The organism is Stenotrophobium rhamnosiphilum, from assembly GCF_003052265.1.
GTDB lineage: Bacteria > Pseudomonadota > Gammaproteobacteria > Nevskiales > Nevskiaceae > Stenotrophobium > Stenotrophobium rhamnosiphilum.
Genome location: NZ_QANS01000002.1, coordinates 115,344 through 342,140, shown reverse-complemented (window position 1 = coordinate 342,140; position 226,797 = coordinate 115,344). Strand labels below are relative to the sequence as shown.

Below are 226,797 nucleotides of genomic sequence, written 5' to 3'. Positions count from 1 at the left end.
CTTTGTCAGCCATCCTGAGCGTGTCTACACGCGCGAGCAGGTGCTGGATCGCGTCTGGGGTCAAAGCGTTTATGTTGAAGAGCGCACGGTCGACGTACACATTCGTCGTCTGCGCAAAGCGCTGGAGCCACATGGTTTCGACCACATGATCCAGACGGTGCGTGGCACCGGCTATCGTTTTTCAGAACGCGCGTAATCGCGCGCTGCTTAACACCAGTTAGATTGATAAGGGGGACCGATGAGTTTTTCGCCGTTCGACCCCGCGTCTAACAAGCCCAAACCAGAGCCATTGCCGCTGCCCAATTCGTGGCGCAGTGAGGCGGTTCGCATTGTGCTGTCCTGTATTGTCGGTGGCATCTTCGGCCATTGGCTGGGTTATGGCTTCCTTGGTATCGGTGTTGTGCTGGCGCTGTATCTGGTGGTTTATGTGCGCCGTCTCTCCAAGCTGCAAGCGTGGGTGTATCAACCCAAACGTTACGAATTGCCTGAGCCCTCTGGAATCTGGGGCGATATCTTTTATCGCTTGCAGGACAACCAACGCCGCAATCGCAAAAAGAAAAAACGTTTAACCGCGATGCTCGCGGAATTTCGTTCATCGACTGAGGCTTTGCCCGACGGCGCGGTAGTGCTGAGCGAGCGTGGCGAAATCATGTGGTTCAACCTTGCCGCGCAAACCTTGTTGGGTTTACGTAGCCCGCAAGACATTAGTCTGCGCATCGTCAATCTTATTCGCTATCCGGAATTTGCTGAATACGTTGCGTCGGATACTTACGATGGCGAAATAGAAGCGCCATCACCGCTCACGCGTGATCGCACGCTGTCCTTGCAGATCATTCCTTACGGCAACAATCAGCGTCTGCTTATCGTGCGTGACGTCTCTGAAATTAAACGACTGGAAACCGCGCGGCGTGATTTTGTTTCTAATGCATCGCATGAGCTGCGCACGCCACTGACTGTGCTGCGCGGCTATCTCGATATGCTGGAGCCAGAAGCGCAGGGCAAGAATCCATTGTCCGAATGGCGCGCGCCGTTGATGGAAATGAAGAACCAGACTGTGCGCATGGAATCGTTAGTGAACGACATGCTCAAACTGGCGCGACTCGAAGCGCATGCACATGGCCAGACGCTGCAAGATTTGCTCGACGTGCCCTCGCTGCTACGGCGCGTGATTGATGAAGTGAAAGCAATGTCGCAAGGCAATCACACGTTCGAAGCACGCATCCAGCCTGATCTCTGTCTGCTGGGTGGCGAAACCGAAGTGCTTAGCATCTTCACCAATCTTGTTTCCAACGCCGTGCGCTACACCGCACCAGGCGGCGTGATCCGCGTGTCGTGGGAGCGTGATGGCGAGCAAGCGCGCTTCGCAGTTGCCGACACCGGCATCGGCATCGCCGCCAAAGATCTGCCACGCCTCACCGAACGCTTCTACCGCGCCGACGTCGGCCGCTCACGCGCTAGTGGTGGCACAGGCTTGGGCCTGTCGATCGTCAAACACGCGCTGGAATCACACCAGGCTCAGCTACAGATTGATAGCGAACTCGGCGTGGGCTCCACGTTCAGCTGCTACTTCCCCGGTGAACGCGTTCGTGTGTTGACCGAAGCTGCGCCGGTGATGCAGAAGTAATTCGTTCTGCAACGCTTAATAGTAGGGCGGGTCAAGACCCGCCTTTCTTATTTATGGGACAGAACGGCGGGTTACGCTTCGCTAACCCGCCCTACGTTTGCTTGCGCTGTTTATGTCTTTGCATAGAGCAACGCTCGAAAGTACTCAGTCACTGACTCTAGCGCGGCAAGGACTTCTTTCCGTGATCCGTCCTTTAGTGTGACTATCACTCGTCGAAGTGCTTCACCGTTATTTCCTTCAACATAGTCTTCTTCTGGACCCTGTAATTCTTCGTCGTTCTTCAGAGTTATGGCGTCGATAGAGCCACAAGAATTGACTGATGAATACTGAGCAAGATTTCCCTTATCTGTGTACAGGTGCTTATAGACATTAGAGATGCTGCGGACGTCTCTGAATGCACCAGCAGTTTCTGTTGATAGGTGTTCGACAAATTTTCCGATATCACTGAATGGGGCAACAAGATCCGGCTGATGCCGTTGGCTATGCAGGAAATAATGGTCCGCTAGATGCGAGGCGGAGACGGATGCATTGAATGCCCTGCGAATGTCGCCTGGTTGATCGATGCAATCTTCTAGGTTCCCTACTACGAAGGATTCAAAGAATTGTTCTGGTGTCATTCCCATGGGCAATAGGCCTTATGGCTTAACAACAATTGGATGGAACACAGCCCGTAGGCTGGGTTAAAGCGCAGCGAAACCCAGCATAACTCGACTGGCAAGCACTGGGTTTGGCTTCGCAGCAACCCAGCCTACGTCGTTCATAAACAAAAAGCCCGCAACAATGTGCGGGCTTTTTGTTTGAAGCAGAGGCTGAACTAGCCGAAACGTCCGGTGATGTAATCTTCCGTGCGCTTCTCTTTCGGCTTGGTGAAGATCTGATCCGTGCTGCCGTATTCGCCCAGCTCGCCGAGGTACATAAAGGCGGTGAAGTCGGCGACGCGTGCGGCCTGTTGCATGTTGTGGGTGACGATGACGATCGTGTAGTCGGCTTTGAGCTGATAAATCAGTTCTTCGATCTTTGCGGTGGAGATTGGATCGAGTGCTGACGTTGGTTCGTCGAGCAAGATCACCTGCGGGCGCACAGCAATTGTGCGAGCGATGCAGAGACGTTGCTGCTGACCACCAGAGAGGCTCATGCCGCTGCTGTGGAGTTTGTCTTTAACTTCATCCCACAGGGCAGTGCGCTTGAGTGCGTCTTCTACGCGCTCATCCATTTCGGCGCGCGAGATTTTTTCGTACAGGCGAATGCCGAACGCAATGTTCTCGTAGATCGACATAGGGAATGGCGTTGGCTTCTGGAACACCATGCCGATGCGTGCGCGCAGGAGGTTGAGATCCTGGCCGCCGGCAAGAATGTTGTGTCCATCGAGCAATACTTCGCCACTGGCGCGCTGCTTGGGATACAAGTCATACATGCGGTTGAGCGTTCGCAGCAGCGTTGATTTGCCGCAGCCGGATGGCCCAATGAATGCAGTGACGGTCTTCTCGTAAATCGGCAGGCTGATGTGCTTCAGCGCCATCGATTCGCCGTAATAGAAGCAGAGATCACGGACGGAAATTTTTTCCTTGAGATCCGCCATGCCTCGCGGATGCTTGCCGCCATCTGGAGGTACTGCCGTTGAGGGCAGCTGGATGTTTGAACGATCTTTCATTGAGGTGTCCATGGCGATGGAGTCTTAGTTCTGCTGCTTGCGAGTAGAAATCAAAGTGCGCGCCAGAATATTTAGCGTCAACACGGTGAGCGTAATAATGAGTGCGCCGACCCAGGCGAGCTTCTGCCAATCTGGATACGGTGAGAGTGCAAACTGGAAGATAACAACCGGCAAGTTCGCCATCGGCGCATTCATGTCGGTGCTCCAGAACTGGTTGTTCAGTGAGGTGAACAGCAGCGGAGCGGTTTCACCGCTGATGCGTGCAACGGCCAGCAATACGCCCGTCATCAAGCCTGCTTTGGCAGCACCGTAGCAAACCTTGCGGATGACCAAGTAGCGTGGCGCGCCGAGTGCAGAAGCAGCTTCGCGCAAAGAGTCTGGCACTAACAACAACATGTCTTCAGTGGTGCGTACGACAACTGGCAAGATCAAAATGGATAGTGCAGCGACGCCAGCCCAAGCCGAGAAGTGGCCCATGGGCGCAACCATGATTTCGTAGACGAACAAGCCGACAACGATAGAAGGTGCGGAGAGCAGAATGTCGTTGATGAAACGCACCGTCGTGGTGAGTTTGGTATTGCGACCGTACTCAGCCATGTACGTACCTGCGGCAATGCCGATAGGCGTGCCGACGAGGGTTGCGAGAATGGTTTGAACCAAGCTGCCGTAAATGGCATTGAGCAGACCACCGGATTCGCCGGGTGGTGGTGTCATCTGCGAGAAGACATCCCAAGACAAGCTGCCAAAACCTTTCCACAGCAGCGTGCCGAGAATCCAAGCTAATGCCAATAAACCCATGCCAGTGGCAATGAACGCCAGTGCCATTGCAAGGTAGTGATAAACCTTGCGACGTTTGTAACGACTGCTGGTTTGCGTTGCGCTCATGATTATTTTCCTGCCTTCTTATCAAGACGCAGCAGCATCAAACGTGCGGCAGCCAATACGATGAAGGTGATGACGAACAGAATCAGACCTAAGGCGATGAGTGATGAGGTGTAGAGCTCGCCATCTGCTTCAGTAAATTCGTTGGCGATACTGGCAGAGATGGTGGTGCCTGGCGCCAATAGTGAACTGCCAATTTTGTGTGCGTTGCCGATGACAAAAGTCACCGCCATCGTTTCACCCAGAGCGCGACCTAAGCCGAGCATCATGCCGCCGATAACGCCGGTGCGGGTGTAAGGCAGAACAACGTGACGAACGACTTCCCACGTGGTGCATCCAAGTCCGTAGGCCGATTCTTTGAGCATGGGCGGCACGGTTTCAAATACATCGCGTGTAATCGATGTGATGAATGGCAACACCATGATGCTGAGAATGAGACCTGCAGTCAGAATGCCGATGCCGTAGGGAGGGCCAGAGAACAAGCCTTCAAGCACGGGCACGCCTTCAAATGTGGCGATGAGTGCGGGTTGAATGTATCGCTGCAATAGCGGCGCAAGAATAAACAGGCCCCATATGCCGTAGATGATGCTGGGAATACCGGCCAGCAATTCAATCGCGGTGCTGATGGGCTGCTTGAGCCAGCGCGGGCACAACTCGGTGATGAAGACAGCAATGCCGATACCAACAGGTACCGCAATCAGCATTGCAATGAGTGAGGTGACCACAGTGCCGTAAATCGGCGCTTTGGCGCCAAAGATTTCGGTGACCGGGTTCCAACGTTCGGTGGTGATAAAACCAAAACCGTATTGCTTGATTGCAGGCAGAGAACCTTCAATCAAGGCGAATATGACGCCACCCAGTAGCAGCAGTACTAGGACGGCAGCAGATTTAGTGAGATAGCGGGCAAAACTATCCTTTAGAGAATTCCTCGCCAGGACTTTTCTATCGGCTGTGTAAATACCAGCCGTATTTTGAGCAGGATTCACGCAAACTCCGCGTTTCTAAAGTGTCGCGATGGTAACTCAGAAAAAGAGAGAGGCCTTTTGGGGCCTCTCTCTCTGAAACAACTTACTTCTTGGTCCAAACCGGTTTGCCAGCGGCGTCGGTGATCTGAGTCGCCCAGCTGTTCTGTACCAGTTTCTGAACGCTGTCCGGCATCGGCACGTAGTCCAGTTCAATCGCCATCTGGTTGCCCTTAGCAAAGGCCCAGTCAAAGAACTTCAGCGCTTCAACAACTGCTGCGGTATCGCCCGGCTTCTTGTAGAGCAGGATGAAGGTTGCAGCGGTCATCGGCCAGCTCTGGTCGCCCTGCTGGTTAGCAAGAATCAGGTAGTAACCTGGAGCCTTGGCCCAGTTTGCGTTAGCAGCGGCAGCAGCAAAGGTGGTGTCGTCTGGCGTAACAATCTTGCCCGCCTTGTTGATCATCTTGGTGTACGACATCTTGTTCTGCTTGGCGTAAGCGTATTCAACGTAACCGATAGCGCCGTCCGTCTGCGCCGTCATGTTGGCTACGCCTTCGTTACCCTTGCCGCCGATACCGACCGGCCATTCAACCGAAGCATCAACGCCGACGTTTTCTTTCCACGTGGTGCTGACGTCGCCGAGGTAATACGCAAAGTTAAAGGTGGTGCCCGAACCGTCTGAGCGGTGCACAACCGCGATTGCGGTGCTTGGCAGTGCCAGCGTTGGGTTCAGCTTTTTGATCGCAGCGTCGTTCCACACTTTGATCTTGCCCATGAAGATGTTGGCCAGCGTTGGGCCGTCCAGAACCATATCGCCTGGCTTGACGCCCTTAACGTTGACGACCGGCACAACGCCGCCCATCACCATTGGGAACTGCATCAGGCCTGCTTCATCGAGTGCTTCTGGTTTCAGCGGCTTGTCTGAAGCGCCGAAAGTGACGGTTTTGGCTTTGATCTGCTTGATGCCGCCGCCCGAACCGATGGACTGATAGTTCAGACCATTGCCGGTCTCTTTCTTATAGGCGTCAGCCCACTTGGCGTAGATCGGGTAGGGGAACGTTGCGCCAGCGCCGGAAATGTCTGCGGCGAAAGCTGAGGTGGCGAGCATCGTGCCAGCCAGGGCGAGCCCGGCGGTACGCATGATCGAGGTTAAGCCTTTCATGGAAATCTCCTTGGAAACGGATAGAGCATGTTTGATGACGCGGCGATGGTAGCGACCGTTCATTACAGTTTCTTTGCAGTTCTAAAGATTTATTCAATTCGCCCCAAATTCTCTCGCTATGTCGTTAAAGCGTAATGACAAAAGGGCAACCTACTCCTTAATAGGTGCAGACCCGATCCCGGGTCGTCGTGTCATGAATCTGACACATGAAGTTCACAAGACTGAGACATTCGCGAGTCATCCTAGCGCCGTTTTCAGGGGGTATGCGCATCTCTGACAGGATCCAGATGGATCTCTAGAAGCATACCTGTCGAAGGGAAAGTGTGAATCCATTTTGTGTTCTAGGGAGAACCTAACAGTGACCAAGTTTTTAAAGTACACCGCAATCGCAGCAGCTATGGCTGCAATCGCACCAGCTGCTTTTGCTGACACGCCGACAACCAAGGGCGGTCTCACCATTAAATCTGACGACGGCCGCTTTGAAGCGACCGTTGGCGGTCGTATCCATTTTGATGGCACGGCTTTAAATGTCGACGACAACACTATCGGCACCAACGAAAACGGTGGTTTCTACTTCCGTCGCGTGTTCATCACCTTGAAGGGCAAAGCCTTCGGCTGGATGTACAACATCGACGAAGACATCAGCAACACTTCGAAAGATGCTCCAACGATCAGCAAGCAGGCTGGCGCTGGCGCTGGCTTCAATGACGTCTGGATCGGCAAGTCATTCGGTGACACCACGGTCTATGTGGGTCAGCGCAAGCCTTTCCGCAGCTTGGACGAACTCGCAAGCAACAACGACACCGTGTTCATGGAACGTAACGTTCTGTCAGCCAACGGTATCCTTGGCGGCCGCGATTACACCGACGGTGTGTTTGTTAAGTACACCGCTAACAACCTCTGGATCGGCGCTTCGGGTTACTCGCAGACCAAGGTTGGCAAGGGCAACACGGAAGGTTTGGGCGGCAACGTTCGCGTAGCTTATGCCCCGATCAATTCGGAAGGCGCTTTGCTGCACATCGGCGCAAGCTACACCGTTGACCAGTTTGATCTGATTGCCAGCAACCCTGGCTACGGCAATCCGACTGCAGGCTACGCAACTTCGCTGGGCAAGTCCGGTATCGGCTTCAATGTCTTCAGCGGCTTTACCACCAACGCCAACACCGCCAAGGTCAACACTTTGACTGTGGAAGCCATGGGCGTGATTGGTCCTGTATTCCTGCAGGGCGAATACGGTTCGGCCAAGTACAAGCGTGATGGCGATGCTAAGGATGGCCAGAAAGTTAATGCTTTCTCGGCGACTGCCAGCTGGTTCATCACGGGTGAATCACGTCCTTATAAGGCCGCTGATGCAACCTACGGCGCGGCTAAGATCAACGGCGTCGATGGCGCAGTTGAAGTGGCCGTTCGTTATGACAACATCAAGAACAAGGACACTGACGCGAAGGTTAGCGCTGTGACCGTGGGTGCGAACTACTATTTCAACCCCAACGTTCGCTTCATGGTCGACTATGCATTTGCTAATGCTGAAGGTGCTACCAACGTAGTTGTAGGCGAAAGCACCAAGCCTAAGGCTCTGATGGCTCGCGCACAGTTCGCATTCTAAGTAAAAGTTGTAAGGTGTAAGCGACCCGGCGCTGAAAGGCGCCGGGTCACTCCTTGGGTCAGATGCCGCACATGGCACTTGACCCAAGGGGCCAGCAGGTCAGAATGGCGTCATAAATTCCCGATGTTTTTTTAAGGACACGCGGTCATGGATAAGCCGGTTTACAAGCAGCACATCTCCAGCCAGTTCAATGCAGAACTCGAAGACGTGCGTCAGCGCGTGCTCTCGATGGGCGGACTTGTCGAACAGCAGATCGTGGATGCCACTCGCGCATTCATGGATCACGACGCAGCGCTTGCTGATGAAGTTGCGCGTAACGATTACAAGGTCAACCAGTTCGAGGTTTATATCGACGAAGAGTGCAACCGCATTCTTGCGCGTCGTCAGCCGACTGCCAGCGATCTTCGTTTAGTTGTTGCAGTGATCAAGACCATCACCGATCTTGAACGCATCGGTGACGAAGCTGAAAAGATCGCACGCATGGCAGCTGATCTTGCTGCGCAAGAGCGTGGCGCTTCAATGGTTGAAGTCGGCCATCTCTCCAAGCACGTTTCGCAGATGGTGCACGACGCACTCGACGCATTCGCACGCATGGACATCAACGCCGCACTAGACGTTGCACGCGAAGACGCCGCCGTTGATCGCGAATACGAAGCGCTGATGCGCCAATGCATCACCTTCATGATGGAAGATCCACGCACGATCCGTCGCGTAATGGACATCATCTGGAGCGTGCGCGCGCTGGAACGTATTGGTGATCACGCCAAGAACATTGCTGAATACGTCATCTTCTTCGTCAAGGGCAAAGACGTTCGCCACGTTTCCATCGAAGCGATGGAACGTGAAGTAATGGGCGATTAAGTTTTCTCGACTCAATAAAAAAGCCCGCTAAAGCGGGCTTTTTTATTCATTAAAAATTTAGAGGCTCTAAATAGCTTGCATTATTGTTGAACGCAATAGACTGGGAACTGGTGGGTAGTACAGCCGGCATAGCCATTTGTAGCGAATGCTCGTCCGTCGATTTCAGTCGTGAGGCTAAACACTCCACTTTGACTAGTTATGCTGCCAGCCTGCCCCCATTCATTACAGTTGTAAAACGCTGTTCCAGCTTCAAATGTTGATGCGTCGATCATGCCCGTCCACACTGTTCGCTGTTTTTCTGGAGCACAGTTTTTGCCGCATGGATCGATCGGATTTTTCATCGATCTGTAGTAGGCCGCGAAGATCGCTGCGTTGGTGGTTCTGTCAATCAAAACGTCATTGAATGCTTGGTAGTAATCTGTATCTGGTTTTAGAACCCAATCGGTTAGTGACACGGCGTCGCGAGAAGTGCCATCAACTATGAGAGCTTTGTACGTATCGTCGCTTGGCTTGGACCTTGAACTGTTGCAGAAGGCATCTGCTTTCTGAATTGCGGTGGTTCCCGGCAGTGTTGGATCACCTGCAAAGTCACCGGCGTGGGTTTCTTCAGTGATGAATATCTTTAATCCAGTCGATGGAGTGTTGTTGCCACCGCTACAGCCGGTAAGTAATAGCGCAAGAATTAAAACTCGATAATTCATGGTTTCTCTGGTTTGGTTGGAAGTATTTTTGGAAGCCAAGTGCCAAAACAAAATATTACATATGCTATGTGTACATCGCTAGAGTCTAAGTATTGAAGGCCTTTATCCGCATTGAATAAAACACTTCACACCTAATACGAAATAGCCCGCTTTCGCGGGCTATTTCGTTGGGAACGATGGGATCAGAAGTAATGCTGTCCAACCCACCAAGCCACACCTGCAATAAACGCAGATGAAGGAATGGTCAGCACCCAAGCCCATACGATGTTGCCGGCAACACCCCAACGCACTGCGTTGACGTTACGTGCAGCGCCGACGCCAACGATAGAGCCGGTGATGGTGTGGGTGGTGGAAACGGGAACGCCAAGGCTCGTCGCAATGAAGAGTGTGATCGCGCCGCTGGCTGAAGCGCTAAATCCACTGACAGGACGAAGCTTGGTGATCTTCATGCCCATGGTGCGGACGATGCGCCAGCCGCCGAACAAGGTGCCGAGGCCCATTGCGGTTTGGCAGGCGAGTACAACCCAGAATGGCAATGGCGCATCCGCCGTGGTGATCTGTGATGCGATCAAGATCATCCAGATGATGCCCATGGTTTTCTGTGCGTCGTTACTGCCGTGACCGAGGCTGTACAGCGCTGCAGAAACGTATTGCAGATATTTGTAGAAGCGATCCATCTTGCGCGCGGTTGAGAGCGTGCCGACCCACGATGCCATCACCATCAGAAGTGCGCCGAGCAAGAAGCCGAACAATGGCGACAACAAAATGGCTGCAGCGGTTTTGAGGAAGCCTGCCGCAATCAATGTGCCCGTGCCGCCTTTGGCAATCGCTGCACCGGCCAAGCCGCCAACCAGCGCGTGCGAGGAGCTGGAGGGAATGCCGTAGTACCAGGTGATGATGTTCCAACTGATGGCGCCGACGAGTGCGCCAAAGATCACGTGGTGATCGACGATGGAAGGATCAATCGTGCCTTTTCCGATGGTCGTTGCAACGTGAAAGCCAAAGAAAATAAAAGCGATGAAGTTGAAGAAGGCTGCCCATACCACGGCTTTCTGCGGGCTCATTGCGCCCGTGGAAACAATGGTGGCAATCGAGTTGGCCGAATCATGAAAGCCATTCATGAAATCGAATAGCAGCGCTAACACGACCAAAAATATGACCGTGTGCAGGCCGATAATGGAGGCATCCATTTACGCGTTCTCGAGCACGATGCCTTCGAGGATGTTGGCCACGTCCTGACAACGGTCAGTGACGGATTCGAGCAACTGATACAGCTCTTTCATCTTAAACAGCTGGCGCGTGTCGGCTTCTTCGCGGAACAGCTTGGCCATGGCGGTGCGCATGACGTGGTCGGCGTCGCTTTCAAGGCGGTCGATGTGTTTGCAGTTATCGAGAATCTTGTCGGCATTCTTCATGTTGGGCAGCAGACGAACCGCGTCACGGACACGTTCGGTGCTTTCCAGACAGATATCAGCCAGATGACGGGTTTCATCGGTGACGGCGTGGATGTCATACAAATGCATGCACTGCGAGGCGTCTTCCATCAGATCGAGGATGTCGTCCATGCGCGTGATCAGCTGGTGAATTTCGTCGCGATCCAGCGGGGTGATGAAGGTCTGGTGCAGCAGCTGCATGGTCTGCTGGGTGATCTTGTCCGCGGCGTGCTCAATGGTTTCGATATTGCGCTTGCGCAGCGGCAGGTCGGCGACATTGTTCATTAGAGCTTTGAGCTCGTTAGCGCCAAGGACCAACTGGTCTGCATGGGCAATGAAAAAGTCGAAAAAGCGTGCCTCTTTCGGCATAAAGCGTGCAAACATTGAAGTGCTCCCAGATTTTCTAAAACTGATTTGCTGTCGCGGTTGACATGTCGCCTACCGTTTTTGGGGCCGCCGTGGCGACCGCATCCCTTTGTGACAGTTTTGTGAAGGCCGCAAGGATAAAAGATGAACTAGGTCTCTGCCAGTTGGTGATTTAATTTGGTGCGTATGATTTACGCTGACAAACTTATTTATAACAATGCCTTGTATTCGAGTGTTCTTGTGGAATCGCCGGTTTAAGTGACGGTGACAGGGCAGATTTTTTGCGCTGATGTAGTGTTTTCTAAAATAAACTAAAGAATTAATTATTATATTTAATAAAACAACAGGCCTAACAAGGCCTAGATCAGGCCAAGCGCGGCCGGGGCTATTTTCTGACACAAAAAGTAGGGCACTCCGTGCTTTAGGCACGGTCATAGGCTTACCTCAGCCTGTATCATTGCGCGCTGCATGAAAGCCTTCTTTATTAAAATCCGCTACGTAGTCGTTGCCGCACTCATCCTGTTGATCAGTGCTGCTGTTATCGGCTTCTCTATCTATTTAACGAGTCTCGATAAAGAGATTCGCGCCCGCTTTGCTGGCGCGCGCTGGGCCTTGCCGGCGCAGGTCTATGCCGCCCCGCTGGAGTTGTATCCCGGACAGGCACTGGATTCGGCCACCCTTAAACATGAGTTGGAACGTCTGGGCTATCGCGAACAGCCAGAGCCCCAGGGCCCCGGCACTTTTGCGATCACCAAAGATCAGGCGCTGATTTATACCCGCGCGTTCAATTTCTGGGACGGCGCACAGCCCGAGTCACGTTTATCGGTTCGTTTGGCGCCTGCGGGCATCACCGAAGTGAACGATGCCGTCAGCGGCAAGTCACGCGATATCGTGCGACTCGATCCGATGTTAATCGGCAGTATTTATCCGCAGCAGGGTGAAGACCGTGTGCTGGTCAAACTCACCGATGTGCCGCAGATGCTGCCGCGTGGATTGGTGGCTGTGGAAGATCGCAGCTTCTATTCGCATTACGGTGTGAGCATCAAAGGCATCATGCGTGCTGCATTCGCCAATCTGATGGCGGGCCATGCGGTTGAAGGCGCCAGCACGATCACGCAGCAGCTGGTGAAGAATTTCTTTCTAACGCCAGAGCGTTCGCTCAAGCGTAAGTTCAAAGAAGTCTGCATGGCGCTGTTGCTGGAAGCGCATTACTCCAAAGACGAAATCATGGAGGCCTACCTCAATGAGGTGCACCTCGGACAAGACGGCAATCGCGCCGTGCATGGTTTTGGTTTGGGCGCGCAGTTCTATTTCAACAAGCCGCTGAGCGAGTTGCATCCACACGAATTCGCATTGCTGGTCGGCTTGGTCAAAGGCCCGTCGTACTACAACCCGCGCCGCAATCCTGAGCGCGCCAAAGCCCGTCGTGATCTGGTGTTGCAGATCTTTAATGACGAAGGCTTGATTGATGACGCTGAATACAAGAGTGCTGTTGAACTGCCGCTAGGCTTGGCAGGTAAGAGTGATGGCGTCGCACGCTATCCAGCCTTTGTTGATCTGGTGAAGCGCCAGCTCAAAGGCCAATACCAAGACAACGATCTCACCAACGAAGGTCTACGCATTTTCACCACGCTGGATCCGCGCGCCCAGGAAGCCTTGGAGAAACAAATTACAGAAGGTCTTCCGGTACTCGAAGGTCAGCGCAAGATGAAGGCAGGCGCGCTGCAAGGCGCAGGCGTGATCACGAGCGTTGATGGCGGCGAAGTGCTGGCATTGGTGGGTGGTCGTGAAACGCGATACGCCGGATTCAATCGCGCGCTGGATTCGCGACGTTCGATTGGTTCGTTGGCGAAACCCTTTGTTTATCTGACGGCACTGCAGCAGCCGCAGCAATTCAATCTGACGACGATTCTGCCGGACGATCCGATCAGCCTGACGATGCCCAATAAAGATGTTTGGGAACCGCATAACTACGACCGTCAGAATCACGGGCCACAGCCGCTTTACATGGCGTTGGCGCAGTCATATAACTTGCCGACGGTTGCACTCGGCTTGCGTGTTGGCGCAACAGAAGTGCGCAAGACCATGCAGCTTGCAGGCTATAGCGGCAATGTTTTGCCGGTGCCTTCAATCTTCCTTGGCTCGCTGGACGCTGCGCCGGTTGAAGTGGCGCAGATGTATGCAACGCTTGCCGCCAGCGGTTATCAGTCACCTTTGTCGGCGATCCGTGAAGTGGAGACCAAAGAAGGTCAGCCGCTCTCGCGCTTCCCAATTAAAGTGAAACAAACTTTGCCGGAAGGTCCGGTGTATCTCGCAACTTGGGCGATGCGCCAAGTGATGACGCTGGGCACGGGTCGCAGCGCTTACAACGTCATTTCGCCTTCAACCATTGTTGCTGGTAAGACGGGCACCACCGACGAAATGCGTGATGCTTGGTTTGCAGGTTTTAGCGCAGATCGCGTCGCTGTGATTTGGGTGGGTCGCGATGACTTCCGTCCGATGGGATTGTCTGGCGCGACAGGTGCGTTGCCCATCTGGTCGAAGGTGATGCGTGATATCGGTGTGCGTGGTCTTGATCCATTGCCGCCAGCAGATGTTGAAGAGCAGCTCACTGATACAGCCACCGGCCTCAAAGCCGATGCGGGCTGCACAGGCGCTATGCTCGTCCCGTATATTCGCGGTTATGCCCCGACCGAAACTGCGCCATGTGCCTCGATACTGGCACCAGTAAATTCGGCAGTGGATTGGCTTAAAGGAATGCTTCAATGACGCAATGGATCAAGGTTGGCGCGGTTGTCCTCACGCTCGTGGTTGCCGGTTGTCAGACCGCACGCGGACGTCATGAAAGCAACGTGCCACCACAGCCTACGCAGCCGTCTGCGCCGGCAAGCAAGCCTGGATACGGCGTCGTTACACCGCCGCTAGGCGAGCCGACACCGGTTGCCCCGACGACGCCAGTTGCACCGGGCACGGATTCAGTTCTCGCTCCGCCGACTGAAAAAGTGTTGCCGAATTTTCCCAAGTCAGCTGATGCCATTAGTGGCCCAGCTGTGTTGTCTTTGCTGCGTTCGGCACAAAGCGCACGCGCTGCGGGTCAGTATGCGCAAGCGGCTGGTTCTCTAGAGCGCGCACTGCGTATCGAACCGCGTAATTATTTTGTCTGGTCAACGCTGGCTGATACTTATCTGCGTCAGAAGAGCTACGACCAAGCTGAAAGCGTGGCGCAGAAATCCAACAGCATCGCGCGTGGCAATGTTTATGTTCTGCAAGAAAACTGGCGCGTGATTCGCGACTCCCGCACCGCACGCAATAATCCTGCTGGCGCTGCAGAAGCGCAGTCGCGCATCGATGTGATTCAGCAGATGTTGCAGCCCGCCGTGTTGCCGGTCGCGCCTCAATGAATAAAGCCTCTCACGAAAGTGGGAATGGCGATGTTGTAGTTGAAGGTCAAACTGCTGAACTACTTGGCGCCGACGGCCCACTTGCCCACGCAATCCCCGGATTCGTTCCGCGCGCGGCGCAGCAGCAGATGGCGCAAGCGGTTGCAGACGCGTTTGAGCACAACGGTTTGCTCGCGGTTGAAGCAGGCACCGGCACCGGCAAAACCTACGCTTATCTTGTACCGGCTTTGATGTCGGGAAAACGTGTTGTCGTATCAACCGGCACCAAGAATCTTCAAGATCAGCTTTTTCATCGCGATCTGCCGCGTGTGTCTGATGCGCTACGTGTGCCGCTACGCACGGCGTTACTCAAAGGCCGCTCCAACTATCTCTGCCTCTATCGCATGAAGCGTTCGCCCGGCGCGGGCGGTGTGCGTGTCGACCCTGCGCGTTTGCGCATGGTGGAAGAATGGTCGCGTAGCACGACGACGGGCGAACTCAGCGAACTCGGAATTTTTGAATCGGATGATCCGATCACGCCACGCGTGACTTCGACTGCAGACAACTGCCTCGGTGCCAAGTGTGCAGATTTCAACGAGTGCTTCGTCGCTAAAGCGCGACGCAATGCGCAGGCTGCGGATCTAGTCGTTGTTAATCATCATTTGCTGTTCGCCGACTTTGTGTTGAAAGAAGAAGGCTTCGGCCAAATTCTTTCTGGCTCTGATGCCGTCGTAGTCGACGAAGCGCATCAGATCCCTGAACTGGCGACGAGCTTCTTTGGCAATCGCGTATCAACGCGACAGCTGCAAGACATTGCACGCGACACGCGCGCGGAAGCAGACAAGTCTGGCGATATGCCTGATCTTGAAGTCGCCGCAACTGTGTTGGCGCAGAAAGCGATGATGTTGGAAGCTGCATTCGCAGGCGTGCAAAACCGCATGACGCTGGATGCTTTTGCTGATCTGCCCGGCGCACACGAAGCTTTGGATGATGCCGAAGCTGCACTCGATGGTTTCTACACCGAACTCAAACCTTACGAAGAGCGCAACGCCGAACTTGCTGCTTGCGTCGAGCGCGCTGCTGGTTTGGTTGAAAGTTTGAATTTAATTCTTCAGCCCGCACAACCTGAGTTTGTGCGTTGGGTAGAGCCCGCAGGTCGCGGTGGCAGCTTGCATGCCACGCCGATCAAAGTGGCTGAAGGTTTTCAGCGCATGTTGGAAACTTATCCCGGCGCTTGGGTCTTCACTTCTGCAACGCTTGCGGCGGGCGAAGATTTTTCGCTGTTCATTAGTCAGCTGGGCATTGAGCGCGCGAAGACTTTGCGTGTGGATAGTCCGTTTGATTTTGAGAATCAGGCGAAACTTTTTCTGCCACAAGGTTTGCCAGAGCCGACTGATTTCACTTACGCCGATGCAGTAGCTGAAGCTGCGATTCCCATAATTGAAGCCAGTGGTGGTGGTGCTTTCGTGCTGTGCACGAGTCATCGCGCGCTGCAAAAGATTGCAGACAAATTAGCTGCGCGTTTGCGCCTGCCGATGTTTGTGCAAGGACAGGATAGTCGCGGCGCACTGCTGCGCGCTTTCACTGAAAACGGTAATGCAGTGCTCGTTGGCACCAGCAGTTTCTGGGAAGGCGTCGACGTGAAGGGCAGGGCACTGCGCGTGGTGATCATTGATCGCCTGCCATTCGCTGCGCCAGGCGATCCTGTGTTTGAAGCGCGACTGGATGCGATTCGTCGCGGCGGCGGCAATCCCTTTAACGATTGCCAAGTGCCGCAAGCGATCATGACGCTGCGTCAAGGCGTTGGCCGTTTGATTCGCGATATTGATGATCGTGGTCTGCTGATGATTTGCGATCCGCGCTTGCGCTCGAAACCCTATGGGCGTCGTATGCTCGCGAGCCTGCCGAAGATGCCGCAGCTTCCTGATTTGGACACGGCGCAAAAATGGTTGCGCACGCTATGAAACTTCTTGCTATCGACACCTCAACCGAAGCTTGCTCCGCCGCGTTGTGGCTGGATGGTGAAGTGCGTGAGCGCTTTGAATTGACGGGTCGTGAGCACACACAAAAGTTGATGCCGCAGGTTGCGTCACTGATGGCGGAATGTGGGGTGAGCTATCAACAACTCGACGGCATTGTTTGCGGCCATGGTCCCGGAAGTTTTGCTGGTGTGCGCATTGGCGTCGGTTACGTCAAAGGTTTGGGTCTCGCTTTAGATCGACCTGTGCTCGGCGTGTCTTCACTCGCGATGTTGGCGCTGCGCGCCGCGCGTGAGCATGGCGCAACGCAAGTGTTATCGGCGATTGATGCGCGCATGAACGAGGTTTATTTCGGCGCGTTTGAAGTGATTGATGGAAAGCTGCGTGAACTCGCTGCAGAAGTTGTCGTGCCGCCTGCAGCGATTCCAGCAATGTCATCAGGACGCTGGCTGGCTGCAGGAACAGGTTGGGGCGCATATCGCGAGGCATTGAGCGCTGCGTCCGCTGTTGAACTCATTGAAGTTTTGCCAGGCGCTTTGCCGCATGCTGGCGATGCTTTGCTGTTGGCCGCGCCAGATTTCGCGGCTGGACGAGCAATTAATGCCGATGATCTGGCTCCGGTATATCTGCGGAACAAAGTCGCTTTGACGCTTGTCGAACAAGCAGCTTTGCGCAAGTGAGACGTTATCCGTAAACTGCGCGTCCCTCGGGCCTAGCCCGAGCACATTTTTCTATGGTGGCCCGTGCCGGCCTCCCGCGACAGCAAGCCGTGAACCCCGCCAGGCCCGGAAGGGAGCAACGGTATCGGTGACGCTGGGTGCCGGGAGTAGCTGGTACGGGCTGCCTCCATTTTCGCCCCCTAAAAACACCGTACGCACCTTGCTTGCCAGTGCGGTGTTAGGCGACGACAATCGCGCCACAGGGCAGGCCCCGCGTAGGCGGCCCACACGTAATACACATCTGGGGAAGCCAAATGCCGCACTCACTCAAGGTTCTGATTTTTAAGATCTGGCAGTTCATTCTGTTTTGGAGCCAAAAGATCCTGATTTTCCGCACGCCGGAAATGTTTATCGGCCCAGGCTCCTCGTTGCAGCTCTGTGAGCACATCGCCAAGACCGGCGTGAAGAAAATCCTGATCGTCACCGACGGCATGTTGGTGAAGATTGGTTTGTTGAAGCCGATGCAGGAAAAGCTACAGCAACTCGGCATTGACGCAGTCGTTTATGACGGCGTGTTGCCCAATCCAACCATCGCGCAAATCGAGACGGGTTTGGCGATGCTGAAGAAAGAAAACTGCAAAGCGATCCTCGCGATTGGCGGTGGTTCTTCGATTGATGCAGCCAAAGTGATCGCTGCACGCGCGCGAAACCCGCATCCAATCACTTGGATGGCCGGCCTGATGCGCGTGATCATTCCACCTATGAAGCTCTACGCTGTGCCGACGACGGCTGGCACGGGTTCGGAAGTGACGATCGCTGCAGTTGTGTCGGATCCTTCTACCACGCGCAAATTCGCGATCATGGATACCGCGCTGGTGCCTAAGGGCGCTGCGCTGGATGGCGCGCTGATGACCGGCTTGCCTGCCAACATCACCGCTGCGACCGGCATGGATGCAATGACCCACGCGGTCGAAGCCTATATATCGCGCAACGCCACCAAGAAAACCGATCAGGAAGCACTCGATGCGGTGAAGCTGATCATGGAGAACCTCACCGAGGCCGTGAAGAACGGTAGCAACGTGACGGCTCGTCAGAACATGGCGGTTGCCTCATTCAAAGCGGGTGTGGCTTTCACGATTGCAGGTGTTGGCTATGTTCACGCCATCGCGCACAACTTCGGTGCTTACTACCACGTGCCGCATGGCCTCGCGAACGCGATCATCCTGCCGCGCGTGCTGGATTTCTCGAAGCCGAATTGCATCGCACGCCTCGCTAAGCTGGCAGAAGTCAGCGGTCTCAAGAAAGGCGGCGAGAGCGACGAGCAATTGGCCGATGCGTTCATCGCCAAGGTTCGTGCAATGAATGCGGATTACGGCATCCCGACGCAGGTCGACAAGCTGAAGGAATCCGATATTCCGGCGATCACGCTGAAGGCGCAGGATGAGACCTTCTGGTTCTATGCCGTGCCGCGCTATATGGATAACGCTACCTGCGAGAACTTCATTCGCCAGATGCTGCCTGTCGCCGCCTGAGGGCCGCCAAAACAAGCGTCGTAAGCGCTTGTTTGTAAGTCAATAAATATTTGTTGCTGTACTGAGGCCAGTAAACGCATGTTTTACTGGCCTCCTTCGTTCTAATCCGCGAAAATCAGTCTTTACTCCTGCCTCCGGAAATCCATGAGCTATCTCGCCCTTGCGCGTAAGTGGCGCCCACGCCGTTTTGAAGACGTCATGGGGCAGGGCCACGTCGTTAAAGCGCTGTCGCATGCGTTGGATCACGACAAGCTGCATCCTGCGATTCTGCTCACCGGCACGCGCGGCGTTGGTAAAACCACGCTCGCGCGCATCATCGCTAAGGGTCTCAACTGCGAGACCGGCGTCAGCGCGAATCCTTGCGGTGTGTGTAGCGCCTGTAAGGAAGTCGATGAAGGCCGCTTTGTCGATATGCTGGAAATCGATGCTGCGTCGAACACTGGCGTCGACAACGTTCGCGATCTGATCGATAACGCGCAGTACTCACCCGCGCGCGGTCGCTACAAGGTTTACCTGATCGACGAAGTTCACATGCTCAGCAAAGGTGCTTTCAACGCGCTGCTAAAAACGCTGGAAGAACCACCGCCGCACGTTAAATTTATTCTCGCGACCACTGATCCGCAGAAGCTGCCAGTGACGGTGCTGTCGCGTTGCTTGCAGTTCAATCTCAAGCGCCTCACCGTTGCGACTATCCGTGAGCAGCTTGGGCTGGTGTTACAGAACGAATCGTTGTCGTTTGAACAAGGCGCAATCACAGAACTCGCACGCGCTGCGGATGGTTCGATGCGCGATGGTCTCTCACTGCTTGATCAAGCCATCGCATTCTCTGGCGGCGCAGAACTCAAGCGCGCACCGATTGAAGAAATGCTCGGCACGGTTGGGCGTCAAACCTTGCTGGAAATTCTCGGCGCGCTGGCCAAGGGCGACACCGACACCTTGCTGGCTTGCATCCAACGTCTCGATGCACAAGCACCGGATTACGCCGCACTGCTCAATGATCTCGCTGCTGCGATTCAACGTCTGTCTGTTCTGCAACTATTGCCGAATGCGCAGAACGAAGATGATGAAGAAGCACTCATCGTACTCAAGCCGCTGATCGCGCCAGAAGATGTGCAGCTCTATTACCAGATCGCAGTGCTTGGTCGTCGCGATTTGCCGTACGCACCCGATCCACGTTTGGGTTTTGAAATGACGGTGCTGCGCATGCTCGCCTTCAAGCCAGACGATGGCACGCCAGTACGTGCCGCATCACCAGCGGCATCACGTACGACGAGTAGCGCGGGCGGCGTCAGCGCGGCTCCTGCAGTTGCTGAGGCGCCAGCAGTATTTGCGGCAGCGAAGCCAGCGCCTACTCGTGCACCAGAGCCAACGCTTGCACCCGTTGCAGCGCGCGTCGATTTGCCTGCGGATGCGTCTTGGGATGCACGCGTTGATGCGATGACACTGGATGGCCTGCCCAAGCAACTCGCACGCAACTGCGCGTGGGCAGGGCGTGATGGTGACGCCGTGCGTTTATCACTCGATCCGCGCGCCAAGCATTTGCTACACGATGACCGCCGCGCTGCAATTGAGCGCGCACTCTCGGCGCAGCTGGGCGTAACGATTCGTCTCACGATTGAACTGGCGATGGAAGAAGCCTTGGCGTCTCCTGCGCAGTTGGATCAACAGCGCGTCAGCGATCGTCAACGTGCTGCAGAAGCCGCGATTGAAGCTGATCCGGCTGTGCGTGCTTTCAAAGATATGTTTGGTGCGAGCGTTAAGCCGGGTTCAGTCCGGTCGCTCGACTCTTAAAATTTGTAAGGAGAGATTTAGATGAAAGGTGCACTCGGCCAAATGATGCAGCAGGCCCAGAAAATGCAGGAAAACCTCAAGCGCGCGCAGGAAGAAATTGCACGCACTGAGGTCACCGGTGAATCCGGCGCGGGCATGGTTAAAGTAACTTTGAGTGGCAAGCATCAGGCACGCAAAGTTGAGATTGCGCCAGACGCACTCAAAGAAGACAAAGAATTTTTGGAAGATCTGATTGCCGCCGCAATCAACGACGCTTCGCAGAAACTTGAAGCCGTAACGCAGCAGAAAATGTCTGCCGTGACTGGCGGCATGCAGCTGCCTCCAGGCATGAATCTGGGCTTCTAAGCAGAAAGAAGTGAGTACTTACTCTCCGCGTCTTACGCGCCTGATTGATGGCCTGCGCCGCTTACCCGGCGTGGGACCCAAGTCTGCGCAACGCATGGCGTTCCACTTGTTGGATCGTGATCGCGAAGGCGCAGCTTTTCTGGGCAAGACACTCGGTGAAGCGCTCGAAGGTATCGGCCGATGCAAAACATGTCGCATGTTTTGCGAAGACGATGCTTGCCGTTTCTGCACTCCAGCGCGCGTAAGCGCAGGCAGCATTTGCGTTGTTGAAGGGCCAGCAGATTTAATGGCCATCGAAGCCAGCACCGCATATCGCGGCCGCTACTTCGTATTGATGGGCCGCCTCTCGCCACTCGATGGCATCGGCCCACAAGAACTCGGTTTGGATTTGCTGAGCCAGCAACTGGCCAGCGGCGAAATCACGGAACTGATCATCGCCACCAACCCAACTGTAGAAGGCGAAGCCACCGCGTATTACCTAGCCGAAATGGCGCGCGGCGAGAACGTGAAAGTCACCCGCATCGCCCATGGTGTACCCATGGGCGGCGAGTTGGAATACGTTGATGGTGGCACGCTGTCGCATGCATTGAGCGGACGACAGCCGCTTTAATCACGCACCCAACACGCACTGCATGTTGGGTGCGCTGTTATTACGCCTTCAAGCAGTGATAAACCGTACCTTCAAACTGGAAGAACAACGGCATCGATTTGATGTCAGCGAACGGCAGGATCTGCGTCATGTAGACGCCGCCGATGCCGGTGCTTGGATCAATCCAGTAATACGCATTCGTCAAACCGGCCCACATCAAGCTGCCCGCAGCGCGGCCGGTGGGGAAGGTTTTGGTGTTGATCATGTGTGCCAGACCCCATTTGTGTGGGATGTCTGGTGGCAGTGGCATGTCGTTGGAGAGGCCGGGGTTAATGCTCTTCACTGATGGCACATTCAGATCGCCCATGTGATTGGTCGATAGCAGGGCTACGGTTTCTTCTTTCAACACGCGGCCGTTATCGCCTGCGCCTTTGTTGAGAATCATGCGAATGATCTTGATGTAGTCGCCCATCGTGCCGTACAGGCCGGCACCGCCCATTCCAAACTCGGGTGGTTGTGGCAATTCCAAATCAATCGGGATCAATTCGTTCGCTGGGCCGCGTGCGTGAATCTTGGCTTTGCGTTCGCGCATGGAGGGTGTCATCACAAATGCGGTGTCGGTGATGCCGAGTGGAGCAAAGATATTCTTTGCAAAGTATTCGCCGAGTTTCAGGCCGCTGACGGCTTCAACAATTTGTCCGACCCAGTCGAGACTCGTGCCGTATTCCCAGCGTTCGCCGGGATCAAACATCAAGGGCACTTTGAGCATTGCCAGTTCGCCGCTCAGTGCGCTGGGTGTACCAGTGGCAGCCTGATATTTTGGAATCGCTTCGTTGAGAAATTCGTAGCCGAAGCCAGAGGTGTGCGTGAGCAGATGACGCAGCGTAACTGCACGTTTCGGCGCGCGTGTACGTGGCTTGCCATCAGCATCAAAGCCTTCGAGTACTTGAATCTCGCCAAGCGCAGGCAGCCATTTAGAAGCAGGGCTTTCGAGATCGACTTTGCCTTGCTCCAGCAATTGCAGTGCTGCAATGGAGGTGACGGCTTTGGTCATCGATGCAATCAGACCAACCGTGTCCAGCGTCATTGCCGCATCGCTATCGAGTGAGCGCTTGCCGAATGCGCCTTGATAGATCGTGCCTTTTGCATCCGTCACCATCGCAACAACGCCAGGCACATCGCCTGCATCCGTCGCATTGCGCAGCAAACCGTCTAGGTGTTCTTTGAGAGACATTTGATTTCCTTCATTTATAAAAAAACCCGCTCGACGTTTTCGTTTTTTGCGAAATCGTCGAGCAGGTATTCGGGGTCAGCAGGCTTTTTTAAGCTGCGAGGGCGGCTGTAGCTGTCGCTTGTATTCTTGGTGGTGTGTATTCCAGGAAGCCGTCATTGACCGGATCTTCCAACAACATCTTTGTGTCCTTGCCGTAGTGGTGCAGAACGCGCCATGGCAGGTTGCGACCTTGGCGTGGCAGTTGTGACTTGCCGCGCTGTACATAGCCAGAGCCGAGTGAGCCGAGGATGGTGTCGTCTTCCATCTCGCCAGCAGGTGCACGTGGGACGGCAACAGCCATGCCCTTGGCATCCATGTCTTTGAGCAGACGACAGATGTAAGTCGCAGCGATGTCAGCCTTCAGCGTCCACGAAGCATTGGTGTAGCCAATGATCCAAGCCATGTTCGGGATGTCCTGCATCAGTGTGCCTTTGTAGGTCATGCCGGTGCTCAATGGACGCGCTTGTTTGTCGACGCTCAACTGCGCGCCGCCGAGTACCTGAACCTGCAAACCCGTCGCCGTGATGATGATGTCGGCATCCAACTGCTTGCCTGACTTTAGCTTGAGACCTGTCTCGTTAAACGTTTCGATGTGATCCGTTACAACGCTGGCTTTGCCTTCGCGAATTGCTTTGAACAAATCGCCATCTGGCACTGCGCAAAGGCGCTCATCCCAAGGCATATAGCGTGGAGTGAAGTGCGTCATATCGGCATTCGGGCCGAGTTGTTTCTTCACGCTGCTGAGCAAGAATGCGCGTGCTTTTTCTGGCCAGCGTTTGGAGGCTAAATACATACAGCGCTGTACGAGAATGTTGCGCTTGCGTGCCATGCCAAACACCCAGCTCTTCGGCAGGAATTTCATCAGCACGTTGGAGACGGCATCGAAATCTGGCAGCGAGAACACATAGCTTGGTGATCGCTGCAGCATCGTCACGTGCGCCGCTTTGTCGGCCATCGAAGGCACGACAGTAACAGCGGTTGCGCCGCTGCCGATTACGACAACGCGCTTGCCGGTGTAGTCCAGATCTTTCGGCCAGAACTGCGGATGAATGCGCTGACCTTTGTAGCTGTCCATGCCAGGGAAATCGGGCAGGTAGCCTTGATCGTAGTTGTAGTAACCGGTGGCGCCGACAAGGAACTTAGCCTTGTAGGTTTTCACTTCGCCGGTGGCTTCGTGCGTCGCGGTCACCGTCCACAGCTGTTCGCTGCTGGACCAGTCCATCGACGTGGTCTTGAGGCCAAACTGCACTTTCTTGTCGATGCCATATTCTTTGGCGGTGTCATTGATGTACTGCCACAGCGACTTGCCGTCAGCCATCACTTTGAGGCGATCCCAAAGGCGGAACTTGAAGCAGAAGCTGATCATGTCTGTATCTGAGCGGATGCCGGGGTACTGGAATAAATCCCAGGTGCCGCCGATGCGCTCACGGCGCTCAAGGATGCCGACTTTCTTAGTTGGGCATTCGCGGGCCAGATGACAGGCCGTGCCTACACCGGACAGGCCGGCGCCAATGATCAAAACGTCATACGTTTGGTTCACAAAAATCTCCTCATCTAATGACTGCCCGTAATGGTCGGGCTTATTCCACGGTGTCCACTTTGCCCATGTGCAACAGCACAAACTTGACAATACGAGACAAAGAATTGATTTTATGAGACATGACAGCCATGGTCCGGGCCAGTGGGGTACGCGGTTACGAAACGCTGATGCGCAAGCTCGGCGCGGACCCGCTTGTGTTGCTGCGTCGCTACCGCATCTCGCCGGAAGCTTTGCAAGACGATGAAGCCCTGCTGCCCATACGCTCCGTCGTTCACCTGTTTGAAGCCAGTGCCACTGTCACGCAATGCCCGGACTTTGGACTGAGATTGGCCGAGGAGCAAGATATTTCCGTGCTCGGGCCTGTGGCCATTGCGATGCAAAACGCACTGACGGTGGCGGATGCCGTCGAAATTTTCTCGCGGTATTTATTTGTACATAGCCCGAGCATGTCTTTGAGCGTGCATCCGCGCAGTCAGTTAGTAAAAGACGCAGTCGAAGTGCGTTTTGAATTGCAGTTGCCGGGGCAGACCTCGCTGCGTCAAACCATGGATGTTTGTTTGGCCGATGTGCATCGCATCATCATGTTTCTCGCAGGCAATCGCAGTGGTTTGCTTGCTGTAGCTTTGCCGCATACGCCGCTTGCACCAGTGAATGTGTATCGCCGATTTTTTGGCGCGCCGGTGCATGTCGAGCAGGCGCACGGTGGTTTGCATATTGCGCGTTCAACGTTTGAGCAGAATTTGCAGGGCGTTAATCAAGCGCTGCAGAAGATTGCCGTGGATTATCTGGCACTCAATTTTGGAAATCCGGGCCAGACGGTCGCCATGCGTGTGCGTCATGCATTGCAACGTACGCTGGGCACGCCGCAAGGTGGCAAGTCGGAAGTGGCGTCGATGTTGGGCATGCATCCGCGCACGCTACAACGTCATCTCACTGCAGAGAACACCAGCTTTGAAGCGCTACGTGAAATTATTCAGAAAGAAATGGCGATGCGTTATCTCTGCGAAACGCGCATTCCCCTGAGCCAGCTTGCGGGTTTATTGGGCTATGCCGAGCAGTCGGTGTTCACACGCGCTTGTCGCCGCTGGTTTGATCAAACGCCATCTGCATTGAGAAAGCGCTCCGCGCATTAAAGCAAGGTATCAACCTTGGCAGCGCAGATAAAATCATTGTCCGACAGACCGTTGATCGAGTGCGTCCACCACGTGATCGTGCAGGTTTTATAGCCAAAGCTGATGTCGGGATGATGGTCTTCACGATGTGCGATATAGACCGCCGCATTCACAAAAGCGGTGGTGTGGTAATAGTTGCGGAAGTTGAAAGTGGCTTGTACCGCTTTGCCATCATTAACGAGCTGCCACTCGTTGCGCAGATTCTTCATCAGCTCAGTTGCGCTGGCCAGATCGTGAGGTTTAACGCCACCTTCGCAGGGGATGCAGCGTCGCTGGGCGAGTTCAGTCATGAGGTTCGTCCTGTAAAATGTACGGCGCCTTTGCGTGGGGCGCTCAATTCCCGCACGATACCAGCATTCAACTAGTAGTTCATGACATGACCGCCAACGCAACAAATCTGATTTGGATTGACCTCGAGATGACCGGCCTCGTGCCTGAAGTTCATCGCATCATTGAAATGGCGGTGGTGATCACCGACCAACATCTCAATGTATTGGCAGAAGGCCCGGTGATTGCTGTGCATCAGTCGGTGAACGATCTGGCAGCGATGGATTCATGGAACACCAATCAGCACGGCCGCTCCGGCCTCACGCAACGTGTACGTGATAGCGTGATTACGGATGCGGAAGCCGAAGCAGAGATGCTGGCGTTTCTGAAAGAGTGGGTGCCTGCGGGCAAATCACCGATGTGCGGAAATTCGATCTGTCAGGATCGTCGCTTCCTCGCGCGCTGGATGCCGAAGCTGGAAAAACATTTCCACTATCGCAATCTGGATGTCAGCACGCTTAAAGAACTTTGCGGCCGTTGGACGCCTGAAATTGCAAAGGGTTTTAGCAAGCACTCAACGCATCTGGCCTTGGATGATGTGCGCGATTCCATTGCAGAACTGCGCTACTACCGCGAACACTTCCTGCGCGTTCCAGCTCAAGCCTGAAATTGAATTAAGACGCGTCCGCCACCGAGCGGGCCGCGTTGCAGTTCAATCTTGCCGTCGTAAACACCAATCAGATCATTCACTGCGGCCAAGCCTATGCCTTGGCCTGGCGTCTGATTGTCTGCGCGCACGCCACGCTGCAACAAGTTTTCGGCGTTCTCTGGAAAGCCCGGGCCATCGTCATCAATGATCAGCTCCACATTGCGACGTGAGAGATTGGCACTGATTTGCACGCGTGATTTGCACCACTTGGCGGCGTTGTCGAGCAGGTTGCCGATCAATTCATAGAGATCACCTTCGTCTGCGCGCACACGCAGGGTGGGCTCTATGTTGATGCTAAATTTGATGTTCTTGTCTGCGTAAACCTTCTGCAGCGCGCCAGAAATTTTCTCGGCCAGGGGGCGCATCGCAACAGGTCCAGACAAAGTACGACGTCCTGCAGTTGCAGCTTTGCGCAGTTGGTAATCGGTGATGGCTTGAATGCGTGACAAGGGCTCGCGAAGTTTTCCGCGTAGGTTTGTATCTTTGACGTCTTCGTCGGTGACGCCGTGCAATACCGCCAGCGGCGTCTTCAAGCTATGCGCTAGATCACCGAGTGCATTGCGATAGCGAGTCTGCTGATTGCGCTCAGACTGAATCATGCTGTTGAGTGCATCAGTCAGTGGCGTCAGCTCGCTGGGATACGTCGCTTCAATATTTCCTTGTTGATCGGTTTCAATGTTGTGCAGCTCCTTGGTCAGTTTGCGTAGCGGCGTCAGACTCCAACGCAGCACGAGCAATTGCACAGCAAGCAGACCTAGCGCAGCGCCACCCAACCAGCCCCACAGCGTGCGGCGATAGGTTCGCAGCTGCGCTTTGAAAGATGCATTGTTTTCGATGATCAGCAAGGTGTAACGACGCGGCGCGTCGGCGCGGTCAAGCCATCGCAAACCGAAGGTCAGCGAAAACCAATCACCTTGTTCCTGGAATCTCCAAGTGCCGACTTCCTGCGGCGCAAGCGTCAGAGGCCAATCATCCGCCAAGCTCGGTGATCCCCAAATCAAACCGCCGCGATCATTGACGATTGCTGCTTGCAAGCCTGATTGCGGGCTGGCCAAACGTGGATCAGGCAAACGTGTTTCGGGGATGCCCAGATCGCCGTTGTCATTGGCTTCTGCAGCGCCGAGCAAGGCATAGGCCAAGCCTTGCAGCTTGTCTTCTTCAGCTTGTAATGCGCTGCTATTAAATGCCTGCTCCAAGCCAGCGCCGCACAACGCGATGAACGCGGTGAGCACCAAGGACGCGGCAAAAAGTTGGCGTGCGCGTAGAGAGGTCATGCGCTTGCGCGGGGCAGGGCGCTATTCGCGCGGCAGGTCCCAACGGTAGCCCTGTCCACGCAGCGTGGTGATCGGGCTGAGCGTGCTGTCAGGATCAAGTTTCGAGCGCAGGCGCTTGATGAAGACTTCGATGACATTGCTGTCACGCTCTTCGTCTTCGGTGTAGAGATGTTCTGTCAGTTCGGTTTTGGAAATGACCTTGCCCGCGTGCGTGAGCAAATATTCGAGCACACGGTATTCAAAGCTGGTGAGGTCAACGTTCTTTTCAGAAACCGATACGCTCTTGGCGGTGGTATCCAAAGAGATCGGGCCAGAGTTCAGCGTGGCCTGTGACCAGCCGCCGGAGCGACGCAGCAGCGCACGCGTGCGCGCTAGCAGTTCTTCTTTGTGAAAAGGCTTGACCAAATAGTCGTCAGCGCCTGCTTCCAGACCTTCGACTTTGCTCTGCCAGCCATCACGCGCGGTGAGAATCAGAACGGGAAAACTGCGACCAGCTTTTCGGGCCTTGCGAATGATTTCGATGCCGGAGGTTTTCGGCAGGCCAAGATCAATGATGGCGATATCGATTGGATATTCTTCGGCCATGTACAGGCCTTGTTCGCCGTCAGCGGCGACATCCACAGCGAAGCCTTCATCTTCCAGAATTTTTGTGACCTGCGCGCGTAATGCGGCATCGTCTTCAATTACCAATGCGCGCATGGGCTGCCTTTAGTCTGCTGGAACAAAAACAATATTGACGTCGCCACGCTGGAGTAGCTTGACGCGATAGCCGGTGCCGGTGGGTTCTACAGCAAGCACTTTGCCGCCACCGTTATTTCGCTGTGCTTTCGCAGCAGCTTCGCTAGGTGACATGCGTCCGGCAGAAGGACGTTGTTGTTCCTCTCGGTCGTCATCACGGCGGTGGCCGCGGCCGGGATCAGCAAAGGCGGACTGGAAAACCAGTCCGCCTAACAGAACCACCAAAATGTAACGCCGAGTGCGCATGGTTCTAGTTTAGTGCGAGTGCGTTAATAACGCACTGGTTGCACGCTCACGTTAACCGCAATGCGACGGCCTGGGTCATAAGGCAGGCGCGTGTTGTAGAGCTGGCCGCCGTAGTTATACGTCACGTCATAACCGTCAACGCGCTGTTCGGTGCGGTAATGATTGACGACATCGCAACGCTGCTCATAACTCACGCGCTCATTCGGGCCTTGGTACTGATTGCCGGACTGACTACCAATGCCGGCGCCAACAACGGCACCCGCAGCGGTTGCAACATCACGACCATGGCCGCCACCAAACTGGTGACCAATCACGCCGCCGATGATGCCGCCGAGAATCGTGCCGGCCGGATTGCTGCTGACGCGAGCCGGTTCGCGGTAGACCACGCGTTCATCGCGGCAGACGCGCTCTGGCTCGGAAATTTGAACTTGGCTGTAAAGCGGACGGCTGCTGACGACCTGGGCATACACGGTGCCGTCACGACCCGCTAAAGCCGGGGTGGCAGCGGTAATGGCCATCAGGCCGGTCATGAGGGTGGTGGTCAAAGTCAGTTTGTTCATTTGCCTGCTCCTTGGGCTTAACCCGCCTTTGCGGGATGTATGCAGATTACGCACCCAAGCTGAATTAGGACTGAATATGTTTGTAAAGAAAACCGCCAACGATGAACGTCGGCGGTTGGTGGTTTGAAAGGTAGGTTTTACCGGGTTTCGGCGAACTTTTTAAGCGTCGCCGGGGTGAAATAGTCGCGCTTGGCTTCCCAGTCGTAATCCACCATTTTCTTTTCTTCGTTGGTCATGTTGATAACGACGTAACGACGCGATTGCAGGTCGTAATGAACTTGCACGCCATTCACCACTACAGGCACATTGGCGAAGGCAATCGCGTGTGATTCGGCGGTGCGCCAGAACTGGTTACGCTCGTCATACATGTCTTGTAGCAACACAATCCAACTATCTTCGTCGATGTAGAACGTGCGCTTTTTGTAGCGGTGGTTCACGCCTTGTTTGACCTGCGCTTCAATCACCCAAACGCGATGCAGTTCGTAGCGCGCCAGATCCTGATTGATGTGGCCTTGCTTAACGATGTCTTTGTATTTGATCTTGTCGCTGTAGAGCATGTAGCTGTTGTAGGGCACCAGCATTTCTTTCTTGCCGAGCAGCTTGATGGTGTAGCGATCCAGCGGCCCGTTGAACATGTCGATCTGGTCATGCGTCATCAGGCCATCGAATAGCGGATTGTCATAGCCGACTTCGCCAATGCGACGCACGCGACCAACGCCCGGGCTGAAGAACCAAACGCCGGTTTGATCCTTCATGCGATCAATTGGTACGTGGAGCAAATGCGCTTCGCCAGCGAGGTTTGGCGGTGCGATGGTTTTGGTCAGCGCATAAAGGTTCATGCCCTTCATGTTGTCGAGCGTGGTCTTGGGGTTGTTGTAGACGTAAGACAGTTCGAAGTAGTCGCGCTGAACGACATACGAGCCATCAGCTTGCGTGGCGGCAGCATCGACAAATCCGCGGAAGCCTTTGGTGTTGTAACGCATGATGTGATTCCACATCACCTCGGTGCCGTTCTTGGGAATCGGGAATGGATAGCCACTGGTCGTGCAGCAAAAACCGTAACCGTTGTTGGTCAGCTCAACCGTCGTCGCATTCTTTTTGCTGGCGTCATAAAACCACTGCGGGTACGAAGCGCTGCGGCGCGTCGGATACACATTCATCTTGTAATCGGGATAGGTCTTGAACAGATTTTTGTAACCTTCCGTCAGCACGTCTTTGTACTTATCGACCGTCGAAGCGGTGATGGTGTACAGCGGTTTATCCGCAGCGAAGGGATTGGAGCCGCGCGGCATGTCTTTTTGCGGCAGGCCGCCTTCCCATTTGGGAATCGTGCCGGCTTTGTTGGCGGCGGCTTCTGCGCCGATGGGCGTCAGTTCTTGGCCTAGCTTGGCCGCTTCGTCAGGCGAGACTTTAGCGCTGACGATTGCGGGGACCAGAAGCAAGAATGTGCAAATATATTTACTTATATTGTTTTTGGTATTCATTAGTAACACTCAAGTTCTGTATTCGTACTGAGCGCGAGCTCCCGAATTGGGGAGCGTCGCTACTTAAGACTTTTGCGCGGTGACAACGTTCGGTTCTGGGTTCGGTTCGGGCGTTTTGTCCTGCCGCACCATGATCCACGCCAGCGCGGGCAGCAACAGCACTGCGCCAAACAAATTGGTGGTGAACATGAACAACAGCAACATGCCCATGTCAGCTTGGAACTGCAGATCCGAGAACAGCCACGTGAAGACGGCAACAATCAGGGATAGCGATGTAAACACCACGGCCTTGCCGGTATGACGCAAGGCTTGGAAATAAGCCTCGCGCAGCGGCATGCCTTGCTTTAAATAGATCGCCAGCACACTCCATAAATAGATGCCGTCATCAACGCCAATGCCGACGCCAAATGCAGCGACCGGCAGCGTCGCCGCTTTCATGCCAATACCAATCGTCGCCATGCCGCCATAGGTGAGTAAGGAGCACAGCACCAGCGGCGCAATGATGCAGACCACTGCAGCTAGTGAGCGGAAAGAAATCCATACAAAGATCAGCAGTGTCAGGTGAACCCAAACAATCACCACAATCTCACGCGCTTTGATCTCAGCGTTGGTTGCGGCCATCACACCAACGTTGCCGGAGGCCAGTGCAAAATTCACGCCGTCAGTTTTGTTATCGGCATTAAATTTTTCTGCTGCTGCAATGATGCGGCTAATGGTTTCGGCACGATGATCTTGCGTGAAGATCAAGATTGGCATCACCGAGCAATCCGGATTCTGCAAGCCAGCAGAGGAGGGCACGGGCCCGATGATGTGTGCGAGTCCACCTTGATTGCGTGGCAGTACGTACCAATCCGGTGAGCCTTCATGCACGGCAACGTTCAGCGATTTGGCGATGGTGGGCAGCGAGATCACCGACAGCACGCCTTCCGTGTTTTGCATATGCCATGCAAAGCGATCTATCACAGCCATCGTGTCGTGATTGACGCAGCCATAGGGTTTGCCTTCAGCAATAACCTTCAGCAGATCAACGCCAATCACAAAATTTTGCGCGATGGCCCGCGAGTCCTGGTTGTAGCGACTGTCTTGGCGCAGCTCAGGCACGCCAATTTGTTGATCGCCGATGATCAGCTTCGGATACATCCAGATTGCCCACGCCAGCGCGAGTAGGGCGATACCTAAAGTTGGCAGTGCAAATTTAGGTGTGCTGAACTTTGCGACGTGACGCCAGAGTTTGTCGCCGAGATCTTGGCGCAGTTTCTGCCGTTCGCGGAATTTAGCGGCGTCTTCCAGTTTCACCCACGTCAGCACGATGGGCAGCATCACTTTGTTGGTGATGATGACAGCCGTCATGCCGAGCGCAGCGTTGATCGCCATCTCTTGCACAATCTCAATCTGGATAAACGTCAGCGTCGCAAAGCCAATCACGTTGGTGATGATGGCAACGCTGCCGGGAATAAATAGGCGACGGAATGTTTCGACCGAAGCCTCATAAGGCGTGCGCTCGTTCACCGCGACTTCATTGCCCCAGCCATTGATGTACTGCACGCCGTGCGAGACGCCAATCGAGAGAATTAAGAACGGCACCAGAATCGCAAAAGGATCGAGTCCAAAGCCTGCCAGTTTGAGCAAGCCCAGCTCCCATATCACCGCGGTAATCGCTGCAGAAAGTGGCAGCAGCGAGAGTCGCAACGAGCCGCAGAACAACCACAGCAAGCCCAGCGTCAGTACTAGAGCAATAACAAAGAATCCAACCACTTCAACGCTGGCATCGGTGACGTCGCCAACGACTTTGGCAAAGCCAATGATGCGGATGTCGACGCCTGCATCCTGGAACTTACTGCGAATGTCCTCCATCTGCTGCGCGACTTTGCGATAGTCGAGTCGCTCGCCAGTGCTGGGATCATGCTCCAGCAATTCAGCCGTGATCAGTGCGCCGCGTTGATCGCCGGAAACCAGTCGACCAATCACGCCCGCTTTACCGACGTTGGCGCGGATCAGATTGAATGTTTCTGGGCTGGGTGAGTAATTGCGTGGAATAACATCGCCACCCGCAAAGCCATCTTCAACAATCTCAACGTAGCGCACGCCAGGCGTGAAAAGTGATTGCACGCGAGAGCGATCAACGCCGGGGAGAAAGAAAACTTCGTCAGTGACTTTCTTCAGCTTGTCGAGAAAGTGTTCGTTATAGATGTCTTTCTGCCGATCTTTTTGAATCAGAGCAATCGAGATCAGATTGGCGCCGCCAAAAGCCTTCTCGTACTTTTTGAAGACCTGCATGAACGGGTGATCAAGCGGGATCTGCTTTTCGTAACCCGCGTCAGGTTTAAGGCCCAGTGCTGCAATGAACAGACCAATCGTAGCCAACATCAGCAAACCAAACGTCAGCCAACGCTTGGCATAAACCAGCGGAATGACGCCGTTCAAAATTTTGTCAGCAGTCGCCACACAACCTCCACGCAATTTAACGGCGCTCTGAGTCGGGCATATTCGAGCGCTCTTTATAGCCAGCATTCTGAGTGAATTACCGCAGCCGTGCCACGATATAGCCGTAAACGCAGCTTACGCGCAGAATATGTCGCTATAGCGCTTGAATGAGTAGGAGAATTACATGCTGCACGATGCCTTGCCGATATTACTGACCGCACTCGCGAGCAGCGTCATCACGCTGTTGTTGGCTTATGTGCTGTTTCGTTGGCACTGGGAGCCGCAGCTGGATAAGCGACTCGATCAATTGCAGATTGAGTTTGAATCGCGCGTGAAGAGCGGCGTGTACGCGGCGGGGCAAGAATTGCTGCCGGATTTGCGTGAGCAGGTGAAGTTAGGCTTTGTTGATGCGCTTTCGCAGTCGCACACTGCAGGCCTGATGGAAGAAACCGCTAAAGTCGTCAGCGTGGGTAAGGATTTTGGCGCTGGTATTGTTGAGACCGGTCTCAATGCATTGTTCGGACGACCGAAGCCAACCAAGCGCTAGAGCTGTCAGCAGTCGCCACGAATAAAAAAGCCACCTTGCGGTGGCTCATTTGTTTGGTGGAGCCGGGGGGAATGATTCAGCACATCCATGTGCTCCACCCACTCGCTGTACTCGGGGCATCAACGCCATGCGTTGATGTGCCGGTTTGCTCCTGCAAACCGGTGACCCCTGCGGGGTTCAATGACTTTATTCATCACCATAAAAAAACCGCCTTGCGGCGGTGTTTTTAATTGGTGGAGCCGGGGGGAATTGAACCCCCGTCCGATAACCTTCCAACATTCGATCTACATGCGTAGCCCGATTATTATTTTTCGTCGTTAGCTGCCGAATGGGCACGGAACGCTAACGCTTATCTACTTTTTGGATTTAACGCTTTGGCCAGTAGCCCTCCGCTGCGCGATTTGGTAAGAGTCGACGTCTGATTCAGGGGTACCAACACCACCTGGTCAAACGCTCACCGCTTAAGCGGCGAGGGCGTAGTTTGCGTCGTTAGCAACTAGCTTAGTTGCAGAAGAGTTTTACGAGGACCACTGCACCTCGGCATGCACGTCAGCCTTCCAATCACCGTCGAATCCAAGTCGGCCCCGAAAGCGGTTTAAAGCAACATGTACAACGTTAGAGTACCACGAAGCCCTTTGGTTCCGTGATGTGCCTTAGCGATCGTGACGCATCACGCGGGCTTTTTCACGGCCCCAGTCACGATCTTTTTCGGTGGCGCGTTTGTCATGCAGTTTCTTGCCTTTTGCCAAGCCGATCTGAAGCTTGGCGCGGCCATTGCTCCAGTGCATGTCCAGCGGCACTACGGTGTAACCCGCGCGCTCAACTTTGCCGACCAGCTGCGAGAGTTCGCGCTCATGCAGCAGTAATTTGCGCGAACGAGTGGCATCCGGGTTGACGTGCGTAGATGCACTACGCAGCGGCGTAAAGTGCGCGCCAATCAAAAACGCTTCGCGGTTCTTGAGAATCACGTAAGCCTCAGTAATCTGACACTTACCGTCGCGCAGGCTTTTGACTTCCCAGCCCATGAGACAGATACCGGCTTCGTACGTCGCTTCTATGAAGTATTCATAGCGAGCGCGTCGGTTCACGCCGATCAGGCGCGGCGCTTCTTTTTCTTCTTTCTTCTTGCTCATCCGCACATTATAGGTGGCTATGGATAAACTACGTCTATGAATATCCGCGAAAGCAGCTACGGCTACTGGTCCTCCAACCGCGCCTTCCTATGGGTGGCGGGTGGTGCGGCTATGGGTATTGGTAACGTTGCGCGACTGCCTTACCTGATGGGCGAGTACGGCGGCGTGGTCTTTTTGGGCGCTTATCTGATTGCGCTACTGCTGGTCGGGTTGCCGCTGCTGACTACTGAATGGATGCTCGGTCGTTGGATGCGTGACGACCTCGTCAACGGTTTTGCCCGACTTGTTGAGACGGCCAAGGCACAACGTGTTTGGATCGTGATTGGCGCGCTGTCGCTGGTGGGTGCGGCGCTGATTCTGTCTTTCTACAGTGTGGTCGCGGGGTGGAGCGCTGCTTATGTGGCGCGTGTGGCCGGTGGCGTATTGAGCGGTGCTGATGCTGAGCGCGCGCACGCCACGTTCCTACATTTGGCGCAGGATCCCGAGCGCAGCCTGACTTGGCACACGCTGTTTATGGTGGTGACCTGCATCGTTGTTGCGCAAGGCGTGCGTGATGGCATTGAGCAAGCGGCGCGTCGTTTGGTGCCGACCGCATTTATTTTGAGTCTGCTGATCTGCGGCTACGCGCTATTGCACGGCGATGGCAAGGCGGCTTTGGCTTATTTATTGACGCCGGACTTCCACAAATTCGGCTGGCGCGGCGCGGTGGTTGCGCTCAATCAGGCTTTCTTCACGCTGGGTCTGGGCATGGGCGTGATGATGGCAATGGGCAGCTATCTGCCCGCGAGCGCGCCACTCAAGCGCATGGCGCTCACCGTCATCATGATGGACACGATTTACAGCCTCGTTGCCGGCGTTGCGGTGTTTGCGCTGATCTTCAGCGCGAATCTGCAACCAACGCCTGGTTTGGCATTGATCTTTGAAGTGTTGCCACGCGCTTTGCCAGCGGGGCCTGCAGGTACTTTTGTTGGCGTCGCGTTTTTCGTGATGCTACTGACAACGACTTTGATGTCGGCAGTCACGCTGCTGGAACCTGTCGCGCGCTTTATCGTTGACTGGCAACGCACCACGCGCGCATTTGCTGCGGTGTGGAGTGCAGTGATCATTTGGCTGATCGGCATTTTCTCGCTGCTTTGTTTCAGCGTGCTGCAAGACGTGCGCGTGCTCAACCGCAACTTCTTTGAGTGGCTGCAAATTCTGACGTCGAATTGGTTTGCGCCAACGTGCGGCCTGCTGCTGTGCATTTTTGCTTCGCGCATCATGCCGGAAGAAATGTCACGAGCCGCCTTTGGTGAACGTGACGCTTGGCTCTACGGCGCATGGAAATCGATGCTGCGTTATCCGGCTCGTATTTTCTTGATTGTGGTGCTGGTGTATTCAGCAGGATTGCTGGATTGGCTAACGTCACTTTGGGGTTTGTAGTCGATGGCGAAACTCGAACGCTCAGCGCTACTGACTTTCAGCGCTGATGAACTTTACCGGCTCGTTGCGGATATCGAGTCATACCCTCAATTTTTGCCTGGCTGTGTTTCAGCGCGTGTGGAATCCGCAGACGAAACATTGGTGCGCGCGCGTGTGGGTTTCCGTGTGAAAGGTTTGTCAGACAGCTTTGCCACCGAGAACCGGATGGAGCACGGCACGCGCATTCACATGAAATTGCTCGACGGTCCGTTCAAACAACTCAGCGGTGTTTGGGAGTTTCAACCACTCGCTGAGCGCGCCTGCAAAGTCACACTGAAAATTTCTTTGGAATTCGGCAGCCGAATCATGGAAGGCACGTTAGCGCCGCTGATCAACAGCGCCATTGGCAGCGTGATGGATGCGTTCAAGCAGCGTGCTGAAGTCGTCTATGGCAAGTCTTGAAGTGATTGCAGTGGAAGTTGTGTATGCCTTGCCGACTGAGCAACGCATCTTCGCGATCAACTTGCCGCAAGACGCAACCGTGCGCGCAGCAATCGGAAGCAGCGGCGTGCTGGCGCAATATCCGCAGATTAATTTAGCGACGGTGAAGGTTGGTGTATTCGGTCGCATTGTCCCGCTGGATTCAGCGCTGCGAGCCGGTGACCGTGTGGAGATTTACCGCGAGCTCACCGCCGACCCCAAAGTGGTACGGCGGGAGCGTGTTGCGAAGAAGCGGAAACTTGGGCTTAAGGAGCCTGGTTTGTAGGCGTTGAAGGATCGCCCTTTTCCGTTACGCGCTCGTTCTGTGAGCGAGTGTCTTCCATATGTTCTTTCTTCTGCTGATCAATCACAGCCTTCGCATTAGGTGGCTGCATGCCAAGGTTATCGGCGGCGCCACCAGCGATCTGGACGCCTTCCATCTTGTTCAGCTTATTGGCATCAAAATATAGCGTCACCGTACGCTCGCTGACTTCGCCGCGCGGTGATTTGTAGTAACCGATGTAATCCCAGCGGTCTTCTGAGAATGGGCCAGTGGCGACTGCAGTGCCCATCAGGAATTTAACCTGATCGCGCGTCATGCCGACTTGCAGCTGATCCAGCTGCTTCTGATCAATGACATTGCCTTGGCGAGTGGGTAGTTTGTAAACCACACGATTCACCACATTGCTTGCGGTGGCGCAGGCGCCTAGAGAAAGAGCCGCAAACAGAATCAGGAAGGAACGCATGAGTAATGATGGTGATCGTAGCTAAGGGAATGCGATAATACCCAAAATCCACCTCGACATGGGCTTATACCGTGGAATCTTCTGACCTTCGTAACGCTGGCCTCAAAGTCACGCTGCCGCGCCTCAAAATCCTAGAAATGCTGGAGCACAGCCCGACGCGTCACATGTCGGCTGAAGACATCTATAGGCAGTTTTTAGACGGGCAGGACGATATCGGTCTGGCCACTGTTTATCGCGTACTTACGCAGTTTGAGTCCGCTGGCCTTGTCCGCCGTCACCACTTTGAAGGCGGCCATGCCGTATTTGAATTGGAACGTGGCAACCATCATGACCATATGGTCTGCATCAAGTGCGGATTGGTTGTTGAGTTCCAAGACGACGTCATCGAGAAGCGCCAGCACGAAAAAGCCAAGGAACTCGGCTTTAGCCTGCGCGAACACAGCCTGATCATGTACGGCGAGTGCAAAAACTGCCGAAGCGGTAACTAATCCTTCGTTTTAGATAGGAGAACGCCATGTCGATTAAATTTCAGCTTGCTGCTGCTTTGTTAGTGGTCTCATCTGTTGCCTTTGCGGAAGAAACCGCGGGCGAGCAGATCAAAGAGGGTGCGACCGAAGTTGGGCATGGCGTTAAAGATGCCGCCGTCGGTACCGGCCACGCCATCAAGAAAGGCGCAACGGCTATCGGCCACGGTACGCGCGACGTCGCCAAAAAGATTGGTCATGGCACCCGTGATGTCGCCAAGAAAATCGGTCACGGAACGCGTGATGCGGCCAAGACCGTCGGCCACAAGTCTCGCGACGTGGCTAAAGATGTGGGGCACGGCGTTAAAGATGCAGCGACAGACGTCGGTCATGCCACCCGCGATGCCGTTAACGAAGTCAAAGAGTAAATTTGTTCTTAGTGGCTGCGCCTTAAGCGCGGTTCGCGGGCACTCAAATCGCCCCCAATGGCTGATGGCCATTGGGGGTTTGTTTTTTATTATTGATTAATGATCGAAAAGGTGTCGTTTAAGCACGACATCGCCAGTTTAGACTTTCGCGGCGTTCTTCAGCAGTTCTTTCGCGTGACTCAATGCCGCGGCGGTGATTTCTACGCCGCCTTGCATGCGCGCCAATTCTTCCACGCGATCTTTGTCTGCCAGCGGACGTACACGCGTGAAGGTCTGACCGGTTTTAATTTCTTTGCGGATTCCAAAGTGATTGGCACTTTGAGCGGCCACCTGCGCAAGGTGCGTGACGCACAGCACTTGGCGACTGCTGCCGAGTGCGCGCAGTTTCTGGCCGACAATTTCGGCTGTGCCGCCACCGATACCCGCATCGACTTCGTCAAAGATCATCGTTGCCGCGCCGCCGTTCTGGCTGCCGACGACTTGAATCGCCAACGAGACGCGTGAGAGTTCGCCGCCCGATGCAACCTTGGCAAGCGCGCGTGGCGGTTGGCCGGGGTTAGCGGAAAAATCAAAACGAATTTCATCATCGCCATGTGCGCGTGGCTTGTCGCCAGCGTTGTTCTCAATTGCGGCGATGAATTGCGCGTTAGCCATGCCGAGTTGGCGAACGATGGTGGTAACGCCGTCGTTGAATTTCTTTGCAGCTTTAGTACGTTCGTTGCTGAGTTTCTGCGCGGCCGTGCGATACGTCTTCAGTGCAGCATCGCGCTGACTTTCGAGTTCGTTCAAGCGAGTGGCGGCGTGTTCGAGTTCGTCGAGTTCAGTTTTCAGCGACGTTAAACGCTCAGGCAATTCCGCGGCTTTGATGCGGTGCTTGCGTGCGAGTTCGTGAACAGTGGCGAGACGGCGTTCCATCTGCGCGAGCTGATCGGGATCAAGCTCAAGTTTGTCGAGCACGCGACGCAGCGCGTCAGCGGATTCACGTACTTGCGCTTGCGCAGCGTCTGAAAGCGCGAGGGCATCGTTGAAGCCTTCATCAATCGGCGCGAGCGCGCCGAGCAGACTGCTGACTTTGCTGAGCTGGTCATAAAGACTGCTTTCGCCGCCGTACAACAGATCCAGTGCCTGACCACCATCGCCAATCAACTTGCCTGCATTCGCAAGGCGCTTGTGATCGGTTTCGAGTTGTTCGAGTTCGCCTTCTTGCAGATTCAGCGCTTCGAGTTCGCGCAGTTGGAATCGCAGATAGTCGATCTGTGCCGGATCGCGTTCGCCTGCATTGCGAATGCGTTCGATGCTGCGCTCAATCTCAGCATGCGCGCGTGCGGCTTTTGCAACGGCCTCAAGTGCGTTGGTGTAGCTACCAAAATCATCGAGCAGTCGGCGCTGTACGTCACCACGCAACAGCGTTTGGCTTTCACTCTGGCCGAAAATTTCAATCAGCGTTTCGCCTAGCTCACGGAGCTGTCCGGCGTTGACGGCGTTGCCATTCACGAAAGCGCGTGTACGGCCTTCGGCGTAGACGACGCGACGGATCACGCAGAGGTTTTTGTCATCGGCATCGAGCATTTCCTGCTCGCCGAGCCAAGCGTGTGCTTCCGCAGAATCGCTTAAAGAAAATTCGGCGCTGATCTCAGCTTTCTCTTGGCCTACACGCACCAGCGCGCTGTCCGCACGTGTGCCGATCACGAGGCCAATGGCGTCGATCAAAATAGATTTACCCGCGCCGGTTTCGCCGGTGAGCGTGGTAAAGCCCGCAGCAAAATCGAGCTCTAGCTCATCGATGATTGCGAGGTTGCGAATGTTTAGATGTTTAAGCATGTGGCGCGTCAGGCAGGCGCGCGGCCCCAGTGAAGTTTGTTTCTAAGAATATTGAAGTAATTGTAATTCGCCGGATGGATCAAGCGCAGTGATTCTGATGCGCGGCTGATCTCAATCGCATCGCCGGGGTTGATGCTCTCGTTGGTTTGGCCGTCGCAAGTGAACATTGCGCGCGTGCCTTCGCCGCCGCCGAGAATGATGCGAACGGTGCGATCACTGCCAACAACAATAGGACGATCCGACAAGGTGTGCGGGCAAATTGGCACCAGCGCCAGCGCTTGCAGGGAAGGGTGCAGAACTGGGCCGCCGCCAGACAATGCGTAAGCGGTCGAGCCCGTCGGCGTCGACACGATGAAGCCGTCCGCGCGATGCTGGCTGATGAACTCGTTGCCGATCCAGGTCGAGAAATCCAACATGCGAACGGCCGCTTGGTTGCGGATTACGACGTCGTTAATCGCGAGGAAAGGCCCATCAATTGATTGGCCGTCATTGCGTACGATGCGCGCGCTGAGCAGTAAACGATCTTCGTTGACGTAGTCGCCAGCAAAAATCTGCGCCAGCGTTGCTTCCATTTCGTCGGGATTGATATCGACCATAAAGCCGAGACGGCCTTGGTTGATGCCGAGAATGGGCACGCCGGTGTGCGCAAGCGAGCGGGCGGCGGAGAGCAGGCTGCCATCGCCGCCTACTACAACGACGAGATTGCAGCGTGCGCCCAGTTCTTCAACGGTGGCGTAGCGGCAAGACGGGTCATCGATATGGTCAGCGCTGGCCGCATCGACCAGCACCGTGCAGTCGAGTTTGCGCAGTAAAGCAGCGAGTCGAGCCAGTGTCGGGCCGACGCGCGCGTCACGTTTTTTGCCGATGATGCCAACGGTCTGAAAGATGAGCATGGAAGTAACTGCAGGAAGATGCGTATAAAGTAGCGGTTCGCATCGGTCTTGTCGAAAGGAATCGCCCTTTATACGATGTGGCTTGTTACGGTACTGTCATCAAATGTCCAATCCACTCGATCCCCGCGCCGCTGAACTCCTCAAGCTTTTAGTTGAGCGCTATATCCATGACGGCCAGCCCGTCGGCTCCCGCACGCTCTCACGCATGGCCAGCATGGGTGTGTCCGCTGCCACCATCCGCAATGTGATGTCGGATTTGGACGAGCTCGGCTTTGTTGCTTCGCCGCACACTTCCGCCGGCCGCATTCCGACCAATCGCGGTTACCGCTACTTCGTCGACAGCCTGCTCGCGCCCGAATCGCTATCGCAAGATATCTACGCCAGCCTCGCCGACGAACTGCTGCCACGCGATCGCGCCCCCGAGAATCTGGTGCAAGCCGCCAGCACACTGCTCTCATCCGTCTCTCGCATGGCCGGTGTCGTCACCGTGCCGCGCCGCAATCTCGCCGTTCTGCGCCGCATTGATTTTCTGCCGCTGTCCGATCGTCGCGTCCTCGCGATCCTCGTCGTCAATCAACGCGAAGTGCAAAACCGCATCATTAATGTCGATCGCGATTATGGCGCTGACGAGTTAGAGCGTTATGCCAACGCACTGAACGAACGCTATGCCGGTCGCGAGTTGGTAAGCCTGCGCCGCGCACTGCAAGACGACGTCGTCGACGCCCAATCCCGCGTCAATCAAACGCTGCGTGATGCAGCAACGATGGCCGAGCAAGCATTGTCCGGCCACGAGCAGCAACAAGATTACGTTTTGGCCGGCGGTTCAAACTTGCTTGGCTTCCAAGAAATGACCGACGTCTCGCGCCTGCGCAATCTGTTCGACGCGCTGGATCGCAAACAGGATTTGCTGAGCCTCTTCGACCAAACCCTAAATGCCCAAGGCATGCAGATTTTTATTGGCGAAGAGTCAGGCTACAAAGTGCTCGATGAGTGCAGCGTGGTGACTTCGCCTTATTACGTGGACGGGCAGGTCGCTGGCGTACTCGGCGTGATTGGACCTACGCGTATGGCTTATCACCGGATTATTCCGCTTGTGTCGGAGACGGCTAGGTTGCTGTCGGCTGGGTTGAAGGCTGAGTAAGAACCAAATCTGTGAGTGACGTAGCCCGGGTGCAACCCGGGTCTTTTGTAATTGGCGCACATCCCGGGTTTCACCCGGGCTACGTGAAAGTGCGTAGGCTGGGTTGGAGCGTAGCGAAACCCAGCAACAACTCTCGATTTGCGAAATGCTGGGTTTGGCTTCGCGGTAACCCAGCCTACGATCACAGCCATTTCTGCTGCCGACTCGCGCCCCACGCTAACTCCCCGTATCATTCCGCCGCTTTTCGCTGACGCCGTGGGGGCTAAGGGCTTGAAAAGCGACCAGTTGGACCCCAAATGTTGTGTAGTCGTGGCGATTAACCGGTTCGCAGCTGGGTTCTTGCGCGATTTTGTTGTTACTTTTTAATTAATTAAACACTTAATCACAATCTATTCCGCTTTTGGGCGGTATGGGTGTGAAAACGAGCTTGGCTAGAGACATGAGCGACAACATCGAAACCGAAATTATTGAACAGCCTGAAGGCCCTGTTGGCCCTGAAGCTGAGATCGCCGCGCTCAAAGCGCAGCTGGTCGAAGCCGAAGCCAAGGTTGCTGCCGCGCGTGATGCGCAGTTGCGCGGCGCTGCTGAAGCTGAAAACACCCGTCGCCGCCTTGAGCGCGATGCGGACTCCACCCGTAAGTACGCTTCCGAGAAATTACTGGGTGACTTGCTGGCAATCACCGACAGCCTTGAGCTGGGTATCAAGGCGAGCGAAGCACCGGATGCACAGGTGCAAGCATTGGTCGAAGGCATGCAGCTGACTTATCGCCAGTTGATGGCCTTCATGGAAAAGAATGGCGTGCGCACGGTTGATCCGATCGGCGAAGCATTCAACCCAGATGCGCATCAAGCGATGACGATGGTGGAATCGGCCGATGTGGCCCCTAACCACGTGATGGCTGTGATGCAGAAGGGCTACAAGTTGCACGAGCGCTTGCTGCGCCCTGCGATGGTGGTGGTGGCGAAGGCCCCAGCACAGTCCTAGCTCTTGAATTGAGCTAAGGCACCCACAAATAAAGTGTCATCAAGGCAGTACACGTAAACCTAATTTTTTGGAGCAGTACCATGGCAAAGATTATCGGCATCGACCTCGGCACCACCAATAGCTGCGTCGCGATTCTCGACGGCGCAAACACCAAGGTTATTGAAAACGCAGAAGGCGAGCGCACCACGCCTTCAATCGTCGCTTACGCAGACGACGGTCAGATCATTGTCGGCCGCTCGGCTAAGCGCCAGGCTGTCACCAACCCGCACAACACGATCTACGCCGTGAAGCGCCTGATCGGTCGCCGTTTCGAAGACAGCGTTGTGCAGAAAGACATTGGCATGGTGCCTTACAAAATCGTTAAGGCCACCAACGGCGACGCTTGGGTTGAAGCCAAGGGCAAGAAAATGTCAGCGCCGGAAATCTCCGCGCAGATCCTGCTCAAGATGAAGAAGACGGCTGAAGATTATCTCGGCGAGAAAGTGACCGAGGCCGTGATCACCGTGCCTGCTTACTTCAACGACGCCCAGCGTCAGGCGACGAAAGACGCCGGCAAGATTGCTGGCCTCGAAGTGAAGCGCATCATCAACGAACCCACCGCAGCTGCACTCGCATTCGGCATGGACAAGGTCAAGGGCGACCGCAAGATCGCTGTGTATGACCTCGGCGGCGGCACCTTCGACGTTTCGATCATCGAAATTGCAGAAGTCGACGGCGAGCACCAGTTTGAAGTGCTGTCGACCAACGGCGACACCTTCCTTGGTGGCGAAGACTTCGACATGCGCGTGATCGACTACATCGCAACCGAATTCAAGAAAGAATCCGGCATCGACCTCAAGAAAGATGCGCTGGCATTGCAGCGTCTGAAAGAAGCTGCTGAAAAAGCCAAGATCGAACTGTCGTCGACCACGCAGACCGACATCAACCTGCCGTACGTGACGGCAGATGCGAGCGGCCCTAAGCATCTCAACATGAAGCTGACGCGCTCCAAGCTGGAGTCGTTGGTGGAAGACCTCGTCGAGAAAACCCTCGGCCCTTGCCGCACCGCGCTGAAAGACGCAGGCCTCAACGCTTCCGAAATTCAGGAAGTGATCTTGGTCGGCGGTCAGACGCGTATGCCGAAGGTGCAGGACGTTGTTAAAGAACTGTTCGGCCGCGAGCCGCGCAAAGACGTGAACCCGGATGAAGCCGTGGCCGTCGGCGCTGCGATTCAGGGCGCTGTGTTGTCAGGCGATGTGAAAGACGTGTTGTTGCTCGATGTCACGCCGCTGTCGCTGGGTATCGAAACCCTCGGCGGCAAGATGACCAAGCTGATCGAGAAGAACACCACGATCCCGACCCGCAAGAGCGAGACCTTCACCACCGCCGAAGACAACCAAGGCGCAGTGACGGTGCATGTGTTGCAGGGCGAGCGCGAAATCGCGCAGGCCAACAAGTCGCTCGGCAAGTTCGACTTGCAGGACATTCCACCAGCACCACGCGGCGTGCCGCAGGTTGAAGTGACCTTCGACATCGACGCTAACGGTATCTTGAACGTTAGCGCCAAGGACAAGGCCACCGGCAAAACGCAGTCCATCGTTGTTAAGGCCAACTCTGGCCTGAGCGACGAAGAGATCAAGAACATGATCAAGGACGCTGAAGCCAACGCTGAAGAAGACAAGAAGTTCAACGAGCTGATCACGGCCCGCAACCAGGCCGACCAGCTGATCCACGGCACCGAAAAAGCGCTGAAGGATCTGGGCGAAGAAGTACAGGCTGAAGAGAAGACCTCGATCGAAGCCGCTGTGACTGCACTGCGTGATGTAGTGAAGTCCGGTGAAATTGCCGAGATCAACGCCAAGAGCGAAGCACTGGCTCAGGCTTCGGCAAAGTTGATGGAACGCGTCTACGCCAAGAAGGGCGCTGATGCGGCCGGTGGCGAAGCAGGCGGCGCTGAAGCTGGCGCGGCGGCTGGCGGCAAAGACGGCGATGTCGTCGATGCTGAGTTCACTGAAGTCAAAGACAAGCAGTAAGGCTAGCGGTTAGTTCGTAAGACACAGGCGCCCGAATGGGCGCCTGTGTTTTTGTGTAATAAGGGGCTGAGTATGGGCAAAGGGCGGCTAGAAGCATTCAGCGACGGTGTCATCGCCATCATCATCACCATCATGGTGCTGGAGATGAAGGTGCCGCACGCCACGGATCTGGCTGCGCTTGCTGAGTTGGTGCCGGTGTTCCTGAGTTATGTGCTGAGCTTTATCTATGTCGGCATTTACTGGAACAACCATCATCACTTGCTCCACGTTTCGCATCGCGTTGATGGACGTGTGCTGTGGGCCAATTTGCACTTGTTGTTCTGGCTCTCGCTGTTTCCTTTCGCGACGGGTTGGATGGGCGAAAATCATTTTGCAGCGTTACCGACTGCAGCTTACGGCGTCGTACTGCTCGCAGCGTCCATCGCCTTTTTCATTCTCCAGCGCGCAATCATTCGCGTGAATGGTGGCGCTGAATCTGAACTGGCAGGCGCACTTGGCAAGGATTTCGCAGGCAAGATTTCACCAGTTCTATACGCGGCGGCAATCCCGCTCGCTTTCTACAATCAATGGATTTCGGACGCTCTGTACGTCCTGGTGGCGGCCATCTGGTTTATTCCAGACCGTCGCATCGAAAAGGTTATTTCTGCATGAGTAAGCGTGACTATTACGAAGTTCTCGGCGTCAGCAAAGAAGCGGGCGACGATGACCTGAAAAAGGCTTATCGCAAATTGGCGATGAAGTTTCACCCGGACCGTAATCCGGGCGATCACACCGCTGAAGAAAAATTTAAAGAAGCGAACGAAGCCTACGAAGTGCTGACCGACGCTAACAAACGCGCGGTCTATGATCGACACGGTCACGAAGGTATGCAGCGTGGCGGTGGCGGCGGCGGCTTCGGCGATTTTGGTGGCGCTGGTGGTTTTTCCGATTTATTCGGCGATGTGTTCTCCGACATCTTTGGCGGCGGTGGTGGCGGACGCGGTGGTCCTCGTCGCGGCTCTGATCTTCGTTATGTGATGGAGCTGTCGTTGGAGCAAGCGGTGTTCGGTTCTACCGAAAATATCCGTATTCCAACGATGGATGATTGCGGTGATTGCAAAGGTCACGGCACTGCGAACGGCAAGAAGCCGTCCGAGTGTTCAACCTGCCACGGCTCGGGCCAAGTGCGCATGCGTCAAGGGCCGTTCGTGATGCAGCAGTCTTGCCCGCATTGTCGTGGGCGTGGCGTTGTTGTCACCGATCCTTGCAAGACCTGCCGCGGCGCGGGCAAGGTTCGTCGCGAAAAAACTTTGGAAGTGAAAATTCCTGCGGGCGTCGATACAGGCGATCGTATTCGTTTAAGTGGCGAAGGCGAACGTGGTGGCCCCGGCGCGCCAGCCGGTGATCTGTATGTGCAGATCAACGTAAAGCCTCACGAATTCTTTGAGCGCGAAGGTAGCGATCTGTTCTGCACGATTCCAATCTCGCTGGTCACGGCGACCTTGGGCGGTGATCAAGAAGTGCCAACGCTCACCGGCAAAGAGTCGCTGCACATTGGTGAAGGCACGCAGAACGGCAAACAGTTCAAGCTGCGCGGCAAGGGCGTTAAGTCTGTGCGCGGTGGCCCGGTCGGCGATCTAATTTGCACGGTCGTGCTCGAAACGCCGGTGAAGCTCAACAAGCAGCAAAAAGAATTGCTGCGCCAGTTTGGGGAATCGTTGCAAGGCGAGGGCGGTCGTCACACGCCTGAGACTTCATCTTGGCTCAGTAAGGCCAAAAAGTTCTTCGAGAAAGTCTAAGCATCCTCAAAACGCCCCACTAGCTGGGGCGTTTTTTTGGCTCAGAAGCAACTTAAGACCGTATTTCATCCGCGTTTAGTCCGTCGGTCGGTTTTATCTCTAGTGGCGCGTAACGCGGGCCTATCCTTGCTTCGTCAATGCGCACAGGGAGGTCGGCATGTTTTTCAAAGACAACAGAAAACCCGTGGAATCGAGCTGGGGTTCAGAGGCGACGTCAGGTCTCTACCTTCGGGTTTTTGGTGACCGTCTCGTCATGGCCGGCGGCGATGCCGCAGACGCCATCCGCAAATCACTTCCAGAAAGTCGTCGCGTTGATTTTTCTGTGTTGCCTGAAAAGGCCGATGCGATTCGCATCGACAGCGATTTCGTCATGACCATGTTTATCGATCCGGCGCAGCTCGACGGCATCGCCGACAAAGTGCTGCTCGCTCGACAAAACGGCAAGACCGCAACACTCATTATTGCGATCAGCGGCACGCAGCTTGTGAGCCTAGGCAAATGGCTGGATCGACGCGCGTCGGATGGCAAGCTCGGCGGCATCCGTTTGATTCTTGCGCATGACAGCGTTGACGTTGGAGAGCAGCTGAGCAAGCGATTGCAACATCCGACAGAAGCCAACGTGATCCGCATGCCGGTCACGACAGAAATCGAGAACAGTGCATTCAAAAGTTTCTTTGTGTTCAGCCCAGAGTTGCAGGCGCTGGTCGCACGTATTCGCGGCTTTGCACTCAACGGTGTCACCCGCGCTTGCTTGCTCGGTGGCCCCGGCAGCGGCAAAACCACACTGGCGTATTACTACTATTTGGTACGCGATAAAGGTCGCTTTGTTTCGATCAACCTTTCTGCTGAAAACACCGGCGATAAGTCAGCGATTAAATCTTTGCTCTGCGGCCATGTATCTGGCGCATTCCCTGGCGCGGGCGCTCGTACCGGCGCATTTACGCACGCACGTGATGGCGTAACGTTCCTCGATGAAAGCCACGGCGTTAAAGGCGCGGTGATGGAAGTGCTGATGGAAGCGCTCGATAACGGTCAGTACTTGCCGTTTGGTGCTTCGGCTAAACAGCAACTGGATTGCGCGCTGCTGTTTGCCAGCAACCGCAGTTGGGAACATTTACAGAACGCCGTGAATCTCGATGAGTTCACGCGCATGGGTGCGGCGATTTTGCAGGTGCCGGAACTTGCCAAGCGCGAAGAGGACATGATTGCTGTCGTTGCAACCGCACTGGCGCGTCTCGGTTCCAAGTGCACAACGTGGACTGCACCTACCGGCTTGAGCCGCGAAGCTTGGGCACGTATTCGTGACTGCCGCTGGCACGGCAATATCCGCGGATTGATTCGAGTGTTGGAGTCGGCCTTCGTCGACACCACCACCGGCAGTGGCTCAAGCCTGATTCAGGCTCATGAAGTCGAGCAGGGCATCGAGCTCTGGGAGCCTAAGAGTCACCACAGTCACCAGATTTATGCGACGAACTAGTTTTGGCGATATCGCCGAGCTAATTTGATTGTGAAAAAGTATTAGCTTTTAAAATTATAGGAATAGATTTGGAAACAGTATATTGATGTAAAGCGGCAATCACGGACAGTGAAATATAGTTTTCACCTACGCTGTTTTTACTCTTACATCACGTAAAGGACGATGCTAAATTGCCATGCAGATGCATGGAGGCAGTTAGGTACATGGTTCAAAAACGTAAGAAAAGGGGTTTGCGCAGGGCGTCAATCGTCGCTGCAATGATCGCGGTATCCCCGCTAGTTTGGGCCGAAGACGCAGTAAGCCCTCCTAACTCAACCAAAACAACTCCCGCAAACACCATCAACCTCGCTCGCCTAGCTGCCGTGCTGCAGGCTGCGACTGACCGTAAGCAGTCCGGTGATGAGGTGATTTTGAAGAAAGACGCCTACATCCATGGCCGGCCGACTGGTGAGGCGACCAAGGGCAATGTCTTGCCAGCAGGAACAGTCCTGCGGAAGAGCAAGCGTCAGATCGTCAATGCCAACGGCTCTTGGCGCCATATCGAAACGCGCGATGGCATCAATGGTTGGATGTATGAGCTTGATCTAGATCCCTAATTCGCTGCAGTCTTTAAGCTGCAGATACAAGAAACCCGCCTTTCGGCGGGTTTTTTGTTGACTGGCGTCCCCACGGGGATTCGAACCCCGGTACTTACCGTGAAAGGGTAATGTCCTAGGCCTCTAGACGATGGGGACGTAAAGACCTTTAAAACGAAACTGTGTAACTGGTGGAGCTAGTCGGGATCGAACCGACGACCTCTTGCATGCCATGCAAGCGCTCTCCCAGCTGAGCTATAGCCCCGTTTTGTACGGGACGCGAATTATATAGAAGCGTTTAGATAATGCAAAGAAATAAAGCAGTGATTTCATCAATATTTTCATTAGCTGCGAGGGATCAGGAATTGCGCCATGCGCTGCAACTCTTCATCTAATGCGGTCTTGAATGCCGCTTCGCGCGGTTTGCTCTTGGCATAGCCAAAGTCGGCATGGAGTTGGCCATTGTCCATCGACACGTTTGCCCAGCCGATGACTTGGTCACGCCACAGCAGCGGCAGCGCGTAGTAACCGAACTGACGCTTGGCGGGCGGGGTGTAAGCCTCAAACTTATAGGTCCAATCCCACAGCAGCACAAAGCGGCGGCGGTCCCACGCGACGGGATCAAACGGTGCCAGTAAACGCACTTCATCTTTAACTTTGTGACGGGCAGAGGCGGGATTTTCATCAGCGGGCCAATACCAAGTCGTGCCATCAATACTGGATGAAGCGAGCAGTTCGTGTGCAGTGCGCATCGCTTGCTGTGCCTGCGAGACCAAATGCGGTGCGCCGTAGTTGACCAGCAGGCGCACGAGATAAGTCAGGCTGGCGGCGGGGAGTGGCGCGTATTTGCGGATCAGCAGCTCAACCAATTGTGCGGCTCGCTGTGCATCATCAAGTGTGTGGATTGCGCCGAAGCTCTCGGGCAATGCTTCGTAAAGTCGGATGCCGTTATCGCGTCGTGCGACACGCAGCTGGCTGCGGTAATGCAGGCCGCCCATGATTTTTGTGCCGGCGTTGCTGCTGCCGCCCCAATAATTCTTTACGCGGCCATGCGCAAAGTGCTGCTCCAATTCACGTGGATGCACCGCGCCGCGCTCGCGTACAAAGCTCAGAATGTCGGCGGCTTGGCGTTTTGTTTTGGCATCCCACTTTCTGTCGGTGAGACGTGGGTGCATCAAGGCCGCGTGCTCGCGTGACATAAAGCCGTAATTGACGAAGTGATCTTCTTCAATCGCCAGCTTTGCGTAGCTGCGTTCGAGATCACCGGCACGATAGTCGCGCACACGATGACGCAGCGTTAAATCCTGCGCGCGTGCGGGAGCGCGAATGGGATCGGCCTGGACAAAGCCAAGACGTTCAATTGCCTTGGCTAAGGTAGTCGGTGTGAAGAGTGTGCGGGCGACAGCGTAGCGACGTAGGTCATCAAGTGTGATTGATGACATCGCAGCGGGCTTTAACGCGTAGAGCGCAAAGTAATTTGATCGCGGCAGCGGTCTTCAATATCGGAGCCGCAGCTACGGAATTGGAAATTCTTGTCGTAACAGACGCGAACTTCCTTAAGGAAACGCCCAGAGCATTGCAGTGCGATGCGATCCGCGGTGAGGCCGGGATTAACGGCGAGAAAATTGCGCTGAATTTCTTCGGCCGTCGTGTTGATGTATTCCTTGGGCTCTTGGTAGATCAAAGGAATTGCGATGTTGCGATAAGAACGCTCGACGGTCATGAAGTACTCATCCATCGACATCGTGCTGCACACACCATGTTTGCGCCATTCGTGCTGAATCAATTTGGCGCTCGGCATGATCGGCAACATGCGCTTCAACCACTTCTGACTCACCAAGTCGCTGCGTCCGCAGTCTTTGGGATAACCCACTTCGTTCTGCGGCCACAGGCCATGAACAACAAAGGCGTAAGGCCGCAGGCATTGCGGATCGCCAACATGATCGCGGCAATACTGCGGGGACCACGATAGCGACAGCAACCAGTAATCAAACGGGAGTGCCGCTGCTGCTTGCGCCGCCGGCGATGCGGGCTGTGCATCTTCTGCCCGCGCGCATGCGCTTAGGCAGAGCAACAGTGCAGCGAAGGCGGCGCGTAGCAGCATGACGTGATCTCTTAGTGTGCGGTTTGTCCTGCGAGGAACAGCCAAGTTTCAACCACAGTGTCCGGATTCAGTGACATGGATTCAATACCTTGATCCAGCAGCCACTTCGCGAGTTCCGGATGATCCGATGGGCCCTGGCCGCATATGCCGATGTATTTGCCTTTCTTGCGGCAAGCACTGATCGCCATGCTCAACATTGCTTTGACAGCATCGTCACGCTCATCAAACAGATGTGCGATCAGGCCGGAGTCACGATCCAGACCCAGCGTCAGCTGCGTCATGTCGTTGGAGCCGATGGAGAAACCATCGAAGTGTTCGAGGAACTGTTCAGCCAAAATCGCGTTGGATGGCAGCTCGCACATCATGATGACTTGCAGGCCGTTCTCGCCGCGCTTCAAACCGTTCTCAGCAAGAATTTCGTTAACGCGCTTGGCTTCGCCAATGGTGCGAACGAAAGGAATCATGACCTTGATATTGGTCAGGCCCATTTCGTCGCGCACATATTTCATCGCCTTACATTCCATGTCAAAGCAAGGACGGAATGTTGGTGAAATGTAACGCGATGCGCCGCGGAAACCGAGCATCGGATTTTCTTCGTGCGGCTCATAACGCTTGCCGCCGATGAGGTTGGCGTATTCGTTCGATTTGAAATCGGACATGCGCACAATCACTGGCTCTGGCGCGAACGCTGCAGCGATGGTGGCGATGCCTTCGGCGAGACGCTTGATGAAGTAGTCAGTTGGGCTGCCGTAAGGCGCGATCATCTGATCGATCATACGGCGCACGTCTGGGCTCTGCTTGTCGAGTTCCAGCAATGCTTGCGGGTGAATGCCGATCTGGCGATTGATGATGAACTCCAAACGCGCGAGGCCTACACCTTTGTGCGGCAGTGCGGCGAAGTCGAATGCCTGCTCTGGCGTACCGACGTTCATCATGATCTTGACTGGGATGTCCGGCATCTTGTCGAGCGCGACTTCATCGATTGCGAAATCGATATTGCCCTTGTAAACGTGGCCGGTGTCGCCTTCGGCACAAGACACGGTGACGTGCTCGCCGTCTTTCAAAATTTCAGTGGCGTTGCCGCAACCAACGACCGCAGGAATGCCAAGTTCACGCGCAATGATTGCAGCGTGGCAAGTACGACCGCCGCGATTGGTGACGATCGCGCTGGCGCGCTTCATGATCGGTTCCCAATCTGGATCCGTCATGTCGGTGACGAGAACATCGCCAGCCTGTACGCGATTCATTTCACTGATGGACTTGAGCAGACGCACAGGACCGGCGCCGATCTTCTGACCAATGGCGCGGCCTTCAGCGAGGATTTCGCTCTTGCCTTTGAGTTTGTAGCGACGCAGCGTGTTGGCGGCGGCACGTGACTGCACGGTTTCTGGACGTGCTTGCAGGATGTAGAGCTGGCCATCAATGCCATCTTTACCCCACTCGATATCCATCGGGCGGCCGTAATGTTTTTCGATGATCAGCGCCTGGCGGCCGAGTGCTTCGACATCGGCATCGCTCAAGCAGAACTGATTGCGCTGTTCTGGCGGCACCGCGACGAACTCAACGGTTTTACCGAGCGAGCGATCTGCGGTGTAAATCATCTTCTTGGCTTTTTCGCCAAGGCCGCGCTTGAGCACGGCAGGCTTGCCAGCAAGCAGGTTGGGTTTGTAAGCGTAGAACTCGTCTGGGTTCACTGCGCCTTGCACCACGGCTTCGCCGAGGCCATAGCTTGCGGTGATGAACACGGCATCACGGAAACCGGATTCGGTGTCCATCGTGAACAGCACGCCCGATGAGCCTTTGTCCGAACGCACCATGCGCTGTACGCCAGCGGAGAGCGCAACAGCCGAGTGCACAAAATTGTGATGCACGCGGTAGGAAATGGCGCGGTCGTTGTACAGCGATGCGAAAACTTCTTTGATCGCGTGCAGAACATTCTCAATGCCGTTGACATTGAGGAAGGTTTCTTGCTGACCAGCGAAGGATGCGTCTGGCAAATCTTCTGCAGTTGCGGATGAGCGCACGGCAACCGAGATTTCTGCGCCGGAGTCAGCAACCAGTTTGTCGTAAGCGCTACGGATGTCTGCTTCAAGCGCAGCCGGGAAGGGCGCTTTGATCACGGCTTCGCGAATGGTCTTGCCGGTTTTGGCGAGCGCCTGAACGTCTTCAATGTCCAGTGCATCGAGCATGGCATTAATGCGATCAGCGAGGCCTTCGTGTGCGAGGAACTCGCGATAGGCTGAAGCGGTGGTGGCGTAGCCATCTGGCACTTTGACGCCAGAGGTAGCGAGGTTGCGGATCATCTCGCCCAGAGAGGCATTTTTGCCGCCGACGATTTCGACGTCGTGCATGCCTAGCTCGGAGTACCACAGAACGTTATTGCTCACGTTGTTTCCCGGTTTCTGATTCATTAGTCCCAATGGCCGCCCTGCCGGAAAGCGGAGCGCCGCGGGGTTATCTGTCCATGATGATTGAGACGCTTTCCGCCCGCCTCATTAAAACGGAGCATGGCCGGCGGCCGATTCGGTAAGATCGCCTCAATTCGGCGCAAATTGTAAGGGATTCATCGATGGGGCAACCAAGAACTGTTTTTTTTGTTTCTGATGGAACCGGCATTACCGCCGAGACCTTGGGCAATACCCTGCTGACACAGTTTGATACGGTCGATTTTAAGAAGACCACCCTGCCTTTCATCAACACAACAGAGAAGGCGCAGGCGACGGTAGACCTGATTAATCAGCTTTCTGCCCGTCAGGAGGCGCGTCCCTTGGTGTTCAGCACCACGGTTAACGACGAAATTCGTGCGATTCTGCGCGCCTGTAACTGCCTTTTCCTCGATCTGTTCGATGGTTTCGTCCACACAATAGAAGGCGAGTTGCAGCAGAAATCGACCCATGCGCAGGGCCGCGCACACGGTTTGGCCGATTCACAACGCTATAACACGCGTATTGCTGCTATGAATTACGCGATGGAGCATGACGATGGCCAGTCCACGCGCGACCTTTCGCGCGCCGACCTGATCCTGATCGCGCCTTCGCGCTGCGGTAAAACGCCGACCAGCCTTTATCTGGCGCTACAGCACGGCTTGTTCGCCACTAATTTCCCGCTGACTGAAGACGACCTTGAGCATATGAAGTTGCCTAAGTCGCTGGACGGTCTGGCGGATAAATGCTTCGGGCTAACGTCTGATCCGGAGCGTCTGTCGCAGATTCGTAGCGAACGCCGTCCCGGTTCTAAATACGCATCGTTGGCGCAATGCTCTTACGAGTTGCGTCAGGCTGAGCAGTTGTATCGCCGCTTCAACATTCCTTTCATCAGCTCTGCGGCAATGTCGATTGAAGAAATGGCGACCTTAGTGATGCAGGAAAAAGATCTGCGCCGCCAGTCGTTCTAAGCGGCGTCAGAAATAAAGGCCGTGATAGACCTCGTAAACATTGACGGGGCCGCCTGCAAAATAATTTGTTGCCGGAAAGATGAAAGTGCGGGTGGCACGATCGTAAGTTAGCTTTCCGGACTCTGCTGGATTATTCGGATCGTAGACGTCAAACAAAATCGTCGTGTCCGTTTCATGTGCGGCGTAGATCAGCAATGCGTGATTAATCGTGATGATGGGGAAGGTCACGATATGCACGATCGGCGGCCAATCTGCTTTGAGTTCTGTCAGTAACTGATCGACTGTTCTTTGATGGCCGTTGCGCGTGAACGGCAGAATCATGCGCCAGTTTCCAAGCTGTACGTAACTTTGCCACGAGCCACCCGCTTCATCCTTGATTAAGGTTTTCCAAGCGGTGCTAAAGCTACGTAGGTCAGCAAAGCCGGGGATCACCACACGCCGTGGATCCGGTTCAAGATCACGTGGGCTGCGCGACAAAACTTCACGCACCAGCTCGCGATAAGTTTTCTGATCAACTTTCTCTGCGCTAGCGTCAAAGCGGGCGTGAAGGAAAAATTGTTTAGCGACTCTCACCACTACAAAACAGTGATGAATGTAATCCGGTGCTGGATCAACCTGAGCAAAATTCATCTTGCCGGTTTCAGCATTCTCGCGATAAACCCAATCCAATTCATTGGGAAACGACAAGGCATCACGTTCGAAGTTGAAGGGTTTGGTTTCGCTCTGAACGCGTGGCATGGATGTAATCACGCAGCCGCTCATGGCCAGCGTTATAAACGCAAGCAATAGGCATCCTGCCCAGCGAGGCTGTCGATCCTTCAATTTTAAAGCTCCAATGTGTCGATCACATTCTCAATCGTGCATCGGCACATTTCAGGGTCGAGCATGCTATGCGATGAGTTATTACAGCGTCAGTGCGCTAACGAACCGAGGCTAGGCGAGTTCTCAGGTGATGACACTCGGTGCTTTGCGTCCAGTGATTTCGCCAAGCTTGATGATCTTGTCCGCGATGTTGACCAGTGGCGCGAGCGCTTCGTTGGTTTTCCATGCAAGTGAAGATTCATGTTGCTCGTAGCGTTCCAGATAAAGACGCAGCGTTGCGCCCTTGGTGCCGGTGCCCGAGAGTCGCAGGATGATGCGTGCATCATCGCCAAACACAATGCGTAGACCTTGATTGGCGGCGATGCTGCCATCAAGCGGATCTTGATAGCTGAACTCATCCGCCTGTGTCACCGTCCAGTCGCCAAATTTCTGACCCGGCAGTTCGGTGCCAAGGCCAGCGAGATGCTGCATGACTTGCGTGGCGGTTGCTGCGGAGAGTTCGTCGTAGTCGTGACGCGCGTAGTAGTGGCGACCGTAGTGTTTCCAATGCGCTTCTGCGATTTCTTTCACTGACAGGCCAGTGACTGCAAGCACATTCAACCAAGCTAACACCGCCCAGAGGCCGTCTTTTTCACGAACGTGGCTAGAGCCGGTGCCGAAGCTTTCTTCGCCGCAGATGGTGATGCGCCCGGTCTCGAGCAGATTGCAGAAGAACTTCCAGCCGGTGGGTGTTTCGTACATCGGCACGGCCATGGCCTTGGCGACTTTGTCTGCTGCGCGACAGGTCGGCATGGAGCGTGCGATGCCCGCGATGCCATCTTTGTAGCCGGGCAATTTGTTGAGGTGCGCAGCGAGCATCGCCAGTGAATCGCCCGGCGAGATGAAGATGCCGCGGCCGAGAATCATATTGCGATCACCGTCGCCGTCAGATGCAGCACCAAAATCTGGTGCGCGATCGCCGAACAACAAATCGACGAGCGGCTTTGCGTAAATCAGATTCGGGTCGGGATGCCCGCCACCAAAATCTTCCAGCGGACTGGCGTTAACGATGGAGTTCAGCGGCGCGCCAAGCATCTCGACAAAAATGCGCTGTGCGTAGGGGCCGGTGACAGCGTGCATGGCGTCAAAGCGAATGCTGTGGCCTTTGCGCAACCATTCGCGGATGCGATCGAAGTCGAACATCTCTTGCATCAATGCGGCGTAGTCGTCGACACAATCGACGATTTCAATTTCCATATCGCCGATGGTTTGCAGGCCGCGACGATCAATATCGACATAGCTGCCTTCAAAAATCCGATAGCGGCTAAGCACTTTGCTTTGCTCGTAAATACGATCGGTCAGACTCTCGCTGGCTTGGCCACCGTTGCCGATATTGAATTTGATGCCAAAGTCCCCATCTGGTCCTGCAGGGTTGTGGCTGGCAGTGAGAATAAGGCCGCCCGCCGCTTTGCGCAGGCGAATGAGGTGTGAGGCCGCAGGTGTCGACAGCAGGCCGCCCTGTCCGACGATGACGCGCTGAATGCCATTGCCTGCGGCAATCGCGATTGCAGTTTGGATTGCGGCGCGGTTGTGGTGACGACCGTCACCGCCTAGTACTAGGGTTTGGCCTTTGAGTTCTGGTGCGCAGTCAAAAACTGACTGTAGGAAATTTTCCAGATAGTGTGGCTGCTGAAAGACGGCCACTTTTTTGCGGAGCCCAGCAGTACCGGATTTCTGGTCTAAGTATGCTTTCGTCGCAATTTCACGTACGGCCATGATGTTCTTCGTTGTAGGGTTGGCTTTCGATATCTTATAGTCCACAAATGCAAATCACGAGCACCGATTACATCTGTCCCTGCTGCGGCAAGCCGCGACGCTTGGCGCACCTGATGGAAATCTACGAACGTAATTTCCGTCTGTTGCAGCAGTTGTTGCCAGAACTCAATCCGCCGTTCGAGAAAGCAATTTCCACCAGCGAAACAGACCCGCCTTTGCATCTGACGGTGCTGGCGCGTGATCGCTACACACTCACCGTAAAATTAACGTATGAATTCATCAGTGAGGACGGTGTAAAGCACCATCCGGACTTGTGGATACGCGTGTATCGTGATGCTGAGGTTGTTGAAGCGCTGGAGTGCAGTCACCGGCCACCTTGGCTGGCGGCGGAGGGCGGCGATCCGGAAGTGGGTCGTTTCCTCAACCATCAGTGGGGACGCAATTTAATGCTCGGCAAATGGCTGGATTACTTGCTTGAGCGTGGTCATGGCTTCGGTATGGCGCAGCGCCCGCGCGTACCTGCCGCCGCTTAAAGTAGAACTTCCATGCTGATCTCGCGTTTGCTACTGGCTTTTGCTGCTTTGTTGCCGCTCTCTGCTTTTGCAATTGATCCCGGTGAACTGGCACCTGAAGCTGCGGGCGTTGTTTTGCAAGGACCCGAAGGCATCAAGCTCAGCAAGCTCAGAACGCCGGGCCGCGTGGTCGTCGTGGATTTCTGGGCTTCGTGGTGCGGGCCCTGCATCGAGGCGATTCCCGAACTCAATGGCATGCGCAATGATTTGGTGCGCGAAGGTTACGGCGATCGCTTCGAAGTACTGGGCGTGAGCATCGATAACGACGTCAAACTGGCTAAGCGTTTTCTTGAGCGTGTGCCGGTGAGTTACCCGGTGGTCGATGATGTGCTGGGTGTTTCAACCAAGACGTATGGCATTTGGCGACTTCCCGCGACCTTCCTGATTCAGCAGGATGGGCATATCCATTACATCTATCATGGCTACGGCCCGGGCTTTACCACGGACCTGCGACAGCGCATTCTTAATCTGCTGAAACAACAGAAGGCTGTGCCACAGAAGACCGCGCCGTAATTTTCTCGGGAGGCCTGCATGCATCAGTACCCGAAGTTGAAATTGCTCAAGACTAAAATTGTTCGCTCCGTTCTTTGCGTATTGCTGCTGTGTTTGCCGCAGCTTGTTCAAGCACAGACTCCTTCGCCATTGCCAGAGTGGACGTATTCAGCTGGTGAGTTGATGCGAACCAGCATGAGTCCGACGATTCCCAAGTGGTCCGTTTTTGGTGGTGCCAGCGTGGCCTTCGGCCCACGCTACGACGGCTCGGATGAGCAGCATGTGATGGGCGGTCCAACCGTATCCATCCGATATCGCGATATCGCTTTTGCTTCGACTGGCGAGGGCATCGGCGTAAATCTTCTGCGTGATAAAAATTATCGTGCAGGTGTAGCGATGGTTTTTGATCTGGGACGTCGCGCTGTAGATAGCGATGACACCAATGGTCTGGGCAACGTCAACACTGCGCCAGAGATCAAATTCTTCGGCGAATATTTACTGTTCCCCGTGGTGCTACGCGCCGACGCACGCCGTGGTTTGGGCGGACACAATGGCTGGATCGCCGACGTCAGCGCGTACATGCCGGTCTACGGCAAGAAAACATTTTTCGTCTTTATCGGCCCCAGCGTGACCTTGGCTGATGACGCATATATGTCGCGCTATTTTGGCGTGACGCCAGCGCAATCTGCGTCGTCGGGTTATCCGACGTACACCGCACATGCAGGGCTCAAATCAGTCAACGCTGGCGGCAGTGTCACGTGGTTGGTCACGGATCATTGGGTAATCAATGTTCTGGCCGGCGGTCAGCGACTGCTGTCTGACGCAGCGGATAGTCCGTTAACGCTGGATCGTCTTCAGTTCGCCACAACATTCACAGTCGGGTATCAGTTCTAAATCGCGCCAGCTTTACGCATGAGCTCGGCGATAGCTTCAGCAACTTTTTGATAGCCACGAGCATTGGGATGAATGTGATCTGAGTTCGTGTTGCTGTCGGCAATGACCTCGGCGAAGATTTCATTTTCAATCGGCAGTTTATTTTCTTTAGCTAAGGCCGCATAAACTGGATCTGATTTGAGATTCAAAATGCTCGGCCTTGGCGTTGCCAATAAGATCAAAGCAATCTTGCGGCCCTGAATCTCGCGAATCATTTGACTGAGGTTGCTCTGCATCTTCATCAGATCGAGCTTGCGCAACATGTCATTGCCGCCCAGACAGAGAATCACCAAGTCGGGTTCTGTCTCATCTAAAACTGAGGACAAACGTGCGAGTCCTTCGGCGCTTGTTTCGCCTGGGATTCCCGCATTGATGATGTTGAGTCCGGTGATCTGGGCCAAGCGTGCGGGATAGGCTTCTTCAGTTTTAGCGCCTGTGCCATAGGTCAGACTATCGCCAAAAGCGAGCACGGTTGCATCGCTCGCAAGGCGTGGAAGTTGCGGTACTTTTTCTCCGCCGCAAGCGCTGAGTGCCAGCAGCAAGATCAGTGCTTGCATGAGTCTCGTCATGGGCTGCATAGTCGCGCGCATTATCTTGTCGAAATCTTTTGAGATTGGGAGTTCATCATGCTTTATAGCTTAGGGCCACGCGAGCCACTGATAAAAGAAGGTGCTTGGGTTGCTGACAATGCTGCCTTGATCGGATCCGTTATCTTAGAAAAAAATGCCAACGTCTGGTTTAACTGCACCCTGCGTGGTGATAACGATGATCTCATCGTGGGCGAGAACAGCAATGTGCAAGACGGTTCTGTGCTGCACACCGACCCCGGCCTTAAATTGCGCATTGGCCGTGATTGCACCATCGGTCATCTGGTGATGCTGCATGGTTGCGATATTGGCGACAACACTTTGATCGGCATTAAAAGCGTCGTGCTGAACCGCGCACGCATTGGCAAGAATTGCATTGTCGGCGCTAATTCTTTGGTGACTGAAGGCAAAGTATTCCCCGACAACTCCATGATCATGGGCGCACCTGCAAAAGTTACGCGCGAGCTAACGCCGCAAGAAGTGCAGGTGATCAAAATGATGTCGATGAATTACGTTCAGAATGCGCTGCGTTATCAAACCCAGCTCAAGGCCCTGTGTAACTAGCTCTGATCCTTGGGCCAACTGCGATAGCTGAGCGTGCCGATCTCGGCACCTGCGTCGCGCCAGTGTTTTATCGGCAATGAAATTTGCACGATGGCGCAGGTAGGTAGCTCATCAACGTTACATTCAGCTAGCCGTTGCGCTAATTGACTCAGGCCGGGGTTGTGCCCAAACAATGCGATGTGCGGGTACTGATCATCTAGGCTTTGAACGACGTTCAGCAGTGTGCCTAGCGATGCGTCATAAATCTTGGCTTGCAGCTGAATGTTTTCTGTTGGAATGCCTAAGACATCTGCAAACACGCGTGCGGTTGTGATGGCGCGTAGTGCAGGACTTGAAACCAGTAAGTCAGGTTGAGCTGCGTCTTTCTTTAGCCGTGCTGCCATCACTGGCGCATCACGCCGTCCACGCTCATTCAGTGGACGTTCGAAATCGCTAAGCCCTTCCTGTTCCCAAGAAGATTTGGCGTGGCGAATGATTGTGAGCGTTCGCATGGCGTATCAGCGGATGAGAAACTTACCCATGCCGATGGGTTCTTTTTTTAGATAAATATCAAAACGCGCTTGTGAGCCTGCGAGTTCAAGATCGGGTTTTATATTGCCTAGGCATTCAGCTTTTGCTGCTCGCTTTACGACCGTGCGTTTGCTGCTGCTATTACGTGCGGCAATAAGAAGCGGCGTGGCATCGGGTGAGCCAACTGTGAGGTCGTGAAAGATCTGCATCTCTTTCTGTGGCAGCGCGGTTCTGCCTTGATGCTCATACATGGGGTCGAGATAAATAACGTCCCAGGCTTCGCGATTGATCACATCGACGGCATCGCAGTTCAGCAGTTCGACACGCTTGATGGCGGCGGCATATTGGTCGCTGTTCTCAACACGCTTTTTTGCGTCTTGCAGCAAAGCAAAAATCAACGGATGTCGCTCGGTCATGGTGACTTGAGCGCCTAGCGCAGCGAGCGTAAAGCTGTCTCGTCCAAGGCCGGCAGTGCAATCGAGAATTTTCAGATCAACGGCTTTGCGCATGCCGACAGCACGCGCTACGAGTTGATTGCGGCCTGCGGCGATACGGCGTTTTACTTCATTGCCTAGCCAGTCAGCGTAGATCGGGCCGTAGTCCGGCAGGTGCAGGGCGCGTAGCTGAATGCGCTGTTCAGATTCTTCTTGAGCTTCTTCAAGCGCAAATGAAAAACCCTGAGCCGTTGGGCCCAGGGTTTCGATCACGCGGACGTGTTCGTTCTTAGGCAAGCTTGCTGGCATCAAAGAAAGCAGGCATGCGCTGAGCAAGCATCATGTCGCCGTCGAGCTGCAGTTTGCCGGTCATGAATGCGGTCATGCCGTTGAGTTCGCCTTTCATCAGGGCAACGAAATCGTCGTCTTCCATGGTGATGGTGACGTCGCTGTTTGCAGCGGTGCCTTCGCTGGCGGTGCATTCGCCGTTAGCGATAGCAACGTAAGCAGGCGTCGAGGTGTTGAACTGAATGGTGGCGTTGGTGCCGGCAGCGCCGTCAGCGTTGAATGCGGCAGGGAGTTTCTTGATCAGGTCGAGAGCGACGGACATTGGAATTACCTTAGTACTAAAAAGTGGAGTCGGGATCGTACCCCCACTGCCGTGTCATAGCAACGAAAAACGAATTAGGAAATATCGATTACGGCTATGCCATTTCAAAGCCTTTACTGTGGCTCGGCTTTCATGCTGCGTTCATAGGTCTCTTTATCGATCAATACGATATTGATGCTGGCCTCGTATATGCGGTCTGCCGCACGTAAAGGCTCAATCGCTGCACGATCGTGTTCGTGGTGTAGAACGAGAAAATCTTCGCCTTCTTCCAAGAAAGGTTCGATTTTTTTGAACCGGCGAAAGGCGCTGCCTTTAGGGAGATCGAGTCGCTCGTCGATCTCGCGAACGGTGTACCACCTAGGGTCTGTGCTCATTCTGTTGATGTCAGTAAGAAATGCCCGCGGGCGACAGCGATCACTTGATCTGGCGAACGCTGCCAGCAGTTGATCGCGACATGTGCAACACGCTGGCCCAAGCGTGAAATCTTGCAGTCAGCATAGATATCTTCTGGGCGGCCAGGTTTTAAATAATCAATGGCGAAGTCGATGCTTTTTGGCACGCGAGTTTCATCCAGTTGTAACAGCAATTGCATGAGCGCTGCGTTTTCCATAAAGGCTGCGGTGACGCCGCCGTGCAACGCAGGCATTTGAGCGTTGCCAATGAGTGAAGGGCGATAAGGCAACTGCGCGCGCGGTTGGCCATCGACCTCTACCAATTTCACGCCGATGAAACGTGCGTAAGGCATCAGCGCCGTCAGTGCGTCGTAATTTCTACTTTCGCGTGCAATGCGGCGTGCTTCTGAAAATGCGTTGCTCATACGACACGCTTTTTGCTGGTGGACGAACGCATGAACGCTAATTGCGACAACGCAATCGGTTTGTCTTCATCCGTCTGCCAAACCTTGGCGCGTACAAACACGATATGCGGCGTCACGCGATAGGCTTCGGCGCGACAGTCCAGACTGAGATCTTTGAGTGCGGGCCGTTGATAGTCCATGCGCAAATCCAGCGTAGCGATGGGTTCGGGATTTTCGAGGCGTGCCAATACGGCGAGGCCGCTGCCGCTATCAACGAGCGTGCTGATGATGCCGGGATGGATCAGTCCGTGCACAACATCTCCGAGCCATTCTTCACGATAGGGCAGGCGGATATGGATGCCTTCAGTTTGCAGATCAACTATCTGCATACCAAGTTCACGCACATGCGGAACCACTTGCATGAAGCGTTCCGTGAGCGCTTGGTGATAGGGGGAAGTTAGGGACATGAATGGCCGAAGATCAGAGCCTGCATTGTAGAGGATGCGGCGCGTTCATCGCGTACACTCTCATTGGCCCGATTAAATATTGATCGGTGCGAGAAAAAATGAAGAGACTGTTTGGTGGAAGTGCTTGGGGATTCGTTGATGTCTGAGGCTCTGGAACAAAAACTGCGTGCAGCGCTGGCCGATACGAGCGATGTCGCACCGCGTCCGATGTCGGCTTTCGAATTGCCGTTCAAGATGGAAAAAATTCTGACGCCAGCATTGATGCGCAGCCTGCGTCCTGCGGCGGTTCTGGTGCCGGTGATACAGCGCCCAAGCGGATATACGGTTTTGCTGACGCGTCGTGCGGATCATCTGCGTTCGCACAAAGGCCAGATCAGTTTCCCCGGCGGACGACGTGATGAAGAAGATGTCTCTGTCGCGGCGAATGCACTGCGCGAAGCACAAGAAGAAGTCGCGCTGCCGCCTGAGAGCGTCGAAGTGATTGGTTATCTGGATGACTATCCCACCATCACCCGTTACATGGTTACGCCCGTGGTTGGCATTGTCAGCGGCGAGCCGCCGCTATTTCCGCACGAAGCTGAAGTGGCGGAGCTCATCGAAGTGCCTTTGGAAATGGTGCTGGCACCCGATAGCTATGAGCGCAAATTCTTTATGCAGAGCGGCCTCAAGGTGCCGTTCTTTGAGCTCAACTTTGGCTCGCATCGCATCTGGGGCGCAACGGCGGGTATGTTGTGGAATCTCTCGCAGAAATGGACTGCCTTCAATGGTTGAGCCGCTGAATGAGGCAATGCGCATCCAGCTTGACGCGGCCAAGCTCGGCTTCGACTGGCGTGAGCTTCAAGAACTCTGGGACAAGTTGGCTGAAGAAGTCGGCGAGCTAAAAGAGGCGGTCTCTGAAGGCCCTGATCGTACACGCGACGAGTTGGGCGATTTGCTGTTTATGGCCGTCAATCTGGCGCGGCATTTAAAAGTTGATCCGGCCCGGGCTTTGAATGAGGCCAATGCCAAGTTCAGCCGTCGTTTTGGCTTCATTCTTGAGAGTGTTGAACAACTGCCCCCAATCGGCCATCCTCAGCGCTTGGATGCTATGGAGGCGCTTTGGCAGGAAGCCAAAATGCGTGAACGAAAGCAGGACCCAAAATAGGGCCGCTTCGTTAGAAGTCCTCCGGCGATATAACTATTGAGGAGAGGAGCATGCGTATTGGTGTCGTCGTAGATTCGGCGTGCGATCTCCCGCCGGACTTTATTCGTGAAAACAATATCCAGATTCTGCCGATCACTATTCATTTGGGTCAGCAAGATCTGGTGGATACGCGCGACCCGGAAGCGACACTCAATTTCTACAGGCAACATCAAACCAGTGCCAGCGATGCGGGCACTTCTCCATTCACCGTCGAGCAGATCAAAAAAGTTTTTTTGACGCGGCTTGTACTGGATTACGATTTTGTTTTTTGCCTGACGATTGCCAGCAGCCGCAGCCCGATTTATGAAAACGCGGTCAAGGCATCTTTTGCGATTCTGAGTGAATACAAAGCGCCGCGAGCGCAGGCCGGTGTATCTGGGCCATTCGCACTGCGTGTGATTGATACGCAGAACTTATTTGCAGGGCAGGGTTTGCTGGCTATCGAAGCCGTGCGAATGATCAAGACCAATCCGAATCCCAACAAGATTCGTGAGCGACTTGAGTCTCTTGTGCAAAACACCTACGGCTACATGATCCCGCGCAATCTTCATTACATTCGTGCGCGTGCACAGAAAAAAGGTGATCGCAGCGTTGGCTGGGTGAGCGCTGTGCTGGGTACGGCGCTGGATATCAAACCGCTACTGCGTGCATATCGAAACGAGACCGGGCCAGTCGCCAAGCTGCGCCACTTTGATGACAGCGCCGAACGTTGCTTTGCCTATATCGGCCGACGCATCACTCAAAACCAATTGCTGACACCAACGCTGAGCCTTTGCTACGGCGGTGAACTGACTGAGATGGAAAAGCTGCCCGGCTACGACGAGCTAATGAAGATCTGCCGTGAGCATGGGATTGAGGTCTTCCAGAGCATCATGAGCATCACCGGCGGCGTGAATGTCGGTGAAGGCTCGCTGGCCTTTGCGTTTGCGGCACAGCCGCACGAACTCGACGTCTGATTTCCTTGAAATTTTGCACTGCCTATCCCCTTAGTCGGGCTAGGCGGTTATCCTGTGCGCCTTCAAATTCAGTGACGTTTATGAGCAATCCAATTCGCATCGCCGTACTCGGCGCCACCGGCCGCATGGGCCGCGCCATTATCCAAGCTGCCGCGCAGAACTCGCAGGTGAAACTTGCCGTGGCGCTGGATCGCGAAGGTAATCCGCTGCTGGGTCAGGACGCTTCTGCGCTCGCGGGTCTGCCTGCTTCTGGCGTGCTGGTAACGGACAGCCTCGCTGCTGCGATCAACGACTTCGATGTGCTGATCGACTTCTCACGTCCGGAAGGCACGCTGGCTGTGCTGCCGCTGTGCCTCAAGCATGGCAAGGGTCTGGTCATTGGTACGACGGGTTTTACGCCTGAGCAAAAGGCGGAACTTGGCGCTGCTGCCAAGCAGATTCCGATTTGTCTCTCGGCCAACTACAGCATTGGCGTCAACGTGACGCTGCGTTTGCTGGAGCTGGCTGCCAAGACGCTGGGCGATGATTACGATGTTGAAATTGTCGAAGCGCATCACAAGCACAAGGTCGACGCACCGAGCGGCACTGCGTTGCGCATGGGCGAGGCTGTGGCAGCAGGCTTGGGTCGTGATCTTAATGACTGCGCTGTTTACGAGCGCTACGGCAACACTGGCGCGCGTGATGGCAAGACCATTGGCTTTGCCACGATCCGTGGTGGCGATGTTGTTGGCGATCACACCGTAATGTTCCTCGGTGATGGCGAGCGCGTCGAGATCAGCCACAAAGCCACCAGCCGCATGAATTTCTCCAACGGCGCGGTGAAGGCCTCAGCTTGGTTAAGCGGCCGCACTCCCGGTTTGTATGAAATGCGGGATGTCTTGGGGCTTTAGTAGTCTGCTAGGGATAAAAGCATGAAGAAGCCGCGGAAGCTGAGTTTGGTCCGGTTCGTTTCTCCAAGCGCTGCAGGCAGTTCCATGAAGTATCCGTTTAAGTCGAAGCGCTCTTATGTATTCCTAGGTGAGCTTGCCAATATGCCGGGTCACTGTGTCGTGGCAGACAGTTCGTCTGGGCAGCTTTTCTCTGGGTATCACACTGAGCTTTTTGTGGAATTGACACCAAATGAAGTCTAGTAACTGCGATCTGTGAAAAGAAATCCTGACCAGCCCATTAAAGGACGCGGCGCGGTCAGTAATTCTGAGGGGCGCTTCGAGTCCCTGCGTGTTGAAAACGTGCATGATGGTTGGGATTTGCTGGAAGAGCTGCCGTCTGCACCGCAAACGACGGTGAGCCGTGAGACTGCGAAATCCATCATCTCGCGTAATGAATCGCCGGACATTCCTTACGATCAGTCGATTAATCCTTATCGTGGTTGTGAGCACGGCTGTATCTACTGCTTTGCTCGGCCAACTCACTCATATCTGAATCTCTCCCCTGGGCTCGATTTCGAAACCAAGCTGTTCTACAAGCACAACGCGGCGGAGCTGTTGGAGAAGGAGCTGAGCAAGCCTGGTTACGTTTGCTCTTCCATTAATCTGGGCTCCGCCACAGACCCCTATCAGCCGATCGAGAAAAAGCTGATGGTGACGCGCTCGCTATTGGAGGTGCTAGCTCGTTTCCAGCATCCGGCGACGGTGCTGACCAAATCGGCGATGGTGGAACGGGACATCGACCTACTGGCCGAGATGGCGCAGAAGCAATTGGTCTCAGTCGCTATTTCCATCACCAGCCTTCGGGACGACCTCAAACGCACTCTGGAGCCTCGTGCCGCCTCTGTCGCCGCGCGCTTCAAAGCGGTGCGTCGACTGCGTGATGCGGGGATTCCGGTATTTGTTCTGTTCGCGCCAGTCATTCCGTTTGTGAATGACTCGGAGCTAGAAGAGGTGATCAAACAGGCTGCCGAGGCGGGCGCTCAGGGTGCCAACTATGTGTTCCTGCGGCTGCCGCACGAGTTAAAGGAAATCTTCAGAGAGTGGCTGCAAGCCCATGTTCCGCAAAAGGCTGAGCATGTGATGAGCCTCGTCCAGCAGTCCCGCGGCGGTAAGGATTACGACTCTGAATGGGGCCAGCGCATGCGCGGGCAGGGCGTGTTTGCCGACCTGATCAAGCAGCGTTTTCTGCTGACTTGTCGCCGTCATCAGCTACAAAACCGGGCGGTTTGGCGGCTAGATACCACTCAATTCAAGGTTCCGCCCCGTTCTGGCGACCAGATGGGTTTGGGTTTTTGAGCCCGTTTTAAGCTTAAGAACCTGTTCATAGCCATTTCATCCCTGCGGCGATAGCCATTGGGTGCAGGGCAAGAAAGAGGAAGCGCCGCATAGTGACTCTATGCAAGCGACCGATGACGCCGCCATGTGCCCAATGGCTCCCGCCCCGAAGGGCTGCCGCCTCAAAAATTGCCATGCGTCGTTGCGACTCCGTCATTTAGATGGCTAAACCTCCTCCGTCGCGCCTAGCCTGGCAATTTTTGAGGGGGCAGCGCAGGGATGAAATGGCTATGAACAGGTTCTAGATAAGTTTGTTTCGTTTTTTGCACCAATTTAGATAGACGGGAAGGGCTTCGGAACGTAAAATGCCCGCCTAATCCTGATGGGGGCTCAACGCCCCCATTTCTATGTGTAATCCACGGATTAGACCTACTAAAGTAATGAGCAGATGACCCATCTAAAGCCGGCCATTCTTGCCCTCGCCGACGGCAGCATTTTTAAAGGCGTTTCTATTGGTATTGAGGGTCAAACCTCAGGCGAAGTTGTTTTTAATACCGCCATGACCGGGTATCAGGAAATCCTCACGGACCCTTCATACCGCGAACAGATCGTCACTCTCACTTACCCGCACATCGGCAACGTCGGCACCAATGCCGAAGATGCTGAATCGGAAAAAGTGCAGCTCGCAGGCCTCGTGATTCGCGAAGTGCCGCGTCCTCACAGCAATTTCCGCTCTACTCAAGACTTCAGCGAATACCTGAAGCAGAACCGCGTCGTCGCCATCGCTGGCATCGACACGCGCCGCCTCACGCGCATTCTGCGTGACAAGGGCGCGCAGAACGGTTGCATCATGGCTGGCACAGTTGATGAAGCCGCCGCACTCAAAGCCGCACAGATGTTCCCAGGCCTTAAGGGCATGGATCTGGCGAAGGTTGTCAGCGTGACCAAGTCTTACAACTGGACGCAGCCGACCTGGATTGGCCCCGATGAAAATCGCGCGCCGGTGACGAGCAAGTATCACGTGGTGGCATACGACTTCGGCGTGAAGCAGAACATCCTGCGCATGCTGGTTGATCGTGGTTGCCAGGTCACCGTTGTGCCTGCACAGACCAGCGCTGAAGACGTTCTGAAGTTGAAGCCAGATGGCGTGTTCCTCTCCAACGGCCCTGGCGATCCAGAGCCTTGCGACTACGCAATCGCTGCGGCGCGCGTGTTTATCGCCAAGAAAATTCCGCTGTTCGGCATCTGCCTCGGCCACCAGATTCTTGGTCTGGCTAGCGGCGCAAAGACGCTGAAGATGAAGTTCGGCCACCACGGTGCTAACCACCCGGTGCAGGACATTGAATCCGGTCGCGTGCTGATCACCAGCCAGAACCACGGTTTTGCGGTGGATGAAACAACGCTGCCTGCCAACGTTGTGATCACGCACAAATCATTGTTCGATGGTTCGCTACAAGGCATTCGTTTGAACGATGCGCCGGCATTCAGCTTCCAGGGTCACCCGGAAGCCAGCCCCGGTCCACGCGACGTCGACTATCTGTTCGACCAGTTCGTTCGCCTGCTGGCGGACAAGGCCTAAACGTGTTTCGCATGACAGACATCACCACTTACTTAATTGGAGTGGTGATTACTGTTGTGCTGCCCGGCCCGCAGGGTCGGATGCCAAAGAATTTTAGTTTTAGCACCGGGCTTTTGAGCCCGGCTGCCAATTGAGTGAGTGAACGATGCCAAAACGTACCGACATTAAAAGCATCCTGATCATCGGCGCGGGTCCGATTGTGATTGGTCAGGCCTGCGAGTTCGATTACTCCGGCGCACAGGCCTGTAAGGCACTGCGCGAAGAGGGCTATCGCGTCATTCTGGTGAACTCGAATCCAGCAACGATCATGACGGATCCGGAAACTGCGGATGCGACATACATCGAACCGATTCGCTGGGAAACCGTCGCGCGCATCATTGAGAAAGAACGCCCAGACGCGCTGCTGCCAACGATGGGCGGCCAGACCGCACTGAACTGCGCACTCGATCTGTCGCGCCACGGCGTGCTGGATAAATTTGGCGTGCAGATGATTGGCGCCAACGAGCACGCAATTGATCTGGCTGAAGACCGCCAGAAATTCCGCGATGCGATGACCGAGATCGGTTTGGGTTCAGCGCGTTCGGGCGTTGCTCACACGATGGAAGAAGCACGCAAAATTCAAACGACCATCGGTTATCCGGTGATCATTCGCCCTTCGTTCACGCTCGGCGGTACGGGCGGCGGCGTGGCGTACAACGTAGAAGAATTCGAAGAGATCGTGACGCGTGGTCTCGATCTCTCACCAACCACTGAAGTGCTGATTGAAGAATCGCTGCTCGGTTGGAAAGAGTACGAAATGGAAGTGGTGCGTGATCGCAAGGACAATTGCATCATCATCTGCTCGATCGAAAACTTTGATCCGATGGGCGTGCACACCGGCGACTCCATCACCGTTGCGCCTGCGCAGACGCTGACGGACAAGGAATACCAGATCATGCGTGACGCCAGCATCAAGGTGCTGCGTAAGATCGGCGTGGATACGGGTGGTTCGAACGTACAGTTCTCGATCAACCCCGAAGACGGTCGCATGATCGTGATCGAAATGAATCCGCGCGTGTCGCGTTCATCGGCACTGGCTTCAAAAGCAACGGGCTTCCCGATTGCCAAGGTCGCCGCAAAGCTGGCTGTTGGCTACACGCTGGACGAACTGCGTAACGAAATCACTGGCGGCATCACGCCAACGTCGTTCGAGCCAAGCATCGATTACGTTGTTACTAAGATTCCTCGCTTCACGTTTGAAAAATTCCCGCAGGCTGATTCGCGTCTAACGACGCAGATGAAGTCGGTCGGCGAAGTCATGGCCATCGGCCGCAACTTCCAAGAGTCGCTGCAGAAAGCGATGCGTGGTTTGGAAGTCAGCTCTGACGGTTTTGATCCGCAGGTTTCCGAGTTCAATGAAACCACGATCTCGAAGATTCGCGAAGAGCTGATCACCGCTCGTGCTAAGCGCCTGTGGTATGTCGGCGATGCATTCCGCGCAGGCATGAGCGTGTCGGAAGTGTTCCGTCTGTCGAAGATTGATCCTTGGTTCCTCGAGCAGATCGAAGAGCTGATCAAGACCGAAGATGAAATTGCGCATCACATGATTAGCAAGGTCGAAGAGCCTGATCTGCGTCGCTACAAGCGTCTCGGCTTCTCGGATCGTCGCCTCGCCAAGTTGATGGGCGTGAAAGAAGATTCCGTGCGCGCACGTCGCCACAAGCTCAATGTGCGTCCGGTCTACAAGCGCGTGGATACCTGCGCTGCAGAATTCCCATCGAGCACCGCGTATCTGTATTCCAGCTACGACGAAGAGTGCGAAGCCGCTCCGTCAACGCGCGACAAAATCATCGTGCTCGGCGGCGGACCTAACCGTATTGGCCAGGGCATCGAGTTCGATTATTGCTGCGTCCATGCATCAATGGCGCTGCGCGAAGATGGTTATGAAACCATCATGATCAACTGCAACCCAGAAACGGTTTCGACCGACTACGACACGTCTGATCGTCTGTATTTTGAACCGCTGACGTTCGAAGACGTGATGGAAATCATCGACCTCGAAAAGCCGAAGGGCGTGATCGTGCAGTTTGGTGGCCAGACGCCACTCAAACTTTCGCGTCAGCTCGAAGCTGCGGGCGCGCCAATCATCGGCACCTCGCCAGACTCGATCGATCTCGCTGAAGATCGTGAGCGTTTCCAGAAGCTGGTTGAAAAGCTCAAGTTGTTGCAGCCGCCTAATGGCACCGCGACTTCCGAAGCGCAGGCACTCGCTGTTGCGAACAAAGTTGGCTATCCGCTGGTCGTGCGTCCTTCGTACGTGCTCGGTGGCCGCGCGATGGAAATCGTGCACGACGATGACGATCTCAACCGTTACATGACCGAAGCCGTGAAGGTTTCGAATGATTCGCCAGTGCTGCTCGATCGCTTCCTCAACAACGCGATTGAAGTCGACGTTGACGCGCTCTCCGACGGCACCGATGTTGTGATCGGCGGCATCATGGAGCACATCGAAGAAGCCGGCGTGCACTCGGGCGACTCCGCTTGCTCGCTGCCTGCGTACTCGCTACCTAAATCTGTGCTCGACGAAATTCGCAGCCAGATGGTCAAGCTCGCACACGCGCTGAAAGTTATTGGTCTGATGAATGCACAGTTCGCGGTGCAGGGTGAGAAGGTTTATCTGCTCGAAGTGAATCCACGTGCTTCACGTACGTCACCGTTCGTATCGAAAGCTACCGGCCGTCCGCTCGCCAAAATTGCGGCACGCTGCATGGCAGGCAAGAGTCTGAAAGAGCAGGGCATCATTGGCGAAGTGATTCCACCGTATTACTCGGTGAAAGAATCAGTGTTCCCGTTTGCCAAGTTCCCAGCTGTCGATCCTTTGCTCGGACCAGAAATGCGTTCGACCGGTGAAGTGATGGGCGTTGGTGCTGTGTTTGGCGAAGCCTTCAACAAGGCACTGCTCGCAGCAGGCGTCACGGTTCCAAGTAGCGGCACGGCATTTATCAGCGTGCGCGAAGGCGACAAGCCTAAAGCTGTTGAGTTGGCGCGCCTGCTCTCAGGTAAAGGCTTCCGCGTTCTGGCGACGCACGGCACGGCTGCTTTGGTTAAGGAAGCGGGCATTCCTTGCGAAGGCGTCAACAAGGTCAAAGAAGGCCGCCCGCATTGCGTCGACATGATCAAGAACGGCGAGATCCACTTCATTGCCAACACGACGGAAGGCAAGAAGTCGATTGAAGAGTCGCGCTCGATTCGTGGCGCTGCGATTCAGCACAAGATCTGCTACTTCACCACCATTGCCGGCGCTTTGGCGGCCGCAGTGGCGATGGACCATCTCGACAACGAAGATGTGAACCGTCTGCAGGATTTACACGCTCAAATTCGATAGCCCTGACCCGAACGGCGAGTCTTAATGGCTCGCCGTTCGGGAATAGCAGTGGTATCGTGACGTCGGATGCCCGTAGCGATGTTTGTTACAAGGCATCCATTATTTTTTGAGAAACCCGTCGTTTGTATTGCACATGGCCGTCACGGGTAGCCATCAACACCAAGAATATTTATGAGCAAACATCCATTGACGCTGCGCGGAGCTGACAAGCTGCGCGAAGAACTAAGAGTTCTGAAATCCGAGACGCGGCCACGCGTGATCGCTGCGATTGCTGAAGCGCGTGCGCACGGCGATCTCAAAGAAAACGCTGAGTACATCGCGGCTCGCGAGCAGCAGAGCTTCACCGAAGGCCGTATTGCCGAAATCGAATCAAAACTGTCCTTGTCGCAAGTGATTGACGTCACCACCTTGCAGGCGAATGGCAAGGTTGTATTCGGCGCGACGGTTGAGTTGGCCGATGTGAACACCGGCGATGAGTTCAAGTATCAGATCGTTGGCGAAGATGAAGCCGATTCCAAACATGGTCTCGTCTCCTACAGCTCGCCGATTGGTCGCGCTTTGATTGGCAAACCTGAAGGCGATATTGCGCAGGTGCAGGCTCCGGGCGGTATCCGCGAGCTCGAAATCATCAAGGTTCACTACATTTAATTGCTGGCTAAATGGGTACTCGCGTAGAAGCGCATTTATGGGTAAAGGTGTAGGCAAAGGACGCAGTAACAGTTCCGCTCGTTGGCTTAACGAGCATGAGAACGACCCGTATGTGCAGATGGCTCGTAAGCAAGGCTATCGCTCGCGTGCGGTGTACAAGCTCAAAGAGATCAACGAAAAGGACAAGCTGCTCAGACCGGGTCAGATTGTGGTTGATCTCGGTGCCGCTCCTGGTGGTTGGAGCCAGTTGGCTCGCCCCTTGCTTGGTCCTAAAGGTCGACTGATTGCGCTGGATATCCTGCCGATGGATCCGGTGCCGGATGTCGAATTCATTCTGGGGGACTTTCGCGAAGGCGAAATCCTGCAACAGCTTGAAGATTCAGTGGGTTCTCACTCGATAGACCTTGTTTTATCGGATATGGCCCCCAATCTTTCAGGTATCGACGTTTCAGATCAGGTGTCCAGCATCTATCTGTGTGAGCTGGCACTGGATTTTGCAAAGGAACATCTCAAGCCTAAGGGGATGTTTCTAACAAAGATTTTCCAAGGTGAAGGCTTTGATGAGTATCTCAAGGAGCTTCGGCAAACGTTTGAGACGGTCACAGTGCGCAAACCCAAGGCTTCACGTCCTCGTAGCCGAGAGGTTTACTTGCTGGCGAGAAACTTTAGGGCGGTGTAAGGTTCTAACAGCGGATTTGCAAAGGAATTAAGCGTTGAACGATCTGGCAAAAAATATGCTGTTGTGGGTGGTCATCCTCGTCGTCCTGATGGGGGTGTTTCAGACGTTCAATGGCCGCGGACAATCGGCTAATACGCTCGCTTATTCGGATTTCCTTGCTCAGGTTAAGCAGGGCAACGTCTCGAATGTGATCATCGAGCAACAGAACATCAAGGGCGATCTCAAGGGTGGTGGCAAGTTCACCGCCGTAAGTCCTGAGAGCAGCAACAGCGCCATGATCGGCACGCTGATCGAAAACAACGTGAAGTTCGACGGCCAGTTGCCTAAGGAAACGCCGCTGCTGTTGCAGCTGCTATTCAATGCATTCCCGATCCTGCTGCTGATTGCAGTGTGGGTCTACTTCATGCGCCAGATGCAGGGCGGTGCAGGCGGCCGTGGTGCGATGAGCTTCGGCAAGAGCCGTGCTCGTATGCTCTCGGCTGACCAAGTCAAAATTACTTTTGCTGACGTTGCTGGCGTAGATGAAGCCAAGCAGGAAGTCGGTGAGTTGGTGGATTTCCTTAAGGATCCAGCCAAGTTCCAGAAACTCGGCGGCAAGATTCCTCGCGGCGTGCTGATGGTTGGCTCGCCCGGTACCGGTAAGACGCTGCTGGCCAAGGCCATCGCTGGCGAAGCTGGCGTGCCGTTCTTCACGATCTCAGGTTCGGACTTCGTCGAAATGTTTGTCGGCGTCGGCGCTAGCCGCGTACGCGACATGTTCGAGCAGGCCAAGAAGCACGCGCCTTGCATCATCTTCATCGACGAAATCGATGCAGTTGGCCGTCACCGCGGCGCCGGTATGGGCGGTGGTCATGACGAACGCGAACAGACGCTGAACCAGATGCTGGTTGAGATGGATGGTTTTGAAGGCAATGAAGGCGTTATCGTCATCGCTGCAACCAACCGTCCTGACGTATTGGATCCAGCGCTGCTGCGTCCAGGTCGCTTTGACCGTCAAGTTGTCGTGCCATTGCCAGACGTGCGTGGCCGCGAACAGATTGTGAAAGTGCACATGCGCGCTGTGCCGTTGGCGGATAACGTCAAGCCGGACATCATTGCGCGTGCGACGCCGGGCTTCTCAGGCGCTGACCTTGCGAACCTTGTGAACGAAGCGGCGCTGTTTGCTGCGCGCCACAACAAGCGTTTGGTTGATCAAGACGATTTCGATAAGGCTCGCGACAAAATCATCATGGGCGCTGAACGTCGCTCGATGGTCATGAGCGAACAGGAAAAGAGCAACACGGCTTATCACGAGGCAGGTCACGCCATCGTGGGTGTTGTGGTTCCGGATCACGATCCAGTCTACAAAGTCACGATCATTCCGCGTGGCCGCGCACTCGGCGTTACTGCATATCTGCCAGAAGGCGATCGCTATAGCACCAGCCGCGAACGTCTCAACAGCCGCATCAGCGTTCTGTTCGGTGGCCGTATCGCTGAAGAGCTGATCTTTGGTGCTGACAAGGTCACTACGGGCGCGTCGAACGATATCGAGCGTGCAACTGAAATTGCTCGCAACATGGTCACCAAGTGGGGCTTGTCCGAAGCGCTCGGTCCTCTGTCATATGGCGAAGAAGAAGGCGAAGTTTTCCTTGGTAAGAGCGTGACGCAGACCAAGCATTTCTCGGATAACACTGCGACGGCGATCGACAAAGAAATCCGCGAGATCATTGAGCGCAACTATGCACGTGCGCACAAAATTCTTACCGAAAATATCGACAAGCTGCATGCGATGTCGCAGGCCTTGATGAAGTACGAAACCATTGATGCCGATCAGGTTCATCGCATCATGGCTGGTCAGGATCCCGGCGTGCCAGGCAACTGGACCGACGGTAAGCCACCAGCACCACCGCCGCCGAGCAAATCGGCTGGGCAGAGTGGCACGGTGCAGCCGCCGGCTACGCCAAATTCTGCAAGCACTGTTTAAAAGTAGGCCGGCGAAAGCCGGCCTAATTCTTTGCACGCTCGATGCAACTCAAGCTAAAAAATTCCACGCTCGATTTGAGTAAGCCTGTAGTGATGGGAGTGCTCAACGTCACGCCAGATTCGTTCTCTGATGGTGGCCAGTATTTGAATCTCGATGCAGCTATTGCCCGTGCGCGCGAGATGGTGGGCGAGGGCGCTGCAATCATTGATATCGGTGGCGAATCCACGCGCCCCGGTGCGCAGCCGGTCAGTGAGCAAGAAGAGATCGCGCGTGTTGTACCGGTGATCGAATGTCTATCTCGAGAATTGGATTGCGTTATCTCAATCGATACGCTCAAGCCTGCCGTGATGGAAGCTGCTTGCGCAGCTGGCGCGAGCATGATCAACGACGTCAACGCGCTGCAGGCTCCGGGCGCGATAGAAATCGCTAGTCGCTACGAAGTGGCGGTTTGCCTCATGCACATGCAGGGCGAGCCTCTTACGATGCAATCCGCACCGCATTACGACGATGTGCTGACCGAAGTTCGAGATTTTTTGACCAGCCGCGTGAGTGCTTGCATCGGTGCTGGCATTTCACCGGATCGCATCGTTGTCGATCCTGGTATCGGGTTCGGCAAGACTTTGCCGCACAATTTGGAGCTGCTGGCCAATTTGGAATGGTTCGAAGCTTTGAATTGCCCGCTCTTGATCGGGGTGTCTCGCAAGTCGATGTTTAAGGCGTTGCTCGATGTTTCGGTTGATCAGCGCCTCAATGCCGCCCTGTCAGCGGCCGCTATTGCGGTCTGGCAAGGAGCCGCTATAGTGCGCGCCCACGACGTGCGGGCAACGGCTGAGGCTCTGCTGGTAGCCGCCGCACTACGCGATAAAAGGAGAGCTCAACCGTGAGCCGCAAATATTTTGGGACTGATGGTGTGCGTGGCCGCGTTGGCGTTGAGCCAATGACGCCCGAATTCGCCCTCAAACTAGGTTGGGCCGCAGGCCGCGTTCTGGGTAAAGCCCAAGGTGCTCGCGTGGTGATTGGTAAAGACACGCGTCGTTCTGGCTACGTTTTTGAATCTGCGTTGGAAGCGGGCTTGGCCAGCGCTGGTGTTGATGTCGATTTGTTGGGTCCGCTGCCTACGCCGGGCGTGGCTTATCTGACCCGCGCGTTGCGTGCACAGGCTGGCGTGGTGATTTCCGCCTCGCATAATCCGCATCACGACAATGGCGTGAAATTCTTTGGCCCTGATGGTTCCAAGCTTAATGATGAAATTGAGCTTGAGATCGAAGCCATGATCGATCAACCCATGGAGTGCGTTGCACCAGAACTCCTTGGCCGCGTGAAGCGTATCAATGATGCACCTGGTCGTTATATCGAATTTTGCAAAAGCACCTTCGACGAAAAAAATCTCAACGGCATTAAATTGGTTGTCGATTGTGCGCATGGTGCTGCTTATAAAGTTGCGCCTGCCGTGTTTGAAGAATTGGGCGCGACGGTTGATTCAATCGGCGACAAACCCAACGGCCTCAATATCAACGATGGCTGCGGTTCCACGCATTTAGAAAGTCTGAAAGCTGCTGTCAAAAAGCGGAAAGCTGATCTCGGCATTGCCTTGGATGGCGATGCGGATCGTTGCTTGATGGTTGACGCCGATGGCAACGAAGTCGACGGCGATCAGATCATGTACGTTCTCGCCAAATCAAAATTGGCCAGCGGCGCTTTGAAAGGTCCCGTGGTCGGAACCTTGATGTCCAACTTGGGACTTGAGAAAGCAATTGCCGCTTTGGGCCTCGGCTTTGAGCGCGCCAATGTTGGCGATCGTTATGTGATGGAAATGCTGAAAGCCAAGTCTGGCAACTTGGGTGGCGAAACATCAGGCCACGCTATTTGCCTAGACAAAACCACGACGGGTGATGGTTTGGTTGCTGCGCTGCAAGTATTGGCGGCGATGGTGCAAACCAAGCAGTCCTTGGCGCAGTTGGTGTCTGGCATGTACAAATTTCCACAGCTGCTGATTAACGTTCCTGTGACGGGCAAGGCCAAACCTATTTTGGAATTGGCAGCCGTGCGCGAAGCTGAAAAGCAAAGCGTTCAACGACTGGGTTCGCGTGGTCGAGTTTTGCTCCGTGCTTCAGGCACCGAGCCGTTGATCCGCGTCATGGTTGAAGCTGAAGACGAAACGGAAACGCGCCGCGAGGCTGAATCTATTGCCGCTAGCGTACGCGCTGCGGTTGCTTGATCTGATACTGAATGTCTGAGGAGAACAAGATGTCGCGTCAATACTTGGTTGCAGGCAATTGGAAAATGAACGGTGGTCGTGCCGCGAATGCCGAACTCATCACGGGCATTTTGGCTGGCGTTGCCGCTAATGCTTCAGTGGAAATTCTGGTGTGCCCGCCGTCGGTTTATATCGATGCGGTTGCGCAACAGGCTGCTGGCAAGATCAAAGTTGGCGGTCAGAATTTGTCCGAGCAAGAAAAACCCGGCGCATTCACCGGCGAAATTCACGGCACGATGCTGAAGGAAGTTGGTTGTCAGTACGTGCTGGTTGGTCACTCCGAGCGCCGCGCTTTTTATGGCGACGCCGATGACGTGGTCGCAGGTAAATTCAAAGCGGCCCAGAGTCTGGGTCTGACCCCAATCCTCTGCGTAGGCGAAACTTTGCAGGAGCGCGAAGCGGGGCAGACGGAAGCGGTTTTGGCTCGTCAGCTCAATGCGGTTTTGGACCTGAATGGCATTGATTCTTTTGCCAACTCGGTTGTTGCGTATGAGCCGGTATGGGCGATTGGCACGGGTAAAACCGCGTCGCCGCAGCAGGCTCAAGATGCTCATGCATTTATCCGTGGCCAATTGGCTGCGAAGAATGCTAAAATTTCAAACTCGACGCGCCTACTTTATGGCGGCAGCGTTAAAGCCGACAACGCAGTTGAGTTGTTTTCTTGCCCCGATGTGGATGGTGGCTTGATCGGCGGGGCCTCTCTTAAGGCGGCGGATTTTCTAGCGATATGCGCGGCTGCGCAGTCGCAGAAGGGTTAAAGCGAGTAAAACATGTACACGGTTCTAGTCATTGTTCAGGTTGTCGTTGCGATCGGTCTGATTGTTCTGGTGCTTTTGCAGCAGGGCAAGGGCGCGGACGCTGGCGCAGCTTTTGGCAGCGGTTCTTCGGGAACGGTGTTTGGTTCACGTGGCGCTGCAAACTTTTTGAGCCGCTCGACGGCTTGGCTTGCCGCAGCATTTTTCGGCACGAGCTTGGCACTGGCCTATGTTGTTCATGGTCAGGCTGGTCCGAAGTCGATTGTTGATTCGATCAAGCCTGCTTCATCTGTTATTGAACTGCCTTCGGCGCCAGCCGCTCCGGCAGTGCCTGTTGAAGGCAATGGTCCTGCTGTAACTGTTACGCCGGCTGCGAAAAAAGATGAGTCTCCGAAGGTTCCGGAGTAAAATAGCGGCCCCCAAGTTTTAAAAGTTTAAATTGCCGACGTGGCGGAATTGGTAGACGCACTACCTTGAGGTGGTAGCGGGGAAACCCGTTCGAGTTCGAGTCTCGACGACGGCACCAAACTATGGAAATGGCTGCAGAAATGCAGCCATTTTTATTTATGTACAGGATGTACGGTATGTCGATGAGCGCATGGATGCGCGGGAATCGACAGGTAGAGTAAGGTTTTAGATGTTGTTGGTTTAAATGCTGAAAATAACTAACATTTTCATCATTGTTGCATTGCGTTGAGGGCGTGCTGCCCGTATAATTGCGGTCTGTCTGGTGCGGGGTGGAGCAGTCTGGCAGCTCGTCGGGCTCATAACCCGAAGGTCGTAGGTTCGAATCCTGCCCCCGCTACCAATTTATGTGCTGACAATTCATCGTCAGGTTGTGTTTTGATCGCCTGTTTGGCGTGCGGTTCTGAATGTTGATGCTTTTTGGCAACTTGCCAATAATCAAATCAGTTTCCGCTACCAAAATTTGTGTTGGTGCCCAGGCCCTTTAGGGCCTTTTTTTATTAGTTTTTTCAGGATACGGAATTGGTTCACGATAAGTTACTTGCTCTGTTGGAGCCTGTGATTGAGTCACTGGGCTACGAGTTGCTGCTGCTGGAATACAGCCCCAGCCTCGGCGCTTCTGTGCTGCGCCTGTATATCGATTCGCCGGGCGGTATCACGGTGAAAGATTGCACGCGTGTGAGCCGCGAAGTATCTGGCGTCATGGAAGTGGAAGATCCAATCCGTGGCGCGTATCAGTTGGAAGTGTCGTCGCCGGGGATGGATCGTCCTCTGGTTAAAGCGGCGCACTATGAAAAGTTTATCGGCGAGCAGGCCAAATTGCAGTTATTCGCAGCACGCGAAAACACCAAGGGTCGGCGTCGCTATGTTGGTGCAATCAAAGCAGTCAGTTCTCATTCGGTGACGATTGATACCGGTGATGGCGATACTGAGTTTGAATTTTCTGAGATCGAACGGGCGCGTTTAGTGCCCGATTATGAGCAGGGGAAGTCGGGTTCATGAACAAGAACATTCTGTTGATGGTTGATGTCGTCTCTAACGAGAAGGGCGTCGATAAAGAAACCATTTTCCTGGCATTGGAAGCCGCCCTCGCATCTGCGACTAAAGAACGCTACGGCGACGAGTCCGATGTTCGCGTCTCCATTGACCACAGCACTGGCGAGTACGAATCGTACCGCCGCTGGACTGTGCTCGAAGATGACAGCGAAGACTTCGAATACTTCGAGCGCCAGATCAAACTGAGCTACGCGCAGAAAGAATATCCGGACATCAAGCCGGGCGAAGTGATTGAACACAAAGTTGAGTCGGTCGACTTCGGTCGTATCGGCGCACAGAAAGCTAAGCAGGTCATCGTGCAGAAAGTGCGCGAAGCCGAACGTGCACAGGTTGTTGCAGCCTACAAGGGCCGCGTTGGCGAGCTGATCATGGGCGTGGTTAAGCGCATCGAGCGCGGCGCCATCATCATTGATCTCGGCAACAACGCTGAAGCCATCATTCCTCGCGAACACGTGATCCCACGTGAGCCGGTCCGCCCTGGCGACCGTATGCGTGGTTATCTGTATGAAGTGAGCCCGCAGGCTCGCGGCCCACAGTTGTTCCTGTCGCGCACGCTGCCACAGTTCCTGATGGAACTGTTCAAGCTTGAAGTGCCAGAAATTGCACAGGGCCTGATTGAACTCAAAGGCGCTGCTCGTGATCCTGGCCTGCGCGCCAAGATTGCAGTGCAAGCCAAAGACAAGCGCATTGATCCAGTCGGTGCTTGCGTCGGCATGCGCGGTTCGCGCGTGCAGAGCGTCTCCAACGAACTCGCAGGCGAGCGCGTTGATATCGTGCCTTGGGATGACAATGTCGCCCAGTTCGTAATCAACGCAATGGCGCCAGCAGAAGTCGAAAACATCGTGATGGACGAAGACTCCCACGCGATGACGATCGGCGTATCTGAAGAAAAACTCGCGATGGCGATTGGCCGCGGTGGTCAGAACGTTCGTCTCGCATCTGAGCTCACCGGTTGGGTGCTCAATGTCATGACTTCGGCTGATGCCGAAGCCAAGAAAGACACCGAAAACCAGTCGATCCAGCAGCTGTTCCACGAACAGTTGGATGTCGATCTCGAAGTGGCTTCGATTCTCGTTGCAGAAGGCTTCACCTCGCTTGAGGAAGTCGCCTACGTGCCGACCGAAGAACTGCTGCAGATCGAAGAGTTCGACGAACAGATTGTTGAAGAACTGCGTAACCGTGCACGCGATGTGTTGCTGACCAAGGCAATTGCCAAGGCCGAGCGCGCCGCGACTTCCAAGCCAGAAGATGATTTGTTGGCGCTGGAAGGCATGGACGATGACACCGCCTATCTGCTTGCAGATGCGGGCATCGTCAACTGCGAAAACCTTGCTGATCTGGCAACTGATGAGTTGCTCGAAAAAGTGTCTCTGGATGAAGCCAAGGCTTCGAAGCTAATCATGGCAGCTCGCGCTCGCCAATTCGCTTAATCCCTAGCACGCCACCTCCTACACCCGGAATCCTATGTCAACGGTAACAGTTGAAGAGTTCGCCACTGAATTGAGCCGCCCGGTCACGGAAATCCTTACGCAGCTTAAGGAGGCCGGTGTAGTTGTGGCTGGCGAGAAATCCGAATTGAGCGCTGCTGATAAGCAGGCGCTGCTGGTTTATCTCCAGCAGAAAGGCCGTGGCGGCGCTGTTGCGCCAACCAGCCGCATCACGCTCAAGCGCAAGGAAACAACCGAGATCAAACTCGGTGGTGGACGTGGCGCGCCGACCAAAACGGTCAGCATCGAAGTGCGCAAGCGTCGCACTTATCTGAAAGCAGACAGCCAGGAAGCGGCTGATGAAATTGCTGCAGAAGCCGAAGCGCGCGTTGCGCAAGAATTAGCCGAGCGTGAAGTTGTCGCCGCTCGCGTTGCCGCGGAAACCGAAGTGCGCCGCGCTGCAGAAGAAGCTGTGCGTCACGCACGCGAAGAAGCCGACCGCGTTAAGCGCGAAGCTGAAGAAGCCGAACTGCGCGATAAGCAGCAGCACGCTGATCGCCTCAAGAACGATCCAATCTTCAAAGCGAGCTGGGATGCCCAGCAGTCGCGTCGTCGTGCAGAAGAAAATATTCGTCGCGCCGCTGAGATGAGAAATGCGCCGCCACCAGTGGTTGTGCCAGTTCCAGCTAAGAAGCCAGAAAAAACGGCTGCTACGACGACGACTGCTGCCCCAGATCGTAATAAGGGTGGTCATCACGGCCGCAGCGAATTACACGTTGCCGAAGGTAAATCCGGCAAGCGTGAAAAGAAGAGCAAGAAGCCTACGGGCCGTATACGCGTCGACAATGCACACGGTTTCGAAAAGCCGGTTGCACCAATCGTGCGCGAAGTCGAAGTGCCTGAAGCCATCACGGTCGGCGAACTCGCCAACCGCATGGCGGTAAAGGCTACCGACCTGATTCGCGTGATGATGAAGAATGGCGTGATGGCCACCATCAACCAGACCTTGGACCAAGACACTGCGATGTTGATGGTCGAAGAAATGGGTCACCAGGCGAAGGCTGTTAAGGCTTCCGACGTTGAAGATAGCCTCACTATTGCTGTGGCTGGTGATCAGTCCGGCGCAACGCAGGTTACGCGTGCACCTGTGGTCACGATCATGGGCCACGTCGATCACGGTAAAACTTCGCTGCTCGATTACATTCGTAAAACTCGCGTCGCCGCAGGCGAAGCGGGCGGTATTACGCAACACATCGGTGCTTACCATGTGAAGACCGATAAGGGCGTAATCACCTTCCTCGATACGCCGGGCCACGCTGCGTTTACGCGCATGCGTGCACGCGGTGCGCAGATCACCGACATCGTTGTGCTTGTAGTTGCCGCCGATGACGGCGTGATGCCGCAGACCAAAGAAGCTATTCAGCACGCGAAGGCTGCTGGTGCGCCGATCGTTGTGGCCATGACCAAGATTGATAAGCCATCGAAAGATCCTGAGCGCGTCAAAATGGAACTTTCCAAGTTGGAAGTTCAGCCAGAAGATTGGGGCGGCGACGTCCAGTTTGTTGGCGTGTCTTCAGTCACCGGCGAAGGTATCGATGCACTGCTCGATGCGCTGTTGATTCAGGCCGAAGTGTTGGAACTCAAAGCTGCAATCGATGTGCCTGCACGTGGCACCATCGTTGAATCGTCACTTGAGAAAGGTCGCGGCGCTGTCGCAACCGTTCTGGTGCGCGCCGGTACGCTGAAGCAGGGCGACGTGATTCTCACGGGCCCACACTTTGGTCGCGTTCGCGCCATGTTTGATGAAACCGGTAAGCCGGTGAAAGAAGCTGGCCCGTCGATTCCTGTCGCGGTGCTCGGACTTTCCGGCGTTCCTGATGCTGGCGACGACGTAGTTGTGGTTGCTGACGAACGCAAAGCGCGTGAACTCGCACTGCTCCGCGAAACCAAAATGCGTGAACAGAAACTGGCACAGAGCCAAGCTGTTCGCATGGATCAGATTTTTGCTCAGATGGGCGATGGCAGCGGCGGCGAACAGAAGTCGCTCAACCTGATGATCAAGACCGACGTGCAGGGCTCTGCAGAAGCATTGGCCGACGCGTTGCGCAAACTGCCGAGCGCAGAGATCAAGGTCAACGTGTTGTCGGCCAGCATCGGCGGCATCAGCGAATCCGACGTCGATTTGGCGCTGGCTTCGAAGGCCATCATCATCGGCTTCAATGTTCGTGCTGACAGCGTTGCGCGTAAGCGCATCCAGGACACCGGCGTTGATATGCGTTACTACAGCATCATCTACAACGTCATCGACGATGTGACTGACGCTATCGCTGGTTTGCTGGGTACCGAAACGCGCGAAAATATTCTCGGCACCGCACAGGTCCGCGATGTATTCCGCTCATCGATTCTCGGCAACATTGCCGGCTGCTTGGTCATGGAAGGTCGCGTACAACGTGGCCAGCCAATCCGAGTACTGCGCAACCAGACGGTTGTTTACGAAGGCGAACTCGAATCGCTGCGTCGCTTCAAAGATGACGTTAACAAGGTCGAAGCAGGTACCGAGTGCGGTATCGGCGTGAAGAACTACAACGACATCAAACCAGGCGATCAGATCGAGTGCTTCGAGCGCGTTCAGGTTCGTCGTACGGTTGGCGCTGCTTAATTACTAATGCCAAGAGAATATCCCCGCAAGTTGCGACTCAATGTACAGATTCAGCGCGAGCTGACTTCTTTGATTCGCCATGAACTGACGGATCCGCGCATTGTGGGGATAACAGTAACGACAGTTGATGTTGCGCCAGACATGCGTCAGGCCAACGTCACTGTCAGTTTGCTTGGGCCGGATGATCAGTTGAAGGCCGCAGTCAAAGCCCTCAATCACGCGGCCGGAAAATTGCGTCACGGTCTTGGTGTGAACCTGCGCCTGCGCTTTGTGCCGCAGTTGCACTTTAAGCCAGACGTTGCGTTGCGCGAAGGCGATCGCATCGCACAGATCATTCGCAAAGCCGTTACAGAAGATCGCGCACATATTCCTGCGCAGCCTGAGAGTGACGACAAGCCTGAGTAAGTCTCAGCGGCGTCTTTATTCACGCGCTCTACGCGAGCGACTCAATCGCATCAACGTGTATGAGCAAACCTCGGCGACTTAAACGCAAAGTGAATGGCATTCTGCTGTTCGATAAGCCTATTGGTTACTCATCGAATCAAGCGCTGCAGTTTTCACGTTTCCGTTATCAATCGGAAAAAGCCGGGCACACCGGAAGCCTTGATCCTCTCGCGACTGGCTTGCTGCCAATTTGTTTTGGTCACGCCACCAAAGTCAGCGGTTTTTTGCTGGATTCCGATAAGCGCTATATCGCCACCGCCAAGATTGGTGAGAAGACCAATACGGGTGATGGTGAAGGGCAGGTCGTTGCTCGCTCCGATGCTTCTACACTCACTCGTGATGCGCTAGTGGCTGCGCTGCCTGCGTTTACTGGGCCGATTAAACAGATTCCGCCGATGCATTCGGCCATTCGCCTTGATGGGCAGCGGCTTTACGAATTGGCCCGACAAGGGCTCGAAATCGAGCGCGAAGCGCGAGATGTCATGATCTATTCTTTAGAGCTTTTGGACTTCAGCGAGGGGCAGGTTGTGCTCGACGTGCGCTGCTCCAAGGGCACTTATATCCGCACTTTGCTCGAAGATATCGCCGCCGCAGTCGGGCAGGTGACGCATTTAGTCGGGCTACGCCGCTATGAAGTAGCGCCCTTCTTGTCTCCCAAGATGGTGACTGTGGAGGAGGTGGAAGAGGCCTCAATACAAGGATATACGGCGCTTGAAGCGCTTTTGACGCCTTTGGCTCAAGCTTTCAGCCATTGGCCGAATGTGCGGGTTGATGCTGGCCGCGCCTTTTACCTGCGTAGTGGCCAGCCGGTTAGAGTTGCCGATGCACCAAATCAGGGCCAGTTGGCGGTTTTGAATGAGGCTGGCGAGATGCTTTGCATCGCTGAAATCGACGCTGATGGGCTGGTTGCGCCCAAGCGCTGGCTCTCGGATGAGGCTGAAACGGCCTAAATACGGGCGCTCGCTGCAAATAATCCGGGCCACAGCTTGCCCCAAGTGCGTGCGGAAAGCTACAATAATGGACTTCACGTGAAGATCGAATTGAGTTTGGAGTTTTAAGAATGACTTTGTCTGTTGAACAGAAGGCCGATGTCGTCGCTAAGCACGCACGCGCCAAGAGCGATACCGGTTCCCCTGAAGTTCAGGTTGCGTTGTTGTCTGCACGCATTTCCGAACTCAGCGGTCACTTCGAAAAGAACAAAAAGGATCACCACTCACGTCGTGGTCTGTTGAAGATGGTCAACCAGCGTCGCCAGATGCTCGACTATCTCAAGGGCAAGGATGAAGGCCGTTATAGCCAGCTCATCAGCACACTCGGTCTGCGTCGCTAATCATATAGCGCGTTTCCGCTGTTGTTGTTCCTGCTTGACCGAAACCACTAAGTGAGTATGCCCCATGGCAATTCCTGCCGTACCTGCGACGCCCGTTAAAAAGACTTTTCAATACGGTAGCCATACCGTAACTCTCGAGACAGGCGCCGTAGCGCGTCAGGCAACTGCTGCGGTGATCGTCACGATCAACGAGACGGTTGTTTTCGTCTCCGTCGTCGGCAAGAAGGAAGCCAAGCCCGAGCAGGATTTCTTCCCGCTCACGGTTGATTACATGGAGCGCTTCTACGCTGGTGGTCGCGTGCCTGGTGGCTTCTTCAAGCGCGAAGGCCGTCAGACTGAAAAAGAAACGCTGACCTCGCGACTGATCGACCGTCCGCTGCGTCCGCTGTTCCCAGAAGGCTATTACAACGAAGTGCAGATCGTTGCGATGGTGATGTCGCTGAATCCAGAAGTGGATGGCGACATTCCTGCAATGCTCGGTGCCTCGGCTGCGCTGGCACTGTCTGGCATTCCTTTCGAAGGCCCGATCGGCGCAGCTCGCGTCGGTTATGAAAACGGCAACTTCATTCTCAACCCAAGCAAGACGCAGCTGCTGACTTCGCAGCTCGATCTGGTCGTCGCTGGTACCAAGGACGCTGTGCTGATGGTTGAATCTGAAGCGCAGATGCTTCCAGAAAACGTGATGCTTGGCGCCGTACTGTTCGGTCACGAACAGATGCAGGCCGCGATCATCGCGATCAACGAATTTGCTGCTGAAGCCGGCAAGGCCAAGTGGGACTGGAAGGCTGCTGATACCAGCGTCGTCAAGTCATTCATGGCCCCTTACGAAGGTAAGGTCAACGAAGCCTACAACATCACGGACAAGCAGAGCCGCTATTCAGCGATCGGCGATATCCGCAAGGCTGCAGTTGCCGCTAAGCCAGAAGGCCTCACCGAAAACCAGATCAAGGCCGAGCTGCATGAGCTCGAAGCCAAGGTTGTGCGTAACCGTATTCTCGATGGCGCGCCACGCATCGACGGCCGTGACAAAGTCACCGTGCGTCCGCTGGCAATGAGCACCGGAACCCTGCCGCGCGCTCACGGTTCAGCTGTGTTTACTCGCGGCGAAACGCAGGTTATCGCAGTCACCACGCTGGGCACCGGCAAGGATTACCAAGTCATCGACGCAATCGATGGCGAGTGGCATGACAGCTTCATGTTCCACTACAACTTCCCTCCGTACTGCGTAGGCGAAACCGGCCGCATGAATGCGCCGAAGCGTCGCGAAATCGGTCACGGTCGTTTGGCTAAGCGCGGCGTTGCTGCTGTGCTGCCAGATCTGGATAAAGAATTCCCTTACGTTGTTCGCGTGGTTTCGGAAGTTACCGAATCTAACGGTTCATCGTCGATGGCTTCCGTTTGCGGCGCTTGCTTGTCGTTGATGGACGCTGGCGTGCCAATCAAAGCGCCGGTTGCTGGCGTTGCAATGGGCCTGATCAAAGAAGGCGATCGTTGGGCGGTTCTCACCGACATTCTCGGTGACGAAGACCACCTCGGCGATATGGACTTCAAGGTTGCCGGTACCAAGGAAGGCGTTACCGCCCTCCAGATGGACATCAAGATCACCGGCATCACCGGCGAGATCATGCGCCACGCGCTTGCACAGGCTCTGGACGCACGTCTGCACATCCTTGACGCAATGATTGAAGTGATGCCGAAGGCACGTGGCGACATGTCGCCATTTGCGCCACGCATCACCGTGATCAAGATTCACCCAGACAAAATTCGCGAAGTCATCGGTAAGGGCGGCGTCACCATCCGTTCGATCACCGAAGAAACCGGCACCTCGATTGATATCAGCGATGACGGCACCGTCAAAGTTGCAGCAACCGACAAGGATGCTGCAGACGCCGCTATCGCTCGCATCCACGCGCTGACGCGTGATGTTGAAGTCGGCACCATCTACGAAGGCAAGGTTGCCAAGTTGATGGACTTCGGCGCATTCGTAACGATTCTGCCAGGCAAAGATGGCCTCGTTCACATCTCGCAGCTCTCCGACAAGCGCGTCGAGAAAGTTGAAGATGTCGTTAAGGAAGGCCAGACCGTTCGCGTCAAGGTTCTCGAAGTCGACAAACAGGGCCGTATCCGTCTGTCGATGAAGACCGGCGACGTCGGCGAGTAAAGCTAGTTGATAAAGAGGGCCGGTTCTAACAGAATCGGCCCTCTTGTTTTTAACCCCGAATAAGCGGCGCACAAGAAATATGTGTGCTGCACATAGTCCGTTATTTATAACGGACAAAAAAAGACCCCCGGTAAACCGGGGGTTAAGTGCGAGAAAGGCGCTAGGCCTTTCTGGAGGAGACTGGTGATAACCCGGTTACGCTACCCAGCCTAGCCGGGTTTTTCATTTCAGGGTTATGTTGCAGTGCAGTATAAAGATGACTTACCTCTATGTCAATAAATGCGTAAAAAATTTAAACGCATTATTTTCAATAAGTTATAAGCATATGACTGGTCAACTATGACCGTAACGTCATTTTAAATGTTGCAGTGCGCAAAAAATAATCAAATCGAAAGCGCAAAGCCTCTCAGCCGCGATAAATGCGGTGGATTATTCAGTGAACCTCGGATTTGAGCTTAAGGCGACGGAGGAGCGTCGTTATTGGTTTCGCCTGGGCGAAGCGTTTTTAGCACTTTGCTTTTGGTGGAAAGGTTCTTGATGAACTCTTTTCGTACCGACTTCCAGATTGGCATCTGACGATCAGCCATTTCCTTCAGGATCTGCATAGGTTGCTGAGCCTGGCCCAGCATATTGCGCAGCTGCTCAGTGAAGTGCATCTGATTCTGAGCAAACATGCGAATCGACAGTTCGAGGTAGCGGCTGATGCTGTGCTGCATCGGATCGCCGTAGTAGCGAATGATGAATAGCAGCAGATCAGTGGTGAAGATCGGGTTGCCGCCTTCTTCTTGCTCTGCAATTACTTGCAGAAGAATGCTGCGAGTAATGTCTTCGTGCGTGCGTTTGTCTTCAACGCGGAACTTAATGTTTTCCAGAACCAGTTGGCGAATCTCTTCCAGCGTGATGTAACGGCTGATATCGGTATCGTAAAGGCGGCGGTTGGGGTACTTCTTAATAACGCGCGTATCTGACATGGCTCTGGATCAAAAAATGTTGCACTGCGTTAAAGAATGCCAGAAGCCGGACTATTACTCCACTGCAAGGCGGTTTTCTTGGGGATATGGGCAATATCCCACTGCTGAGTCGCCCAGTTCAGGATGTCGGCTGGAGTGGCGCTGAACAGTGAAGTAGGTGGGTTCTGGCCTAGGGCAGTGAGACATTGCAGCAAATTGCTTGGAGCATCTTTTGCGTCGATAGGCGCGGCATGATTTTGCTTGCTGAGCTTCTTTCCATCGTTTTGCACCAGCACCGGCAAATGCCCGTATTGCGCAGGTTTCAGTCCGAGTAGCTGTTGCAGGTAAAGCTGGCGAAAGGTTGAATCCAACAGATCTGCACCACGAATTACTTCAGTAATGCCTTGCTCAAATTCATCTACAGCGCAGGCCAGTTGATAGCCCAAAATTCCATCACTGCGCTGCACAACAAAATCACCGATCTCGTTGTGCAGTTGTCGCGTTTGCTCACCGAGCAGCAAGTCGACGAAGCTTAGTGAACTGTCATCTGCACGTACGCGCAGTGAGTGTTTTTCTGCGCCGACACTTTTATCGCGGCAAGTGCCCGCATATACCGGCCCATCTGGGCCTGCGAGCGTAGTCGCAGCCAATTCTGCTCGCGTGCACGTACAGCCGTAGAGCAATTTGCGTTCGGTCAACACATTTAAAGCGTGTTGGTATTGCTGGATGTACTGCGACTGGTAGCGCGGGGCTTCGTCCCATTGCAGTCCGTGAGATTCCAACTGCTTGAGAATGGCGGTGTCTGCGCCCGGCACGTTGCGTGGGATATCCAGATCGTCGATGCGTATTAGCCATTGGCCACCTCTTGCGCGTGCTTGCAGATAGCTGGCTAGGGCAGTGAACAGCGAGCCCATGTGCAAAGGGCCGCTAGGTGTCGGCGCAAAACGACCGCGATAACTCATGCAGCCACCCAATTGGCGGCACTTAAGCGCAGAGAATTTTCTTTAAAGGCGAGCATGGCTTAAGCGTAGGTTCAGGCTGATGGATCAGTATGGGTTTAACGATGGAATGGCTATTTTCGCGAACGTGCGAAATTAGCAACAAATCTCAAAACTGTATACAATTAAAACGTATTCAGAGGACGCTTCTAGGACCATGAAGCCTACGGAACATCTAAAGTTTTTGTCAGCAGTTCGAGTCTTGCAAGCATGAGCCTGCAAGCACTCCTGTTTGATGTGGACGGCACTATTGCCGACACCGAAGCGCTGGGCCATCGGCCTGCGTATAACCGTGCGTTTCGCGAGCTCGGTCTTTCATTTCGTTGGGGCCCCAAGCTTTATCGCAAGTTGCTGAAGCAACCAGGTGGTCGTGAGCGTTTGAAATATTTTTTTCTCAAATATCATCCGCCACTTGGTGAGCATGAGGAAGAAGCCAAGGCGGGTATCGATGCGTGGGTCGCTCGTGTACATGAACTGAAATCACATTATTTTCATCGCTACATGCGACGCGGTCGCGTACCACTGCGCCCAGGCGTTGCGCGCTTGATGCGCGAAGCACGTGAAGCGGGATTGCACTTGGCCATCGTTACTAACGCCAGTCGCAAAACCTTGGAGCCCGTACTCAAGTACAGCCTCGGTCCCGAGATGATGGCGGAAGTTGAAGTCATCGCCAGTGGCGAAGAAGTGAAAAATAAAAAACCATCACCGGATATTTATTTACTTGCCGCACAGCGCTTGGGATTAAAGCCGGAAGAATGCGTTGCGCTAGAAGATTCCGAGATGGGATTAGAAGCGGCCTCAGCTGCAGGTGTGCGCGCAGTGGTTACGGTGAACTCCGATACCATCGAGCAAGATTTCACCGAAGCCTCACTCGTTGTCAGTGGCCTAGGTGAACCCGGTGCGCCTACGCGCGTGCTCAAGGGCCAACTCTCTGGCTATGGTTGGGTCACGATTGACGCGCTTAAGCTGCTCTGTGAGGCCCCGAAGAGCGCTGACCCTGAGTCACTGGTGGCATAAAGCCGCTGGGGCGAAATTTCGCCTCTGTGCCCTGAGCGGCAACAGTTCCTAAAGCTATACTTCCTCGCAAATAACATGTGGGGAATCTATTGTGAGACGCTGGAACGGTTGGGGCGACGATAGCGACATATTTGCATTGACTGACGACGCGCGCGCATTTGTGCGCGAACGCGTTGGCGACGGAGTTCCGTCAACGGACGCGACGCGCGAGCAAGCGTTGAAGACGGTTCCGGAATCCAGAGTTAAATCCCCTCTATTTGTGACTGACGCAGCGACGCGTCTTGATCGCTCGCGTGGTCAAAGTTTTCCAGACTGGATTGCGATGCGCTCAGGCCGCATGGGCCCTTATGCCGATGGCGTCGCGTTTCCAACGACGCACGATGAAGCCGCAGTTGCATTGGCAGAAGCCAAAAAAATCGGCGCCATCGTGATTCCTTACGGCGGTGGCACCAGCGTTGTCGGGCATCTGAATGTTCCGGCAGGCGATCAGCCCGTCGTGAACATCTCGCTAGAGCGGATGAACAAACTGCTCAAGCTCGACGAGACTTCGATGCTGGCCACCATCGGCGCAGGTACGCCGGGCCCGCAGGTCGAGGCGCTGCTCAAACCGCATGGTTATCTGCTTGGCCACTTTCCGCAGTCGTATGAATATTCGACGCTCGGTGGTTGGGTAGTTACACGTTCCAGCGGTCAGCAGTCGTATCGTTATGGCCGCATCGAAAACATGTTTGCTGCTGGGCGTCTGGTGACGCCGCGCGGAGAGTTGGATGTTGGTGGCATGCCGGCATCAAGCGCTGGACAGGATTTGCGTGAAGCGGTGATGGGTTCAGAAGGCAGGTTTGGTTTGCTGACAGAAGCGACTGTGCGTGTTCGACGCTTGCCTGAGCGCGAAGATTTTCACGGTGTATTTTTCCCAAGCTGGGAGATTGGCCTCGATGCTGTGCGCACGATGGTGCAAAGCGATGTGCCCTTGTCGATGCTGCGTCTCTCCAACGAAATTGAAACTGAAACCCAACTCGCACTCGTTGCAGGTCACAAGACTGCGCTCACTTGGTTGAATCGCTATCTGCGTCTGCGTGGCATTGGTCAAGGCGCATGCATGTTGATGATTGGCGTGACGGGTTCGGAGATTGAATGCAATCACTCACGTCATCGCGCACTCGATATTGCCGCGAGCTTTAAGGGTGCGCATGTGGGCCGCTTCATGGGCAAAGCATGGGCCAAGAATCGTTTCCGTGGCCCTTATCTGCGCAACGCACTATGGGAAGCAGGCTACGCAGCCGACACAGTCGAAACCGCCATCAACTGGAACAAAGTCACGCCGCTGATGCGTGCGATAGAACAAACCGCACGCGATGTGTTGGGCAAAGAAAACGAGAAGGTTCACGCCTTCACGCACTTGTCGCATGTCTATCGTCAGGGTTGCAGCATTTATTCCACCTTCGTATTTCGCTCGACAGGTAACTTTGAAGGTGACTACGAACGCTGGCGCAAACTCAAGAGTCGCCTCTGCGAAACGATGGTTGAGCATGGCGGCACCATTAGCCATCAGCACGGCGTTGGTGTCGATCACGCGCCGTATATGCCAGCAGAGAAGGGCGCGCTGGGTATGGATCTGATCCGCGCAATGGCGCGTGAGTTTGATCCGCAAGCCATGATGAATCCCGGCAAGTTATTTGTCTGAGGCGCGCGTGAGCAACAACAAAACTGAATTCGCAGTGATCTACCAATGGCTGATCAAGCCAGGCAAAGAGACGCAATTTCGCAAAGCGTGGGAAGGACTAACGCTGCTGCAGATGAATAACCGTGGCTCACGTGGTTCGCGCTTGCATAAGAGCGAGCAGGGCACGTGGATTGCTTATGCTCAGTGGGTGGACAAGAAATCTTGGGAAGCCTCATGCGAGCAAAAGCCTGAAGACGAAATGTGGTCGCAGCTCATGCTAGATGCGGTCGAAGATACTTGGCCACCGACTTTTCTCGCGCCCATTGCAGATCACCTCATGCCAGAGCAGCTAGCGTCACAAGGATTGACGGGGCCTCATGTCAAGCATTGATCTCAATACGCTGCCAGCATCTTTCGACGCGATTGTGATTGGCGGCGGCATCTCGGGTGCCGGAATTCTGCGTGAAGCCGTACGCACCGGCGCGCGTGTACTGCTGGTTGAACAAAATGATTTTGCCTCCGGCACATCATCGGCATCATCAAAGTTGGTGCACGGTGGTTTGCGTTATCTCAAGAACAAGCAGTGGCGTTTAACGCTGGAGTCGGTACGCGAGCGTCAGCGATTGCTACGTGAAGCGCCGGGCCTTGTTGAGACGCAACCTTTTCTGATGCCGCTGTATCAGGGTGCCAAGCCCGGCAAATTCACGATGCGGATGGGCCTATGGATTTACGATCTGATGGCAGGCACTTTCGTCTCTGGGTGGTTGTCACAAAATTCATTGCTGAAGATTGAGCCAAATCTGCGCAAGCCAGATTTGCTTGGTGCCGTGCATTACGAAGATGCGCGCACGGATGATGCGCGTTTGGTTCAGCGTTTGATTCGTGATGCGGTCGATGCTGGCGCTGTTGCACTCAACTACGTGCGCGCCGAAGTGGTGATGAGCGGTGCGCAAGTAACAGGCGTGCGCCTGACAGATTCGGCTTCAGGCCAAACGCGTGAGATCGCTGGCAGTATTGTCATCAACGCCAGCGGTGCGTGGGCAAGTGATCTGCAAGGGGCGCCAGAAGGAAGTCCTAAATTGCGTCCTCTGCGTGGCAGCCATTTTGTTTTCTCAAAAGACACGCTGCCGGTAAAGAGAGCGGTGTCTTGGTTACACCCTAAAGATCAGCGGCCGATCTTTGCGTATCCATGGGAAGGCGCTGTTGTGTATGGCACCACTGATCTTGACCACGATGCATCGCAAGGTCATCCACGAATGACGCTTGAAGAAGCCGATTATTTGATTGATGGCTTGGCTTATCAATTTCCGGCATTGCAGTTAAAGTCCAGTGATGCACTTTCAACTTACTCAGGCGTGCGTCCGATTGTCGATAGCGGCAAAGATAATCCGTCAGAAGAATCACGCGAGTCAGCAATGTGGAGCAGTCCCGGCTTGGTGAATATCACCGGCGGCAAGCTCACGACTTTTCGCGTTACCGCGCGCGAAGTTTTGCATGAAGCGGCCAAGCAAGTTCCTGCGCTGGCGCCGGGCAAAGATCAGCCCGTGTTTGAATCTGCAAAGCAGCAGAAGCATGAGCGCTTGTTTGGGCGCTTGGGTGCAAAAGCAGCAAACGTATTGCTAAGCAGTTCAACACCAGCGCAGTTGGAAATCATCGAAGGCACGCCCTATTGCTGGGCAGAGCTGCATTGGGCTGCGCGCCACGAGCAAGTTCATCAACTCGACGATTTGTTAATGCGCCGCACGCGTATTGGTTTGGTGATGGTCAACGGCGGTCTGGAAATTCTGCCGCGTGTCAAAGAAATTTGCATGACTGAATTGGCTTGGGATGAAGCGCGTTGGAATGCCGAATCTGCACGCTATCTTGAACTATGGCAGCGCAATCACGCGCCGGTGATTGCATGAGCGATAACACAAGCAAAGTCAGACTTCTTGCGATTGATGTCGGCACGCAAAGTGCACGCGCGATCGTGTTTGATGCGCAGGGCCACTTGTTGGTTAAAGCGCAGACAGCCATTGAGCCGACTTATCAATCGCCGCAGCCAGGCTGGGCAGAGCAAGATCCAGAGGTTTATTGGAATGCGGTTACCGAAAGCTGTCGTAAGCTGTGGCAACAAGACGTCGTAAAGCCAGACGAGATCACTGGACTTTCACTGACCACGCAGCGCGCCACCATGGTGTGCGTCGATCGCGCTGGCAAGGTTCTGCGTCCGGCAACGGTATGGTTGGATCAACGTCGCTGCACTGCGCCACCTGATATGGGCGCAATGTGGAACACCGCATTCAAACTTGTTGGAGCAACAAGTCTGATTCAACATTTTCAGGCCGAGGCAGAAGCCAACTGGTTTGCGCAGCATCAGCCGGAGATGTGGCGCGAGACGCACAAGTTTTTATTTCTCTCCGGTTGGCTCACAGAGCGATTGGTTGGCGACTACGTTGATTCAGTGGGATCGCAAGTTGGATTTATTCCTTTCGACTACAAGCGACTCGCTTGGGCCAAGCCTGCCGATTTCAAATGGAAAGCCGTTGCTGTTCGCCAAGAGCAGTTGCCGCACTTAGTTGCGCCAGGGGGCAAGCTGGGTACGCTCAGCAAAGTTGCTGCTGATGCTTTGGGTTTGCCAGTTGGCGTGCCAGTGATTGCTGCTGCTGCGGATAAAGCTTGTGAAGTGCTCGGTTGCGGTGTGATGGAGCCCGATGTCGCGCAGCTTTCGTTCGGCACAACGGCCACCATCAACACCACGCAGTCGCGATACATCGAAGTGCAGCGCATGTTGCCCGCGTATCCGGCCGCAATGCCAAACGCGTGGAATACCGAGATCCAAATTTTCCGCGGCTTCTGGATGGTGAGTTGGTTCAAGCGTGAATTTGCGCAACGAGAACAGGCGCTGGCGAAAGAACGTGGCGTTGCTGTCGAAGCGTTGTTTGATGACCTCATCAAGAATATTCCAGCGGGCTCAATGGGCCTGACCTTGCAGCCATACTGGTCGCCGGGCGTGCGCGATCCGGGCCCCGAAGCCAAAGGCGCGATCATTGGCTTCGGTGATGTGCATACGCGCGCGCATTTGTATCGCGCGATTCTCGAAGGTTTGGTTTACAGCTTGCGCGCGGGGCGTGAGCAGATCGAAAAGAAGACCAAGCGTCCGATTCGTCGCGTGATTGTTGGCGGTGGCGGTTCGCAGAGTGATCAAGCAATGCAGATCACGGCGGATGTTTTTGGTTTGACGGCTGAGCGTCCAGAGATCTATGAAACTTCAGCCTTAGGCGCGGCGGTGAATTTGGCTGTGGGCTTGGGTGTGCATGGTGATTACGCTACTGCGGTCTCAGCGATGACGCGCATCGGTAGCCGCTTCGAGCCAGAACCTGAAGCGCGCAAGGTTTATGACGCGCTATATCGTGATGTGTACCGCGAGCTGTATCCGCGTTTGCAGCCGCTTTATAAGAGAATTCGCGAAGTGACTGGGTATCCTGCGTAGGGCGCGCTGTGCGCACCGCTATACTCTGTTAACCAAGGTGATCGGTGCGCGCAGCGCACCCTACGTTGACGATTTCAAATTTTCGTACCAACCACCGCTCGCAAGAAAACGCGGAAACGTTACGAACTGTTCGGCGACGATGCGTCGCACAAACTCCCAGCGAGTTGTGAATGGCACGGGCTGCAACGCTTCCATCTCGTGGCCGCGTCCCTGTGCGAACAGGGACAGGCCAACAAGAATCGCGCCGCCAAACGCGTGCAGTGCGCCTTCAAACAATAGAGCGGTGATGACGTTAAACGTGCCAAGCCAGAACAGCGGCACGGCGACGATGTGAATAATCAGATTCATGCGATTGCGGTGGCGCTTGCCGTAATCGCTCCACTGCCAATCCAATAATTCTGAAAACGTCATCGAGCTTTCCCCTAAAAGCTGTCTGGATTATTTACGGCGTCTCACCTGCGCCTGTCGGATCAACATGCCAAGCGGATGGAGGCAGCGTGCCTTTCCAGCCCTTCTTGGTGTGCTCAGCGGTGACGTGCGTGTAGATGCCGCCGCGGACATTGAACACGGCGGTGAGGCGCATGTAGCGAGGTTTTGTTGCTTTGACCAATTCATCAAGAATCTGGTTGGTCACAGCTTCATGGAAGCAGCCTTCGTTGCGGAAGCTCCACAGGTACATCTTGAGCGCCTTCAATTCCACGCAAGATTTGTCGGCAACGTATTCCAGATACAGCGTGCCGAAATCCGGTTGACCGGTTTTGGGGCAGAGGCAGGTGAACTCCGGCATGCGCATGCGGATGGTGAAATCGCGCTGCGGAGCTGGGTTGGGGAAGGTTTCGAGAGTCTTGCTGGGTTTGGAGGTCATGGCAGTTGTGCTTTAAGTAATGTGAAAGTTATTTATTCTGATGAAATAAAACGTCATCGTGGGGATGTTTGGAGCAAAGTCCGAGCGGCGGCTGGCTATGAAGCTTAATCGCGTAATGCCCGTGAAGATGCGGTAGCGATAATTTACACTACGGCACTTAAAGGCCGCCTCAAAAGCGGCTTAGTTATTCACATTTATAAGAGCGCCCGTCATACGGGCCTTCAAAAAAGAGTTTCAATGCGACTTTCTGGCATAAAAATCGCCGGGTTCAAATCCTTTGTGGATCCGACCCATCTGCCGCTGCCCGCGAACCTGACCGGTGTGGTCGGCCCTAATGGCTGCGGAAAATCCAACGTGATCGACGCTGTGCGCTGGGTGCTGGGTGAGACCAGCATCAAGAACCTGCGCGCAGCCGACGCTGAAGACGTGATCTTCAACGGCTCCAAAACGCGTAAGCCGGTTGGCCGCGCGATGGTTGAATTGACGTTTGATAACAGCGACGGCCAGATTGCTGGCCCGTTTGCGGCGTATGCCGAAATTGCTGTGCGTCGTGAACTCACGCGTGATGGCAACTCGCAGTACTTCCTCAACGGTCGCAAATGCTTGAAGCGCGACGTGACCGATTTGTTCCTCGGCACCGGTCTGGGTGGCAAGAACCAGTACGCGATCATCGAGCAGGGCATGGTTTCGCGAATGATCGAAGCCAAGCCAGAAGAACTTCGTCACTGGTTGGAAGAAGCCGCGGGCATCTCGCGATATAAAGATCGCCGCAAAGAAACCGAATCACGTATTAAGCAGACTCGCGAAAACCTCGCACGCTTGAACGATCTGCGCAGCGAAATCACGCAGCGTCTGGAAGTGCTGAACAAGCAAGCCGCCAACGCTGAGAAGTACAAAGAACTCAAGACCCAAGAGCGTCAACTTCGCGCCGAAATCCTCGCGTTGCGTCAGCGCGCCTTGGTCGATGCATCGCAGTCGCATGAGACATCCATTGCTGATCTTGAAAAAGCACTGGAAGACGTCCGCACGCAGGTCAAAGTCAGCGAAGACGCTCGCGTCGCCGCCGAGATCGAACAGCGCGTTGCAGGGCAGGCGCTGAACGAAGAGCAGTCCAAAGTTTACGAAGCAGAAGCCGCACTGGCGCGTCAGGAACAAAGCCTGACCCATGCACGCGAACTCAAATCGATGAAGGCGCGCGAGCTCGAAGAGCTCGGCCGTCGAACGGCTGAAGTTGAGCGTCGCACGCAGTCCGAGCAAAAGCGTCTGGAAGATCTAAACGCATCGTTGATTGCGTTGGAGCAACAGGCCAAAGATGGCGAACAGCGCGAAGTTGATGCGCAGGGCGCGCTGATTGAATCGGAAGAAGATTCGCTGCGTGAACAGAATCGTTGGGAAGAATTCACCCAGCGTGCTGAGTCGCCTTTGTTCCAGACTGAAGGTGAGCGCGTACGCGTTCAGCAGATGGAACGCGCGCAGTTGCAGATTGATGAGCGTCTCAAGCGTCTCAGCGCTGAACAGCAAACGCTGAACATTGGCCCGATCCAGTCGAGCCTGTTTGATGTTGATGCCGAGCTGACCAATCTGAATAACGAGATTGCAGAATCGCAAGGTCGCTTGCAGTCGCTGGATAGTGATTTGCAGGGCCTGCGTGATGAGCGCTCCGCTGCAGAAACCGCGCTGCATGAAACGCGTCAGTCATTGCAGACCGCACGCGGTCGCATGTCTTCGTTGGAAACGTTGCAGCAAGCTGCGCTACGTCAAGACGATGCTGAGCTCAACGCTTGGCTGCGCCAAAATGAATTGCACGAACTGCCGCGCCTCGCTTCTGCGCTGCAAGTTGAATCGGGTTGGGAATCAGCGGTTGAGCATGCGTTAGACGGTTTGCTGCAGGCGCCGTTGCTGCCGCAGTTCGCCGACAAGCTGCGTGGCATCGCCAACGCCCCTAAGGCTGGCACGGTGTTGATGGATCACGTGCCTGGAAACGGCGGCCCTGCGGGCACGCTGGCATCCAAGACCACGGGCCCAAGCGCTGTTATTGAATTCCTCTCCGGCGTTTACACCGCAGCGACCAACGAAGAAGCGCTGGCCCGCATGGCCACGCTCAATCCGGGCGAGTCAGTTGTTACGCAAGACGGTGTTTGGCGCGGACGTAACTGGGTGCGTTACCCACGTCGCGATGCTGATCGCGGTGGCGTGATTGCGCGCGGTCAGTTGCTCAAGCAACTGAAGGTGCAGGTTGAAGAGCAGAGCGAACAGGTACTCGACAAGGAACGCATCCTTGGCGAACTGCGCAATCGCATTCAGGCGATGGAAAACGAGCGCCGCGATAAGTCCGGCCGCTTCGAACAGGCACGCGCACGCCAGGCGCAGCGCATGGCTTTCCGTCAGGCGCAGGCTGTTCGTTTGGAGCAGACCGAAGCGCGCATGAACGCGCTGACCAAAGATATCGAAACGCTGAACGCTCAGCGTGAGCAGCAAGCAGAAGAGTTAACCGAAACGCGCGAGCGTTTGATCTCGCTTGAAGCGATTGCCAATCAACTGCGCGAAGAGCGCACGCAAATTCAGCAGGCAATGGCGAAGACGCGCGATCTGGTTCAGCGTGCGCGCATGGGTCTCAACCAAGCGACGCAGGCGCGTAACGAAATCAATGTGCAGCTGGCAGGTAAGCGCAGCGCACTCGCAGCTTTGGAGCAGACGCTTCGCGATCTGGCTGCACAGTTGGAGACGTTGGCGAATCAGCGCGTTGAACAGCAGCAGATGGCAGAAGAATTGGATCTGCCATTGCAGAATCAATCCGAAACCGTCGAGCAGGTTCGCGCTACGGTGCAGGCAGCACGCGATCAATTGCGTGTTGCGCGTGAACGCTTAGAAGCAACGGAAGCTGCTTTGGTCGCTGCCGTACAAGCTTCGCGTAATGCCGAATACGGTAAGGACGAAGCGGTTGAGAAGGTTCAGGCCGCGAAGATCGAATTTGAAAACCTGCGTGCGCGCCGCGAAGGCTTGGCTGCACAGATCGAAGAAACCGGTGTTGACCACGACGAGTTGTTCGCAGGCTTGAAGGAAGATGCGACTGCCGAAGCTTGGGAAGAAAAACTCGCTTCAGTGTTGCGTCGTATTGAACGTCTGGGTGCGATCAACCTCGCGGCCATTCAGGAACTCGAAGAAGCACAGGCCCGTGAGAAGTATCTGGGTGACCAACATGCCGACTTGCACGGCGCGCTGGAAATGCTGGAAGGCGCAATCAAGTCGATTGATGGCGAGACGCAATCACGCTTCAAAGAGACCTTTGACAAGGTTAATGACGTGTTTAAGGACCGCTTCCCGAAACTGTTCGGCGGCGGCGAAGCCTATCTGGAGCTGACCGGCGACGACCTGCTCGACGCTGGCGTGCGCGTGATGGCGCGTCCGCCCGGCAAGCGCAACAGCACGATTCACCTGCTGTCCGGTGGTGAGAAGGCGATGACGGCTGTGGCTCTGCTACTGGCCTTGTTCCAGCTCAACCCGGCGCCGTTCTGTCTTATGGACGAAGTTGACGCCCCTCTGGATGACGCCAACGTTGGCCGTTTCTGCGAGATTGTGCGAGAGATGTCGCATAACGTACAATTTATTATCATTACGCACAATAAGATCACGATGGAACTGGCCGCTCAATTGCACGGCGTTACGATGCAGGAGCCAGGTGTGTCGAGATTGGTAAGCGTAGACGTATCGCAGGCCGTCGAATTAGTCGGTCAACCAGAGACTAAAGAGTAAAAGGAAACAGAGCTGCCATGAGCACATTGCAATGGGCTTTGCTGATTATCGCCATCGTCGTGGTGGTCGCGATTTACTTTGCCAGCCGCCGCGAAAAACGCGTGCCGGTGGTGAAAGACTGGGCTGCCGCAAGACCGCCTATCGCGATCAACAAGCCGCCAGCAGGCGATCAGATGGAAATCTTTTCGCGCACGGGTGAGTTCGACGAGTTTGGCGTGGGTCGTCCGCGCAGACGCGTACCACCAACGGCGGGCGGAATCCCCGGTGCGCTGCAACTTGAAGAAAGCGCTGATCCCGCAACATTCCCTGGTGTGGCTGCAGCATCTGCACCAGCAGCGCCCGTGATTGATATTCCTCAAGTTGAAGTTGCCGCGCCTGTTGTAGCGCCTAAGGTTGTCGAGCAGAAAATTCTCGCCATCCTGATTGCTGAACGCGAAGGCGGCGTGATCATGGGCAACAACCTGCATCGCGCACTGCGCAAAGAAGCTTTGGTTTTCGGCGAGCGCAAAATTTATCACCGCATGGATTTGGGTCAGCCGGTGTTTTCGGTCGCTGGTTTGCTGAAGCCGGGTCAGCTTGATCCTGCGGAAGCTGAGAGCTTCAGCACGCCGGGCCTCACCGCATTTATGGTGTTGCCAGGACCGGCATCGCCTGTAGACGCTGTACGCGATCTGCTCAATACCACCAAGGAACTCGCCAAGAGCCTCAAGGGCGAGTTGTTCGACAACAAGCGCCAGCCCTTCACCGAAGCGTCCGAGCGCGCCATGCTGGCCGACGTTGAGGAATGGGCGCGCCGTAACGCGTGAGCGCTTCAGACACCGCTACAAAACGCGCCGCAGAACTGCGGCGCGAGCTCAACGAGCACAATCACCAGTACTACGTTCTAGATCAGCCGAGCATTTCTGATGCGGCTTACGATGCGCTGTTCCAAGAACTTCAAGCACTCGAAGTTGCTCACTCTGAACTCCTAACGCCTGACTCTCCGACGCAACGTGTCGGTGGTGTGGCGCGTCCAGAGTTCAAGCCGGTCAAGCATCGCCTGCCGATGCAATCGCTGCGCAAAGAAAATGATGAAGCTGAGTTGCGCGACTTTGATCGTCGCGTTTGCGAAGCATTGCTGCGCAGCGCGGTGGATTACGTGGCTGAGCCCAAGCTCGATGGCTTGGCGGTTTCACTGATCTACGAAAACGGCGTGCTCGTGCGCGGTGCAACGCGTGGTGATGGTGAGACCGGCGAAGACATCACTGAAAATCTCAAAACGATCCGACACATTCCACTGATTCTACGTGGCGCAACGCCGCCGCTATTGGAAGTTCGCGGTGAAGTTTATTTGCCACTCGCGGGTTTTAAGCGCTGGGTGGATGACGTCACCGCACGTGGTGAGAAGGCGCCGGTCAATCCGCGTAATGCCGCTGCGGGAAGCCTGCGTCAACTTGACTCCAAAATCACGGCGCAGCGTCCTTTGGCTTTCTACGCCTATGCGGTTGGTTACACGGAAGGTTGGGCTGCGCCGCGTTTACATTCGGAAGTGTTGGCGCAGATTAAAGCGTGGGGCTTTCCGGTTTCAGAATTAATTGAAGTGGTGCAGGGCGCTGATGGCTGTCTGCGTTATTTCGAAGCGATTGGCGCAAAGCGTGCGGGCTTGCCGTTTGATATCGACGGTGTCGTATTCAAACTCAACGATCTGGCTGGGCGTGAAGAACTCGGCTCTGTCTCGCGTGAGCCGCGCTGGGCCTGCGCATATAAGTTCGCAGCCGAGGAAGCTGAGACGGTTCTCGAAAATATCGAATTCCAAGTGGGGCGAACAGGCGCTATCACGCCAGTGGCGCGACTCAAACCGGTGTTTGTTGGCGGGGCTAATGTGTCCAATGCCACGCTACACAATATGGGCGAAGTCGCACGCAAAGGCGTGATGATTGGGGACACCGTGATTGTGCGCCGCGCTGGCGATGTGATTCCAGAAGTAAAAGAAGTTGTGCTGGCCAAGCGCCGAGAAAATGTACGGGCGATTGCCCTGCCTGCAGGTTGTCCAGTTTGCGGCAGCCCGATTGAGCAGGAAGAAGGCGAGGCCGTTGCGCGTTGCAGTGGTGGCCTGACTTGCCGCGCGCAATTGCATGGCGCGCTTCAGCACTATGTCTCGCGTCGCGCGCTGGATATTGAAGGCCTTGGCGAAAAGTTATTGGCGCAGTTGATCGATCAATCACTGCTGCAATCGCCTGCAGATATTTATGCCTTGCGCGTAGATACGCTGGCAGGCTTAGAGCGCATGGGCGAAAAGTCTGCGCAAAACGTTATTGATGCGATTGAGGCGAGCAAGGCGACTACGCTGGGTCGTTTCATTTACGCACTGGGTATTCGCGATGTCGGTGAAGCAACGGCAGTTGGACTGGCCACGCACTTCCGAACGCTTGAGGCATTAGAACAAGCGGCGAAAGATGATGCGCCGACAGCCGATGCTGAAGGGCTCAAAGATAAAGAACGCTTTCCAAAATTGCGTGAAGTGCCTGATGTTGGCGTGGAAGTCGCTCGCCAAATCAGTCGCTGGTTCGCGCAATCCAAACATCATGACTTGCTGGCTCAGTTGCGAGCGGCAGGCATTCATTGGCCTGAAGCAGCGGCGCGACCTTCAGAAGGCCCCTTGCTCGGAAAGACCTTTGTAATTACAGGCACGCTGCCTGTGTCACGAGATCAGGCTTCTGATTTCATCGAGGCACAAGGCGGAAAAGTGACTGGCTCGGTATCAGCTAAAACGGACTTTCTATTGGCTGGTGAGGCCGCTGGTTCCAAGCGAGCCAAGGCAGAAAAGCTGGGCATTGCAATCCTAGACTGGGACGCACTTCACACTTTATGCGGAACGATAAAAGCCCAAGTAGATAAATAGTACCGTTAGATAATTTGTCTAATGTTGATGAATAGTTAGTTCAGTACTTTGCGCGCCTCGGAATTGACGCCAAAGGATTTGGACGCACATGAAGTGCTTAATAACGATTATTTTTAGTTTCGCAGTGTTTTTTAACTCCAACCTCGCTTGGAGCGCCGGCCCCACAAAATCAGCAGAACCGATGGCTGTGTTTATCGCCGCTGATTGGTGCGCCAACTGCAAAGTTCTTGAGCCTAAGCTGCACGATGCTTTGAAAGGCTTTGAGCACAAGATCAACTTTGTGAACATCGATGTCACTGACGACCGACGATTCTTTCAGTCCAAGCAAGTGGTCTTTAAGCTCGGCGTGCCAAAGCTGTTGAAGGGCTCAGTGTCGGTGGGTTGGGTCGCATTGTTTGATCGCAATGGCAATCAGGTCGGCAAAATCATGCAGGACATGAGCGTGGATGAAATGAAGCAGGCTCTGCAGACCTTATCGGCCAAGTCGATCTAAATATCGCTCTTAGGGAATTATTTGGACCTTGCTGTGGTCGTATCCAGTATCTTCATGCCAAGCTTGCCAATGTTTAAAACTGGAACACCTATGAAACGTCTGCTGCCGATTTTTTTGAGTTTTGTTGCACTGTTGAGTTCTTCTCTTGCGCTCAGTGCTGAGCCCGCAAAAGCAGCGCAGCCAATGGCGGTTTTGATCTCCGCTGATTGGTGCATGAACTGCAAAATCATCAAGCCAAAATTGGAAGAGGCTTACAAAGGCTTTGAGGGCAAGATCAATTTTGCCAGCCTTGATGTAACCAACGACAAAACATTCTTCAAATCCAAACAACAGGCTTTTGCGCTTGGCGTGCCGCAGTTGCTGGCCGGTTCTGTTTCAACCGGCTGGGTGGCTTTGTTTGATCGTCAGGGCAAACAGGTTGGCAGGCTCATGCAGGATATGAGCGTTGAAGATATGCAGAAGGCCCTGAAAGCCTTAGTGGCAAAATAAACTTAGTTTGACGACGACTGCGCGACGCTTTCTGCAGGCGTCAGCGCGCGAATGCTGAGCGCGTGAATATCGGTTTGCATCAGTGCATCAACAGCGGCGTAAACCATACGATGACGGGCAATCAGCGATTGCCCCGTAAATGCCTCAGCCACAACTTTCACATTGAAGTGCCCGCGGCCCGTTGCAGCGCCAGCGTGGCCGGCGTGTAGATGGCTTTCGTCTTCGACTTCGATTTGTTGCGGCTGCAGCGTGAGCTGCAATGCACCGCGAATTTTCTCGATGCGTGTCACGGCAGCGCTTTAATGAAAGGCTGCACGTCTACGTGCGAATAGACGCCTGCTTTAACGTAAGGATCTTCATCGGCCCACGCGCGTGCGCTGGCAAGGTCAGCAAACTCTGCGACGACCAAGCTGCCTACAAAGCCAGCGGCGCCCGGATCAAGGGCGTCAATCGCTGGACGCGGCCCAGCGAGAATCAAGCGGCCTTCTGCTTGGAGTAATTTGAGACGCTCAACATGTGCAGGACGCGTTTCTTTGCGCATCGCGAGGCTGTTCGGCACATCGTGCCCAAGAATCATGTACAGCATTACTTTTCCTGCGGCAGGTAGCGTGCGATAAAAGGAATGTGCGACAGCATGAACACCAGCATCAGTGCGCTAAAGCCAAAGGTTTTGAATTTGACCCAAGTCGATTCGTCGAAATTAGAGGCAACGTAGAGGTTCAACACCGCGCAGAAGGCGAAGAAAATCGCCCAGGCAAAGTTGATGCGGCGCCACACCGGATCAGGAATCTGTAGCGCGGTTTGCGGGATGCGTTGCAATAGCACCTTCTCGCCGATCACATGGCTCAGCAGCAGTGCGAGCGAGAACACCGCATAAAGCGCAGTGGGTTTGAACTTGATGAACGCCGGATCGTGGATATACAGCGTCAGGCCGCCGAAGAAGGCCACGATGATGGCGGTGATCAGGTGCATCTTGTGAAGCTCGCGCTTCCACAGCCAGTAGATCAGCACCAGCGCAAACATCGAGACGATGAGCACGCTCGTGGCTACGTAAATGCCGCCAATGTAATAGGCAGCGAAAAAGGCGAGGGCGGGAAACAGGTCGAGGAAGAATTTCATACGTCGATTATAGCTGCCGCTACAATGTTGCATGAGTGCTGATTGGTTCGAACTACATCCAGACAACCCGCAGAAGCGCCTGCTGGCGCAAGTTGCGGTGCGGCTGCGTGCGGGCGCGGTGATCGCGTACCCCACAGATTCTTGCTACGCACTAGGCTGTCATCTAGGCGATCGTGAGGCTGCGGAGCGACTGCGGCGCATTCGTCAGTTCGACCGTCATCACCAATTCACCTTGATGTGCCGCGATCTTTCTGAGATCTCGACCTATGCACGCGTCGACAACACACAGTTCCGTTTGCTCAAGCGTCTGACGCCAGGGCCTTACACCTTTGTATTGGACGCGACCAAAGAGCTGCCGCGCCGCGTCGCACATGAAAAGCGTAAGACGATTGGTATTCGCGTGCCTGAGCATGTGATTGCGCAAACCATGTTGGAGACACTGGGCGAGCCCCTGATTAGTTGCACGCTGCAGTTTCCGGGTGAAGATGATCCGGTCGACGATCCGCAAGATTGGCGCGATCAGTTGATGCGTGAGGTCGATATTGTTCTGGATGGTGGTAACTGCGGAACGGCACCGACCACAGTGCTCGATCTAACCGGCGGCACCGTGCAATTGCTGCGTCAGGGCAAGGGCGATGTTTCAGATTTGGGTTTGGACTAGTCGGGCCATTTAGCGTTTTTCGCCGAAATATCGTGCGGATGAGCCCAAGCACACACTTCCGGATGTTTGCGGTCGCTATGCTAGTATCAAATCCTACATTCACAGTGAAGGAAGGCATGCGGATCAAGGTCTTAGGCTGTAGCGGTGGCGTCGGCCCTGGCCTGCGCACGACCAGCTTATTGGTCGGCGATGAGACCCTCATCGACGCGGGTACTGGCGTGGGCGATTTAAGCCTCGAACAGCAAGCCCGCATCCGCCAGATCTTCTTGACCCATTCGCATCTCGATCACGTTTGTGGCCTCGCTTTTATGGCCGATAACCTGTTCGATCTGATTGAGCGTCCCGTGAAGGTTTGGGCGACAGCAGAAACACTTTCGGCAATCAAAGAACATATTTTTAACTGGAAAATCTGGCCAGATTTTTCCGTGCTGCCGAATGAGCAAAATCCCTTGTTGGCGTTTTCCACGATTGAGCCAGGCCAATCGCTGACGTCTGCGGATCACTACAAACTCACTGCTTTTAAAGTGCTGCACACAGTGCCTGCGGTTGGTTATGCGGTTGAGGCTGAGCGCGGTACTTTTGTGTTTACGGGCGATACCTACGCCAATGAAGGTCTCTGGACTTTCCTCAACAGCTTGCCGCGTCTGGACAAGCTGATGATTGAGATCGCCTTCCCGAACGAAGACGACGAGCTGGCGGAAGCTTCCAAGCATTTCACTCCGGTTTTGTTGGGGCGCGAGCTGCACAAGCTGCGTCATAAGCCGCAAATCCTGCTGACGCACCACAAGCCGGGCTATGAGCAGATCATCGAAACGGAATGCCGCAAGGAACTGGCTGGTTGGGATTACCGCCATCTCAAACGTGGCGATCTGATCGAAATTTAAACGCCTCGCGCAGCTACCGACCCGGTAGAATGCCGCCTCTGAATTCTCTTGTTTCACGCTCCCGGTTTCTCGCATGTTTGAAAATTTAACGACCCGACTTGGCACTGTTCTCGATTCCATTCGCGGCCAAGGCCGACTGACGGAAGATCAGATCAATGCCGCAACGCGCGAGCTGCGCATGGCGCTGCTTGAAGCCGACGTTGCGCTGCCGGTTGTTAAGGAATTCATCGAACGCATCAAAGTGCGTGCAATCGGTGTTGAGATCACGCAGAGCCTGACACCGGGCCAGCAATTCTTGCGCGTGGTTCAACAGGAACTGACGCAGACCTTGGGTGGTGTTGCAGAACCCATCAATCTTCGCGCGCAGCCACCAGCCGTTATCTTGATGGCAGGTTTGCAGGGTGCAGGTAAAACCACCACCACCGGCAAGCTGGCGCTGTTCCTGAAAGAACGCGAGAAAAAAACCGTCATCGTCGTATCGGCCGACGTTTATCGTCCGGCTGCTATTGAGCAGTTGCGCATCGTCGCCGGCAATGTCGGCGTTGAGTGGTTCCCTTCGGAAGTTGGCCAAAACCCAATTGCCATTGCTGAAGCCGCGTTGGCACATGCGCGTAAGACTTACGCTGATGTTCTGATTGTCGATACCGCGGGCCGTACCACGGTCAACGAAGACATGATGAAAGAGATCACCGCGTTGCACGGTGCGCTCAATCCGGTTGAAACCCTATTCGTCGTCGACAGCATGACGGGTCAGGACGCAGCCAAGACCGCCAAGGCTTTTGCTGATGTTCTGCCTCTGACCGGCGTGGTGTTGACCAAGGTTGATGGCGACTCACGCGGTGGTGCGGCGCTGTCGGTTCGTCAGGTCACTGGCAAGCCGATCAAGTTCATGGGTATGGGCGAGAAGTCCGACAAGCTCGAGATCTTCCACCCGGATCGTATTGCCACGCGCATTCTCGGTCAGGGCGACATGCTCAGCCTGATTGAAGAAACCACGCGCAAAGTCGATCAAGAAAAAGCGCTGAAGTTTGCTGAGAAGCTGAAGAAGAACAAAACCTTCGATCTCGAAGATTTCCGCGAACAGATGGCTCAGGTTCAGAACATGGGCAGCATGGAGGCGATTCTGGACAAGCTGCCGGGTGGTGCGCAGATGAAGGCGCAGGTGGCCAAGGCCAACCCGGAAAAGCAGATCAAGCGTTCGGTCGCCATCATCAATTCGATGACCAAGCAGGAGCGTAAGTACCCTGATTTGATCAAAGCCTCGCGCAAGCGCCGCATCGCGGCCGGTGCTGGGGTTGAGGTACAGGCGGTGAACCAGTTGATGCGCCAGTTCGAAACCACCCGCGACATGATGAAGAAGATGGCGGGCGGCGGAATGATGAAGATGATGCGTAGTCTGGCTGGTAAAATGCCGCCCGGAATGATGCCAAAACGCTAAGTTTTGGTGGTTTTGGGCTGTTTTAGCCCGCTGATTTTGCTGTTAGATCGCTCTTTTTTGATTTTTGATGGCCACAGTCTCAAGGGCGCAATGCCCGTTGTGGGCTCCTGCGCATCCATGCGCCCGCCCACATACCGTACTTCCTGTACATAAATTGAGATAATTTGTCGAAATAGATTGTGGACGCCTTCATAAATGGCTAAAATGCGCGCCCTTTAATGCGCCCGGACTCTTTCGGTCGCACGATATTTGGAAACGATTAAGTATGGTTACCATCCGTTTAGCTCGTGCTGGCTCTAAGAAGCGCCCGTTCTATCATGTTGTCGCCACCGAAAAGAGCAGCCCGCGTGACGGCCGCTTCATCGAGCGCCTGGGTTTCTACAACCCTAACGCCCGCGGCGCAGAACAGAAGCTGGTTGTTGACGCTGGTCGCGTTGACCATTGGACCAAGCACGGCGCACAGGTTTCTGAGCGCGTTACGTACTTGCTCAAGAGCCTGCCTAAGGCCGCTTAAGCCCGATGAATACGCGCCGAGTGACGCTGGGCCGCGTCGTCGGAGCGTACGGGATTAAAGGTTGGGTGAAGGTAATCTCCTCCACGCGACCTGAGCGCAACATCCTTGATTATTCACGCTGGTGGATCGCCAAAGGCGAAGGCAGCGAGGGTTATCAGGCTCAATTGCTGGAAGGCCGTGTCCATGGACGCGGCCTTGTCGCACAAATTAGCGGTAGAGATGGGCTGCCGGTCACTGACCGCAACGTCTCCGAATCACTGATTGGTAGCGAGATTCAGGTGGAGCGTTCTTCGCTACCGCCTGCCGGAGATGGACAGTATTACTGGCACGACTTGATCGGTCTCAAGGTTCAGTCGGAGCAAGGTGACGCACTAGGCGAGGTGACTGAAATCACCAGCAACGGCGCACAAGATATTTTGGTGGTGAAGGATGCTGAAACCGAACGGCTCATTCCGTTTGTACAGGATCACATCATCAAGTCGGTCGATATCGGTCAGGGTTTGATCGTCGCCGACTGGCTTCCAGAGTACTAGGAAGCATGAAGATTGAAGTGCTGACGCTGTTCCCCGAGTTGGTGGAACAGACAGGTAAGCACGGCATGCCGAGGATTGCGGTTGAAGGCGGAGCCCTGCAGCTGAGTACGCGTAACCCGCGTGACTACAGTGGCAACAAATGGCGCCGCGTTGACGACCGACCCTACGGTGGTGGTCCGGGAATGGTGATGGAAGCTGAGCCGCTGGCTCGCGCAATCACTGATGCCCGAGCAGAACTGGGCGATGTACGCGTGATTGGGTTGTCGCCGCAAGGCCAACCACTGACGCAAGCCTTGGTCGAAAAGCTGGCAGAGATGCCCGCACTGGTTTTGGTATGTGGTCGCTACGAAGGCATTGATGAACGCTTCGTGCGAACGCAGTTAGATATGGAATTGTCGCTGGGCGACTTTGTTTTGTCCGGCGGTGAATTGGCGGCGATGGTGGTGATCGACGCGGTGGCGAGGTTGCTACCCGGCGTGTTGGGCCATGAGGCATCGGCAGTGAACGATTCGTTCTCGGCAGGCATCTTGGATCACCCACACTACACGCGGCCTGAAGACTGGCGCGGCCAGTCGGTACCTGAAGTGCTGATGTGCGGCGACCACGCCAAAGTGGCGCGCTGGCGACTGAAGCAGGCTCTCGGTGCCACATGGTTGAAACGGCCTGACTTGTTAGAAGGGCTGGCGCTGGACAAGGAAAAGAAGCAACTGCTGAGTGAGTTTATCGCTGAGCAGAACGTCATTTGATATGAGGTGAGTGTTATGCAGAACAAAATTATCGCCGCGATTGAAGCGGAACAGATGGGCAAGAAGATCCCGGATTTCCGTCCTGGTGACACCGTCGAAGTGAAAGTTAAGGTTAAAGAAGGCGACCGCGAGCGTCTGCAGGCGTTCGAAGGCGTTGTTATCGCCCGCCGCAACCGCGGCGTGAACTCGGCATTCACCGTTCGCAAGATTTCGCACGGCGAAGGTGTTGAGCGCGTTTTCCAGACCTACAGCAGCCAGGTTGCTGAGATCATCGTGAAGCGCCGCGGCGACGTCGCACGCTCCAAGCTCTACTATCTGCGTGACCTCGCCGGTAAGGCAGCTCGCATCAAGGAAAAGCTCGCTTAATCAGCGACTCGCGGGCGAAAGCTCACGACGTTTCAAGCTTAAGAAAAGCCAGTATCGGGTTCCCGGTACTGGCTTTTTGTCGTCTTACGACCAGAGTTGAGGGCTTGAAAATCAGCTTCTGAGCCTCATTAGCTTTACATCCCACACACTTGATCCCAAAGATTAAATAGAACCATGTCCGCCGAAAAGCACGAATTCCAAGCCGAAACCCGTCAGCTACTACGCTTGATGATCCACTCGCTGTATTCCAACAAGGAAATCTTCCTTCGCGAGTTGGTCTCCAATGCATCGGATGCGGTCGACAAGCTGCGCTTCCTTGCTGTGTCGAGCCCAGCGCTGTTAGGTGAAGACACTGAGCTCCGTATCGACCTGAGCCTCGACAAGGCCGCAGGCACGCTCACAATCAAGGACAACGGCATCGGCATGTCGCGCGAGGAGGTGATTGAGAACCTCGGCACCATCGCCAAGTCCGGCACCAAGAAATTTCTCGAATCACTGACCGGCGAACAGCAAAAAGACGCGCAGTTGATTGGCCAGTTTGGTGTGGGTTTCTATTCAGCCTTCATCGTCGCCGACAAAGTCACCGTGTTGACCAAGCGCGCGGATTCAGACGAAGCCGTGCGCTGGGAGTCTGAAGGCGAGGGCAGCTACACGCTGGAGCCGTCATTCAAACTCGATCGTGGTACCGAAGTGATTTTGCATGTGCGCGAGGACGACAAGGAATTCCTTGAGCCGATGCGCTTGCAGCACATCATCCGTCGCTACTCTGATCACATCGGCCTGCCTATCCGCATGCTCGATGAAGACAGCAAGGAATGGGAAACGCTGAACCAAGCGCGTGCGCTTTGGACGCGTCCCAAGTCTGAGCTGACGGACGAGGATTACCAGAACTTCTACACGCACATCAGCCACGACCATGAAGCGCCGCTGGCATGGACGCATCAGAAAGTGGAAGGCAATCTCGAATACACCTCGCTGCTCTATATCCCGGCGCGTGCACCGTTCGATATGTGGGACCGCGACCAAAGCCGCGGCGTTCAGCTTTACGTGAAGCGCGTGTTCATCATGGACAAGGCTGCAGAGTTGTTGCCGCCTTATCTGCGATTTGTGCGTGGCTTGGTGGATTCTTCTGACCTGCCACTCAATGTTTCGCGCGAGCTGCTGCAAGGCAATCGCACCGTTGAGAAGATCAAGAGCGCGCTGGTCAAACGTGTTCTCGACATGCTCGACGATATGGCCGAGAAAAAGCCCGAGGACTACGCCAAGTTCTGGCAGGCTTTTGGTGTGGTGCTGAAAGAAGGCATGGTCGATGACGTTGCTAATCGTGATCGTCTTGCCAAGCTCTGTCGCTTCAGCTCAACCACGCAATCGGTTACGCCTGAAGTTACGCTCGCGGCGTATGTCGCTCGTATGCCTGCGGAGCAGGAGGCGATTTACTTCCTCACCGCAGACACGCTTGCCGCTGCAAATGCCAGCCCGCATTTGGAAGGTTTCCGCAAACGCGGTTTTGAAGTGTTGTTGCTCACTGATCGTATCGACGAATGGGTTGTCTCCAACCTGCACGAATTCGAAGGCAAGAAGCTGGAGAGTGTTGCGCGTGCAGGCGTTGATCTTGGCGGTAAGGAAGAAACGCCTGAGCAGGTTCAGCAGAACAAGGATTTTGAAGAAGTGGTGACGCGCGTTGCCAAGGCTTTGGAGTCCCGCGTCGAATCCGTGCGCTTGTCTTCACGCCTTACCGAATCACCATCGTGCTTGGTTTCAGGCGATAACGCGCTGAGTCAACGTTTGCAGAAAATGTTTCAGCAAGCGGGCGAGAAAGTGCCTTTGGCCAAACCGATCCTGGAACTCAATGCAGAGCATCCGTTGGTGATACGTCTGCGTGATGCAGGTGAGGGCGAAGGTTTCGTCGATTTGGCCGAACTGCTCTACGGCCAGGCGCTGCTCGCTGAAGGCGCGCAGCTTGAAGATCCCGCAGGTTTCGTCAAACGTCTGAACAAGCTGATTCTGGGCCAGACCGAAGCTGGTCGAATCCTGCTGAGCTAAATCGTCGGACTAGCGCTTAACCGCGACGAGATTAATCAAAGTCTCTTCGTGGTTAGCGCGTGGGCGAATGCGGAAGATGCGCTCGAAAATTCCGAGATCGCTGCGGCTCCACCAGAGAAATGGGTAAGAGATCGATTTTTCCTGAATCTCAAACCCTGCGTCGCGAATCATCGCGAGAAACTCTGGCGCGGTTCTTTGTACGTCCATCGGATGGCGGAACAGAAGACGGATAATCCACGAATGGATATAGGCTTTGGTGGATTCGGCAAACAGTAAAACGCCGCCGGGTTTCAGCACGCGATTAAATTCTGCGAGTGCTTCGTGCTGATGCACGAGGTGGTGAAAAGTCTGATGGCAGAACAACATGTCTGCTGATTGATCTGCTAGCGGCAATGCAGCGCTATCGCCTTGCTTGAGTTCTACCTTCAGCTTTTTGTCTGCAATTGTTTTTGTGGAGATCGCGAGCATCTCAGGTTCAACATCGATGCCGATCAACTGTTGCGGTGCAAAACGCTCGTTGAGCAGTGCAAAGGAGCGGCCCCAGCCACAACCCACATCAACGACGACTGGGTAAGACGTTTTACGCTCAGGAATCAAACGCTCAAGATCTTTGATCGCGCGCGTCAGTACGTGAGTGGTCCAGGTGGCAGTGCCTAAAAACCAAATGCCAAAGCGTGATTCGGCCACATGCTCGATCACTTTGCCGTCTGGGGTTTTCATGCTTTGTACGGCGCTCATTCTGCTTCCTCTAAAACGTTAATGCCGAGCTTACATCACCTCAAGACACGAATCGCAGTAACAAAGTTTTCTTGCCAAAAATCCGCATCCACTGGGGCGACAATCACTTGTCGTCCTCGTGCTGGTGCATGTACTGCTCGGCCATCGCCGACATACAAAGCCACGTGCAATCCACCGCCGAGTTTATAGAACAGTAAATCGCCTGGCAGCGCATTGGAGAGGGAGATTTTTTTGCCTGCGTGGAGTTGTTCGCTGGTCGTGCGTGGGATTTTTATGCCTGCTTGGGCATAGCTGTATTGCACCAAGCCACTGCAATCAAAACCATCTTGCGTTGTGCCGCCGTAGCGATACGGACGGCCGATTTGTCCCAGCGCTTCCATCGCGATGGTGCTGCGCTCAGAGTCATCCAGTGACTTCAGCGGACTGCTGACGCAGGCACTGAGCAATAGTGTGATCAGCAGTGCCCAGTGCGGCCAGATACGTCTCACGCGCAATTAGGCCGCAGGCGGTTGAGTGTCGATCATCGAAGGGCGCTGCGAGAATTTCTCGTGCCACGCCACTAAGGCTTCATGGTCTTTGCGCCAATCAATGTAAGGCAAGCGGAAATCGAGGTAGCTCAAGGCAACCGCAGTGCTGATTTCCACGATGCTCGGTGTGTCGAGAGAAAGCGCATCAACTTCGAGGCTCAGGGTGCCGACGCTACGCAGAATAATTTCTGCCTGACGATCTAAGAATGCGGTGTAGATGATGCTTTCTGGGCGACGCTTTTCGAACAGCATCGCCACTGCAGCGGTCGTGATGCCGTCAGCGATTCGCGCACGACGCAAAGCGGCCCAGCGTTTAGTGCCGCGCGGCAAACTCTGAACGCCGCTATGTCCGCGCGTTTGCAGATATTCGATGATCAACTCTGAATCCGGCAGTGCTTCGCCTTTTTCAGTGACGAGTGTCGGAATGCGCGATAGCGGATTCGCTGCGAGAAATTCGGGTGGAGGACTGAACGGATCGGTAAGAATTTCTTCAATCAGATCGCTTAATCCGAGTTCTACTGCAACCACACGGACTTTGCGTGCAAAGGGTGAGGTCTTACTGCCATAGAGCTTCATTTTCATTTTAGTAGTGCTCCGCTCCGTCGCAAATAAAGAAGGGCCGCAAAGTTTAACCTTTGCGACCCTTTGATGCCTCAAGACTACTTTAGTTGCCGTGCAATTTGTCCAAATATCGCTCGGCGTCCAATGCCGCCTGACAGCCGGTGCCGGCGCTGGTGATGGCTTGGCGGTAAACGTGATCCATCACGTCGCCTGCGGCAAACACGCCTGGCACGCTGGTTGCCGTGGCATCGCCCGCGGAGCCGGAATGCACGCTGATGTAGCCGCCATTCATCTTCAACTGACCTTCAAAGATGCTGGTGTTCGGTGAGTGGCCAATGGCGATAAACGCGCCTTTGACTTCGATTTCGCGCGCTTCACCGGTCTTCACATTTTTGATGCGAATGCTGTTGACGCCCGTGGCATCACCCAATACTTCATCCAAGGTTGAGTCCCAAACGATTTCGACCTTGCCTTCAGCAGCGCGCTTGGCGAGCTTGTCGTGCAAAATCTTTTCGCCTTTGAACTTGTCACGGCGATGAACCACAGTCACTTTTTTGGCAATGTTGGAGAGGTACAGCGCTTCTTCAACAGCGGTGTTACCGCCGCCGATTACAGCAACTTCCTGCCCCTTGTAGAAGAAGCCATCGCAAGTTGCGCAAGCCGATACGCCCTTGCCGCGAAACGCTTCTTCGCTAGGCAGGCCTAGGTACTTGGCGCTGGCGCCGGTAGTGATGATCAGCGCATCGCAGGTATACGTGCCCTGGTCGCCCGTCAATGTGAACGGACGATTCTGCAGATCGACCTTGTGAATGTGGTCATAAACCATCTGCGTTTCAAAGCGCTCAGCGTGTTGCTGCATGCGCTGCATGAGTGCAGGGCCCATCAGGCCTTCGACATCGCCCGGCCAGTTGTCGACTTCTGTCGTGGTCATCAGCTGACCGCCCACTTCGATGCCCGTAATCATGGTGGGCTTGAGGTTGGCGCGCGCGGCATAAACTGCTGCGGTGTAACCGGCGGGGCCGGAACCGAGAATAACCAGGCTGTGATGTTGTGTGCTCATGGCGATGCCTTATTGAATTCGTGGGTGTAGATATGAAATGGGGCCGACTTTCGCCGGCCCCATGTGCTGCCGGTACGTATTTCTTACAGAGCTGCTGCGTTCTTAGCGAGGTAGCTAGCAACGCCGTCGGCGGTTGGCTTCATGCCTTCGTCGCCTTTCTTCCAGCCAGCTGGGCAAACTTCGCCGTGCTGTTCGGTGAATTGCAGAGCGTCAACCAGACGCAGCAGTTCGTCGACATCGCGGCCCAGTGGCAGGTTGTTGACCTGCTGGTGCTGCACAACGCCGTCTTTGTCGATCAGGAAGGTTGCGCGGAAAGCGACGCCATCTTGGTGCTCAACGCCATAAGCGCGGGTAATTTCATGCTGCACGTCAGCGACCATCGGGAAGCCGATTTCGCCAATGCCACCCTTAGCAACCGGCGTTTGGCGCCATGCAAAGTGGGTGAACTGCGAGTCAATCGACACGCCGAGCAACTGTACGCCGCGCTCTTCAAACGCTTTGCGACGGTGTTCGTGCGCAATGATTTCGGAAGGGCAAACGAAGGTGAAATCCAATGGCCAGAAGAACAGGGCGACGTGCTTGCCGCGGTAGTCCGACAGCTTGATCTCTTTGAAAGAGCCATCGCCCATAACAGCTTGGGCCTTAAAGTCAGGGGCGGCGCGGTTTACTAAAACGCTCATTGCATATTCTCCAGATTGGGTACGTAGAAATTTTGTATCGAGTGTTCCGACAAGCCGGGATTCAGCATTTAGGCTCGATCAGTGGCGATCAGTGTAGGGATGCCAAATAAATAGATCAAAGCAAATCTTTTTATTTGCTAAATAGGCGTTGCCTATGAACCTTTGGCCCCCATACTGAGTCAGATACCAACAACTGAAGCTATATGGGCTTCATGCGATACTTTCAATATCTTAGCTAGAAATCCTTGAAATGAGCGAGAAACAATCCTTTTTGGGCCGCCTGTTGAACTTTGCTTGGCGCTTTGTTGTTGGCGTCTACAAATTTGTCACGGTGATGATCTTTGTTGTAATCGTGGCATTTATCTGGATGGGCTTCCAAGGCGGCCCACCGCCTAAGGTCGATAGCAATATCGCCTTGGTGATTGCGCCCACCGGTGAACTGGTCGAACAGCTGGATCGCGATCCGAGTCGTGTCTTCCTCGAAGACATCGCTGGCGATATGCCTTCGCAAACTTTGCTTCGTGATTTGATTGAAGCGTTGGAAGAAGGCGCTAACGATCCGCGCATAAAGCTTGCAGTACTCAAGCTTGATGGACTCACTTCCGCAGGCCTGCCTCAGTTGGAAGAGCTGGGCGAAGCGGTTCATCGATTTCGCGACGCCGGCAAAAAGGTTGTGGCTTATTCGCCTTCATACGAGCAAGAGCATTACTACCTTGCCGCGCAAGCCGATGAAGTGGTGCTAGATCCAATGGGCATGGTCAGCGTCGAAGGCTTCAGCAGCTACAACAATTATTTTAAAGATGCGCTCGACAAGCTCGGTGTACAGGTCAATGTGTTTCGCGTTGGCGAATACAAATCAGCCGTTGAACCGTTTACGCGCAACGACATGTCACCTGAATCGCGTGCCGCAAATCAAAAATGGCTAGGCGATTTATGGACGGAATACGGCGCATCCGTTGCCGAAGGTCGCGGTTTGCCTGAAACAGCAGTGGACAACTACGTCAAGAATTTTGCTGCTGAGATTCAGAAGTTCCAAGGCGATGGCGCGGCTTACGCCAAGAGCGCCGGTTTGGTCACTCAGATTGAAACGTTGGGACAGTTCCGCAAACGTATCGGTGCCATCGTCGGTTTTGACGATGAGCACGGCAGCTTCCGTCAGATCAATCAGCATGATTATTTGCATGCCATACACCATGAGCAAAGCAAGCAGCCCGCTGCAAAGCCAGCAAACAAAATCGCGCTCGTCGTAGTGCAGGGTGAAATTGTTGATGGCGAAGGCCAGCCTGGCCAAGCTGGCGGCGACACTATTTCTGACCTGCTCGATCAAGCACGTCGTGATGACGATATCGCGGCCGTAGTGCTGCGCGTCGATTCACCCGGCGGCAGCGTCTGGGCTTCAGAACAGATTCGTCGCGAAGTACAGGAATTGCGCGCTAGCGGTAAGCCCGTAGTGGCGTCGATGTCCTCTGTCGCAGCGAGCGGCGGTTATTGGGTGTCGATGGCTGCGAATCAAATTTGGGCGCATGCCAGCACCATCACCGGTTCTATCGGCATCTTTGGCTTGGTGCCTAACCTCAACAAGCCGTTAGAGAAATTGGGCATTCACACCGATGGCGTCGGCACCACAACGCTGGCCGGTGCGTTCCGTATGGATCGTCCGCTGTCGCCAGAAGTTGGCAGCATCATTCAGGCGCAGATCAACAAGGGTTATCACGACTTTATTTCTGGCGTTGCCGCCGCACGTAAATTGCCGATTGAAAAAGTTGATCAGCTCGCACGTGGCCGCGTTTGGAGTGGCAACGACGCGCATGCGCTCGGACTGGTTGATGAGTTTGGTGGCTTGGAAGACGCCGCCGATGCCGCTGCTAAATTTGCAGGTATTGATGCCGAAGACTACGTCATCGAAGAAATGCAGCCAGAGCACAATTTCACCAGCAAGCTGTTGTCCAGCTTCTCGGGCAGCATTCATCTGAGTGCAGTGCCGGGCTTGCCCCAATGGGCGCAGCGCGTGCTTGAGAAAGCTGACGTCGCTGCTGATCTGCGTTGGATGAATGATCCACGCGGCATGTACGCTTTCTGCTTCTGCACACCGAGCGGCACTGCGCGCTAATGCCGCACGTCGAGGTCGATGGCAGTAAGCTGTATTACGAAGAGTCGGGCCAAGGCCCGGCCTTGGTTTTACTCCATGGCCTCGGTTCTTCAGCAGAAGATTGGGAATATCAGATCCCTGAATTCTCGCGTCACTATCGCGTGATCGCGATGGACTTGCGTGGCTTCTACCGCAGCTCACGTGGCACGGGTGCGATGTCTATCGCACGCTTCGCAGCAGATGTTAGAAACTTATTGAATCAACTCAACGTCGATCGTTTCTATTTGATCGGCTATTCGATGGGCGGCGCCATCGCTTTGCAGCTTGCGCTGGATAATCCCGGCGCTGTGACCAAGATGGTGATTTCCAACAGCGTGCCCAGCTTCAGGCCGCGGACGCTAAAACAACATTTCGAAGTTTTCTATCGCCAGATCGTGATGACGCTGCTTGGGCCTGTGCGTTTGTCGAAGATCGGCGCGCAGCGTATGTATCCTGGCGAACATCAATTGGAACTGCGCGAAAAAAGTGCAGAGCGCGGCGCGCGTAATGGGTCGAGCTACCTTCAGTCATTGCGAGCGCTAACACGTTGGTCAGTGCTCGATCGTCTGCAAGAGCTGCGGATGTCGGTGCTGGTGTTGGCTGCTGAGTACGATTACTTCACGCGTGAAGACATGCTGCAATTTGCGCATGCATTGCCCAAGGGCCGCTTCCATCTTTTCCCCGGTACGCATCACGGTTTGCCATTGGAATCGCCCAATGCGTTCAACGCCGTCGTGCGTAAATTTCTGGAGAGCCGATGAACAGTCATCCGATTGGCCTCTTTGATTCCGGCGTTGGCGGTATCTCGGTTCTACGCGAAGTGCAGAAGCTGCTGCCGCGCGAACAACTGATCTATTACGCTGATAGTGGTCATTGCCCCTATGGTGGCAAACCGCGCGAAGAAATCATTGCGCGTGCCTGTGTCATCACTGAATTTTTATTGGCGCAAGGTGCCAAGCTGATTGTGGTGGCTTGCAACACCGCGACTATCGCAGCAGTTGAGCATCTGCGCGCGACATATCCCATTCCTTTTGTGGGCATGGAGCCTGCGGTAAAGCCTGCTGTGGCGCATACGCGAAGTGGTGTCGTCGGCGTGCTCGCGACAGGCGCAGCGCTCGCGGGAGAAAAATTTCACAACCTAGTGGCCAAGCATGCGCAAGGCGTACGCATGATCACGCAGCCATGCCCGGGTTTGGTCGAGTGCGTTGAGCGAGGTGATCTCGATGGTCACCAGCCACGTCGTTTGCTGGAGCAATACACCGAACCTCTGCTGCGTGCGGGCGCTGATACTTTAGTGTTGGGCTGTACGCACTATCCATTCTTGCGACCGTTGATCGCAGATATTGTCGGACCCAAAATTACTTTGCTCGATACCGGCGAAGCAGTCGCACGACAAACACGCCGCGTGTTGGAGCGTGAGCAACTGCTCAATGATCACGGCGATGGTGGTGTGACTTGGCATACGAGTGGTGATGCAGTGGATTTTGAACGACTGCATCAACTCTTGATGGCTACTTGAGCCTACGCGCTAACCACTCTTCGCGTGACTGTCCCCAAGCGACAACATGAGCGCTTTCGTAAGGTGCAGGAAGTTTGCAGTCACGCAGAATGCGCGAGCCTAGTTTTTGCGCGACACGCTCGGAGGCGTGATTCTCTGGGGCAATCGTATGGATGACTTCTTGCCAGCCAAGATTGGCGAAGGCCCAATCAATGGCCGCAATCGCACCTTCAACAGCGTAACCGCGTCCCCATGCTTCACGGATGATGCCCCAGCCGACTTCGGTTCCGGGCCAGCCCTCAGGCACCCACGGGCCTAGACGGCCAACCCAGCGGCCACTGGATTTTTCGATGACGGAAAACATACCGAAGCCTTGGATTTCCCACGCGCCAGCCATCGCGAGAAAGCCGCGCCAAGAGACAGAGCGCACCTGCTGACCACCAATGAAGCGCGCCGCTTCTGCATCAGCCATGAAAGCGGCCCACGCATCAAAGTCTTCAGCCCGCACAGGGCGAAGAATGAGTCGTTCAGTTTCGATCAGTATGTTGCGATGGTCAGGCATTTTTGATTCCAATCGCTGCACTACTTAGTGCTCAGGCAAATCGCATCGACAAATCAACCGCACGCAAATGTTTGGTGATGCCGCCAATCGAAACGCGATCAACGCCTGCCTCGGCGTAACCACGCACATTGGCCAAGGTTGTGCTGCCGGAGTATTCGATGACGGTTTTGCCGCCCTTGGCGCGATGTGCACGCGTCAGTGCGACAGCTTCGCGAAGTTCTGGCAATGGAAACTCATCAACCAGCAGTAGATCAACATCCGCTGCCAATGCTTCGCGTGCTTCATCCAGCGTTTCGGCTTCTGTCATCAACGGCACGCCAGCATTCAGCGCACGTGCATTGGCGATGGCCTGACGAATGCCGCCTGCAGCAGCAATGTGATTTTCTTTAATCAGAATGCCGTCGTACAAACCAATGCGGTGATTGATGCCGCCGCCGCAAAGCACAGCGTACTTTTGCAAATTACGCAGGCCGGGCAGGGTTTTGCGTGTGTCTGCGATGCGTGTATCAGTGCCAGCAACAGCATCGACGTATTGCTTCACAGCCGTTGCGGTGCCTGAAGCAGTCTGCAAGAAATTAAGGGCAGGGCGTTCGCCACTGAGCAATGCGCGTGCAGGGCCATGCAATGTGAAAAGTTTTTGATCTGGCGCGACGGTCGCGCCTTCTTCAATAAGCCATTCAACTCGAATGTTCGGGTCAATCTGACGAAACACTTCATCTACCCAAGGGCGGCCACAAATCACCGCGGCTTCGCGTGAGATCACGCGAGCATTGCCGATTTCATCGGCAGCAACCAAGCGTGCAGTGACGTCGCCACTGCCAATATCTTCAGCCAAAGCGCGCGCAACTGTTTCGCTGAGATCAGTGACGTAGCTAGGGATTTGAATGTTCATGCTTATTAAGCGCCGAGTAAAAACTCAAGAAGCGCCATCTGCGCCCACAGGCGATTTTCGGCTTCGTCCCAAATGACAGACTGTTCGCCGTCAATTACTTCAGCGCTGACTTCTTCGCCGCGGTGCGCGGGCAGACAGTGCATGAAGATGGCATCGGGTTTTGCACGCTTCATCAAATCAGCATCGACTTGATAGCCAGCGAAATCGGCAAGACGTTTTTTGGTTTCCGCTTCCTGGCCCATGCTGGTCCAAGTGTCGGTGATGATCAGATCTGCGCCATTGGCGGCAAACGTTGCGCCGTGAACAATTTCAACATGTGCGCCAGCGGCTTTGACGATCTTGGCGTCAGCCTCATAGCCCTTCGGAGTTGCGATGCGCAGCTTGAAATCGAACAGCACAGCGGCTTCGATAAATGAATGGCAGACGTTGTTGCCGTCACCAATCCACGCAGCCACTTTTCCTTTCGGATTACCGCGATGTTCAAACCAGGTCTGCATATCCGCAAGCAACTGGCAGGGGTGATGAAGTTCTGACAGGCCGTTGATCACTGGCACGCGAGAGTTCGCAGCGAGATCTTCTTGATCGGCCTGTGAGTCGTTACGAATCATGATCGCGTCGACCATGCGAGACAGCACTTTGGCTGTATCGCTGATCGGTTCATCGCGACCGAGTTGTGTGGTGCCCGAGTGCAGGAACAGCGCGTGGCCACCAAACTTGGCCATGCCTGCTTCAAAGCTCACGCGAGTACGTGTGGAATTTTTGGCGAAAATCATCGCCAGCGTTTTGCCGGTAAAAGGACGGTAACTCGTATCGCGCATGTTCTTCAGCGCAATGGCGCGCGCAATAATCTGCTGAGCTTCAGCAGCGCTTAAGTCCGAAAGTTTCAGCAAATGCCGCGTCATTACTGCGTCCTCAAAATAAAAAAGGGCCGCTCCGCAGAGCGGCCCCAGTATTTGCCCACAGCCTTAGCCGAGGTTTTTCTCCACAAACTGCCAGTTCACCAATGCCCAGAAATGTTCTAGGTAGGTGGGGCGCGCATTGCGGTAATCAACGTAGTAAGCGTGTTCCCAGACGTCGCAGGTCAGCAGTGGTTTCTGGCCGTCGGTCAAGGGATTACCAGCACCTGTGGTGCTGGTAATCGCGAGTGAACCATCAGCATTCAAAACCAGCCATGCCCAACCGGAACCAAAAGTGCCTAGCGCAACTTCGGTGAACAGCTTTTTGAAATCATCAACGCCGCCAAACTGTTTGATAAGCGCAGTTACCAATTTCTTGCTCGGAGCTTTGGACTCAGGAGTCAGACAATTCCAGAAGAAATTGTGATTCCAAACCTGCGCCGCATTGTTGAAAATTTTGCCGGAAGATTTTTTAACTAAATCGTCCAGATCCATATTCTCAAATTCGGTGCCGGCAATGAGTTTGTTCCCATTGTCTACGTAGGCTTTGTGGTGCTTGGCATAGTGATAGTCCAGCGTTTCGCGGGACATATGCGGCTCCAAATCGCTTCTACCGTAGGGCAATTCTGGCAAGGTTAACGCCATGGCGCTGAACTCTCTTTTAGAACGGCAGACCGTGTGAAGAAGCAGCCATGAACATCAGCATCGGAATCGACAGCAAAGCGTTGGTGCGTGATGCCAGGAATGCGCGACGGCGAGCGACAACTTTCTCTTCGTCGGTCGCAGGCTTCAGGCCAAGGATTTTCTGCTGGTTCGGCCAGATAATCGCCCAGACGTTGAACAGCATGATGGTGCCGAGCCAAGCGCCGTAGCCAATTGCGTTGCCGTAAGGGCCAGCGGTGCCGATGGCGCCGAAGGTGAAAGCGCCTGCAAGCCAGCCAACGTGAGCCAGATACGCAGCGCCGGACAACCAGGTTACGAGCGCCGACCAGCGGAACCACAGAAGTGCGCGCGGAGCGACGTACTTGGTAATGCCACCGCCGCCAGGACCGCCCTTGTCGGCAGCTGCGTCAGCTAGTGCTGGAACCTGCACGAAATTGAAGTAATACAGCAAGCCGATCCAGGTGATGCCTGCAACGATGTGCAGCCAGCGGGCCAGCAGCATGGCGTTTACGCCGGTGTGTTGGCTGAGGACGGCGGCCAGAACGATGGCCAGCACTAGTCCAGCAGTCAGAGTCCCTTTAATAGTATTTAGCGGATTCATGTCTTTATCTTCCTTGTATCTACGTATGTTTGATGAATAACAGGCCGCCACGTTACCCGAACGGCGCGGCAGGATAAAGCACGATGAAACGATTTATTGGCTGAAAGCGCTTGCAGCAGCAATCCGAATTGTCTGGGCGTATAATCCGCGCGCTTTGGGCTACCCCCTACTGGACAGGGCACATGGACGCACTCGAAAGAATCAAACAGCAAGTTACTGAAAACCCGATCATTATCTATATGAAGGGTTCGCCAGATTTTCCGCAATGCGGATTCTCTGCTCGCTCAACGCAGGCGCTGAAAGCCTGCAATGTTCCGTTCTCCTTCATTAATATTTTTGAAGATGAAGAGATTTATCGCGCACTGCCCAAGTTTGCTAACTGGCCGACCTTCCCTCAGCTGTATGTGAAGGGTGAGCTGATTGGTGGCTGTGACATCACGCTGGATTTGTTCCAGTCGGGCGAACTCAAGAAGATGCTGGACGAAGCTGTCGCCAGCGGTAAGAAGGCTGCTTAAGACTACAAACCTGATGCGCCAGAATGGCGCATCAGGCTGAGTTGCAAATAGAAATGCCCGCATCAGCGGGCATTTCTGCGTTTATGGGACCAACATCGCTTGCGCGACCAGCTTGCGCTTGTCCTCGCCAAAGAGGATCTCCACTAATTTGAGCGCAAAGGGCAGGGCCGTCGCTGGCCCCTGTGCCGTGATGCAGTGGCCGTCGACCACAATCGGCTGATCCACAAAATGCAGCAGCTTGTCCTTAAAGCTGGGATAGCAGGTTGCCTGTTTGCCATCGAGCAATCCATGGGGCGACAGGGTCAACGCAGGTGCCGCGCAGATTGCGCCGTACCATTTCTTATCGATGCGTTGCTGGCGCAACTTTTCGATCAGCGGTGCGTGTTTGCCAAGATTCTCAGCGCCTTTCTCGCCGCCGGGTAAAACAATCAGGTCGAAGGCAACATCGGCGATGTCTTTAAAGAGGATGTCTGCGGTGAGCGTGATATCGCGAGTTCCAACGACTGCGAGTTCCGGCTCCGTGCTGGCAACCGTAACGCGGACACCGGCGCGGCGAAGGACGTTGATCAGCATGACGGCTTCAAGACTTTCTGAACCGTAAGCGATAGGCACAAGAGCTTTCATATTGTTGTGATTCCTGTAGATGGCCTATAGACACTCTATCAGGCTGTCTGCAAGGCCGAACCCACCCGTTATTGAGCATGGAATTTGCCCTGCTGCGCCGGGCTTGCACCAACTTGGCACTCTAATTGCTTCACTGCTCTCAAGGTCTCGACTGTTTTAGAAAAAGAGACGTCGCAGTAAAGATTGGGGAATGACGATGAAGCGTAAGTACGCGAACTGGTTACTGAATGTTCCTTTCTTGGTTTTTGCGTTGCTTTGGCTTCCGCAAAATACTTGGGCGCAGGAAATTCCCGCAGATAGTCCGGCGGTAGTGGAAGCGGCAGCGATTGCTCAGCCGCCAGCAGCGGAGCCCGCTGCACCGCCAACCCGTCCATTCACAGTGACTGCCGACAAAATTAATTCTGGCGATACCGCGTGGATGTTGGTCTCCACCGCGCTGGTGTTGTTGATGACGATTCCTGGTTTGGCGCTGTTCTACGCGGGCATGGTGCGTAGGAAAAACGTGCTTTCTACTGCGCTACAAAGTTTTTGTATCACTTGTTTGGCGACAGTGATCTGGGTGGTGGTGGGTTACAGCCTCGCGTTCACGCCGGGCACAGGGTTCATTGGCGGATTTGATCGAGTGCTGTTGTCAGGCATGAGCTTCATCAAAGAGACCGGCACGCTGACGGTGAGTCACATTGCAACGACGATTCCTGAGTCGGTATTTGTGATGTTTCAGATGACCTTTGCGATCATCACGCCTGCGCTGATCACGGGTGCTTTCGCTGAGCGCATCAAGTTTGGTGCGATGGTGGTGTTCATCTGTTTATGGTCGCTATTTGTCTACGCACCGGTCGCTCACTGGGTGTGGGAACCAACAGGTTGGTTGGCCGCACTCGGCGCGCAAGATTTTGCGGGCGGCACTGTCGTGCATATCAACGCAGGCGCAGCAGGTTTGATGTGCGCTTTCGTACTCGGCAAGCGCAAAGGTTATGGCGAAGATGCGTTCATCCCTTACAACCTTGCCTTTACCTTGATCGGCGCTTCGCTGCTCTGGGTCGGCTGGTTTGGATTTAACGCGGGTTCCGCAGGTGCTGCAGATGGCCGTGCGGGCATGGCGATGTTGGTGACGCAGATTGCTGCAGCAACTGCCGCGCTCACCTGGATGCTGGTTGAAATGTTTACACGCGGTCGCGCCACGCTGTTAGGTGCTTGCTCGGGTGCGGTCGCAGGTTTGGTCGCGATCACGCCAGCGTCTGGTTTCGTTAACGTCGGCGGCGCGTTAGCGATTGGTTTGGCTGCGGGCATCTGCTGTTACTGGGGCGCAACGGGCCTCAAGCATTTTCTCGGCGCAGATGATTCGCTGGATGTCTTTGGTATTCACTGCGTAGGCGGCCTCGTCGGCGCACTGTTAACCGGCGTCTTCGCAGACAAGGCGATTGGCGGCGCGTCGGGTAGCGTCATGGTGCAGGCGGTGGGCGCATTTGCCACATTGTTCTACAGCGCTGGTGTGTCGCTAGCACTGTTACTGATCATCGACTTCACCATCGGCCTGCGCGTAACACGCGAGGATGAATTGCAGGGTCTTGATCTGTCGCAGCACAGCGAACAGATCGGGTGATGGCAATGTCCCACACAAGTAAGCGCTACGAGGTTCCAGAAGGCAGGATCTGATGACTGAGACAGATAACAAGCTTTCAGCGATTGCAACGCACCTATACGTGAGGCTGCGCCGAGATGGTGGCCGTGTGATCGACGCGATCTGGATGGTGCACAACCGTGACTACGCGGCGGAAGTTCTGCGTATTGCGCGCTCGATGCCAGACGATGAAGTCAGTCGGCTTGCAGATCGTTATGAGGAGATCATGTTTGGTCTTCCTCAACGTACGCATGATCGTCCGTCTTCGGGCATACGTTCGGGCAACAATGACGAGCCTTCACCTGAGGCGCCAGTGAATCCAACCGTGGCGGGTCGTTACCGTGGTCATCTGCGCTAGTTTAAAGATGGGCAACTCTTAACAAAGGCGGCCACGGCCGCCTTTGTTTTAAGATGCGCAGGCCAACACGGAGCAAAAATGGGCATTGGCCTTTTCATCATCGGCGATGAAATCCTTTCAGGAAAACGTCAGGACAAACATCTTTCGAAAGTCATCGAACTGCTACGCGAGCGCGGCATGGCGCTGTCGTGGGCGCAGTGTCTTGGTGATGATGAAGTGCAGATTTCTGAAGCTATCGTTGCTAGTCGTCAACGTGGTGATGTGGTGTTGTCTTGCGGCGGCATTGGCGCAACGCCAGATGACAGAACGCGCCAGGCAGCGGCTCGCGCATTTGCTGTGCCGGTGGTGCGTCATGCAGAAGCTGAAGCAACGATTGTTGATCAATACGGCGACAAAGCATTTCCGCATCGTGTGTTGATGGCGGATTTTCCCGAAGGTGCTGGCTTGATTCCGAATCCGGTGAATCGCGTTGCGGGTTTCTATGTCGGCGATCACAACTTTGTACCGGGCTTTCCTGAGATGGCGTGGCCGATGCTCGAGTGGGTGTTGGATGCACGTTATCCGCAGCTACGAAATGTTGATCCGCCAGTTGAGTTTTCTCTGCGCGCAGTCGGCACGGCTGCAGAAGGCGATTTGCTGGATTTGATGGAGCAAACGCTGGCGGCGTATCCCGGCATTGCCTTATCGAGTTTGCCTTCGCGCGGTGATGCAACGCGCCAGCGGCATATCGAATTTGGAATCAAAGGGCCGCGCGTTTTGGCTGCGACTGCGTTTCAATCTTTTCGCGCAGGCCTAGCTTTGCGCAGTGATCTCACGATTGAAGATTTGCGCTTGCCTTAGAGTTTTACTCTTCCAACCGTGGCTCTGGTCGTTTCCAGCCGACCATCACGCAAGTTGCGATGACAAGTAGCGATCCCAGTACGGACCAAGCATCCATGCGCTCATCCCAAATCATCCACGCAATCAGCGCGGAGAAAATGACTGCGGCATAGGTGAAGGGGCCAACGCGCGCAGCGGGAGCCATTGCATAAGCGCGCGTCAGACAGAGTTGTCCGACAGTGGCAGTGAGTCCAGCGCCAATCAATTGCAGCAGTGTGGTGGCGTCCGGCGTTTGCCAAGCCCACAACATTGGAATTGAAGAAATCACCGTTGCCATCGCCACAAAATAAAACACGATGCGCGGTGCAGGCTCGGTGTCTGAAATGCGTCGAATGCTCACCATCGCGCAAGCAGCGAGGATGCCGGAGCAAACGCCGACCATGCCTGCGAACCAATTGATCTCTTCGGAGCCGGGTTTAACGATGAAGGCGATGCCGACCAACCCGGTCAGCGCTGCGGGATAAACAACGGCTGGTGGCTTTTCACCGATCCAGTACCAAGCAATAAACGGGATGAAGAGCGGGGTGGAGTAGGTCAGCAGCATCGCTTCGGCCAAGTGCATATGGCCGATGGCGTAGAAAAACGCGTACATCGCACTTACGCCAAACGCAGCGCGCCACAGATGGCCGCCGACACGTTCGCTGCGTAGGCTGGAGACACCTTGGCGCAAAATCCAGGGGAGCAGGACGAGCAGGCTGATGGCGCTGCGGAAGAACACCACGACTTCGGTGGGTGCGTTAATGGAGGCGGCTTTAACGCAGGCGCCGGTCACCGAAAAGGCAGCAGCAGCGCTGACAGCGAACAAGGCGCCACGGCGCAAATCGTTTTGCATGAAGAATCTTGGAAGAGAACCGTGCAGAGAAGTCAGTAGAGATGCACAATTGCGTGCTGTCGCGGGCAGAATTCTAAACGATCTGTTCCGCAGGCTTGAAAATACCGTGTCTGTCCTCAACTCGAGGACAGGTTTTACCTTGAGACATTGCAATGCCCATTTACGAATATGTTTGCCGCGCCTGCGGCGAGACGTCTGAGATTCTTCAAAAGCTTTCTGAGCCGGATGAAAAAAAGTGCCCGCTCTGCGGAAAGTTGAAGTTGACGCGTCAGGTTTCGGCCGCCGGCTTCCGCCTCAAAGGCGCGGGCTGGTACGAGACGGACTTTAAGTCAGATAACAAAAAGAACCTTGCGGGCGATACCGAAGCCTCTAAGCCTGTGACCGCCGCTGAGAAAGCCGCTCCAGCTCCGGCCCCAGCTGCCAAAGCTGAGACCAAAGAAAAGCCAGCCAAGAAAAGCAAAGCGGCGTCGAAATAAGTTGTACAAAGTTTGTTAAGGCCGGGGGCCAAGGACATGAATCGTTTACTACGGCGTTGGTTTATTGCGGGCCTGTTGATCTGGCTGCCGCTGGCCGTCACCTTGTTGGTGATTCGCTTTGTGGTGAACATCCTTGATACCAGCTTGCTGCTGCTGCCTGCGGCGCTGCGCCCTGATTTTCCGGGCTTTGGAGTGTTGCTGAGTATCGTGCTGGTGCTGGGCACCGGCGCACTGGCCGCGAATTACATTGGTAGACGCGGTTTGAGTTGGGCGGAAAGCGCGCTCGGGCATATTCCCTTGGTGCGCTCCGTTTACGGCGGCATGAAAAAATTGGCGGAGACGCTGTTTTCCGGCAATGCGGTGGCATTTCGTCACGCTTTGCTGATCCGTTATCCGCATGCAGGAACCTGGAGCATCGCATTCCAGACCGCTGATACGCCTAAACAACTCCAGGATCAGGTGGGGCAGGAGTTGGTGACGGTTTTTGTACCGACGACGCCCAATCCCACCTCCGGATTTCTGCTTTTAGTGCCTAAACAGGATGTGATTTGGCTTGAGATGCCGGTGGAAGAGGCCCTGCGTTTGGTCATTTCACTCGGTGTAGTGGCTCCAGATGTGGAAAAACTCACGGCTTACAGCGCTCAAGCGCGTGCGGCAAATGCGGTGCGCGGGTAAACTAGCTCCAACGTTGGATTTGTAACCATATTTTCGACCCACCCGCACTGGGCTCAATCGCGATAGGTTTGTTACTAAGTATTCAAAATTTAATATTTTGAGTATCATTTATAACAATCTTGATTGCGCTTTTGCCGACTGCGGGTGGCGCATTTTTCATACTTAAGCGACGAATAGTTCCATGATGCGTACTCATTACTGTGGTCAGGTCACTGAAGCACTGACCGGCCAAACTGTCACCGTTAGCGGCTGGGTTCACCGTCGCCGCGACCATGGCGGCGTTATCTTTATCGACCTGCGTGATCGCGAAGGTCTGCTGCAATGCGTGTTCGATCCAGATGCGGTTGAAGCATTTGCAGCTGCTGACAAGCTGCGCTCGGAATACGTCGTCAAAATCACTGGCCGCGTGCGTCCGCGTCCTGCGGGCACTGAAAACGCCAACCTTTCCAGCGGCAAGATTGAAGTGCTGGGTAAAGAAGTTGAGCTCCTGAATAAAGCTGAGACGCCGCCGTTCCATCCCGATGATGAAACCGTTGGCGAAGACACGCGTCTGAAGTATCGCTACATCGATCTGCGTCGTCCGCAGATGCAGAAAAATCTGAAGATGCGCCATGACGTGGTCAAGCAAATTCGTACCTATATGGATACGAATGGCTTTATCGACGTTGAGACGCCGATCCTGACGCGAGCAACGCCTGAAGGCGCACGCGACTATCTCGTGCCCAGCCGTACGCACGCTGGGCAATTCTTTGCGCTGCCGCAGTCACCGCAATTGTTCAAGCAGTTGCTGATGATGTCAGGCCTTGATCGCTATTATCAGATCGCACGTTGCTTCCGCGATGAAGATTTGCGTGCTGATCGTCAGCCTGAGTTCACTCAGCTCGACGTTGAGACTTCGTTTATGACTCAGGACGAGATCATGAAAATGATCGAAGGCCTTGTTGTCGGTTTGTGGAAAGACACGCTTGGCGTTGATCTCGGCACGCTGCCGCACATGAGCTTTGAAGAAGCCATGCGTCGCTTTGGTTCCGACAAGCCAGACTTGCGTAACCCGCTGGAACTGGTCGATGTGAAAGACCTCGTCACCGACGTCGACTTCAAGGTTTTCTCTGGCCCAGCCAACGATCCAAAGAGCCGCGTCACTGCACTGCGCGTGCCTGGCGGCGCTGACAAATTGTCGCGCGGTCAGATCGACGGCTACACCAATTTCGTTAAGAACTACGGCGCCAAGGGCTTGGCCTACATCGTCGTTAAAGAGTGGAGCACGAAGGGCCGCGATGGCCTGACGTCGCCAATCGTCAAGAACATTCATGACGCCGCACTCACCAGCATTTTTGAACGCACCGGTGCTGTCGATGGCGACGTCGTGTTCTTCGGCGCTGATACCTACAAAGTGGTTTCCGATGCGCTCGGCGCCTTGCGTCTCAAGATCGGCAACGATCTCGGTCTGACGGCTGGTGGTTGGCGTGCGCTTTGGGTGGTTGATTGGCCAATGTTTGAGTGGGATGACAAGGAAGGCGGCCGTTGGGTTTCGCCTCACCATCCGTTCACCGCGCCTAAGGTTCAATCAGCTGATGAACTTCGGAACAATCCGGGGACTGTACTGTCACAGGGCTATGACATCGTTCTCAATGGCGTCGAAATTGGCGGCGGCTCCGTGCGTATCCATCGCCCGGAAGTGCAGCAGGCTGTGTTCGACCTTTTGGGTATCGGTGCCGACGAGCAGCAAGAGAAGTTTGGCTTCTTGCTCGAAGCACTTAGCTATGGCGCGCCTCCGCATGGCGGCCTCGCACTCGGCCTTGATCGCATGATCATGCTGATGGTTGGCGGCCAGAGCATCCGCGAAGTGATCGCGTTCCCGAAAACGCAGACGGCAGCTTGTCCGCTGACCAATGCGCCGGGCATGGTCGATGCACGTCAGCTGCGTGAATTGCATATTAAATCCACGGTGCCTGCGAAGGACGCCGCCAAGTCTTCAACGCCTGCTTAATCAATGAAGGCGAAGTTGCATAAGAATTTTTTGAGGAGTAGCTGATGGCTGCACTGCGCGGGTTGCGCCAGATGTTTTGCGTGTTAGCGCTGACTGCGCTCGCTGCATGTAATGGTGTGGGCAAGGGCGATAAGGTTGATCACCTGCTGATGTCGAGCAAGGTTGGCGATCAGGTAGTCGTTTTACCTGCAAATGTCCAAGTGTTGGGGTATCAGTGCCTCCGCCAGCAGCTCGGCATTATTGCTGTTTTTGAGAGCAATACTTCAGCTGATTTCACTACGCGCGCTGGCACCGAGTGGACTTCATCGAGCCCAGATATTGTTCGCGTAAGCGACGGCACTGAGCCGGATCCAACCACGCCTGGTCGTGTTTTCCCCAAGGGCGTGATTACGCCTGTTCGTGCTGGCCGCGCTGTTATCACAGCTGATTACGTTGGCGTGACCACCAGCATTGAAGTGATTGTGCGTGAGCCAGAGAGCATCATTCTGTCGACGTCGCAGTTTGATTCAACGGCTGCTGCTGCGAGCCCTTTGAGTATTGCGACGGGCTCAACACAACAGTTTTACGCCTATGCCAAATTGCGTGACAAAGATGACTTAGTGGTCGTTCAAAACGTGACGGGTAATGCCGAGTGGAGTACGCCGGATGATCCGCGTAACGATTACATCCAAGTGACGACACCGGTTCCTGGTTCAGCGGTTGGTGGTGGGCTCGTAACAGGTTTGTCGCCGACGAGTGGTGGCATCACTGTCACAGCTAATTTTAGTGCCTGCCCAGGTACGCGCTTTGAGTACACCAATACAGAGGTGAAGGTCTCTGGTATTCAGTCCCTGAGCGTGCAGCACAATCCCGTTTTTAATCCTGCGATTCCGCTTGTTGTTGGTACACGCGAAGCGCTCAAGGTTATTGCAACCTTGCACAATGGCGACACGCAAGATCTTTCATTGCAAGCTACTTTGAAGTCTATCGGTAGCACGGGCATTTTAGCTTTTGGCGGTAACGTGGCTACAGCTCTTGCCGTCGGTACAACGAACGTTGTTGCCAACTTCAAGTCTTTGGTGACGGCGAGCCCGCCGTTGACGATCACCACTCAGAAGGCTGTATTAACTAATTTTGAAATCTTATCGACGGATGAAAATCCGGTAATTCCGACGCAAGGTTTTTATGATCACTTCCACTCGGTCGGCACCTTTAAGCAGGTTATCGACGGAGTAGATATTCTCCAGGACCTAACTCACGACACCGTCTGGGCAACGAGCGTTCCGGCTGACGTATCGATTGGGAATGCTCCAGATACCGCTGGCGTTGCCGTTTCACGTAAACCGGATAAGACCTGCGTAACGGTTGCGGCTGTGCTTTCAACGGACACCACCAAAACTGATACGACTAAGCTGGGCGTTGGTGTCGGCGTAACGCCGTCGACCTGCCCTTAAGCGCTAGCTCAAAAACTCAATGCCACCCGCAAACTGCGGGTGGCATTTTTATTGATGTTCATAAATATCAATAAATACTAAATGTGTTTATCAAAAATCACTCGTCTGCAGATAGAAATAACCCGCGGAAATCAGACGCGGGGGGCGTCAGTACGCTAAAATTAGCGGTCTTTGATGGCCGATACGGCTGCTGCGAGGATTAAAGATGTCCGCGGCTCTAAAAATTGATGAATTTAACCTGCTCGACGATGGCGAGTGCGATGCCCGCATCGTCGCTGCCAAGAATATCTTGGGTAAGCGTTTAGCCATTCTTGGGCACCATTACCAGCGTAATGAGGTGTTCAAACACGCCGATTTTACTGGCGATTCCTTAAAGCTCTCACAACTCGCGGCGACGACCGACGCCGAGTTCATTATTTTCTGTGGCGTGCACTTTATGGCTGAGGTGGCGGATATCGTCACTGACGGCAAGCGCACGGTGATCCTGCCGGATCTGGCTGCAGGTTGTTCAATGGCCGACATGGCGAATCTCGTGAAGGTCAAAAAGTGTTGGGAAGAGATTTCCCAGATTCTTGATCCAGACGAGAAAGTCACGCCAGTGACTTACATCAACTCGGCAGCTGATCTCAAAGCTTTCTGCGGTAACCATGGCGGCATCGTTTGCACGTCCAGCAATGCTCGTGGCGTGCTCGAATGGTCGTTCTCGCGCCGCGAAAAAGTGTTGTTCTTCCCAGACCAACATTTGGGTCGCAACACCGGCGTGCGTATGGGCATTCCGCTTGAGCAGATGGTGACTTGGGATTTCATGAAGCCGCGCGGTGGTCTCACCGACGATGAAATTCGTAACGCCAAAATGATTCTGTGGAAGGGCTTCTGCTCTGTGCACCAGATGTTCCAAGCGTCGCACATCAACAATTTCCGCAAGCAGTTTCCCGAAGGCAAAGTCATCAGCCATCCGGAAAATAATTACGAAGTGGTGCAGATGTCGGATGTGGTCGGTTCCACCGAAACCATCTTGCGCACTGTGCGTGCCTCCGCGCCCGGCACGCATTGGCTGGTCGGCACCGAGCTGAATCTGGTCAATCGTCTTGCTGACGAAGTGAAATCCAAAAACATCACCGTGCAGTTCATGTCGCCGACGGTGTGCATGTGCTCAACGATGTTCCGCACCGATCCGCAGCACCTTGCTTGGGTGCTCGACAACTTGGTTGCAGGCAACGTCGTCAATCGCATTCGCGTGCCAAGCGAAATCGCCAAGCCTGCACGTGCTGCGCTCAATTTGATGTTGGAAGTGGTCGACTGATTTTTTCCGTTCTGCATTTGCAGAACATAATTAAATAGGAATGCATTTGCATGTGGACGAACGCCAAGTCTCTCGCCCAGTTTGATCCGGAACTCAAGGCCGCTATTCAGGCTGAAGAACATCGTCAGGAAGCGCATATCGAACTGATTGCGTCGGAAAACTATTGCAGCCCAGCAGTGATGGAAGCGCAAGGTTCGCAGCTGACCAACAAGTACGCGGAAGGTTATCCGGGCAAGCGTTACTACGGTGGTTGCGAGTTTGTCGACGTTGCCGAGACGCTGGCGATTGATCGCCTCAAGCAGTTGTTTGATTGCGACTACGCCAACGTGCAGCCGCACTCTGGCGCGCAGGCGAATGCTGCAGTGTTCATCGCGCTGGTGAATCCGGGCGACACGGTGATGGGCATGAACCTCGCGCAAGGCGGTCACTTGACGCACGGTCATCCGGCCAACTTCTCCGGCAAGCAATACAAGATCGTGCCTTATGGCCTCGATCCTGTGACCGGCGTGATCAACTATGACGAGATGGAACGTCTCGCGATTGAACACAAACCAAAGATGCTGATTGGCGGCTTCTCTGCCTACTCACGCATTAAGGATTGGAAGCGCATGCGCGAGATCGCCGACAAGGTTGGCGCTTACTTCTGGGTCGACATGGCTCACGTTGCAGGCCTCGTTGCGGCTGGCGAATATCCAAGCCCGCTGCCTTACGCACACGTCGTCACCAGTACGACGCACAAGACGCTGCGCGGTCCGCGCGGCGGCATCATCCTGACCAAGGGTCAGGGCGAAGACTTCAACAAGAAATTCCAGTCTGCTGTGTTTCCCGGCATTCAGGGCGGCCCGCTGATGCACGTGATTGCTGCCAAGGCTGTTGCGTTCAAAGAAGCGTTGTCGCCTGAGTTCAAGGTTTATCAGAAGCAGGTTGTTGCTAACGCACGTGCCATGGCCAAAGTGTTTTTGGATCGCGGTTACAAGGTCGTTTCCAACGGCACTGACAATCATTTGTTCTTGCTTGATCTGATTGCTCGTAACGTTACGGGTAAAGACGCAGAAGCAGCGCTGGGCCAAGCCCACATCACCGTCAACAAGAACTCGGTGCCTAACGATCCGAAGTCGGCATTTGTCACTTCAGGTCTGCGTATCGGATCGCCAGCTTCCACCACGCGTGGATTTGGCGAGAAAGAAATGGCTGAAGTTGCGGGTTGGATTGCTGACGTTGTTGACGCGATGAGCGCTGGCAACGGTGTTGACGAGGCGATTGCCAAGGCACGTGGTCAGGTTGAACAGCTCTGCGCGCGCTTCCCGGTTTATCAAGCTGCGAAGAAAGCGGCCTAAGAAATCATGCATTGCCCCTTCTGTAAGGCTGAAGATACAAGAGTCATCGACTCACGCCTTACTGAAGAGGGCGAGCAGGTTCGTCGTCGTCGCGAGTGTGAGCGTTGCAGCCAGCGCTTCACCACGTTCGAGAAAGCGCAGCTGTTGATGCCCAACATCATCAAGCGCAACGGCGATTTGGCACCGTTCAAAGAAGACAAATTGCGTGGCGGTATTGAGAGCGCATGTTTTAAGCGCGCGGTAACTCCAGATCAGATTGATCACGCCATCGATACGGTCATGCGCAAGCTGCGCCAAAGCGGTGAGCGTGAAGTGCCTTCTAAGCAAGTCGGCGAGTGGGTGATGGAGCAGTTGGATGAGCTCGATCACGTTGCTTATGTTCGCTTTGCTTCGATCTATCGCGACTTCAAAGACGTTAACGCTTTCCGCGAAGAAATTGATCGTTTGGAAAAGTTGCCGAGTGCCGAAGAGCGTCGTAGTCAGATGACGCTGATTGAGTCGGATGACAAATCTTAAAGACGCCGCTGGCTACATGGCGCGCGCGTTGCAGTTGGCTGAAAAAGGTCGACACAGCACGCAGCCTAATCCACGCGTCGGTTGCGTCATTGTTCGTGATGGCGTGATTGTTGGTGAAGGTTTTCATGAGCGTGCAGGTGAACCGCACGCTGAAGTTCACGCATTGCGTATGGCGGGCGACAAAGCGCGCGGCGCAGATGTTTTTGTAACGCTGGAGCCGTGCAGTCACTTTGGACGCACGCCGCCTTGCGCGGATGGTTTGATCGCTGCAGGTGTGCGCAAGGTTTGGGCCGCAATGCAGGACCCGAATCCGGAAGTGGCTGGCAAAGGCTTGGAGCGTTTGCGTGCAGCGGGTATCGAAGTTGAAAGTGGCTTGATGCACGCGCAAGCGCAGGCACTGAATCGTGGATTTGTCATGCGCATGACGCGTGGTCGTCCGTTTGTCACGCTGAAATTAGCGGCGAGCTTGGATGGCCGCACAGCAATGGCCAATGGCGAATCGCAGTGGATTACGTCTGAAGCAGCGCGTGCAGATGTCCATCGTCTACGTGCAGAAGCGGGTGCGGTGTTAACGAGCAGCGCTACGGTTTTGGCGGATGATCCGGAACTGACGGTTCGTCATGTTGAGACTTCGCGCCAACCGGATCGCATCGTGCTTGATCCGCGTGGTCGCGTTAGCGCCAGCGCAAAAGTTTGGAATGACGGCGCGCGACGTATTTTGCTTACGGCGCAGTCGCAATCACAGTCGCAGTTGGCAAAGCCAGCAGGCGTTGAAGTCGCGCAGCTGGATCGTTATGGCGAATATTTTTCAATGAGTGCGGCGATGTCCGAGTTGGGCCGTCTCAAAATCAATGAAGTATTAGTGGAATGCGGGCCAACGCTGGCGGGCCTACTACTGCAGGCTGAAGTCGTCGATGAGCTGGTGCTTTATCTTGCGCCTAGCTTGTTGGGTGACGCGGCGCGGCCATTGGCGCGTTTACCGAATTTAGAAAAGTTGTCGCAACGTATTGCTTTGCAATGGCGCGATGTTCGCGCAGTGGGCCCGGATCTGCGTTTGACCGCAGTGCCCGCGGCGACGGTTTAAGGAATAGAGAATGTTCACAGGCATTATCGAAAGCATGGGCAGCATCGCCGAGGCCAAGATCGTTGGTGGTGACAGCCGTATGTTGATCAAAGCGCCAGTCGGTTATCTCGACGGTGCGCAGCTGGGCGACAGCATTGCCGTTAATGGCGTGTGCCTGACCGCAGTGGAGTTTCGTGAAAGCGGCTTTGTGGCAGATCTGTCCGCAGAAACGCTGAACGGTACGACGGCGGCAACGTGGGTCGTCGGTCAGGTTGTGAACCTTGAACGCGCCCTCACGCCGAGCAAACCACTGGGCGGTCACATGGTCAGCGGTCATGTCGATGGCGTCGGCCATCTGCTTGAGAAGCGCGACGATGCCCGTAGCTGGCGTCTGGAATTTGAAGCACCCGCGCCATTGGCGCGGTATATCGCCCAAAAGGGCTCCATTTGCATCGACGGCATCAGCCTCACGGTCAATGAGGTGTCTGGTCGTCGTTTCGGGGTTAACATCATCCCCCATACGATGAGTCATACGGCGTTAGGGCAGTTGCAGGTCGGTGGCGCGGTCAACCTAGAAGTGGATTTGGTTGCGCGTTATCTCGAACGATTGCTGACGGCGAGGGAAGAACAATGAGCAACGTAGCATCCATCAATCCACCACGCGCCAGCGGGCTGGATCCGATTGAAGACATCATCGCCGACTTCAAAGCCGGCAAGATGGTCATCCTCATGGACGACGAAGGTCGCGAGAACGAAGGTGACCTGCTGATGGCCGCCAGTCTCGTGCGCCCGGAAGACATCAATTTTATGGCGCGTTACGGCCGTGGCTTGATTTGTCTCACGCTGATGCCTGATCGCTGCCGTCAGTTGCGCTTGCCGCAGATGGTTTCGCGCAATGAAGAAGTTCATAAGACCGCGTTCACTGTTTCGATTGAAGCAGCAGAAGGCGTGACGACGGGTATCTCTGCATTTGATCGCGCACACACAATTCGCACCGCAGTGAAGGCTGATGCGAAGCCAGAAGATTTGGTGCAGCCCGGCCATATCTTCCCGCTGATGGCACAGCCTGGCGGCGTCTTGACGCGCGCAGGTCACACCGAAGCTGGTTGCGATCTTGCACGTTTGTCTGGTCTTGAGCCTGCCTCAGTCATCGTTGAGATTCTTAACGAAGACGGCACGATGGCACGTCGTCCTGATCTCGAAAAATTTGCACGCGAGCATGGCGTCAAACTCGGCACGATTGCCGATCTGATCCGTTATCGCCTCGACAACGAACACACGATTGAGCGCGTCGCTGAAACTTCGGTGCACACCGAGTTCGGTGATTTCCGTTTGGTCACGTATCAGGATTCAATCGACAACACCGTGCACATGGCGATGGTGAAGGGCGAGATCAATGCCAATAAAGCTACGCTCGTGCGCGTGCATATTCGCAATATGTTGGCGGATGTTCTCGGCGTTCAACACGAAAACTTTGGCTGGCCGCTGCGCAATGCGATGAAGCGCATTGCTGATGAAGGCGAAGGCGTTCTTGTGTTGCTGCGCAAACCAGAAACGGCGCGTGAACTTGTGCAGCAGATTGTTTCGCTGAACAAAGCGTCGCACGACGAGCATCATGCAGATCCTGATCGCGTGCTGCGAACCTATGGTATCGGCGCACAAATTCTTTCCGACCTTGGCGTGCGCAAAATGCGCGTGCTCTCTGCGCCTCTGCGCATGCAGGCTATTTCGGGCTTTGGCCTTGAAGTAGTCGAATACGTTTCCTGAGTTAAAAAATGAAATCTGGATATGCGGCACCTGAGAAACCAGCATCTGGCGAATTTGCAGATGCACGCATCGCGATTGTTGCGACACGCTGGAACGTCGAAATCGTTGATGCGCTGTTGGATGGCAGCTATCGCTGCCTTGAAGACTGGGGCGTGCCGGAAGAATCCGTCGAAGAATTCTATGTGCCTGGTGCTTACGAGATTCCACTAGCGGTTTCGCTGCTGCTTGAAAGCGGTGACTACGATGGTGTGATCACACTTGGCGCAGTGATTCGTGGTGATACCCCGCATTTTGATTTTGTTGCTGGCGAATGCTCGCGTGGCTTGATGGATGCGCAGTTGCGTCACTCACTGCCGGTGGGCTTTGGCGTGCTGACCGTGAACACTGTGCAGCAGGCCATTGATCGCACCGGTGATGGTGACGACAACAAGGGCTACGAGGCTGCAGCTGCTGTTTTGGAAATGGTGCGCCTGACCCGGAGCCTCGCATGAGCGAAAATCTCGTCCAGAGCCGCCGCGGACTCGCGCGCCGCTTAACCGTTCAGGCGCTCTATCAGTGGCTCGTCAATGAGACCTTGCCAGAAGCGATGATCCGCCAGTTCAACGAACAGCCTGAAGGCTTGGGCCGTGCAGATGCGCCGTATTTCACTGAGCTGCTCAATGGTGTTGTCGCGCAAGCTCCCGATTTGACGATGCTGCTGGTGCCGCACTTGGATCGTCCACTCAATCAACTCGACCCGGTTGAACACGCCATTCTTTTGCTCTGTGCTTACGAACTTAAGCACAAGCCAGAAGTCCCTTGGAAAGTCGCCGTGAATGAAGCGGTTAACCTCGCCAAGATTTTTGGCGCAGAAGACGGCTTCAAGTTCGTCAACGGCGTACTCGATAAGCTCGCGCACGACGTGCGTGCAGCGGAAGTTGCATCGGGGTCATAAGACGATGGATGAGTTTTCACTCATCCAGAAATATTTCGCGCAGCTCACTGCGCCCGCAGGTGATGTCCTGCTGGGGATTGGTGACGACTGCGCGTTGTTACAGCCACCCGCTGGCGAAGTGCTTGCGGTGACAACCGACACACTCGTCAGTGGCCGTCACTTTCCCGTCGAAACCGCGCCATACGACATCGGCTGGAAATCTCTCGCTGTCAATCTTTCTGATCTTGCCGCCATGGGCGCACAAGCGCGTTGGTTCACCTTGGCGTTGACCTTGCCCGAAGCGAATCAAACATGGATACAGGAATTCGCGCGCGGCTTGTCTGATTTGGCTGCGCAATCCAAAGTCGCGCTGGTTGGCGGTGATACAGCGCGTGGCCCCTTGTCGATCACGATCACCGCGATGGGTACTGTGCCTGCGGGTGCTGCGCTGAAGCGCAACGGCGCGCAGATCGATGATGTGGTTTGCGTCACCGGGACATTAGGTGATGCTGCACTAGCGCTGCGCTTGCTCAGCGAATCTGATCTTTCAACAGACCTGCGTGCGCGACTGGATCGACCAACGCCACGTCTCGCTGCTGGCCTTGCTCTGCGTGATATTGCGCATGCGGCGATTGATCTGTCTGATGGTCTCGCTGGTGATCTGGCACATGTGTTGGATGCCAGTGGCGTGGGTGCAGAGATTTATAGCGCTCGACTACCTTCGTCGCTTGAATTCAAAAAGTATGTCGCGCCAACTGATGCTTTAGCGCTGCAATTGCAGGGCGGTGATGACTATGAGCTCTGTGTCTGTATCGCGCCTGAGAAATTTGATGAAGCGGCTGCACGTCTCGCGGTCTTTGATGTGTCGCTCACCTCGATTGGGCGTATCACTTCAGAAACTGGTTTACGTTTCCTCGATGCGAATGGCGTTACCATTCCCTTAGCGCCCAATGGATATCGTCACTTCCAATGACACAGAACAAACATGATGTCCCCAAAGCTCCTGCGCGTTTGATTCTGACGACGTGGGAACATTTTCTTGCGTACGGATTTGGCTCTGGCCTTGCGCCGACTGCGCCCGGCACGTTCGGCACACTCGTTGGTTTGCCGTTCTGGTTTCTGCTGCATTGGCTAACGCCAGAGCCAGCACTCTATATTGCCGCTTGCTTTGCGTTGTTCGTATTCGGCTGCTGGATCTGCGGCGAGAGTGCGCGCTTGCTGGGACTGCACGATGCGCCCGGCATTGTCTTCGACGAGATCGTCGGCTTTCTCATCACCTGTATCCCACTACTGTACTTGCCAGTGGGAATGGCCGAATGGCCTTGGCTGATTGCCGCGTTTGTTCTGTTCCGTTTCTTCGACATCATCAAGCCTTGGCCCATCCGCTGGCTTGATCGCAAAGTACACGGCGGCTTCGGCATCATGATTGATGATGTGCTTGCTGGTGTTTTTGCAGCGCTGTGCTTGTACGGCGCGTTGCATGTTCTGAACAAATAGTTGGGCATCCAAAAAAAGGAGACGAGACATGATCAAAGTAAGTGTGATGTACCCGAACAAACAAGGTGCTCGCTTCGACCACAACTATTACCGCGACACGCATATGCCGTTGGTCAAAAAGTTGATGGGCAACAGCTGCAAGTTCTACACGGTGGACAAAGGTCTTGCAGGCGGTGCTCCGGGCCAACCGGCCACTTACGTTGCGATGTGCCATCTCTACTGTGACTCGGTTGAATCTTTTCAGGCAGGTTTTGGACCGCATGTAAAAGAAATCATGGGCGATGTCCCTAACTACACTGACTTGGCGCCGATCATTCAGATCAGTGATGTCGTTGTTGGGCAGCCTTAAAAGCGCTGCATACGCTTAAAACACATCGTCATGTCCGCATGGGCGGCATGACGATCTATGTTGAGCATTGGCGTAATAAGTATTGTTCTGGAAAGCACGGCGCTAAAAGCGCACTCTTAAGTCTGAACCGCTGAATCTGACTCAACAGAAATCAGCAAGGCTTTGGAGTATGAAATGAGCAAGACAGTACGAATCGGCTGCGCCTCGGCGTTCTGGGGTGACACCAATACAGCCGCTACCCAATTAGTCGAGAAAGGTAAAATTGATTACCTCGTGTTCGACTATCTGGCCGAGATCACCATGTCGATCCTCGCAGCCAAGCGCATGCGAGATGTTAACGATGGTTACGCCACCGATTTCGTAGAGCACGTGATGGCGCCGTTGATGGCGACCATCAAGCAAAAAGGCATTCGTGTTGTTGCTAATGCTGGCGGTGTAAATCCACTCGCATGTAAAAAAGCCTTGGAAGAAGCCGCTGCAAAAGCGGGAGTGAACTTCCGTGTTGCCGTGGTGCTGGGCGATGATCTTCTACCACGCAAAAAAGAATTTGCGGACTGCACCGAATCTGGCGAAAACTTTTTAACGCCTGCCAGCGCAGGCAAGCCGATGCCGCCAACGTTGGTATCGATGAACGCATATCTCGGCGCGATTCCAATCGCCAAAGCACTCGATGCTGGTGCAGAGATCGTGATTACTGGTCGTTGCGTCGATAGCGCGGTGACGCTTGGCCCGCTGATGCACGAGTTTGGCTGGAGCGAAACCGATTACGGCAAGCTCGCTGCGGGCAGCATCGCAGGGCACATCATTGAATGTGGTGCGCAGTGCACGGGCGGCAACTTCACTGATTGGGAATTAATCAAAGACGGCTATGCCGATATGGGTTTTCCCATCATCGAGTGCGAAGCTGATGGCACATTCGTGGTGAGCAAGCCTGAAGGCACCGGCGGTTTGGTTTCCGTGCACACCGTGCTTGAGCAGATGCTTTATGAGATCGGCGATCCACGTGCTTATATTCTTCCCGATGTCGTCTGTGATTTCACGCAGGTAAAACTCACGCAGCTTGGAGAGAATCGGGTCAAATTCACAGGCTGCAAAGGTTTACCGCCCACCGCGTTCTACAAAACCAGTGCGACGTATCCCGCAGGCATGCGCTGTGCGTCGCTGTTCATGATTGGCGGCATTGATGCGGCGAAGAAGGGTCGAGCATCTGCCAATGCAGTGATTGAAAAAGTACGTCGCCAGTTGCTGGAACAAAAACTCGGCGACTTTACTGGCGTAGATATTCACTGCATTGGCGCAGAAGAAACTTACGGCTCGCATGCACGCGCGGGTGCACAAGCAACGCGCGAAGTCGTCGTGAAAATAGTCGCACAGCATCCAAGTCCAAAAGCGCTGAAATTATTTGCGCGTGAAATTGCGCAAGCAGCGACAGGCATGGCACCGGGCTTCACCGGCTACTTTGGCGGTGGTCGTCCCGAGGCGAACATGATTCCGAAGTTGTTCTCGACTTTGGTGCCGAAGGATCGCGTAAGCATTGAAGTGGTCGTGGGTGAGGAGCGATTCGCCGTCGCAGTCCCGGTGCAGGGTGGCTTCGTGCCGCCAGCAGTTGAGGCCGAGCAGATTCCAAAAGTGGAGGGCGCAACGACGGTGCCGTTGATCAAGCTGGCCTTGGCCCGCTCCGGTGACAAGGGTGACCACGCCAACATCGGCGTCATCGCGCGCAAACCGGAATATCTGCCGTTCATTGAAGCAGCGCTGACCACCAAAGTCGTGAGCCAGTACTTTGCCCATGTGTTGGCGGGTGGTGAAAACGGCAAGGTCGAGCGCTGGCATCTGCCGGGCACGGACAGCCTTAATTTTCTGCTCTATAACGCTTTGGGGGCAGGCGGCGCGGCCTCTTTGCGGACCGATCCACAGGGCAAGGCTTTTGGCCAGATGCTGCTGGATTTTCCGATTCCGGTCTCGCTTTCGATCAGTCAGGGCCTGAACTAGCCATTTTTTGGGGTTTACCGGCCTAATTCGTGCATAAACCATACGCTTAGGGCGAGAGTTTATGACTCATTCCGGTTAGAATTCGCGCCCTGTCCCTATTCAATACACTGGCCAGCAGAACGATGACCGTTGAACGCGATGTAATGGAATATGACGTCCTTGTGGTTGGCGGCGGCCCTGCGGGCCTGTCGGCAGCTATTCGCCTGAAGCAGAAAGCGGCGGAAGAAGGCAAAGAAATCAACGTTTGCTTGGTTGAGAAGGGCTCCGAGATCGGCGCTCACATTCTCTCCGGCGCAGTCTTTGAGCCACGTGCGCTCAATGAGCTGATCCCTGACTGGAAGGCGCAAGGCGCGCCGTTGAACACTCCAGTGAAGGGCGACGATGTTTACTTCTACTTGAGCCCTGAAAAGGCGTTCAAGATGCCCGGCTTGTTTGTGCCGAAGCCGATGCACAACGAAGGCAATTACATCATCTCGCTGGGCAATCTGTGCCGCTGGCTCGGTCAGCAGGCTGAAGCGCTCGGCGTTGAAATTTATCCTGGTTTTGCTGCTCAGCATCCGATCATCGAAGACGGCGTCGTCAAGGGCGTCACCATCGGCGATATGGGCATCAACCACAAGGGCGAGCACAAGTCGGACTACGCGCCGGGCATGGAACTGCGTGCCAAGTACACGCTGTTCGGCGAAGGCTGCCGCGGTCACCTCGGCAAGCAGCTCAATGCGCTGTATCAGCTCGACAAAGACGCTGATCCGCAGCACTACGCCATCGGCATCAAAGAAATCTGGACGATCGACCCTGCCAAGCATCAGGCCGGTCTCGTGGTTCACGGCGCTGGTTGGCCGCTGAATCTGTTGGGCACCGACAGCCTCGGCGGTTCGTTCCTGTATCACCTCGAAAACAACACGGTCGTTGTTGGCCTGATCGTTGATCTGTCGTACAGCAATCCGTATCTGTCGCCGTTTGATGAGTTCCAGCGCTTCAAGCATCACCCAGTGATGAAGCAGTATCTGGAAGGCGGCACCCGCGTTGGTTACGGCGCGCGCGCCATCTGCAAAGGCGGCTTTAACTCGCTGCCTAAGATGGTGTTCCCAGGCGGCGCACTGATTGGTTGCGATCTGGGCACGATGAACTTCGCCAAGATCAAGGGCAGCCACACTGCGATGAAGAGCGGCATGCTCGCTGCAGATGCAGCGGCAGAAGCGATCTTCTCCGGTTCAGAAGGCGGCGACGAACTGACGGGCTACGTCAGCAAGTTCAAAGCAAGCTGGCTTTACGAAGAGCTTTATCAGAGCCGTAACTTCGGCGTGTTCCTCCATAAGTTTGGCTCGCTCATCGGCGGCGCTATTAACTGGGTGGAACAGAATATTTTCGGCGGCAAGTTCCCGTTCACGGCTCACGATCTGAAGTTTGATCACAAGTCTCTGAAGCTGGCGAAGGACTCGCAGAAAATCGAATACACCAAGCCAGACGGCAAAATCAGCTTCGACAAACTGTCGTCGGTGTTCTTGTCCAGCACCAACCACGAAGAAGACCAGCCGGTTCATCTTCAGTTGAAGGACGCTAGCATTCCGCTTGCACAGAACCTGCCGATGTACGACGAGCCTGCGCAGCGTTACTGCCCAGCTGGCGTGTACGAAATCATCGGTGAAGGCGAAGCCAAGAAATTCCAGATCAACGCCCAGAACTGCGTGCACTGCAAGACCTGCGACATCAAGGATCCTGCGCAGAACATCAACTGGGTGGCACCGGAAGGCGGCGGCGGTCCTAACTACGCAAACATGTAATTTGGTCTGTAGGAGCGCCTCTTAGGCGCGATGGCCTTATCGCCAATCGCGCCTAAGAGGCGCTCCTACAAAGTTGTATCGTGTGAAATTCTAAATTTGTTTTTGAACTGAGAGAAGCGAATGAAAGTTCTAGTCAGCGTGAAGCGAGTGGTGGACTACAACGTCCGTATTCAGATCAAGCCAGATGGTTCAGGCGTTGTGACGGATGGCGTTAAGCACTCCATGAATCCTTTTGATGAAATCGCGATGGAAGAAGCGGTTCGTCTGAAAGAAAAAGGCAAAGTTACCGAAATCATTGCGGTGACATTGGGCGGCGCAAAGGGCGAAGAAACGCTGCGCACCGCGCTGGCTTTCGGCGCTGATCGCGCGATCCACGTGAAGGAAGAAGGCGAGATTCAACCGCTGACCGCCGCACGTGCACTGGCTGCCATCTTCAAGAAAGAAGGCGCACAGATTCTGTTCACCGGTAAGCAGGCGATCGATGACGACGCCAACCAGACCGCACAGATGACCGCTGCTCTGCTCGACCTGCCACAGGCAACGTTTGCTTCGAAGGTTGAACTCGACGGCACCAAGGCTCAAGTCACGCGCGAAATCGACGCTGGCTTGGAAACGCTGGAAGTTGATCTTCCTGCCGTCATCAGCGCTGACTTGCGCTTGAACGAGCCACGTTATCTGAAGCTGCCGGACATCATGAAGGCCAAGAAGAAGACCATCGAAGCCGTGAGCTTCGCTGATCTCGGCGTTGAAGCTGCTGCCAGCCTCAAGACCATCAAGACCACGCCGCCTCCTACGCGCTCGAAGGGCGTGATGGTGAAGACGGTAGATGAACTCGTAAGCGCACTGAAAGCAAAGGGGCTTGTGTAATGAGCAAAATTCTAATTATTGCTGAGCACGCTGATGGCAAGCTCAATGCTGGCCTGTCCAAAGTTTTGGCTGCCGCGCAGAAGATCGGCGGCGAAATCGACGTAGCCGTTCTGGCTACCGACGGCGCTTCCGTTGCCGCTGAAGCCGCAACGCTTGCTGGCGTGACCCGCGTGCTGCAGATCGACAACGCAAACAACGCGCACCCGATTGCAGTTGTGCTGGCACCGCAGATTGTTGAACTGGCAGGCCGTGGCTACAGCCACATCCTGTTCCCAGGCACCACCACCGGTAAGGACGTCGCTCCTCGCGTTGCCGCCAAGCTCGGCGTGCCGCAGGTTTCCGACGTGATGGCTGTTCACTCAGCAACCAGCTTTGATCGCCCGATCTACGCAGGCAACGCAATCCTGACGGTGGAAGCACCGGCTGGCGTTGTTGTCGCCACGGTTCGTCTGGCTTCGTTCACCGCAGTTGCCGCTGGCAACAGCGCTGCTGTTGAGAAGGTCAGCGTTTCAGCTGCTGCTCCGGCTGGCACGCGCTTCGTGTCGATCCAGGCTGCTAAAGCTGATCGTCCGGACCTGCAGTCTGCAGCCCGCGTTGTTTCCGGTGGCCGTGCACTCGGTAGCTCGGAAAACTTCTCGATCATCTACAAGCTGGCCGACAAGATCGGCGCCGGCGTTGGCGCATCGCGCGCTGCCGTCGACTCCGGCTATGTGCCGAACGACATGCAGGTCGGTCAGACCGGCAAGATCATCGCTCCTGAACTGTATTTCGCCATTGGTATCTCCGGCGCGATCCAGCACTTGGCCGGTATCAAAGATGCACGCACGATTGTTGCGATCAACAAAGATCCAGAAGCTCCGATCTTTGAAGTTGCTGACATCGGTCTGGTAGGCGACCTGTTCACGGTTGTGCCGGAACTTGAAGGCAAGCTGTAAAGAAATCGCGGTACTAAAAAAGCCGCCTGCAATTGCAGGCGGCTTTTTTTATGTGCGTGATTGAACTGCGCTCAAGTAGGATTTGCAGACGTGCTCCAATCGCAGCGATACACCAATCGCCAAGTCTTCCAAGGCATCGGATTCGGCAAGCAGTGCTGACGGAACGCGACGTTGTTCCAAAGATAATACGGATACACCCAATTGCCTTGAGTATGTTTGAGCTGATCTTCCGTAGGGGCGGCGCCTTCAAAGACGGCGATTACATATTCAGGATGTAGTTGCCCGATGCTGTAGTCGTAGTCGAATTTGTTATGTCCGGGAACAGTGCCACCGTGCGCCGCAGGCATGCGCGCAATATGCGCATCCATTTTTCCAAGCACATCAATCCCGCGTGTTTGCGGTGCAAAGTAAAACGCCGAGCCTGCATAGCCATCAGCGACTGAGGCCTGCGGAGCGTGCTGGTTCAATGCCAGACCAAGCCCGATATTGCCGATATCGCGACGCTGGCCATCCATCAATCCACCAAGCACACCCAGTGGACGCGCCCACAGAACAATGACGACAACAGAAATGACTGCCACAAGATATTTCTGCTTGAACAAAATCTGGACGCTGGTGAGACCGGCTGCAATCAGCAGTGGAATGACGGTGGCATAAATACGAAAGATGCCAAGAATGTCGCCGCCGACATAAGCGCCGTAAGCGAGTTGCGCTCCGCTAATGAGCACAGTGGCGCGTAAGGCTGGCGTTAGCAGACTGCGATCACGCAGCACTGTCACGACGATAAGTAGATAGACCCAACCATAGTCGCGTAGAAAATCGATGGCGTATCGAACGCCGGTTTTCCAGCGGCCAGACCATCCGGTTGTTTTCAGATAGTAGGTATTGGGCAGCCAATCGCCGTAGTAAGCGTGGCGCGCGAGCATCGCTGCAATCGAAGGAATGACAGCGAGTGCAAGAGCGGCAATAACCTTGAAGCGTTTCGGATGTTCGTAAATCACCCACAAACCAGTCGCGGCGCTGAGGACTGCGGCGTCCATGCGAATGAGCGGAATGATGCCGAGGCAGAGATAGCCCCAAGGGCGCACTGCGCCAGTCTTGATGTCGTCAAGCAGCGCCAGCACTGCGAATAGCAGTACTGTTGCGATGATGCCTTGTTCAAAGGCAAGGATTCCGCAGGCAATCACGCCGGCGTTCACAATCATCGCAAGCAGAACCAAATGTTGCGTGCTTGCATTAGCGCCCAGCTCGCGCGCCCAGCGCTGGCTTAGCGGCATGCTGATTAACACAGCTGCGGTGCTGAAGATCATCACGGGTAAGGACGTGAGACGATCAGGCAGTGGCAGCCAATGCACCGCAGACATGATCAGTGTCCACAGGGGATTGGTGAATCCTTCAAGCCGCTCACCGGGATTCCAAACCCAACCTAATCCGTCGACGAGATTTCGTGCGTAACGCATCGAAATCATCATGTCGTCTTGCAGAAAGAAATAGCGTTCGCCATTGATGATCGCGGATCTGAATTCCCAGATCATCAACCCCCAGAAAACAATGAGCGTCAGTGCATAGGGCCATAGCTTGACCCGATCATCGGCGCTCGCCTGCGGTGCTAGTGCGATGACAAAGCCGAATAGAACAATGGCTCCCGTCAGCAGTTTGGCGTTAGCAAAAACGTCCACATAGCCCAGCGCACTAACTTCCATCGCAAGACAAAGCAGCACAGCCGCGGCCCACCACAGTGGACGAGACACGCGACTCAAAAATAATGGGGCTGTGCTAATGGACATGCTGTGTGATTAGGCCGAGATCAAGAAGGATTTGCAGGCGCTACAGTTGGATTGCTCCAGTCGCAGCGAAACACAGTGCGCCAGGTATTCCAAGGCATCGGATGCGGCAAGCAATGTTCTCTGAACGCCGTGTTGAACCACTGGTAACGAGGGAAATTCCAGTTGCCGTCTACTTTGCGTAGCGTCTCTTCATCAGGTGACGCGCCTTCATACAAGGCAACCACGTAGTCTGGATGCAAGGTGCCGATGCTGTAATCAAAATCAAATTTGTTGTGGCCTGGCGTCGTGCCTTTGTGAGGAACAGCCATGTGCGAAACGTGAGCATCCGTTTTGCCCAGCACGTCGATGCCTCGGACGCGATATGCAAAATAGAACAGATTGCCTGCATAACCGTCAGCGACGAGTGCAGTCGGTGCTTCTTGATTTAACTTGAGGGCCAACGCGATGTTGTTGGTGTCTTGGCGCCGAACTTCGCTTAACCCAGGCATGATGTACGAACTACGCGCCAGCAACGCGGCTGCGACGATCGCAATCGTTGCAGTGACAAGCTTGTTATTGAACAAGGTCTGGCTAGCGGTGAAGCCAGCAGCCAGCAGCAATACAACCACTGCGGCAAACACACGATGCACGCCGAGAACGTCGCCACCGATGTAAGCGCCATAAGCAAGTTGTGCGCCGCTGATGATGATGACGGCACGCCATGCTGGATTTAATCGAATGCCGCCGCGCAACCAAGCGAGTGCGATCAGCACAAAGGCCCAGCCATAGCCGCGTAAAAAGCCGATGGTGTAATGCACGCCGGTTTTCCAGCGATCAGGCCAGCCCGACATTTTTAGATAGTAGGTATTCGGCAGCCAATCGCCGTAGTAAGCGTGTCGAGCGAGTGTGGCGACAATGGATGGAACAACGGCCAGCGCCAAGTAAGAAATAACCTTGAGACGTTTGGGATGTTCGTAGATGACCCACAAACCGGTGGCGACGCTGAGAATGGCAGCGTCCATGCGGAACAGTGGGATGAGTCCAAGGCAGATAAAACCCCAAGGGCGCACTGCACCGGAATGGATGTCCTCTAGCAGATACAGCAGCGACGCCATAAATATCGTGACGATCAGCGTCTGCTCAAAGGCCACAACAACGTTGGTGGTGAGCACTGCATTCACCATCATGGCCATCATGACCAAAGCTTGAGTTGCAGCGTTAGCGCCTAATGCTTTTGCCCAGCGTTGTGCCAGCGGCAAACAGATCACGCCACCAATGACACTGACGGCCATGATCGGAACAGAGGCCAATCGATCTGGCAGCGAAAGCAGATGGGTGCCTGCCATCAACAGCGTCCACAGCAGGTTGGTGAATACTTCCAGGTATTCGCCGGGGTTCCAGACCAGCCCCAGTCCGTCAGCAAAATTTCGTGCAGCACGCATCGAAATCATCATGTCGTCGGCGAGGAAAAAATAACGCTCGCCGTTGATGTCTGCTGAACGAAAGCCCCAGATCAACAGACTCCAAAATACGGTCAACACCAACATGAAGGGCAGCGCGCGAGCCGTCTTGTCGTCACCGTTTGTGTATGACGTCCATGCAGTGATTGCGCCAAAGAATACGATCGCAGCCATCAATAATTGCGAGCTGTGATCAGCTGCAGGAACGGTGCAATTCCATCCAGCTACGCAGAGTAGCGCCGCAGCGATCCACCATAGCTTGGCGGAAACACGTTGGGTAGGAGAGGGCAAGGTGATATTGGAAGACATTCTGTAATCTCGAAACGTAATGAGTTCAAGCCGATCGCAGTGATCGGATCACAATTTCAAACGTACGAATATGGGTCGAGGGATTGAGCGAATAATCAGCATGATCAGGGCCCAGAACGACGGCGTGTAGATAATAGCCGCGCGGCGATCTAGTGCGCGAACAATCAATTTCGCAATCAAGTCAGGCTTGGCCCACAGCGGGCCTTTCTTGAAAGCGGCAGTCATCGGTGTATCGACAAAGCCGGGCTTGATTAAAAGCACATTCACATTGTGCGAATAGAGTCGCGCGCGTAGGCCTTCGCAGAAAGTCGCAACGGCAGCCTTGGCGGTTCCGTACACATAGTTGGATGGACGTCCGCGATCACCAGCGACAGATCCAATAACGGCTAACTGACCTGACTTCTGTGCTTGCATGCGATTAGCGAGCACGGTGAGCAAGGACATAACGCTAATCGCGTTTGAGTTCAGTTCTTTCAGTGCGAGTGAAAAATCTTTTTCGCAGTCGCTTTGATTGCTCAGCGTTCCATGCGCGATCAGTGCGATATCAAGACCGCCAAGATGATCGGTGGCCTGTTGAATCGCTGATTCATGCTTTGCAAAATCGTTGGCATCCAGTTCAAGCGTGTTTGCCTGAGCAGCGCCTCGAATTTTGAGATCGTCAGCAATGCGGCTTAGCTGTTGAGTGTCGCGACCTGCGAGTACGAGAGCGTCTCCACGTGCTGCAAAGACACGAGCAGTGGCTTCAGCAATCGCAGAAGTGGCGCCAATAATTAATATGCGTTTCATAAGAGTCCCAGTCGCAATGACTGTGCAGAAGCAAAGCGACCATGCGCGCCATAGCGTGCGCGAGTAGCTTCAAATTTTTCCCAATTGGGATAAGCGCGACGAAAGCTTTGTGCTTTCAAGCGAGCGTCTTTGGTGAGGTAAACACGGCCGCCAACATCAAGAACCATTTCGTCTAATCGATCCAGCAATTCAAGAACGCCGTCGTCGAAGCGAAAATCCAATGCCAGTGTCCAGCCTTCGCCGGGGAATGACAGATCGTTGTTATTGCCGGGCCCAAAGGTTTTCAGCACGGCCAAGAAAGAGCCTTTACCACTGGCTGCAATCGCCTCAATGATCTTTCTCATCGAGTTGGCACCCGATGTTTTAGGAATCATGAACTGATACTGCACAAAGCCTTTGCGGCCATACATGCGGTTCCAGTCGTTCAGGCTATCGAGCGGATAAAAATAAGGGCGATAAGACATGCGCTGCGCTGCCATCGTTTTAGGTGAGCGATGGTAGTAGAGCGTGTTGAAGGCGCTGATGGTTGTGTGGTTCAGCAGTTCGCCGGGAAATAGTTTGGGAATCGTCAAGCCCGCATCACCTGCAACTTGCAGCGGGCCATCCTCTGCATGTTCGCCAAGCATCAGGATTGAACGCCCTAGATGTGCGCCACCTTTAAGACAATCAATCCAAGCGACAGAATACGGCGAGTCTACGTGTTCATCGAAAAGCGCGATCAGCTGTTCAAGATTTTCTGCACGGATCGAGCGGCACAAAATGTCGCTTGATTTGATTGGCCGCAGTCTCAACTTGGCTGTCAAAATCAAACCCGTAAGTCCCATGCCGCCGCACGTCGCGCGAAACAAATCCGGACGCTGATCAGCAGAACATTCTAGAACTTCGTTAGTGCCCGTCAGGATTCGAAACGATTCGATGTACTGGCTAAAGCTGCCATCTAGATGATGGTTTTTCCCATGAACGTCGCTAGCAATCGCCCCGCCAACCGTGACGAACTGCGTGCCGGGTGTTACCGGTAGAAACCATCCTTTGGGGATGAACACATTCAGGATGTCGCGCAGTGAAGTGCCAGCTTCGCACTCCAGTAAACCGGATTCTTGATTGAAATTGATCAATCGATTCTGCAGTGAAAAGTCGATGACATGATCGCCAAGCGAGCTATCACCATAGCTGCGACCTAAACCGCGTGGAGTCAGCACCTGTTGTTTGCTTTGCGCGTTTTCAAGTAGCTGTAGCGCCGATGCTTCACGCTGAACTTGCGTTACTTGCGCGTCAACGATCGGATAACGACCCCAGCCATGCAGGTTCATTTCGCGGCTGCCTGCTGAAACACGTATCGCTTGTCGAGTTGGTACTTCAAGACATAGCCGATGGCGAGTCCGAGTGCGCCGCCAAGATAGCGCATCTTGTCATCGCTGAAGATCAGGTGAAACGCATATTCAACAGACCAGAATATTGCCGTGGTTATGAGTCCCATGCCGGTGTACAGCGCAAACAGAATTCCATCATGCGCAAGATTTTTGGTTTCTACTTTGAAGATGTAACGCTTATCCAGAATGTATTTCAGTAATAGCCCGGCGGCTGTCCCGATAATCATGGAGACGGGAACTGCGTAGAGTCCCGTGTAGCAAGCGATGCTGAGCATCTGGCTGCCTAGATTGACGACAGTCGCGGCCAACGCAAAAACCAAATACGTTGAAACCAGCGTTGCGTTTTTCACTGCTTAGCGTGCCATCGCAAAGGCAAGCATGAACAACGCGCCGCAAATCAAACTAACGCGATCTTTGAATGCGAAGACCATCGGGTCATCGTGCATTTGTCCGCGATGAGCCAGCATCCAACTGCGACTCACCCAATACAGCAGGATAGGGCAGGCGCCCCAGATCCATTGCGGTGAACGATAGAGCGTGAGCGAAACGGGATCCTGAATATAGAGCGCAAGAACCAGCACGGAGAGATAGCCTGCTGCTGCGCCCAGCGACGCGACCATTTGCAAATCATCTGGCCGATAACCACGCCCCAGCATTGTGCTGACGCCGCGTTGGCGCGCGTCTAGCAATTCGGTGTAACGCTTGATCAACGCGATGCTCATGAAAATGAACATCGAAAAACTGAGCAGCCAGAACGAGAGCGGAACACCAATTGCAAAAGCGCCTGCAATGATTCTGAGCGTATAAAGCCCGGCAAGTGTCACGACATCAAGTAGCAGTACTCGCTTTAGTTTGAAGGTGTAAGCCAGCGTAAGACCGTAGTAACACAGCAAGGCCAAGGCAAAGTGTTCAGACAAGGACGTTAAGGTGATTGCCACCGCGATCAATAACGGGATGGGCACTGCGAACCAACCATGCAATATCGAAAGATCGCCGCTGGCAAAAGGACGATTGCGTTTGCTGCGATGCTGTCGGTCGTCTTGCGAATCGATGAGATCGTTCAAGAGATAGACGCTGGATGCGCAAAGACCAAACGCGATGAACGCTAATAAGCTTTGCGATATCAGATCAATTTCACTGAAGCGATGCGCGGCGGCCAGTGGAATGAAGACCAGTAAATTCTTCAACCATTGATGCAAGCGTAATGCACGTGCCCACAGTGCAAACGTATTCGGTTTTACGTCTTCAAAGATGTGCTCAACAGTCGCGATCTTTGCGGCTTTCTCGGCGAGACCTTTTGGCGGCGAAACGATGATTGCGTTTTGCGCGCTTTTCCAGACCTTGAGATCGATGTGATCGTTGCCAACATAATCAAAGCCACGTTCCCCGTAACGGCTGACCAAGGCTTCGCGTTTGGCTTCTCCGCTGAGGTTGATCGTGCCATTGGTGGCGAGCACTTCGTCGAAGATTCCCAAGTGCTCAGAGATCGCTGTGGCCAAGCGGTGATCAGATGCCGTTGCCAATACGAGACGGCGGCCTTTTGCTTTTTCAGCGCGCAGCCAATCCAAAACATCCTGACGATAGGGCAGCGTGGTGACATCAAGCTGAGTGTTTTCAACGAGCGTGGATTTTAGTTGCGCACGTCCGCTACGAAGCATCCCTGGCAGCAAAAATGCTCGCAATGGATTCGAAGCTAAATACCGCGTTGCTGATTCCCAAAGTAGATCGGTTTTGATCAGAGAACCGTCTAGATCAACAGCCAGTACTAAGGAAGATTTGCTGTTAGGAGTAGGCATCCGCAACTTTTTCTGTGGTCCGCTTGCTAGGAGTAAATCGCTTACGCATATAGCTGCGACCCGGTTTCTCGACGTAACGGTAAGTCAGCACGGACACCCCGATTACCGCAGCTTCGATAGCAAGCAGCATAAGTACCGGCGGCCAGGAAAGGAAGGCCTCGAACATATCGGGTGCCAGCGCTTTTGCTAGGACCAACTGGTACAGGATGACGATGTGCATCATGTAGATCGAATACGACATTTCCCCCAGCTCGACCAGTGGCTTCCACGCCATGGCCTTGGCGATTGGGGTTTCCTCATAGGTCAGGCTGAGAATCAGCAGAATCCATAGCGGAATGTAGAACACTGGGGTGATGTTGATGGCATATGAAGCGATCACCGCAGCGATGACGCCGCCTTGCAGTAGCGTCGGCGGAATAAAGGCCAAGCGCCGGAGTATCGCCGCGCGGTACTGATACAAGGCGCAGCCGATGGTGAACGAGCAAAATGCACGTATGACGCCGTAATCGTGGGTGACGTCAAAGCTATAGCAAATGATTTGGATCCAGATCAGTCCGGCAACGGAGGCGAGGAGGAGCAAAGCGAGCGGCAGCTTGCGTTGGACGAGTTGATAGCGGATGAAGACAGGGAATATCAGATAGCACGCAAATTCCGCGCTGATGCTCCAAGCAGAAATATTCCAAGAGTTGATGCTCTGGACGCCCCAAGCTTGGATCAGCAACAGATTGGTGATGATGTACTTGGGATTGGTCGGCCCTTGGAAGATGCGATCGTCAGGGCCCGCGCCTAGATGAAAAGCGGCCCATCGGATGCCTTCGATGCCGATAAGAAGTAGTAGTACAAAAACATGCAGCGGATAAATTCGCGCCATGCGGTGGACGAAAAACTTGTAGAGGCTGCCTTCTTTTGCAAGCAGGCTCTTGCCATAGACGTGCATCAAAATGAAGCCGCTAAGGATAAAGAAGTAGTCGGGCCACATTACGAAGTCTTCGTACAGCCAACTTCTAGGCCATGCTGGAATAGTCCAATACCAAGCGTGGAGCTGAACGACGCAAATGGCGCCAATGCCTCTCATCGATGTGAGTGCGGCAAAATCCTGTTTCGCGGCTGACATTCCTTCCCTGGCGCACTTGGCTATTGAATTAATTGGCGCTAGTTGAAGAGGGCCTCTGAAGGGCGTCCTGCTTCTATGATCTTGCGTCGTTTGCCTATGCTTGCATGGCCTGCTTCAACTATCAATTGGCGCAAGGAAGACAGAGAAAATTCGTACAAATAGCTAGGCAATTTATTGAAGAGGCATGTGGGGGATCGGGGTGAGCACCGCCAGTGTGATCACCTCTGGAAAGCCTCATAAATGGAAGTGAAAACCCGAAGAGATTTTAGTAGTTGTGCACTGCTCGTAGTGGATCATGCATTAACGACCAACGCCAAAAATTACGGGATAATCAAGTCTCTAGGCGGCGCTCAGGGACGAGTACGCAGTGTTTGCGTGTTCGTCATTTGGCCTTATTTCTGGAGCGCTTCTGTGTTGAACAAAGGGTCTACCTCTCCCGGGCGGCGGATGCTGCCGTTTGATGGCATGCGTGGCATTGCGGCGGTCGGTGTTACGGCTTTCCACGTTAATCCGACGTCACCCTTTATGTTCTGGGCCTGGACCTTCGTCGACATGTTCTTTGTGCTTTCGGGTTTCCTGATTGGCACGATTCTCTATCGTGGAATTTCAGAAGGCACATTGTCGCTAAAGAATTTCTGGATACGACGCATATTGCGTATCTGGCCGGTCTATTACCTGATGCTCGCGGTCGTGACCCTATGGACGCTGCTGTCGCCTGAATTGCATATGTCGTTCAAATCGTTCATGCAATCGCTTGTGTTTTTGCAATTCACAGGGGGATATATTCATCCGGGTGTGAGCTGGAACAACATGATGTGGCATTACATCCCATGGTTCAGTCACAGCTGGTCGATTGCCGTTGAAGAACAGTTTTATCTGCTGCTACCCATACTGCTTTGGATGTTCGGTACACGTGCGCGCGGCATTTTTCTGATTGTGATTGCCGCACTGGCACTGAGCCAGTTTTTGCTCTACGCAGACTTTGTCCCGAATCTGTTAGGGACGCGTATGCAAGGACTTGCGCTGGGTTTGTTGCTAGTGCCCTTGTCGCAATGGCTGCATCAAGCTGACGGCAATATCCAAGCTAAACGCCGGTCATTGGTTCTTCTCATCCTAGCAGTGTCTTTTGCAATTGGACTCTGCACGATGGTGCCGCTTTTCATGCAGATATTTCCGGTTCTTTGGAATGGCGTGGTGGTCGAGTCCGACATAATTAAAAATTTTGTGCTGAAGGGCACTTTAGGAATGGCGCTGATTTATTTTGCCATCGTCGGTTTTGTCGTGGCATTTCCGAAGGGCATGTTTGCACGGATGTTGTCGACGCCGGTGCTGGTCTATCTAGGTGGCATCAGCTACGGCCTTTACATGATTCATGTGCCAGTCGAAGGGATGATCGCTACCTCGCGCGGGCGACATTTAAGCGAAGACAGCCTGTCGATCAATGTCATTTACTGGATCGTGATTCTTAGTCTCGCAGCGCTATCCAAGATTCTGATCGAGGATCGCTTTAACGCGTACAAAGATCGCTATCCGGTTTTTTCAAACACGCCAAAGCCTCGTTTATGAGGCTTTGGCCTTGCGATCAAATTTTCTACGCACAAAGGCGCGTCCCGGTTTTTCTATGTATTTGTAAGTGAATATCGAGATGAAAATTGTTGCGCCCCACAGCGCAAACAAGATCAGAACGGGAGGCCACGCGATAAAGGCATTGAATAGATTGGGCGTAGCAGTTTTTGCGAGGATGACGTTTACAAGAACAAGCACGTGAACCATGTAAAGCGAATATGACATTTCGCCCAACTGCACCATTGGCCCCCACGATAGCGAGCGTGCGATCCAAGTGTTTTCGTAGGTAAAACTTGCGATCAGCAGCAGCCAGAGTGGAATGTAGATCAGCGGTAAAGCGTTGACCTTGTATGCCACTACGACAGCAATCAGCGTGATGCCTTGCAAGAGCGCTGGCGGGATAAATGACAGACCCTTCAATAGCGTCGGCAGATACTGATACAGCACACAGCCCAGCGTGAACGAGCTGAGTGCGCGAACGGCGCCCAAGCTATAAGTCACATCGAAATCGCGACGCGTTGCTTGTATAAGGATCAGTCCGCCAATCGCCAAAAGAACCAGCAGTGACGCGGTGACTTTGCGTCCGATCAGGTTGTAGCGAATGAATATTGGGAACACCAAATAGCAGGCAAATTCTGCGCTGATGCTCCACGCTGGGACGTTCCAGGAGTTCATGTGCTGAACACCCCATGCCTGAATCAGCAAGAGGTTGGTGATGATGTATTTGGGATGAGTGCCGTGTAGGAATGGCTCTCCACCGATGCTGACATCGACGCCATTATGTTTTGCCAGCCATCGCAGCGATTCAAACACAATCAACGCCAGCAATACGAAAACATGCAACGGATAAATGCGGGCAATGCGATGGACGAAAAAGTTGTACAGACTGTCTTTGCGCTTAAACAGCGTTTTGCCGTAGACGTGCATCAGAATGAAGCCGCTGAGCGCAAAAAAATAATCGGGCCATAGCACAAAGCCCATAAACAGCCAGCTTTCAGACCACGCTGGTGAAACCATGGCCCAAGCATGAAATTGGATCACGCACAGCGCGCCTATGGCTCTGAATGTGGTGAGCGCGGCAAAATCCTGCTTGCTATCGGACATTTCGTTCCTTGCGTGATCCATACGAAAATTGCGTGCCTTTTGATCAAGTGCTAAAAACACTCGCTTTTTTATGGCACTGCGCTGACGCTCGATAATCGCAATACCCGTAACTAATTTCAATTAGCGAACTTACTACAAGGAAATATCCGTATGACTTACCGCTCTGTGTTTAGAGACAAACTTTTTGAAGGGCAGACCATTGTTGTGACGGGTGGCGGGTCGGGTATTGGTCGTTGCACTGCGCATGAGTTGGCAAGCTTGGGCGCCAAGGTGCTGATCACGGGGCGCAAGCAGGAGAAACTCGACAAGGTCATTGCTGAGATTCACGAAGACGGTGGTCAGGCATTTGGCTATGCCTTCGATATTCGCGAAGAAGACGTCGTGAAGGCGTCGGTGAAGCAGATGTTGGCTGATCATGGGCAGATCCACGGCTTGGTCAACAATGCAGGCGGGCAGTTTCCTTCGCCGCTGTCGATGATTTCCAAGAAGGGTTGGGAGGCTGTAGTCGCCAACAACCTCACCGGCGGTTTCTTGATGGCGCGTGAAGTGTTCACGCAGTGCATGAAGAAGCAAGGCGGCTCGATCGTGAATATGGTTGCGGATATGTGGGGCGGTATGCCGGGCATGGGCCATAGCGGCGCAGCACGTGCGGGCATGCTCAACTTCACTGAGACCGCGTCGGTGGAGTGGGGCTCTGCGGGCGTGCGCGTGAATGCAGTGGCGCCGGGCTGGATCGCCAGTAGCGGCATGGATCATTACGATCCTTCTTTTGCGACGGAAGTGATTCCCAAGCTTGCAGGCGCATCGCCAGCCAAGCGCATGGGTGAAGAGGCGGAAGTCAGTGCGGCGATTGTGTTCTTGCTGTCACCGGGCGCGGCTTACATCAGTGGCACTTGCGTCAATATTGATGGCGCGTCTTCTCGTAACGCACGTGTGTTCCCGTTGTTGGATCACAAGAAGTCCAAGCCCTTCGAAGGCTTTCATCGCGCCTTTAAGCCGAAGGCTGTCAAGGACAGTTAGCGCTTGCCTGAAGGGTTGATGGGCTGACTCACTGCACGTACGCAGAAGTCACAGATGGACTGGATGAGACGCTCCTGGTCCTTCACCCGTTGGCCCTTCGGGGCAATCGGCCCTACCAGCGCTTCGGTGTAGGCGCCGACGATGCAGGCCGCGCTGGCATCCATGTCTTGCGCAGGGAATTCACCGCCCGTGATGCCTTCCTTAAGGATGGCTTTGAAAACGTTGCCCAACTGCTGACGCACACGGATACGCGCGATATCGACTTCGGGCTCAGCTGGCTCAGCGATAAAGGCGTAGGCGAGGTTGGGGCCAGTTAGTGCGCGCCGGGTGAAGGATTCCACGGCGGCGTACAGCCGCGCCTTGGCAGTGCCGGGGCCCTCGGCGATCTCGTTCAGAAGCTCAAGCTCACGCGCGATGGCCGCTGTCATGACCTCAATGAAGAGGTCGGCCTTAGAACGAAAATACCGGTAAATCATGCCGGTAGACATGCCCGCTTCTGCGGCTACTGCCGCAATCTGCGCCTCACGATAACCACCTTCAGCAATCAAGCGGCGCGCGGCCGCAAGGATGCGCTCGCGATTGCTCGCAAGTCGTTCCTCCATCAGTGCTGAACGGCGGTAGGCCATGAAGTGAGTCTCGGTTCAAGGAATGAATTGTACTTCACTTCTTGTGATTTTCGAAGTAGGATGAAGGTCTCAATCTGTCATCCATCGCCGTCAGCGGCAAGGAAACCATGCCTGTCTTCGAGTCTAAGGTAGATACCAACAGCCCACAGTTCCAGCAAAACCGTGAGGGCATGCTCAAGCACATCGCGGACTGGCGCGCGGTCGAAGCCAAGGGCCGTGCTGAGGAAGAATCCAAGCGTGAGCGCTTCCATAAGCGCAAGCAGTTACTGCCGCGTGAACGCGTTCACTTGATGCTCGATCGTGGTTCGCCATGGTTGGAGCTGTCGACCTTGTGCGGCTACAAAATGCACGACGACAAGGACGGCTCGCTGGCTGGCGGTAACAACATCATCGGTATCGGCTATGTCTCTGGCGTGCGCTGCATCATCAGCGCCTCCAACTCCGCGATCAAAGGCGGCACGATGACGCCTTGGGGCGTGCAGAAAGGTCTGCGCATCCAAGAGATCGCGCTTCAGCAGAAACTGCCAATCGTCGCGATGATTGAATCCGGCGGCGCGAACCTCTTGTATCAGGCTGAAGTGTTTATCCCTGGCGGCAAGACTTTCGCCAACCAGTGCCGTCTCTCGGCAGCTGGTATTCCGCAGATCACCATCGTGCACGGTTCGTCGACGGCAGGTGGTGCATACATGCCGGGCCTGTCGGATTTCGTGGTGATGATCCGTAAGCGCGCCAAAGTGTTTTTGGCTGGCCCTCCTTTGTTGAAGGCAGCAACGGGTGAAGTAGCGAATGACGAAGATCTGGGCGGCGCAGAAATGCACTCGCAGATTGCAGGTACTTCGGAGTTCCTCGCTGAGAACGATGCCGACGGTATTCGTATCGCTCGCGACATCATGAAGAACCTCAACTGGAATGCCTCGCGTCCCAAACTTGATCTGCTTCCTGTGCGTGCGCCGAACTACGACATCGACGAAATCTGCGGCGTTTTTCCTGCGGATTACCGCAAACCGGTTGACTGCCGTGAAGTGATTGCGCGTCTCGCTGACGGTTCAGAGTTCCTTGAGTTCAAGAGCGAATACGATCAGCAGACGATCTGCGGACGCGCTGTGATTCACGGTCACCAGATCGGCATCATTTCCAACAACGGTCCGATCACCACCAAGGGCGCGACCAAGGCTGGCCAGTTTATTCAGCAGTGCTGCCAATCGAATATTCCGATCGTCTATCTGATGAACACCACCGGTTACATGGTGGGCACGGAGAGCGAGCAGGGCGGTATCGTCAAGCATGGTTCGAAGATGATTCAGGCTGTTGCCAACGCAACGGTTCCGCAGATCACCATCGTCATGGGCGGCAGCTTCGGTGCTGGTAACTACGGCATGTGTGGACGTGGTTTCGGTCCGCACTTCATCTTCGCTTGGCCTAACAGCCGCACATCCGTAATGGGTGGCGAACAGGCTGCTGGCGTGATGGAAATCATCACGCGTCAAAAGTGGGAAGCCGAAGGCAAAGTGATGAGCGAGACGGACGAGAAGATGCTCGCTGCGCTACGCAATCAGGTGGTCACCCAGTTCGACAAGGAAAGTCACTCTTTCGCTGCTACCGCACGCCTGTTCGACGACGGCCTCATCGACCCGCGTGATACGCGCAAAGTTTTGGGCTTGTGCCTGTCCGTTTGTCGCGAAGCTAAATCGCGTCAAACCTTCCCTAATAGCTTTGGCGTTGCTCGCCTCTAAAAGCTGAGCAAGAGAATCTCTATGCAAATTACGCACGAACATCAGTCGCTCTACGACACCACCAAACGTTTTATCGAAGAACAGATCAATCCCAACTCCAAAGAATGGGAACGCGATGGCATTTTCCCTGCGCGCGAAGTGTTCAAGAAAATGGGCGACCTCGGTCTGCTCGGTATTGCTAAGCCAGAGAGCGTCGGCGGTCTCGGCCTCGATTACGGTTATCAGTTGATGTTTGCGGAGGCCTTGGGCCACTGCAACGTTGGCGGTATTCCGATGGCAATTGGTGTGCAGACCGATATGGCGACGCCAGCGTTGGCGCGTTTCGGTTCTGACTATCTGAAAGAAAACTTCCTCAAGCCTGCAGTCGCCGGTGACATGGTTGCTGCGATCGCCGTGAGCGAACCTGGCGCAGGTTCAGACGTTGCAGGCATCAAGACCACCGCTCGTCGCGAAGGCGATGAATACGTGATCAGCGGTCAGAAGATGTGGATCACCAACGGTACACAGGCTGATTGGGCTTGCGTGCTTTGCAACACTGGCGATTCACCTGAGGGTGGCCGTCACGGCAACAAGAGTTTGATCGTTGTGCCTCTCGACACCAAGGGAGTTGATCGTCGCACCAAGCTCGACAAACTGGGCCAGCGCTCCAGCGACACAGCGATTATTTTCTTTGATGACGTGCGCGTGCCTGCGCGCAATCTGATTGGCTCTGAAGGCAAGGGTTTCACGTATCAGATGCAGCAATTCCAAGAAGAGCGTTTGTTCCTGTCGGCCAGCATTGTGCAGGCGATGGACAATTGCATCAGCGAAACTGCGACGTATACGCGTCAACGCAACGCCTTTGGTCAAAGCATTCTTGATAACCAATTCGTGCAGTTCCGTTTGTCGGAATTAAAGACTGAAGTTGAAGCGTTGCGAGCACTGATCTATCGCGCTGCTGATGACATGCTTGCTGGGCAAGACGTGACGTTGATGGCGTCAATGGCCAAGCTCAAGGCTGGCAAGCTTGGTCGCGAAGTGCCTGATGCTTGCCTGCAGTTCTGGGGCGGTCAGGGCTTCATGTGGGACAACTTTGTCGCGCAGATGTATCGCGATCTGCGCTTGCACGCGATTGGCGGCGGCGCTGACGAAATCATGCTCGGCATTATCTCCAAGCGCCTTGGTTTTGGCGGCAAGAAGAAAGCCTGAGGCGATTACTCAAATGACATTGCCTGAAGTCGAAAATCTGTTGTTGAAACTCGAGCGCGGTGTGCTCGAGGTGACTTTGAATCGGCCTGAATCGCGCAATGCGATGAGCTTGGCGATGGTGGCTGATCTCAACGCTGTGTTCGATGCCATGGCTGATGAGCGTGCGATTCGCGTGGTGATCTTGCGCGGTGCTGGCGGTCACTTTTGCGCGGGCGCTGATTTGAAACAAATGATGGCTGGTGGAATGAAGCCGCCGGTGCCGGGCGAGATCGATCCGATTGTTGGTTTTAGTCGCAGCTTCGGAAGCTTGCTACGCAAGGTCACAAAACTCCCTGCGGTCGTGATTGCGATCTGTGAAGGTGCGGTGCTGGGTGGTGGTTTCGGTTTTGCCTGCGTATCGGACATTGCTTTTGCGCACGTCGATGCCAAATTTGGTCTGCCAGAAACCACTCGCGGTTTGCCACCTGCGCAAATTGCACCGTTCGTTGTTGAGCGAATTGGCCTTACGCAAGCGCGCAAGCTTTGTCTAACAGGTGCACAGTTCCGTGGTTTGGAGGCACAGCGTCTTGGCATCGTGCATGAAGCATTTTCTTCGGAAGAAGAATTGCAGACCAAGCTTGCTGAAACACTCAAGCAGATTCTGAACTGCGCACCAAATGCTAATGCTGTGACGAAGGAAATCATCCTTAACGTTGCGCATCAAGATATGGAATTTGTACTTGACGACGCCGCACAGAAATTTGCGGCATGCGTACGTGGAACAGAGGCGCCAGAAGGTATTACAGCATTCATGCAGAAACGTGCGCCTAAATGGGCGGGCGGAAACTAGTTTCGCGATAGCGAACAGTTCAAACGATTAATCGAGAAATCATGATGAGCAAGCGTTTTACTAAAGTTCTGGTCGCCAACCGTGGCGAAATCGCTGTCCGCGTTATTCGCGGCGCTAAGAAGGCGGGTTATCAAACCGTTGCTGTGTACAGCGACGCCGATAAAGACAGCATGCACGTGCTCGAGGCAGACGAAGCTGTTCGTATTGGCCCATCTCCTGCCAAAGATTCTTACTTGTTGATTGAGAACATTCTTGCGGCGGCCAAGCTTTCCGGCGCACAGGCTATTCACCCTGGCTACGGTTTTTTGTCTGAACGCGAAGCCTTTGCTAAAGCAGTGCAGGACGCTGGCCTGATTTTCATTGGTCCAGATCCGCATTCGATTGAAGCGATGGGCAACAAGAGCGCGTCCAAGATCCGCATGATTGCGGCGAATGTGCCTTGCGTGCCGGGCTATCAGGGCGATGATCAGGCTGATGAAACATTGGTTGCTGAATCCAAGAAAGCCGGCTTGCCAGTGATGGTGAAAGCCGCTGCTGGCGGTGGTGGTCGCGGTATGCGCTTGGTTTATGAAGCGAACGAACTACTTGCCAACATTCAGTCTGCACGTTCAGAAGCGACCAACGCTTTCGGTTCTGGTCAGTTGCTGATTGAAAAGGCAGTGATGGATGCACGTCACGTCGAAATCCAGATCTTTGGCGATCGTCATGGCAACGTCATTCACTTTGGTGAGCGTGATTGCTCCGTGCAACGTCGCAACCAAAAGGTTGTTGAAGAAGCACCATCACCTGCGGTTGATGAAGCGCTGCGCGTGAAAATGGGTGCTGCTGCGGTTGCCGCCGCTAAGGCGGTGAACTACGTTGGTGCTGGCACGGTTGAGTTCATGCTTGCACGCGATGGCCAGTTCTATTTTCTAGAAATGAACACGCGCTTGCAGGTTGAGCATCCTGTTACTGAATTGGTTTACGGCGTCGATCTTGTTGAATGGCAGCTTCGTGTTGCGCAAGGCGAACCTTTGCCGCTGACGCAGGAGCAGGTATCAGCCAAGCGCAAGGGTTGGGCGATTGAAGTTCGCCTTTGCGCCGAAGATCCACGCGACAACTACATGCCGCAGACTGGGCCTGTTCTCTCGTGGAGCGCGCCGCAGGGCGACGGCGTGCGTGTCGATACCTATCTGACTACCGGCGCAACGATTAGCCCGTTCTACGATTCGATGCAGGCCAAGGTGATTGCTTGGGGCGAAGATCGTGAAACCGCGCGCACGCGTTTGCTCAAGGCGCTGGAACAAACCAGCTTCCTTGGCGTGGTCAATAACAAAGATTATTTGTCGGCAATTCTGGCAAACGAAGCGTTCGCTTCAGGCGATTTCAGTACCGCATTTATCGGCAAGTACTTTCCACAGGAACAGGTCTCTGCGGCGAAGCCATCGTCACGTCACGTTGCGCTCGCGGTAGTTGCGCTGTATCTCGATGACGCGCAGAAACTCGCAGAAGAAAATAATCTATCGTCAGAATTTATTGGTTGGCACAGCTCGCATGAAGCGCCAGCCGAATTCAAATTGAAGTGGCGCGATCAGGAATATGATCTAGAAGTTTTGGTTCATGATGGACATCAGTTCTCGATCGAGATTGCAGGTAGCAAGATTGAGATCAATGTCGCACGTTCGTTGCCACATGAATTCCATTACATCGTAGAAGGCGTGCAGGGCAAAGCAGTCATCGCGCATCACGGCGATGCAGTCTGGTTGACCGCAGAAGGCACAACGCATTGCTATACCGACACCTCACTCGCTCCTGCGCAAGCGGTGGCCGCAGGCGCTGATGGACGCATCCTCGCTAACAGCGACGGCAAGATTGTTGCAGTGCACGTGGAAGCGGGTCAGAAAGTCGAGAAGGGCACGACGCTGGTGGTGTTGGAAGCGATGAAGATGGAATTCCAGCTGACGACACCTGTATCGGGCGTTATTGAAACAGTTAGCGTGAAGGCTGGTGATCAGGTGAAGGGGCGTCAGTTGCTGGTACAGGTTAAGCCGGACGCTTAAAGCTCTTCGCTAGAAGTTAATAAAAAGCGGCGTATGCGTAGGCATGCGCCGCTTTTTTATGTACAGGATGGACGTACTCCACGGGCGCAGGATGCGCAGGAGTGGGGTTCTCGCCAACTAGCGAGACCTGAGAACGGGGTGAGAATCCCGTTCCTGCGCATGCTGTTGTCGGAGTTCATCTAATCCGCCGACCGCGTCGCTCCATGCACGCGCATATGGGCAGAGCATCTCTGCACAAACACCTCCGCTCCTGCGCATCCATGTGCCCGCGTAGGTACCGTACATCCTGTACATAAAAAGAAAAGCCCCGCTGGATTGCTCCAGCGGGGCTTTTAGTTACTACGTACTAATTACTCGAGAACTTTCAGCTCAACGCGGCGGTTGTTTTCGCGGCCGGCTTCGGTTTCGTTGGTGTCGATTGGGCGGGTCTTGCCGTAGCCAACTGGGCTGAGGCGCTGGGTTTGAACGCCCTTGCCACCCAGATAGACCTTCACAGCAATCGCACGCTTCTCAGACAGGCCGAGGTTGTAGGCGTCGGTACCGATGTAGTCGGTGTGCCCCTGAACTTCGACGTTAACTTCTGGATAGGCCTTCAGCGTTTCGGCAACCTGATTCAGGATTTCCTTAGCAGCTGCGGTCAGACGGTCGGAGTCGAACTCAAACTTCACACCCTTAAGGATGAAGTTGTGCTCAAGCGCGCATCCGTGTTCGTCAACCTGTTCACCTGGACGTGGACGGCGGCAATCACCTTTCAGTGCGCAACCGTTTGGAAGTACCTTGGCGCCAGCTGGCGTGTTCGGGCACTCGTCCTGATCATCTGGGATGCCGTCGCCATCGCTGTCGAGTGGGCAACCATCTGGACCAACCTTCTGGCCCTTGGCCGTATTAGGGCACTTGTCGAGGTAGTCAGGAATGCCGTCACCATCGCTATCCGTGAACGGGCAGCCGTCGCCATTTACTGGCGTACCGCGTGGCGTGTTCGGGCACTTGTCGAGGTAGTCAGGAACGCCGTCGCCATCGGAATCCAATGGGCAACCGTCAGCGCCAACCTGAACGCCTCTAGCGGTGTTCGGGCACTTGTCGAGGTAATCAGGAACGCCGTCGCCATCGCTATCAGCTGGGCAACCATCGGCATTAACCACTACGCCAGGAGCCGTACGTGGGCACTTGTCGAGGTAGTCAGGAACGCCGTCGCCATCGCTATCCGGTGGGCAGCCATCAGCATTGACGGCAACACCTTTAGGCGTGTTAGGGCATTTATCGCGGTCATTTGGAACGCCGTCGCCATCGCTATCCGATGGGTCAGCGCCAAACTTGATGCGTGCGCCAACGCCTGCGGTCACAACGTAGAAGTTGGTCTTCTGCAGAACGCCGCCGCGATCACGAATCATATCGGTGTTGTAGCGGGCGTCAAAGCGCAGATCAATGGCCTGCGACAGACGCACAAATGCACCTGCACCTAAGCCATAGCCCACGCCACCTTGGCGTTCGCCAAGGAAGCTAATCGAGTGATAGTTAAGATTGCCAAGCAAGTATGGACGGAACGTCCAAGATTCCGGAGCAAGGTATTGGATCAAGTTCACACCGCCTACGACGCGGTTGTACTTGTTCTTGGCAGGCAGATGACCCACGGTCAGGCTGCTATAGCCACCTTCGAATTCAAAACCCTGGTAGTTCGCCAGTGAGCGACCCACCGAAATCTGACCCATTGGGCCGCTATCTAGATCGCTCTGGTCGGACAGTACGGCGCCGATCGTAGGTGAGATATACCAACGCTTGTCGTAATCATCACCCGCATGTGCAACGGTAGTGACGGCCCACAGCGCAAAAAATGCGGCCAGTATTTTACTTCTTATCATTTGCAGGTTCCCCTTGAGCGTAGACGTTACAGCGTATTCGATCAAACCAACACCGCTACATACCGTGACGGACATCGCAAAGATGCACAACGGAATCGTGGCAGGATCATAACCGGCCGATGGGCCATGATACAAAATATTCTTCTACATACCCACTGGATTAGAATACCATTGCTCAAACAATGTCGATATACTCACACAAGCCCTTAAAGCTGGTTGTCTTACGCGGCAATTCAAAAAAAGTTTCTCGAGGAACACACAAATGAAAATGTTTCGTTTACTCACAGGCGTGATCGCACTTGTCCTGATCATGCTGACCGGCTGCAGCACTCAAAGCCCTGATTTTTCGTCGGTGTTGAAGACGATTACGATCACAGGCGTACCGGTCAAACCAAGATCGAGTGGCCAGATTGCGGTTGGCGATAAAATCCAATTTACGGCTTCAGGTCTTTGCACTACTCCTCCGGGAACAAAGGTTACTGATCCAGGTGTAGTCAGCACGCCGGTCAATGGCACTACACTTCTCCTCCAGCCTTGCGATAAAGACATCGGTAGCGTTGTTTGGAGCGTTGATAATTCCGGCAATGGCAGCATCGATCCTAACACTGGCTTATTTACCGCTGGTCCGGGTGTTGGCACTGTTGTTGTTAAGGGAACGGTTCAGGGTCTTGAAGGCACGGCCAACGTTGCCACTATCTCAATCCCCGTAACGCCAGTTGTTTTGGACCACATCGTGGTCAGCCCGAAGTCACCGCCTCCAGTCGCACAGAATGGCACGGTGACATTCACGGTCGCCGGCGTCGGTAGTGATGGTTTGGCCTTTACTCTCGTTCCGGCTTCGATTACTTGGACGAAAGTCTGTGCCGATACGGTAGCAACCATTGCGCCAACAACTGGCACCTCAACTGTGGCGAAAGCTGTGGCGACGACGGGCACATGCGCGATCACCGCGAACTCGGCGGATAATGCTAACGGCGATGACATTGCATCTGATTCAGGCACGTTCACTATCAATAATGATGTGGCCTTGAAGAGCTTGCAGAGTACGAAGCTGACGCCGCCTTCTGCTGCGATAGCTAAAGATCAAACGCAGGATTTTCAGCTGATTGGTATTTATGGTGATGGCTTGCCTCATCCTGTTCCTAACGCAGACATCAATTGGACGGTTTCGGCTGGTGGCATCGCTTCAATCGCTGATCATGCAACCGACGTTACAAAAGAAACGGCAACGGGTCTTAAAGTGGGCGTGGCAACAATCACTGCCACCTTGAAAGACGCTTCAACGCTGACAGATCCGACCAAGAACTCTGCAACCGGTTCGTTGACTGTTGTTGATGCAGCTTGCACCACGCCGTTGAGCAACCAGAACACGCCTGCGGCAACGACTGCAACGGCTGTAACAGGTCCGCTCTGCTTGATTTGCGGTGTGAATGCGCCAGACAACGTTATCGATGCGGATCCGACCAATGTTGCAGTGCTGAACGCCTTCCTGGGCGTAGGCTTGCCAACCAACGAGATCTCGTTGACCGTTAACAGCAACGCAGCCGCTCCGTTCGCTGCTGGTGGCAATGCAGGTTTCCGCGTTACAGATCCTTCCGGCGCACTGCTGTCGGCAAATGTTCTGAACGCCGAAATTCGCGTAACGACGCTGTTGGGTGGTGTGGTTCAGGAAACCAGCATTCCTTACGTAGCTGGTGGCTTGATTCCGTTGCCACCGTTGCTTGACATCACATTGCTTGGACTAGGTGCAGGCGGTGGTGCATATGTGACGCTTCCAACAACCAAGCCTTTCGATGCTCTTAGAGTTACTTTTAGCACCGGCTTGGTGAGCGCGCTGTCTTCGGTAAATGTGACTACCGCGTGTGCTGCGGTCGACAAGACCAAGATAACGCCTTGATTTAAAATTGAGTGGAATACAAAGAAGGCGCCGAAAGGCGCCTTTTTTGCGTTTGGTCGGCATAATCGCAAAACTAAAAATTTACTTGGTGTAAACAATGCTGACCATGGTTACGCATCGTATTGATACCACGCTTGGCATTATCAACGTTCAAGTGTCCGGAAGCGGTCCTGCAATGCTTTGTTGGCCGAGCTTATTAATGAACGGTGAAATGTGGCGTGCACAGGCCGAGTATTTTTCTGATCGCTATCGTGTGGTGATGATTGATTCTCCTGGGCACGGTGCGAGTGAAGCCTTGAATCGACATTTCACGATGGACGATTGCGCGCATTGCCTCGTTCAGATTCTTGATGCCTTAGAAATTAAGGATTGTGTTTTGCTAGGCAATTCCTGGGGCGGAATGATGGGCGGCGTTTTCGCTGCGCTTTATCCCGAGCGCGCACGCGCTGCAGTTCTGATGAATTGCACGGCGTCTGCTGTGGGCTGGTCACAGAAGCTGGAATTTCTAGCGATGACTGCGGTGCTTCGTCGCTGCAATAAATTCCCGATGTTTATGGCGCAGCGTGCAGTAAGTGCTTTTGCTGGGGAAACGACTGAGAAAACTAAACCAGACGTTGTGAAATTTATTCGTGACACTGTTTCAGAGGTTGATCCGCGATCAGTGCATTGGGCGATTCGTAGTGTCGTTCCATATCGAACGGATCGTCACACGCAGTTGCAAGCTATCAAGTGTCCCGTGCTGGTGTTGGCGGGCGAAGAAGATCGTACTTTTCCTGTACTTGAAACCAAGGCGATGGCAGATGCGATTCCTAATAGCCAGTTTGTTGTGTTGCCGCGTATTGGGCATTTGGCTGCGTTGGAATCGCCAGCTGTTGTGAATGGTGAGATTGATAAGTTTCTTGCTGGGGTTTTCCCTAGCAAATGAAGTTGTTTGTTTTTGTGCGGGGCGGGGGAGTGAACGTCGCGCTAGTGTCCATGCTTCATAAGCAGAGCATTTAGTTCGCCGACCGCGTCGCTCCATGCATTTCCCATTTAGAGAGGCCTGAGAGCTGGGTGAGAATCCCGTTCCTGCGCATCTATGCGCCCACGGGATACATCGCGTCGTGCAAATAAAAACCCGCCAGTTTTAGCTGGCGGGTTTTTAGTTACATCAAACTACTTACTCAAGAACTTTCAGCTCAACGCGGCGGTTGTTTTCGCGGCCGGCTTCGGTTTCGTTGGTGTCGATTGGACGGGTCTTGCCGTAGCCAACTGGGCTGAGGCGCTTAACGTCTACGCCTTTACCGCTCAGATAGACCTTCACAGCAATCGCACGCTTCTCAGACAGGCCGAGGTTGTATGCGTCGGTGCCGATGTAGTCGGTGTGACCCTGAACTTCGACGTTAACTTCAGGATAAGCCTTCAGCGTTTCGCCAACTTGGTTCAGAATTTCCTTAGCTGCTGGAGTCAGACGGTCGGAGTCGAATTCAAACTTCACGCCTTTCAGGATGAAGCTGTGTTCAACCGCGCATCCGTGTTCGTCAACCTGTTCGCCTGGACGTGGACGGCGGCAATCACCTTTCAGTGCGCAACCGTTTGGAAGTACCTTGGCGCCAGCTGGCGTGTTCGGGCACTCGTCTTGGTCGTCTGGAATGCCGTCGCCATCGCTATCGAGTGGGCAGCCATCTGGACCAACCTTCTGACCCACTGGGGTCTTAGGGCACTTGTCGAGGTAGTCAGGAACGCCGTCGCCGTCGCTATCAGCTGATGGGCAGCCATTCGCGTCAACTTGCACGCCCTTCGGTGTATTCGGGCACTTGTCGAGGTAATCCGGTACGCCGTCACCATCGGAATCAAGTACGCAACCTTCAGCATTCACAACTGCACCCTTCGCCGTGCCTGGGCACTTGTCGAGGTAGTCAGGAACGCCGTCGCCATCGGTATCAAGTGGGCAGCCTTCGAGATTGACCTGCACGCCCTTAGGCGTGTTCGGGCACTTGTCGAGACGATCTGGAACGCCGTCGCCATCTTTGTCGCCAACATCGCGGCCAAATTCGCCGAACAGATATTTCAGGCCAACGCCGATCTGCTGTGCTTTGTAATCGCTCTGCTGAGACGTATGGGTGGCTGATCCACCGACAACAGTGGTGGTTTCAAACGTTGGTTGGCCTGCAACGACGTAGCGGTAGTCAAGTGACAGCGCCAGCTTGCTGGTTGCCCAGAAATTCACACCGCCACCCAATTGATAGGTGAAGGTCGTGTCATTCGCGCTGCTGCCGTCGCTTTCGAGTTTGCTCAACTGCGCGCCAACACCGCCGCCCAAGTAAGGCGTAACAGGGATGCCGAAATCAAAGTCGAACCAAGCATTCGCCATCGCGCGATAGGCGGTGATGGTCGTGTTGTTAACTGGAACGTCGGTGCCGCCCAGTGCAAACGTCTTGAGGTCGTTCTGCGTATAGGCAAAGTTCAATTCAGGACGGAAGCCGCCGTTGAACATGTAGCCCAGCGAGAAGCCGCCGCCAAAACTGTTCTTGAACGTCGCGCTGGTTGGCGCGGTGACCGTTTGCGTTGTGCTCGAACCAGGCGTGCCGCCAGCTGGTGCAATCACGCAAAGGGTGAGGGCAGTGAGGCCACTCGGAATCAGTACGTTAAGAGGATCAAGCAAGCCACCCAAAACTGCGGTGCTACCAGCGGGGCAAACGCCGCCGACAGGTGCAACAGTGTTGGTAGCCGTTGTCGTGGCAGTGCCATCAGCATCTTTTACTTTTGAGCTGAAGCCTTCGATGCCGAAATACCAACCCGGATCGGCTTGCGCTGCTGCTGTAACGCCTGAATAGGCGGTAACAGCCATCCCCAATGCTGCAAGAGCAAAAACTTTTTGAAACTTGATCGTCATGTGTATCCCCAGTGCGACGCGTTACTAATTAGTAATTAAGCTTGTTATTTTTATTAAGTTCGATAGTAACACTGGCTCGATCAATTCTGCAAACACATTCTTTACGTATTTTTTCTTATTAATCAGTACTTAAGAAAAGAGTTTTAATGTAAATAACCGAGCTTTGAGCAAACGATTGCTTACTGGGCATTAATAACCAAGCTGGCGTGCGGCTAAGTCCTTCATGATTTCTTGCGAGCCGCCGCCAATCGTCAGGACTTTTGTTTCTCGATAGATGCGATCCACTTTGCTCCCGCGCAAATAGCCCGCGCCACCAAAAATTTGCATTGCTTCATTCGCAACATATTCAAGATTTGTCGTTGCAAAATTCTTCAGCATGCAAACTTCTGCAATCGGCATTTGCTTTTGCGTCACACGCCAAGTCATGAGATCAAGATTGGCTTTAATCGCTTCGACGCGTGTTTGCATGTCGATCAATTTGTGGCGAATAACTTGATTGCGAATAAGTGGTTTACCGAAGGTTGTGCGTTCACGTGCGTAGGCAAGTGATTCCTCGTAACAAACTTTTGCGAAGGCATAAGCCTGCGCAGCAAGCATGATGCGTTCGTTATTGAAATTCATCATGATCGCCATGAAGCCTGCATTCTCTGGGCCAATGCGATTCGCAACAGGTACGCGACAGTTATCGAAATACAGTGTTGCCGTATCTGAACACCACCAACCCATTTTCTGCAGCGGCGTACGCGTAAAGCCGGGCGTGCCCGCTTCAATCACCACGAGCGATACACCGCCCATGCCATCGCCACCTGTACGTACGGCAGTGGTGATGTAATCGGCACGCATGCCTGAAGTGATAAATGTTTTTGAGCCATTGATGACGTAGTGATCGCCATCGCGCACAGCACGCGTTTTGAGATTGGCAACGTCTGAGCCACCACTAGGTTCTGTGATCGCGAGCGCTGCGATTTTGTCGCCAGCAATAACAGGCGATGCAAATTTCAATTTCTGTTCGTGCGTGCCGGTGTGAATGATCGGCGGCGTGCCGATGCCGTGTGACATCAAGCTCGCAATCAAACCACCGCTGCCAGCGCGCGCAAGTTCTTCGGTAAGCACAATGCCGTAGAACAAATCTGCGCCATCAGTGCCGCCGTATTCCTCGGGAAATCCAACTTGTAGTAAGCCAGCTTCTGCAGCTTTCTTATGTAGTTCACGCGGCAATTCTTCTGCGCTTTCCCACTGGTCAATGAAAGGTGCACACTCACGATCAACAAAACGTCGAACCTGTGTGCGAAATGCTTCGTGCTCTTCGGTGTAGAACGGGCTTTTTGTAGTCATTATGATTACCGTAATCTTGAGATGAATTCATCGAGGTCGGAACATATCCCCTCGCTTACGATCACTGCAAGCAATATGTTCATAGTAAAAATAATTACCAGAGGAGAGCGGCTTTATGGTGTCGAAAGAACAGAGTCTGCCTTTGCAGCGCGTGTATCAATGGGAACATGAACGTGCGCATGACGTTTATCTGACGCAGCCAATGGAAGGCGGTGCCGTTCGTGACTACACCTGGGCACAGGCTGTTGGCGAAGCGCGTCGCATGGCTGCGTATCTCAAGGCAAAAGGTTGGGAGCCGGGAACACGCATTGGCATTCTCTCTAAGAATTGCGCGTGGTGGATCATGTCTGATCTTGCAATCTGGATGGCGGGTTATGTCAGCGTTCCGCTTTATCCAACGCTCACAGCAGAAAGTGTGCGACAGGTGTTGGATCATTCAGAGGCTAAGGCTTGTTTCATCGGCAAGCTGGACGAATGGCCGCAAATGAAATCCGGCGTGCCTGACTCTGTTCACTGCATTTCTTTTCCGGCGTCACCTAAAAACGATTACGCGACTTGGGATGACATCGTTAAAAAGACGGCGCCGATTGAAGGCAATCCTACGCGCGCAGCGGATGAACTCGCAACGATTATCTACACCTCTGGCACCACGGGAATGCCTAAAGGTGTGATGCATAGTTTCAACACATTTTCTGTTGCTGCCTCGACCGTCGCCGATAGTTTCGACATCACACCCAACGAACGCATGCTTTCGCATTTACCGCTGTCGCATGTGGCGGAGCGTTGGGCGATTGAGGCAGGTTCGTTCTATTGCGGCTTCCGTATTTTCTTTGCGGAATCGCTGGATACTTTTGCGCGCGATCTTCGTTCAGCAAAGCCCACGGTGTTTGCGACGGTGCCACGCTTGTGGACCAAGTTTCAGCAGGGCGTTTTTGCCAAGATGCCAAAGAAGCGGTTGGATTTTCTTTTCAGTTTGCCTTTGCTCGGAGGCGTGTTCAAAAAGAAAATTCTCAAAGCAGTTGGCTTTGAACACACGCGCTTTGCGATGGGCGGTGCGGCACCGATGCCGCCATCATTAATTAACTGGTATCGATCGTTGGGCCTCGAATTGTTGGAGGCCTATGGCATGACAGAAAACTTCGGCATGTCGCATGGTTCTATGCCGGGTGAAGGTCGCGTTGGTTATGTCGGCAAACCTTGGCCCGGCGTTGAGTGCAAGCTCAGTGAAATTGGCGAAGTGTTGGTGCGTAGCCCCAGCAATATGCTCGGCTATTTTCGCGAGCCAGAAAAAACTCGCGAAGTGTTGAGTGAAGATGGCTGGTTGAAAACCGGCGACCTCGGCGCATTTGATGAAGCAGGGCGCTTGCGTATCACTGGCCGCGCCAAAGAAATTTTCAAAACCTCCAAAGGGAAATACGTTGCGCCAGCGCCAATTGAGAGCAAGCTCAGTGCGCTTTCAGCAATTGAAGCGCTGTGTGTTGCAGGCGCTAACTATGGTCAGCCTTGCGCATTGGTGATGTTGGCGCCTGATGCGGCCAAGCAAGATCGCGCATCGTTGACCGCACAGTTAAAAGCGCAGCTTGAGACTGTTAATGCCACGCTTGATCCACACGAGCAACTCGATTTTCTCGTTGTCGTGAAAGACAACTGGACTGTCGAAAACGGCTTCATCACGCCGACGCTGAAGATCAAGCGCAATGTTGTTGAAGCGGCATACGGGCCGTTTCTCGAGGCTTGGTATAAGCACCGACAGCCAGTGATCTGGCAAGAATAAGCCGAAGGTTACGCGCCGCTAGTTTTTACTTTGGCGGCGCGTCTTTCGCTAAACCGGCTGTGCGTGCAGGACGATCAGCGCAGCGATTCAAATAAGAATCGACTGGCTCACCGGCCGGTAAAGTCTGGCGCGCAAAAGCACCGAGGCTGGCGAGCAGAATATCGGCGGCAGAAAATTTGTCGCCAAGCAGATAAGGGCCTTTTTCCAAGGCGGTGACCAAGCGTTCATGCATTTCAGCAGCGCCACGAAATGTGCGGCGTAACACTGCGTTATCACCAAGACCTGCGAACTGGAAGTTCACCACCGGCTCAATCACGCCGCTGTAATACGCCAGCCAACTCAAGTAAGCGCCGCGCTGCGGATCGCCCACTTGTGGGCCGATACCGGCTTTGGGAAACAGATCCGTCAGATATAAGGCGATCGCCGAGGATTCGGTAATCAGTGCGCCGTCGTGCACCAACGCAGGCACTTTTTTATCCGGATGCGGATTGCCATCATCCGGTCCGCTGCTGCCGTCTTGTCGCGTAATGCTGGAGTAGATGATTTTGTAATCGGCGCCGAGTTCTTCAAGCAGCCACAGGAAACGCGTCGAACGAGACTGAGTAGCGTGATAAAGCGTGAGCATGAGCGATCTCCGATTTTGTCGGCAGCTTATCAGGGCTGACGACAGTTCATGGGCGCAAACCGCTCAAGCGCTTAGCAACCGTGCTTTGCGATCTCAGCCGTGGTTTTCAGCAGCCAACAATGTGTTGTGCATCAGCATCGCAACCGTCATCGGGCCAACGCCGCCTGGCACTGGCGTGATGAAACTGGCGCGCTCAGCGGCCGCTTCAAATTCAACGTCGCCACAGAGTTTTCCGTTCGGCAAACGATTGATGCCGATGTCGATGACGGTCGCGCCGGGACGAATCCATTCGCCTTTAACGAAACCGGGTTTGCCAATGGCAACGACCACAATGTCAGCACGTGCGACTTCTGCTGGAACATTGGCCGTGAAGCGATGGCAGCAAGTTGCGGTGGCGCCGGCGAGCATCAGCTCCAACATCATTGGACGACCCACATGATTGCTGGCGCCAACGACAACTGCAGTGCGACCTTTAAAGGGCTCGTTAACTGACTTGAGCAGTTCGATCACACCAAACGGCGTGCAAGGACGCAGCGCTGGCATACGTTGAGCAAGGCGGCCGAGGTTGTAAGGATGGAAGCCGTCGACGTCTTTTGTTGGGAGAATGCTTTCAATCACCAACGTTGAATCAATGTGCGAAGGCAAAGGCATCTGCACGAGAATGCCGTCAACGCTCGGATCGGCATTGAGGCGGTCAATTTCGGCCAGCAGCGCGGCTTGGCTGATGTCTGCCTCAAAATGAATGGGCAGAGACGTGATGCCCAAGTCATTACAGGCGAGGCGCTTGTTGCGCACATAAACCTCAGAAGCCGGGTCGGTGCCGACGAGGACCGTGGCCAATGCTGGCGCGCGGCGCCCAGAGGCGAGGCGTGCGGCAACGGCAGCGCGCGTACGCGCGTGGACTTGTGCGGCGACGGCTTTGCCGTCAATCAATTGTGCGGTCAAGAGATTGCCTTTGAGAAAACTGGCTGGAAACTGCCGGTATTTTATAGGCACGCGCTAAACTACGCGCCCTTATTTATAAAAATCACTTAAATCCCGTTCCCTGTGGCCATTCTCGAAGTCAAAGCCCTGACCGTTGCACGTGGCAGTCGCCCGCTGGTCAGCGATCTGAGCTTTACGCTCGCGGCGGGTGAGGTGTTGCACCTGCGTGGCAGCAACGGCGTGGGAAAGACCTCTTTGCTAGAAGTGTTAAGCGGCTTGCGTTCGCCAGTTGAGGGCACGATCACGCCACAGCCAGAAGGTGGTCGGCTGCATTGGCTGGGCCACAAAAACGCGCTCAATCTAGCGCTGACTCCCATCGAAAATCTGGAATTCTGGTGTGGCCTTAATGGTCGAGCGGCTGGCGGTTTGGTGCCGGTGCTCGAACAGCTTGGCGTCGCTAAAGTTCGTCATCGTGCTTGCCGTACGCTATCTGCTGGTCAAAAGCGCCGTAGTGCTTTGGCGCGTTTATTGTTGGATCAGCGGCCACTCTGGCTGCTCGATGAACCATTGGATGGTCTCGACGCGCAAGGTCTGGAGCTGTTCGCCAGCCTTTTGAAAGCGCATCTCGATAAAGGCGGTGCGGCCATCATCACCAGTCACCAGCCGCTGCCGGCTGGCGTGCCCGGTGTACGCGAGTTGCAACTCTCATGATCCAGATCTTCGCCGCCGTGCTGCGCCGTGAACTGCGCTTGGCCGCCACCGCCAAGACAGAGTGGCTGATGCCGCTGTTCTTCTATGTGATCGTGGTGACGCTATTTGGTTTGGGCGCTACGCCGAATGATCCGAAGCTCGCCGAATTCGCGCCCGCTATTCTTTGGGTCGGCGCTTTGCTGGCCGCACTGCTGACTTTGGAGCGCCTGTTCCGCGCCGATTTTGAAGACGGCACGCTGGAGCAAATTTTTCTCGGCACGCAGCCGGTAACTTTAGTTGTTGCGGCCAAGCTATTAGCGCACTGGTTGTTGACCGGTTTGCCTCTGGCCTTGCTGGCAGCACCGTTGTCGTCCGCATTGGGCTTTTCGAGCGCAGCGATTCCGGCCTTGGTCGCGGGTTTGGCGCTCGGCACGCCGGTGTTAACGCTGATTGGCGGTTTTGCCAGCGCCCTGACGGTCGGATTGCCACGAGCAGGCGTTCTGTTGCCCTTGCTGGTGCTGCCGCTGGTGACGCCCGTCGTGATCTTTGGAGCGGGTGCTGCGCGTGTCGCGCAAAGCGGCCTCGATGGCGCTGCTCCGTTATACTTTCTCGCCGCGATTTTGGTGCTTGGGCTGACCTTATTGCCTTGGGCTACCGCCGCGGCGCTTCGCAACGCATTCGAGTAGCACACCACTATGTGGACCTGGTTCCATCGGCTGGCTTCGCCGCCGACTTTTTACCGCCTCGCGGATCGCTTCGCGCCCTGGTTCGGCATCGCCGCTACCGGGCTCTTGGCCTATGGCATCGTCGGCGGCCTGTTCTTCGCCCCAGCTGATTACCAGCAGAGCGACGCCTTTCGCATCATCTATATCCACGTTCCGGCTGCGGCACTTTCGCTGTCGATTTATATGCTGATGGCGAGCGCCGCGTTGGTTGCGGTGATCTGGCGTATCAAGCTGGCGGAGTGCGTGCTGGTTTCTGCTGCGCCGATTGGCGCGAGCTTCACCGCTTTGGCTTTGGTCACCGGCATGCTCTGGGGCAAGCCGATGTGGGGCGCTTATTGGGTTTGGGACGCGCGCCTGACTTCCGAACTGATTCTGTTATTTCTCTACGCTGGCGTGATTGGTCTCAACCAAGCCATCGAAGATCCACGTGCTGCGGCGCGCGCCTGCGGTTTGCTCGCGCTGATCGGTGTGATCAACGTGCCAATCGTTCATTACTCGGTGGAGTGGTGGAACAGCCTGCATCAGGGCTCAACCATTCTGAAGATGGGTAAGCCCAGCATGAACGCGGACATGGCGCAGCCTTTGTACGCCTGCCTGCTCGGCGTTTATTTCTTTATGGGCTACGTGTTGCTGCGTCGCACGCAGAACGAATTGCTGCTGCGTGAGCGCGGAACGGCTTGGGTTAAGGAACGTTTGGAGTCCAGCAATGTCTAGCGACTTCCTGAATATGAGTGGTTACGCGGTCTATGTCTGGGGCAGCTATGGCTTTGCAGCCGTGGTGTTTGCCTGGAACTTGATCGCACCGCGACTACGCCGTCGCGAAATCCTGAAAGAACTGAGCACCACGGAATGACCAAGCGGCAAAAGCGCATGGCGGCAATCGCAGCACTGTTGGTGGGCCTGAGCCTCGCCGCGGCACTGGGCTTTACCGCGTTTCGCAAGAACATGATGTATTTCTACACGCCGTCTGATTTGCTGGCAGGCACAAGCAAAGTTGGCGCCAAGCTTCGTCTCGGCGGTTTGGTTGAGCGTGGCAGCGTCAAGCGCGGTGAAGGCTTGAGCGTTGATTTCATTTTGGCCGACTGCGTGCACAGCCTGCCGGTGCATTACGAAGGTATTCTTCCTGACTTGTTCCGCGAAGGGCAGGGCATTGTTGCGACGGGCAGCATGCAAGCCAACGGCGCGTTCAAGGCTGACGAAGTGCTGGCCAAGCACGATGAAAATTACATGCCGCCACAAGTGGCCGATGCACTCAAAGTACAAGACGGCAAACACGCTTGCGCGCCATTTAAATCAGTAAACAAAGTTGAGGCTGCAAAGTGATTCCTGAGTTGGGCCATTTCGCGCTTGTTCTCGCGCTGGGTGTTGCACTGATTCAGGTTTTTGTTCCGGCCTACGGTGTGTGGAAGCGTGATCCGCGTGCGCTGGCTGTCGCCACATCTGCTGCGCAAACGCAGGCACTGCTGGTTTTCTTCGCCTTCGGCTGCCTCACCTGGTCTTTTGTCTATTCAGATTTTTCGGTGGCCTACGTTGCCGCTAATTCAAATCTGGAACTGCCGATGGTGTATCGCGTCACCGCGGTTTGGGGCGCACATGAAGGTTCATTACTGCTGTGGGTCGCAATTCTCGGCGGCTGGACATTAGCGGTATCGATCTTCAATCGCCGTCTACCTGCAGATATCACCGCAACAGCTTTGGCAGTGTTGGGCACGGTCAGTGTTGGCTTCTTGCTGTTTATGTTGCTGACATCGAATCCGTTTGATCGCTTGTTCCCGGTTCCGCTCGACGGAAAAGATTTGAATCCGCTGCTGCAAGATCCCGGCATGGTCATCCATCCGCCGATGCTCTACATGGGTTACGTCGGATTCTCGGTGGCGTTTGCGTTTGCGATTGCTGCATTGGTATCAGGTCGTCTGGATTCCGCATGGGCGCGTTGGACGCGTCCGTGGACGACGACGGCATGGCTGTTCATGACGCTCGGCATCACGCTGGGTTCGTGGTGGGCGTATCACGTACTGGGCTGGGGCGGCTGGTGGTTTTGGGATCCGGTCGAGAACGCATCGTTCATGCCGTGGTTAGTCGGCACTGCATTAATTCACTCGCTTGCAGTTACTGAAAAACGTGGCCTGCTCAAATCGTGGACGGTGTTGTTGGCAATCCTCGCGTTTGGACTTTCGCTACTCGGCACGTTCCTCGTGCGTTCTGGCGTCATTGTTTCAGTGCATGCCTTCGCCAGCGATCCCGCACGCGGCGTGTTCATTCTTGGATTCTTGACGATCATTCTCGGCGCTTCTTTCTTGCTCTACGCTTGGCGCGCACCCAAGCTGGCTAGTGAAGGCGAGATGACCTTGTTCTCGCGTGAAGGTTTGCTGCTGATCAACAACGTTTTTCTCGTCGTGGCATCGGCTTCGGTATTGCTCGGCACTTTGTATCCCTTGTTGGTTGATGCACTCGCACTCGGAAAAATTTCTGTTGGCCCGCCGTACTTCAACGCCGTTTTCCTTCCGTTGTTTGCGCCGCTGGTGCTGATGGTTGGTGTGGCCGCAACCGTGCCGTGGAAGCGCGCCAAGTTGAGTGAGATCGTTCGTCATCTGCGTATGCCGCTGATCATTGCGATTGCTGCTGCGATTGTTGTGCCGCTCTATATTCACGGTCACGCGCCAGTTGCTGTGATTGCGGGTGGCTTCCTTGGCTTCTGGGCGATTGTGACGGCGGCGCAAGAAATCTGGCGCCGCATGCGCGCGAAGACAACTCTGTCAGCTGGTTTGTTAGGCGTGCCACGCGGTGTATGGGGCATGTCACTTGCGCATTTCGGCCTTGGTGTTTGGGCCTTGGGCGTGACGTTTGTTAGTTCTTACAGCGTCGAAAAAGATGTGCGTTTATCACCGGGACAAAGCATTGACTTGTCCGGTTATGAATTCCGTTTTGATGGTGTCGAGCCACACGTCGGCCCCAACTACGATTCGGATTACGGCACGGTCACGATTGAACATCATGGCGAAGTCGTTGCGACCGTTCATCCGGAAAAGCGTTTGTATCGCGCTACGCAACAGATGATGACCGAAGCTGCTGTCGATCACACACCGCTGCGCGACATCTATGTTGCGCTCGGCGAGCCGCTATCTGAAGACGCTTCACACACCGGCGATTGGGCGCTGCGCTTGTACTACAAGCCGATGATGCGTTTGGTCTGGCTCGGTGGCGCATTCATGGTATTGGGCGGACTGCTCGCAGCAACCGATCGTCGTTATCGTTTGACTCGCGCTGCGGAAGCAAACTTCGCCAAGAACAGCGCGGTGGTCTGATGCGTTATCTGATTCCGGTTTTGATTCTTGCAGGCCTCGTTGTTTTGTTTGCTGCGGGCTTGAAGAACGATCCGCGTGAAGTGCCGAGCCCGCTGATTGGTAAACCAGCGCCTGCTTTCAATCTGAAATTGCTCGGCGAGGAAGGTTCGTATTCCAATGCTGATCTCAAAGGTCGTCCCGTTCTCGTCAATTTTTTTGCGAGCTGGTGCGAAGGTTGTCAGGTTGAGCATCCGGTTCTGTTGAAGCTTGCTAAAGAATCCAATGTCGAAATCATCGGCATGGACTACAAGGACGAACCAGCAGATGCGACGCAGTGGCTAGCACGCCATGGCAGTCCTTATCGCAAAGTCATTCTGGATCACGAAGGCACGGCCGGTTTGGATTGGGGCGTCTACGGCGTACCAGAAACTTTTGTGCTGAACGCTGAAGGCGTGATTGTGTACAAGCAGATTGGGCCGATGACTGAAGCGGCTTGGCGCGAAAAAATTGCACCGCTGATGGCAGGTGCTGCGAAATGAGAACGCTGTTTCTTCTTTTGGCTCTGTTACCCAGCATTGCTGGCGCAACCATGGCGGCTGATGTTGCAGGCATGGATACCTCGCAAGAAGCACGCTATCGCACATTGATTCACGAACTTCGCTGCTTGGTTTGTCAGAACCAGAACATCGCGGATTCCGATGCGCCGCTCGCCAACGATTTGCGTCATCAAGTGCGTCGCCAAATTTTGGCGGGCGAGAGTAATCAAGAAATCATGGATTACCTCACGCAGCGCTACGGTGATTTTGTTTTGTACAACCCACCGTTCAAGATGATTACCTTGCTGCTGTGGCTAGGCCCTGCAGTGTTGGTGTTGCTGGCTTTAGTCATGGCGTATCTGTTTACGCGCCGCACGCGCAAGCCATCCACGGCCACCGCGCTTGATGAAGAGAAGCTGCGCAAGCTTCTGGATGAAAACAAATGATTTCGTATGTTGCGATGGCGGTGCTGGCATTGCTTTCCTTGGTCTGGTTATTGCGGCCGTGGTGGCGTCGTGGCGAAGCGCCGCAGCAAGAGCGCAAGCAAGCCAATCTCGTGGCCTATCGCACACGCTTGGCAGAAATTGAAAATGATTTGAGCAGCGGACTGGTTGATGCAGGCGCTGCTGCTGCGCTCAAGCAAGAACTGGCTGCGCGTTTGTTGAGTGATGTTGATGCGGTGCCAACCGGGCCGCAGATCGCGCAACGTCGTCCTTACTTGGCGGTGCTGATGGCACTGAGCTTGTCGGTGTTCGCAGCGATCTGGTATTTCAATGGCGATAGCTGGGAAACCCAGCAGACGATTGATCAGGCGCTCGCGCATCCGGATCAGGCACAGCAGCTGACCGTACAAGCGATGGTTCAACGGTTGGAAAAGCGCTTAAAGAAAACGCCCGAAGACGCTGAAGGTTGGGCGCTGTTGGGACGCTCATATTTCATCACGCAACGTTACGTCGAAGCCTCACAGGCTTATGCCAAGGCCAATTTGCTGAATGGCAATCAGACGGCTGACTGGCTGGTTGGACAAGGCGAATCGCTGGCGATGTCGCATGAGCGGCAAGTCGCAGGCGAGCCCGCCAAGTTGTTTGAACAGGCATTGGTGCTGGAACCCAATCAAGGCAAAGCGCTTTGGTACGCAGGCCTTGCTGCTGCGCAGGCTGGCAACTACAAAGCTTCGCTAACGCACTGGCTTAAATTGCGTGATCAAGAATTGCCTGAGGAATTGCGCACCGCTTTGGATGCGCGACTGCAAGAACTCGCTCAGCTGGGCAATCTCAAAATTCCCGAACGTGCTGTGGCTAAAGCGGATGCAGCGAGCGTAGTCAGTCTGAAAATTAAGGTCAGCGTTGCGCCAGCACTTGCCAGCAAAGTGCCAGCCGGCGCGAGCCTGTTGGTGTTTGCAAAAGCCGCCGGTGGTCCACCGATGCCGCTGGCCGTACAAAAGCTTGAGGCCAGCCAATTGCCGCTAACGGTGACGCTCGATGACAGCATGGCGATGATGCCAACCATGAAATTGTCACAATTTCCGCGTTGGATACTCACTGCACGAATTAGCCCGAGCGGAACTGCTCAGGCGCAGGCCGGGGATTTGCAGGGTCAAATCGAGTTAGGGCGTGATGAGGCGTCGAAGCCGGTCACTTTGCTTATTTCCGAAGTGGTCCAGTAAACACCAGTATTTTTACTGATTTAGCGATCTGATGTTTTTATTTGTAAATTAATAAATAATAATTATCTATATAAAAACACATTTTTGAGCGCTGCTCATCCATGTGCGGGTGGTGATTCGACGGCCCATGTCGGACACTACGCGCGAAAATTCCGTAACTAGATGATGGACTTTCATTCATGACTTCAACTCTCGAACGCCCACCTTCAGCTCTGTCCTTGTATCTCAAGGCTGCTGGCTCGGCCCGCCGCAAGCCGGGTAAGAACATTGAGCTGCCGCTGCTGGAAACGCGCCTGGACAATGTCCGCGCCGATGCCGCGCAGCTGGCTGCCTATAACAAGGTTTGTGGCTTTAAAGGCGCTGAGACCTTGCCGATCACGTTTCCACAGGTGATGGCGTTTTCGCTGCCGATGTATTTGATGGCGCAGCCAGAGTTTCCGCTGCCGATGCTGGGCATCGTCCACGTTCGCAATAGCATTCGTCAGACGCGCCCGCTGCGCGCAGACGAAACCTATAGCGTTGCTGCACGCATCACCGAATCGCGCCGCGTTCGCGCCGGTTTGGAGTTTGACCTCGTCACCGAATACACGCTGGATGGCGAAGTGCTTTACACCTCTTTAATGACTGCGATTTACCGCATTTCTGAAGGTAAGGGTGGCGGTGGTGCCAAGCCGAAAGCTCAATTGCCGGTGCAGCAGCTCACCGAATACCGCAGTTTCGACGTGCCGGCTGACATGGGCCGTCGTTACGCTGCTGCGGGCAAGGATTACAACCCGATTCACTTGACTGCCTTCAGCGCCAAATTATTCGGTTTCAAGCGCGCCATTGCGCACGGCATGTGGTCGTTGGCGCATTGCGCTGCGTTGTTGCAAGAAGCAGGCGCGCCTGAGCCTAAAGAATTACTGGTGCAGTTCAAGCAGCCGCTTTTCCTACCCGGGAAGGTGGCGATGAAATTCCAGAAGAACGGCGATGCTTACGACTTCGCGCTCATCGCGCGTAATGCCGACAAGATGCATTTAAGCGGTTCGCTGAGCTAACAGCTGCGATAAACTAACGCCAATCAGGAGAACATAAGAATGCGTATTCGCAAGGCTGTATTTCCCGTTGCCGGCATGGGCACGCGCTTTTTGCCAGCAACCAAGGCTAGCGCCAAGGAAATGCTTCCCGTAGTTGATAAACCGCTGATTCAGTATGCCGTGCAAGAAGCCGTTAGCGCTGGTGCACAGGAACTGATCTTTATCACCGGTCGTTCGAAGAATTCCATCATGGATCACTTCGACAAAGCCTATGAGCTTGAAGCCGAACTTGCCGCCAAAGGCAAAGGCAAATTGCTGGAGCTGGTGCAAGAAGTTCTGCCTCCCGGCGTCACCTGCATTTTCATTCGTCAGGCCGAAGCTTTGGGCTTGGGTCACGCGGTTCTGTGTGCAGCCCCAGCCGTTGGCGACGAAGATTTCTGCGTGATTCTTGCTGACGATCTTATCGACGGAAAATTGCGCCCTTGCTTGGCGCAGATGCAGCGCGTGTATCAGGAATACGGCACCAGCGTGATCGCCACGCAGCGCGTGCCTAAGTCCGAGATCAGCGGCTACGGCGTGGTTGATGTGAAGCCGGTTGGCGAAGGCATCGGCGAAATTCGTCGCATTGTTGAAAAACCAAAAGCTGAAGATGCTCCTAGCGATCTGGCTGTGGTCGGTCGTTACATTTTGACGCCACGCATTTTCAAATTGCTGGAGCGCACACCGCGCGGTGCAGGCGGCGAAATCCAGTTGACCGACGCAATCAGCATGTTGCTGCAAGAGCAGACCGTGCTGTCATACCAATTTGAAGGCACGCGTTACGACTGCGGCAGCAAGTTGGGTTATCTCAAGGCGAATGTTGAATACGGTCTCAAGCATCCTGAGTTGGCGGATGATTTCCGTAAATATCTGACTGGCCTTACGGACGATTTGCTGAAGCCGGATAGCGCGAAGAAATGAACGTTGTAGAGCCATTGAGCACAGAAGCATAAAGAGACGGAGTCAGGCGGAGCGCCTTGCTCCACCTGATGTGCGATTAAGCAAGGACGGGTGGAAGGCAATATGAGCGGTAGCAAGTATCAAAGCTTTATTGAGTCATCGACGATCAACGGCGCCAATGCGCCTTACATCGAGGCTTACTACGAGCAGTTTCTCGAGAATCCGGAATCAGTAGATCCGGTTTGGCGTGCTTACTTCCGCGGCGTGCAAGGCGCGGATGGTTATGCGGATGTGCCGCATAGCCCAGTGATTGAACGCTTTGAAAAACTCGCGCGCGAACCGCGCCTCGTTGTCGCTGCAGAATCTGGCTTTGATGCCCAGGCTGCAGAAAAGCAGGCCGGTGTTCTCCGCCTGATCAACTATTACCGCGTGCGTGGTCATCAGGCCGCCAGACTTGATCCACTGGGTTTGGCGCCGCCGCAAAACGTGCCGGATCTTGATCCTGCATTCCACGGCCTCACCGCTGCAGATATTGATACCGTCTTCAACACCGGTACGCTCGCTGCAGCTGATCGTCTGCCGCTCAAAGACATCATCCGCATTCTGAAATCGGTTTACACCGACACCATCGGCGCGGAGTACATGTACATCACGGAAACGGCGCAGAAGCGCTGGATCCAGAAGCGCCTCGAAACTGTTGCGTTCCAACCGAAGATTGCTACTGAGCGTAAGCGCGAAGTATTGAAGCAGCTCGTTGCTGCTGAAGGCATTGAGCGTTACCTGCACAACAAATATGTTGGCCAGAAGCGCTTCTCGCTGGAAGGTGGTGATGCACTGATCCCAGCGATGGATGAAGTGCTACACGCCTGCGCAGAGCGCGACGTTGAAGAAGTTGTGATCGGCATGGCGCACCGCGGTCGCCTCAACGTGCTGATCAATGTTCTCGGCAAATCGCCAAAAGATTTGTTTGCAGAGTTCGAAGGTAAATATTCCGCAGATTCACTGAGCCGTGCAGGCGACGTGAAATATCACATGGGCTTTTCGACCGACGTCGAAGTAGCGGGCAAGCGCCTGCACTTGGTGCTGGCGTTCAATCCTTCGCATCTTGAAATTGTTAATCCTGTTGTCGAAGGCAGCGTTAAGGCACGTCAAACACGTCGCCTTGATGAAGCCGGTCAGCGCGTAGTGCCTGTGTTGATTCACGGTGACGCGGCGTTCGCAGGTCAGGGCGTTGTGATGGAAACGCTGCAGCTCTCGCAGTCCAAGGGCTACGCAACGGGCGGCACGGTTCATATCATCGTCAACAACCAGATTGGTTTCACCACGCCGAACCCCATCGAAGCAACGCCGAATCACGAAGTGCGCACCTCGCGTTACTGCACTGACTTGGCCAAGATGCTCGAAGCACCGGTGTTCCATGTCAATGGAGATGATCCAGAAGCTGTGGTGTTCGTCACGCGCCTCGCAATGGATTTCCGTAACGAATTCCACAAAGACGTCATCATCGACATCTGCTGCTACCGTCGTTGGGGTCACAACGAAGCCGACGAACCTTCAGTTACTTCGCCAGTGATGTACGAAGTAGTGAAGAAGCAAACAACCACCATGCAGCTTTACGCTGCACGCTTGGAGCAGGAAGGCACGGTCAGCAAGGAAGATGCAGAAGCATTGGTCCGCGCGTATCGCGATGGCCTGGATCGTGGCGAGAACACCGCGCGCAATACCTTGGGCTTGGTCGGCAACAAGTACACCGTGAATTGGGGCAATTACCTCAAGGGCGAGTGGGACACGCCAACCGATACCTCGGTGAGCCGCGATATGTTGAGCACGCTCAACACCAAACTGCAGACTTTGCCGGAAGGCTTCACGCTGCATCCGCGCGTACAAAAAATTTACGAAGATCGCGCCAAGATGTCGGCAGGCGATTTGCCGATGGATTGGGGCTTTGCTGAAACGATGGCTTATGCCACGCTCGCAAACGAAGGCTTCAACGTTCGTTTGTCAGGCCAAGACGTTCGTCGCGGTACGTTCTTCCATCGTCACGCCACTGTGCATGACTACAAGAACGGCACGCGCTATACGCCGCTGAGACATCTGTCGACAGAAAAATATCGTTTCGTTGTGCATGACACCTTGTTGTCAGAAGTTGGCGTGCTTGGTTTTGAATACGGCTACAGCACCACCGACCCAGATTCACTCGTGATCTGGGAAGCGCAGTTCGGCGACTTCGCTAACGGCGCACAGGTACTGTTCGATCAATTTATTTCCAGCGGCTTTGCCAAGTGGGGCCGTCTCTGCGGACTCGTTGTGTTCTTGCCGCATGGTTTCGAAGGGCAGGGACCTGAGCACTCTTCAGCGCGTCTCGAACGCTATCTGCAGTTGTGCGCGGAAAACAACCAGCAGGTTTGCGTACCGTCGACGCCTGCACAGATGTTCCACATGCTGCGTCGTCAGATGAAGCGTAGTGCACGTCTGCCATTGATTGTGATGACGCCGAAGTCCTTGCTGCGTCACCCGCTGTCAGTGTCAACGCTGGAAGATCTGACCAAAGGTCAGTTCCAGCCGGTGATTCAAGAAGTCGAAAAACTCGACGCCAAAAAAGTTACGCGCATCGTGTTCTGCTCGGGCAAGGTTTACTTTGACTTGGCGCAGGCACGTGAGAAGCAGAAGCTCGACAATGTGGCGCTGGTGCGCATTGAACAGCTCTATCCGTTCCCACGTGAGGGTTACGAAGCTGCGCTGAAACAATTCCCCAAGGCAACTGAAGTGTTGTGGTGTCAGGAAGAGCCAGAAAACCAAGGCGCTTGGTATCAGATCAAACACCGCCTCTCGGTTTATCTGCAGCCGCAGCAGAAGCTGATGTATTCGACGCGCAAAGGCGCAGCGACAACGGCAGTGGGTTACCTCAAGGTTCACCAAAAGCAGCAGGAAGAAGTGGTTAACGAAGCGCTCACCGGCGGTAAGCTGGTTTGATTCTTGCTGTAAACGAATTCGCAAAAGTTAAAGAAGACAGACAAAAAGGAAAGCGAGCATGAGCATAGAAATTAAAGTACCGAATCTGCCGGAATCAGTGTCCTCAGCCATTGTTGCAACTTGGCACTTGAAGGCTGGTGATGCAGTGAAGCGTGAGCAGAACATGCTCGACCTCGAAACCGACAAGGTCATGCTCGAAGTGCCTTCAACTGTTGACGGCATTCTCAAAGAAATTCGCGTGCAGGCTGGCGCAACCGTTCAAGCCGGTGATGTGCTCGGCATTCTTGAAGAAGGCGTTGCCGCTGCTGCCGCACCTGCGCCTGCACAGGCAGCTGCTGCCGCTGCACCTGCCACAAGCGCTGCTGGTGCGATGAGCAGCGACGACGGTCAGAGCCCCGCAGTACGCAAATTGCTGTCCGAGTTGGGACTGTCTGCTTCGCAGATTGCCGGCACGGGCAAAGGTGGTCGCCTCACGATTGAAGACGTGAAAGCACATGCCGCTAAACCAGCACCTGCCGCAGCGGCCAAGCCTGCTGCCGCTGTTGCTGCGCCAGCCGCACCACGTGCTCTGGGCGCTCGCGAAGAACAGCGCGTGCCGATGACCCGTATCCGCCAACGTATTGCGGAGCGTTTGATCGAAGCACAGTCGACGGCTGCGATGCTGACGACGTTCAATGAAGTTGATCTGAAGGCGATCAACGACATTCGCGCCAAGTACAAGGATGGCTTCGAGAAAGCGCACGGCGTCAAACTCGGTTTCATGTCGTTCTTCGTTCGCGCAGTGATTGAAGCGCTGAAGAAATATCCGGCAGTGAATGCGTCTGTCGACGGTACTGACATCGTCTATCACGGCTACTACGACATCGGCATTGCTGTGTCGTCACCACGCGGTTTGGTTGTGCCAATTCTGCGTGATGCAGATCAGCTGTCGTTTGCTGATATCGAAAAGTCGATTGCTGCCTACGGCGCGAAAGCCAAAGACAACAAGTTGACGATGGAAGATCTCACCGGCGGTACGTTCTCCGTCACCAACGGTGGCATCTTCGGTTCGATGATGTCGACGCCGATTCTGAACCCCCCGCAGAGCGCAATTCTCGGCATGCACGGCATCACTGAACGTCCAGTCGTCGTGAACGGTGAGATCGTGATTCGCCCGATGATGTATCTGGCGATGACCTACGATCACCGCATCATCGATGGTCGCGAGGCTGTGTTGAGCTTGCGCACGATCAAAGAATGCTTGGAAGATCCAGCTAAGTTGTTGCTGCAGCTCTAAGCTTCAGTGTGATTAAAAGCGCCCCGGATTCCGGGGCGTTTTTTTTATGTACAGGATGTACGGTAATGCCGCGGGCGCATGGTGAGGGCATGGATGCCCGAAGTAGAGCAATGCAGGAGCAATTGCCGAATGCGCGGGAGCGGCAACGGTGCCGAAAAATCTTGCTCTGCTGTCGATACGGCGCTTGCGCACCTTCTGGGTCTAGGCATACTGCTGTGCATGGCCGCAACACCATTACACAATCAGCCGATTCCATTTATCACTTTGCCCAATTGGGTGAAGGCGGCTGCGCATTGTGGATTCAATATTCAACCGATCTTTCGTGATCTGGGCATTCAGATGGATCTTATTCATCTGGAGAGCGCCACCATTGAACCTGCGTTGTTGTTGAAGGTGATGGATGCCTGCATCGCACGTTCGCCCAAGCATCATTTTCCTTTTGTGCTGGGTGAAACTTTTGCGTTCGAATATTTGCCGGATATCGAAACGTTTCTGACGACGAGCCCAACACTGCGCGACGCTGCGCGTGTTTTCGACTGGGTACGTGAATTGATCAATCCGATGATCAATGTGCAGTTGCTTGAAGAAGGCGATCTAGCGGCACTGGTCCTGATTAACGCGGGCGATGGCCGCGAGTTTGGCCCTCCATACTTTCGTGAAACCATTTTTGCATCGGTGCTTAAATTTGGTCGCATGCTGTTGGGCGAGCCCGTGCCGTTCTATCGCTTGCAGATGCGCCATGCGCCGCCGAGCTACGCGGCGGCCTACGATGAATTTTTCCGTGTGCCCGTGTTGTTCAATCAGCCGCGTTACGCGCTGGAAATTAAACGCGAGTTGTTAGATCGTCCTTTGGATAGCGCGTTTCCCGCATTGCATCAACAAGCGGAATACAGAGTTGAGCAACGCTTGGCACAGTTGCCGCGAAAGGCTGGATTGATTGCGGACATTGAGCAGGCTTTCAGTGCGCAGCCACGCTTGCTTGGTCAGGGCATTGAACAGGTTGCTGCGACTTTAGAATTACACCCGCGTACTTTGCAGCGGCGCTTACGTGAACTAGGCGAGGGCTTCGCGGAACTTCAAGCACGTGTGCGATATCGCTTAGCGTCCGAAGCCTTACGCGACTCCACAGAAGATATCGAAAGCATTAGCGAGCGCTTGGGTTTTTCAGATCGACGCAGCTTTACACGCGCATTCGTGCGTTGGAGTGGAATTAGTCCTAGTATTTTCCGTCAGAATGGCTCTACACGTTAGAGTTGATATTCATCACGGACGCAGAAGGCGCTAAGACGCTTTCGCGAATTAAAACTACGAGGACGATATGAGCAATGCCCAGGCAAGCAATCCCAAATTGTTTTACGGCTGGTGGTTGATTGCCGCGGTGTTTGTCGGCGAAATGTTTGCAATTGGATCGACGACCTACGCTTTTGGTTTGTTCGTGAAGCCACTGGAACTGGAATTTGGCATCAGTCGTGGTGATGCCAACAAAGGCTTGGCGCTATTTATCATCGGCATGGGACTTTCAGCGCCATTGATTGGTCGTTTGATTGATCGTCGGTCTGCGCGACGAGTGATGCTGTTTGGCGCGGCATGGATGGCTTTAGGATTTGTCGCTGTTGCCTTAGCGCCCAGTCTGCAATGGATGGCGCTCGCGGTTCTATTGATGGTGGCCGTTGGCGCCACGATGATTGGGCCGCTCACAGCGAATACTTTGGCCTCACGTTGGTTTGATCGCCGTCGTGGACGAGCGCTGGGCATGGTGGCAGTTGGTACCTCTGTAGGTGGCACGCTACTAGTGCCGCTAGTGGCTTACAACATCGAAGCATTCGGCTGGCGTCAGGCCTTGATGATTCAAGGCGGAATTATTTTTGTAATTGTTGCAGCGCTGGCGATCTGGGTGGTGCGTGATCGTCCGCAGGATATGGGTTTGTCGGCTGATGGTGATGTTGTCGATCGCACGGTCTCCGCTGCGTTGCCGACTGGCCCCGCGTGGACAGTAGGTTCGTTACTCAAGCAGCGCGATTTTTGGTGCATTGGCTTATCAGTCGGTTTGACCTTCGCAGTGACGCAATCCGTGCTGGCCTCTCTGGTGCCTTATGCCGCCGATGCGGGCATCGATGCACAGCGCGGCGCGCTGTTGATCTCAGTGCTGTCGGTCTGCTCCATTCTCGGCAAGCTGTTGTTTGGTGCCTTGGCTGAGCGAGTCGACAAGCGTTGGCTGTTGCTCGCTGTCGTCGGCTTTACCGTCGCACAGCTTTGCACTTTGATCGTGCAACCGGACTTCCAGTTGTTATTGCTGATCTGCGGCATTGCGGGCTTTGCGATTGGCGGCGAACTGCCGGTGTGGGCGGCGATCATTGCTGAACGTTTTGGCTCCCGATCATTCGGCACGGTGATGGGCCTGATGAATCCCATCAATATGATCTGTAGCTTGGTGGCGATTAGCTATGTCGGCGTTGCCTATGACAGTTCTGGCGGCTACACCTTGCCATTCCAAGTGTTTCTCGGTGTTGCGGCAGCCTCGGCAGTGATGACGCTGCTGATTACGGCGCCTCGAAAGACGGCATGAAGTTTTGGTCGGGCTGGCATCGAGAAAAATCAGCCTACTATTTGAGATCAAAAGGTTTTTTGATATTGTCGTTAAATGTTCCCTAAGGGTCGCTGTCAGTCATATTAAGGGCGCCATCTAGAGCGCTAGATTGCATACAGACAAAAAAGCTTCAGGAGATACAGGATGTCAGATCAACGTTCCATCACGCCGCGCCGCAGCCCTGATTTTGGTTTGGATGGCGATATTCCCAAGTATTGGCTGGGCGGCGATGCTTTCAAGACGCGCTTCTTCGATGCGATGTCTTTGCTGTTTCCGGAAGGCGAAAAATTCTTCATCGTTTGCGTACGCGATTACCGCGATCAAATTACGGATCCCAAGTTGCAGGCCGAGGTGAAGGACTTCATCTATCAAGAAGGCCAGCACGGCATGGTGCACACGCAGTTCAACAATCGCGTGAAAGCGCAGGGCATTGATGTCGATCGCGTGTTGGAGAAGCAGAAGGCCATCATGTTTGGCTTCTTCCGCAAGCACTTCTCGCGCAGCTTTACGCTGGGGCAGACGGCAGCAGCAGAACATCTGACGGCGCTAATGGCGCACGGATTTTTCTCTGATGGTTTGATGCAAGAAGCCGATCCACGCATTCGCGCGATGTACGCTTGGCATGCGGTGGAAGAGATTGAGCACAAGGCAGTGGCCTATGACGTGCTCACCAAAGTTGCCAAGGCAAATTACTTCACCCGCATTCTTAGCTTCATGCTGGTGACGTTCACGTTTCCATTCCACGTGTTCATGATCATGCGTCATATGTTCAAGATCGATGGGGTCAAGAACACGCCCATGCTCTGGGCCAAGGGCTTGTGGTGGCTGTATGGCTGGGGTGGTCTGTATCCGCGTTTGATCCCGCACTATCTCGCGTACTTCCTGCCGTTTTTCCATCCGTGGAAATTTGGTGATATGGACATCTACAAGCTTTGGGTCACTGAGTTCGACAAGAAGAATGGAGACGCCATTGCCGCAGGCGATGCGGTGATGGCTTCGGTGGGCGTTGCTGCATAAAGGTGCACGCACCAAAACCCCGTGTCCCATTTGATGGGCGCGGGGTTCTTGCTTCACCAATTTGTCTGATAGCGCAATACCTAGAGAACCTACCCTAGGAATATTTCTCGTCGTCTACCTAATTTGCATCTCTCTCTGGAGCATTTCGCCGCTAGAATAAGCGACGAAAAAGAGAGGGCGATATGAGCGAAGTTTTCGATGTAGTGGTTATCGGCGGTGGTCCTGCGGGCTACCCATGCGCGATTCGCGCCGGTCAGTTGGGTTTCAAGGTGGCTTGTATCGACGCCTGGCTCAATCGTGACAACACGCCGGCATTCGGCGGCACCTGTTTAAACGCAGGCTGTATTCCGTCCAAGGCTCTGCTGGAATCCTCGGAAAATTATCATCGCGCGCAGCACGAATTTGCGGCGCACGGCATCAACATCGAAGGCGTAACGGTTGATCTGGCCAAGATGCAGGCCCGCAAGCAAACCGTGAGCCGCAGCCTGACCTCAGGCATCAAGGCGCTGTTCAAAGCGAACGGCGTGGTTGGTCTTGAAGGCTTCGGCAAATTGCTGGGCAACGGCGAAGTTGAGTTCAAAGCTCACAACGGCGAAACCAAAACCCTCAGCGCCAAGCACATCGTTATTGCGACCGGCTCCGAGCCAGTCAATCTGACCAAGATCGCTGCGTTTGATGGCGACAAAGTCGTCGACTCATGGGGCGCGCTGGATTTCACCGAAGTGCCTAAGCGTCTCGGCATCATCGGCGCTGGCGTGATCGGCGTTGAGCTGGGCAGCGTTTGGAGCCGTTTGGGCGCCAAGACCGTCATCCTCGAAGCATTGCCAACGTTCCTGCCAATGGTCGACGTTGCAGTTTCGCGCGACGCCTTGCGTCAGTTCACCAAGCAGGGCCTCGATATTCGTCTCGGAGCAAAAGTGCTCTCGACCAAGGTCGGCAAGGCTGGCGTCACGGTTGAATACGAAGTTGATGGCGCGAAGAAGACTGAAGAATTCGACAAGCTCATCGTTGCTGTAGGTCGTCGTCCGACCACGAAGGGTCTCAACGCCGATGGTTTGGGCGTTGCGCTTGATGAGCGTGGCTTCGTCAAAGTTGATGGCCATTACAAAACCAACGTTGCTGGCGTCTACGCCATCGGCGACGTGATTGGTGGCGCGATGCTGGCGCACAAGGCGATCGAAGAAGGCGTTGCACTTGCTGAGCAGCTCGCTGGCCATCACACGCAGGTGAACTACAACGTGGTTCCTTCAGTGATCTACACCGCGCCAGAAGTGGCATGGGTCGGTCTGTCTGAAGAAGCTGCCAAGGCCAAGGGTTACGAGGTTAAAGTCGGTAGCGGTCCGTTCGCTGCTTCTGGCCGCGCCAAGGCAATGGAGCAGGCTGCCGGTACGATCAAGGTGATCGCCGATGTCAAAACCGATCGCATTCTCGGCGTTCACATGTGCGGCCCCTATGTTTCAGAGCTTTTGGCTGAGTCCGTATTGGGTATGGAATTTGCCGCCACCTGCGAAGACATTGCCCTGACCATGCATGCACATCCTTCACTCTCAGAGACCTTCCACGAGGCTGTTTTGGCGGTTGATGGCCGCGCTATTCATGCTGTGAACAAAGTGAAGAAGTAATATACAATCTTCCCGCATGACTACAGATTATCAACGGAGATAATATGAAAAAAGTAGCAGCGGTAATGGGGGCAATGTTGGGTTTGAGCGCTATGGGCGCACAGGCTGGCATTTTGGATCTTGGCTTGGGCAACAATAGTTTCCGCGGCGCTTACAGCGATGCGCTGAACACCATTTTGCCAAGCACGGTTGGCAACGGTCAGTTCGATGTTGGCCTTATCGCCAAGCCACGTAGCAGCGATGATTTCTATCAGGTTCATGGCGGTGTGGTGTTGACCGGTGATCCTGGCCTCAAGGGCGTGAATGTTGGCGTTGGTCTGGGCGGTCGTCTGTTGTATGTGTACAGAGACGGCGCAAATGGCGGCGCTCTGGCGCTGGGCGGCCAGATCGAAGCTCGCGTTCCGAACTATGATCGCTTTGGTATCACGGCATCTTCGTACTACGCACCTAGCGTTCTCTCGGTGGGTAGCCTCGATCGTTCGTGGGAAAACGCGATTGCTCTGGATTATGAATTGATCCACGGCGGCGCTGTGTATGTTGGCTATCGCAATGTTCGTCAGGACATTGGTGGTTCCAACCGTAGCAGCGACAGCGGCGTGAATCTCGGTTTCCGTCTTAAGTTTTAATCTGAAAAATTGGTGAAAGGTGTATGGGTAGAGGTCCAAGCATTGAAGGCCGCAAGAACGCTGAAGATAGCAAGCGCGCCAAGCTTTTCACCAAGTTGATCCGTGAGATCACCGTCGCTGCTCGTGAGGGCGGCGGTGATCTTCAAACTAATCCGCGTCTGCGTCTGACGGTGGACAAAGCACTGTCCTCGAACATGACCAAGGACACAGTGGAGCGCGCAATCAAGCGCGGCGCTGGTGCCGCTAGCGGCGAAAATTACGAAGAAATTCGTTACGAAGGTTATGCACCTGGCGGCGTAGCGCTGTTGGTTGATTGCATGACCGATAACCCAACGCGAACGGTGGCAGAAGTTCGTCACGCTTTCACCAAAAACAACGGCCATATGGGCACCGCTGGTTCGGTGAGCTATCTGTTCCAGCGTCGTGGCGAAATCGCGATTGATATTCGCAGCGATGCATCGCTTGAAGACAAGGTCATGGACATTGCGCTGGAAGCTGGCGCTGATGACGTTGTGTCACAAACAGAATTCGTAGAAGTACTCACTTCGCCAGAGTCTTTCCTCACGGTGAAGCAGGCGATTGAAGCAGCAGGTCTCAAGCCTTTCCGCTCAGACGTCGCTATGCGTCCGGCAACCACCGTTGCACTGGATGGCGATGCTGCCGCAGCAGTCACGAAGTTGATCGATTGGCTGGAAGATCTCGACGACGTGCAGAACGTCTACACCAACGCTGATCTGGGCTAGCGCAAGGGATCGCGCCGACTACGTTGACGATTATTCTTGGGATCGATCCAGGTTCACGTTACACCGGCTACGGTGTGATTGAGACCATCTCAAACAAGAATCGTCATATTGCGAGCGGCCGCATCAACGCAACCGTCGGCACCATGCCCGAACGTTTGCTCAAAATTTTTCAAGGTTTATCCGCACTCATTGTTGAGCATCAACCGCAAGAAGTTGCGATTGAAGAAACGTTCGTCAACAAAGTAAACGCTGCGAGCGCACTGATTCTTGGCCAAGCGCGCGGCGTTGCAATCTGTGCTGCTGCGCAAACAGGTTTGCCGGTTGCGGAATACGCGGCAACGCAGATTAAGCTCGCGATTGCTGGCAATGGTCGCGCTGAAAAGCTGCAAGTGCAGCACATGGTCAAAATCTTATTGAATATGCGCGAAGCTCTGGCTGCAGATGCTTCTGACGCGCTGGCAGTTGCGCTCACGCACGCACATGTTCGTTCCACTAAGATGCGTACTGGTATTTCACTTAACAAGGCTTGGGGGTGAGGCGGGAATTGATCAATGTCCAGTGGACATTGATCCCGCCGAACGCACAACCATGGATGGCTGGGCAGGACTCGGCCCCATGGATGGGTGGAATCAATGCAAACTATTCGCTCTACTAAAAGTCTATAAATATGATCGGTCGCATTACTGGCAAGCTAATTTCCAAACAGCCACCACAGTTGCTGGTCGATGTGATGGGCGTTGGTTACGAAGTGGAAGCGCCGATGTCTACGTTCTACAAGCTGCCACCGGTGGGTGAAACGATCAGCCTGTTGACGCACCTGACTGTTCGCGAAGACGCCCATCTGCTGTTCGGATTTGCGACGGCGTCTGAAAAAGAACTCTTCCGCGATCTGATCAAAATTTCTGGCGTTGGTCCTAAGTTGGCTTTGTCGATTTTGTCTGGCGTCAATGCTGATGATTTCTGGGGCATGGTGCGTGCAGGCGATACCGCACGTCTGACCAAGATTCCGGGAGTCGGCAAAAAAACCGCTGAGCGTCTTGTGATTGAGATGCGTGATAAAGCGGGTGCTGCTGAATCTACGGGCATCCCAGGCACTGCGCTGGGTATTGCGGCGGGTCCTTTGCAGGAAGCGCGCGCGGCTTTGAATGCGCTGGGCTACAAGCCGGCAGAGATCCAGAGATTTACCGAAGCCGTGTATAAAGACGGCATGACCACTGAACAGATTATTCAGGAAGCGCTGAAGCGCGCCGTGCGATGAGCGATATCGAACGCGTTATTTCAGCGAAAGCGGGTGGTGTCGATGAAGTTCGCATCGAACGCGCGATTCGTCCGCATCGCCTTGAAGACTACGTTGGACAGCCCGCGGTGCGTGAGCAGCTCGGCATTTCGATTGAAGCCGCACGTCGTCGCAAAGAAGCTTTGGATCACGTGCTGATCTTTGGTCCGCCGGGCTTAGGCAAAACAACGCTTGCACATATTCTTGCTGAAGAGATGGGCGTTAATCTGCGCCAGACTTCTGGCCCTGTGCTTGAGCGCGCAGGCGATCTCGCAGCGCTGCTCACTAATTTGGAACCGAACGACATTCTGTTCGTCGACGAAATTCATCGTCTGTCACCGGTCGTTGAAGAAGTGCTCTATCCCGCGATGGAGGATTACCAACTCGACATCATGATTGGCGAAGGTCCGGCAGCGCGTTCAATTCGTCTTGATCTACCACCGTTTACGCTCGTTGGTGCGACCACTCGTGCTGGTGCGTTAACGAGTCCGTTGCGTGATCGTTTTGGAATTGTGCAGCGTCTGGAGTTTTATTCGATTCCGGATCTCACGAGTATCGTCACGCGCTCTGCCAGCATTCTCAAAGCGCCGTTAGAAGGGCAGGGCGCAGAGGAAATTGCACGCCGTTCACGTGGCACGCCGCGTATTGCTAATCGCTTGCTGCGTCGCGTGCGTGACTACGCTGAAGTACGTGGCGACGGCGTCATCACTGAAAAACTCGCGGCCGAAGCGCTGAAGCTACTCAACGTCGACGCCAATGGTTTTGACTTGATGGATCGCAAGTTGATGATGGCTTTGATCGAACGTTTTGATGGCGGCCCTGCAGGCGTAGAGAATCTCGCCGCTGCAATTGGCGAAGCCAGAGACACGATTGAAGATGTTATTGAGCCTTACCTGATTCAGCAGGGCTATCTGATGCGCACGCCGCGCGGGCGTATTGCCGGCAAGCTGGCGTATCAGCATTACGGCCTCAAGATGCCTGAAAAACTCAACACGCCGGATTTATTCCAAGAATGACCGCGGAGTCAGCCATCTTTAATTGGCCCATTCGCATCTACTACGAAGATACGGACGTAAGTGGCGTGGTCTATCACGCCAACTATCTGCGTTATTTCGAGCGTGCACGCACCGAGTGGCTGCGTGCACAGGGCTTATCGCAAGAATCGCTGCGTATGGATCACGGTATCGCGTTCACCGTGGCCAATATGGAGATCGATTTTTTGCTGCCGGCCCGATTGGACGAGCAGCTAAACGTAACTGTTGAACTGATAAGCCGTAAGCGCGCGAGTTTGATTTTCGGGCAGACTTTGCATCGTCTAGACGCGCCAGAACAGGTTCTGGCACGTGCAAAAGCCCGGGTGGGGTGCGTTGATATTGCTAACTTTCGCCCGCGTGCCTTGCCTGAAGGGGTATTTTGAGAGGAGTCCGCAATAAATTGCCTATTTATTGCGATTTTGTCGTATATAAGTGTGACTCTGCTGACAAAGTAACTGTAAAATGTTTGCAGCTTTTGACATGGACCCGTCATTTAAAAGTTGGTACGGGGTCTATGTTCTGACGATCTTAGAAGAACAAGACAAGAGGTTTTAGGTAATGACTGCAAATATGTCGCTGGCGCATCTGATCTCGCAGGCAAGCGTATTGGCCCAGATCGTTTTGCTTATCTTGGTTGCCGCTTCCGTCGCATCCTGGGCTGTAATTTTTGCCAAGCGCAAAATGCTCAATGCCGCACGTGATGAAGCTATCCGCTTTGAAGAGCGCTTCTGGTCCGGCGGCAATCTGGCTGATCTTTATGCCAGCGTTCACAAAGGTGAAGATGCAAAAGGTTTGCCTGCAATCTTTACCGCGGGCTACGAAGAATATGTTCGTCAGCAACAATCGTCGGGCACTACAGAAGATGCACTCGCTGCGATTCAGCGCCAGATGCGTGTCAGCCATCTACGCGAAGTGGAGCGCCTTGAAGGCGGCCTCGCAATGCTCGCCACGATTGGTTCTACCAGCCCTTACGTCGGTCTGTTCGGAACGGTGTGGGGCATCATGAATTCGTTTATCGCTATCGGCGCAGTTAAGAGCGCTAGCTTGGCGATGGTTGCTCCCGGTATTTCTGAAGCGCTGATCGCAACGGCAATGGGTTTGTTTGCTGCTATCCCAGCGGTTATTGCGTACAACTTCTTCACCCGTGGTCTTGAACGTATGGAAACTCGTTTCCACGCTTTCTCCGAAGAAATGATCGGCATCATTGATCGCGGCCTGCGGCAAAGCGGTAAAGCCTAATGGCACGCCGCAAACTTTCTGCTGAGATCAACGTCGTTCCGTATATCGACGTGATGCTGGTGCTGTTGATCATTTTCATGATCACGGCGCCGCTGATTACGCAGGGTGTTGATGTTGAATTGCCGAAGACGGATTCGCAGCCGATCCCAACGCCGCAAGAGCCGCTGATTTTGAGCGTTGATGCGCAGGGCAGGTTCTTCCTCAATAAAGGCGATGACAAAGATCAGGCGGTTGATGAAAAAGAACTGATCTCACGCATCACTTCAACATTGCAAAAGGCACCAGACACGATGGTGCTGGTGCAAGGCGACACCAAGGTGTCGTACGGCGAAGTCGCGCATGCAATGACTTTGCTACAGCAGGCCGGCATTAAGAAGATCGGCTTTATTACTCAACCGCAGGACGCGCAGACGCACTAAAAGCATGGAGATCATCAAGCCCCGATATCTCCTGCTGGCCTTTGGCCTGCACGCGCTGCTTTTTGTGCTGCTGTTTGTCAGCGTCTTATTCCAGCAAAAAATTCAGCCGCCTCCATCGATTGAGGCTGTGCTAATTGAGAGCGTGCCGACGCCAGCGCCGCCTCCACCAAAAGCTGAACCCAAGCCAGAGCCGCCGAAGCCAAAACCTGTGCCGCCGGAACCGGAACCGCCTAAGCCCAAGACAGAGCCACCTAAACCTGAACCGCCAAAACCAGATCCTGTGAAGGAGATGGCGCGTTTCAAGGCTGATGTTTTGTTGAAACTTGATTGCGAAAATCTCACGCAGATGAAGATGGATGCGGCGACGCGTCCACCGGATCAGCGCAAGATCATGGAAGGTCTGATTAGCGACCGCTATGACGCTTGCCGCAAGAAAGAAGACGACAAGAAAAAGAAAGAAGCTGAAGTCGCGCAGAAGCGTGAAGAAGATCAGCGCAAGAAAGATGAAGCTGAAATTAAAAAGCAGTTTGATCTTGAGCAGAAGGCTGAGGCCAAGCGTATTGCTGATGAAAAACGTGCGCGTGATGCTGCAGCTGCAGCTGCCGCCGCTGCGGCCGATGCACAGCGTCAACGTGAATTCGCGGCTGCGCTAGGTGCTGAGCAAAATGCGCGTGATGCAGCGGCTAAGGCCGGACGCCAGGCGACGTGGATGGATAAAATTGCGGCCAAGGTTCGGCCAAATGTGAAGTCGTCATCTCCTCCTCCGAGAGGGACTAGCTGCGGTGTTTTTGTAAAAATCTTGCCGGATGGGACTGTGCAAGATGCGAGAATTACAAGACCCTGCACTGGCGGCGACCCAACATTGGATGATGCCGTTATCAGGGCAATCTATAAGTCAGACCCATTGCCTCCTCCCGAGAATCCGGGCGACTTTGATCGTAATTTGAAGTTCACTTTCAATCTGTAAGCGTTGGAACTTCAAAGAAAAAATAGGGCCTAAGTAGCGTCACGAGCAGTTGAGCATTTTATTATCGGCTTGATTGCATTAAGAAATTGAGGGTTTGGGATATGCGGAATAAATTCTTTAGCGTACTCGCACTGTTGATGATTTCATCAGCCGCACACGCTGACTTGGATGTTGTTGTTACCGGTATCGACACGGCAGCGACACCGATTGCGATCGTTCCATTCGCAGGCCTCGGCGCGAAAGATGTCGACATGTCGCAAGTGATTGATGCGGATTTGGGTCGCACCGGCCAGTTCCGCACGCTGTCGCGCGGTAGCATGCCAGAGCAGCCTTCGGACCCGGCAGGCTTGCATCAGGCCAGCTGGCGTTCTGCGAACACGGATTACGTGGTGATGGGACAGGCCCGTCGCGACCCAGCCACCGGTAATGTTTCGGTTCGTTTTTATCTGGTCGATACGCTGCGCGGCGCGCAATTGTTGGCGTATGACATGCCGGCCGCTTCACCTGGGCAATTGCGCTATGTCTCGCATCAAATCGCTGATCTGGTTTACGAGAAGTTGACCGGTATTAAAGGCGCATTCACCACCAAAATTGCGTACGTCACGGCCAATGGCCTTGGCAACGCGCGTCGCTTCGAGTTGGTCGTTGCGGATGCGGACGGTTATTCGCCACGCGCAATGGCGGTTTCACGCGAACCTTTGATGTCGCCAAGCTGGTCGCCTGATCGTAAGCAATTGGCTTACGTTGGTTACGAGCGTGGTCGTACTGCGATTTACATTCACACGCTGGCTAGCGGACAGGTGCGTAAGCTGGTTTCCGAAAAAGGAATCAACGGCTCGCCTGCATGGTCGCCAGATGGCAAATCGATGGCAGCAGTGCTTTCGTTTGAAACCAATCCAGATATTTATGTCTTCAACGTTGCTACCGGTTCGCGTCGTCGTCTGACCGATCATTACGGCATCGACACTGAACCATCATGGGCACCAGATGGTCAGAGCTTGATCTTCACCTCAGACCGCGGCGGCCAGCCACAGATCTATCAGTTGCCGATTGATGGCGGTGACGCCAAACGCGTGACCTTCGTTGGCAAACAGAATCTTCGCGCTAGTTACTCGCCTGATGGCAAGTCGCTGGTGGTAGTGAATTATGATGACGGACGTTATCGTATTGCCCTGCTTGATCTGGCCAGTGGTAGCATGAAGATCATTAGTGACGGACCTTTGGATGAAAGTCCAAGTTTTGCGCCCAACGGAATGGTCGTTATTTATGCAACCCAGGGACGGCAAGGTGCAGAACTCGCAACGTCGAGTATTGATGGTCGCACCAGACAGCGTATGCGCCAGCCTGGCGATGTGCGCGAACCCGCTTGGTCTCCCCAGATCCGGTAATTTTTTTAGCAGTATTTAGATTTGAAGAAAGGAGTTGTAAGCATGTTTAAGAATTCTCTCGTTGCTCTCGTTACGGTTCTGGCTATGGCTGGTTGCGCTTCCAAAGGCGCCCACAATGCACAGGACACCAACCCTTCGGCAGCTGGCAACAGCAGCAGCGCAGGCGCCGGTTACGGTAGCGATGGCCAGCCAGTGCAGATTGGCGACCAGAACGCCGCAGCTCAGGGCGAAGGTCTGTTCGACACCAGCTCAAAAGCCAACGTCATTTACTTTGCGCTGGATAGCAGCGACCTCGACAGCGCTGGCCTCGCCATTGCTGACAAGTTTGCCAAGTACCTGACCGCTAACCCGATCACCAAGGTTCGCATCGAAGGCAACACCGACGAACGCGGTACGCGCGAATACAACGTTAGCCTCGGCGAACGCCGCGCTAATGCTGTGCTGGCTGCACTGCGCACCAAAGGTGTTTCGGCTAATCAGCTGAATGTGGTTAGCTACGGTGAAGAGCGCCCAGCTGCTCAGGGCCACGACGAATCCGCTTGGTCGCAGAATCGCCGCGCAGTTATTGTTCGCCAGTAAATTTTAGGAGCCACGCGTCATGACTCGTTCAACTCTCGCCAGATACGCCTTTGTTCTTGTCGGTCTGAGCACCCTAGCGGGCTGCGCCACTTCGAGACGAGTGGATGGTGGGGGTGATGTTCTGAGTCCTGAAGAGCGTCGTTTGCAGACCGTCGAGACGCGTATGGCTGAAATGAGCCGCCGTCTCGATGGCGTCAACTACGCAGGCCTTGACCAAGACAACATGAAGCTGCGCGATGATATTCGTGCGCTGCGTGGTGAAGTTGAGCGCCTGCGTTTTGATTACGACACTCAAGCCAAGCGTGGCAAAGATCAGTACGCCAGTACGGATGCTCGTTTGCAGCGTCTTGAGAGCGCCAATGTAGCGGCGGCTCAAGCAGCTCAGGTTGCGATTGCTCAGGGCGCTGCGGTTGCCCCTGTCGCAGCGTATCCATCGACTCCAGCAGTCTCGGCGCCGGTTGCTCCGGCGGTGTCATCGGCTCCTGTTGCTGCGGCACCGGCCGTTGTTGGCGGGCCAGTCGTGATCTCCAATGGCGGCGGCGGTACGCCGGAAGAGGAGGGCGCTTATCTGGCAACGTTTGAGCTGCTCAAGAACGGCAAGTACGACGACGCTATCCGTGGATTCCGTTCGATGTTGGATAAATGGCCGAACGGTCGTTATTCCGACAACGCAACCTACTGGATGGGCGAAGCGTTCTACGTGAAGCGTGACTACAAATCGGCGCAAACCAGCTTCCAGACTGTGCTTGATAAGTTCAAGACCAGCCCGAAAGCTCCGGATGCGATGCTGAAGGTTGGCCTGTCTCAGGTTGAGCTCAAGCAAGTTGATCAAGGCAAAGCGACGCTGCAGAAAGTCATTCAGACCTATCCGAATGCCAATGCCGCCAATCTTGCCAAGCAGCGCTTAGAGTCCTTGAAGTCGGCTAACTAAGCTAAAAGTTTCAAACATTCGGCCCGGCGTATCCTCGATACGTCGGGCTTTTATGTTTATGGATGAACGGTATGTAGTCGGCGCAAGATGCGCACGAGCGACCGAGCACGCGTAAAATGCGCGCCATGTCGATTCCAGCCCCAGATCCTTCACAACGCCTCAAGATCACGGAGATCTTCTTGTCCTTACAGGGCGAGTCCTCTCGTGTGGGCTGGCCGACGATCTTTATCCGCCTTACCGGCTGCCCGCTGCGCTGTGGCTACTGCGATAGCGCCTATGCCTTCTACGGTGGCGAGTGGCACACCTTTGATCAAATCTTGGATCAGGTACGCAGTCTCGGCGCGCGCCACATCTGCGTGACTGGCGGCGAGCCGTTGGCGCAAAAGAACTGCACAGAGCTGATGCGGCGTTTGTGCGATGAGGGTTATCAGGTTTCGCTGGAAACCAGTGGCTCGATTGATGTCTCAAAAGTGGATGTGCGTGTTTCGCGAGTCGTGGATATCAAAACGCCGGGTTCGGGCGAAGTCACGCGCAATCGTTGGGAAAATCTGCCGCTGCTGAACGCACAAGATGAAATTAAGTTTGTGCTCTGTGGGCGTGAAGATTACGACTGGGCTAAGCAGATCATCGTGGAGCATCAGATTGAAGGACGTAGCCCGATTCTGTTTTCTCCCAGCCAAGATCAACTTGATCCGCGAGCTTTGGCCGATTGGATCGTTGCTGACCGTTTAAACGTTCGCTTTCAGTTGCAGCTGCACAAGGTGCTCTGGGGCAATGTCGCGGGCAAATAGAATTTTGACGAGTGTGTGTGATGGCTGAAGTGAAAAAAGCAGTGGTGCTTCTCTCTGGCGGGCTCGATTCCGCCACAGTTCTGGCGATGGCGCGTGCGCAGGGCTATGAGTGCCACGCCTTGTCGGTGTCCTATGGTCAGCGTCATGTGGCTGAGCTCAACGCCGCCACGCGCGTTGTGGCTTCGCTGGGCGCCGCTGCGCATCAGGTCATCAGCGTCAATCTCGATGCTTTGGGTGGATCTGCGCTGACCGATAAAAATATCGCGGTGCCGGAATCGCCGACTTCTGGCATCCCAGTCACCTATGTTCCTGCGCGCAACACCACGTTTTTGTCGCTATCACTGGGTTGGGCAGAAGTGATTGGTGCGCGCGATATCTTCATTGGCATCAACGCAGTCGACTATTCGGGCTATCCCGATTGCCGCCCCGAATTTGTTGAAGCCTTTGAGCGTTTGGCCCAAGTGGCGACCAAGGCGGGCGTAGAGGGCGCGGGCTTCAAGATTCACACGCCGTTGATCCGTATGAGCAAGTCCGAGATCATTGCCGAAGGCCTGCGCCTAGGCGTGAACTACACGGAAACCGTGTCCTGCTACCAGGCAGATGTCGATGGCCGCGCCTGTGGTTTGTGTGATTCCTGCCGAATTCGTAAGCAGGGTTTCGACGATGCGGGCATTTCTGATCAAACTCATTACAAATAGTGTTTTAAATCCTCAGATGTATCGGGTATGATGCGCGCCCTTCAAGTGACTTTATTGTGATTTGAAGGGCAGCAACAGCTGCTTGAAGAAGGGGTCGTTAGCTCAGCCGGTAGAGCAGCTGGCTTTTAACTAGTTGGTCGATGGTTCGAATCCATCACGACCCACCACTTCAGGTAAACTAGCGCTGTAAATGTGTTTAAACGTGTCGGGGTGTAGCGCAGCTTGGTAGCGCACCTGCCTTGGGCGCAGGGGGTCGAAGGTTCGAATCCTTTCGCCCCGACCACTTTTAAACAAGTAAAAATAACCGCCGAAAGGCGGTTTTTTATTTACAGGGTGTCCTTTTTGCCTAGGTCGCTGGCAAGGCAACTATTGCCTAAGAGTTCAGCGCCCCTCAATTGGCCTTAGCCAAACTCCGAATTGCAGCATCTCGCGTCGTCTGCTCTAACTCCACCCGACGATCATGTGCGCGTTCTTTTGCGCTGGCGAGCGTTTTGACTGGGCTGTCCTCGTAATACGCCAACATTCCCTTTTCGTAATCATCCAGCTTGGGCGCGCAGTTGGCGCAGGCAGCTGCGGCAACTTCAGTTGCGGAGATGTGGTTGCCCCGGTGCGTCGAAGTCGAAAACATCACGCAAGCAGAATATTCATTGCTCGATGACGTCGCTTTTTGCAGCGCTTGGCGTGCGCGCTCTTTTTGTTGTGTGTCGACGACGACTGCAGGCCGCTGAAGCTTTGCAGGCTTCGGTGGTGGCTGCGGCATTAGATAACTGCATGCAGACAACATGACAGCCGCAATGGGCGGAGCCCAGTGCAGAGTTGTCTTCAGAATTTTTTGTGGTGATGCGCGATTCATGAATGGACTGCAATAAAAGGTTTTTGCGTAGTGGGGGAGTGCAAGATATCGATCTTGACGCCATATACGTGCTCCAGATGTTTCTGGGTCAGCACTTGTGCGGGTGAGCCTTGCGCAACGATCTGTCCGCAGCATAACAGCGTCACATCGTCTGCATACGTTAGAGCCAGATTTGGGTCGTGTAGGACTAGGAGTACGCCGGTGCCCTCAGCAGCAAAGCGCCGAGCTAATCGCAGGCAGCTGTGCTGATGTGCGAGATCGAGACTGGCTGTTGGCTCATCAAGTAACAGATAGCGTGGGTGATCTGCGGATTCCCAAATCTGCGCCAACACGCGTGCGAGTTGCACGCGCATGCGCTCGCCGCCAGAGAGTGTTGGATAGAGGCGCTCATCGAAGTTCAGCACGCCTGTTGCTTCAAGCGCAGCAGAAATGATCTCGCGCTCACGCGTAGGCGTTTGCAGCTGACAAGGCATGCGCCCAAGGCTGACGACTTGGCGCACGGTGAAATCAAAGCTGAGGCTTTCCGATTGCGGCAACACTGCGCGACGTCGCGCGCGCTCCATCGCAGGCCATGCCTTGATGTCGCGATCTTCTAGCAATACTTGTCCCGACGTTGCGCGTTGCTCGCCCGATAGCAATTTCAACAGTGTCGATTTGCCCGCGCCATTAGGGCCGAGTACTGCGTGTACGCGGCCGGGTTCGACGTTGACGGACACTTGATTCAGCAAGGTGCGCGTACCAATGCGGCTGCTGACATCAACGGCGCGCAAGCTCATAGAACCTCCGAGCTGCGGCGATAGCGCATTAGCAGCGCTAGGAAAAATGGGCCACCGATCAGTGCTGTGAGAATTCCGACGGGCAACTCCGCAGGCGCGAGCACCGTGCGTGCGGCGGTATCAGCAAGTGATAACAACACTGCACCGAGCAATGCTGACGCAGGCAGTAACAAACGATGGTCGGGGCCGAAAGCTAGACGAATCAGATGCGGCACAATGAGTCCGACAAAACCAATGATGCCTGCGAGCGCAACGCTAACGCCGACAGCGAGCACCATCAAAAACAATACGCGACGCTTGAGTTGCTCAACGTCGACGCCAAGATGTTGTGCTTCTGCTTCACCTAGCAACAGCGCATTCAATGAGCGTGCTTCGCGTGGCAGCCATATCAGCACCGCGAGCAATAGCGGTGCGCCAGCAAGAATTTCACTCCAGCCTGCTTTGCCTAGCGAGCCAAACATCCAAAAGCTGAGTGAGCGCAGCGCGCTGGCGTCGGCAATCTGTGTGAGAAAGCCAATGCCTGCACCGGCAACTGCATTAATGGCAAGGCCTGCGAGCAGCAAGGTGCTGGGACGCGCTACGCCATCAACAGACGCAAGGCGCACGACCATTAAAGTCACGATCGCGCCGCCGATAAAACTGGCGAGTGGGAGTAACCAGCGCAGCGGTATGAAGTCCCATGCGAAGTGAGTGCCGAGCACGATCACGGTAATTGCGGCCAAGGCGGCGCCGCTAGAGACGCCGATGAGACCCGGGTCGGCCAGCGGATTGCGAAACACCGCCTGCATGGTAGCGCCGGCCTGTGCGAGCGCGCCGCCGATCATCAGGCCCAAAATTAAGCGCGGCAATCTGAGCTGCAGAATCGCGATGTTCTCAGCGGTATCTGGCGTGACAGCCGGTGTGCCACCGAGCGCCTGCCACAGAATCGCCCAAGTTCTCGACAACGGAATGTCGAGACTGCCGCAGCTCAAGGCCAGCAACGCGGTCGCGGCCAGCGCTGCGAGTAGCAGTGCGGCTATAGTCCGGCGAGAGAGGCTTTTAAAAGCTATTTTTGACATTAATAATTTATTAAAAACAATATATTAAGTTGTATTGTTAAAGTAATTTATGGCGACGGCGCTAAGGTAAAGGCGTGGTCACGGGAAGAGACTGTAGGAGCGCCTCTTAGGCGCGAGCGCCAATAAAGCAATCGCGCCTAAGAGGCGCTCCTACAACAAACGAGTCGATTTTTATCGAACTATTTCAGCAAGAAAGCATATCGGAATTGCATGAAAGTAGGGCTGAAAACACTTCGTGACTGATATACTTCACTAACTCGCGCGAGCGTGGCGGAATTGGTAGACGCAGCAGATTTAGGTTCTGCCGCTTAACAGCGTGGGGGTTCGATTCCCTCCGTTCGCACCAGCGAGTCCTCCTCATTTAAATTCATACTAATTAGGTTCTTGCAATGGAAGTTCATGTTGAAGCCCCGGGCGGCCTGCGCCGCCAAATGCGTGTTCGCGTTCCCGCTGAGCGCGTGACCAAGGCTGTAGACGAGCGCCTCAAGCGCGTCGCTTCGCGTGCCAAGGTTCCGGGCTTCCGTCCGGGCAAGGCACCGTTTAGCGTGATCGTTCAGCAGTACGGCGAATCGGCACGCTTAGAAGCAGTGTCTGATCTCGTGCAGCAGACCTACCCAGAAGCGCTGGGCAAGGCTGGCGAAAACCCAGCGGGCATGCCGAAGATCGACATCACTGTCGAAAAGCCGGGCGAAGCACTGGAATACGTTGCCAACTTTGAGGTTTACCCCGAGATCAAACTCGCTGACCTCAGCACCCTGAAGATTGAAAAGCCTGCGGTTGAAGTAACCGAAGGCGACGTCGACAAGCTGGTGGAAAATCTCCGCAAGGCTCGTCGCACGTTTGCTGACTCTTCCGACGCTTCGAAAGATGGCGACACCGTGAAAGTGGACTTCGTCGGCAAGCTCGACGGTGTTCCGTTCGCTGGTAGCGAAGGCAAAGATGTGAGCTTCGAAATCGGCCAGGGCCAGTTCCTGCCAGATCTCGAAAAGGGCATCTCCGGCCACAAGGCTGGCGACACATTCACGGTTGATGTGAGCTTCCCTGAAGACTATCGCGCAGAAAACCTCAAAGGTAAGACTGCGCAGTTCGATGTCGTGCTCAAGGAAGTCAAAGCTCCTGTGTTGCCAGAAATCGACGCTGAATTCCTGAAGGCACACAGCATTGCTGAAGCAGACGGCGTTGCCGGTTTGCGCGCCAAGGGCCGTGCTGCGTTGGAAAAAGAGCGTGACAAGGCGATCAACAATCGCTTGAAGGGTCAGGCTCTTGAACAGCTGTTGGAAGCTAATCCAATCGAAATTCCTGCTGCGCTCACCGAGCAAGAAATTCCTCGCCTGCGCGAAGAAGCTGGCGCTCGCATGAACATGGCCAAGATCGCTCCTGAGAAGCTTAAGGATTTGATGCCAGATGCGGTGTTCGCGCCGCAGGCACAGCGCCGCGTTGCGCTCGGTCTGTTGATCGGCGAAGTGATCAAGTCCAAGGAAATCAAATTGGATGCTGCAAAGGTTGAGCAGGCGCTGACCGACATGGCTGCTGATTACGAACAGCCAGAACAGGTTAAGCAGTTCTACCGCGGCCGTCAGGACCTGATGCAGGGTTTGAGCGCGATGGTGCTTGAAGATCAGGTGGTTGCTGCGCTGATTGATGGCGTTGCCGCTAGCACGGTCACGATGTCGCTCGATGACCTCTTGAAACCTCAGGCTCAGGCCCAAGCTTAAGAGCTTGCATGATGCGGATAGAGGCGCTGCGCCTCTATCCGCACAAATAAATACGACCACCAGGATGAGGACGATGACCGACTTTTTGACCCGCGCTCAAGGTTTAGTACCGATGGTGGTAGAGCAAACCGCTCGCGGCGAGCGTGCTTTCGATATTTACTCGCGTCTGCTTAAAGATCGCATCATCTTCTTGGTCGGCGGTATTGATGACCATGTTGCCAATCTGGTTGTGGCGCAGATGTTGTTTCTGGAATCAGAAAATCCAGACAAAGATATTCACCTTTACATCAACTCGCCGGGCGGCGTGATCACTTCAGGTCTGTCGATTTACGACACGATGAAGTTCATCAAGCCCGACGTGGCGACCATGTGTATTGGTCAGGCCTGCAGCATGGGCTCGTTCCTGTTGTCTGCCGGCGCCAAGGGCAAGCGTTACAGCCTGCCCAACTCACGCGTCATGATTCACCAGCCTTCAGGCGGCGCGCAGGGTCAGGCAACCGATATCGAGATTCAGGCTCGCGAAATTCTGTATCTGCGCGGGAAGCTCAATGGTCTGTATGCCGAGCACACCGGCCAGCCAATTGAGAAGATCGAACGCGATGTTGAGCGCGACTATTTCATGACGGCGGAACAGGCTAAGGAATACGGCCTGATCGACCAGATTCTCGACAAGCGGGCCATCCCAGCCGCTTAAAGTTTTACAGAGGTATTACCTCTATTTTTCAATCAAATGACACTGTGATATACATGGTGTCAGCCTCTAATTAGATAGGGGCGTAAGGTGATAGATGACCAGCGAAGCGAAGGGCGGTGCAAATAACGGACGAGTGCTTTACTGCTCGTTCTGCGGCAAGAGCGAGCATGAAGTTCGCAAGCTGATTGCTGGCCCGTCGGTTTATATTTGCGATGAATGCGTTGACCTGTGCAACGACATCATCCGCGAAGAAGTGCATGCCAAGCCGCAAGGCGCGAAGGGCCTGCCGAAACCGCAAGAAATCCGCGCAGTGCTCGACGAGTACGTGATTGGCCAAGATAAGGCCAAGAAGGTGCTGTCGGTTGCGGTCTATAACCATTACAAGCGTCAGTCCGCCAAAGGCGCGACCGATGGCGTTGAGCTGTCCAAATCCAACATTCTGCTGATCGGGCCTACAGGCTCTGGCAAGACGCTGCTCGCTGAAACGCTGGCACGTATGCTGGATGTGCCGTTCGCGATTGCAGATGCCACCACGTTGACCGAAGCCGGTTATGTGGGTGAAGACGTCGAAAACATCATTGCTCGTTTGTTGCAGAAGTGCGACTACGACGTTGAGAAGGCACAGCGCGGCATTATCTACATCGACGAAATCGACAAGATTGCTCGCAAGTCGGAGAACCCTTCGATCACGCGTGACGTCAGCGGCGAAGGCGTGCAGCAAGCACTGCTCAAGCTCGTTGAAGGCACGATTGCCAGCGTTCCACCACAAGGTGGTCGCAAGCATCCGCAGCAGGAATTCTTGCAGGTCAACACCGCAGGCATTCTGTTCATCTGCGGCGGCGCATTCTCTGGCCTCGAAAAAATTATTCAGAACCGTAGCTCGGTTGCCGGTATCGGCTTCAATGCGCAGGTTAAGAGCAAGACTGACTCAACCAAGATTAACGAAACGTTCAGCAACATCGAACCGGACGATCTGGTGCGCTTCGGTTTGATTCCAGAATTCGTTGGCCGCTTGCCGGTCTGCGCTGTGCTGGAAGAGCTCGACGAAGAAGCGCTGATGGCGATCCTGAAGGAGCCGAAGAACGCACTGGTCAAACAGTACGCCAAGCTGTTCCAGATGGAAGGCTGCCAACTCGAACTTCGCGAAGACGCACTGCGCGCGATCGCACGCAAAGCTCGCGACCGCAAAACCGGCGCGCGTGGTCTGCGTACGATTCTCGAAAACATTTTGCTCGATGTGATGTATGACTTACCGTCGATGCAGCACGTTAGCAAAGTGGTTGTTGATGAAGCCGTCGTGAAGGGTGAAGTGAAGCCATTCATCGTTTACGAAAATGCTGAGTCGCCACCGCTGGCTGCAGCAAGCTGAAATTGAAATATCTGTAGAACAAAAGCCCCGCGATGCGGGGCTTTTTTATTAGCGATGTGAATATCGTTGAACATTTTTCACAATGAGCGAAGACTACTAAGCATGCTTTTTCTATTCCTTGCGAACGCTTAATGAAGAATCAGAATTCTGTCTTCGCGGTTCTTAGTTTGATCGCTGTTAGTGCCCTCGGAATTTATTATGCGATCAGCACTAACAAGACGCCGACTTGCATCAACTTCAAAGTCTCGCGGACGACCAAGTTAATGCCGGTGCTTCAAGGCATTGCCCAACGTACGGGCATGACGTCGACGAGGGGGAACAACGAGTGGGCATCGTCTGAAACTCAAATGAGCTATTACCCAGACCAAGTGGATGGCGACTACATGGTGTTGGTCTGTCAGGAGCAAGCTAGAACGAAGTCTTGGCAGCATGTTGCGAAGCAAGTCGAAATAGAATTTGAAAACAATGCGACTGCTGTAACGGCTGCTTTACAGAGGAATGATCGTGAATTCAAATGCAAACCGAATTGCGATGTGGGTTTAAGTCGGCCACTCGACTTTGAGCAACTTAATCGCACGCTACTAGCTCACCAACTTTTATCCGGTGAGCACGTGAATGATTCTTCCAGATAATAAAAAGCCCCGCGGTGCAGGGCTTTTTATTTGAAGCAGTCAGGTAATTAGTTAGGGCTTACAGGCGGTTCATTGTCAGGGTTGCCACCGTCAGCATTTTGGCAATTAGCGCCACCCATAATTCGGCCAAGAACCGTGCGGCATACAGCTGTTGCTTGCGGTTGATTGCTGATTTCAGGGGACTGGCCATCGGTGAATGCCAAGCTAGCAATGAGGCCATCAAGTCCTAGCGAAATGCTCGACGCAACGGCTGGTTTGCAACCTGCGCAACTAATCACTATGCCTTCGCCAGCATTGGCCGTCGCACAACCGGCAACGTTGCAAGCTGCAGCAGAGCCTGCGGTGACCAACACTTTAATAACCGTGCCAGATTGTGCTGCAGTGAAGTCAGCGCCTTGGGTCGTGATAACGGCAAGTGCGGTCTTTAGGGTGTAAGGACCGCTAGGTGCCGCAGCCACTTTAATCAGATTTTCAGGATGGAAGCGGCCGGTTGCTGCTGAGTACACATTGCGTGGTGCATTCGCAGCTACGTTTTTGCCGATTTTTCCAGTGACGGTACGAACTGCGCCTTGCAGCAGCGTGTAAGAGGCAACGCCATTTGCATTCGTTGATGATGGCAGCGCGTACTTATTAATTTTCAAACCGCTATCTGCGGCCATGGAAAATACGGAAGTGTCAGACATCAGCCACTGCGTGGCGCCGGTGTCCGTCGTGAGGATGGTGTCACCAACGCCAACGATTGTGCCGGTGCTCGCGATATCAGTCTTTGCTGGGCGCTGGATCAAAACGCCACCGTTAGCTGAGAGCAGTTGGCCCACTGCAGAATCGGATGCGAAAGATGTGCCCGCAGCCAAGCTGGAGCCAATCGCTAAAATCATTACCGCAGTATTCATTTTTTTCATGGTGATCCTTCACGCTTACGTTTCGACTGTCGTAACAGTCGGCGTTTAATTATTTCGAGACTTCCTTGCCCAGCTTTATGGTGTGTGGCTTCAACTAAACTGCCTACGCCCACCATTGCCGCCATGATGACATAGTAGGCGGCATTGGCATCAATCTGCAAATCAGAATGAATAGAGAGCAGGTAGCGTCATTGGATATAACTAAAACAATCGCGTTAGCACTGTTTTGGCTCAAGGCAACCGGCTGTTTTGGAAGTGATAAGGCGGCCAGATAATTTTTAAATCGTGGCCAATAAAAAGCCTCGCATTGCGAGGCTTTTTATTGAGTATTTGCCCCGCCCAAACAAGAAACCCGCCGGATTGCGCCGGCGGGCTTTGATTACAACTGCGTGTATGCGACTTACGCGGCGACCGTTTTCGCGGCTTCTGCGTACTCTTCGATCTTGTCGAAGTTCAGGTACTGGTAGATCTGATCTGAAGCTTTGTTAACGATGCCCATTTCAGCCAGATACTCTTCGCGCGTTGGCAGCTTGCCCATCTTCGAGGCGATTGCCGCGAGTTCTGCCGAGCCGAGGAACACGTTGGTGTTCTTGCCGAGGCGGTTAGGGAAGTTGCGAGTCGAGGTCGAGATCGCAGTAGCGCCTTCCTTCATCTGCGCTTGGTTGCCCATGCACAGCGAGCAGCCCGGCATTTCGGTGCGTGCACCGGCGGTGCCGAAGGTATTGTAAACGCCTTCCTGCGTGAGCTTGGCAGCGTCCATCTTCGTTGGCGGAGCAATCCACAGGCGAACCGGGATGTCCTTCTTGCCTTCGAGCAGTTTGCCCGCAGCGCGGAAGTGGCCGATGTTGGTCATGCACGAACCGATGAAGGCTTCGTCGATCTTGGTGCCAGCAACTTCCGAAAGGAACTTGGCGTCATCTGGATCGTTCGGGCAGCAAACGATGGGTTCCTTGATGTCGGCGAGGTCAATTTCGATGACAGCAGCGTACTCAGCATCCTTGTCTGCTTCGAGCAGGTTCGGTTTTGCGAGCCACTCTTCCATCTTCTGGATGCGACGTTCCAGTGTGCGTGCATCCTGATAGCCGTTAGCAATCATGTTCTTCATCAGCACGATGTTCGAGTTCATGTACTCGATAACCGGTGCATCGTTGAGCTTGATCGTGCAACCTGCGGCTGAGCGTTCTGCAGAAGCGTCGGACAGTTCGAATGCCTGCTCAACCTTCAGATTAGGCAGACCTTCGATTTCCAGTACGCGACCGGAGAACACGTTGACCTTGCCAGCTTTGGCGACGGTCAGCAGACCCGCTTTGATTGCGTAGAGCGGGATCGCGTGGACGAGATCACGCAGCGTGACGCCAGGCTGCATTTCGCCTTTGAAGCGGACGAGCACGGATTCCGGCATGTCCAGCGGCATCACGCCGGTAGCAGCACCGAAAGCCACGAGGCCTGAACCAGCTGGGAACGAAATGCCGATCGGGAAGCGGGTGTGCGAGTCGCCGCCGGTGCCGACGGTGTCTGGCAACAGCAAGCGGTTGAGCCAGGAGTGAATTACGCCGTCGCCCGGACGCAGCGCAACGCCGCCACGGTTCGAGATGAACGCAGGCAGATCGCGATGGGTTTTGACGTCGACTGGTTTCGGATAAGCAGCGGTGTGGCAGAAGGACTGCATCACGAGGTCAGCGGAGAAGCCGAGGCAGGCGAGGTCTTTCAGTTCGTCACGCGTCATAGGACCGGTGGTGTCCTGTGAGCCGACGGTGGTCATCTTCGGTTCGCAGTAGGTGCCTGGGCGCATGCCCGTGCCTTCTGGGAGACCACAAGCGCGGCCGACCATCTTCTGCGCCAGCGTGAAGCCAGCCTTGGTTGCAACTGGGGTCTGCGGCAGACGGAACAGCGTCGAAGCAGGCAGACCGAGGAACTCGCGAGCCTTGCCGGTCAGCGAGCGACCGATGATCAGGTTGATACGGCCGCCAGCTTGTACTTCATCAAGTAGAACTTCGCTCTTGAGCTGGAACTGCTCAGCGACAACGCCGTTCTTCTCGATCTTGCCTTCATAAGGGAAGATGTCGATGACATCGCCCATTTCAAACTTGGAAACATCAACTTCAATCGGCAGCGAACCGGAGTCTTCCTGCGTGTTGAAGAAGATCGGGGCGATCTTGCCGCCGAGGGTCACGCCACCAAAGCGCTTGTTCGGAACGAACGGGATATCTTCACCCGTGGCCCAGATCACGCTGTTGGTTGCAGACTTGCGTGAAGAGCCGGTACCAACAACATCTCCAACATAAGCAACGAGATGGCCTTTCTTCTTCAAGTCATCAATGAACTGCATCGGGCCGCGCTTGCCGTCTTCTTCAGGCTTGAAGGCCGCGTCGGAGCGCGTCATCTTCAGCATAGCGAGGTAGTGAAGTGGGATGTCCGGACGGCTCCAAGCATCGGGTGCTGGGGACAGGTCGTCGGTGTTGGTTTCGCCAGGAACCTTGAATACGGAGACGGTGATCTTTTTGGCGACTGCAGGACGGCTGGTGAACCACTCAGCATCGGCCCAAGACTGGATCACGGCTTTAGCGTTGGCGTTGCCTTTCTTGGCAAGTTCGCTGACGTCATGGAAGAAGTCGAACATCAACAACGTTTTCTTCAGTGCTTCTGCAGCAACGGTGCCGACTTCGGCATCGGTCAGCAGGTCGATCAGAGGTTTAACGTTGTAACCGCCAACCATCGTGCCGAGCAGCTCGGTGGCCTTGGCGCGGGAGATCAGTTTGCTAGGCAGTTCGCCATCAGCAACCACGGTCAGGAATGAAGCTTTGACCTTGGCAGCGTCATCCACGCCGGGTGGAACGCGGTGGGTCAGCAGGTCAACGAGGAAAGCCTCTTCGCCAGCGGGCGGGTTCTTGATCAGTTCGATCAGATCGGCGGTTTGCTGAGCGGTCAGCGCGAGCGGGGGAATTCCGAGAGCGGCGCGCTCGGCAGTGTGTTGGCGATAGGCTTGCAGCATGAGTTGGCGATCCAATAGTTAGATGGAAATGGCTACGGCCGCAACGCTGGCCCGCGATCCAAAAAACAGAAGGCCGTAGGGGCCGCGCAGCGCGGCGCATATTCTATCACTTGCTACTGGTTGGCGGACGGTGCGACGAAGGGAATTTCCACTGCACTACATCGGCGCACGGGTGGTGAAAGGTCAGCCGCGACCTGCTACGGGTCGCGGCTGGATTCAATTTTAGAACTTTGCAGCCAGCGTTAAGACGTAGTTGCGTGCCTCGCCAACATTGCCTGCGCCCCAGCCGCCGTTGGCCCAGTACTTTTTGTTGAGCAGATTGTTGACGTTGCTGGTCAGCGTCAACCACTGGCCCTGCAGCTCAAAGTCATAAGTGAGGCCTGTGTTAATCACGGCTCGGCCGGCTACTTCCCCTGAGTTGTCATCAGTGACATAAGTCGCGCCGAAGTAGCGCCAATTGCCGTGCACTTTAAGGCCGTTGACGCCGGGGACTGTGTAGTCGGCGCTGCCTACTACCTGCCATTTCGGGGCATTGGCAGGGGTATTGCCCTCAATCGCTGCGTTGGCAGTGGAGACATTGTCGATCGTTGCATCGAGATAGATCGCGCCCATGCCTAGGTTGAGATTGCGTGTGAGCTGATAGTTGCTGATCAACTCGACGCCACGGTAGGTCAGCTGACCTTCTTGCGTTAGATAGCGATCACCTGCACGCAATTCATCAATTTGGTTGGCGCGCTCAATCTGGAATAGCGCAAGCGTGGAGGCCAGTTTGCCCGAGTCATATTTGATGCCCGTTTCAATCTGCTTGGAGATGGTGGCTTTCAACAGATCGCCTTCGTTTGTATAGGGTGGGGTAGCGCCAAAGGGAACACGAGTACCGGGCTCCAAGCCTTCTACATAGCTGGCATAGATGCTGGTATTGGTGACAGGCTTATAGATCAACGCCAAGGTGGGCGTGGCTGAATTGATCTTGTATTCGGAATCGCGCATTTCAAATTTGGTGAAACGCATGCCGACAATGGCTTCCAAATGCTCCCCCAGATGTACCGTGTCGCTCGCAAAAGCGTATAGCTGTCGTGTGTCGCCACTGGTTGGGGCGAGTGTGAAGTCTGGTGTGCGAGTCGAGCGGAAAGGCTGTTCAACATAGAGATTGCCGTTGAAATCATTTGCCCAGTAAAACTCGTTGCTCCAGCGATCCTTTGAACGCTGCAAGCCGAAACCGCCGACCAGTTCGTGTTTGAAGATGCCGGTCGTGACGTTGCCTTGCAGCATGGTTTGCGTGAACAGGTTGTCGAGCTGGCCAGCGAAGTTGTACATGTTTCCTTCGTAGTCACCGGCAAGATTCAGCAGGTTGGCGAAGGACTTGTTGGACTGATGGGATTTGCGGCTGTATCCGATTTGTTGCTTCAGATTCCACTGGTCGTTGATACGCCACTGCAAGCTGGTAGATACCAGCATTGTTTTTGTTCTGTAGTAACTGTTGTCGACGTTGAAGTTGCCGTAGTTGTATGTCACGTCTGGCAGCTTTCCGCCGCTGGCTGCGTAATCGTATCCGTCAATATAAAACTGGATGGGCTCGCCGCTGTTTTTGCTGTATTCATAGAGGAAGGTTGTCTCCCACTTGAGTGCAGAACCGAATTGCTTGTCGATTGCTACCGAGGCGACATTGCGATTGATCTCAGCGGCGTTATAAGCCGTACCCTGCTCGGTGGCGACGTTGGCGCGCACGGATAAGCTCTCGCCTAGTTGTTGACTGCTATCGATGTGAGTGGAGAACAGGCGTGGATTACGCCAGCCAGCGGTCAGGGTGGTTTCGGGCTCGCTCGTTGGGCGCTTCAATCGATAACTCAGGGCGCCGCCAGGTTCGGCGAAGCCGTACATGAAGCCGGTCAGCCCTTTGAGGGCAGTGACGCTTTCTGATGCCTCAATTGGAAAATCGCCGCCCCAGTACAGCAGCATGGGAACGTCATCCACATACATGCTGCGTACGCCTAAGCCACGAATCTGCGTGCCCCACCAGTCGGTTGTAGACGAATTGCTTGGGCTGTAGACAGAAGGATCGTTGACGAAAATCTGCGCGACAGATTTAGCTCCGCGCTCAGCAATCTCATGGCTATCTACGATGGTCACCGAGAAAGGCGTATCCAACACAGTCTTGTCGCCTAGCGCGCCGCTGCTGCTGTCTTTTTTCAAATAGTCCAGTGTGCTGCTTTTTTCCTTTGTGGCGGTGACCTGAACTGTCGGCAGCGCGTTGACACTTTGGTCCTCTTTTGGCGGGGCTGGTTCAGTTTCGCTACTGTCTTGTGCCCAAGCTGTAGTGGCTGTCAGGACGAGAATTGCGGTGAGGGTGGCGCGTGCGAATAGCTGACGATGGGACATCCAATTTCCCCGAAACGATAATATAAATGATTATCATTATATACTAAATGAAGACGTGAATGGCTGAATTGAGGCCAGCGATGATCAAACGATGATTTGGGTCGGCAAAGTTGTGGATGATGCAGTCACCGCTGATACGGACCACAGACATCTGCCAACAAAAAAGCCCCGCAATGCGGGGCTTTCTATTTATTCAGCGATTTATTTTTCCAATGAATCGAAAAGCGCTACATATTCCTTGGTCACGCGATGGCTTGCGTCGAGATAGATCAGTGGTTTGTGCTGTTCGTGTGATTCTTTGACGATCACCGAACTGCCGAGCGTTGCATCCAATACCGGGCGGCCTTCTGATTTCAGTTCTTGCACCATACGTGTCGGCAGTTTGGAGCGTGGCGAGAACTGGTTAACGACGATGCCTTCAATCTCAAGATTGTCATTATGGTCGCCGCGAATTTCTTGGATGTTGTCGAGCAACGTGTACAGCGCCTGACGCGCAAACTCATCGCAGTCAAACGGAATCAGGCAGCGATCGGAAGCAATTAGTGCTGAGCGGCTGTAGAAATTCAGGGCAGGCGGCGTGTCGATAAAGACGGCGTCGTAGCCTTTGAGCTTCTTCAGTGCGTCGCGGAGCTTGTAGATTTTCTGCTTGGCTTCGAGTTTGACGATCAACTCTTCCAGGCGTGGATCAGCGGCAACCACATCGAGATTTTCAAATGGGGTGTTGGTTGCGTAAGCAACGAACGGTTGTGACTGCAACGAGAACGCGAGTGTCGATTCAAAGAAGTCGGCAACAGTGCGATCCGGCTGTGCAGTGGAACTGCCCATCAGATACTGCGTGGCGTTACCTTGGGTATCGAGATCGATCACCAGCGTGCGCAGGCCGCGTGATGCTGCAATCGCAGCGAGATTGCAGACGATCGTGGTTTTGCCAACGCCGCCTTTCTGATTGAACACAACTCGCTTCGTCATCGTTACTGTCTCATCTCTCGTATAACAAACAGGGCGGCATTATGCCGCCCCATGATTACAGCATGAACAATGCCAATTAGGCTTTGGCCATTTGGCGCAACATGTATTGCAGAACGCCACCGTGGTTGTAGTACTGCCATTCCATCGGCGTGTTGATGCGAACTTTGGCTTTGAAGGAGATCGACTTACCGTCGGGCTTCTTCGCGGTCACGCTGACTTCGGTAGCGCCGTTGTTGAGGCCGTCAAAGTCAAACACTTCACTGCCATCCAAGCCGAGCGAAACAGCGGACTGACCGTCGACGAAGTTTAACGGTAGAACGCCCATGCCGACGAGGTTGGCGCGGTGAATTCGCTCAAAGCTTTCGCTGATCACGGCTTTCACACCGAGCAGAATGGTGCCTTTGGCCGCCCAGTCACGCGAAGAACCAGTGCCGTATTCCTTGCCCGCGAGAACGACCAATGGAATACCTTCCTTCTGGTACTTCATCGCAACGTCATAGATCGGCTCAACCGGACCGGCGACACCATTGAAGTGACGCGACACGCCGCCTTCAACGCCCGGAGTCATCGTGTTCTTAATGCGCGTATTGGCAAACGTGCCGCGCATCATGATCTCGTGATTGCCGCGACGTGAGCCGAAGCTGTTGAAGTCGACTTTATTTACGCCATGCTCTTCAAGGAACTTGCCTGCAGGGCCGTCCTTCTTGATATCGCCAGCTGGAGAGATGTGGTCGGTCGTGATCGAGTCGCCCAACACCGCCAGCGCACGCGCACCCTTGATCGGCTGAATGCCTGGAGGCGTCATCGTCATGCCAACGAAGTAAGGCGGGTTAGCGATGTAAGTCGACTTGCTATCCCAAGGATAGGTTTCCGATTTGCTGATCTTGATCGACTGCCAGCGAGCATCGCCCTTCAGCACATCGGCGTAGCTTTTCTTGAAGCCTTCAGCGGTGACCGCCTTGGCGACGAGTTCCTGAATTTCAGAATTGGTCGGCCAGATGTCCTTAAGGAAAACATCTTTGCCGTCGCTGCTCTTACCGAGCGGTTCAGTGGTCAGATCCACATCGGTCGAACCCGCAATCGCGTACGCCACAACCAGCGGAGGCGAAGCGAGGTAGTTCATGCGCACATCCTGATGCACGCGGCCTTCGAAGTTGCGGTTGCCCGACAGCACAGCCGATACGCTCAAGGTGTTGTCGCTGATGGCTTTGCCCAGAGGCTCGTTGAGTGGGCCGGAGTTGCCGATGCAAGTGGTGCAACCATAGGCGGTGACATAGAAGCCCAGCGATTCTAGATCTTCAATCAGGCCAGCCTTCTGCAAGTACTCGGTCACAGCGAGCGAGCCAGGTGCCAGCGAAGTCTTCACCCAAGGTTTGCTCTTAAGGCCGAGTGCGCGAGCCTTGCGTGCAAGCAAACCAGCGCCGATCAGCACGCTTGGATTAGAAGTGTTGGTGCAAGAGGTGATCGCAGCAATCATCACCGCGCCATCTTTCAGTTCAAACGTATTGCCCTTGTCCGTAACCGTGGCAGGGCCTTTCGATGGACGAAGTTTTTGTTCGCCTTCAAATGCCTTGCGATAATTGGCCTTCACATCGGTGAGCAGCACGCGATCTTGTGGGCGCTTAGGGCCAGCAAGCGAGGGCTTGATGCTGCCCAGATCCAGCGTCATCACGTCGGTGTATTCCGCTTCCGGTGCATCCGGCGTCCACCACATGCCCTGTGCCTTGGCATAAGCCTCGACCACAGCGATCTGCTGTTCCGAGCGACCCGTGAGGCGCAGATAGTTCAGCGTTTCGCTATCGATCGGGAAGATGCCGCAAGTGGCGCCATATTCCGGGCCCATGTTGGCGATGGTGTTGCGATCTGATGCTGAAAGATTCGCAAGGCCAGGGCCGAAGAATTCGACAAACTTCTCAACCACGCCGCGTTTGCGCAGCATTTCGGTGACAGTGAGTACGAGGTCGGTTGCGGTTGCACCTTCAGCCAACTTGCCGCTGACCTTCACGCCAATCACTTCTGGAATCAGCATTGACGAAGGTTGGCCGAGCATCGCCGCTTCAGCTTCGATACCGCCGACGCCCCAACCCAATACGCCGATGCCATTCACCATCGTGGTGTGGCTGTCAGTGCCGAAGCAGCTGTCGGGATACAGCATGCCGCTATCGTTTTCGAAAACAACGCGTGCGAGATATTCGATGTTGACCTGATGGACGATGCCGGTATCAGGCGGAACCGCTTTGAAATTCTTCAGCGCTTCTTGGCCCCAGCGCAAGAACGTATAGCGTTCTTCATTGCGCTGGAATTCAACTTTAGCGTTGAGATCGAGCGCATCTTTAGAACCGTAGTGATCGATCATCACGGAGTGATCGATGACGAGTTCTACAGGACACAGTGGATTTACTTTGGCAGCGTCGCCGCCGAGTGTCTTGATCGCATCGCGCATGGCTGCAAGATCAACGACGCAAGGGACGCCGGTGAAGTCCTGCAGGATGACGCGAGCAGGTGTGAAATTGATGTCTTTCTGCGGCAGCTTTTTGAAATCAGCGCCAGCCAGTGTTTCGACATCATCTTTGGTGGTGTTCACGCCATCTTCGTGACGCAGAAGATTTTCGAGCAGAACCTTGATGGAGTAGGGAAGACGGGAGAGCGAATACTTCGGCTCCAGTGCCTTGAGAGCGAAATAGGTGTAGGTCTTGGAACCAACCGTGAGACTGGTCTTGGCCTTGAAGCTGTCCGTCATGGCTTGTACTCCGTGAGTATGGCTAGGCAGTGCAGTTCAGCAAAGTGCGCTAGAAAACCACGCGCCTGAAGATTCTGAGTGCGTAAATTAAGCACCTAAAATTATACTGGAAATGACCTCATTAAGGGTCATTAAGACGGAGTTTTGTTAAAAGGTTTACGCCGTTGTTGGGTAGGCTTGCCTAGCTAAACGGGTAGGTTAAGCAAACTTAATTAGCGCTTTCGATCTCGCCGCCGCCCAAACACTCTGCACCGTCATAGAGCACCAAGTATTGTCCCGCCGTTGCGGCGCGTTGTGCTTGCGCAAAGTGAACTTCAACGCGGCCATCATCTCGCGTAATTGCGCTGCATGCCTGTAGCGCTTGGCGATGGCGAATACGCGCATGCAAATTTGCAGGCAATGGATTGGGTTTGCGAATCCACTGAAACGGTTCAGTGATCACTGTTTGGCTCATCAGGCGCGCGTGATTGGCGTCTTGTGAAACCAACAATGTATTGCGATCAGTTTCTTTGGCGATCACATACCACGGCGCTTCAATAGCGCCGCGCACGCCGCCAATGTTCAAGCCTTTTCTTTGGCCCAGTGTGTAATACATCAAGCCTTGATGTTCGCCGATGCGTTGACCTTGATCATCAAGAATCGGTCCCGGATGCGGCTTTAAATAATTTTGCAGAAACTCGCGGAACTCACGCTCGCCAATAAAGCAGATGCCGGTGGAATCTTTCTTGCGATGATTCGGCAGGCCCGCAGCTTTTGCGAAATCACGAACTTCTGGCTTGGTGTATCCGCCAATCGGAAACAGCACGCGATCAAACTGGCTGCGATTTACGGCAGCAAGAAAATAGGTTTGATCTTTATTGCCGTCGACTGCTTGTAACAAACGCGCGCCATCAGCGCCGTGTTCGATCTTTGCGTAGTGTCCTGTCGCAATAAAGTCCGCACCCAAACGTAGTGCATGCTCGCGGAAAGGTTGAAACTTCACTTCGCGATTGCACAGCACATCAGGATTGGGTGTTTTGCCTGCGGCGTAGTCAGCAAGAAACTGACTGAATACACGCTCGCGATATTCCTTGGAGAAGTCGGCTTTGTGCAATGGAATTCCAAGTTCATCGCAGACAGCACGAGCATCCTGAAAATCATCGGCAGAAGTGCAATAGCCTTCTTCGTCTTCGGTCCAATTGACCATGAACAAGCCGGAGACGCGATAGCCCTGCTGTTTGAGGAGCCAAGCCGAGACTGAAGAATCAACGCCGCCGGACATGCCCACGACGACATGCGGCGCGTTCATCGCAGATCTTTGAGATGCGCGATCAGGCTCAGCGGATAACGTTGACCGCTCAGGTAATCGTCTATGCAACGCATCACGGCTGGGCCGCGGTGCTGATTGTTGCGTGCTAAGACTTCATCGCGTGTCAGCCAATGTGCTGCCGCAATGCCGTCGTCCAAGGCGCGCTCTGGATGATGTTTGATCGCCTTGGCAACGAAGGCGATACGCAGAAAGGTGTATTCCAGCTCTGCTGGTTTGAATTCGTAAATGCCGAGGAAATCTGTGGGTTCAACATCCCAACCGGTTTCTTCAAGCGCTTCACGACGTGCGGCTTCGATCAGTGTTTCGCCTGCTTCCCAATGACCTGCAGGTTGGTTGAAGCAACGCGCACCAGCGACATCTTCTTCTACGATCAAAAACTTTCCGTCATGTTCAACGACGCAGGCAACGACAACATGTGCCGACCACGTCATTGCAACTTGCCTTGTTTGCGGATGTGATGCCAACCCTGCACATCGGCAGGGCCGATGGAGCTAAGCATGTTGATCAGCATAGGCGGTGCATCAGGCTTCGGACGAAGTTGAAACTGCGCTTCGTAAGTCTGATCCGGTAAGAGCTTGGCGCTGCCGGTCAATTCTAGTGGGCCTGATTGCGGCTCAAGCTTGACCAAAACAACGTCATTCTCAGTGGTGACGGTAGCTGCAAAGTCGCCGAGCACGATGGGCTCTTGTGCGAGTGTCCATGCGAGGCTGCGAATTTCGATGCGGCCATCGGCTGATTTGATCTGATTGTTTTTCAGGCGCAAGGTTTTAATTTGCAGACTGGCTTGACCATCGAGCGGCAGAAAAGGTTGGCCGATTGCAGAAAGCAGAGACTTGATGCTCATCAAACCCTGCGTATCGCTAATGCGAGTCGCGCCGAATGCGGAGAGTGCGACGTGGCTGTCGATTGCGGTGTCGCTGCGGCTTTCCAGATGAAATGCCAATTGGCCCAGCAACAAGCGCCAAGGCTGTAGCGTCCAGTTCAAATTGTTTAAGGCAGGATTGTTGTTAACGTTGATGCCCGACGCGCGGCCTTGCTTGATCGTGCCTTGAAGGCCAATCAATTCAACCGGCGATGGCGCTTTAGGTTTAAACCAAGCGTAGAGCGTCGCTGCTGGTGCTTGTGCGATCAGACTTGCGATAAAAACTACAATCGCAATCGTGATGTACCAATGCCGCTTCATGGACGCACCAAAGACAATCGTGCGTTGACGGTGCCGGGCAAAGTGCTCTTCTCAACGTCTGCAGTTTTGATGCTGATGCCGTTACGACTTTCGAGTTCGCTGATCCAGCGCACGAGGGCTTCAAAGTTGACGGCATCCACCCAGACTTTCACTTCGCTATCGCCTTCCGGCTGAATGCGCGACAAGGGTTTACCCAAGGTGCCGGACTTGCTGGCTTGGTCAACAGTCGACAACAGCGATGCGCCGTTATTGATAACGGGGCCGCCACCATTGGCTTGTGCTTTCTGTACGGTGGAAGCAATGACTTCTAAGCGCTGCGCGAGTGCCTGCGATGCGGCGAGATCAGTTTCGCGTTTATCGTGCGCTTTGCTGAGAGGTTCCCAGATGCCCAGATAAAGAATCGTGATCGCAATGACAACGCCGCCAACGCTAACCAGCAAACGCTCGCGTGGTGCAAGCGTGCGGAACCAATCTTGCAACTGTGTCATGACGGCGTTCATGCGGGCGTCAACTTGATACGAATTTGTACGC

The 226,797-nt window shown here is 54.5% G+C and carries 220 protein-coding genes, 7 tRNA genes and 2 other RNA genes (2 of these 229 running past the window's edge); 147 read left to right on the top strand and 82 right to left on the bottom strand.

The window, feature by feature from the left end; translation table 11 throughout:
- Positions 1-196, top strand: partial view of a phosphate regulon transcriptional regulator PhoB gene (gene phoB, locus CJD38_RS05535; protein WP_206362893.1) — the 3' end only. 497 nt of this gene lie to the left of the window's left edge; only the last 196 of its 693 coding nucleotides appear in the window; its start codon lies off the left edge, out of view; its stop codon occupies positions 194-196.
- Positions 197-238: 42 nt separating this feature from the next.
- Entirely contained in the window at positions 239-1,624 is a 1,386-nt protein-coding gene (gene phoR, locus CJD38_RS05530; protein ID WP_107939319.1) for a phosphate regulon sensor histidine kinase PhoR, read from the top strand.
- Positions 1,625-1,734: 110 nt separating this feature from the next.
- On the opposite strand, the gene CJD38_RS05525 is transcribed toward phoR, so the two are convergent.
- The 5 genes from CJD38_RS05525 to pstS all read right to left on the bottom strand — a co-directional run bounded on the left by CJD38_RS05525 (position 1,735) and on the right by pstS (position 6,281).
- Positions 1,735-2,247, bottom strand: a complete 513-nt coding sequence (locus CJD38_RS05525) for a hypothetical protein (protein WP_146165930.1) — start codon at positions 2,245-2,247, stop codon at positions 1,735-1,737.
- Between the two features lie 191 nt (positions 2,248-2,438).
- Positions 2,439-3,203, bottom strand: coding sequence for a phosphate ABC transporter ATP-binding protein PstB (gene pstB, locus CJD38_RS05520; protein WP_240783556.1), 765 nt, complete (start codon positions 3,201-3,203; stop codon positions 2,439-2,441).
- Positions 3,204-3,299: 96 nt separating this feature from the next.
- Entirely contained in the window at positions 3,300-4,100 is an 801-nt protein-coding gene (gene pstA / locus CJD38_RS05515) for a phosphate ABC transporter permease PstA (RefSeq protein WP_436295552.1), read from the bottom strand.
- Between the two features lie 62 nt (positions 4,101-4,162).
- Positions 4,163-5,092, bottom strand: coding sequence for a phosphate ABC transporter permease subunit PstC (gene pstC, locus CJD38_RS05510; RefSeq protein ID WP_366511316.1), 930 nt, complete (start codon positions 5,090-5,092; stop codon positions 4,163-4,165).
- Positions 5,093-5,225: 133 nt separating this feature from the next.
- Positions 5,226-6,281 carry a phosphate ABC transporter substrate-binding protein PstS gene (pstS, locus tag CJD38_RS05505; protein ID WP_107939709.1) on the bottom strand — a complete coding sequence of 352 codons (1,056 nt, stop codon included), beginning with the start codon at positions 6,279-6,281 and terminating at the stop codon, positions 5,226-5,228.
- Between the two features lie 358 nt (positions 6,282-6,639).
- Here pstS and CJD38_RS05500 point away from each other — a divergent pair, with 358 nt between their 5' ends.
- Positions 6,640-7,887: an OprO/OprP family phosphate-selective porin gene (locus tag CJD38_RS05500; RefSeq protein WP_107939314.1), complete on the top strand. Its 1,248-nt coding sequence runs from the start codon at positions 6,640-6,642 to the stop codon at positions 7,885-7,887.
- Positions 7,888-8,034: 147 nt separating this feature from the next.
- Entirely contained in the window at positions 8,035-8,748 is a 714-nt protein-coding gene (phoU, locus tag CJD38_RS05495) for a phosphate signaling complex protein PhoU (protein WP_107939313.1), read from the top strand.
- Positions 8,749-8,828: 80 nt separating this feature from the next.
- Here the strand turns inward: phoU and CJD38_RS05490 are convergent, their stop codons facing one another.
- The 3 genes from CJD38_RS05490 to CJD38_RS05480 form a co-directional block, all read right to left on the bottom strand.
- The gene (locus tag CJD38_RS05490; protein WP_107939312.1) at positions 8,829-9,449 is read right to left on the bottom strand and encodes a DUF1554 domain-containing protein; all 621 of its coding nucleotides are present in this window, start codon (positions 9,447-9,449) and stop codon (positions 8,829-8,831) included.
- A 182-nt stretch (positions 9,450-9,631) separates the two neighbouring features.
- Positions 9,632-10,639, bottom strand: a complete 1,008-nt coding sequence (locus tag CJD38_RS05485) for an inorganic phosphate transporter (RefSeq protein ID WP_107939311.1) — start codon at positions 10,637-10,639, stop codon at positions 9,632-9,634.
- On the bottom strand, positions 10,640-11,266 hold the full coding sequence (locus CJD38_RS05480; RefSeq protein WP_107939310.1) for a DUF47 domain-containing protein: 627 nt from the start codon (positions 11,264-11,266) through the stop codon (positions 10,640-10,642). It abuts the gene before it with no gap.
- A gap of 450 nt (positions 11,267-11,716) precedes the next feature.
- Here CJD38_RS05480 and mrcB point away from each other — a divergent pair, with 450 nt between their 5' ends.
- The 9 genes from mrcB (at position 11,717) to recR (ending at position 21,544) form a co-directional block, all read left to right on the top strand.
- A complete protein-coding gene (gene mrcB / locus CJD38_RS05475) occupies positions 11,717-14,017 on the top strand; it encodes a penicillin-binding protein 1B (protein WP_107939309.1) in 2,301 nt (766 codons plus the stop codon).
- Positions 14,014-14,649 carry a tetratricopeptide repeat protein gene (locus tag CJD38_RS05470; RefSeq protein ID WP_107939308.1) on the top strand — a complete coding sequence of 212 codons (636 nt, stop codon included), beginning with the start codon at positions 14,014-14,016 and terminating at the stop codon, positions 14,647-14,649. Before mrcB ends, CJD38_RS05470 begins: the two co-directional genes overlap by 4 nt.
- Positions 14,646-16,592, top strand: coding sequence for a DNA repair helicase YoaA (gene yoaA, locus CJD38_RS05465; protein ID WP_107939307.1), 1,947 nt, complete (start codon positions 14,646-14,648; stop codon positions 16,590-16,592). The genes CJD38_RS05470 and yoaA overlap by 4 nt, the downstream gene beginning before the upstream one ends.
- Positions 16,589-17,287 carry a tRNA (adenosine(37)-N6)-threonylcarbamoyltransferase complex dimerization subunit type 1 TsaB gene (gene tsaB / locus CJD38_RS05460; RefSeq protein ID WP_107939306.1) on the top strand — a complete coding sequence of 233 codons (699 nt, stop codon included), beginning with the start codon at positions 16,589-16,591 and terminating at the stop codon, positions 17,285-17,287. Before yoaA ends, tsaB begins: the two co-directional genes overlap by 4 nt.
- 63 nt (positions 17,288-17,350) lie before the next feature.
- An RNA gene (ffs, locus tag CJD38_RS05455) (signal recognition particle sRNA small type) lies at positions 17,351-17,447 on the top strand.
- A gap of 133 nt (positions 17,448-17,580) precedes the next feature.
- Positions 17,581-18,798 carry an iron-containing alcohol dehydrogenase gene (locus CJD38_RS05450; protein ID WP_107939305.1) on the top strand — a complete coding sequence of 406 codons (1,218 nt, stop codon included), beginning with the start codon at positions 17,581-17,583 and terminating at the stop codon, positions 18,796-18,798.
- A gap of 144 nt (positions 18,799-18,942) precedes the next feature.
- Positions 18,943-20,589, top strand: coding sequence for a DNA polymerase III subunit gamma/tau (dnaX, locus tag CJD38_RS05445; protein WP_107939304.1), 1,647 nt, complete (start codon positions 18,943-18,945; stop codon positions 20,587-20,589).
- Positions 20,590-20,610: 21 nt separating this feature from the next.
- On the top strand, positions 20,611-20,934 hold the full coding sequence (locus CJD38_RS05440) for a YbaB/EbfC family nucleoid-associated protein (protein WP_107939303.1): 324 nt from the start codon (positions 20,611-20,613) through the stop codon (positions 20,932-20,934).
- 10 nt (positions 20,935-20,944) lie between these two features.
- On the top strand, positions 20,945-21,544 hold the full coding sequence (recR, locus tag CJD38_RS05435) for a recombination mediator RecR (RefSeq protein WP_107939302.1): 600 nt from the start codon (positions 20,945-20,947) through the stop codon (positions 21,542-21,544).
- Positions 21,545-21,584: 40 nt separating this feature from the next.
- Here recR and CJD38_RS05430 read toward each other — a convergent pair whose 3' ends face one another.
- Positions 21,585-22,757, bottom strand: coding sequence for a serine hydrolase domain-containing protein (locus CJD38_RS05430; RefSeq protein ID WP_107939301.1), 1,173 nt, complete (start codon positions 22,755-22,757; stop codon positions 21,585-21,587).
- Positions 22,758-22,845: 88 nt separating this feature from the next.
- Positions 22,846-24,336 (bottom strand): flavin-containing monooxygenase, encoded by a 1,491-nt coding sequence (locus tag CJD38_RS05425; RefSeq protein WP_107939300.1) that lies wholly within the window; start codon positions 24,334-24,336, stop codon positions 22,846-22,848.
- A gap of 119 nt (positions 24,337-24,455) precedes the next feature.
- Between CJD38_RS05425 and CJD38_RS05420 the strand changes: the two genes are divergently transcribed.
- Positions 24,456-25,469, top strand: a complete 1,014-nt coding sequence (locus tag CJD38_RS05420) for an AraC family transcriptional regulator (protein ID WP_107939299.1) — start codon at positions 24,456-24,458, stop codon at positions 25,467-25,469.
- Here CJD38_RS05420 and CJD38_RS05415 read toward each other — a convergent pair.
- Positions 25,466-25,798: a 4a-hydroxytetrahydrobiopterin dehydratase gene (locus CJD38_RS05415; RefSeq protein WP_107939298.1), complete on the bottom strand. Its 333-nt coding sequence runs from the start codon at positions 25,796-25,798 to the stop codon at positions 25,466-25,468. The two genes, CJD38_RS05420 and CJD38_RS05415, sit on opposite strands and share 4 nt — an antisense overlap.
- Positions 25,799-25,884: 86 nt before the next feature.
- On the opposite strand from CJD38_RS05415, the gene orn reads away from it, so the two are divergent.
- Entirely contained in the window at positions 25,885-26,442 is a 558-nt protein-coding gene (gene orn, locus CJD38_RS05410) for an oligoribonuclease (RefSeq protein WP_107939708.1), read from the top strand.
- Here the strand turns inward: orn and CJD38_RS05405 are convergent.
- From CJD38_RS05405 to CJD38_RS05380, 6 genes are all read right to left on the bottom strand, one after another.
- On the bottom strand, positions 26,433-27,758 hold the full coding sequence (locus CJD38_RS05405) for an ATP-binding protein (RefSeq protein ID WP_107939297.1): 1,326 nt from the start codon (positions 27,756-27,758) through the stop codon (positions 26,433-26,435). The genes orn and CJD38_RS05405 overlap by 10 nt on opposite strands.
- A gap of 21 nt (positions 27,759-27,779) precedes the next feature.
- Positions 27,780-28,457 carry a response regulator transcription factor gene (locus CJD38_RS05400; RefSeq protein WP_107939296.1) on the bottom strand — a complete coding sequence of 226 codons (678 nt, stop codon included), beginning with the start codon at positions 28,455-28,457 and terminating at the stop codon, positions 27,780-27,782.
- Positions 28,458-28,466: 9 nt separating this feature from the next.
- Positions 28,467-28,742, bottom strand: a complete 276-nt coding sequence (locus CJD38_RS05395; protein WP_107939295.1) for a hypothetical protein — start codon at positions 28,740-28,742, stop codon at positions 28,467-28,469.
- Between the two features lie 23 nt (positions 28,743-28,765).
- Positions 28,766-29,302, bottom strand: a complete 537-nt coding sequence (locus CJD38_RS05390) for a glycine zipper 2TM domain-containing protein (RefSeq protein WP_107939294.1) — start codon at positions 29,300-29,302, stop codon at positions 28,766-28,768.
- A 137-nt stretch (positions 29,303-29,439) separates the two neighbouring features.
- On the bottom strand, positions 29,440-30,786 hold the full coding sequence (locus CJD38_RS05385; RefSeq protein WP_107939293.1) for a DUF1329 domain-containing protein: 1,347 nt from the start codon (positions 30,784-30,786) through the stop codon (positions 29,440-29,442).
- A 63-nt stretch (positions 30,787-30,849) separates the two neighbouring features.
- Positions 30,850-33,231, bottom strand: a complete 2,382-nt coding sequence (locus CJD38_RS05380) for an efflux RND transporter permease subunit (RefSeq protein ID WP_161554172.1) — start codon at positions 33,229-33,231, stop codon at positions 30,850-30,852.
- Between the two features lie 163 nt (positions 33,232-33,394).
- Here CJD38_RS05380 and CJD38_RS05375 point away from each other — a divergent pair, with 163 nt between their 5' ends.
- A complete protein-coding gene (locus CJD38_RS05375) occupies positions 33,395-33,757 on the top strand; it encodes a hypothetical protein (RefSeq protein WP_107939291.1) in 363 nt (120 codons plus the stop codon).
- A 231-nt stretch (positions 33,758-33,988) separates the two neighbouring features.
- Here the strand turns inward: CJD38_RS05375 and ssrA are convergent.
- Positions 33,989-34,343: a transfer-messenger RNA gene (gene ssrA, locus CJD38_RS05370) on the bottom strand.
- Between the two features lie 67 nt (positions 34,344-34,410).
- Positions 34,411-34,890 (bottom strand): SsrA-binding protein SmpB, encoded by a 480-nt coding sequence (gene smpB / locus CJD38_RS05365; RefSeq protein ID WP_107939290.1) that lies wholly within the window; start codon positions 34,888-34,890, stop codon positions 34,411-34,413.
- Positions 34,891-34,926: 36 nt separating this feature from the next.
- On the opposite strand from smpB, the gene CJD38_RS05360 reads away from it, so the two are divergent.
- From CJD38_RS05360 to CJD38_RS05350, 3 genes are read left to right on the top strand one after another with little or no spacing between them, the layout of a single operon-like run.
- Positions 34,927-36,312: a sodium-dependent transporter gene (locus tag CJD38_RS05360; protein ID WP_107939289.1), complete on the top strand. Its 1,386-nt coding sequence runs from the start codon at positions 34,927-34,929 to the stop codon at positions 36,310-36,312.
- A 3-nt stretch (positions 36,313-36,315) separates the two neighbouring features.
- The gene (locus CJD38_RS05355) at positions 36,316-36,753 is read left to right on the top strand and encodes a type II toxin-antitoxin system RatA family toxin (protein ID WP_107939288.1); all 438 of its coding nucleotides are present in this window, start codon (positions 36,316-36,318) and stop codon (positions 36,751-36,753) included.
- A complete protein-coding gene (locus CJD38_RS05350; RefSeq protein ID WP_206362892.1) occupies positions 36,740-37,057 on the top strand; it encodes an RnfH family protein in 318 nt (105 codons plus the stop codon). Before CJD38_RS05355 ends, CJD38_RS05350 begins: the two co-directional genes overlap by 14 nt.
- Here the strand turns inward: CJD38_RS05350 and CJD38_RS05345 are convergent.
- Positions 37,038-37,517: an outer membrane protein assembly factor BamE gene (locus tag CJD38_RS05345; RefSeq protein ID WP_107939287.1), complete on the bottom strand. Its 480-nt coding sequence runs from the start codon at positions 37,515-37,517 to the stop codon at positions 37,038-37,040. The two genes, CJD38_RS05350 and CJD38_RS05345, sit on opposite strands and share 20 nt — an antisense overlap.
- Before the next feature lie 71 nt (positions 37,518-37,588).
- Here CJD38_RS05345 and fur point away from each other — a divergent pair, with 71 nt between their 5' ends.
- Together fur and CJD38_RS05335 are read left to right on the top strand one after the other, a co-directional pair.
- Entirely contained in the window at positions 37,589-38,005 is a 417-nt protein-coding gene (fur, locus tag CJD38_RS05340) for a ferric iron uptake transcriptional regulator (protein ID WP_107939286.1), read from the top strand.
- Positions 38,006-38,031: 26 nt separating this feature from the next.
- Complete coding sequence (locus tag CJD38_RS05335) at positions 38,032-38,409, top strand: dermokine domain-containing protein (RefSeq protein WP_107939285.1); 378 nt, start codon at positions 38,032-38,034, stop codon at positions 38,407-38,409.
- 138 nt (positions 38,410-38,547) lie between these two features.
- Here CJD38_RS05335 and recN read toward each other — a convergent pair whose 3' ends face one another.
- Both recN and CJD38_RS05325 read right to left on the bottom strand, forming a co-directional pair.
- The gene (gene recN, locus CJD38_RS05330; protein WP_107939284.1) at positions 38,548-40,230 is read right to left on the bottom strand and encodes a DNA repair protein RecN; all 1,683 of its coding nucleotides are present in this window, start codon (positions 40,228-40,230) and stop codon (positions 38,548-38,550) included.
- An 8-nt stretch (positions 40,231-40,238) separates the two neighbouring features.
- Positions 40,239-41,123, bottom strand: a complete 885-nt coding sequence (locus CJD38_RS05325) for an NAD(+) kinase (RefSeq protein WP_107939283.1) — start codon at positions 41,121-41,123, stop codon at positions 40,239-40,241.
- A gap of 103 nt (positions 41,124-41,226) precedes the next feature.
- On the opposite strand from CJD38_RS05325, the gene hrcA reads away from it, so the two are divergent.
- The 7 genes from hrcA (at position 41,227) to CJD38_RS05290 (ending at position 49,112) form a co-directional block, all read left to right on the top strand.
- Positions 41,227-42,264: a heat-inducible transcriptional repressor HrcA gene (hrcA, locus tag CJD38_RS05320; RefSeq protein WP_107939282.1), complete on the top strand. Its 1,038-nt coding sequence runs from the start codon at positions 41,227-41,229 to the stop codon at positions 42,262-42,264.
- A 439-nt stretch (positions 42,265-42,703) separates the two neighbouring features.
- Complete coding sequence (gene grpE / locus CJD38_RS05315) at positions 42,704-43,249, top strand: nucleotide exchange factor GrpE (RefSeq protein ID WP_107939281.1); 546 nt, start codon at positions 42,704-42,706, stop codon at positions 43,247-43,249.
- An 80-nt stretch (positions 43,250-43,329) separates the two neighbouring features.
- Entirely contained in the window at positions 43,330-45,261 is a 1,932-nt protein-coding gene (dnaK, locus tag CJD38_RS05310; protein ID WP_107939280.1) for a molecular chaperone DnaK, read from the top strand.
- Between the two features lie 72 nt (positions 45,262-45,333).
- The gene (locus tag CJD38_RS05305) at positions 45,334-45,912 is read left to right on the top strand and encodes a TMEM175 family protein (protein ID WP_107939279.1); all 579 of its coding nucleotides are present in this window, start codon (positions 45,334-45,336) and stop codon (positions 45,910-45,912) included.
- Positions 45,909-47,039 carry a molecular chaperone DnaJ gene (gene dnaJ / locus CJD38_RS05300; RefSeq protein WP_107939278.1) on the top strand — a complete coding sequence of 377 codons (1,131 nt, stop codon included), beginning with the start codon at positions 45,909-45,911 and terminating at the stop codon, positions 47,037-47,039. Before CJD38_RS05305 ends, dnaJ begins: the two co-directional genes overlap by 4 nt.
- A gap of 157 nt (positions 47,040-47,196) precedes the next feature.
- Entirely contained in the window at positions 47,197-48,516 is a 1,320-nt protein-coding gene (locus CJD38_RS05295) for a sigma 54-interacting transcriptional regulator (RefSeq protein WP_107939277.1), read from the top strand.
- Between the two features lie 257 nt (positions 48,517-48,773).
- Positions 48,774-49,112 (top strand): hypothetical protein, encoded by a 339-nt coding sequence (locus CJD38_RS05290; protein ID WP_107939276.1) that lies wholly within the window; start codon positions 48,774-48,776, stop codon positions 49,110-49,112.
- 62 nt (positions 49,113-49,174) lie between these two features.
- Here CJD38_RS05290 and CJD38_RS05285 read toward each other — a convergent pair.
- From CJD38_RS05285 to ppsA, 5 genes are all read right to left on the bottom strand, one after another.
- A tRNA-Glu gene (locus CJD38_RS05285) sits at positions 49,175-49,250 on the bottom strand.
- A gap of 30 nt (positions 49,251-49,280) precedes the next feature.
- Positions 49,281-49,356, bottom strand: a tRNA-Ala gene (locus CJD38_RS05280).
- 79 nt (positions 49,357-49,435) lie between these two features.
- Positions 49,436-50,533: a DNA glycosylase AlkZ-like family protein gene (locus tag CJD38_RS05275; protein ID WP_107939275.1), complete on the bottom strand. Its 1,098-nt coding sequence runs from the start codon at positions 50,531-50,533 to the stop codon at positions 49,436-49,438.
- A gap of 11 nt (positions 50,534-50,544) precedes the next feature.
- Complete coding sequence (locus tag CJD38_RS05270) at positions 50,545-51,195, bottom strand: ribonuclease T2 family protein (protein WP_107939274.1); 651 nt, start codon at positions 51,193-51,195, stop codon at positions 50,545-50,547.
- Positions 51,196-51,206: 11 nt separating this feature from the next.
- A complete protein-coding gene (gene ppsA, locus CJD38_RS05265; protein ID WP_107939706.1) occupies positions 51,207-53,582 on the bottom strand; it encodes a phosphoenolpyruvate synthase in 2,376 nt (791 codons plus the stop codon).
- 182 nt (positions 53,583-53,764) lie between these two features.
- On the opposite strand from ppsA, the gene ppsR reads away from it, so the two are divergent.
- Entirely contained in the window at positions 53,765-54,589 is an 825-nt protein-coding gene (gene ppsR / locus CJD38_RS05260; protein WP_107939273.1) for a posphoenolpyruvate synthetase regulatory kinase/phosphorylase PpsR, read from the top strand.
- A 6-nt stretch (positions 54,590-54,595) separates the two neighbouring features.
- Here the strand turns inward: ppsR and CJD38_RS05255 are convergent, their stop codons facing one another.
- Positions 54,596-55,339 (bottom strand): hypothetical protein, encoded by a 744-nt coding sequence (locus CJD38_RS05255; protein ID WP_146165929.1) that lies wholly within the window; start codon positions 55,337-55,339, stop codon positions 54,596-54,598.
- A 195-nt stretch (positions 55,340-55,534) separates the two neighbouring features.
- On the bottom strand, positions 55,535-57,166 hold the full coding sequence (locus CJD38_RS05250) for an alpha-D-glucose phosphate-specific phosphoglucomutase (protein ID WP_107939271.1): 1,632 nt from the start codon (positions 57,164-57,166) through the stop codon (positions 55,535-55,537).
- 113 nt (positions 57,167-57,279) lie between these two features.
- On the opposite strand from CJD38_RS05250, the gene CJD38_RS05245 reads away from it, so the two are divergent.
- Genes CJD38_RS05245 through CJD38_RS05235 form a run of 3 tightly spaced genes read left to right on the top strand, consistent with a single transcriptional unit; the run spans position 57,280 to position 59,124 of the window.
- A complete protein-coding gene (locus CJD38_RS05245; RefSeq protein WP_240783531.1) occupies positions 57,280-57,699 on the top strand; it encodes a DUF1249 domain-containing protein in 420 nt (139 codons plus the stop codon).
- 12 nt (positions 57,700-57,711) lie between these two features.
- On the top strand, positions 57,712-58,251 hold the full coding sequence (locus CJD38_RS05240) for a TlpA family protein disulfide reductase (RefSeq protein WP_107939269.1): 540 nt from the start codon (positions 57,712-57,714) through the stop codon (positions 58,249-58,251).
- Between the two features lie 18 nt (positions 58,252-58,269).
- Positions 58,270-59,124, top strand: a complete 855-nt coding sequence (locus tag CJD38_RS05235; protein WP_107939268.1) for a MipA/OmpV family protein — start codon at positions 58,270-58,272, stop codon at positions 59,122-59,124.
- On the opposite strand, the gene CJD38_RS05230 is transcribed toward CJD38_RS05235, so the two are convergent.
- Entirely contained in the window at positions 59,121-59,732 is a 612-nt protein-coding gene (locus CJD38_RS05230; RefSeq protein ID WP_206362890.1) for an arylesterase, read from the bottom strand. The two genes, CJD38_RS05235 and CJD38_RS05230, sit on opposite strands and share 4 nt — an antisense overlap.
- A gap of 57 nt (positions 59,733-59,789) precedes the next feature.
- Here CJD38_RS05230 and CJD38_RS05225 point away from each other — a divergent pair, with 57 nt between their 5' ends.
- The gene (locus CJD38_RS05225; RefSeq protein ID WP_107939266.1) at positions 59,790-60,314 is read left to right on the top strand and encodes a gamma carbonic anhydrase family protein; all 525 of its coding nucleotides are present in this window, start codon (positions 59,790-59,792) and stop codon (positions 60,312-60,314) included.
- Here CJD38_RS05225 and CJD38_RS05220 read toward each other — a convergent pair.
- From CJD38_RS05220 to CJD38_RS05195, 6 genes are all read right to left on the bottom strand, one after another.
- Positions 60,311-60,805, bottom strand: a complete 495-nt coding sequence (locus CJD38_RS05220; RefSeq protein WP_107939265.1) for a SixA phosphatase family protein — start codon at positions 60,803-60,805, stop codon at positions 60,311-60,313. The two genes, CJD38_RS05225 and CJD38_RS05220, sit on opposite strands and share 4 nt — an antisense overlap.
- A 6-nt stretch (positions 60,806-60,811) precedes the next feature.
- Complete coding sequence (locus CJD38_RS05215; RefSeq protein ID WP_107939264.1) at positions 60,812-61,567, bottom strand: class I SAM-dependent methyltransferase; 756 nt, start codon at positions 61,565-61,567, stop codon at positions 60,812-60,814.
- The gene (locus CJD38_RS05210) at positions 61,548-61,868 is read right to left on the bottom strand and encodes an SCP2 sterol-binding domain-containing protein (protein WP_107939263.1); all 321 of its coding nucleotides are present in this window, start codon (positions 61,866-61,868) and stop codon (positions 61,548-61,550) included. The genes CJD38_RS05215 and CJD38_RS05210 overlap by 20 nt, the downstream gene beginning before the upstream one ends.
- Positions 61,869-61,981: 113 nt before the next feature.
- Complete coding sequence (locus CJD38_RS05205; RefSeq protein ID WP_107939262.1) at positions 61,982-62,242, bottom strand: hypothetical protein; 261 nt, start codon at positions 62,240-62,242, stop codon at positions 61,982-61,984.
- Positions 62,239-62,685, bottom strand: a complete 447-nt coding sequence (locus tag CJD38_RS05200; RefSeq protein ID WP_107939261.1) for a PaaI family thioesterase — start codon at positions 62,683-62,685, stop codon at positions 62,239-62,241. The genes CJD38_RS05205 and CJD38_RS05200 overlap by 4 nt, the downstream gene beginning before the upstream one ends.
- The gene (locus CJD38_RS05195; protein WP_107939260.1) at positions 62,682-63,131 is read right to left on the bottom strand and encodes a PaaI family thioesterase; all 450 of its coding nucleotides are present in this window, start codon (positions 63,129-63,131) and stop codon (positions 62,682-62,684) included. The genes CJD38_RS05200 and CJD38_RS05195 overlap by 4 nt, the downstream gene beginning before the upstream one ends.
- 138 nt (positions 63,132-63,269) lie before the next feature.
- On the opposite strand from CJD38_RS05195, the gene CJD38_RS05190 reads away from it, so the two are divergent.
- The 23 genes from CJD38_RS05190 (at position 63,270) to pnp (ending at position 88,261) form a co-directional block, all read left to right on the top strand.
- Positions 63,270-63,902, top strand: a complete 633-nt coding sequence (locus tag CJD38_RS05190; RefSeq protein ID WP_107939259.1) for a CoA pyrophosphatase — start codon at positions 63,270-63,272, stop codon at positions 63,900-63,902.
- On the top strand, positions 63,895-64,275 hold the full coding sequence (locus CJD38_RS05185; protein ID WP_107939258.1) for a MazG nucleotide pyrophosphohydrolase domain-containing protein: 381 nt from the start codon (positions 63,895-63,897) through the stop codon (positions 64,273-64,275). Before CJD38_RS05190 ends, CJD38_RS05185 begins: the two co-directional genes overlap by 8 nt.
- A 50-nt stretch (positions 64,276-64,325) precedes the next feature.
- A complete protein-coding gene (locus CJD38_RS05180; protein WP_107939257.1) occupies positions 64,326-65,270 on the top strand; it encodes a DegV family protein in 945 nt (314 codons plus the stop codon).
- 80 nt (positions 65,271-65,350) lie between these two features.
- A complete protein-coding gene (gene dapB, locus CJD38_RS05175; RefSeq protein WP_107939256.1) occupies positions 65,351-66,160 on the top strand; it encodes a 4-hydroxy-tetrahydrodipicolinate reductase in 810 nt (269 codons plus the stop codon).
- Positions 66,161-66,412: 252 nt separating this feature from the next.
- On the top strand, positions 66,413-67,495 hold the full coding sequence (locus tag CJD38_RS05170) for a PA0069 family radical SAM protein (protein ID WP_206362889.1): 1,083 nt from the start codon (positions 66,413-66,415) through the stop codon (positions 67,493-67,495).
- Between the two features lie 427 nt (positions 67,496-67,922).
- Positions 67,923-69,053, top strand: a complete 1,131-nt coding sequence (gene carA, locus CJD38_RS05165; protein WP_107939255.1) for a glutamine-hydrolyzing carbamoyl-phosphate synthase small subunit — start codon at positions 67,923-67,925, stop codon at positions 69,051-69,053.
- 145 nt (positions 69,054-69,198) lie between these two features.
- Positions 69,199-72,417, top strand: a complete 3,219-nt coding sequence (gene carB, locus CJD38_RS05160; protein ID WP_107939254.1) for a carbamoyl-phosphate synthase large subunit — start codon at positions 69,199-69,201, stop codon at positions 72,415-72,417.
- 171 nt (positions 72,418-72,588) lie between these two features.
- The gene (gene greA / locus CJD38_RS05155) at positions 72,589-73,065 is read left to right on the top strand and encodes a transcription elongation factor GreA (protein WP_107939253.1); all 477 of its coding nucleotides are present in this window, start codon (positions 72,589-72,591) and stop codon (positions 73,063-73,065) included.
- Positions 73,066-73,102: 37 nt separating this feature from the next.
- Positions 73,103-73,744: a 23S rRNA (uridine(2552)-2'-O)-methyltransferase RlmE gene (gene rlmE / locus CJD38_RS05150; RefSeq protein ID WP_107939252.1), complete on the top strand. Its 642-nt coding sequence runs from the start codon at positions 73,103-73,105 to the stop codon at positions 73,742-73,744.
- Positions 73,745-73,778: 34 nt separating this feature from the next.
- The gene (gene ftsH / locus CJD38_RS05145; protein ID WP_107939251.1) at positions 73,779-75,707 is read left to right on the top strand and encodes an ATP-dependent zinc metalloprotease FtsH; all 1,929 of its coding nucleotides are present in this window, start codon (positions 73,779-73,781) and stop codon (positions 75,705-75,707) included.
- Positions 75,708-75,748: 41 nt separating this feature from the next.
- Positions 75,749-76,591 (top strand): dihydropteroate synthase, encoded by an 843-nt coding sequence (gene folP / locus CJD38_RS05140; RefSeq protein WP_206362888.1) that lies wholly within the window; start codon positions 75,749-75,751, stop codon positions 76,589-76,591.
- Complete coding sequence (gene glmM / locus CJD38_RS05135; RefSeq protein WP_107939250.1) at positions 76,588-77,925, top strand: phosphoglucosamine mutase; 1,338 nt, start codon at positions 76,588-76,590, stop codon at positions 77,923-77,925. The genes folP and glmM overlap by 4 nt, the downstream gene beginning before the upstream one ends.
- 29 nt (positions 77,926-77,954) lie before the next feature.
- Positions 77,955-78,722 carry a triose-phosphate isomerase gene (gene tpiA / locus CJD38_RS05130; protein WP_107939703.1) on the top strand — a complete coding sequence of 256 codons (768 nt, stop codon included), beginning with the start codon at positions 77,955-77,957 and terminating at the stop codon, positions 78,720-78,722.
- Positions 78,723-78,734: 12 nt separating this feature from the next.
- Positions 78,735-79,127 (top strand): preprotein translocase subunit SecG, encoded by a 393-nt coding sequence (gene secG, locus CJD38_RS05125; protein WP_107939249.1) that lies wholly within the window; start codon positions 78,735-78,737, stop codon positions 79,125-79,127.
- Between the two features lie 33 nt (positions 79,128-79,160).
- Positions 79,161-79,245 (top strand) — tRNA-Leu (locus tag CJD38_RS05120).
- Positions 79,246-79,450: 205 nt separating this feature from the next.
- A tRNA-Met gene (locus CJD38_RS05115) sits at positions 79,451-79,527 on the top strand.
- 179 nt (positions 79,528-79,706) lie between these two features.
- Positions 79,707-80,186, top strand: coding sequence for a ribosome maturation factor RimP (rimP, locus tag CJD38_RS05110; RefSeq protein ID WP_107939248.1), 480 nt, complete (start codon positions 79,707-79,709; stop codon positions 80,184-80,186).
- Complete coding sequence (gene nusA / locus CJD38_RS05105; protein WP_107939247.1) at positions 80,183-81,670, top strand: transcription termination factor NusA; 1,488 nt, start codon at positions 80,183-80,185, stop codon at positions 81,668-81,670. Before rimP ends, nusA begins: the two co-directional genes overlap by 4 nt.
- Before the next feature lie 34 nt (positions 81,671-81,704).
- Positions 81,705-84,326, top strand: coding sequence for a translation initiation factor IF-2 (gene infB / locus CJD38_RS05100; RefSeq protein ID WP_107939246.1), 2,622 nt, complete (start codon positions 81,705-81,707; stop codon positions 84,324-84,326).
- Positions 84,327-84,332: 6 nt separating this feature from the next.
- On the top strand, positions 84,333-84,731 hold the full coding sequence (rbfA, locus tag CJD38_RS05095; protein ID WP_107939245.1) for a 30S ribosome-binding factor RbfA: 399 nt from the start codon (positions 84,333-84,335) through the stop codon (positions 84,729-84,731).
- Between the two features lie 59 nt (positions 84,732-84,790).
- A complete protein-coding gene (truB, locus tag CJD38_RS05090; protein WP_107939244.1) occupies positions 84,791-85,720 on the top strand; it encodes a tRNA pseudouridine(55) synthase TruB in 930 nt (309 codons plus the stop codon).
- A gap of 110 nt (positions 85,721-85,830) precedes the next feature.
- On the top strand, positions 85,831-86,100 hold the full coding sequence (gene rpsO, locus CJD38_RS05085; protein WP_107939243.1) for a 30S ribosomal protein S15: 270 nt from the start codon (positions 85,831-85,833) through the stop codon (positions 86,098-86,100).
- Between the two features lie 64 nt (positions 86,101-86,164).
- Entirely contained in the window at positions 86,165-88,261 is a 2,097-nt protein-coding gene (pnp, locus tag CJD38_RS05080; RefSeq protein WP_107939242.1) for a polyribonucleotide nucleotidyltransferase, read from the top strand.
- Between the two features lie 455 nt (positions 88,262-88,716).
- On the opposite strand, the gene phaR is transcribed toward pnp, so the two are convergent.
- Together phaR and gluQRS are read right to left on the bottom strand one after the other, a co-directional pair.
- On the bottom strand, positions 88,717-89,232 hold the full coding sequence (gene phaR / locus CJD38_RS05075; RefSeq protein ID WP_107939241.1) for a polyhydroxyalkanoate synthesis repressor PhaR: 516 nt from the start codon (positions 89,230-89,232) through the stop codon (positions 88,717-88,719).
- Between the two features lie 29 nt (positions 89,233-89,261).
- Positions 89,262-90,173 (bottom strand): tRNA glutamyl-Q(34) synthetase GluQRS, encoded by a 912-nt coding sequence (gluQRS, locus tag CJD38_RS05070; protein ID WP_107939240.1) that lies wholly within the window; start codon positions 90,171-90,173, stop codon positions 89,262-89,264.
- Positions 90,174-90,419: 246 nt separating this feature from the next.
- Between gluQRS and CJD38_RS05065 the strand changes: the two genes are divergently transcribed.
- The 5 genes from CJD38_RS05065 to CJD38_RS05045 all read left to right on the top strand — a co-directional run bounded on the left by CJD38_RS05065 (position 90,420) and on the right by CJD38_RS05045 (position 96,361).
- Entirely contained in the window at positions 90,420-91,226 is an 807-nt protein-coding gene (locus tag CJD38_RS05065; RefSeq protein WP_107939239.1) for an HAD-IA family hydrolase, read from the top strand.
- A 91-nt stretch (positions 91,227-91,317) separates the two neighbouring features.
- Positions 91,318-92,910, top strand: a complete 1,593-nt coding sequence (locus CJD38_RS05060; protein ID WP_107939238.1) for an FAD-binding oxidoreductase — start codon at positions 91,318-91,320, stop codon at positions 92,908-92,910.
- A gap of 7 nt (positions 92,911-92,917) precedes the next feature.
- Positions 92,918-93,280: an antibiotic biosynthesis monooxygenase gene (locus tag CJD38_RS05055; protein ID WP_146165928.1), complete on the top strand. Its 363-nt coding sequence runs from the start codon at positions 92,918-92,920 to the stop codon at positions 93,278-93,280.
- Complete coding sequence (locus tag CJD38_RS05050) at positions 93,267-94,793, top strand: glycerol-3-phosphate dehydrogenase/oxidase (protein ID WP_107939236.1); 1,527 nt, start codon at positions 93,267-93,269, stop codon at positions 94,791-94,793. The genes CJD38_RS05055 and CJD38_RS05050 overlap by 14 nt, the downstream gene beginning before the upstream one ends.
- The gene (locus CJD38_RS05045) at positions 94,790-96,361 is read left to right on the top strand and encodes an FGGY-family carbohydrate kinase (RefSeq protein WP_107939702.1); all 1,572 of its coding nucleotides are present in this window, start codon (positions 94,790-94,792) and stop codon (positions 96,359-96,361) included. Before CJD38_RS05050 ends, CJD38_RS05045 begins: the two co-directional genes overlap by 4 nt.
- A gap of 60 nt (positions 96,362-96,421) precedes the next feature.
- Here the strand turns inward: CJD38_RS05045 and CJD38_RS05040 are convergent, their stop codons facing one another.
- Positions 96,422-96,772: a terminase gene (locus tag CJD38_RS05040; protein ID WP_107939235.1), complete on the bottom strand. Its 351-nt coding sequence runs from the start codon at positions 96,770-96,772 to the stop codon at positions 96,422-96,424.
- A 31-nt stretch (positions 96,773-96,803) separates the two neighbouring features.
- Positions 96,804-97,226, bottom strand: coding sequence for a preQ(1) synthase (gene queF / locus CJD38_RS05035; RefSeq protein ID WP_107939234.1), 423 nt, complete (start codon positions 97,224-97,226; stop codon positions 96,804-96,806).
- 237 nt (positions 97,227-97,463) lie between these two features.
- On the opposite strand from queF, the gene smc reads away from it, so the two are divergent.
- The 5 genes from smc to CJD38_RS05010 all read left to right on the top strand — a co-directional run bounded on the left by smc (position 97,464) and on the right by CJD38_RS05010 (position 104,842).
- Positions 97,464-100,979, top strand: coding sequence for a chromosome segregation protein SMC (gene smc, locus CJD38_RS05030; RefSeq protein WP_107939233.1), 3,516 nt, complete (start codon positions 97,464-97,466; stop codon positions 100,977-100,979).
- A 17-nt stretch (positions 100,980-100,996) separates the two neighbouring features.
- On the top strand, positions 100,997-101,785 hold the full coding sequence (locus CJD38_RS05025) for a cell division protein ZipA C-terminal FtsZ-binding domain-containing protein (RefSeq protein ID WP_107939232.1): 789 nt from the start codon (positions 100,997-100,999) through the stop codon (positions 101,783-101,785).
- On the top strand, positions 101,782-103,860 hold the full coding sequence (gene ligA / locus CJD38_RS05020; protein WP_107939231.1) for an NAD-dependent DNA ligase LigA: 2,079 nt from the start codon (positions 101,782-101,784) through the stop codon (positions 103,858-103,860). Before CJD38_RS05025 ends, ligA begins: the two co-directional genes overlap by 4 nt.
- A gap of 88 nt (positions 103,861-103,948) precedes the next feature.
- Positions 103,949-104,353: a TlpA family protein disulfide reductase gene (locus CJD38_RS05015; protein ID WP_107939230.1), complete on the top strand. Its 405-nt coding sequence runs from the start codon at positions 103,949-103,951 to the stop codon at positions 104,351-104,353.
- Positions 104,354-104,443: 90 nt separating this feature from the next.
- Entirely contained in the window at positions 104,444-104,842 is a 399-nt protein-coding gene (locus CJD38_RS05010; protein ID WP_161554170.1) for a thioredoxin domain-containing protein, read from the top strand.
- A gap of 2 nt (positions 104,843-104,844) precedes the next feature.
- Here the strand turns inward: CJD38_RS05010 and CJD38_RS05005 are convergent, their stop codons facing one another.
- From CJD38_RS05005 to CJD38_RS04995, 3 genes are read right to left on the bottom strand one after another with little or no spacing between them, the layout of a single operon-like run.
- Positions 104,845-105,132, bottom strand: coding sequence for a BolA family protein (locus tag CJD38_RS05005; RefSeq protein ID WP_107939228.1), 288 nt, complete (start codon positions 105,130-105,132; stop codon positions 104,845-104,847).
- Positions 105,129-105,428, bottom strand: coding sequence for a YciI family protein (locus CJD38_RS05000; protein WP_107939227.1), 300 nt, complete (start codon positions 105,426-105,428; stop codon positions 105,129-105,131). Before CJD38_RS05000 ends, CJD38_RS05005 begins: the two co-directional genes overlap by 4 nt.
- Positions 105,428-105,961, bottom strand: coding sequence for a septation protein A (locus CJD38_RS04995; RefSeq protein ID WP_161554169.1), 534 nt, complete (start codon positions 105,959-105,961; stop codon positions 105,428-105,430). Before CJD38_RS04995 ends, CJD38_RS05000 begins: the two co-directional genes overlap by 1 nt.
- A 31-nt stretch (positions 105,962-105,992) precedes the next feature.
- Between CJD38_RS04995 and CJD38_RS04990 the strand changes: the two genes are divergently transcribed.
- The 8 genes from CJD38_RS04990 (at position 105,993) to htpG (ending at position 113,146) form a co-directional block, all read left to right on the top strand.
- Positions 105,993-106,622, top strand: coding sequence for an L-threonylcarbamoyladenylate synthase (locus CJD38_RS04990; protein WP_107939225.1), 630 nt, complete (start codon positions 105,993-105,995; stop codon positions 106,620-106,622).
- Positions 106,623-106,738: 116 nt separating this feature from the next.
- Positions 106,739-107,506, top strand: coding sequence for an MBL fold metallo-hydrolase (locus CJD38_RS04985; protein ID WP_107939701.1), 768 nt, complete (start codon positions 106,739-106,741; stop codon positions 107,504-107,506).
- Positions 107,507-107,579: 73 nt separating this feature from the next.
- Positions 107,580-108,944, top strand: coding sequence for a signal recognition particle protein (gene ffh, locus CJD38_RS04980; RefSeq protein WP_107939224.1), 1,365 nt, complete (start codon positions 107,580-107,582; stop codon positions 108,942-108,944).
- Between the two features lie 265 nt (positions 108,945-109,209).
- On the top strand, positions 109,210-109,458 hold the full coding sequence (rpsP, locus tag CJD38_RS04975; protein WP_107939223.1) for a 30S ribosomal protein S16: 249 nt from the start codon (positions 109,210-109,212) through the stop codon (positions 109,456-109,458).
- A 5-nt stretch (positions 109,459-109,463) separates the two neighbouring features.
- Positions 109,464-109,991, top strand: a complete 528-nt coding sequence (rimM, locus tag CJD38_RS04970) for a ribosome maturation factor RimM (protein WP_107939222.1) — start codon at positions 109,464-109,466, stop codon at positions 109,989-109,991.
- A 5-nt stretch (positions 109,992-109,996) separates the two neighbouring features.
- The gene (gene trmD, locus CJD38_RS04965) at positions 109,997-110,737 is read left to right on the top strand and encodes a tRNA (guanosine(37)-N1)-methyltransferase TrmD (protein ID WP_107939221.1); all 741 of its coding nucleotides are present in this window, start codon (positions 109,997-109,999) and stop codon (positions 110,735-110,737) included.
- 15 nt (positions 110,738-110,752) lie between these two features.
- A complete protein-coding gene (gene rplS, locus CJD38_RS04960; protein ID WP_107939220.1) occupies positions 110,753-111,103 on the top strand; it encodes a 50S ribosomal protein L19 in 351 nt (116 codons plus the stop codon).
- 174 nt (positions 111,104-111,277) lie between these two features.
- The gene (gene htpG, locus CJD38_RS04955) at positions 111,278-113,146 is read left to right on the top strand and encodes a molecular chaperone HtpG (protein ID WP_107939219.1); all 1,869 of its coding nucleotides are present in this window, start codon (positions 111,278-111,280) and stop codon (positions 113,144-113,146) included.
- A 9-nt stretch (positions 113,147-113,155) separates the two neighbouring features.
- Here htpG and CJD38_RS04950 read toward each other — a convergent pair whose 3' ends face one another.
- The 5 genes from CJD38_RS04950 to CJD38_RS04930 all read right to left on the bottom strand — a co-directional run bounded on the left by CJD38_RS04950 (position 113,156) and on the right by CJD38_RS04930 (position 116,712).
- Positions 113,156-113,884 (bottom strand): class I SAM-dependent methyltransferase, encoded by a 729-nt coding sequence (locus CJD38_RS04950; RefSeq protein WP_107939218.1) that lies wholly within the window; start codon positions 113,882-113,884, stop codon positions 113,156-113,158.
- A gap of 35 nt (positions 113,885-113,919) precedes the next feature.
- The gene (locus CJD38_RS04945; protein WP_240783529.1) at positions 113,920-114,372 is read right to left on the bottom strand and encodes a C40 family peptidase; all 453 of its coding nucleotides are present in this window, start codon (positions 114,370-114,372) and stop codon (positions 113,920-113,922) included.
- Positions 114,373-114,378: 6 nt separating this feature from the next.
- On the bottom strand, positions 114,379-114,993 hold the full coding sequence (locus CJD38_RS04940; RefSeq protein WP_107939217.1) for a glutathione S-transferase family protein: 615 nt from the start codon (positions 114,991-114,993) through the stop codon (positions 114,379-114,381).
- Between the two features lie 82 nt (positions 114,994-115,075).
- Complete coding sequence (gene trxB, locus CJD38_RS04935; protein WP_107939216.1) at positions 115,076-116,032, bottom strand: thioredoxin-disulfide reductase; 957 nt, start codon at positions 116,030-116,032, stop codon at positions 115,076-115,078.
- Positions 116,033-116,115: 83 nt separating this feature from the next.
- Positions 116,116-116,712, bottom strand: coding sequence for a peroxiredoxin (locus CJD38_RS04930; RefSeq protein WP_107939215.1), 597 nt, complete (start codon positions 116,710-116,712; stop codon positions 116,116-116,118).
- Positions 116,713-116,962: 250 nt separating this feature from the next.
- On the opposite strand from CJD38_RS04930, the gene sppA reads away from it, so the two are divergent.
- The 3 genes from sppA to murI are packed head-to-tail and all read left to right on the top strand — an operon-like array spanning position 116,963 to position 120,359.
- Complete coding sequence (sppA, locus tag CJD38_RS04925; protein ID WP_107939214.1) at positions 116,963-118,822, top strand: signal peptide peptidase SppA; 1,860 nt, start codon at positions 116,963-116,965, stop codon at positions 118,820-118,822.
- Complete coding sequence (locus CJD38_RS04920) at positions 118,822-119,601, top strand: alpha/beta fold hydrolase (protein ID WP_107939213.1); 780 nt, start codon at positions 118,822-118,824, stop codon at positions 119,599-119,601. Before sppA ends, CJD38_RS04920 begins: the two co-directional genes overlap by 1 nt.
- Positions 119,598-120,359: a glutamate racemase gene (gene murI / locus CJD38_RS04915; protein ID WP_107939212.1), complete on the top strand. Its 762-nt coding sequence runs from the start codon at positions 119,598-119,600 to the stop codon at positions 120,357-120,359. Before CJD38_RS04920 ends, murI begins: the two co-directional genes overlap by 4 nt.
- Here murI and CJD38_RS04910 read toward each other — a convergent pair.
- The 5 genes from CJD38_RS04910 to CJD38_RS04890 form a co-directional block, all read right to left on the bottom strand.
- The gene (locus CJD38_RS04910) at positions 120,352-120,900 is read right to left on the bottom strand and encodes a GNAT family N-acetyltransferase (RefSeq protein WP_107939211.1); all 549 of its coding nucleotides are present in this window, start codon (positions 120,898-120,900) and stop codon (positions 120,352-120,354) included. The genes murI and CJD38_RS04910 overlap by 8 nt on opposite strands.
- A 31-nt stretch (positions 120,901-120,931) precedes the next feature.
- A complete protein-coding gene (gene nadC, locus CJD38_RS04905; protein ID WP_107939210.1) occupies positions 120,932-121,792 on the bottom strand; it encodes a carboxylating nicotinate-nucleotide diphosphorylase in 861 nt (286 codons plus the stop codon).
- Positions 121,793-121,797: 5 nt separating this feature from the next.
- Complete coding sequence (argF, locus tag CJD38_RS04900) at positions 121,798-122,694, bottom strand: ornithine carbamoyltransferase (RefSeq protein ID WP_107939209.1); 897 nt, start codon at positions 122,692-122,694, stop codon at positions 121,798-121,800.
- Positions 122,695-122,757: 63 nt separating this feature from the next.
- A complete protein-coding gene (locus tag CJD38_RS04895; protein ID WP_107939208.1) occupies positions 122,758-123,333 on the bottom strand; it encodes a superoxide dismutase in 576 nt (191 codons plus the stop codon).
- A gap of 16 nt (positions 123,334-123,349) precedes the next feature.
- Positions 123,350-123,853, bottom strand: coding sequence for a urate hydroxylase PuuD (locus CJD38_RS04890; protein ID WP_366511315.1), 504 nt, complete (start codon positions 123,851-123,853; stop codon positions 123,350-123,352).
- A gap of 281 nt (positions 123,854-124,134) precedes the next feature.
- Here CJD38_RS04890 and grxD point away from each other — a divergent pair, with 281 nt between their 5' ends.
- Positions 124,135-124,467: a Grx4 family monothiol glutaredoxin gene (gene grxD, locus CJD38_RS04885; RefSeq protein ID WP_107939206.1), complete on the top strand. Its 333-nt coding sequence runs from the start codon at positions 124,135-124,137 to the stop codon at positions 124,465-124,467.
- An 81-nt stretch (positions 124,468-124,548) separates the two neighbouring features.
- Here grxD and CJD38_RS04880 read toward each other — a convergent pair whose 3' ends face one another.
- Positions 124,549-125,091, bottom strand: a complete 543-nt coding sequence (locus CJD38_RS04880; protein WP_107939205.1) for a DJ-1 family glyoxalase III — start codon at positions 125,089-125,091, stop codon at positions 124,549-124,551.
- A 190-nt stretch (positions 125,092-125,281) separates the two neighbouring features.
- Here CJD38_RS04880 and CJD38_RS04875 point away from each other — a divergent pair, with 190 nt between their 5' ends.
- From CJD38_RS04875 to CJD38_RS04865, 3 genes are all read left to right on the top strand, one after another.
- The gene (locus CJD38_RS04875; RefSeq protein ID WP_107939204.1) at positions 125,282-126,694 is read left to right on the top strand and encodes an ammonium transporter; all 1,413 of its coding nucleotides are present in this window, start codon (positions 125,282-125,284) and stop codon (positions 126,692-126,694) included.
- A 52-nt stretch (positions 126,695-126,746) separates the two neighbouring features.
- The gene (locus CJD38_RS04870) at positions 126,747-127,070 is read left to right on the top strand and encodes a hypothetical protein (RefSeq protein WP_107939203.1); all 324 of its coding nucleotides are present in this window, start codon (positions 126,747-126,749) and stop codon (positions 127,068-127,070) included.
- 78 nt (positions 127,071-127,148) lie between these two features.
- Entirely contained in the window at positions 127,149-127,910 is a 762-nt protein-coding gene (locus CJD38_RS04865; protein WP_107939202.1) for a competence/damage-inducible protein A, read from the top strand.
- Positions 127,911-127,914: 4 nt separating this feature from the next.
- Here the strand turns inward: CJD38_RS04865 and CJD38_RS04860 are convergent, their stop codons facing one another.
- Complete coding sequence (locus CJD38_RS04860) at positions 127,915-128,781, bottom strand: DMT family transporter (RefSeq protein WP_107939201.1); 867 nt, start codon at positions 128,779-128,781, stop codon at positions 127,915-127,917.
- A gap of 152 nt (positions 128,782-128,933) precedes the next feature.
- Between CJD38_RS04860 and CJD38_RS04855 the strand changes: the two genes are divergently transcribed.
- From CJD38_RS04855 to CJD38_RS04765, 19 genes are all read left to right on the top strand, one after another.
- On the top strand, positions 128,934-129,257 hold the full coding sequence (locus CJD38_RS04855) for an FmdB family zinc ribbon protein (protein WP_107939200.1): 324 nt from the start codon (positions 128,934-128,936) through the stop codon (positions 129,255-129,257).
- 36 nt (positions 129,258-129,293) lie between these two features.
- Positions 129,294-129,932 carry a DUF502 domain-containing protein gene (locus tag CJD38_RS04850; protein WP_107939199.1) on the top strand — a complete coding sequence of 213 codons (639 nt, stop codon included), beginning with the start codon at positions 129,294-129,296 and terminating at the stop codon, positions 129,930-129,932.
- Positions 129,933-130,113: 181 nt separating this feature from the next.
- Positions 130,114-131,922: an aspartate--tRNA ligase gene (aspS, locus tag CJD38_RS04845; RefSeq protein WP_107939198.1), complete on the top strand. Its 1,809-nt coding sequence runs from the start codon at positions 130,114-130,116 to the stop codon at positions 131,920-131,922.
- Positions 131,923-131,966: 44 nt separating this feature from the next.
- On the top strand, positions 131,967-133,355 hold the full coding sequence (locus tag CJD38_RS04840) for a hypothetical protein (RefSeq protein WP_107939197.1): 1,389 nt from the start codon (positions 131,967-131,969) through the stop codon (positions 133,353-133,355).
- A 205-nt stretch (positions 133,356-133,560) separates the two neighbouring features.
- Positions 133,561-134,658 carry a quinolinate synthase NadA gene (gene nadA, locus CJD38_RS04835; protein ID WP_107939196.1) on the top strand — a complete coding sequence of 366 codons (1,098 nt, stop codon included), beginning with the start codon at positions 133,561-133,563 and terminating at the stop codon, positions 134,656-134,658.
- Between the two features lie 50 nt (positions 134,659-134,708).
- Complete coding sequence (gene glyA / locus CJD38_RS04830) at positions 134,709-135,995, top strand: serine hydroxymethyltransferase (RefSeq protein WP_107939195.1); 1,287 nt, start codon at positions 134,709-134,711, stop codon at positions 135,993-135,995.
- Positions 135,996-136,001: 6 nt separating this feature from the next.
- Positions 136,002-136,511 carry a transcriptional regulator NrdR gene (gene nrdR / locus CJD38_RS04825; protein WP_107939194.1) on the top strand — a complete coding sequence of 170 codons (510 nt, stop codon included), beginning with the start codon at positions 136,002-136,004 and terminating at the stop codon, positions 136,509-136,511.
- Positions 136,498-137,595, top strand: a complete 1,098-nt coding sequence (ribD, locus tag CJD38_RS04820; protein ID WP_240783528.1) for a bifunctional diaminohydroxyphosphoribosylaminopyrimidine deaminase/5-amino-6-(5-phosphoribosylamino)uracil reductase RibD — start codon at positions 136,498-136,500, stop codon at positions 137,593-137,595. The genes nrdR and ribD overlap by 14 nt, the downstream gene beginning before the upstream one ends.
- A 10-nt stretch (positions 137,596-137,605) precedes the next feature.
- The gene (locus CJD38_RS04815) at positions 137,606-138,208 is read left to right on the top strand and encodes a riboflavin synthase (RefSeq protein ID WP_107939193.1); all 603 of its coding nucleotides are present in this window, start codon (positions 137,606-137,608) and stop codon (positions 138,206-138,208) included.
- Positions 138,205-139,341 (top strand): bifunctional 3,4-dihydroxy-2-butanone-4-phosphate synthase/GTP cyclohydrolase II, encoded by a 1,137-nt coding sequence (gene ribBA, locus CJD38_RS04810; protein ID WP_107939192.1) that lies wholly within the window; start codon positions 138,205-138,207, stop codon positions 139,339-139,341. The genes CJD38_RS04815 and ribBA overlap by 4 nt, the downstream gene beginning before the upstream one ends.
- An 8-nt stretch (positions 139,342-139,349) precedes the next feature.
- Positions 139,350-139,832 carry a 6,7-dimethyl-8-ribityllumazine synthase gene (gene ribH, locus CJD38_RS04805; protein WP_107939191.1) on the top strand — a complete coding sequence of 161 codons (483 nt, stop codon included), beginning with the start codon at positions 139,350-139,352 and terminating at the stop codon, positions 139,830-139,832.
- A complete protein-coding gene (gene nusB, locus CJD38_RS04800) occupies positions 139,829-140,275 on the top strand; it encodes a transcription antitermination factor NusB (RefSeq protein ID WP_107939190.1) in 447 nt (148 codons plus the stop codon). The genes ribH and nusB overlap by 4 nt, the downstream gene beginning before the upstream one ends.
- Positions 140,276-140,279: 4 nt before the next feature.
- The gene (gene thiL / locus CJD38_RS04795; RefSeq protein WP_107939189.1) at positions 140,280-141,227 is read left to right on the top strand and encodes a thiamine-phosphate kinase; all 948 of its coding nucleotides are present in this window, start codon (positions 140,280-140,282) and stop codon (positions 141,225-141,227) included.
- The gene (locus CJD38_RS04790) at positions 141,224-141,751 is read left to right on the top strand and encodes a phosphatidylglycerophosphatase A family protein (protein WP_107939188.1); all 528 of its coding nucleotides are present in this window, start codon (positions 141,224-141,226) and stop codon (positions 141,749-141,751) included. Before thiL ends, CJD38_RS04790 begins: the two co-directional genes overlap by 4 nt.
- 28 nt (positions 141,752-141,779) lie before the next feature.
- Positions 141,780-142,100, top strand: coding sequence for an EthD family reductase (locus tag CJD38_RS04785; RefSeq protein WP_107939187.1), 321 nt, complete (start codon positions 141,780-141,782; stop codon positions 142,098-142,100).
- A gap of 174 nt (positions 142,101-142,274) precedes the next feature.
- Positions 142,275-144,092, top strand: a complete 1,818-nt coding sequence (locus CJD38_RS04780) for an acyclic terpene utilization AtuA family protein (RefSeq protein ID WP_107939186.1) — start codon at positions 142,275-142,277, stop codon at positions 144,090-144,092.
- Positions 144,093-144,214: 122 nt separating this feature from the next.
- A complete protein-coding gene (locus CJD38_RS04775; RefSeq protein WP_107939185.1) occupies positions 144,215-145,876 on the top strand; it encodes an electron transfer flavoprotein-ubiquinone oxidoreductase in 1,662 nt (553 codons plus the stop codon).
- A 120-nt stretch (positions 145,877-145,996) separates the two neighbouring features.
- Complete coding sequence (locus CJD38_RS04770; protein ID WP_107939184.1) at positions 145,997-146,743, top strand: electron transfer flavoprotein subunit beta/FixA family protein; 747 nt, start codon at positions 145,997-145,999, stop codon at positions 146,741-146,743.
- Entirely contained in the window at positions 146,743-147,678 is a 936-nt protein-coding gene (locus CJD38_RS04765) for an electron transfer flavoprotein subunit alpha/FixB family protein (protein ID WP_107939183.1), read from the top strand. Before CJD38_RS04770 ends, CJD38_RS04765 begins: the two co-directional genes overlap by 1 nt.
- A 71-nt stretch (positions 147,679-147,749) precedes the next feature.
- On the opposite strand, the gene CJD38_RS04760 is transcribed toward CJD38_RS04765, so the two are convergent.
- The 7 genes from CJD38_RS04760 to CJD38_RS04730 are packed head-to-tail and all read right to left on the bottom strand — an operon-like array spanning position 147,750 to position 156,279.
- Positions 147,750-149,429, bottom strand: a complete 1,680-nt coding sequence (locus CJD38_RS04760; RefSeq protein ID WP_107939182.1) for a hypothetical protein — start codon at positions 149,427-149,429, stop codon at positions 147,750-147,752.
- A gap of 56 nt (positions 149,430-149,485) precedes the next feature.
- Positions 149,486-151,213, bottom strand: a complete 1,728-nt coding sequence (locus CJD38_RS04755; protein ID WP_146165927.1) for a hypothetical protein — start codon at positions 151,211-151,213, stop codon at positions 149,486-149,488.
- 48 nt (positions 151,214-151,261) lie between these two features.
- On the bottom strand, positions 151,262-151,999 hold the full coding sequence (locus tag CJD38_RS04750) for an SDR family oxidoreductase (RefSeq protein ID WP_107939180.1): 738 nt from the start codon (positions 151,997-151,999) through the stop codon (positions 151,262-151,264).
- Positions 151,996-153,309, bottom strand: coding sequence for an FAD-binding oxidoreductase (locus CJD38_RS04745; RefSeq protein ID WP_107939179.1), 1,314 nt, complete (start codon positions 153,307-153,309; stop codon positions 151,996-151,998). The genes CJD38_RS04750 and CJD38_RS04745 overlap by 4 nt, the downstream gene beginning before the upstream one ends.
- Complete coding sequence (locus CJD38_RS04740; RefSeq protein WP_107939178.1) at positions 153,306-153,719, bottom strand: GtrA family protein; 414 nt, start codon at positions 153,717-153,719, stop codon at positions 153,306-153,308. The genes CJD38_RS04745 and CJD38_RS04740 overlap by 4 nt, the downstream gene beginning before the upstream one ends.
- A gap of 3 nt (positions 153,720-153,722) precedes the next feature.
- Positions 153,723-155,165: a UbiA family prenyltransferase gene (locus tag CJD38_RS04735; protein WP_107939177.1), complete on the bottom strand. Its 1,443-nt coding sequence runs from the start codon at positions 155,163-155,165 to the stop codon at positions 153,723-153,725.
- The gene (locus CJD38_RS04730) at positions 155,152-156,279 is read right to left on the bottom strand and encodes an acyltransferase family protein (protein ID WP_107939176.1); all 1,128 of its coding nucleotides are present in this window, start codon (positions 156,277-156,279) and stop codon (positions 155,152-155,154) included. The genes CJD38_RS04735 and CJD38_RS04730 overlap by 14 nt, the downstream gene beginning before the upstream one ends.
- Before the next feature lie 411 nt (positions 156,280-156,690).
- Here CJD38_RS04730 and CJD38_RS04725 point away from each other — a divergent pair, with 411 nt between their 5' ends.
- Entirely contained in the window at positions 156,691-157,845 is a 1,155-nt protein-coding gene (locus CJD38_RS04725) for an acyltransferase family protein (RefSeq protein ID WP_161554168.1), read from the top strand.
- Here CJD38_RS04725 and CJD38_RS04720 read toward each other — a convergent pair.
- Complete coding sequence (locus CJD38_RS04720; protein ID WP_161554167.1) at positions 157,840-158,949, bottom strand: acyltransferase family protein; 1,110 nt, start codon at positions 158,947-158,949, stop codon at positions 157,840-157,842. The two genes, CJD38_RS04725 and CJD38_RS04720, sit on opposite strands and share 6 nt — an antisense overlap.
- A gap of 150 nt (positions 158,950-159,099) precedes the next feature.
- Here CJD38_RS04720 and CJD38_RS04715 point away from each other — a divergent pair, with 150 nt between their 5' ends.
- Complete coding sequence (locus tag CJD38_RS04715) at positions 159,100-159,969, top strand: SDR family oxidoreductase (RefSeq protein WP_107939173.1); 870 nt, start codon at positions 159,100-159,102, stop codon at positions 159,967-159,969.
- Here the strand turns inward: CJD38_RS04715 and CJD38_RS04710 are convergent.
- On the bottom strand, positions 159,966-160,595 hold the full coding sequence (locus CJD38_RS04710; RefSeq protein WP_107939172.1) for a TetR/AcrR family transcriptional regulator: 630 nt from the start codon (positions 160,593-160,595) through the stop codon (positions 159,966-159,968). The genes CJD38_RS04715 and CJD38_RS04710 overlap by 4 nt on opposite strands.
- A 107-nt stretch (positions 160,596-160,702) precedes the next feature.
- Here CJD38_RS04710 and CJD38_RS04705 point away from each other — a divergent pair, with 107 nt between their 5' ends.
- The 4 genes from CJD38_RS04705 to CJD38_RS04690 are packed head-to-tail and all read left to right on the top strand — an operon-like array spanning position 160,703 to position 166,384.
- On the top strand, positions 160,703-162,328 hold the full coding sequence (locus CJD38_RS04705; protein ID WP_107939171.1) for an acyl-CoA carboxylase subunit beta: 1,626 nt from the start codon (positions 160,703-160,705) through the stop codon (positions 162,326-162,328).
- Between the two features lie 21 nt (positions 162,329-162,349).
- Positions 162,350-163,516: an acyl-CoA dehydrogenase family protein gene (locus tag CJD38_RS04700; RefSeq protein ID WP_107939170.1), complete on the top strand. Its 1,167-nt coding sequence runs from the start codon at positions 162,350-162,352 to the stop codon at positions 163,514-163,516.
- 13 nt (positions 163,517-163,529) lie between these two features.
- Positions 163,530-164,345 (top strand): enoyl-CoA hydratase/isomerase family protein, encoded by an 816-nt coding sequence (locus tag CJD38_RS04695; RefSeq protein ID WP_107939169.1) that lies wholly within the window; start codon positions 163,530-163,532, stop codon positions 164,343-164,345.
- 44 nt (positions 164,346-164,389) lie between these two features.
- The gene (locus CJD38_RS04690; protein WP_107939168.1) at positions 164,390-166,384 is read left to right on the top strand and encodes an acetyl-CoA carboxylase biotin carboxylase subunit; all 1,995 of its coding nucleotides are present in this window, start codon (positions 164,390-164,392) and stop codon (positions 166,382-166,384) included.
- Positions 166,385-166,734: 350 nt separating this feature from the next.
- Here the strand turns inward: CJD38_RS04690 and CJD38_RS18760 are convergent, their stop codons facing one another.
- Positions 166,735-168,243 carry an OmpA family protein gene (locus CJD38_RS18760; RefSeq protein WP_107939698.1) on the bottom strand — a complete coding sequence of 503 codons (1,509 nt, stop codon included), beginning with the start codon at positions 168,241-168,243 and terminating at the stop codon, positions 166,735-166,737.
- A 262-nt stretch (positions 168,244-168,505) separates the two neighbouring features.
- Between CJD38_RS18760 and CJD38_RS04680 the strand changes: the two genes are divergently transcribed.
- Together CJD38_RS04680 and CJD38_RS04675 are read left to right on the top strand one after the other, a co-directional pair.
- Complete coding sequence (locus tag CJD38_RS04680; RefSeq protein ID WP_107939167.1) at positions 168,506-170,140, top strand: hypothetical protein; 1,635 nt, start codon at positions 168,506-168,508, stop codon at positions 170,138-170,140.
- Positions 170,141-170,246: 106 nt separating this feature from the next.
- Complete coding sequence (locus CJD38_RS04675; RefSeq protein ID WP_107939697.1) at positions 170,247-171,065, top strand: alpha/beta fold hydrolase; 819 nt, start codon at positions 170,247-170,249, stop codon at positions 171,063-171,065.
- A 234-nt stretch (positions 171,066-171,299) separates the two neighbouring features.
- Here CJD38_RS04675 and CJD38_RS04670 read toward each other — a convergent pair whose 3' ends face one another.
- Positions 171,300-173,015: an OmpA family protein gene (locus CJD38_RS04670; RefSeq protein WP_107939166.1), complete on the bottom strand. Its 1,716-nt coding sequence runs from the start codon at positions 173,013-173,015 to the stop codon at positions 171,300-171,302.
- Positions 173,016-173,204: 189 nt separating this feature from the next.
- Positions 173,205-174,350, bottom strand: coding sequence for an acyl-CoA dehydrogenase family protein (locus tag CJD38_RS04665; protein ID WP_107939165.1), 1,146 nt, complete (start codon positions 174,348-174,350; stop codon positions 173,205-173,207).
- A 115-nt stretch (positions 174,351-174,465) separates the two neighbouring features.
- On the opposite strand from CJD38_RS04665, the gene CJD38_RS04660 reads away from it, so the two are divergent.
- A complete protein-coding gene (locus CJD38_RS04660) occupies positions 174,466-176,124 on the top strand; it encodes an AMP-binding protein (RefSeq protein ID WP_206362886.1) in 1,659 nt (552 codons plus the stop codon).
- Between the two features lie 25 nt (positions 176,125-176,149).
- Here CJD38_RS04660 and CJD38_RS04655 read toward each other — a convergent pair whose 3' ends face one another.
- Both CJD38_RS04655 and folD read right to left on the bottom strand, forming a co-directional pair.
- Positions 176,150-176,749 (bottom strand): glutathione S-transferase family protein, encoded by a 600-nt coding sequence (locus CJD38_RS04655; protein WP_107939164.1) that lies wholly within the window; start codon positions 176,747-176,749, stop codon positions 176,150-176,152.
- A gap of 93 nt (positions 176,750-176,842) precedes the next feature.
- Positions 176,843-177,694 carry a bifunctional methylenetetrahydrofolate dehydrogenase/methenyltetrahydrofolate cyclohydrolase FolD gene (folD, locus tag CJD38_RS04650; RefSeq protein ID WP_107939695.1) on the bottom strand — a complete coding sequence of 284 codons (852 nt, stop codon included), beginning with the start codon at positions 177,692-177,694 and terminating at the stop codon, positions 176,843-176,845.
- Positions 177,695-177,796: 102 nt separating this feature from the next.
- On the opposite strand from folD, the gene ccmA reads away from it, so the two are divergent.
- The 33 genes from ccmA (at position 177,797) to CJD38_RS04485 (ending at position 206,978) form a co-directional block, all read left to right on the top strand.
- Positions 177,797-178,384: a heme ABC exporter ATP-binding protein CcmA gene (ccmA, locus tag CJD38_RS04645; RefSeq protein ID WP_107939163.1), complete on the top strand. Its 588-nt coding sequence runs from the start codon at positions 177,797-177,799 to the stop codon at positions 178,382-178,384.
- Complete coding sequence (gene ccmB, locus CJD38_RS04640) at positions 178,381-179,049, top strand: heme exporter protein CcmB (RefSeq protein WP_107939162.1); 669 nt, start codon at positions 178,381-178,383, stop codon at positions 179,047-179,049. Before ccmA ends, ccmB begins: the two co-directional genes overlap by 4 nt.
- Before the next feature lie 9 nt (positions 179,050-179,058).
- Positions 179,059-179,802, top strand: coding sequence for a heme ABC transporter permease (locus CJD38_RS04635; protein ID WP_107939161.1), 744 nt, complete (start codon positions 179,059-179,061; stop codon positions 179,800-179,802).
- Complete coding sequence (ccmD, locus tag CJD38_RS04630; RefSeq protein WP_240783527.1) at positions 179,795-179,941, top strand: heme exporter protein CcmD; 147 nt, start codon at positions 179,795-179,797, stop codon at positions 179,939-179,941. The genes CJD38_RS04635 and ccmD overlap by 8 nt, the downstream gene beginning before the upstream one ends.
- Entirely contained in the window at positions 179,938-180,411 is a 474-nt protein-coding gene (ccmE, locus tag CJD38_RS04625) for a cytochrome c maturation protein CcmE (protein ID WP_107939159.1), read from the top strand. The genes ccmD and ccmE overlap by 4 nt, the downstream gene beginning before the upstream one ends.
- Positions 180,408-182,393, top strand: a complete 1,986-nt coding sequence (locus tag CJD38_RS04620) for a heme lyase CcmF/NrfE family subunit (RefSeq protein ID WP_107939158.1) — start codon at positions 180,408-180,410, stop codon at positions 182,391-182,393. The genes ccmE and CJD38_RS04620 overlap by 4 nt, the downstream gene beginning before the upstream one ends.
- Complete coding sequence (locus tag CJD38_RS04615) at positions 182,393-182,911, top strand: DsbE family thiol:disulfide interchange protein (protein ID WP_206362885.1); 519 nt, start codon at positions 182,393-182,395, stop codon at positions 182,909-182,911. Before CJD38_RS04620 ends, CJD38_RS04615 begins: the two co-directional genes overlap by 1 nt.
- Positions 182,908-183,354: a cytochrome c-type biogenesis protein gene (locus CJD38_RS04610; RefSeq protein ID WP_107939157.1), complete on the top strand. Its 447-nt coding sequence runs from the start codon at positions 182,908-182,910 to the stop codon at positions 183,352-183,354. The genes CJD38_RS04615 and CJD38_RS04610 overlap by 4 nt, the downstream gene beginning before the upstream one ends.
- A complete protein-coding gene (ccmI, locus tag CJD38_RS04605) occupies positions 183,351-184,574 on the top strand; it encodes a c-type cytochrome biogenesis protein CcmI (protein ID WP_107939156.1) in 1,224 nt (407 codons plus the stop codon). The genes CJD38_RS04610 and ccmI overlap by 4 nt, the downstream gene beginning before the upstream one ends.
- Before the next feature lie 179 nt (positions 184,575-184,753).
- Complete coding sequence (locus CJD38_RS04600; RefSeq protein ID WP_107939155.1) at positions 184,754-185,611, top strand: MaoC family dehydratase; 858 nt, start codon at positions 184,754-184,756, stop codon at positions 185,609-185,611.
- 39 nt (positions 185,612-185,650) lie between these two features.
- Positions 185,651-186,550, top strand: a complete 900-nt coding sequence (galU, locus tag CJD38_RS04595) for a UTP--glucose-1-phosphate uridylyltransferase GalU (RefSeq protein WP_206362884.1) — start codon at positions 185,651-185,653, stop codon at positions 186,548-186,550.
- A gap of 102 nt (positions 186,551-186,652) precedes the next feature.
- The gene (locus tag CJD38_RS04590; RefSeq protein ID WP_107939693.1) at positions 186,653-189,502 is read left to right on the top strand and encodes a 2-oxoglutarate dehydrogenase E1 component; all 2,850 of its coding nucleotides are present in this window, start codon (positions 186,653-186,655) and stop codon (positions 189,500-189,502) included.
- A gap of 58 nt (positions 189,503-189,560) precedes the next feature.
- Positions 189,561-190,778, top strand: a complete 1,218-nt coding sequence (gene odhB / locus CJD38_RS04585) for a 2-oxoglutarate dehydrogenase complex dihydrolipoyllysine-residue succinyltransferase (RefSeq protein WP_107939153.1) — start codon at positions 189,561-189,563, stop codon at positions 190,776-190,778.
- A gap of 129 nt (positions 190,779-190,907) precedes the next feature.
- Entirely contained in the window at positions 190,908-192,029 is a 1,122-nt protein-coding gene (locus CJD38_RS04580; RefSeq protein WP_161554166.1) for a helix-turn-helix domain-containing protein, read from the top strand.
- Between the two features lie 67 nt (positions 192,030-192,096).
- Complete coding sequence (locus tag CJD38_RS04575) at positions 192,097-193,344, top strand: MFS transporter (RefSeq protein WP_107939151.1); 1,248 nt, start codon at positions 192,097-192,099, stop codon at positions 193,342-193,344.
- A 165-nt stretch (positions 193,345-193,509) separates the two neighbouring features.
- Complete coding sequence (locus tag CJD38_RS04570) at positions 193,510-194,382, top strand: metal-dependent hydrolase (RefSeq protein WP_107939150.1); 873 nt, start codon at positions 193,510-193,512, stop codon at positions 194,380-194,382.
- A 182-nt stretch (positions 194,383-194,564) separates the two neighbouring features.
- Positions 194,565-196,004, top strand: coding sequence for a dihydrolipoyl dehydrogenase (lpdA, locus tag CJD38_RS04565; RefSeq protein ID WP_107939149.1), 1,440 nt, complete (start codon positions 194,565-194,567; stop codon positions 196,002-196,004).
- Positions 196,005-196,048: 44 nt separating this feature from the next.
- The gene (locus tag CJD38_RS04560) at positions 196,049-196,630 is read left to right on the top strand and encodes a YfaZ family outer membrane protein (RefSeq protein ID WP_107939148.1); all 582 of its coding nucleotides are present in this window, start codon (positions 196,049-196,051) and stop codon (positions 196,628-196,630) included.
- Between the two features lie 23 nt (positions 196,631-196,653).
- Positions 196,654-197,373 carry a YebC/PmpR family DNA-binding transcriptional regulator gene (locus CJD38_RS04555; RefSeq protein WP_107939147.1) on the top strand — a complete coding sequence of 240 codons (720 nt, stop codon included), beginning with the start codon at positions 196,654-196,656 and terminating at the stop codon, positions 197,371-197,373.
- 23 nt (positions 197,374-197,396) lie between these two features.
- Positions 197,397-197,909 (top strand): crossover junction endodeoxyribonuclease RuvC, encoded by a 513-nt coding sequence (gene ruvC / locus CJD38_RS04550; RefSeq protein WP_107939146.1) that lies wholly within the window; start codon positions 197,397-197,399, stop codon positions 197,907-197,909.
- A 131-nt stretch (positions 197,910-198,040) separates the two neighbouring features.
- Positions 198,041-198,631, top strand: a complete 591-nt coding sequence (gene ruvA / locus CJD38_RS04545) for a Holliday junction branch migration protein RuvA (RefSeq protein WP_107939145.1) — start codon at positions 198,041-198,043, stop codon at positions 198,629-198,631.
- Positions 198,628-199,665 carry a Holliday junction branch migration DNA helicase RuvB gene (gene ruvB / locus CJD38_RS04540; RefSeq protein ID WP_107939144.1) on the top strand — a complete coding sequence of 346 codons (1,038 nt, stop codon included), beginning with the start codon at positions 198,628-198,630 and terminating at the stop codon, positions 199,663-199,665. Before ruvA ends, ruvB begins: the two co-directional genes overlap by 4 nt.
- The gene (ybgC, locus tag CJD38_RS04535) at positions 199,662-200,066 is read left to right on the top strand and encodes a tol-pal system-associated acyl-CoA thioesterase (RefSeq protein WP_107939143.1); all 405 of its coding nucleotides are present in this window, start codon (positions 199,662-199,664) and stop codon (positions 200,064-200,066) included. Before ruvB ends, ybgC begins: the two co-directional genes overlap by 4 nt.
- A gap of 175 nt (positions 200,067-200,241) precedes the next feature.
- Positions 200,242-200,922 (top strand): protein TolQ, encoded by a 681-nt coding sequence (gene tolQ / locus CJD38_RS04530; protein WP_107939142.1) that lies wholly within the window; start codon positions 200,242-200,244, stop codon positions 200,920-200,922.
- Positions 200,922-201,341: a protein TolR gene (gene tolR, locus CJD38_RS04525; RefSeq protein WP_107939141.1), complete on the top strand. Its 420-nt coding sequence runs from the start codon at positions 200,922-200,924 to the stop codon at positions 201,339-201,341. Before tolQ ends, tolR begins: the two co-directional genes overlap by 1 nt.
- A 4-nt stretch (positions 201,342-201,345) precedes the next feature.
- On the top strand, positions 201,346-202,308 hold the full coding sequence (gene tolA / locus CJD38_RS04520) for a cell envelope integrity protein TolA (protein WP_107939140.1): 963 nt from the start codon (positions 201,346-201,348) through the stop codon (positions 202,306-202,308).
- 101 nt (positions 202,309-202,409) lie between these two features.
- The gene (tolB, locus tag CJD38_RS04515; RefSeq protein WP_107939139.1) at positions 202,410-203,696 is read left to right on the top strand and encodes a Tol-Pal system beta propeller repeat protein TolB; all 1,287 of its coding nucleotides are present in this window, start codon (positions 202,410-202,412) and stop codon (positions 203,694-203,696) included.
- 42 nt (positions 203,697-203,738) lie between these two features.
- Complete coding sequence (pal, locus tag CJD38_RS04510) at positions 203,739-204,275, top strand: peptidoglycan-associated lipoprotein Pal (RefSeq protein WP_107939138.1); 537 nt, start codon at positions 203,739-203,741, stop codon at positions 204,273-204,275.
- A 19-nt stretch (positions 204,276-204,294) separates the two neighbouring features.
- The gene (gene ybgF / locus CJD38_RS04505) at positions 204,295-205,206 is read left to right on the top strand and encodes a tol-pal system protein YbgF (RefSeq protein WP_107939137.1); all 912 of its coding nucleotides are present in this window, start codon (positions 204,295-204,297) and stop codon (positions 205,204-205,206) included.
- Positions 205,207-205,322: 116 nt separating this feature from the next.
- Positions 205,323-205,997, top strand: a complete 675-nt coding sequence (gene queE, locus CJD38_RS04500) for a 7-carboxy-7-deazaguanine synthase QueE (protein ID WP_107939136.1) — start codon at positions 205,323-205,325, stop codon at positions 205,995-205,997.
- Between the two features lie 20 nt (positions 205,998-206,017).
- A complete protein-coding gene (gene queC / locus CJD38_RS04495; protein ID WP_107939135.1) occupies positions 206,018-206,695 on the top strand; it encodes a 7-cyano-7-deazaguanine synthase QueC in 678 nt (225 codons plus the stop codon).
- Positions 206,696-206,786: 91 nt separating this feature from the next.
- Positions 206,787-206,862: transfer RNA gene (locus tag CJD38_RS04490), tRNA-Lys, on the top strand.
- 39 nt (positions 206,863-206,901) lie between these two features.
- Positions 206,902-206,978 (top strand) — tRNA-Pro (locus tag CJD38_RS04485).
- A gap of 108 nt (positions 206,979-207,086) precedes the next feature.
- On the opposite strand, the gene CJD38_RS04480 is transcribed toward CJD38_RS04485, so the two are convergent.
- From CJD38_RS04480 to CJD38_RS04470, 3 genes are read right to left on the bottom strand one after another with little or no spacing between them, the layout of a single operon-like run.
- Positions 207,087-207,548, bottom strand: a complete 462-nt coding sequence (locus tag CJD38_RS04480) for a hypothetical protein (protein WP_107939134.1) — start codon at positions 207,546-207,548, stop codon at positions 207,087-207,089.
- On the bottom strand, positions 207,545-208,324 hold the full coding sequence (locus CJD38_RS04475) for a heme ABC transporter ATP-binding protein (RefSeq protein ID WP_107939133.1): 780 nt from the start codon (positions 208,322-208,324) through the stop codon (positions 207,545-207,547). The genes CJD38_RS04480 and CJD38_RS04475 overlap by 4 nt, the downstream gene beginning before the upstream one ends.
- Entirely contained in the window at positions 208,321-209,382 is a 1,062-nt protein-coding gene (locus CJD38_RS04470) for a FecCD family ABC transporter permease (RefSeq protein WP_107939132.1), read from the bottom strand. The genes CJD38_RS04475 and CJD38_RS04470 overlap by 4 nt, the downstream gene beginning before the upstream one ends.
- Before the next feature lie 261 nt (positions 209,383-209,643).
- Here CJD38_RS04470 and CJD38_RS04465 point away from each other — a divergent pair.
- The 5 genes from CJD38_RS04465 to CJD38_RS04445 all read left to right on the top strand — a co-directional run bounded on the left by CJD38_RS04465 (position 209,644) and on the right by CJD38_RS04445 (position 213,792).
- Positions 209,644-209,728 (top strand) — tRNA-Leu (locus CJD38_RS04465).
- A 43-nt stretch (positions 209,729-209,771) separates the two neighbouring features.
- Positions 209,772-211,097, top strand: a complete 1,326-nt coding sequence (gene tig / locus CJD38_RS04460; RefSeq protein WP_107939131.1) for a trigger factor — start codon at positions 209,772-209,774, stop codon at positions 211,095-211,097.
- A gap of 73 nt (positions 211,098-211,170) precedes the next feature.
- Positions 211,171-211,791: an ATP-dependent Clp endopeptidase proteolytic subunit ClpP gene (gene clpP / locus CJD38_RS04455; RefSeq protein WP_107939130.1), complete on the top strand. Its 621-nt coding sequence runs from the start codon at positions 211,171-211,173 to the stop codon at positions 211,789-211,791.
- A 94-nt stretch (positions 211,792-211,885) separates the two neighbouring features.
- Complete coding sequence (clpX, locus tag CJD38_RS04450) at positions 211,886-213,160, top strand: ATP-dependent Clp protease ATP-binding subunit ClpX (protein WP_107939129.1); 1,275 nt, start codon at positions 211,886-211,888, stop codon at positions 213,158-213,160.
- Between the two features lie 131 nt (positions 213,161-213,291).
- Positions 213,292-213,792: a hypothetical protein gene (locus CJD38_RS04445; RefSeq protein ID WP_107939128.1), complete on the top strand. Its 501-nt coding sequence runs from the start codon at positions 213,292-213,294 to the stop codon at positions 213,790-213,792.
- A 47-nt stretch (positions 213,793-213,839) separates the two neighbouring features.
- On the opposite strand, the gene CJD38_RS04440 is transcribed toward CJD38_RS04445, so the two are convergent.
- From CJD38_RS04440 to gspL, 10 genes are all read right to left on the bottom strand, one after another.
- Positions 213,840-214,694, bottom strand: coding sequence for a FecR family protein (locus tag CJD38_RS04440; RefSeq protein ID WP_107939127.1), 855 nt, complete (start codon positions 214,692-214,694; stop codon positions 213,840-213,842).
- Between the two features lie 400 nt (positions 214,695-215,094).
- On the bottom strand, positions 215,095-217,686 hold the full coding sequence (gene acnB / locus CJD38_RS04435; RefSeq protein WP_107939692.1) for a bifunctional aconitate hydratase 2/2-methylisocitrate dehydratase: 2,592 nt from the start codon (positions 217,684-217,686) through the stop codon (positions 215,095-215,097).
- A 222-nt stretch (positions 217,687-217,908) separates the two neighbouring features.
- Positions 217,909-220,065, bottom strand: coding sequence for a TonB-dependent siderophore receptor (locus CJD38_RS04430; RefSeq protein ID WP_107939126.1), 2,157 nt, complete (start codon positions 220,063-220,065; stop codon positions 217,909-217,911).
- A 201-nt stretch (positions 220,066-220,266) separates the two neighbouring features.
- A complete protein-coding gene (locus CJD38_RS04425; RefSeq protein ID WP_107939125.1) occupies positions 220,267-221,034 on the bottom strand; it encodes a ParA family protein in 768 nt (255 codons plus the stop codon).
- Between the two features lie 76 nt (positions 221,035-221,110).
- Positions 221,111-223,774, bottom strand: coding sequence for an aconitate hydratase AcnA (gene acnA / locus CJD38_RS04420; protein ID WP_107939124.1), 2,664 nt, complete (start codon positions 223,772-223,774; stop codon positions 221,111-221,113).
- 208 nt (positions 223,775-223,982) lie between these two features.
- Positions 223,983-225,062 carry a tRNA 2-thiouridine(34) synthase MnmA gene (gene mnmA / locus CJD38_RS04415; protein ID WP_107939123.1) on the bottom strand — a complete coding sequence of 360 codons (1,080 nt, stop codon included), beginning with the start codon at positions 225,060-225,062 and terminating at the stop codon, positions 223,983-223,985.
- Positions 225,059-225,514 carry an NUDIX hydrolase gene (locus CJD38_RS04410; protein WP_107939122.1) on the bottom strand — a complete coding sequence of 152 codons (456 nt, stop codon included), beginning with the start codon at positions 225,512-225,514 and terminating at the stop codon, positions 225,059-225,061. The genes mnmA and CJD38_RS04410 overlap by 4 nt, the downstream gene beginning before the upstream one ends.
- Positions 225,511-226,266, bottom strand: a complete 756-nt coding sequence (locus tag CJD38_RS04405) for a type II secretion system protein N (RefSeq protein ID WP_107939121.1) — start codon at positions 226,264-226,266, stop codon at positions 225,511-225,513. Before CJD38_RS04405 ends, CJD38_RS04410 begins: the two co-directional genes overlap by 4 nt.
- On the bottom strand, positions 226,263-226,754 hold the full coding sequence (locus tag CJD38_RS04400) for a type II secretion system protein M (RefSeq protein ID WP_161554165.1): 492 nt from the start codon (positions 226,752-226,754) through the stop codon (positions 226,263-226,265). Before CJD38_RS04400 ends, CJD38_RS04405 begins: the two co-directional genes overlap by 4 nt.
- A gap of 8 nt (positions 226,755-226,762) precedes the next feature.
- Positions 226,763-226,797, bottom strand: partial view of a type II secretion system protein GspL gene (gene gspL / locus CJD38_RS04395; RefSeq protein ID WP_161554164.1) — the 3' portion only. It continues 1,171 nt past the right edge of the window; 35 of the gene's 1,206 nt are visible here — the last part of the coding sequence; its start codon lies off the right edge, out of view — the gene reads right to left on this strand; its stop codon occupies positions 226,763-226,765.

What these genes read in the sequence shown, in the direction of transcription:
- trmD (WP_107939221.1), top strand. Translation starts at nt 109,997, where the DNA reads ATGAAGATTGAAGTGCTGACGCTGTTCCCCGAGTTGGTGGAACAGACA.
- CJD38_RS04680 (WP_107939167.1), top strand. Translation starts at nt 168,506, where the DNA reads ATGAAAATGTTTCGTTTACTCACAGGCGTGATCGCACTTGTCCTGATC.
- ccmB (WP_107939162.1), top strand. Translation starts at nt 178,381, where the DNA reads ATGATCCAGATCTTCGCCGCCGTGCTGCGCCGTGAACTGCGCTTGGCC.
- CJD38_RS05430 (WP_107939301.1), bottom strand. Translation starts at nt 22,757, where the DNA reads ATGTCTCTCAAAGAACACCTAGACGGTTTGCTGCGCAATGCGACGGAT.
- queE (WP_107939136.1), top strand. Translation starts at nt 205,323, where the DNA reads ATGCGCGCCATGTCGATTCCAGCCCCAGATCCTTCACAACGCCTCAAG.
- CJD38_RS05270 (WP_107939274.1), bottom strand. Translation starts at nt 51,195, where the DNA reads ATGCTGCTACGCGCCGCCTTCGCTGCACTGTTGCTCTGCCTAAGCGCA.
- CJD38_RS04730 (WP_107939176.1), bottom strand. Translation starts at nt 156,279, where the DNA reads ATGTCAGCCGCGAAACAGGATTTTGCCGCACTCACATCGATGAGAGGC.
- CJD38_RS04855 (WP_107939200.1), top strand. Translation starts at nt 128,934, where the DNA reads ATGCCCATTTACGAATATGTTTGCCGCGCCTGCGGCGAGACGTCTGAG.
- rimM (WP_107939222.1), top strand. Translation starts at nt 109,464, where the DNA reads ATGAATACGCGCCGAGTGACGCTGGGCCGCGTCGTCGGAGCGTACGGG.
- smc (WP_107939233.1), top strand. Translation starts at nt 97,464, where the DNA reads ATGCGACTTTCTGGCATAAAAATCGCCGGGTTCAAATCCTTTGTGGAT.
- CJD38_RS05290 (WP_107939276.1), top strand. Translation starts at nt 48,774, where the DNA reads ATGATCGCGGTATCCCCGCTAGTTTGGGCCGAAGACGCAGTAAGCCCT.
- ybgC (WP_107939143.1), top strand. Translation starts at nt 199,662, where the DNA reads ATGACCGCGGAGTCAGCCATCTTTAATTGGCCCATTCGCATCTACTAC.
- CJD38_RS04815 (WP_107939193.1), top strand. Translation starts at nt 137,606, where the DNA reads ATGTTCACAGGCATTATCGAAAGCATGGGCAGCATCGCCGAGGCCAAG.
- ribH (WP_107939191.1), top strand. Translation starts at nt 139,350, where the DNA reads ATGAAATCTGGATATGCGGCACCTGAGAAACCAGCATCTGGCGAATTT.
- CJD38_RS04405 (WP_107939121.1), bottom strand. Translation starts at nt 226,266, where the DNA reads ATGAAGCGGCATTGGTACATCACGATTGCGATTGTAGTTTTTATCGCA.
- nrdR (WP_107939194.1), top strand. Translation starts at nt 136,002, where the DNA reads ATGCATTGCCCCTTCTGTAAGGCTGAAGATACAAGAGTCATCGACTCA.
- CJD38_RS04715 (WP_107939173.1), top strand. Translation starts at nt 159,100, where the DNA reads ATGACTTACCGCTCTGTGTTTAGAGACAAACTTTTTGAAGGGCAGACC.
- gluQRS (WP_107939240.1), bottom strand. Translation starts at nt 90,173, where the DNA reads ATGAGTTATCGCGGTCGTTTTGCGCCGACACCTAGCGGCCCTTTGCAC.
- CJD38_RS04990 (WP_107939225.1), top strand. Translation starts at nt 105,993, where the DNA reads ATGAGTGCTGATTGGTTCGAACTACATCCAGACAACCCGCAGAAGCGC.
- CJD38_RS05015 (WP_107939230.1), top strand. Translation starts at nt 103,949, where the DNA reads ATGAAGTGCTTAATAACGATTATTTTTAGTTTCGCAGTGTTTTTTAAC.
- CJD38_RS04430 (WP_107939126.1), bottom strand. Translation starts at nt 220,065, where the DNA reads ATGTCCCATCGTCAGCTATTCGCACGCGCCACCCTCACCGCAATTCTC.
- ccmI (WP_107939156.1), top strand. Translation starts at nt 183,351, where the DNA reads ATGATTTCGTATGTTGCGATGGCGGTGCTGGCATTGCTTTCCTTGGTC.
- CJD38_RS05440 (WP_107939303.1), top strand. Translation starts at nt 20,611, where the DNA reads ATGAAAGGTGCACTCGGCCAAATGATGCAGCAGGCCCAGAAAATGCAG.
- CJD38_RS05040 (WP_107939235.1), bottom strand. Translation starts at nt 96,772, where the DNA reads ATGACGTTTTCAGAATTATTGGATTGGCAGTGGAGCGATTACGGCAAG.
- CJD38_RS05010 (WP_161554170.1), top strand. Translation starts at nt 104,444, where the DNA reads ATGAAACGTCTGCTGCCGATTTTTTTGAGTTTTGTTGCACTGTTGAGT.
- CJD38_RS04940 (WP_107939217.1), bottom strand. Translation starts at nt 114,993, where the DNA reads ATGAAAATGAAGCTCTATGGCAGTAAGACCTCACCCTTTGCACGCAAA.
- rbfA (WP_107939245.1), top strand. Translation starts at nt 84,333, where the DNA reads ATGCCAAGAGAATATCCCCGCAAGTTGCGACTCAATGTACAGATTCAG.
- CJD38_RS05200 (WP_107939261.1), bottom strand. Translation starts at nt 62,685, where the DNA reads ATGAGCAACGCATTTTCAGAAGCACGCCGCATTGCACGCGAAAGTAGA.
- CJD38_RS05395 (WP_107939295.1), bottom strand. Translation starts at nt 28,742, where the DNA reads ATGCGCACTCGGCGTTACATTTTGGTGGTTCTGTTAGGCGGACTGGTT.
- trxB (WP_107939216.1), bottom strand. Translation starts at nt 116,032, where the DNA reads ATGAGCACACAACATCACAGCCTGGTTATTCTCGGTTCCGGCCCCGCC.
- CJD38_RS05490 (WP_107939312.1), bottom strand. Translation starts at nt 9,449, where the DNA reads ATGAATTATCGAGTTTTAATTCTTGCGCTATTACTTACCGGCTGTAGC.
- CJD38_RS05230 (WP_206362890.1), bottom strand. Translation starts at nt 59,732, where the DNA reads ATGACGAGACTCATGCAAGCACTGATCTTGCTGCTGGCACTCAGCGCT.
- hrcA (WP_107939282.1), top strand. Translation starts at nt 41,227, where the DNA reads ATGTCCAATCCACTCGATCCCCGCGCCGCTGAACTCCTCAAGCTTTTA.
- phoR (WP_107939319.1), top strand. Translation starts at nt 239, where the DNA reads ATGAGTTTTTCGCCGTTCGACCCCGCGTCTAACAAGCCCAAACCAGAG.
- CJD38_RS04580 (WP_161554166.1), top strand. Translation starts at nt 190,908, where the DNA reads ATGCGCGGGAGCGGCAACGGTGCCGAAAAATCTTGCTCTGCTGTCGAT.
- acnB (WP_107939692.1), bottom strand. Translation starts at nt 217,686, where the DNA reads ATGCTGCAAGCCTATCGCCAACACACTGCCGAGCGCGCCGCTCTCGGA.
- CJD38_RS05215 (WP_107939264.1), bottom strand. Translation starts at nt 61,567, where the DNA reads ATGCCAGCAAGCTTGCCTAAGAACGAACACGTCCGCGTGATCGAAACC.
- CJD38_RS04410 (WP_107939122.1), bottom strand. Translation starts at nt 225,514, where the DNA reads ATGACGTGGTCGGCACATGTTGTCGTTGCCTGCGTCGTTGAACATGAC.
- CJD38_RS05190 (WP_107939259.1), top strand. Translation starts at nt 63,270, where the DNA reads ATGTCTGAGGCTCTGGAACAAAAACTGCGTGCAGCGCTGGCCGATACG.
- CJD38_RS05025 (WP_107939232.1), top strand. Translation starts at nt 100,997, where the DNA reads ATGAGCACATTGCAATGGGCTTTGCTGATTATCGCCATCGTCGTGGTG.
- CJD38_RS04910 (WP_107939211.1), bottom strand. Translation starts at nt 120,900, where the DNA reads ATGCCTGACCATCGCAACATACTGATCGAAACTGAACGACTCATTCTT.
- ccmD (WP_240783527.1), top strand. Translation starts at nt 179,795, where the DNA reads ATGTCTAGCGACTTCCTGAATATGAGTGGTTACGCGGTCTATGTCTGG.
- CJD38_RS04660 (WP_206362886.1), top strand. Translation starts at nt 174,466, where the DNA reads ATGGTGTCGAAAGAACAGAGTCTGCCTTTGCAGCGCGTGTATCAATGG.
- rpsP (WP_107939223.1), top strand. Translation starts at nt 109,210, where the DNA reads ATGGTTACCATCCGTTTAGCTCGTGCTGGCTCTAAGAAGCGCCCGTTC.
- odhB (WP_107939153.1), top strand. Translation starts at nt 189,561, where the DNA reads ATGAGCATAGAAATTAAAGTACCGAATCTGCCGGAATCAGTGTCCTCA.
- ppsR (WP_107939273.1), top strand. Translation starts at nt 53,765, where the DNA reads ATGGGGCAACCAAGAACTGTTTTTTTTGTTTCTGATGGAACCGGCATT.
- CJD38_RS04610 (WP_107939157.1), top strand. Translation starts at nt 182,908, where the DNA reads ATGAGAACGCTGTTTCTTCTTTTGGCTCTGTTACCCAGCATTGCTGGC.
- mnmA (WP_107939123.1), bottom strand. Translation starts at nt 225,062, where the DNA reads ATGAACGCGCCGCATGTCGTCGTGGGCATGTCCGGCGGCGTTGATTCT.
- CJD38_RS05385 (WP_107939293.1), bottom strand. Translation starts at nt 30,786, where the DNA reads ATGAATACCAAAAACAATATAAGTAAATATATTTGCACATTCTTGCTT.
- clpX (WP_107939129.1), top strand. Translation starts at nt 211,886, where the DNA reads ATGACCAGCGAAGCGAAGGGCGGTGCAAATAACGGACGAGTGCTTTAC.
- CJD38_RS04425 (WP_107939125.1), bottom strand. Translation starts at nt 221,034, where the DNA reads ATGACGAAGCGAGTTGTGTTCAATCAGAAAGGCGGCGTTGGCAAAACC.
- CJD38_RS04950 (WP_107939218.1), bottom strand. Translation starts at nt 113,884, where the DNA reads ATGAGCGCCGTACAAAGCATGAAAACCCCAGACGGCAAAGTGATCGAG.
- CJD38_RS05250 (WP_107939271.1), bottom strand. Translation starts at nt 57,166, where the DNA reads ATGGCCGTACGTGAAATTGCGACGAAAGCATACTTAGACCAGAAATCC.
- tolA (WP_107939140.1), top strand. Translation starts at nt 201,346, where the DNA reads ATGGAGATCATCAAGCCCCGATATCTCCTGCTGGCCTTTGGCCTGCAC.
- CJD38_RS05405 (WP_107939297.1), bottom strand. Translation starts at nt 27,758, where the DNA reads ATGACCTCTCTACGCGCACGCCAACTTTTTGCCGCGTCCTTGGTGCTC.
- CJD38_RS05180 (WP_107939257.1), top strand. Translation starts at nt 64,326, where the DNA reads ATGCGTATTGGTGTCGTCGTAGATTCGGCGTGCGATCTCCCGCCGGAC.
- CJD38_RS04860 (WP_107939201.1), bottom strand. Translation starts at nt 128,781, where the DNA reads ATGCAAAACGATTTGCGCCGTGGCGCCTTGTTCGCTGTCAGCGCTGCT.
- CJD38_RS04780 (WP_107939186.1), top strand. Translation starts at nt 142,275, where the DNA reads ATGAGCAAGACAGTACGAATCGGCTGCGCCTCGGCGTTCTGGGGTGAC.
- CJD38_RS04615 (WP_206362885.1), top strand. Translation starts at nt 182,393, where the DNA reads ATGCGTTATCTGATTCCGGTTTTGATTCTTGCAGGCCTCGTTGTTTTG.
- CJD38_RS04770 (WP_107939184.1), top strand. Translation starts at nt 145,997, where the DNA reads ATGAAAGTTCTAGTCAGCGTGAAGCGAGTGGTGGACTACAACGTCCGT.
- CJD38_RS05240 (WP_107939269.1), top strand. Translation starts at nt 57,712, where the DNA reads ATGCTGATCTCGCGTTTGCTACTGGCTTTTGCTGCTTTGTTGCCGCTC.
- pstS (WP_107939709.1), bottom strand. Translation starts at nt 6,281, where the DNA reads ATGAAAGGCTTAACCTCGATCATGCGTACCGCCGGGCTCGCCCTGGCT.
- nusA (WP_107939247.1), top strand. Translation starts at nt 80,183, where the DNA reads ATGAACAAGAACATTCTGTTGATGGTTGATGTCGTCTCTAACGAGAAG.
- CJD38_RS05000 (WP_107939227.1), bottom strand. Translation starts at nt 105,428, where the DNA reads ATGCTGTACATGATTCTTGGGCACGATGTGCCGAACAGCCTCGCGATG.
- CJD38_RS04850 (WP_107939199.1), top strand. Translation starts at nt 129,294, where the DNA reads ATGAATCGTTTACTACGGCGTTGGTTTATTGCGGGCCTGTTGATCTGG.
- CJD38_RS05525 (WP_146165930.1), bottom strand. Translation starts at nt 2,247, where the DNA reads ATGGGAATGACACCAGAACAATTCTTTGAATCCTTCGTAGTAGGGAAC.
- rplS (WP_107939220.1), top strand. Translation starts at nt 110,753, where the DNA reads ATGCAGAACAAAATTATCGCCGCGATTGAAGCGGAACAGATGGGCAAG.
- CJD38_RS05390 (WP_107939294.1), bottom strand. Translation starts at nt 29,302, where the DNA reads ATGAACAAACTGACTTTGACCACCACCCTCATGACCGGCCTGATGGCC.
- CJD38_RS04705 (WP_107939171.1), top strand. Translation starts at nt 160,703, where the DNA reads ATGCCTGTCTTCGAGTCTAAGGTAGATACCAACAGCCCACAGTTCCAG.
- CJD38_RS05375 (WP_107939291.1), top strand. Translation starts at nt 33,395, where the DNA reads ATGCTGCACGATGCCTTGCCGATATTACTGACCGCACTCGCGAGCAGC.
- CJD38_RS04745 (WP_107939179.1), bottom strand. Translation starts at nt 153,309, where the DNA reads ATGAACCTGCATGGCTGGGGTCGTTATCCGATCGTTGACGCGCAAGTA.
- rpsO (WP_107939243.1), top strand. Translation starts at nt 85,831, where the DNA reads ATGACTTTGTCTGTTGAACAGAAGGCCGATGTCGTCGCTAAGCACGCA.
- CJD38_RS05235 (WP_107939268.1), top strand. Translation starts at nt 58,270, where the DNA reads ATGCATCAGTACCCGAAGTTGAAATTGCTCAAGACTAAAATTGTTCGC.
- CJD38_RS04400 (WP_161554165.1), bottom strand. Translation starts at nt 226,754, where the DNA reads ATGACACAGTTGCAAGATTGGTTCCGCACGCTTGCACCACGCGAGCGT.
- acnA (WP_107939124.1), bottom strand. Translation starts at nt 223,774, where the DNA reads ATGACGGACAGCTTCAAGGCCAAGACCAGTCTCACGGTTGGTTCCAAG.
- thiL (WP_107939189.1), top strand. Translation starts at nt 140,280, where the DNA reads ATGGATGAGTTTTCACTCATCCAGAAATATTTCGCGCAGCTCACTGCG.
- yoaA (WP_107939307.1), top strand. Translation starts at nt 14,646, where the DNA reads ATGAATAAAGCCTCTCACGAAAGTGGGAATGGCGATGTTGTAGTTGAA.
- CJD38_RS04690 (WP_107939168.1), top strand. Translation starts at nt 164,390, where the DNA reads ATGAGCAAGCGTTTTACTAAAGTTCTGGTCGCCAACCGTGGCGAAATC.
- CJD38_RS05045 (WP_107939702.1), top strand. Translation starts at nt 94,790, where the DNA reads ATGAGCGATAACACAAGCAAAGTCAGACTTCTTGCGATTGATGTCGGC.
- CJD38_RS05305 (WP_107939279.1), top strand. Translation starts at nt 45,334, where the DNA reads ATGGGCAAAGGGCGGCTAGAAGCATTCAGCGACGGTGTCATCGCCATC.
- CJD38_RS05480 (WP_107939310.1), bottom strand. Translation starts at nt 11,266, where the DNA reads ATGTTTGCACGCTTTATGCCGAAAGAGGCACGCTTTTTCGACTTTTTC.
- truB (WP_107939244.1), top strand. Translation starts at nt 84,791, where the DNA reads ATGAGCAAACCTCGGCGACTTAAACGCAAAGTGAATGGCATTCTGCTG.
- tolR (WP_107939141.1), top strand. Translation starts at nt 200,922, where the DNA reads ATGGCACGCCGCAAACTTTCTGCTGAGATCAACGTCGTTCCGTATATC.
- CJD38_RS04930 (WP_107939215.1), bottom strand. Translation starts at nt 116,712, where the DNA reads ATGAGCGTTTTAGTAAACCGCGCCGCCCCTGACTTTAAGGCCCAAGCT.
- htpG (WP_107939219.1), top strand. Translation starts at nt 111,278, where the DNA reads ATGTCCGCCGAAAAGCACGAATTCCAAGCCGAAACCCGTCAGCTACTA.
- CJD38_RS04665 (WP_107939165.1), bottom strand. Translation starts at nt 174,350, where the DNA reads ATGACTACAAAAAGCCCGTTCTACACCGAAGAGCACGAAGCATTTCGC.
- CJD38_RS05355 (WP_107939288.1), top strand. Translation starts at nt 36,316, where the DNA reads ATGGCGAAACTCGAACGCTCAGCGCTACTGACTTTCAGCGCTGATGAA.
- CJD38_RS04890 (WP_366511315.1), bottom strand. Translation starts at nt 123,853, where the DNA reads ATGCTGCTGGCCCGCTGGCTGCACATCGTTGCAGGCATCACCTGGATC.
- orn (WP_107939708.1), top strand. Translation starts at nt 25,885, where the DNA reads ATGACCGCCAACGCAACAAATCTGATTTGGATTGACCTCGAGATGACC.
- CJD38_RS04440 (WP_107939127.1), bottom strand. Translation starts at nt 214,694, where the DNA reads ATGAAAAAAATGAATACTGCGGTAATGATTTTAGCGATTGGCTCCAGC.
- CJD38_RS04875 (WP_107939204.1), top strand. Translation starts at nt 125,282, where the DNA reads ATGACGATGAAGCGTAAGTACGCGAACTGGTTACTGAATGTTCCTTTC.
- greA (WP_107939253.1), top strand. Translation starts at nt 72,589, where the DNA reads ATGAGCAAACATCCATTGACGCTGCGCGGAGCTGACAAGCTGCGCGAA.
- clpP (WP_107939130.1), top strand. Translation starts at nt 211,171, where the DNA reads ATGACCGACTTTTTGACCCGCGCTCAAGGTTTAGTACCGATGGTGGTA.
- phoU (WP_107939313.1), top strand. Translation starts at nt 8,035, where the DNA reads ATGGATAAGCCGGTTTACAAGCAGCACATCTCCAGCCAGTTCAATGCA.
- CJD38_RS05360 (WP_107939289.1), top strand. Translation starts at nt 34,927, where the DNA reads ATGAATATCCGCGAAAGCAGCTACGGCTACTGGTCCTCCAACCGCGCC.
- galU (WP_206362884.1), top strand. Translation starts at nt 185,651, where the DNA reads ATGCGTATTCGCAAGGCTGTATTTCCCGTTGCCGGCATGGGCACGCGC.
- aspS (WP_107939198.1), top strand. Translation starts at nt 130,114, where the DNA reads ATGATGCGTACTCATTACTGTGGTCAGGTCACTGAAGCACTGACCGGC.
- dnaK (WP_107939280.1), top strand. Translation starts at nt 43,330, where the DNA reads ATGGCAAAGATTATCGGCATCGACCTCGGCACCACCAATAGCTGCGTC.
- CJD38_RS04635 (WP_107939161.1), top strand. Translation starts at nt 179,059, where the DNA reads ATGTGGACCTGGTTCCATCGGCTGGCTTCGCCGCCGACTTTTTACCGC.
- ruvA (WP_107939145.1), top strand. Translation starts at nt 198,041, where the DNA reads ATGATCGGTCGCATTACTGGCAAGCTAATTTCCAAACAGCCACCACAG.
- CJD38_RS05335 (WP_107939285.1), top strand. Translation starts at nt 38,032, where the DNA reads ATGTCGATTAAATTTCAGCTTGCTGCTGCTTTGTTAGTGGTCTCATCT.
- CJD38_RS04710 (WP_107939172.1), bottom strand. Translation starts at nt 160,595, where the DNA reads ATGGCCTACCGCCGTTCAGCACTGATGGAGGAACGACTTGCGAGCAAT.
- CJD38_RS04995 (WP_161554169.1), bottom strand. Translation starts at nt 105,961, where the DNA reads ATGAAATTCTTCCTCGACCTGTTTCCCGCCCTCGCCTTTTTCGCTGCC.
- CJD38_RS04785 (WP_107939187.1), top strand. Translation starts at nt 141,780, where the DNA reads ATGATCAAAGTAAGTGTGATGTACCCGAACAAACAAGGTGCTCGCTTC.
- CJD38_RS05350 (WP_206362892.1), top strand. Translation starts at nt 36,740, where the DNA reads ATGGCAAGTCTTGAAGTGATTGCAGTGGAAGTTGTGTATGCCTTGCCG.
- mrcB (WP_107939309.1), top strand. Translation starts at nt 11,717, where the DNA reads ATGAAAGCCTTCTTTATTAAAATCCGCTACGTAGTCGTTGCCGCACTC.
- CJD38_RS04750 (WP_107939180.1), bottom strand. Translation starts at nt 151,999, where the DNA reads ATGAAACGCATATTAATTATTGGCGCCACTTCTGCGATTGCTGAAGCC.
- CJD38_RS04870 (WP_107939203.1), top strand. Translation starts at nt 126,747, where the DNA reads ATGACTGAGACAGATAACAAGCTTTCAGCGATTGCAACGCACCTATAC.
- CJD38_RS05470 (WP_107939308.1), top strand. Translation starts at nt 14,014, where the DNA reads ATGACGCAATGGATCAAGGTTGGCGCGGTTGTCCTCACGCTCGTGGTT.
- CJD38_RS05420 (WP_107939299.1), top strand. Translation starts at nt 24,456, where the DNA reads ATGACAGCCATGGTCCGGGCCAGTGGGGTACGCGGTTACGAAACGCTG.
- CJD38_RS04920 (WP_107939213.1), top strand. Translation starts at nt 118,822, where the DNA reads ATGCCGCACGTCGAGGTCGATGGCAGTAAGCTGTATTACGAAGAGTCG.
- CJD38_RS04985 (WP_107939701.1), top strand. Translation starts at nt 106,739, where the DNA reads ATGCGGATCAAGGTCTTAGGCTGTAGCGGTGGCGTCGGCCCTGGCCTG.
- smpB (WP_107939290.1), bottom strand. Translation starts at nt 34,890, where the DNA reads ATGAGCAAGAAGAAAGAAGAAAAAGAAGCGCCGCGCCTGATCGGCGTG.
- secG (WP_107939249.1), top strand. Translation starts at nt 78,735, where the DNA reads ATGTACACGGTTCTAGTCATTGTTCAGGTTGTCGTTGCGATCGGTCTG.
- murI (WP_107939212.1), top strand. Translation starts at nt 119,598, where the DNA reads ATGAACAGTCATCCGATTGGCCTCTTTGATTCCGGCGTTGGCGGTATC.
- ccmE (WP_107939159.1), top strand. Translation starts at nt 179,938, where the DNA reads ATGACCAAGCGGCAAAAGCGCATGGCGGCAATCGCAGCACTGTTGGTG.
- CJD38_RS04695 (WP_107939169.1), top strand. Translation starts at nt 163,530, where the DNA reads ATGACATTGCCTGAAGTCGAAAATCTGTTGTTGAAACTCGAGCGCGGT.
- pstA (WP_436295552.1), bottom strand. Translation starts at nt 4,100, where the DNA reads ATGGCACTGGCGTTCATTGCCACTGGCATGGGTTTATTGGCATTAGCT.
- CJD38_RS05050 (WP_107939236.1), top strand. Translation starts at nt 93,267, where the DNA reads ATGTCAAGCATTGATCTCAATACGCTGCCAGCATCTTTCGACGCGATT.
- tolQ (WP_107939142.1), top strand. Translation starts at nt 200,242, where the DNA reads ATGACTGCAAATATGTCGCTGGCGCATCTGATCTCGCAGGCAAGCGTA.
- CJD38_RS04590 (WP_107939693.1), top strand. Translation starts at nt 186,653, where the DNA reads ATGAGCGGTAGCAAGTATCAAAGCTTTATTGAGTCATCGACGATCAAC.
- lpdA (WP_107939149.1), top strand. Translation starts at nt 194,565, where the DNA reads ATGAGCGAAGTTTTCGATGTAGTGGTTATCGGCGGTGGTCCTGCGGGC.
- dapB (WP_107939256.1), top strand. Translation starts at nt 65,351, where the DNA reads ATGAGCAATCCAATTCGCATCGCCGTACTCGGCGCCACCGGCCGCATG.
- CJD38_RS05415 (WP_107939298.1), bottom strand. Translation starts at nt 25,798, where the DNA reads ATGACTGAACTCGCCCAGCGACGCTGCATCCCCTGCGAAGGTGGCGTT.
- nadA (WP_107939196.1), top strand. Translation starts at nt 133,561, where the DNA reads ATGTCCGCGGCTCTAAAAATTGATGAATTTAACCTGCTCGACGATGGC.
- CJD38_RS05065 (WP_107939239.1), top strand. Translation starts at nt 90,420, where the DNA reads ATGAGCCTGCAAGCACTCCTGTTTGATGTGGACGGCACTATTGCCGAC.
- CJD38_RS04880 (WP_107939205.1), bottom strand. Translation starts at nt 125,091, where the DNA reads ATGAAAGCTCTTGTGCCTATCGCTTACGGTTCAGAAAGTCTTGAAGCC.
- pal (WP_107939138.1), top strand. Translation starts at nt 203,739, where the DNA reads ATGTTTAAGAATTCTCTCGTTGCTCTCGTTACGGTTCTGGCTATGGCT.
- CJD38_RS04790 (WP_107939188.1), top strand. Translation starts at nt 141,224, where the DNA reads ATGACACAGAACAAACATGATGTCCCCAAAGCTCCTGCGCGTTTGATT.
- CJD38_RS04895 (WP_107939208.1), bottom strand. Translation starts at nt 123,333, where the DNA reads ATGGCGTTAACCTTGCCAGAATTGCCCTACGGTAGAAGCGATTTGGAG.
- CJD38_RS04575 (WP_107939151.1), top strand. Translation starts at nt 192,097, where the DNA reads ATGAGCAATGCCCAGGCAAGCAATCCCAAATTGTTTTACGGCTGGTGG.
- CJD38_RS05325 (WP_107939283.1), bottom strand. Translation starts at nt 41,123, where the DNA reads ATGCTCATCTTTCAGACCGTTGGCATCATCGGCAAAAAACGTGACGCG.
- tolB (WP_107939139.1), top strand. Translation starts at nt 202,410, where the DNA reads ATGCGGAATAAATTCTTTAGCGTACTCGCACTGTTGATGATTTCATCA.
- pstB (WP_240783556.1), bottom strand. Translation starts at nt 3,203, where the DNA reads ATGGCGGATCTCAAGGAAAAAATTTCCGTCCGTGATCTCTGCTTCTAT.
- CJD38_RS05195 (WP_107939260.1), bottom strand. Translation starts at nt 63,131, where the DNA reads ATGTCCCTAACTTCCCCCTATCACCAAGCGCTCACGGAACGCTTCATG.
- CJD38_RS04555 (WP_107939147.1), top strand. Translation starts at nt 196,654, where the DNA reads ATGGGTAGAGGTCCAAGCATTGAAGGCCGCAAGAACGCTGAAGATAGC.
- CJD38_RS04570 (WP_107939150.1), top strand. Translation starts at nt 193,510, where the DNA reads ATGTCAGATCAACGTTCCATCACGCCGCGCCGCAGCCCTGATTTTGGT.
- CJD38_RS05245 (WP_240783531.1), top strand. Translation starts at nt 57,280, where the DNA reads ATGGAAATCTACGAACGTAATTTCCGTCTGTTGCAGCAGTTGTTGCCA.
- CJD38_RS05225 (WP_107939266.1), top strand. Translation starts at nt 59,790, where the DNA reads ATGCTTTATAGCTTAGGGCCACGCGAGCCACTGATAAAAGAAGGTGCT.
- carB (WP_107939254.1), top strand. Translation starts at nt 69,199, where the DNA reads ATGCCAAAACGTACCGACATTAAAAGCATCCTGATCATCGGCGCGGGT.
- nadC (WP_107939210.1), bottom strand. Translation starts at nt 121,792, where the DNA reads ATGAACATTCAAATCCCTAGCTACGTCACTGATCTCAGCGAAACAGTT.
- ribBA (WP_107939192.1), top strand. Translation starts at nt 138,205, where the DNA reads ATGAGCAACGTAGCATCCATCAATCCACCACGCGCCAGCGGGCTGGAT.
- sppA (WP_107939214.1), top strand. Translation starts at nt 116,963, where the DNA reads ATGAGCGAGAAACAATCCTTTTTGGGCCGCCTGTTGAACTTTGCTTGG.
- dnaJ (WP_107939278.1), top strand. Translation starts at nt 45,909, where the DNA reads ATGAGTAAGCGTGACTATTACGAAGTTCTCGGCGTCAGCAAAGAAGCG.
- glyA (WP_107939195.1), top strand. Translation starts at nt 134,709, where the DNA reads ATGTGGACGAACGCCAAGTCTCTCGCCCAGTTTGATCCGGAACTCAAG.
- ruvB (WP_107939144.1), top strand. Translation starts at nt 198,628, where the DNA reads ATGAGCGATATCGAACGCGTTATTTCAGCGAAAGCGGGTGGTGTCGAT.
- CJD38_RS05400 (WP_107939296.1), bottom strand. Translation starts at nt 28,457, where the DNA reads ATGCGCGCATTGGTAATTGAAGACGATGCCGCATTACGCGCGCAGGTC.
- CJD38_RS05185 (WP_107939258.1), top strand. Translation starts at nt 63,895, where the DNA reads ATGGTTGAGCCGCTGAATGAGGCAATGCGCATCCAGCTTGACGCGGCC.
- grxD (WP_107939206.1), top strand. Translation starts at nt 124,135, where the DNA reads ATGGACGCACTCGAAAGAATCAAACAGCAAGTTACTGAAAACCCGATC.
- CJD38_RS04755 (WP_146165927.1), bottom strand. Translation starts at nt 151,213, where the DNA reads ATGTCTTCCAATATCACCTTGCCCTCTCCTACCCAACGTGTTTCCGCC.
- CJD38_RS04700 (WP_107939170.1), top strand. Translation starts at nt 162,350, where the DNA reads ATGCAAATTACGCACGAACATCAGTCGCTCTACGACACCACCAAACGT.
- folP (WP_206362888.1), top strand. Translation starts at nt 75,749, where the DNA reads ATGCAACTCAAGCTAAAAAATTCCACGCTCGATTTGAGTAAGCCTGTA.
- CJD38_RS04840 (WP_107939197.1), top strand. Translation starts at nt 131,967, where the DNA reads ATGGCTGCACTGCGCGGGTTGCGCCAGATGTTTTGCGTGTTAGCGCTG.
- CJD38_RS04655 (WP_107939164.1), bottom strand. Translation starts at nt 176,749, where the DNA reads ATGCTCACGCTTTATCACGCTACTCAGTCTCGTTCGACGCGTTTCCTG.
- ffh (WP_107939224.1), top strand. Translation starts at nt 107,580, where the DNA reads ATGTTTGAAAATTTAACGACCCGACTTGGCACTGTTCTCGATTCCATT.
- nusB (WP_107939190.1), top strand. Translation starts at nt 139,829, where the DNA reads ATGAGCGAAAATCTCGTCCAGAGCCGCCGCGGACTCGCGCGCCGCTTA.
- CJD38_RS05450 (WP_107939305.1), top strand. Translation starts at nt 17,581, where the DNA reads ATGCCGCACTCACTCAAGGTTCTGATTTTTAAGATCTGGCAGTTCATT.
- CJD38_RS04675 (WP_107939697.1), top strand. Translation starts at nt 170,247, where the DNA reads ATGGTTACGCATCGTATTGATACCACGCTTGGCATTATCAACGTTCAA.
- infB (WP_107939246.1), top strand. Translation starts at nt 81,705, where the DNA reads ATGTCAACGGTAACAGTTGAAGAGTTCGCCACTGAATTGAGCCGCCCG.
- recN (WP_107939284.1), bottom strand. Translation starts at nt 40,230, where the DNA reads ATGCTTAAACATCTAAACATTCGCAACCTCGCAATCATCGATGAGCTA.
- phaR (WP_107939241.1), bottom strand. Translation starts at nt 89,232, where the DNA reads ATGTCAGATACGCGCGTTATTAAGAAGTACCCCAACCGCCGCCTTTAC.
- tpiA (WP_107939703.1), top strand. Translation starts at nt 77,955, where the DNA reads ATGTCGCGTCAATACTTGGTTGCAGGCAATTGGAAAATGAACGGTGGT.
- ybgF (WP_107939137.1), top strand. Translation starts at nt 204,295, where the DNA reads ATGACTCGTTCAACTCTCGCCAGATACGCCTTTGTTCTTGTCGGTCTG.
- carA (WP_107939255.1), top strand. Translation starts at nt 67,923, where the DNA reads ATGACCCATCTAAAGCCGGCCATTCTTGCCCTCGCCGACGGCAGCATT.
- CJD38_RS04765 (WP_107939183.1), top strand. Translation starts at nt 146,743, where the DNA reads ATGAGCAAAATTCTAATTATTGCTGAGCACGCTGATGGCAAGCTCAAT.
- CJD38_RS04475 (WP_107939133.1), bottom strand. Translation starts at nt 208,324, where the DNA reads ATGAGCTTGCGCGCCGTTGATGTCAGCAGCCGCATTGGTACGCGCACC.
- CJD38_RS04480 (WP_107939134.1), bottom strand. Translation starts at nt 207,548, where the DNA reads ATGAATCGCGCATCACCACAAAAAATTCTGAAGACAACTCTGCACTGG.
- CJD38_RS05275 (WP_107939275.1), bottom strand. Translation starts at nt 50,533, where the DNA reads ATGTCATCAATCACACTTGATGACCTACGTCGCTACGCTGTCGCCCGC.
- CJD38_RS04720 (WP_161554167.1), bottom strand. Translation starts at nt 158,949, where the DNA reads ATGTCCGATAGCAAGCAGGATTTTGCCGCGCTCACCACATTCAGAGCC.
- argF (WP_107939209.1), bottom strand. Translation starts at nt 122,694, where the DNA reads ATGACGCGGCATTTGCTGAAACTTTCGGACTTAAGCGCTGCTGAAGCT.
- grpE (WP_107939281.1), top strand. Translation starts at nt 42,704, where the DNA reads ATGAGCGACAACATCGAAACCGAAATTATTGAACAGCCTGAAGGCCCT.
- ribD (WP_240783528.1), top strand. Translation starts at nt 136,498, where the DNA reads ATGACAAATCTTAAAGACGCCGCTGGCTACATGGCGCGCGCGTTGCAG.
- tsaB (WP_107939306.1), top strand. Translation starts at nt 16,589, where the DNA reads ATGAAACTTCTTGCTATCGACACCTCAACCGAAGCTTGCTCCGCCGCG.
- CJD38_RS05295 (WP_107939277.1), top strand. Translation starts at nt 47,197, where the DNA reads ATGTTTTTCAAAGACAACAGAAAACCCGTGGAATCGAGCTGGGGTTCA.
- queF (WP_107939234.1), bottom strand. Translation starts at nt 97,226, where the DNA reads ATGACCTCCAAACCCAGCAAGACTCTCGAAACCTTCCCCAACCCAGCT.
- CJD38_RS04670 (WP_107939166.1), bottom strand. Translation starts at nt 173,015, where the DNA reads ATGACGATCAAGTTTCAAAAAGTTTTTGCTCTTGCAGCATTGGGGATG.
- CJD38_RS05210 (WP_107939263.1), bottom strand. Translation starts at nt 61,868, where the DNA reads ATGTCCGTCGCTCTCGACCTGATCAAGAAACTCCCTGCCGCATTCAAC.
- tig (WP_107939131.1), top strand. Translation starts at nt 209,772, where the DNA reads ATGGAAGTTCATGTTGAAGCCCCGGGCGGCCTGCGCCGCCAAATGCGT.
- CJD38_RS04445 (WP_107939128.1), top strand. Translation starts at nt 213,292, where the DNA reads ATGAAGAATCAGAATTCTGTCTTCGCGGTTCTTAGTTTGATCGCTGTT.
- CJD38_RS04865 (WP_107939202.1), top strand. Translation starts at nt 127,149, where the DNA reads ATGGGCATTGGCCTTTTCATCATCGGCGATGAAATCCTTTCAGGAAAA.
- CJD38_RS04470 (WP_107939132.1), bottom strand. Translation starts at nt 209,382, where the DNA reads ATGTCAAAAATAGCTTTTAAAAGCCTCTCTCGCCGGACTATAGCCGCA.
- CJD38_RS04775 (WP_107939185.1), top strand. Translation starts at nt 144,215, where the DNA reads ATGACCGTTGAACGCGATGTAATGGAATATGACGTCCTTGTGGTTGGC.
- CJD38_RS04600 (WP_107939155.1), top strand. Translation starts at nt 184,754, where the DNA reads ATGACTTCAACTCTCGAACGCCCACCTTCAGCTCTGTCCTTGTATCTC.
- CJD38_RS04560 (WP_107939148.1), top strand. Translation starts at nt 196,049, where the DNA reads ATGAAAAAAGTAGCAGCGGTAATGGGGGCAATGTTGGGTTTGAGCGCT.
- pnp (WP_107939242.1), top strand. Translation starts at nt 86,165, where the DNA reads ATGGCAATTCCTGCCGTACCTGCGACGCCCGTTAAAAAGACTTTTCAA.
- CJD38_RS05345 (WP_107939287.1), bottom strand. Translation starts at nt 37,517, where the DNA reads ATGCGTTCCTTCCTGATTCTGTTTGCGGCTCTTTCTCTAGGCGCCTGC.
- rlmE (WP_107939252.1), top strand. Translation starts at nt 73,103, where the DNA reads ATGGGTAAAGGTGTAGGCAAAGGACGCAGTAACAGTTCCGCTCGTTGG.
- queC (WP_107939135.1), top strand. Translation starts at nt 206,018, where the DNA reads ATGGCTGAAGTGAAAAAAGCAGTGGTGCTTCTCTCTGGCGGGCTCGAT.
- CJD38_RS05205 (WP_107939262.1), bottom strand. Translation starts at nt 62,242, where the DNA reads ATGAGCACAGACCCTAGGTGGTACACCGTTCGCGAGATCGACGAGCGA.
- CJD38_RS05220 (WP_107939265.1), bottom strand. Translation starts at nt 60,805, where the DNA reads ATGCGAACGCTCACAATCATTCGCCACGCCAAATCTTCTTGGGAACAG.
- dnaX (WP_107939304.1), top strand. Translation starts at nt 18,943, where the DNA reads ATGAGCTATCTCGCCCTTGCGCGTAAGTGGCGCCCACGCCGTTTTGAA.
- CJD38_RS18760 (WP_107939698.1), bottom strand. Translation starts at nt 168,243, where the DNA reads ATGATAAGAAGTAAAATACTGGCCGCATTTTTTGCGCTGTGGGCCGTC.
- CJD38_RS05485 (WP_107939311.1), bottom strand. Translation starts at nt 10,639, where the DNA reads ATGGATGCCTCCATTATCGGCCTGCACACGGTCATATTTTTGGTCGTG.
- CJD38_RS04735 (WP_107939177.1), bottom strand. Translation starts at nt 155,165, where the DNA reads ATGCCTACTCCTAACAGCAAATCTTCCTTAGTACTGGCTGTTGATCTA.